The organism is Arthrobacter sp. 01L42, from assembly GCF_056400005.1.
The window spans coordinates 1-227,347 of record NZ_JBFTSL010000004.1; the positions used below are offsets into that span (position 1 = coordinate 1).

At 68.1% G+C, this 227,347-nt stretch carries 206 protein-coding genes, 3 tRNA genes and 2 riboswitches (1 of these 211 cut by a window edge); of the genes, 149 read left to right on the forward strand and 60 right to left on the reverse strand.

The window, feature by feature from the left end; translation table 11 throughout:
• Positions 1–590, forward strand: a 590-nt coding sequence (locus tag AC1DN2_RS04280; RefSeq protein ID WP_476849344.1) for an HNH endonuclease, incomplete at its 5' end; no start/stop codon positions are given.
• A gap of 103 nt (positions 591–693) precedes the next feature.
• Here AC1DN2_RS04280 and AC1DN2_RS04285 read toward each other — a convergent pair.
• The 3 genes from AC1DN2_RS04285 to AC1DN2_RS04295 form a co-directional block, all read right to left on the reverse strand.
• Positions 694–3,240 carry an MMPL family transporter gene (locus tag AC1DN2_RS04285; RefSeq protein ID WP_476849345.1) on the reverse strand — a complete coding sequence of 849 codons (2,547 nt, stop codon included), beginning with the start codon at positions 3,238–3,240 and terminating at the stop codon, positions 694–696.
• 1 nt (position 3,241) lies between these two features.
• Positions 3,242–3,943, reverse strand: coding sequence for a TetR/AcrR family transcriptional regulator (locus AC1DN2_RS04290; protein WP_476849346.1), 702 nt, complete (start codon positions 3,941–3,943; stop codon positions 3,242–3,244).
• Between the two features lie 73 nt (positions 3,944–4,016).
• Positions 4,017–4,415 (reverse strand): YbjQ family protein, encoded by a 399-nt coding sequence (locus AC1DN2_RS04295; protein WP_476849347.1) that lies wholly within the window; start codon positions 4,413–4,415, stop codon positions 4,017–4,019.
• Between the two features lie 205 nt (positions 4,416–4,620).
• On the opposite strand from AC1DN2_RS04295, the gene AC1DN2_RS04300 reads away from it, so the two are divergent.
• Complete coding sequence (locus tag AC1DN2_RS04300; protein WP_230008431.1) at positions 4,621–5,175, forward strand: Clp protease N-terminal domain-containing protein; 555 nt, start codon at positions 4,621–4,623, stop codon at positions 5,173–5,175.
• Positions 5,176–5,278: 103 nt separating this feature from the next.
• Here the strand turns inward: AC1DN2_RS04300 and AC1DN2_RS04305 are convergent, their stop codons facing one another.
• The 4 genes from AC1DN2_RS04305 to AC1DN2_RS04320 all read right to left on the reverse strand — a co-directional run bounded on the left by AC1DN2_RS04305 (position 5,279) and on the right by AC1DN2_RS04320 (position 10,703).
• Entirely contained in the window at positions 5,279–6,724 is a 1,446-nt protein-coding gene (locus tag AC1DN2_RS04305) for a dicarboxylate/amino acid:cation symporter (RefSeq protein WP_223914098.1), read from the reverse strand.
• 263 nt (positions 6,725–6,987) lie between these two features.
• Complete coding sequence (locus AC1DN2_RS04310) at positions 6,988–8,688, reverse strand: DUF885 domain-containing protein (protein ID WP_476849348.1); 1,701 nt, start codon at positions 8,686–8,688, stop codon at positions 6,988–6,990.
• Between the two features lie 120 nt (positions 8,689–8,808).
• Positions 8,809–9,042: an acyl-CoA carboxylase subunit epsilon gene (locus AC1DN2_RS04315; protein WP_476849487.1), complete on the reverse strand. Its 234-nt coding sequence runs from the start codon at positions 9,040–9,042 to the stop codon at positions 8,809–8,811.
• 77 nt (positions 9,043–9,119) lie between these two features.
• Positions 9,120–10,703 carry an acyl-CoA carboxylase subunit beta gene (locus AC1DN2_RS04320; protein WP_476849349.1) on the reverse strand — a complete coding sequence of 528 codons (1,584 nt, stop codon included), beginning with the start codon at positions 10,701–10,703 and terminating at the stop codon, positions 9,120–9,122.
• A gap of 204 nt (positions 10,704–10,907) precedes the next feature.
• Here AC1DN2_RS04320 and AC1DN2_RS04325 point away from each other — a divergent pair, with 204 nt between their 5' ends.
• From AC1DN2_RS04325 to AC1DN2_RS04375, 11 genes are all read left to right on the forward strand, one after another.
• Complete coding sequence (locus AC1DN2_RS04325) at positions 10,908–11,798, forward strand: SDR family oxidoreductase (protein ID WP_476849350.1); 891 nt, start codon at positions 10,908–10,910, stop codon at positions 11,796–11,798.
• A gap of 185 nt (positions 11,799–11,983) precedes the next feature.
• Positions 11,984–12,922, forward strand: a complete 939-nt coding sequence (locus tag AC1DN2_RS04330; RefSeq protein WP_476849351.1) for a biotin--[acetyl-CoA-carboxylase] ligase — start codon at positions 11,984–11,986, stop codon at positions 12,920–12,922.
• Positions 12,915–13,514, forward strand: coding sequence for a PH domain-containing protein (locus tag AC1DN2_RS04335; protein WP_476849352.1), 600 nt, complete (start codon positions 12,915–12,917; stop codon positions 13,512–13,514). The genes AC1DN2_RS04330 and AC1DN2_RS04335 overlap by 8 nt, the downstream gene beginning before the upstream one ends.
• Positions 13,504–14,790, forward strand: a complete 1,287-nt coding sequence (locus AC1DN2_RS04340; RefSeq protein ID WP_476849353.1) for an adenylate/guanylate cyclase domain-containing protein — start codon at positions 13,504–13,506, stop codon at positions 14,788–14,790. Before AC1DN2_RS04335 ends, AC1DN2_RS04340 begins: the two co-directional genes overlap by 11 nt.
• Positions 14,791–14,944: 154 nt before the next feature.
• Positions 14,945–15,733, forward strand: coding sequence for a PP2C family protein-serine/threonine phosphatase (locus AC1DN2_RS04345; RefSeq protein WP_476849354.1), 789 nt, complete (start codon positions 14,945–14,947; stop codon positions 15,731–15,733).
• A 53-nt stretch (positions 15,734–15,786) separates the two neighbouring features.
• A complete protein-coding gene (locus tag AC1DN2_RS04350) occupies positions 15,787–16,968 on the forward strand; it encodes an MFS transporter (RefSeq protein WP_476849355.1) in 1,182 nt (393 codons plus the stop codon).
• Between the two features lie 120 nt (positions 16,969–17,088).
• Positions 17,089–19,344, forward strand: coding sequence for an NAD-dependent DNA ligase LigA (ligA, locus tag AC1DN2_RS04355; protein WP_476849356.1), 2,256 nt, complete (start codon positions 17,089–17,091; stop codon positions 19,342–19,344).
• Positions 19,341–20,177, forward strand: coding sequence for an inositol monophosphatase family protein (locus AC1DN2_RS04360; protein ID WP_476849357.1), 837 nt, complete (start codon positions 19,341–19,343; stop codon positions 20,175–20,177). Before ligA ends, AC1DN2_RS04360 begins: the two co-directional genes overlap by 4 nt.
• Positions 20,178–20,289: 112 nt before the next feature.
• Entirely contained in the window at positions 20,290–20,793 is a 504-nt protein-coding gene (locus AC1DN2_RS04365) for a GNAT family N-acetyltransferase (RefSeq protein WP_476849358.1), read from the forward strand.
• Between the two features lie 114 nt (positions 20,794–20,907).
• Positions 20,908–21,291, forward strand: coding sequence for a RidA family protein (locus tag AC1DN2_RS04370; RefSeq protein WP_476849359.1), 384 nt, complete (start codon positions 20,908–20,910; stop codon positions 21,289–21,291).
• Positions 21,292–21,373: 82 nt separating this feature from the next.
• Entirely contained in the window at positions 21,374–23,089 is a 1,716-nt protein-coding gene (locus AC1DN2_RS04375) for a SulP family inorganic anion transporter (RefSeq protein WP_476849360.1), read from the forward strand.
• Between the two features lie 28 nt (positions 23,090–23,117).
• On the opposite strand, the gene AC1DN2_RS04380 is transcribed toward AC1DN2_RS04375, so the two are convergent.
• Positions 23,118–23,789, reverse strand: coding sequence for a response regulator (locus AC1DN2_RS04380; RefSeq protein WP_476849361.1), 672 nt, complete (start codon positions 23,787–23,789; stop codon positions 23,118–23,120).
• Positions 23,782–25,536, reverse strand: coding sequence for a sensor histidine kinase (locus AC1DN2_RS04385; protein WP_476849362.1), 1,755 nt, complete (start codon positions 25,534–25,536; stop codon positions 23,782–23,784). Before AC1DN2_RS04385 ends, AC1DN2_RS04380 begins: the two co-directional genes overlap by 8 nt.
• Before the next feature lie 169 nt (positions 25,537–25,705).
• On the opposite strand from AC1DN2_RS04385, the gene AC1DN2_RS04390 reads away from it, so the two are divergent.
• The 4 genes from AC1DN2_RS04390 (at position 25,706) to gatB (ending at position 30,723) form a co-directional block, all read left to right on the forward strand.
• Positions 25,706–27,187, forward strand: coding sequence for a CitMHS family transporter (locus tag AC1DN2_RS04390; RefSeq protein ID WP_476849363.1), 1,482 nt, complete (start codon positions 25,706–25,708; stop codon positions 27,185–27,187).
• Positions 27,188–27,363: 176 nt separating this feature from the next.
• On the forward strand, positions 27,364–27,660 hold the full coding sequence (gene gatC, locus AC1DN2_RS04395; protein WP_026537696.1) for an Asp-tRNA(Asn)/Glu-tRNA(Gln) amidotransferase subunit GatC: 297 nt from the start codon (positions 27,364–27,366) through the stop codon (positions 27,658–27,660).
• Positions 27,661–27,664: 4 nt separating this feature from the next.
• Positions 27,665–29,218 carry an Asp-tRNA(Asn)/Glu-tRNA(Gln) amidotransferase subunit GatA gene (gene gatA, locus AC1DN2_RS04400; RefSeq protein WP_476849364.1) on the forward strand — a complete coding sequence of 518 codons (1,554 nt, stop codon included), beginning with the start codon at positions 27,665–27,667 and terminating at the stop codon, positions 29,216–29,218.
• Positions 29,218–30,723, forward strand: a complete 1,506-nt coding sequence (gatB, locus tag AC1DN2_RS04405) for an Asp-tRNA(Asn)/Glu-tRNA(Gln) amidotransferase subunit GatB (RefSeq protein WP_476849365.1) — start codon at positions 29,218–29,220, stop codon at positions 30,721–30,723. The genes gatA and gatB overlap by 1 nt, the downstream gene beginning before the upstream one ends.
• A gap of 3 nt (positions 30,724–30,726) precedes the next feature.
• Here the strand turns inward: gatB and AC1DN2_RS04410 are convergent, their stop codons facing one another.
• Positions 30,727–31,635 (reverse strand): LysR family transcriptional regulator, encoded by a 909-nt coding sequence (locus AC1DN2_RS04410; protein WP_018774590.1) that lies wholly within the window; start codon positions 31,633–31,635, stop codon positions 30,727–30,729.
• 180 nt (positions 31,636–31,815) lie between these two features.
• Between AC1DN2_RS04410 and tdh the strand changes: the two genes are divergently transcribed.
• From tdh to AC1DN2_RS04430, 4 genes are all read left to right on the forward strand, one after another.
• The gene (gene tdh / locus AC1DN2_RS04415; protein ID WP_476849366.1) at positions 31,816–32,862 is read left to right on the forward strand and encodes an L-threonine 3-dehydrogenase; all 1,047 of its coding nucleotides are present in this window, start codon (positions 31,816–31,818) and stop codon (positions 32,860–32,862) included.
• Positions 32,863–32,959: 97 nt separating this feature from the next.
• Positions 32,960–34,171 carry a glycine C-acetyltransferase gene (locus AC1DN2_RS04420; protein ID WP_230008568.1) on the forward strand — a complete coding sequence of 404 codons (1,212 nt, stop codon included), beginning with the start codon at positions 32,960–32,962 and terminating at the stop codon, positions 34,169–34,171.
• 663 nt (positions 34,172–34,834) lie between these two features.
• Entirely contained in the window at positions 34,835–35,983 is a 1,149-nt protein-coding gene (locus AC1DN2_RS04425) for an NAD(P)/FAD-dependent oxidoreductase (protein ID WP_476849367.1), read from the forward strand.
• Between the two features lie 11 nt (positions 35,984–35,994).
• Complete coding sequence (locus AC1DN2_RS04430; protein ID WP_476849368.1) at positions 35,995–37,227, forward strand: amidohydrolase family protein; 1,233 nt, start codon at positions 35,995–35,997, stop codon at positions 37,225–37,227.
• 63 nt (positions 37,228–37,290) lie between these two features.
• On the opposite strand, the gene AC1DN2_RS04435 is transcribed toward AC1DN2_RS04430, so the two are convergent.
• Positions 37,291–37,971: a histidine phosphatase family protein gene (locus tag AC1DN2_RS04435; protein WP_476849369.1), complete on the reverse strand. Its 681-nt coding sequence runs from the start codon at positions 37,969–37,971 to the stop codon at positions 37,291–37,293.
• 100 nt (positions 37,972–38,071) lie between these two features.
• Here AC1DN2_RS04435 and AC1DN2_RS04440 point away from each other — a divergent pair, with 100 nt between their 5' ends.
• Complete coding sequence (locus AC1DN2_RS04440) at positions 38,072–38,839, forward strand: CPBP family intramembrane glutamic endopeptidase (RefSeq protein ID WP_476849370.1); 768 nt, start codon at positions 38,072–38,074, stop codon at positions 38,837–38,839.
• Between the two features lie 174 nt (positions 38,840–39,013).
• Here AC1DN2_RS04440 and AC1DN2_RS04445 read toward each other — a convergent pair whose 3' ends face one another.
• A complete protein-coding gene (locus AC1DN2_RS04445) occupies positions 39,014–39,652 on the reverse strand; it encodes a VOC family protein (RefSeq protein ID WP_223914077.1) in 639 nt (212 codons plus the stop codon).
• Between the two features lie 169 nt (positions 39,653–39,821).
• A riboswitch (SAM riboswitch) is annotated at positions 39,822–39,937 on the forward strand.
• 61 nt (positions 39,938–39,998) lie between these two features.
• On the opposite strand from AC1DN2_RS04445, the gene AC1DN2_RS04450 reads away from it, so the two are divergent.
• From AC1DN2_RS04450 to AC1DN2_RS04460, 3 genes are all read left to right on the forward strand, one after another.
• The gene (locus tag AC1DN2_RS04450) at positions 39,999–41,315 is read left to right on the forward strand and encodes a bifunctional o-acetylhomoserine/o-acetylserine sulfhydrylase (RefSeq protein ID WP_476849371.1); all 1,317 of its coding nucleotides are present in this window, start codon (positions 39,999–40,001) and stop codon (positions 41,313–41,315) included.
• 183 nt (positions 41,316–41,498) lie between these two features.
• A riboswitch (SAM riboswitch) is annotated at positions 41,499–41,614 on the forward strand.
• 11 nt (positions 41,615–41,625) lie between these two features.
• Positions 41,626–42,765, forward strand: coding sequence for a homoserine O-acetyltransferase MetX (gene metX / locus AC1DN2_RS04455; RefSeq protein WP_476849372.1), 1,140 nt, complete (start codon positions 41,626–41,628; stop codon positions 42,763–42,765).
• 166 nt (positions 42,766–42,931) lie between these two features.
• Positions 42,932–44,314, forward strand: coding sequence for an MFS transporter (locus AC1DN2_RS04460; RefSeq protein WP_476849373.1), 1,383 nt, complete (start codon positions 42,932–42,934; stop codon positions 44,312–44,314).
• A gap of 140 nt (positions 44,315–44,454) precedes the next feature.
• Here the strand turns inward: AC1DN2_RS04460 and AC1DN2_RS04465 are convergent, their stop codons facing one another.
• Positions 44,455–45,354 (reverse strand): LysR family transcriptional regulator, encoded by a 900-nt coding sequence (locus tag AC1DN2_RS04465; RefSeq protein ID WP_476849374.1) that lies wholly within the window; start codon positions 45,352–45,354, stop codon positions 44,455–44,457.
• A gap of 201 nt (positions 45,355–45,555) precedes the next feature.
• Here AC1DN2_RS04465 and mmsB point away from each other — a divergent pair, with 201 nt between their 5' ends.
• The 3 genes from mmsB to AC1DN2_RS04480 all read left to right on the forward strand — a co-directional run bounded on the left by mmsB (position 45,556) and on the right by AC1DN2_RS04480 (position 48,689).
• Positions 45,556–46,458 carry a 3-hydroxyisobutyrate dehydrogenase gene (mmsB, locus tag AC1DN2_RS04470; protein WP_243179644.1) on the forward strand — a complete coding sequence of 301 codons (903 nt, stop codon included), beginning with the start codon at positions 45,556–45,558 and terminating at the stop codon, positions 46,456–46,458.
• Between the two features lie 38 nt (positions 46,459–46,496).
• Positions 46,497–47,981 carry a CoA-acylating methylmalonate-semialdehyde dehydrogenase gene (locus AC1DN2_RS04475; RefSeq protein ID WP_476849375.1) on the forward strand — a complete coding sequence of 495 codons (1,485 nt, stop codon included), beginning with the start codon at positions 46,497–46,499 and terminating at the stop codon, positions 47,979–47,981.
• A 141-nt stretch (positions 47,982–48,122) separates the two neighbouring features.
• On the forward strand, positions 48,123–48,689 hold the full coding sequence (locus tag AC1DN2_RS04480) for an isochorismatase family protein (RefSeq protein WP_476849376.1): 567 nt from the start codon (positions 48,123–48,125) through the stop codon (positions 48,687–48,689).
• On the opposite strand, the gene AC1DN2_RS04485 is transcribed toward AC1DN2_RS04480, so the two are convergent.
• Positions 48,686–49,303 carry a hypothetical protein gene (locus tag AC1DN2_RS04485; RefSeq protein ID WP_476849488.1) on the reverse strand — a complete coding sequence of 206 codons (618 nt, stop codon included), beginning with the start codon at positions 49,301–49,303 and terminating at the stop codon, positions 48,686–48,688. The genes AC1DN2_RS04480 and AC1DN2_RS04485 overlap by 4 nt on opposite strands.
• Positions 49,304–49,416: 113 nt before the next feature.
• Complete coding sequence (locus AC1DN2_RS04490; RefSeq protein WP_476849489.1) at positions 49,417–50,289, reverse strand: SGNH/GDSL hydrolase family protein; 873 nt, start codon at positions 50,287–50,289, stop codon at positions 49,417–49,419.
• A gap of 94 nt (positions 50,290–50,383) precedes the next feature.
• Between AC1DN2_RS04490 and AC1DN2_RS04495 the strand changes: the two genes are divergently transcribed.
• A complete protein-coding gene (locus tag AC1DN2_RS04495) occupies positions 50,384–51,040 on the forward strand; it encodes an alpha/beta hydrolase (protein ID WP_476849377.1) in 657 nt (218 codons plus the stop codon).
• Positions 51,041–51,084: 44 nt separating this feature from the next.
• On the opposite strand, the gene AC1DN2_RS04500 is transcribed toward AC1DN2_RS04495, so the two are convergent.
• The gene (locus AC1DN2_RS04500) at positions 51,085–51,321 is read right to left on the reverse strand and encodes an RNA-binding S4 domain-containing protein (RefSeq protein ID WP_476849378.1); all 237 of its coding nucleotides are present in this window, start codon (positions 51,319–51,321) and stop codon (positions 51,085–51,087) included.
• 33 nt (positions 51,322–51,354) lie between these two features.
• On the opposite strand from AC1DN2_RS04500, the gene AC1DN2_RS04505 reads away from it, so the two are divergent.
• The 3 genes from AC1DN2_RS04505 (at position 51,355) to AC1DN2_RS04515 (ending at position 54,838) form a co-directional block, all read left to right on the forward strand.
• Positions 51,355–52,320 (forward strand): DMT family transporter, encoded by a 966-nt coding sequence (locus AC1DN2_RS04505; protein ID WP_476849379.1) that lies wholly within the window; start codon positions 51,355–51,357, stop codon positions 52,318–52,320.
• A 122-nt stretch (positions 52,321–52,442) separates the two neighbouring features.
• Positions 52,443–53,828, forward strand: coding sequence for a glycine--tRNA ligase (locus tag AC1DN2_RS04510; RefSeq protein WP_028278290.1), 1,386 nt, complete (start codon positions 52,443–52,445; stop codon positions 53,826–53,828).
• A gap of 2 nt (positions 53,829–53,830) precedes the next feature.
• Positions 53,831–54,838: a GNAT family N-acetyltransferase gene (locus tag AC1DN2_RS04515; RefSeq protein WP_476849380.1), complete on the forward strand. Its 1,008-nt coding sequence runs from the start codon at positions 53,831–53,833 to the stop codon at positions 54,836–54,838.
• An 82-nt stretch (positions 54,839–54,920) separates the two neighbouring features.
• Here the strand turns inward: AC1DN2_RS04515 and AC1DN2_RS04520 are convergent, their stop codons facing one another.
• The 4 genes from AC1DN2_RS04520 to AC1DN2_RS04535 form a co-directional block, all read right to left on the reverse strand.
• Positions 54,921–56,360, reverse strand: a complete 1,440-nt coding sequence (locus tag AC1DN2_RS04520) for a short-chain fatty acid transporter (RefSeq protein ID WP_476849381.1) — start codon at positions 56,358–56,360, stop codon at positions 54,921–54,923.
• Positions 56,361–56,430: 70 nt separating this feature from the next.
• Positions 56,431–57,288 carry a lysophospholipid acyltransferase family protein gene (locus AC1DN2_RS04525; protein ID WP_476849490.1) on the reverse strand — a complete coding sequence of 286 codons (858 nt, stop codon included), beginning with the start codon at positions 57,286–57,288 and terminating at the stop codon, positions 56,431–56,433.
• Positions 57,289–57,334: 46 nt separating this feature from the next.
• A complete protein-coding gene (locus AC1DN2_RS04530) occupies positions 57,335–58,147 on the reverse strand; it encodes a DUF1295 domain-containing protein (protein ID WP_476849382.1) in 813 nt (270 codons plus the stop codon).
• Positions 58,147–58,911, reverse strand: coding sequence for an alpha/beta hydrolase (locus AC1DN2_RS04535; protein ID WP_230008914.1), 765 nt, complete (start codon positions 58,909–58,911; stop codon positions 58,147–58,149). Before AC1DN2_RS04535 ends, AC1DN2_RS04530 begins: the two co-directional genes overlap by 1 nt.
• 269 nt (positions 58,912–59,180) lie before the next feature.
• Between AC1DN2_RS04535 and AC1DN2_RS04540 the strand changes: the two genes are divergently transcribed.
• The 7 genes from AC1DN2_RS04540 (at position 59,181) to AC1DN2_RS04570 (ending at position 67,003) form a co-directional block, all read left to right on the forward strand.
• Positions 59,181–60,554 (forward strand): FAD-binding oxidoreductase, encoded by a 1,374-nt coding sequence (locus AC1DN2_RS04540; protein ID WP_476849383.1) that lies wholly within the window; start codon positions 59,181–59,183, stop codon positions 60,552–60,554.
• A 69-nt stretch (positions 60,555–60,623) separates the two neighbouring features.
• The gene (locus AC1DN2_RS04545; RefSeq protein ID WP_476849384.1) at positions 60,624–62,099 is read left to right on the forward strand and encodes a YibE/F family protein; all 1,476 of its coding nucleotides are present in this window, start codon (positions 60,624–60,626) and stop codon (positions 62,097–62,099) included.
• Positions 62,100–62,200: 101 nt separating this feature from the next.
• Positions 62,201–63,379, forward strand: coding sequence for a tRNA dihydrouridine synthase DusB (gene dusB / locus AC1DN2_RS04550; protein WP_018774562.1), 1,179 nt, complete (start codon positions 62,201–62,203; stop codon positions 63,377–63,379).
• Positions 63,363–64,661: a deoxyguanosinetriphosphate triphosphohydrolase gene (locus AC1DN2_RS04555; RefSeq protein ID WP_230009400.1), complete on the forward strand. Its 1,299-nt coding sequence runs from the start codon at positions 63,363–63,365 to the stop codon at positions 64,659–64,661. Before dusB ends, AC1DN2_RS04555 begins: the two co-directional genes overlap by 17 nt.
• A gap of 52 nt (positions 64,662–64,713) precedes the next feature.
• Positions 64,714–66,669 (forward strand): DNA primase, encoded by a 1,956-nt coding sequence (dnaG, locus tag AC1DN2_RS04560; RefSeq protein ID WP_476849385.1) that lies wholly within the window; start codon positions 64,714–64,716, stop codon positions 66,667–66,669.
• Positions 66,670–66,722: 53 nt separating this feature from the next.
• A tRNA-Asn gene (locus AC1DN2_RS04565) sits at positions 66,723–66,795 on the forward strand.
• A 135-nt stretch (positions 66,796–66,930) separates the two neighbouring features.
• Positions 66,931–67,003, forward strand: a tRNA-Asn gene (locus AC1DN2_RS04570).
• 125 nt (positions 67,004–67,128) lie between these two features.
• Here the strand turns inward: AC1DN2_RS04570 and AC1DN2_RS04575 are convergent.
• Positions 67,129–67,536 carry a hypothetical protein gene (locus AC1DN2_RS04575; RefSeq protein WP_476849386.1) on the reverse strand — a complete coding sequence of 136 codons (408 nt, stop codon included), beginning with the start codon at positions 67,534–67,536 and terminating at the stop codon, positions 67,129–67,131.
• 836 nt (positions 67,537–68,372) lie between these two features.
• Positions 68,373–69,596 (reverse strand): multidrug effflux MFS transporter, encoded by a 1,224-nt coding sequence (locus AC1DN2_RS04580; RefSeq protein WP_028278281.1) that lies wholly within the window; start codon positions 69,594–69,596, stop codon positions 68,373–68,375.
• Between the two features lie 184 nt (positions 69,597–69,780).
• Here AC1DN2_RS04580 and AC1DN2_RS04585 point away from each other — a divergent pair, with 184 nt between their 5' ends.
• From AC1DN2_RS04585 to AC1DN2_RS04610, 6 genes are all read left to right on the forward strand, one after another.
• Positions 69,781–70,659: a phage holin family protein gene (locus AC1DN2_RS04585; protein ID WP_476849387.1), complete on the forward strand. Its 879-nt coding sequence runs from the start codon at positions 69,781–69,783 to the stop codon at positions 70,657–70,659.
• Between the two features lie 55 nt (positions 70,660–70,714).
• Positions 70,715–71,338, forward strand: coding sequence for a CDP-alcohol phosphatidyltransferase family protein (locus tag AC1DN2_RS04590; protein WP_476849388.1), 624 nt, complete (start codon positions 70,715–70,717; stop codon positions 71,336–71,338).
• Positions 71,338–72,240, forward strand: a complete 903-nt coding sequence (locus tag AC1DN2_RS04595) for a DMT family transporter (protein ID WP_476849389.1) — start codon at positions 71,338–71,340, stop codon at positions 72,238–72,240. The genes AC1DN2_RS04590 and AC1DN2_RS04595 overlap by 1 nt, the downstream gene beginning before the upstream one ends.
• Before the next feature lie 105 nt (positions 72,241–72,345).
• Positions 72,346–73,542, forward strand: a complete 1,197-nt coding sequence (locus tag AC1DN2_RS04600; protein ID WP_476849390.1) for a glycosyltransferase — start codon at positions 72,346–72,348, stop codon at positions 73,540–73,542.
• A gap of 193 nt (positions 73,543–73,735) precedes the next feature.
• Positions 73,736–73,809, forward strand: a tRNA-Ile gene (locus AC1DN2_RS04605).
• A 212-nt stretch (positions 73,810–74,021) separates the two neighbouring features.
• Positions 74,022–75,212: an acyl-CoA dehydrogenase family protein gene (locus tag AC1DN2_RS04610; RefSeq protein ID WP_476849391.1), complete on the forward strand. Its 1,191-nt coding sequence runs from the start codon at positions 74,022–74,024 to the stop codon at positions 75,210–75,212.
• 79 nt (positions 75,213–75,291) lie between these two features.
• Here the strand turns inward: AC1DN2_RS04610 and AC1DN2_RS04615 are convergent, their stop codons facing one another.
• Positions 75,292–75,933, reverse strand: coding sequence for a M23 family metallopeptidase (locus tag AC1DN2_RS04615; RefSeq protein ID WP_476849392.1), 642 nt, complete (start codon positions 75,931–75,933; stop codon positions 75,292–75,294).
• A gap of 475 nt (positions 75,934–76,408) precedes the next feature.
• Between AC1DN2_RS04615 and rpsB the strand changes: the two genes are divergently transcribed.
• The 6 genes from rpsB to AC1DN2_RS04645 all read left to right on the forward strand — a co-directional run bounded on the left by rpsB (position 76,409) and on the right by AC1DN2_RS04645 (position 81,460).
• Positions 76,409–77,308, forward strand: coding sequence for a 30S ribosomal protein S2 (gene rpsB, locus AC1DN2_RS04620; protein WP_476849393.1), 900 nt, complete (start codon positions 76,409–76,411; stop codon positions 77,306–77,308).
• A 133-nt stretch (positions 77,309–77,441) separates the two neighbouring features.
• Positions 77,442–78,278 carry a translation elongation factor Ts gene (tsf, locus tag AC1DN2_RS04625; RefSeq protein ID WP_476849394.1) on the forward strand — a complete coding sequence of 279 codons (837 nt, stop codon included), beginning with the start codon at positions 77,442–77,444 and terminating at the stop codon, positions 78,276–78,278.
• A gap of 174 nt (positions 78,279–78,452) precedes the next feature.
• Complete coding sequence (gene pyrH, locus AC1DN2_RS04630) at positions 78,453–79,190, forward strand: UMP kinase (protein WP_018774549.1); 738 nt, start codon at positions 78,453–78,455, stop codon at positions 79,188–79,190.
• A gap of 134 nt (positions 79,191–79,324) precedes the next feature.
• A complete protein-coding gene (gene frr / locus AC1DN2_RS04635; RefSeq protein WP_018774548.1) occupies positions 79,325–79,882 on the forward strand; it encodes a ribosome recycling factor in 558 nt (185 codons plus the stop codon).
• A complete protein-coding gene (locus AC1DN2_RS04640; protein WP_079551459.1) occupies positions 79,882–80,802 on the forward strand; it encodes a phosphatidate cytidylyltransferase in 921 nt (306 codons plus the stop codon). The genes frr and AC1DN2_RS04640 overlap by 1 nt, the downstream gene beginning before the upstream one ends.
• Before the next feature lie 31 nt (positions 80,803–80,833).
• A complete protein-coding gene (locus AC1DN2_RS04645; RefSeq protein ID WP_476849395.1) occupies positions 80,834–81,460 on the forward strand; it encodes a DivIVA domain-containing protein in 627 nt (208 codons plus the stop codon).
• Positions 81,461–81,583: 123 nt separating this feature from the next.
• Here AC1DN2_RS04645 and AC1DN2_RS04650 read toward each other — a convergent pair whose 3' ends face one another.
• From AC1DN2_RS04650 to AC1DN2_RS04665, 4 genes are all read right to left on the reverse strand, one after another.
• Positions 81,584–83,050, reverse strand: a complete 1,467-nt coding sequence (locus AC1DN2_RS04650) for a sodium/solute symporter (protein WP_476849396.1) — start codon at positions 83,048–83,050, stop codon at positions 81,584–81,586.
• 91 nt (positions 83,051–83,141) lie between these two features.
• Positions 83,142–83,549, reverse strand: coding sequence for a DUF485 domain-containing protein (locus AC1DN2_RS04655; protein WP_476849397.1), 408 nt, complete (start codon positions 83,547–83,549; stop codon positions 83,142–83,144).
• Complete coding sequence (locus AC1DN2_RS04660) at positions 83,546–84,265, reverse strand: LytR/AlgR family response regulator transcription factor (protein WP_476849398.1); 720 nt, start codon at positions 84,263–84,265, stop codon at positions 83,546–83,548. The genes AC1DN2_RS04655 and AC1DN2_RS04660 overlap by 4 nt, the downstream gene beginning before the upstream one ends.
• A gap of 41 nt (positions 84,266–84,306) precedes the next feature.
• Positions 84,307–85,524: a sensor histidine kinase gene (locus AC1DN2_RS04665; protein ID WP_476849399.1), complete on the reverse strand. Its 1,218-nt coding sequence runs from the start codon at positions 85,522–85,524 to the stop codon at positions 84,307–84,309.
• A 260-nt stretch (positions 85,525–85,784) separates the two neighbouring features.
• On the opposite strand from AC1DN2_RS04665, the gene AC1DN2_RS04670 reads away from it, so the two are divergent.
• Entirely contained in the window at positions 85,785–86,165 is a 381-nt protein-coding gene (locus AC1DN2_RS04670) for a DUF485 domain-containing protein (RefSeq protein ID WP_079551449.1), read from the forward strand.
• Positions 86,162–87,778 (forward strand): solute symporter family protein, encoded by a 1,617-nt coding sequence (locus AC1DN2_RS04675; protein ID WP_026266623.1) that lies wholly within the window; start codon positions 86,162–86,164, stop codon positions 87,776–87,778. The genes AC1DN2_RS04670 and AC1DN2_RS04675 overlap by 4 nt, the downstream gene beginning before the upstream one ends.
• Positions 87,779–87,861: 83 nt before the next feature.
• On the opposite strand, the gene AC1DN2_RS04680 is transcribed toward AC1DN2_RS04675, so the two are convergent.
• Together AC1DN2_RS04680 and AC1DN2_RS04685 are read right to left on the reverse strand one after the other, a co-directional pair.
• The gene (locus AC1DN2_RS04680; protein ID WP_476849400.1) at positions 87,862–88,590 is read right to left on the reverse strand and encodes a hypothetical protein; all 729 of its coding nucleotides are present in this window, start codon (positions 88,588–88,590) and stop codon (positions 87,862–87,864) included.
• 135 nt (positions 88,591–88,725) lie between these two features.
• A complete protein-coding gene (locus AC1DN2_RS04685; RefSeq protein WP_026266622.1) occupies positions 88,726–89,199 on the reverse strand; it encodes an Lrp/AsnC family transcriptional regulator in 474 nt (157 codons plus the stop codon).
• Positions 89,200–89,394: 195 nt separating this feature from the next.
• Here AC1DN2_RS04685 and pdhA point away from each other — a divergent pair, with 195 nt between their 5' ends.
• From pdhA to AC1DN2_RS04700, 3 genes are read left to right on the forward strand one after another with little or no spacing between them, the layout of a single operon-like run.
• Positions 89,395–90,573, forward strand: a complete 1,179-nt coding sequence (pdhA, locus tag AC1DN2_RS04690) for a pyruvate dehydrogenase (acetyl-transferring) E1 component subunit alpha (RefSeq protein WP_374706662.1) — start codon at positions 89,395–89,397, stop codon at positions 90,571–90,573.
• Positions 90,573–91,583 (forward strand): alpha-ketoacid dehydrogenase subunit beta, encoded by a 1,011-nt coding sequence (locus AC1DN2_RS04695; protein ID WP_476849401.1) that lies wholly within the window; start codon positions 90,573–90,575, stop codon positions 91,581–91,583. The genes pdhA and AC1DN2_RS04695 overlap by 1 nt, the downstream gene beginning before the upstream one ends.
• Entirely contained in the window at positions 91,580–92,998 is a 1,419-nt protein-coding gene (locus AC1DN2_RS04700) for a dihydrolipoamide acetyltransferase family protein (RefSeq protein WP_476849402.1), read from the forward strand. Before AC1DN2_RS04695 ends, AC1DN2_RS04700 begins: the two co-directional genes overlap by 4 nt.
• A 237-nt stretch (positions 92,999–93,235) precedes the next feature.
• Here the strand turns inward: AC1DN2_RS04700 and AC1DN2_RS04705 are convergent, their stop codons facing one another.
• On the reverse strand, positions 93,236–93,907 hold the full coding sequence (locus tag AC1DN2_RS04705) for an SACE_7040 family transcriptional regulator (RefSeq protein WP_476849403.1): 672 nt from the start codon (positions 93,905–93,907) through the stop codon (positions 93,236–93,238).
• A gap of 160 nt (positions 93,908–94,067) precedes the next feature.
• On the opposite strand from AC1DN2_RS04705, the gene AC1DN2_RS04710 reads away from it, so the two are divergent.
• From AC1DN2_RS04710 to AC1DN2_RS04740, 7 genes are all read left to right on the forward strand, one after another.
• Positions 94,068–95,675, forward strand: coding sequence for a carboxyl transferase domain-containing protein (locus AC1DN2_RS04710; RefSeq protein WP_476849404.1), 1,608 nt, complete (start codon positions 94,068–94,070; stop codon positions 95,673–95,675).
• A 7-nt stretch (positions 95,676–95,682) separates the two neighbouring features.
• Positions 95,683–97,908 (forward strand): acetyl/propionyl/methylcrotonyl-CoA carboxylase subunit alpha, encoded by a 2,226-nt coding sequence (locus tag AC1DN2_RS04715; RefSeq protein WP_476849405.1) that lies wholly within the window; start codon positions 95,683–95,685, stop codon positions 97,906–97,908.
• Between the two features lie 104 nt (positions 97,909–98,012).
• Positions 98,013–99,176, forward strand: a complete 1,164-nt coding sequence (locus AC1DN2_RS04720) for an acyl-CoA dehydrogenase family protein (protein WP_476849406.1) — start codon at positions 98,013–98,015, stop codon at positions 99,174–99,176.
• Between the two features lie 19 nt (positions 99,177–99,195).
• Entirely contained in the window at positions 99,196–99,996 is an 801-nt protein-coding gene (locus AC1DN2_RS04725; protein WP_476849407.1) for a CoA transferase subunit A, read from the forward strand.
• Positions 99,997–99,998: 2 nt separating this feature from the next.
• Entirely contained in the window at positions 99,999–100,760 is a 762-nt protein-coding gene (locus tag AC1DN2_RS04730) for a CoA transferase subunit B (protein ID WP_476849408.1), read from the forward strand.
• Positions 100,757–101,329 carry a MaoC family dehydratase gene (locus tag AC1DN2_RS04735; protein WP_230007337.1) on the forward strand — a complete coding sequence of 191 codons (573 nt, stop codon included), beginning with the start codon at positions 100,757–100,759 and terminating at the stop codon, positions 101,327–101,329. The genes AC1DN2_RS04730 and AC1DN2_RS04735 overlap by 4 nt, the downstream gene beginning before the upstream one ends.
• Positions 101,326–102,168 carry an HpcH/HpaI aldolase/citrate lyase family protein gene (locus AC1DN2_RS04740; protein ID WP_476849409.1) on the forward strand — a complete coding sequence of 281 codons (843 nt, stop codon included), beginning with the start codon at positions 101,326–101,328 and terminating at the stop codon, positions 102,166–102,168. The genes AC1DN2_RS04735 and AC1DN2_RS04740 overlap by 4 nt, the downstream gene beginning before the upstream one ends.
• A 971-nt stretch (positions 102,169–103,139) precedes the next feature.
• Here AC1DN2_RS04740 and AC1DN2_RS04745 read toward each other — a convergent pair.
• Positions 103,140–103,868 carry a response regulator gene (locus tag AC1DN2_RS04745; protein ID WP_476849410.1) on the reverse strand — a complete coding sequence of 243 codons (729 nt, stop codon included), beginning with the start codon at positions 103,866–103,868 and terminating at the stop codon, positions 103,140–103,142.
• Positions 103,865–105,445 (reverse strand): ATP-binding protein, encoded by a 1,581-nt coding sequence (locus AC1DN2_RS04750; protein WP_476849411.1) that lies wholly within the window; start codon positions 105,443–105,445, stop codon positions 103,865–103,867. Before AC1DN2_RS04750 ends, AC1DN2_RS04745 begins: the two co-directional genes overlap by 4 nt.
• Before the next feature lie 172 nt (positions 105,446–105,617).
• Between AC1DN2_RS04750 and AC1DN2_RS04755 the strand changes: the two genes are divergently transcribed.
• The 3 genes from AC1DN2_RS04755 to AC1DN2_RS04765 are packed head-to-tail and all read left to right on the forward strand — an operon-like array spanning position 105,618 to position 108,743.
• The gene (locus tag AC1DN2_RS04755; protein ID WP_476849412.1) at positions 105,618–106,664 is read left to right on the forward strand and encodes a Bug family tripartite tricarboxylate transporter substrate binding protein; all 1,047 of its coding nucleotides are present in this window, start codon (positions 105,618–105,620) and stop codon (positions 106,662–106,664) included.
• A gap of 2 nt (positions 106,665–106,666) precedes the next feature.
• Positions 106,667–107,218: a tripartite tricarboxylate transporter TctB family protein gene (locus tag AC1DN2_RS04760; protein WP_476849413.1), complete on the forward strand. Its 552-nt coding sequence runs from the start codon at positions 106,667–106,669 to the stop codon at positions 107,216–107,218.
• Positions 107,211–108,743, forward strand: a complete 1,533-nt coding sequence (locus AC1DN2_RS04765; RefSeq protein ID WP_476849414.1) for a tripartite tricarboxylate transporter permease — start codon at positions 107,211–107,213, stop codon at positions 108,741–108,743. The genes AC1DN2_RS04760 and AC1DN2_RS04765 overlap by 8 nt, the downstream gene beginning before the upstream one ends.
• Positions 108,744–108,878: 135 nt before the next feature.
• On the opposite strand, the gene AC1DN2_RS04770 is transcribed toward AC1DN2_RS04765, so the two are convergent.
• Entirely contained in the window at positions 108,879–110,399 is a 1,521-nt protein-coding gene (locus tag AC1DN2_RS04770; protein WP_476849415.1) for a lipase maturation factor family protein, read from the reverse strand.
• Positions 110,400–110,563: 164 nt separating this feature from the next.
• On the opposite strand from AC1DN2_RS04770, the gene dxr reads away from it, so the two are divergent.
• The 11 genes from dxr to AC1DN2_RS04825 all read left to right on the forward strand — a co-directional run bounded on the left by dxr (position 110,564) and on the right by AC1DN2_RS04825 (position 122,224).
• A complete protein-coding gene (gene dxr, locus AC1DN2_RS04775) occupies positions 110,564–111,748 on the forward strand; it encodes a 1-deoxy-D-xylulose-5-phosphate reductoisomerase (protein ID WP_476849416.1) in 1,185 nt (394 codons plus the stop codon).
• Positions 111,749–111,766: 18 nt separating this feature from the next.
• Positions 111,767–113,098 carry a M50 family metallopeptidase gene (locus tag AC1DN2_RS04780; protein ID WP_476849417.1) on the forward strand — a complete coding sequence of 444 codons (1,332 nt, stop codon included), beginning with the start codon at positions 111,767–111,769 and terminating at the stop codon, positions 113,096–113,098.
• Between the two features lie 119 nt (positions 113,099–113,217).
• On the forward strand, positions 113,218–113,913 hold the full coding sequence (locus AC1DN2_RS04785) for a MarR family transcriptional regulator (RefSeq protein ID WP_476849418.1): 696 nt from the start codon (positions 113,218–113,220) through the stop codon (positions 113,911–113,913).
• Positions 113,910–114,446 carry a hypothetical protein gene (locus tag AC1DN2_RS04790; protein ID WP_476849419.1) on the forward strand — a complete coding sequence of 179 codons (537 nt, stop codon included), beginning with the start codon at positions 113,910–113,912 and terminating at the stop codon, positions 114,444–114,446. The genes AC1DN2_RS04785 and AC1DN2_RS04790 overlap by 4 nt, the downstream gene beginning before the upstream one ends.
• A 58-nt stretch (positions 114,447–114,504) precedes the next feature.
• Entirely contained in the window at positions 114,505–114,795 is a 291-nt protein-coding gene (locus AC1DN2_RS04795) for a YciI family protein (RefSeq protein WP_079551403.1), read from the forward strand.
• 49 nt (positions 114,796–114,844) lie between these two features.
• Positions 114,845–116,011 (forward strand): flavodoxin-dependent (E)-4-hydroxy-3-methylbut-2-enyl-diphosphate synthase, encoded by a 1,167-nt coding sequence (ispG, locus tag AC1DN2_RS04800; protein ID WP_028277109.1) that lies wholly within the window; start codon positions 114,845–114,847, stop codon positions 116,009–116,011.
• Positions 115,974–116,861, forward strand: coding sequence for a GNAT family N-acetyltransferase (locus AC1DN2_RS04805; RefSeq protein ID WP_223914221.1), 888 nt, complete (start codon positions 115,974–115,976; stop codon positions 116,859–116,861). Before ispG ends, AC1DN2_RS04805 begins: the two co-directional genes overlap by 38 nt.
• 42 nt (positions 116,862–116,903) lie before the next feature.
• Complete coding sequence (locus AC1DN2_RS04810) at positions 116,904–117,674, forward strand: hypothetical protein (protein WP_476849420.1); 771 nt, start codon at positions 116,904–116,906, stop codon at positions 117,672–117,674.
• Positions 117,675–118,108: 434 nt separating this feature from the next.
• Positions 118,109–119,920: a proline--tRNA ligase gene (locus AC1DN2_RS04815; RefSeq protein WP_476849421.1), complete on the forward strand. Its 1,812-nt coding sequence runs from the start codon at positions 118,109–118,111 to the stop codon at positions 119,918–119,920.
• A gap of 29 nt (positions 119,921–119,949) precedes the next feature.
• A complete protein-coding gene (locus AC1DN2_RS04820) occupies positions 119,950–120,744 on the forward strand; it encodes a sulfite exporter TauE/SafE family protein (RefSeq protein WP_476849422.1) in 795 nt (264 codons plus the stop codon).
• A gap of 67 nt (positions 120,745–120,811) precedes the next feature.
• Complete coding sequence (locus AC1DN2_RS04825) at positions 120,812–122,224, forward strand: pyridoxal phosphate-dependent decarboxylase family protein (protein ID WP_476849423.1); 1,413 nt, start codon at positions 120,812–120,814, stop codon at positions 122,222–122,224.
• A 17-nt stretch (positions 122,225–122,241) separates the two neighbouring features.
• Here AC1DN2_RS04825 and fdhF read toward each other — a convergent pair whose 3' ends face one another.
• The 5 genes from fdhF to AC1DN2_RS04850 all read right to left on the reverse strand — a co-directional run bounded on the left by fdhF (position 122,242) and on the right by AC1DN2_RS04850 (position 129,904).
• Entirely contained in the window at positions 122,242–124,917 is a 2,676-nt protein-coding gene (gene fdhF, locus AC1DN2_RS04830; RefSeq protein WP_476849424.1) for a formate dehydrogenase subunit alpha, read from the reverse strand.
• Positions 124,905–126,605, reverse strand: coding sequence for an NAD(P)H-dependent oxidoreductase subunit E (locus AC1DN2_RS04835; RefSeq protein WP_476849425.1), 1,701 nt, complete (start codon positions 126,603–126,605; stop codon positions 124,905–124,907). Before AC1DN2_RS04835 ends, fdhF begins: the two co-directional genes overlap by 13 nt.
• An 84-nt stretch (positions 126,606–126,689) precedes the next feature.
• Complete coding sequence (locus tag AC1DN2_RS04840) at positions 126,690–127,775, reverse strand: aminoglycoside phosphotransferase family protein (RefSeq protein ID WP_476849426.1); 1,086 nt, start codon at positions 127,773–127,775, stop codon at positions 126,690–126,692.
• Between the two features lie 76 nt (positions 127,776–127,851).
• Entirely contained in the window at positions 127,852–128,580 is a 729-nt protein-coding gene (locus AC1DN2_RS04845) for a VIT1/CCC1 transporter family protein (RefSeq protein WP_223914023.1), read from the reverse strand.
• Between the two features lie 79 nt (positions 128,581–128,659).
• Complete coding sequence (locus tag AC1DN2_RS04850; RefSeq protein ID WP_476849427.1) at positions 128,660–129,904, reverse strand: DUF4439 domain-containing protein; 1,245 nt, start codon at positions 129,902–129,904, stop codon at positions 128,660–128,662.
• A 105-nt stretch (positions 129,905–130,009) separates the two neighbouring features.
• Between AC1DN2_RS04850 and AC1DN2_RS04855 the strand changes: the two genes are divergently transcribed.
• The 6 genes from AC1DN2_RS04855 to trxA all read left to right on the forward strand — a co-directional run bounded on the left by AC1DN2_RS04855 (position 130,010) and on the right by trxA (position 136,734).
• Positions 130,010–130,627, forward strand: a complete 618-nt coding sequence (locus AC1DN2_RS04855) for a ribosome maturation factor RimP (protein WP_028277119.1) — start codon at positions 130,010–130,012, stop codon at positions 130,625–130,627.
• Positions 130,627–131,607: a transcription termination factor NusA gene (gene nusA, locus AC1DN2_RS04860; protein WP_018774503.1), complete on the forward strand. Its 981-nt coding sequence runs from the start codon at positions 130,627–130,629 to the stop codon at positions 131,605–131,607. Before AC1DN2_RS04855 ends, nusA begins: the two co-directional genes overlap by 1 nt.
• Positions 131,608–131,764: 157 nt before the next feature.
• A complete protein-coding gene (locus tag AC1DN2_RS04865) occupies positions 131,765–132,220 on the forward strand; it encodes a YlxR family protein (RefSeq protein WP_476849428.1) in 456 nt (151 codons plus the stop codon).
• Between the two features lie 152 nt (positions 132,221–132,372).
• A complete protein-coding gene (gene infB / locus AC1DN2_RS04870; protein WP_476849429.1) occupies positions 132,373–135,285 on the forward strand; it encodes a translation initiation factor IF-2 in 2,913 nt (970 codons plus the stop codon).
• Positions 135,286–135,577: 292 nt separating this feature from the next.
• A complete protein-coding gene (gene rbfA, locus AC1DN2_RS04875; RefSeq protein ID WP_018774499.1) occupies positions 135,578–136,087 on the forward strand; it encodes a 30S ribosome-binding factor RbfA in 510 nt (169 codons plus the stop codon).
• A 218-nt stretch (positions 136,088–136,305) separates the two neighbouring features.
• Complete coding sequence (gene trxA / locus AC1DN2_RS04880; RefSeq protein ID WP_223914219.1) at positions 136,306–136,734, forward strand: thioredoxin; 429 nt, start codon at positions 136,306–136,308, stop codon at positions 136,732–136,734.
• Here trxA and AC1DN2_RS04885 read toward each other — a convergent pair.
• Both AC1DN2_RS04885 and AC1DN2_RS04890 read right to left on the reverse strand, forming a co-directional pair.
• Positions 136,731–136,940, reverse strand: coding sequence for a hypothetical protein (locus tag AC1DN2_RS04885; RefSeq protein WP_028278246.1), 210 nt, complete (start codon positions 136,938–136,940; stop codon positions 136,731–136,733). The two genes, trxA and AC1DN2_RS04885, sit on opposite strands and share 4 nt — an antisense overlap.
• An 88-nt stretch (positions 136,941–137,028) precedes the next feature.
• Positions 137,029–138,243 (reverse strand): pyridoxal phosphate-dependent aminotransferase, encoded by a 1,215-nt coding sequence (locus AC1DN2_RS04890; protein WP_476849430.1) that lies wholly within the window; start codon positions 138,241–138,243, stop codon positions 137,029–137,031.
• 84 nt (positions 138,244–138,327) lie between these two features.
• Between AC1DN2_RS04890 and truB the strand changes: the two genes are divergently transcribed.
• From truB to AC1DN2_RS04905, 3 genes are read left to right on the forward strand one after another with little or no spacing between them, the layout of a single operon-like run.
• Positions 138,328–139,311 carry a tRNA pseudouridine(55) synthase TruB gene (gene truB / locus AC1DN2_RS04895; protein ID WP_476849431.1) on the forward strand — a complete coding sequence of 328 codons (984 nt, stop codon included), beginning with the start codon at positions 138,328–138,330 and terminating at the stop codon, positions 139,309–139,311.
• Complete coding sequence (locus tag AC1DN2_RS04900; RefSeq protein ID WP_230012044.1) at positions 139,311–139,664, forward strand: hypothetical protein; 354 nt, start codon at positions 139,311–139,313, stop codon at positions 139,662–139,664. The genes truB and AC1DN2_RS04900 overlap by 1 nt, the downstream gene beginning before the upstream one ends.
• 1 nt (position 139,665) lies before the next feature.
• Positions 139,666–140,190 carry a hypothetical protein gene (locus AC1DN2_RS04905; protein WP_476849432.1) on the forward strand — a complete coding sequence of 175 codons (525 nt, stop codon included), beginning with the start codon at positions 139,666–139,668 and terminating at the stop codon, positions 140,188–140,190.
• Positions 140,191–140,200: 10 nt separating this feature from the next.
• Here the strand turns inward: AC1DN2_RS04905 and AC1DN2_RS04910 are convergent, their stop codons facing one another.
• The gene (locus tag AC1DN2_RS04910; protein WP_476849433.1) at positions 140,201–140,755 is read right to left on the reverse strand and encodes an NUDIX domain-containing protein; all 555 of its coding nucleotides are present in this window, start codon (positions 140,753–140,755) and stop codon (positions 140,201–140,203) included.
• 185 nt (positions 140,756–140,940) lie between these two features.
• On the opposite strand from AC1DN2_RS04910, the gene AC1DN2_RS04915 reads away from it, so the two are divergent.
• From AC1DN2_RS04915 to AC1DN2_RS04955, 9 genes are all read left to right on the forward strand, one after another.
• A complete protein-coding gene (locus AC1DN2_RS04915; protein WP_476849434.1) occupies positions 140,941–142,743 on the forward strand; it encodes a DUF222 domain-containing protein in 1,803 nt (600 codons plus the stop codon).
• Between the two features lie 132 nt (positions 142,744–142,875).
• A complete protein-coding gene (locus AC1DN2_RS04920; RefSeq protein WP_476849435.1) occupies positions 142,876–143,259 on the forward strand; it encodes a hypothetical protein in 384 nt (127 codons plus the stop codon).
• A 190-nt stretch (positions 143,260–143,449) separates the two neighbouring features.
• Complete coding sequence (locus tag AC1DN2_RS04925) at positions 143,450–144,433, forward strand: bifunctional riboflavin kinase/FAD synthetase (RefSeq protein ID WP_476849436.1); 984 nt, start codon at positions 143,450–143,452, stop codon at positions 144,431–144,433.
• Positions 144,434–144,529: 96 nt separating this feature from the next.
• Positions 144,530–145,384 (forward strand): tryptophan 2,3-dioxygenase, encoded by an 855-nt coding sequence (kynA, locus tag AC1DN2_RS04930; protein WP_223914012.1) that lies wholly within the window; start codon positions 144,530–144,532, stop codon positions 145,382–145,384.
• Positions 145,381–146,730, forward strand: a complete 1,350-nt coding sequence (kynU, locus tag AC1DN2_RS04935; RefSeq protein WP_476849437.1) for a kynureninase — start codon at positions 145,381–145,383, stop codon at positions 146,728–146,730. The genes kynA and kynU overlap by 4 nt, the downstream gene beginning before the upstream one ends.
• A 138-nt stretch (positions 146,731–146,868) precedes the next feature.
• The gene (rpsO, locus tag AC1DN2_RS04940; protein WP_018774485.1) at positions 146,869–147,138 is read left to right on the forward strand and encodes a 30S ribosomal protein S15; all 270 of its coding nucleotides are present in this window, start codon (positions 146,869–146,871) and stop codon (positions 147,136–147,138) included.
• A 247-nt stretch (positions 147,139–147,385) separates the two neighbouring features.
• Entirely contained in the window at positions 147,386–149,653 is a 2,268-nt protein-coding gene (locus AC1DN2_RS04945) for a polyribonucleotide nucleotidyltransferase (RefSeq protein WP_223914011.1), read from the forward strand.
• A 105-nt stretch (positions 149,654–149,758) separates the two neighbouring features.
• Positions 149,759–151,108: a M16 family metallopeptidase gene (locus tag AC1DN2_RS04950; protein ID WP_243181750.1), complete on the forward strand. Its 1,350-nt coding sequence runs from the start codon at positions 149,759–149,761 to the stop codon at positions 151,106–151,108.
• A gap of 57 nt (positions 151,109–151,165) precedes the next feature.
• Entirely contained in the window at positions 151,166–151,663 is a 498-nt protein-coding gene (locus AC1DN2_RS04955; RefSeq protein WP_476849438.1) for a DUF1579 domain-containing protein, read from the forward strand.
• A gap of 4 nt (positions 151,664–151,667) precedes the next feature.
• On the opposite strand, the gene AC1DN2_RS04960 is transcribed toward AC1DN2_RS04955, so the two are convergent.
• The 3 genes from AC1DN2_RS04960 to moaA all read right to left on the reverse strand — a co-directional run bounded on the left by AC1DN2_RS04960 (position 151,668) and on the right by moaA (position 153,494).
• A complete protein-coding gene (locus AC1DN2_RS04960) occupies positions 151,668–151,949 on the reverse strand; it encodes a hypothetical protein (RefSeq protein ID WP_476849439.1) in 282 nt (93 codons plus the stop codon).
• 131 nt (positions 151,950–152,080) lie between these two features.
• The gene (locus AC1DN2_RS04965; RefSeq protein ID WP_476849440.1) at positions 152,081–152,347 is read right to left on the reverse strand and encodes a MoaD/ThiS family protein; all 267 of its coding nucleotides are present in this window, start codon (positions 152,345–152,347) and stop codon (positions 152,081–152,083) included.
• Between the two features lie 7 nt (positions 152,348–152,354).
• Entirely contained in the window at positions 152,355–153,494 is a 1,140-nt protein-coding gene (gene moaA / locus AC1DN2_RS04970) for a GTP 3',8-cyclase MoaA (RefSeq protein WP_223914007.1), read from the reverse strand.
• A 132-nt stretch (positions 153,495–153,626) separates the two neighbouring features.
• On the opposite strand from moaA, the gene AC1DN2_RS04975 reads away from it, so the two are divergent.
• From AC1DN2_RS04975 to AC1DN2_RS05005, 7 genes are all read left to right on the forward strand, one after another.
• On the forward strand, positions 153,627–154,370 hold the full coding sequence (locus tag AC1DN2_RS04975; protein ID WP_079551342.1) for a response regulator transcription factor: 744 nt from the start codon (positions 153,627–153,629) through the stop codon (positions 154,368–154,370).
• Positions 154,357–155,739: a sensor histidine kinase gene (locus AC1DN2_RS04980; RefSeq protein ID WP_476849441.1), complete on the forward strand. Its 1,383-nt coding sequence runs from the start codon at positions 154,357–154,359 to the stop codon at positions 155,737–155,739. Before AC1DN2_RS04975 ends, AC1DN2_RS04980 begins: the two co-directional genes overlap by 14 nt.
• Before the next feature lie 149 nt (positions 155,740–155,888).
• Positions 155,889–157,457, forward strand: a complete 1,569-nt coding sequence (locus AC1DN2_RS04985) for a molybdopterin-dependent oxidoreductase (protein WP_476849491.1) — start codon at positions 155,889–155,891, stop codon at positions 157,455–157,457.
• A 26-nt stretch (positions 157,458–157,483) separates the two neighbouring features.
• Positions 157,484–158,707 carry a molybdopterin molybdotransferase MoeA gene (locus tag AC1DN2_RS04990; protein ID WP_476849442.1) on the forward strand — a complete coding sequence of 408 codons (1,224 nt, stop codon included), beginning with the start codon at positions 157,484–157,486 and terminating at the stop codon, positions 158,705–158,707.
• A complete protein-coding gene (gene moaC, locus AC1DN2_RS04995) occupies positions 158,704–159,261 on the forward strand; it encodes a cyclic pyranopterin monophosphate synthase MoaC (protein WP_476849443.1) in 558 nt (185 codons plus the stop codon). The genes AC1DN2_RS04990 and moaC overlap by 4 nt, the downstream gene beginning before the upstream one ends.
• A complete protein-coding gene (locus tag AC1DN2_RS05000) occupies positions 159,258–159,770 on the forward strand; it encodes a MogA/MoaB family molybdenum cofactor biosynthesis protein (protein ID WP_476849444.1) in 513 nt (170 codons plus the stop codon). Before moaC ends, AC1DN2_RS05000 begins: the two co-directional genes overlap by 4 nt.
• On the forward strand, positions 159,760–160,281 hold the full coding sequence (locus AC1DN2_RS05005) for a molybdenum cofactor biosynthesis protein MoaE (RefSeq protein WP_476849445.1): 522 nt from the start codon (positions 159,760–159,762) through the stop codon (positions 160,279–160,281). Before AC1DN2_RS05000 ends, AC1DN2_RS05005 begins: the two co-directional genes overlap by 11 nt.
• 34 nt (positions 160,282–160,315) lie before the next feature.
• Here the strand turns inward: AC1DN2_RS05005 and AC1DN2_RS05010 are convergent, their stop codons facing one another.
• Together AC1DN2_RS05010 and AC1DN2_RS05015 are read right to left on the reverse strand one after the other, a co-directional pair.
• Entirely contained in the window at positions 160,316–160,774 is a 459-nt protein-coding gene (locus AC1DN2_RS05010; RefSeq protein ID WP_476849446.1) for a Clp protease N-terminal domain-containing protein, read from the reverse strand.
• Between the two features lie 9 nt (positions 160,775–160,783).
• Positions 160,784–160,987, reverse strand: coding sequence for a helix-turn-helix domain-containing protein (locus AC1DN2_RS05015; RefSeq protein ID WP_223914000.1), 204 nt, complete (start codon positions 160,985–160,987; stop codon positions 160,784–160,786).
• A gap of 206 nt (positions 160,988–161,193) precedes the next feature.
• On the opposite strand from AC1DN2_RS05015, the gene dapB reads away from it, so the two are divergent.
• Both dapB and AC1DN2_RS05025 read left to right on the forward strand, forming a co-directional pair.
• On the forward strand, positions 161,194–161,952 hold the full coding sequence (gene dapB, locus AC1DN2_RS05020; RefSeq protein ID WP_476849447.1) for a 4-hydroxy-tetrahydrodipicolinate reductase: 759 nt from the start codon (positions 161,194–161,196) through the stop codon (positions 161,950–161,952).
• A gap of 5 nt (positions 161,953–161,957) precedes the next feature.
• Positions 161,958–162,440 carry a hypothetical protein gene (locus AC1DN2_RS05025; RefSeq protein WP_223913998.1) on the forward strand — a complete coding sequence of 161 codons (483 nt, stop codon included), beginning with the start codon at positions 161,958–161,960 and terminating at the stop codon, positions 162,438–162,440.
• Positions 162,441–162,508: 68 nt separating this feature from the next.
• On the opposite strand, the gene AC1DN2_RS05030 is transcribed toward AC1DN2_RS05025, so the two are convergent.
• Positions 162,509–163,762 carry a heparan-alpha-glucosaminide N-acetyltransferase domain-containing protein gene (locus tag AC1DN2_RS05030; RefSeq protein WP_476849448.1) on the reverse strand — a complete coding sequence of 418 codons (1,254 nt, stop codon included), beginning with the start codon at positions 163,760–163,762 and terminating at the stop codon, positions 162,509–162,511.
• A gap of 115 nt (positions 163,763–163,877) precedes the next feature.
• On the opposite strand from AC1DN2_RS05030, the gene AC1DN2_RS05035 reads away from it, so the two are divergent.
• The 8 genes from AC1DN2_RS05035 to AC1DN2_RS05070 all read left to right on the forward strand — a co-directional run bounded on the left by AC1DN2_RS05035 (position 163,878) and on the right by AC1DN2_RS05070 (position 172,895).
• Positions 163,878–164,333, forward strand: a complete 456-nt coding sequence (locus AC1DN2_RS05035; protein ID WP_476849449.1) for a hypothetical protein — start codon at positions 163,878–163,880, stop codon at positions 164,331–164,333.
• Between the two features lie 9 nt (positions 164,334–164,342).
• A complete protein-coding gene (locus AC1DN2_RS05040) occupies positions 164,343–165,107 on the forward strand; it encodes a carbon-nitrogen hydrolase family protein (protein ID WP_476849450.1) in 765 nt (254 codons plus the stop codon).
• 103 nt (positions 165,108–165,210) lie between these two features.
• Positions 165,211–166,119, forward strand: coding sequence for a 4-hydroxy-tetrahydrodipicolinate synthase (gene dapA, locus AC1DN2_RS05045; protein ID WP_223913994.1), 909 nt, complete (start codon positions 165,211–165,213; stop codon positions 166,117–166,119).
• A gap of 60 nt (positions 166,120–166,179) precedes the next feature.
• A complete protein-coding gene (locus AC1DN2_RS05050; RefSeq protein ID WP_476849451.1) occupies positions 166,180–167,871 on the forward strand; it encodes a ribonuclease J in 1,692 nt (563 codons plus the stop codon).
• Positions 167,872–168,116: 245 nt separating this feature from the next.
• The gene (locus tag AC1DN2_RS05055) at positions 168,117–171,104 is read left to right on the forward strand and encodes an FtsK/SpoIIIE family DNA translocase (protein WP_476849452.1); all 2,988 of its coding nucleotides are present in this window, start codon (positions 168,117–168,119) and stop codon (positions 171,102–171,104) included.
• 21 nt (positions 171,105–171,125) lie between these two features.
• Positions 171,126–171,764, forward strand: coding sequence for a CDP-diacylglycerol--glycerol-3-phosphate 3-phosphatidyltransferase (gene pgsA / locus AC1DN2_RS05060; protein WP_476849453.1), 639 nt, complete (start codon positions 171,126–171,128; stop codon positions 171,762–171,764).
• Positions 171,761–172,303, forward strand: a complete 543-nt coding sequence (locus AC1DN2_RS05065; protein WP_476849454.1) for a CinA family protein — start codon at positions 171,761–171,763, stop codon at positions 172,301–172,303. Before pgsA ends, AC1DN2_RS05065 begins: the two co-directional genes overlap by 4 nt.
• A gap of 139 nt (positions 172,304–172,442) precedes the next feature.
• Positions 172,443–172,895, forward strand: coding sequence for a helix-turn-helix domain-containing protein (locus tag AC1DN2_RS05070; RefSeq protein WP_018774460.1), 453 nt, complete (start codon positions 172,443–172,445; stop codon positions 172,893–172,895).
• 99 nt (positions 172,896–172,994) lie between these two features.
• On the opposite strand, the gene AC1DN2_RS05075 is transcribed toward AC1DN2_RS05070, so the two are convergent.
• Positions 172,995–173,504: a MarR family winged helix-turn-helix transcriptional regulator gene (locus tag AC1DN2_RS05075; protein WP_223913991.1), complete on the reverse strand. Its 510-nt coding sequence runs from the start codon at positions 173,502–173,504 to the stop codon at positions 172,995–172,997.
• A 41-nt stretch (positions 173,505–173,545) separates the two neighbouring features.
• Here AC1DN2_RS05075 and AC1DN2_RS05080 point away from each other — a divergent pair, with 41 nt between their 5' ends.
• From AC1DN2_RS05080 to dapF, 6 genes are all read left to right on the forward strand, one after another.
• Positions 173,546–173,782: a DUF3046 domain-containing protein gene (locus AC1DN2_RS05080; protein WP_223913990.1), complete on the forward strand. Its 237-nt coding sequence runs from the start codon at positions 173,546–173,548 to the stop codon at positions 173,780–173,782.
• Between the two features lie 222 nt (positions 173,783–174,004).
• A complete protein-coding gene (gene recA / locus AC1DN2_RS05085; RefSeq protein WP_018774457.1) occupies positions 174,005–175,057 on the forward strand; it encodes a recombinase RecA in 1,053 nt (350 codons plus the stop codon).
• A gap of 136 nt (positions 175,058–175,193) precedes the next feature.
• Entirely contained in the window at positions 175,194–175,679 is a 486-nt protein-coding gene (locus AC1DN2_RS05090) for a regulatory protein RecX (RefSeq protein ID WP_476849492.1), read from the forward strand.
• Between the two features lie 214 nt (positions 175,680–175,893).
• Positions 175,894–177,369: a tRNA (N6-isopentenyl adenosine(37)-C2)-methylthiotransferase MiaB gene (gene miaB / locus AC1DN2_RS05095; protein ID WP_476849493.1), complete on the forward strand. Its 1,476-nt coding sequence runs from the start codon at positions 175,894–175,896 to the stop codon at positions 177,367–177,369.
• A 169-nt stretch (positions 177,370–177,538) separates the two neighbouring features.
• Positions 177,539–178,444: a tRNA (adenosine(37)-N6)-dimethylallyltransferase MiaA gene (miaA, locus tag AC1DN2_RS05100; protein WP_476849494.1), complete on the forward strand. Its 906-nt coding sequence runs from the start codon at positions 177,539–177,541 to the stop codon at positions 178,442–178,444.
• 51 nt (positions 178,445–178,495) lie between these two features.
• A complete protein-coding gene (gene dapF, locus AC1DN2_RS05105; protein ID WP_476849455.1) occupies positions 178,496–179,449 on the forward strand; it encodes a diaminopimelate epimerase in 954 nt (317 codons plus the stop codon).
• On the opposite strand, the gene AC1DN2_RS05110 is transcribed toward dapF, so the two are convergent.
• Entirely contained in the window at positions 179,430–180,044 is a 615-nt protein-coding gene (locus AC1DN2_RS05110) for a class I SAM-dependent methyltransferase (protein WP_230008613.1), read from the reverse strand. The genes dapF and AC1DN2_RS05110 overlap by 20 nt on opposite strands.
• Positions 180,045–180,617: 573 nt before the next feature.
• Here AC1DN2_RS05110 and hflX point away from each other — a divergent pair.
• Both hflX and AC1DN2_RS05120 read left to right on the forward strand, forming a co-directional pair.
• Positions 180,618–182,216, forward strand: coding sequence for a GTPase HflX (gene hflX / locus AC1DN2_RS05115; protein ID WP_223913986.1), 1,599 nt, complete (start codon positions 180,618–180,620; stop codon positions 182,214–182,216).
• Positions 182,209–184,365, forward strand: a complete 2,157-nt coding sequence (locus tag AC1DN2_RS05120; protein WP_476849456.1) for an ATP-dependent DNA helicase — start codon at positions 182,209–182,211, stop codon at positions 184,363–184,365. Before hflX ends, AC1DN2_RS05120 begins: the two co-directional genes overlap by 8 nt.
• A gap of 112 nt (positions 184,366–184,477) precedes the next feature.
• Here the strand turns inward: AC1DN2_RS05120 and lexA are convergent, their stop codons facing one another.
• Entirely contained in the window at positions 184,478–185,227 is a 750-nt protein-coding gene (gene lexA / locus AC1DN2_RS05125; protein WP_230008558.1) for a transcriptional repressor LexA, read from the reverse strand.
• A gap of 532 nt (positions 185,228–185,759) precedes the next feature.
• Between lexA and AC1DN2_RS05130 the strand changes: the two genes are divergently transcribed.
• The 8 genes from AC1DN2_RS05130 (at position 185,760) to AC1DN2_RS05165 (ending at position 192,073) form a co-directional block, all read left to right on the forward strand.
• Positions 185,760–186,164: a LysM peptidoglycan-binding domain-containing protein gene (locus AC1DN2_RS05130; RefSeq protein ID WP_476849495.1), complete on the forward strand. Its 405-nt coding sequence runs from the start codon at positions 185,760–185,762 to the stop codon at positions 186,162–186,164.
• Between the two features lie 68 nt (positions 186,165–186,232).
• The gene (locus AC1DN2_RS05135) at positions 186,233–187,351 is read left to right on the forward strand and encodes a histidinol-phosphate transaminase (protein ID WP_230008559.1); all 1,119 of its coding nucleotides are present in this window, start codon (positions 186,233–186,235) and stop codon (positions 187,349–187,351) included.
• Positions 187,352–187,422: 71 nt separating this feature from the next.
• Entirely contained in the window at positions 187,423–188,049 is a 627-nt protein-coding gene (gene hisB / locus AC1DN2_RS05140; RefSeq protein WP_476849457.1) for an imidazoleglycerol-phosphate dehydratase HisB, read from the forward strand.
• A complete protein-coding gene (gene hisH / locus AC1DN2_RS05145; protein WP_476849458.1) occupies positions 188,046–188,795 on the forward strand; it encodes an imidazole glycerol phosphate synthase subunit HisH in 750 nt (249 codons plus the stop codon). The genes hisB and hisH overlap by 4 nt, the downstream gene beginning before the upstream one ends.
• Positions 188,796–188,954 (forward strand): hypothetical protein, encoded by a 159-nt coding sequence (locus AC1DN2_RS05150; protein WP_164468561.1) that lies wholly within the window; start codon positions 188,796–188,798, stop codon positions 188,952–188,954.
• A 41-nt stretch (positions 188,955–188,995) separates the two neighbouring features.
• Positions 188,996–189,742: a bifunctional 1-(5-phosphoribosyl)-5-((5-phosphoribosylamino)methylideneamino)imidazole-4-carboxamide isomerase/phosphoribosylanthranilate isomerase PriA gene (gene priA, locus AC1DN2_RS05155; protein ID WP_476849459.1), complete on the forward strand. Its 747-nt coding sequence runs from the start codon at positions 188,996–188,998 to the stop codon at positions 189,740–189,742.
• A 14-nt stretch (positions 189,743–189,756) separates the two neighbouring features.
• Positions 189,757–190,698 carry an SseB family protein gene (locus tag AC1DN2_RS05160; RefSeq protein ID WP_476849460.1) on the forward strand — a complete coding sequence of 314 codons (942 nt, stop codon included), beginning with the start codon at positions 189,757–189,759 and terminating at the stop codon, positions 190,696–190,698.
• Positions 190,699–190,759: 61 nt separating this feature from the next.
• Positions 190,760–192,073: an MFS transporter gene (locus tag AC1DN2_RS05165; protein WP_476849461.1), complete on the forward strand. Its 1,314-nt coding sequence runs from the start codon at positions 190,760–190,762 to the stop codon at positions 192,071–192,073.
• 187 nt (positions 192,074–192,260) lie between these two features.
• On the opposite strand, the gene AC1DN2_RS05170 is transcribed toward AC1DN2_RS05165, so the two are convergent.
• On the reverse strand, positions 192,261–192,647 hold the full coding sequence (locus AC1DN2_RS05170; protein WP_230010214.1) for a DUF1844 domain-containing protein: 387 nt from the start codon (positions 192,645–192,647) through the stop codon (positions 192,261–192,263).
• A gap of 437 nt (positions 192,648–193,084) precedes the next feature.
• Between AC1DN2_RS05170 and infC the strand changes: the two genes are divergently transcribed.
• From infC to AC1DN2_RS05190, 4 genes are all read left to right on the forward strand, one after another.
• Positions 193,085–194,200, forward strand: a complete 1,116-nt coding sequence (gene infC, locus AC1DN2_RS05175; RefSeq protein ID WP_476849462.1) for a translation initiation factor IF-3 — start codon at positions 193,085–193,087, stop codon at positions 194,198–194,200.
• Between the two features lie 115 nt (positions 194,201–194,315).
• On the forward strand, positions 194,316–194,510 hold the full coding sequence (gene rpmI, locus AC1DN2_RS05180; protein ID WP_003798720.1) for a 50S ribosomal protein L35: 195 nt from the start codon (positions 194,316–194,318) through the stop codon (positions 194,508–194,510).
• Positions 194,511–194,632: 122 nt separating this feature from the next.
• Entirely contained in the window at positions 194,633–195,103 is a 471-nt protein-coding gene (gene rplT, locus AC1DN2_RS05185) for a 50S ribosomal protein L20 (protein WP_028277244.1), read from the forward strand.
• Between the two features lie 65 nt (positions 195,104–195,168).
• Positions 195,169–196,065, forward strand: coding sequence for a TrmH family RNA methyltransferase (locus tag AC1DN2_RS05190; protein ID WP_223917207.1), 897 nt, complete (start codon positions 195,169–195,171; stop codon positions 196,063–196,065).
• A 149-nt stretch (positions 196,066–196,214) separates the two neighbouring features.
• Here AC1DN2_RS05190 and AC1DN2_RS05195 read toward each other — a convergent pair whose 3' ends face one another.
• Positions 196,215–196,484, reverse strand: coding sequence for a GlsB/YeaQ/YmgE family stress response membrane protein (locus tag AC1DN2_RS05195; protein ID WP_230010760.1), 270 nt, complete (start codon positions 196,482–196,484; stop codon positions 196,215–196,217).
• A gap of 230 nt (positions 196,485–196,714) precedes the next feature.
• Between AC1DN2_RS05195 and AC1DN2_RS05200 the strand changes: the two genes are divergently transcribed.
• Entirely contained in the window at positions 196,715–197,635 is a 921-nt protein-coding gene (locus AC1DN2_RS05200) for a cation diffusion facilitator family transporter (RefSeq protein ID WP_079551287.1), read from the forward strand.
• Positions 197,636–197,870: 235 nt separating this feature from the next.
• Here the strand turns inward: AC1DN2_RS05200 and AC1DN2_RS05205 are convergent, their stop codons facing one another.
• Positions 197,871–199,079, reverse strand: coding sequence for an MFS transporter (locus AC1DN2_RS05205; RefSeq protein WP_476849463.1), 1,209 nt, complete (start codon positions 199,077–199,079; stop codon positions 197,871–197,873).
• Between the two features lie 194 nt (positions 199,080–199,273).
• Here AC1DN2_RS05205 and AC1DN2_RS05210 point away from each other — a divergent pair, with 194 nt between their 5' ends.
• The 4 genes from AC1DN2_RS05210 to AC1DN2_RS05225 all read left to right on the forward strand — a co-directional run bounded on the left by AC1DN2_RS05210 (position 199,274) and on the right by AC1DN2_RS05225 (position 202,722).
• Entirely contained in the window at positions 199,274–199,738 is a 465-nt protein-coding gene (locus AC1DN2_RS05210) for a (deoxy)nucleoside triphosphate pyrophosphohydrolase (protein ID WP_476849464.1), read from the forward strand.
• A gap of 88 nt (positions 199,739–199,826) precedes the next feature.
• Positions 199,827–200,969 carry a Re/Si-specific NAD(P)(+) transhydrogenase subunit alpha gene (locus AC1DN2_RS05215; protein WP_476849465.1) on the forward strand — a complete coding sequence of 381 codons (1,143 nt, stop codon included), beginning with the start codon at positions 199,827–199,829 and terminating at the stop codon, positions 200,967–200,969.
• Complete coding sequence (locus AC1DN2_RS05220; RefSeq protein ID WP_476849466.1) at positions 200,969–201,352, forward strand: NAD(P) transhydrogenase subunit alpha part 2; 384 nt, start codon at positions 200,969–200,971, stop codon at positions 201,350–201,352. The genes AC1DN2_RS05215 and AC1DN2_RS05220 overlap by 1 nt, the downstream gene beginning before the upstream one ends.
• A complete protein-coding gene (locus tag AC1DN2_RS05225; protein ID WP_230008097.1) occupies positions 201,349–202,722 on the forward strand; it encodes an NAD(P)(+) transhydrogenase (Re/Si-specific) subunit beta in 1,374 nt (457 codons plus the stop codon). Before AC1DN2_RS05220 ends, AC1DN2_RS05225 begins: the two co-directional genes overlap by 4 nt.
• A 94-nt stretch (positions 202,723–202,816) precedes the next feature.
• Here the strand turns inward: AC1DN2_RS05225 and AC1DN2_RS05230 are convergent, their stop codons facing one another.
• A complete protein-coding gene (locus tag AC1DN2_RS05230; RefSeq protein WP_476849467.1) occupies positions 202,817–203,944 on the reverse strand; it encodes an Rv2578c family radical SAM protein in 1,128 nt (375 codons plus the stop codon).
• 274 nt (positions 203,945–204,218) lie between these two features.
• On the opposite strand from AC1DN2_RS05230, the gene pcp reads away from it, so the two are divergent.
• A complete protein-coding gene (pcp, locus tag AC1DN2_RS05235) occupies positions 204,219–204,860 on the forward strand; it encodes a pyroglutamyl-peptidase I (RefSeq protein WP_476849468.1) in 642 nt (213 codons plus the stop codon).
• Positions 204,861–204,942: 82 nt separating this feature from the next.
• On the opposite strand, the gene AC1DN2_RS05240 is transcribed toward pcp, so the two are convergent.
• Together AC1DN2_RS05240 and AC1DN2_RS05245 are read right to left on the reverse strand one after the other, a co-directional pair.
• Positions 204,943–205,581 (reverse strand): SIMPL domain-containing protein, encoded by a 639-nt coding sequence (locus AC1DN2_RS05240; protein WP_476849469.1) that lies wholly within the window; start codon positions 205,579–205,581, stop codon positions 204,943–204,945.
• A 1-nt stretch (position 205,582) separates the two neighbouring features.
• Positions 205,583–206,050 (reverse strand): hypothetical protein, encoded by a 468-nt coding sequence (locus AC1DN2_RS05245; protein WP_476849470.1) that lies wholly within the window; start codon positions 206,048–206,050, stop codon positions 205,583–205,585.
• Between the two features lie 253 nt (positions 206,051–206,303).
• Between AC1DN2_RS05245 and pheS the strand changes: the two genes are divergently transcribed.
• From pheS to AC1DN2_RS05260, 3 genes are read left to right on the forward strand one after another with little or no spacing between them, the layout of a single operon-like run.
• On the forward strand, positions 206,304–207,365 hold the full coding sequence (pheS, locus tag AC1DN2_RS05250; protein WP_028277258.1) for a phenylalanine--tRNA ligase subunit alpha: 1,062 nt from the start codon (positions 206,304–206,306) through the stop codon (positions 207,363–207,365).
• Positions 207,366–207,367: 2 nt separating this feature from the next.
• The gene (gene pheT / locus AC1DN2_RS05255) at positions 207,368–209,911 is read left to right on the forward strand and encodes a phenylalanine--tRNA ligase subunit beta (RefSeq protein WP_476849471.1); all 2,544 of its coding nucleotides are present in this window, start codon (positions 207,368–207,370) and stop codon (positions 209,909–209,911) included.
• A 45-nt stretch (positions 209,912–209,956) separates the two neighbouring features.
• A complete protein-coding gene (locus AC1DN2_RS05260) occupies positions 209,957–210,703 on the forward strand; it encodes a 4'-phosphopantetheinyl transferase family protein (protein ID WP_476849472.1) in 747 nt (248 codons plus the stop codon).
• Positions 210,704–210,722: 19 nt separating this feature from the next.
• Here AC1DN2_RS05260 and AC1DN2_RS05265 read toward each other — a convergent pair whose 3' ends face one another.
• The 4 genes from AC1DN2_RS05265 to AC1DN2_RS05280 all read right to left on the reverse strand — a co-directional run bounded on the left by AC1DN2_RS05265 (position 210,723) and on the right by AC1DN2_RS05280 (position 218,476).
• The gene (locus AC1DN2_RS05265) at positions 210,723–212,147 is read right to left on the reverse strand and encodes a M1 family metallopeptidase (RefSeq protein WP_476849473.1); all 1,425 of its coding nucleotides are present in this window, start codon (positions 212,145–212,147) and stop codon (positions 210,723–210,725) included.
• 49 nt (positions 212,148–212,196) lie between these two features.
• On the reverse strand, positions 212,197–216,129 hold the full coding sequence (locus AC1DN2_RS05270; RefSeq protein WP_476849496.1) for a Pls/PosA family non-ribosomal peptide synthetase: 3,933 nt from the start codon (positions 216,127–216,129) through the stop codon (positions 212,197–212,199).
• A 113-nt stretch (positions 216,130–216,242) separates the two neighbouring features.
• Positions 216,243–217,208 (reverse strand): quinone oxidoreductase family protein, encoded by a 966-nt coding sequence (locus AC1DN2_RS05275; RefSeq protein WP_476849474.1) that lies wholly within the window; start codon positions 217,206–217,208, stop codon positions 216,243–216,245.
• 164 nt (positions 217,209–217,372) lie between these two features.
• Positions 217,373–218,476 (reverse strand): fatty acid desaturase family protein, encoded by a 1,104-nt coding sequence (locus tag AC1DN2_RS05280; RefSeq protein ID WP_028277262.1) that lies wholly within the window; start codon positions 218,474–218,476, stop codon positions 217,373–217,375.
• Between the two features lie 186 nt (positions 218,477–218,662).
• Here AC1DN2_RS05280 and argC point away from each other — a divergent pair, with 186 nt between their 5' ends.
• The 8 genes from argC to argH all read left to right on the forward strand — a co-directional run.
• A complete protein-coding gene (gene argC, locus AC1DN2_RS05285; protein ID WP_476849475.1) occupies positions 218,663–219,706 on the forward strand; it encodes an N-acetyl-gamma-glutamyl-phosphate reductase in 1,044 nt (347 codons plus the stop codon).
• On the forward strand, positions 219,703–220,869 hold the full coding sequence (gene argJ / locus AC1DN2_RS05290; protein ID WP_476849476.1) for a bifunctional glutamate N-acetyltransferase/amino-acid acetyltransferase ArgJ: 1,167 nt from the start codon (positions 219,703–219,705) through the stop codon (positions 220,867–220,869). The genes argC and argJ overlap by 4 nt, the downstream gene beginning before the upstream one ends.
• A 71-nt stretch (positions 220,870–220,940) precedes the next feature.
• The gene (gene argB, locus AC1DN2_RS05295) at positions 220,941–221,873 is read left to right on the forward strand and encodes an acetylglutamate kinase (protein ID WP_223917243.1); all 933 of its coding nucleotides are present in this window, start codon (positions 220,941–220,943) and stop codon (positions 221,871–221,873) included.
• The gene (locus tag AC1DN2_RS05300) at positions 221,873–223,261 is read left to right on the forward strand and encodes an acetylornithine transaminase (protein WP_476849477.1); all 1,389 of its coding nucleotides are present in this window, start codon (positions 221,873–221,875) and stop codon (positions 223,259–223,261) included. The genes argB and AC1DN2_RS05300 overlap by 1 nt, the downstream gene beginning before the upstream one ends.
• On the forward strand, positions 223,258–224,283 hold the full coding sequence (gene argF, locus AC1DN2_RS05305; protein WP_476849478.1) for an ornithine carbamoyltransferase: 1,026 nt from the start codon (positions 223,258–223,260) through the stop codon (positions 224,281–224,283). Before AC1DN2_RS05300 ends, argF begins: the two co-directional genes overlap by 4 nt.
• The gene (locus AC1DN2_RS05310; protein WP_079551248.1) at positions 224,283–224,813 is read left to right on the forward strand and encodes an arginine repressor; all 531 of its coding nucleotides are present in this window, start codon (positions 224,283–224,285) and stop codon (positions 224,811–224,813) included. Before argF ends, AC1DN2_RS05310 begins: the two co-directional genes overlap by 1 nt.
• 107 nt (positions 224,814–224,920) lie before the next feature.
• The gene (locus AC1DN2_RS05315) at positions 224,921–226,126 is read left to right on the forward strand and encodes an argininosuccinate synthase (protein ID WP_028277269.1); all 1,206 of its coding nucleotides are present in this window, start codon (positions 224,921–224,923) and stop codon (positions 226,124–226,126) included.
• A gap of 5 nt (positions 226,127–226,131) precedes the next feature.
• Positions 226,132–227,347 carry the 5' portion of an argininosuccinate lyase gene (argH, locus tag AC1DN2_RS05320; protein ID WP_476849479.1) on the forward strand. The gene runs 212 nt beyond the window's last position, so only the first 1,216 of its 1,428 coding nucleotides appear in the window; the start codon lies at positions 226,132–226,134; its stop codon lies beyond the right edge, outside the window.

A 227,347-nucleotide genomic window follows, 5' to 3' on the forward strand; every position in this document is an offset into this window, starting at 1 on the left:
GCAACGCCGAACCCGCCCGGCTCCCCGGCTACGGCACCGTCCCCGCCGCCTGGGCCCGGGAACGCATCGGCGCCGGGACGAACGCCGAGGACCGGAACTTCAACACCTGGCTCCGCCGGCTCTACACCCACCCCGGCACCGGCGAGCTCGTGGGGATGGACTCCCGCGCCCGGCTCTTCCCACCCGGGCACCGCCGCTTCATCCAGGCCAGAGACGACACCTGCCGCACCCCCTACTGCGACGCGCCCATCCGCCACCTGGACCACATCATTCCCTGGCACACCGGCGGCCCGACCACCACGGACAACGCCGCCGGCCTCTGCGAAGCCTGCAACCACACCAAAGAAAACCCCGGCTGGAAAGCACGCCCCAGCCCCGAAGCCGCACCCGGATCCGCCTCGAGCATCGGCGCGAGGCACCCCATCGAACTCACCACCCCCACCGGCCACACGTACCGTTCCACCGCGCCACCCCTGCCCGGATCGCCTGCCGGCGAAGCGAGCGTGGATTCCCGCCGCCAGCGCCGCGACGAGCGCCATCGCGCGAAGACGCTCAAGCGTATGCGGCCCTCAGGCTCACTGGCGGCTTGAGCGTCGAACGGATCTCAAGCTGTCCAGGCTTGCACGCACGAAAAAGCCGCCCGCCGATCAGAATGATCAGCGGGCGGGCTTTAGGGCAACTCGTCGGCGGGCTTTAGCGCGCGCCGATCTCCTCCGGCTCGGGCTCGCTGTCGGCCGAAGCTGAGGCTGAAGCCGCGGGCCGGAGCTTGGCGCCCTCGACGTCGACGTCCGGCAGGATCCGGTCCAGCCAGCGGGGCAGCCACCACGCCTTGTTGCCGAGCAGGTACATCACGGCCGGGACGATCGTCATGCGGACCACAAACGCGTCCACCAGGACACCGAAGGCCATCGCGAAGCCCAGCGGCCGGACCATATTCAGGTGCGAGAATATGAAGCCGGCGAACACGCTGACCATGATGATGGCGGCGGCGGTGACTACGGATGCGGCATGGCTGAAGCCGGTGCGGACCGCATGCCGGGCCGATTCGCCGTGCATGAAGGACTCGCGCATGCCCGAGGTGATGAATACCTGGTAGTCCATGGCCAGCCCGAACAGCACACCGATCAGGATGATTGGCAGGAAGCTCAGCACGGCGCCCGGGTTTTCGACGCCGAACACCGTTCCCAGCCAGCCCCACTGGTAGACCGCGACGACGGCTCCGAAGGCGGCCGCGAGCGAGAGCAGGAACCCGCCCGTGGCCAGCAGCGGCACCACGATGGAGCGGAACACGAGCAACAGCAGGATCAGGGACAGCCCGACGACGATGGCCAGGTACGGGGGCAGGGCATCGCCGAGTTTGGCGGAGACGTCGACGTTGCCGGCGGTCTGTCCCGTGAGGCCGATGCTGACCCCGGTGGATTCCTTGATGCGGTCCTTTTCGGCGCGCAGCTCGGAGACCACCTGGACAGTGCTCGCGCTGGCCGGGCCCTCCCGCGGGATGACCTGGAACACCGCGGTGCGGCGGTCCTCGCTCAGGGCCACCGGAATGGCGGCGGTGACGTTGCCAGTGCCGCGGAGGATGTCGGCGACGTCGAGCTGCTTGGCTGTGGCTTCGTCCGCGCTCAGGCCTGCCGGGAAGTCGCCCACCACCACGATCGGGCCGGTCATGCCTTCGCCGAAGCTGCGGCCGGTGACGTCATAGGCCTTGAACGCCTGCGACTCCACGGGCTCGGACCCGCCGTCGGGCAGCGCGAGCCGCAACTGGCTGGCCGGCAGCGCCACGATGCCCAGCAGCAGGACGCCGGCCAGCAGTGCCAGGACGGGGTGCCGGGTGACGAGTCCACCCCAGCCCTGTTTGCTGCGGCGTTCGTCGCGGGCACGGTCCGCGCTCTCGTGGCCGGGGGCGGCGTTGTGCTTTTCCGCCTTGGCCCAGACCCGGCGGGAGATGAGCCGGGGCCCGATCAGGGACAGCACGGCGGGGGTGAGGGTCAGGGCGACGACGACGGCGACTGCCACCGTTGCGGCGGCGGACAGGCCCATCACGGCCAGGAAGGGGAGGCCCGGGATCACGAGGGCCGCGAGGGCGATGATGACGGTCAGGCCCGCGAACAGCACCGCGTTGCCGGAGGTGCCGGTGGCGAGGGCGACGGATTCCTCGCCGTCCATGCCGGCCAGGAGCTGGCCGCGGTGCCGGTTGACGATGAACAGGGAGTAGTCGATGCCGACGGCGAGGCCCAGCATAAGCGCCAACATCGGGGAGATGGAACTCATGTCGACGGCGCCGCTGAGGGCAAAGGTGCCGCCGACGCCCACCGCCACACCGACCAGGGCCATCAGCAGGGGGAGCCCGGCGGCGATCAGGGTTCCCAGCATGACGATGAGCACCAGCGCCGCGATGGCGATGCCGAGGATCTCCGAGATGCCGAACAGTTCGGAGACGTCCTCTGTGATTTCCTTGCTGGCCAGGGCGGTCACGCCGGCAGAGGAGACTTCGTGGGCGATGTCCTGGACCTGCTGGCGCACGGCGGGGGCCAGCCCGTTGATCGAGGTCTTGAACTGGACCTGGGCGATTGCCGCAGTGCCGTCCTCGGATACGAACCGCATGCCCTGCGAGGCCTCCAACTGGCGTTTGGCCAGGGCGAGCTTGGCCGCGCCGGCCTCGAGTTCCTTGGTCCCGGCGTCGAGCTTCTCCTGGCCCGCGGCGAGGGCAGCCTTCTGCTGGCCAAGCTGGGCGTCGATGGCCTCGGCGGACATGCCGGCCGCGGTCATCTGCTGCTCGGCGGCGGCCAGCTGGGCCTTGCCGGCGGCCAGTCGGGCGGCCGACGCGTCCAGCTGCGCCTGTCCTGCGGATGCCTGCTGCTCGCCGGCGGCAAGGTCCGTGACGGCCTTGTCCAGCTGGGCCTGGGTGGCGAACGGGTCCACGGTGCCCTGAACATCGGGAAGGGCTTTCAGCTTGGTCAGCGCAGCCGAGACCGCGTCCTTGCCGGCCTGCGTGAACTGGCCGTTGTGCGACTCGAACACGATGCCGGCCGAGCCGCCGGAGGACTTGGGCAGCTCCTGCTTCAGCTTGTCCGCCATCTGCTGGGTTTCAGTGCCGGGGATCTGGAAGTTGTTGGACATGGTGCCGTGGAAGGCCGCAGCCGCGCCGCCGACGGCCACCAGGACGGCGAGCCAGAGGGAGATGACGAGCCAGCGGTGGCGGTAGGAGAACTTGCCGAGACGGTAGAGCAACAGGGCCATGTCAGTGCCGATCTGGGGAAGGGGTGGCGGGGGAGTGGGACGCGAATCCGGAGCCGAGGAGGCCCATGGAATCGATCAGGAGCTGGCGCAGGACGGACAGGGACTCGGGGGTCAGGTCGCCGCCGCAGCGGGCAAACCAGACATCCATGGCGGCTTTTCCGCACGAGATGACTGAGCCGGCGAGGGCGCGGAGGTAGAGCTCGTCGACGTCGCCGGCCGCCGTCAGCGCAAAGCGTTCGCGGGCAGCTTCGATGATCTGTTCGGTGCAGTGGTCCCAGGCTTCCAGCTCGGAGCGGCTGAGCTGGGGGTTGGTCTGGCCCAGGCTGTAGAGCTCGGCCACCGGTGCGACGGTCATGGGATCGGCCAGTTCAACGAGGGCTGCGCGGGCCGATTCCAGGATGGGCTCGCCTGCCGGGCGGAGCCGGAACTGCTGAAGTGCCGTGTCCAGGAAACCGAACGTCACCGAGGCGAGCGCCGCCTCGGTGCTGCCGAAGTAGTTGAAGAACGTGCGCCGCGAGATCCCGGCGGCGTCGGCGATGTCCTCCACCGTGAAGTTTCCGGGTCCCCGCGTGCGGAGCAGGTCCATGGCGGCGTCCGTGATGGCCTGCCGGGTAGCGGCCTTGTTCAGTTCGCGGCGCGAGGGGACACCGGGGTCGCCGGATGCGGCGGCGTGGGCCGCGGAGGGGGAGGGCGATGGGGACACGCGCTTACACTACGTGCATGTTTGCACTCTGGGCAAGTATTTTCCAGGGTGGTGGGGCTGGCAGCGTCGGCGCTCAAGGCTTGAGCTGGGCTGCCGCGTCGCCGGAATTGGCCAGGTAGACCGACTGGCCCGTTGCCCCGGGCTCATTCTGAGAGAGCGGAATGGCAAAAACGGCTGTGCCGTAGGCGCAGATCTCCGTCCAGTTCTGCCCGATCGCCGATGTATCGAAGCGCATGGCAACGATGGCGTTGGCGCCGCGCTGCTCGGCCTCGGCCACCATCCGGGCCATGACATCCTGCCGGCTGTCGTAGAGGGCCCTCGTCATTTCCAGCACCTCGCCGCCGCCCAGGGAACGGAAGCCCGCCATGAGCTGGGCCGTGATGTCCCGGGAGCGGACGGTCAGGCCCATGACTTCGCCGAAGACGGCGTCGATCCGGTGGCCCGGGATGTCATTCGAAGTGACGATCAGCATGCCCAGAGCCTATCCACCTTTGCCGCCATTGTGCCCTCTTCTCGCCCGCTGGGCGTCCCTGCCGGATTCACAGGAAAGTGAAAGCTGGGAAACAGCTATCTCTGCTGGGTCAGGTGCAGACTGAAGATGCTCGTGGAGCAGCCTTCCCCGGACGAACCATCAGCTTCAAGCGCCGTCACCGCGCGGCAGATCCAGGAGACAGCAGATGTCACGCACAACGAAAATCGCGCTCGGCCTCGGGGCGGCGGCCGTGGCACTGGGCGCAGGGCTCGGAGTCGCCGGGATGGCCTCCGCCACCACGACGCCGACGCCCGCCCCGACACCCAGCTCGAGTGCTCCCGGGAACAACTTCGCCGACGGCTACGGCATGCGCGGTGGACACCGGGGCCACGGCGGTGCAGAGTTCGGCTCCCGCGCCAAAGAACTCGCCGCCAAGCTCGGCGTCGACGAGGCGAAGGTCACCGACGCCCTGAAGACTTTCCGCGAAGCCAACAGGCCGGCCACCCCGCCGGCCCCAGGGCAGAAGCCGGACCGCGCCGCAATGGAGAAGGCCCTGGCCGCGTCCCTGGCGAAGTCGCTCGGCATCGATGAAGCCAAGGTCACCGCTGCCCTGGAGGAATTGCGTACCGCGGAACAGGCCAATCACGCCGCGGCACTGAAGCCCCGGCTGGACCAGGCCGTCAAGGACGGCACCCTGACCCAGGCAGAAGCGGACGCAGTCACCAAGGCCGCCGAAAAGGGTGTGATCGGCGGACACTAGGCCCGTGCGGACTCGGGCCGAGGCCGGGTAAAGCCGAAGCCGGTAAACCAGAGAAGTCCCCGGGGATTCCCGGGGACTTCTCTGGTGAACACTCGATCTGTTGTTACGCCCTGGCGTCAGCCAGTTCCCGCTCGTCCCGTCCTGCCGCGGGAGTGGCGGCGGCGGAGGGGTCGACGGCGGCGGTGCCATCGACGTCGTCGCTAAACGGATCGCCGTTCCGCGGCGCGTTGTACAGCGTTTCGTCCAGGATGCCCTGGCGCTTGGCCACGATCGCCGGGATCAATGCCTGTCCGGCCACGTTGACGGCGGTGCGTCCCATGTCCAGGATCGGGTCGATGGCCAGCAGCAGGCCGACGCCGGCCAGCGGCAGTCCCAGCGTGGAGAGCGTCAGCGTCAGCATCACGACGGCACCCGTAGTGCCGGCGGTCGCGGCAGAGCCGAGCACGGACACCAGTGCGATCAGCAGGTACTGGGTGAAGTCGAGCTGGATGCCGAAGAACTGGGCCACGAAAATCGCCGCCACGGCCGGGTAGATCGCCGCGCAGCCGTCCATCTTGGTGGTCGCGCCGAGCGGCACGGCGAAGGAGGCGTAGGCGCGGGGGACACCCAGGCTCCGTTCGGTCACGCGCTGGGTCAGCGGCAGGGTGCCGATCGAGGAGCGGGAGACGAAGGCCAGCTGCACAGCCGGCCACACGCCGGAGTAGTACTGCTTGATGGACAGTCCGTGGCTGCGGATCAGCACGGGGTAGACCACGAACAGCACGAGCGCCAGGCCGATGTAGATCGCCACGGTGAACTTGCCGAGCGAGCCGATGGTGTCCCAGCCGTAGACGGCCACGGCGTTGCCGATCAGGCCGATCGTGCCCAGCGGCGCGATCCGGATGATCCACCAGAGGACCTTCTGGATGACGGCGAGGGCGGAGGCGTTCAGGGCCAGGAACGGTTCGGCCGCCTTTCCCACTTTCAGCGCGGCGATGCCGACGGCGATCGCGATCACCAGGATCTGGAGGACGTTGAAGCTCACGGCGGTGGTGGCGACGCCGTCAGTGACGGTGGTGGTCGCGCCGAGGCCCAGGAAGTTCTTCGGGAACAGCCCGGTCAGGAAGGCCCACCAGTCACCGGACTTGCCGGCGTACTTCGCTTCCTGGCTGATGCCGGTTCCGGCGCCGGGCTGCAGCAGCACGCCCAGGCCGATGCCGATCAGCACGGCGATCAGCGAGGTGATCGCGAACCAGAGCAGCGTGTTCCAGGCCAGCCGGGCCGCGTTGGAAACGGCGCGCAGGTTGGAAATTGAGCTGACGACGGCGGTGAAGATCAGGGGGACCACGGCGGTCTGCAGCAGCGAGACGTAGCTCGAGCCGATGGTCTGCAGCGTGGTGCCGAGGGCGTTGGGGTTGGCCTTGGTGCTGCCGGTGTACTTCGCCAGCAGGCCAAGGCCCAGGCCGACGATCAGGGCGGCAATGATCTGGAAGCCGAACGAGCCGGCCCATTTGGGCAGCTGGAACCCGGTCTTTCCAGCGGGTGCGGGGGTGCTTGTCTGAGTGGTCACCGGAACACGCTAGGACCGTTGCCAATAGCATGACGAACGGATGTTGAGAAATGTTACGGCGCCACGGGTGGCCCCGCGTCGCGGAATGCCCGGGATTGCCGCGCCGGCAGGGGCTTTTGTGAAGTTATTCCGCAAGCGGTGTGGTGATTGTCTCGTCGCCGGGCGGCCCGGACCGCCCGGGGAGGCGCGGGATGACGGTTCGCGGCAATGCTCTGGAGAAACACTGCCGCGAACTGCCATCCCGACAGCCCCCGCAACCCGGCTTACCCCAGGAGCGCGCGCTTGAGAGTGTCCAGGCCCACCGAACCGATGTTCAGGGCCTTCGTGTGGAAGGCCTTGAGATCGAAGCCGGGGCGGGATTCCAGCTCTTCCCGGATCTGCTCCCACAGCCGCTGGCCCACCTTGTAGGACGGGGCCTGTCCCGGCCAGCCCAGGTAGCGGGTGAACTCGAACTTCAGCTGCCCCTCGCTGATCGGCAGGTTGGCGCGGAGGAAGTCAAAGCCCTTCTCCGAGGTCCAGATGCCGCTGCCCCAGCGCTCGGGGACTTCGAGTTCCAGGTGCACGCCGATGTCGAACACCACGCGGGCCGCACGCATGCGCTGCATGTCCAGCATGCCCATGTGGTCGCCGGGATCATTGAGGTAGCCGAGCTCCTGCATGAGCTTCTCCGCGTAGAGTGCCCAGCCTTCGCCATGGCCCGAGGTCCAGCACACGCTGCGGCGCCACTTGTTCAGCAGCTCCCGGCGGTAGGTGGCGGTGGCGACCTGGAGGTGGTGGCCGGGCACGCCCTCGTGGTACACGGTGGTGGTTTCGGCCCACGTGGTGAAGGTGTCTTCACCGGCCGGCACGGACCACCACATGCGGCCCGGGCGGCTGAAGTCCTCCGAGGGTCCCGTGTAGTAGATGCCGCCTTCATCGGTGGGCGCGATCCGGCACTCCAGCGTTTTCATGACGTCCGGGATCTCGAAGTGGACGCCGGCGAGCTCCGCGACGGCTTTGTCGGACAGTTCCTGCATCCAGGCCTGGAGGGCGTCAGTGCCCTTGAGCTGGCGGGCGGGATCATTGTTGAGGATCTCTTTGGCTTCCTCCACCGTGGCGCCGGACCGGATTTCGCCTGCCACCCGTTCCTGTTCGGCGATGAGGCGGTCGAGTTCCTGGACACCCCAAGCGTAGGTCTCCTCCAGGTCCACGGTGGCGCCGAGGAAGTCCCGGGAGGCCAGGGCGTAGCGGGTGCGGCCCACAGCGTCCTTGGCCGGGGCGACGGGCAGGAGCTCGGACTCGAGGAAACCTGCGAGCCGGGAGTACGCCACCCGGGCAGCTGCCGCGCCGGCGTCGAGCCGGGACTGCAGTTCCGCCGGGAGTGGGCCGTCCGCGGTCTTGGCGCCGGCGGCGAGCTTGGCGAAGAAGCCGTCGTCCGCGGCGTGCTTGGTGGCCTGCTCGATCACGATCGAAACCTGGCGGGCCGCGGCCACTTTGCCGTCCTGCATCGCCGACCGCAGCGACTCTATATAGCCGTCGATGGCGGCGGTGACATTGTGGGCCCGGCCCGCGATGTGCTCCCACTGTCCGGCGGTATCCGTCGGCATGAGGTCAAAGATCGCGCGGATGTCCTGGGACGGGGAGGCGATGTTGTTCAGATCGGCCGTAGCCCAGCCCGATTCGTGGATTTCCAGCTGCAGGCCCAGCCGCTCGCGCATGGCGTCGAGGGTGACGGCGTCGACGTCGTCAACCGGCTCCAGCCCGTCCAGCGCCGCAAGTGCCTCGCGGGCGGCGGCCGCGAATTCCTCGTGGCCGGCGGGGGAGAAATCCTGGTACTCCGTCTCGTGCCCGGGCAGGCCGAGTTCGGTGGCGAAGCTCGGGTTAAGCCGGATCAGGGTGTCCGTGTAGGCGTCGGCGACGGCGTCAATGGCCGTCTGCTGGCGCGCGGGGGCAGTGTTGTCTGAGGCGATGATTTCGGTAGTCACCCGACGAGACTAGCCCGGCCGCCGCGGTTATGAAAGAGTCACTGAACTTTTTCGCGCGCAACTCTCCCGTGCAGATTTCGGCTGCGGGCAGGCCTTGCCAGGACGCTGAACCGCGTCGGCTCAGCCCAGGCTGCGGCGCCAGGCCTGCGGACCGGGCCTCGGCGCCAGCCGAAGCTGCTGCCGGCGGACCCAGTGCCGGACGCCGGGGTTTTCCGGTGCCGCCTGCTGGGTCTGCCCCAGGGACAGCACGACGGCGGTCAGCGCCGCCAGCTCTTCCGGCGTCGGTTCGCCCTTCACGACTGAGAGAAGCGGCGAGTCGAGGCTGTCGGCGGGTCCTTCTGGCCGTGGGCCCACGCCGGCGAGGGACCCGGCCTGAGCTTGCGAAGGCTGGGAGCCGGTGGGGACTTGCGAGGTTAGGGGGCGGGTGGGGCTCACAGCGGGATGTTCCCGTGCTTCTTGGCGGGCAGGGCTGCCCGCTTGTCCCGGAGGGCGCGCAGGCCCTTGATGATCTGCAGCCGGGTCTCGGACGGTGCGATGACGGCGTCCACGTAGCCGAGCTGGGCGGCCTGGTAGGGGTTGAGCAGCTCTTCCTCGTACTGGCGGATCACCTCGGCGCGCTTGGCCTCGACGTCGCCGCCGTCCTCGGCCACCGCGGCGAGTTCGCGGCGGTACAGGATGTTCACGGCACCCTGGGCGCCCATGACGCCGATCTGGGCGGTGGGCCAGGCCAGGTTGAGGTCCGCGCCGAGCTTCTTGGAGCCCATCACGATGTAGGCCCCGCCGTAGGCCTTGCGGGTGATCACGGTCAGCTTGGGCACGGTGGCCTCGGCATACGCGTAGAGCAGCTTGGCGCCACGGCGGATGATGCCCTGGAACTCCTGGTCCTTGCCCGGCAGGAAGCCCGGCACGTCCACGAGCGTGATGATGGGGATGTTGAAGGCATCGCAGTGCCGGACGAAGCGGGCGGCCTTTTCCGAGGCCGCAATGTCCAGGGTGCCGGCGAACTGCATGGGCTGGTTGGCCACGATGCCAACCGTGTGGCCCTCGACCCGGCCGTAGCCGATGATCACGTTCGGGGCATAGAGGGACTGCATCTCGAGGAAGTGGGCGTCGTCGACAACTTGCTCGATGACCTTGCGCATGTCGTACGGCTGGTTGGCCGAGTCCGGGATCAGCGCGTCCAGGGCGAGGTCGTCGTCGTCGACCTCCAGTTCCTGCTGGTGCTCCAGCACCGGGGCCTCGGCGAGGTTGTTGGAGGGCAGGAAGTCGAGCAGTTCGCGGACGAACTCGACGGCGTCGGCCTCGTCGGAGGCCAGGTAAGTCGAGGTGCCGGTGTTGGCGTTGTGCTGCCGGGCGCCGCCGAGGGTTTCCATGTCCACGTCTTCGCCGGTGACGGTCTTGATGACGTCCGGGCCGGTGATGAACATGTGCGAGGTCTTGTCCACCATGACCACATAGTCGGTCAGGGCGGGGGAGTAGGCCGCGCCGCCGGCGGAGGGGCCCATGATCAGCGAGATCTGCGGGACGACGCCGGAGGCGTGGACGTTGTTGCGGAAGATGTCCGCGAACATCGCCAGGGAGGCGACACCCTCCTGGATGCGGGCACCGCCGCCGTCGAGGATGCCCACCACGGGGCAGCCGTTGCGCAGCGCGAACTCCTGGACCTTGACGATCTTTTCGCCGTTGACCTGGCTCAGCGAGCCACCGTAGACGGAGAAATCCTGGCTGTAGACCGCAACCGGGCGGCCGTCCACCGTGCCGTAGCCGGAGACGAGGCCGTCGCCGAGGGGCTTCTTCTTCTCCATGCCGAAGGCGGTGGAGCGGTGCACGGCCAGCGCATCGAATTCGACGAAGGAGCCGGCGTCCAGCAACAGGTCGATGCGCTCGCGGGCGGTGTTCTTGCCGCGCGCGTGCTGCTTGGCGATCGCTTCCGGGCCGGAGGGCTGTTCGGCACGGGCCTGGCGGTCGCGGAAATCTGCAATCTTTCCCGCAGTCGTGGTCAGATCGTGGCTCATCAAGTTTCTCCGGCTCTGTCGCAAGGTTGTACGGCGCCCGTCGCGTGGGGTCCTTTGGCTGGAATCCACAAAAGCAGGGCTCTGCTGGCAAGTCTAGTGACGGTATTGGCCGGTGCCGCTGTAGGGAACCTACAATTTTCCCGCCGCGAAGCTCCCTCACCACTTTGTTACCCGCCAGTAACATTGGTCGGCTAGAGTGTGGGCATGACTTCAAGCAACGATGCTTCGGGCACCGCCGCAGGGCCGTACCAGGCCGCCGGTTCCCTCCAGGGCCGCACTGTCCTCATCTCCGGGGGCAGCCGTGGCATCGGCCTGGCCATTGCGCTCCGCGCGGCCCGGGACGGCGCCAACATCGTCCTGATGGCCAAGACCGGTCAGCCGCACGCCAGGCTGGAGGGCACCGTGTATACCGCCGCCGAACAGATCGAGGCCGCCGGCGGCCAGGCCCTGCCGCTGGTCGGCGACGTGCGCAACGACGCCGACGTCGCCGGTGCAGTCGGCGCCGCTGTGGACCAATTTGGCGGGATCGACGTCGTCATCAACAATGCGTCGGCGATTGACCTCTCCACCACCGACGACGTGGACATGAAGCGCTACGACCTCATGCAGGACATCAACGTGCGCGGGACGTTCCTGCTCTCGAAGATGGCGCTGCCGGCCCTGCGCGCCTCCGGGGCCGGGCACATCCTCACCCTCTCCCCGCCCCTGAACCTGGATCCGAAGTGGGCCGGCCTGCACCTGGCCTACACCATGGCCAAATACGGCATGAGCCTGACCACGCTGGGGCTGGCCGAGGAACTCAAGGCCGACGGCGTTGCCGTGAACTCACTCTGGCCGTGTACCTTGATCGACACCGCGGCGATCCGCAACATGCCCGGCGGCGACATGATCGTCAAGGGCGCCCGCAGCCCCGAAATCATGGCCGACGCCGCCCACGCCGTGCTGACCGGCGGCAACGCGGTCCCCGCCCACGGCAGCCGGAGCGGTAACTTCTACACCGATGAACAGGTTCTCGCGGCGGCAGGGGTGACGGACTTCAGCCCGTACAGCCTCGGCGCGCCGGAGAACCAGCTCGTCCCGGACATCTTCCTCTGAACTTGCTGGGTGTTTTGCGACCGTCTGCCCCGCGGAATTTCCCCTCATTTGGCGGCCGGGTGCCGGAATCAGCGGTGTGTCCGGCCGACACGCCGGACACCCCGGCCAAAGGTGGGGAGTTTCGGCGGAGGCATGTGAGGCAGACGGCCGGGGCCCCGGTGCGCTTTCCTCGGTAGGATTCAAGGATGGAAATCGCGCAGGAAACCCCGGACCGTCCGCCCCTGGACCTGAGTGCCCTCAGCGATGAGGCGTTCCTGTCCGCGAACGGAATTCCGCGCCTGACGGTGCTTGAGTCCACCGGCTCCACCAACGCTGATCTCCTCCGCGGGGTGACCGAGGATCCCGGCGCGTGGCCGGACCTGTCAGTGCTGACCGCCGAGTACCAGAGCGACGCGCGCGGCCGGCTCGACCGCCGGTGGGAGGCGCCGGCCCGCAGTTCGGTCTCCGTCTCCCTGGTGCTCCTGCCAGTCAACGCGGCCGGCCGGCCGCTGCCGACCCACAGGTACTCCTGGCTCTCCCTCCTGGCCGCCCTCGCCCTGCGTGAGGCCCTGACGGAAACGGCAGGCCTTCCGGCGGAACTCAAATGGCCCAACGACGTCCTGGTCCGGGGCCGGAAAATCGCCGGCATCCTGGCCCAGCTCGGCCCGCTCGGCGCCGGCGGCGCGCCGCCGGTCATCCTCGGCACCGGCCTGAACGTCACGCTGACGGAGCCCGAACTCCCGGTTCCCACCGCCACCTCCGTGCTGCTGGAGAATCCCGACACAGTGGACCGGACGGAGCTCCTGAAGAGCTACCTGTCCCGCTTCGCCACCCTGTACCGGAGTTTCTGCAACGCCGACGGCGACCCCACCGCCGGCATGGCCGGTGGCCCGTCGCTGCACAAACGCGTGGAGCACCTCCTCTCAACCCTCGGCAAGCAGGTCCGGGCCCAACTCCCGGGCGACCACGAGATCATTGGCCATGCCACGCGCCTGGACGAATACGGCTCACTCCTGGTGGTCGATGCCGCGGGCCATGAACATGTGGTGACCGCCGGCGACGTCGTGCACCTGAGGCCGTGGAACCCGGCCGGGACCGGCGGCCAGGGCACCGGCAGCGGCGGAGCAGAAAGCGGCTATGCGTAGAGTGCTCCTGCCGGGAGAGCAAGTGATTGTGGTGACCCGGCCCCAGCCCAGGATGCTCATTGTCCCGGCGCTGATGTTCATTGTTGTTCCGGCTTTGGCCGCGTACGCCTGCGCCTGGGTTGTCAAGGGCGGTCCGGCGCGGCTCGTCCCCCTCGTCCCGAAAGAGTGGACGCCCTGGCTCCTCGCCGTGTGCCTGGCGTTGGCGGCGTGGGTGCTGCTGGGCTATTGCCTCCCGCGGGTCATTGCATGGCATGCTACCCGCTACATCCTCACAAGCCAGCGCATAGTTGCCCGATACGGCATGTTACGGCGGCGCGATGAACAGATACCCCTCGCCGCCGTCCGGCATGTGGCCATTGAGCAATCCTTGTTGCAGCGCCTATTGCACTCCGGGAATATATCCTTGGAGACCGGGTACCCCCTTGGAACGGTGGTCCCCGATGTCCCTGAGGTCGCGACATTCCGTAATTTCCTGCTGGACGCCATCGACGACCTCCCGCAGGGCGAGGCGTCCGGCGCCGATGGCATGACCGACGACCCGGGCGAGGCCTGGCCGTGGGAGACGAGAGAAGGTGGAAGAGATGAACGCTGAGAACGTCCACCAGGACATCGATCTCGCTGCCCCGGATTTGCCCCGGGAGCCCGAGGACGCCGCCGGTTCGGCTGCCGCCGACAGCGACGCCGGGACCGCCTTCGGCGCCGAAGCCGGCGCGCTCATCGAACCCGACGAAGTCGAGCCCGAAGAACCCGCCGAACCTGAACCCGAACCCGACGAAGTCGAGCCCGAAGAACCCGCCGAACCCGTGGCCCCGCCCACCGGCACGATGTCCGCTGAACGGCTCGCCGCCAAGGCCCTGGAAGCGCGGCTGCTGGGCGGAGAACGCAAGCTTCGGCGTCGTGAAGTCGCCGCCGGTGCGGGGCTCTCGCTGCTCTCTGCCCGGAAACTTTGGCGCGCCCTGGGTTTTCCCAACCTCGGGGATGAAGATGTCGCCTTCACCGAGCGTGACCAGGCCGCCCTGTCCACCATCGTGGACCTGGTGCGCGACGGCAAGCTCACCGAGGAAGCCGCAATCTCCATCACCCGGGCCATCGGCCAGATGACCGACCGGATGGTGGTGTGGCAGATCGAGGCCCTCGTGGAGGACATGGTCCAGGAACATGGCGTCACTGACGCCGTCGCCCGCAAGCGGCTCGTCAGCGAGTTGCCGAACCTGATCGACCCCCTCGAGGAGATGCTCGCCTACTCCTGGCGCCGCCAGCTCAACGCCGGTGTGCAGCGCCTGGCCGTCCGGGCCGAAGCCGGGCTGCAGTCCAGCGAAGAGGGCCGTGAAGGCGACGAGGACGATGCGCCCCTGCCGTTGGCCCGGGCGGTCGGCTTCGCCGACCTTGTCTCCTACACCAGCCTGTCCCGCCGGATGAACGAGAAGACGCTCGCCCAGCTGGTGCAGCGCTTCGAGAACAAGTGCGCCGAAATCATCTCGGTCGGCGGCGGCCGGCTGGTCAAGACCGTCGGCGACGAGGTCCTGTACATTGCCGAGACTCCGGCGGCCGGCGCCGAGATTTCCCTGGCCCTGTCCCGCGCCTTCACCGACGACGAGATCCTGCCCCAGGCCCGCGTGGCCATGGTCTGGGGCCGCATCCTCTCCCGCCTCGGCGACATCTACGGACCCACCGTCAACCTCGCCGCCCGCCTGACGGCTCTCGCGGACCCTGGAACCGTGCTGGTGGATTCGATGACCGCGGCCGCGCTGGAGCAGGACGAACGCTTCGTCCTGGTGCCCCGGCCGGCCGAGGACGTCCGCGGGTTCGGTGAAATCCACCCGGTGCAGCTGCAGCCCGGCAGCGGCCGGGGCCTGATCCTGGACTGAACGCCGGATCAGCCCGGCGGCAGGCCGTGGCGGGCTTCTCAGCTGAGCGGCGCATATGCAATAGTCGGACCGGCAGTTGCGATCCGGCCGGGTTGTGAACGCCGTCAACCCCCGCGCACCAGTGAAGCCGCGCACCACTGTATTGAGGACCGCCATGAACCCATCGCCAGACGCCCCCATCCCGCCCTCGGACGGAAAACAGGGACCGCTACTGCGCTGCGGGTACGGCACGGACCGGGGACTGCGCCGCGAGGCGAACGAGGACTCCTTCATTGCCGCGGACCCCGTCTTCGCCGTGGCGGATGGCATGGGCGGGCACGAGGCCGGCGAAGTTGCCAGCAGCATCTGCGTGCGCACCCTGGCCGAGCTGCCACAGTCCAAGACCGGCAGCCGGGATGCGACGGCGGACATCCTGCAGGAGTACCTGCTCATGGCCGATGCGGGCATCCGTCACGCCACCGGATCGCGTGCCGGAACCACCCTGTCCGGCGTCGTGGTGGTGGAACAACAGGACGTTCCGTACTGGCTTGTCCTCAACATCGGGGACTCCCGCACGTACCGGTACAGCCACGGCCAGCTCGCCCAGATCAGCGTGGACCATTCCGAAGTCCAGGAACTCCTCGACACCGGCCAGATCACCGAGGCCGAGGCCGCCGTGTACCCCCGCAGGCACGTGGTGACACGGGCGCTGGGAACCGGGGATGACTCCGAGGCCGACTTCTGGCTGGTTCCCCTTGAAGACGGCGACCGGATGCTGGTCTGCTCCGACGGCCTCAACGGCGAACTCAGCGATGAGAAGATCGCCGGCATCCTCGCGGCCGAGACCGACCCCCAGGCGGCCGTGGACGAACTGATCCAGGCGGCCTTGCGCAGCGGCGGCCGGGACAACATCACGGCGATCGTGGTCGACGCACGGACTGCAAACGCGGACGAGCCAGCCTGACCTCGCGGTCGGCGTCAGACCGAATTCGCGGTTCGTCCCTTAGGATCGCGGGCATGGGGACTCAGCCGGATCGAAGGAAAGCAGCGGGCACTGCCGCAACCCTGATCGGAGGGTCGGCGGAAATAATGGACTTCCTGATCCCGCTCTGGGGCGGCATTGAACTCGGCGTCGGGCCAAGCGCGATCGGAGCCCTCGTCGCCGTCGAGCTCGTCGTCTCGGTGATCGCACGTCCGATTTCCGGCTGGCTGGTGGACACCCGGGTGCGAACGACAGCGGCTGCGGCCGGAGCCGTGCTCTACGCGGTGAGTTGCGTCGGCTACGCCGTCGCGACGTCGCTGCCGCTCGCCTTCGCCGCTGCAATTGTTGGCGGTATCGGCGGCGCGTTCTTTTGGATTGCGGTCCGGGCAATCGCGGCCGAGTTCCTCGATCGCGACTCCGGCTCGCTGGCCGGGCTGCTGTCCTCCGAAGCACTCGGATCGTGGTTCTTCTGGATTCCAGCGATGGTCCTGCTGCCTCTGACCGGCTTCAGCGGGGTCTTCGGGACCCTCGCCGTTGCCTGTATTATCGCCGCGGTCCTGCTGCTCCGCGTGCCAAAGTTCCTGGCGCCACCGCAGGAGGAGCCGTTGGACGGGTTCCGGGGCGACGGCAGGCGCCTCGCCCCGCTGCTGCTGATCGCGCTGATGACCGCAGTCGCCGAGGCCGGTGTGTCGCTGCTCCTGCTGCTTCACCTGCAGAAGGCGCTTGAGCTGGAGGTCTACCAGATTGCACTCATCTACCTGCCGGGCGGCATCGTGCTTACGGTTATGCCACGAGCGCTGCACCGGTTCGTTGAACGGCGGGGCCGGCGTACGGGATACGTCCTCGCGTCCGTCGCGTCGGCACTGACTGCGGCCGGCCTCGCGTTCACGCCCAGCCCGCTCGTGATCGCCGCGCTCTGGGTACTCACGAGTGCCTCATGGGCGATCTTGCTGCCGATCCAGCGGGCAGTCGTAGCTGAGGTCAACCGGCACCGCGTGGGCCGCGGCATGAGCCTGCTGACCAACTCCGAGATGCTCGGGGCAGCAGCCGGGTCGCTGCTGGCGGGTCTGCTGTACGACGGTGGATCGTGGCAGCTCTCATGCCTGATCTTCGCGGGCATCATCCTCAGCGGAACCGTCCTTGGCCCACTCGCGCTCACGAAACTGGGCGTGCGCGACCGCCCGGCCGCCGATCTGGCCGTCGTCAACAGCGGCTAGCACGGCTCTCCACCGGCGCAGAATTCGTCCCCGGGCCGGGCGAGGTGATCACCTGTTCGATCTGTGGCCGGACCGGACCCTGGACCGGACAATGTCGGGGATCTAGGGCAGGATAGGTCTGTGAGCACAGGGAAGACCGCAGCAGAGACCGCAGCAGGGACTGAAGAAGCAGCCGAAGCAGCCCCCGGGCACGTCACGGACCCTCAAGGCCCCGACGGGCAGGTCCCGTCCGGGGACATCCGCGCGGAGTATGAAGACCTTGTGGAGCAGGTCCGCAAGCACCGCTTTGCGTACTACCAGCAGGACGCGCCGATCATCTCCGACGCCGAGTTCGACGAGCTCTACCGTCGGCTGGAAACGCTCGAAGCCATGCATCCGGAACTGGTGGCCAACGATTCGCCCACGCAGGAAGTCGGCGGCGAGGTGTCAGCGGCGTTTGCCGCCGTGCAGCATTTGCAGCGCATGTACAGCCTGGAGGATGTCTTCTCGCTCGAGGAGCTGGAGGCCTGGATGGTCAAGGCCGAGGCGGGCGTCGCCAAGCTCGGCAACGGCGGGAACCCGCCGTCGTGGCTCACCGAACTGAAGATCGACGGCCTGGCCGTCAACCTGCTCTACCGCGACGGCGCCCTGGTCCGGGCCGCAACCCGCGGGGACGGCACCACCGGCGAGGACATCACGCACAACGTCCTGACCATCAAGGAAATCCCGCAGCAGCTCAGCGGCACCGGCTTCCCGGCGGAGGTGGAAGTCCGCGGCGAAGTCTTCATCCCGTCGCAGGCCTTCGCGGAATTCAACGAAGCCCTGATCGAGGCCGGCAAGGCGCCGCTGGCCAACCCGCGCAACGCCGCCGCGGGTTCGCTGCGGCAGAAGGACCCCGCGGAAACCGCCAAGCGGCCGCTGCGGATGTACGTCCACGGCATCGGCGCCCGCGAGGGTCTCGACACCGCCAGCCAGTCCGAGACCTACCGCAAGCTGGCCGAGTGGGGACTGCCGACGAGCCCGTATTTCGAGGTCCTGGCCGGGCTTTCCGACGTGCTCGAATTCATCAAGCGCTACGGCGACAAGCGGCACAGCCTTACCCACGAGATCGACGGCATTGTGATCAAGGTGGACGACTTCGCCACCCAGCGGGCCCTGGGCTACACCACCCGGGTGCCGCGCTGGGCCGTGGCCTACAAGTACCCGCCCGAAGAGGTCCATACCAAGCTGCTCGACATCGCCGTCAACGTCGGCCGCACCGGCCGGGTCACCCCGTACGGCGTGATGGAACCGGTCAAGGTTGCCGGCTCCACCGTGGAGATGGCCACCCTGCACAACCAGGAAGTGGTCAAGGCCAAGGGCGTGAAGATCGGCGACATTGTGGTGCTGCGCAAGGCCGGAGACGTGATACCGGAAATTGTGGGCCCGGTGCTGGCGCTGCGGGACCAGCAGGACCCTCCCGTCCGCGACTTCATCATGCCCACCGAATGCCCTGCGTGCGGCACGCCGTTGGCCCCCGGGAAGGAAGGGGACGTGGACATCCGCTGCCCCAACTCCCGGTCCTGCCCGGCGCAGCTGCGCGAACGCGTCTTCCACCTTGCCGGCCGCGGCGCCTTCGACATCGAGGCCCTCGGTTGGGAAGCCGCCATCGCACTGACCCAGCCGGCCGAGCCCGCGGAGCCGCCGCTGACTACCGAGGCGACATTGTTCGACCTCACTCCGGAGCAGCTCGCGGACGTCCGTGTCCGCCGGGAGAAGCGCTCCAAGGGCGCCGGCACAGGGGAATTCGAGCTGGTGCCCTACTTCTTCACCAAAGCCACCACCAAGACCCCGTCCAAGCCCACGGCCACGACGGACAAGCTCTTCCGGGAGCTGGAAAAAGCGAAAACCCAGCCGCTGTGGCGGATCCTGGTGGCCTTGTCCATCCGGCACGTCGGCCCGCGGGCCTCGCGCGCCCTCGCCACCGCGTTCGGCAGCATGGACGCCATCCGGCAGGCCTCCGAGGAGGAGCTCGCCCACGTGGACGGCGTGGGCCCGGTCATCGCCCAGGCGCTGACTGAATGGTTCGCCGAGGACTGGCACCGCGACATCGTGGACCGCTGGGCGGACGCCGGCGTCCGGATGGCGGACGAACGCGACGAGTCGACGCCCAGGACGCTGGAGGGGCTGACCGTGGTGGTGACCGGGAGCCTCGAGGGCTTCAGCCGCGATGAGGCCAAGGAAGCCATCCTGATCCGCGGCGGCAAGGCGGCCGGATCGGTGTCGAAGAACACCAGCTACGTGGTGGCGGGCGAGAACGCCGGCACCAAACTGGACAAGGCCGAACAGCTCGGCGTCCCGGTCCTGGATGAGGACGGCTTCCGTGCCCTGCTGGCGAACGGGCCGGCCGGCGAATGAGTTCCCACTCCGCGGGTCCTCCCGCACCTGGCGTTCCGGGGCTGCTCGAACTGGCCAAATCGGCCGCCGCGGCGGGGGCCGCCGTCCTGGCCACCCGGAAGACTGCGGCCCTGGACGTCAGCAACAAGGGCGACTCAGGAGACTGGGTGACCGCCTTCGACCTCGCCGCCGAAGCCGCCGTCCGGGACGTCATCACCGCCGCCCGGCCGTGGGACATCATCACGGGGGAGGAGGGCGGCACCGTCCTGCCGGCGGAGCCCAGCGGCTACCGCTGGTCCATCGACCCGCTCGATGGCACCACCAATTTCATCCGCAACATCGTCTACTACGCCACCTCCGTGGCGGTGGCCGACGCCGACGGCGTCTGGCTGGCCGGCGTCGTCAGCGCACCGGCGCTGGGACGCACCTACTACGCGTCCCGCGGCGAGGGCGCCTGGCTCCAGGAACAGGGCCAGGTGACCGCCCTGTTCGGCCCGGTCCCCGGACGGACCGGCCAGATCCTGGCCACGGGTTTCAACTACGATCCCGGCGTGCGGGCGGAACAGGCCGCAGGCCTCGGCAGCCTGATGGACGGCTTCGCCGACATGCGCCGGCTCGGGTCCGCGGCGCTGGACCTGTGCCTCGTGGCGGACGGCACGCACGACGCCTACGGTGAGCGCGGGCTCAACGAACACGACTTCGCCGCCGGAGCCCTGATCGCCGAGGAGGCAGGCTGCTGGGTGCGCCGGCCGCGGCTCACCAGCCCCCTGGCCGGCGGCCCCTCCGACGACGAACGCCTGGCCGCATGGACGTGCGCCGGTCCGCTGGAACTCTCCGGCAAATTCCCGCTCTAACGTCGTCCCGCTGGGCCGGCTCTACGCCTGTCAGATGCGCCTGAGTGATAGTTCAGTCACGGAAACGGCCTTTCCGGGCACGGCCCGGGCCGGGCGCCCGTACCATTGACAGGTGCCTTCGCAGATCCTCATTCGCCCCGCCGTTCCGGCCGACTTCGACGCCATAGCGCGCATCACCCGGGACGCCTACCTGGCGGCGGGCTACTTTGAGAGCGCCGACCACCCCTACATGCAGCAGATCCAGAACGTCGGGCAGCGCGCGGCGGCCGCGACGGTTTGGGTCGCCGAGCGTGAGGGCCTGATCCTCGGCTCCGTGACGCTGGCGGTCGCCGGCGAGCCCTACGCGGACATCGCCTTCAGCGACGAGCTCGAGTTCAGGATGCTCGTGGTGGACCCCTCCGTGCAGCGCAGCGGCGCCGGCAAGGCCATGGTCCAGGCCATCATGGAGCATGCCAGGGCCCTGCCCGGTATTCACGCCGTGGCCCTCACCACGGGCGAGAGCTGGGAAAGCGCCCACGGCCTTTACCTGAAGACCGGCTTCGTCCGGGCGCCGGAGCGCGACTGGCTCGTGCCGGGCACGGACATCAAACTGCTCGTTTACCGCCAGGAACTCTAGCCGGGGCGGTGGCCCCGCGCAGGTCCGCCGACACAAATCAACCCGGTTTGGCGGCCCGGCCGTCCTGCGCCCTACAGTTGTGCCGATCCCTGCGGCAACTGCGAAAGGCCCACCATGCGCAAGACCTTCGGTACCGGCTCCACCTGGGAACAGACCCTCGGCTATTCCCGGGCTGTCCAGGTGGACAACACCCTCTACATCTCCGCGACCGCCGCCAGCGGCGAGGACGGAATCGTGGGCGAAGACTTCTATACCCAGACCAGCTACATCCTGCAGAAGCTCGGCGCCGTGCTGGCCGACGCCGGCTTCGGCTTCGAGGACGTGGTGCAGTCCAAGCTGTACCTGACGGACATCAGCCAGTGGGAAGAGGCCGGCCGGGCCCACGGCGAGGTCTTCGGCGACATCCGCCCCACGCTCTCCCTCGTTCACGTGCTGCCGTTCCTGGATCCCAAGATGCTCGTCGAGATCGAACTCGTCGCCCAAAAGAGCGCCGCCTAGGGCCAAAGCGACGCTTGCCCGGGGCGTTGCGGGGGCCGGGGGGACTCTGGCGGAACCGCCGGACTTGGAGTAAGAAGAGCGCATGACCAAGGCACCCGGGCAGGGGCCCGCCAGGATCCCCCTCATCGGCCAGTTCCGCTCCTATGACCGCTCGTGGCTGCGCGGCGATCTGATTGCCGGGGTCACCGTCGCGGCCCTGATCGTTCCGAAGAACCTCGGGTACGCAGGCATCGCCGGGATTCCGCTGCAGAACGGGCTGTATGCCGCGGCCGCCGGCGCCATCGTGTACGCGATCTTCGGCACGTGCCGGCAGATCTCGATGGGCCCGAGCTCGGGCCTGGCGGCGGTGGCCGCGAGCGCCGTGCTCGCGGCAGGCATCACCGGCGAGCAGGATATCGCCTCGTTCGTTGCCGGAATCACCCTCGCCTCCGGGATCCTGTTCCTGATTCTTGCCGTCTTCAAGATGGGCTGGATCGCGCAGTTCCTCTCGAAGGCCGTGGTCACCGGCTTCCTTTTCGGCGCGGCGATCGACGTCGTGATCGGGGAGCTCCCCAAACTCACCGGGACCGAGGTCACCGGCTCCAACCCGCTCCAGGAGCTGTGGTCCTGGCTGGGCACCCTGGGCGAGGCGCAGCCGACCACCGTGGTGGTGGGGGTCATCGCGCTGGCTGTCGTCTTCGGGCTGAAAGCCATCGCTCCCCAAGTCCCCGGCGCCCTGGTCCTGGTGGTGGGCGGACTGGCGGCGGAGGCGCTCTTCGGTCTCGGGGCCAAAGGCGTGGCCCTGGTAGGCGACGTACCCAGCGGGCTGCCCTCGCTGCAGGTCCCGGACGGTCAGCTCATGTGGGACCACGTCGGCACCGTGGCGCTCGCGGCGGTGGCGCTGGTCCTGATCGGTTTCTCCCAGACCGCCGGGGATGCGAGGGCGTTCGCTGCCAAACACCGCTACCAGATCGACATCAACCAGGAATCCATTGCCCAGTCAATGGCCAACATCGCCTCGGGTCTCTTCAAGGGGATGCCCGTCTCGACGAGCCTGTCCGCGAGCTCGCTGAACGACCACTCGGGGGCGAAGACCGGACTGGCCTCCCTCACCTCGGGCATCACCGTGCTGCTCACGCTGCTCTTCCTGGCGCCGCTGTTCTCGATCCTCCCCAAACCGGTTTTGGCGGCGCTGATTATCGAGGCCGTCGTCATGGGCATGATGAACGTGCCCGAGCTGCGGCGGCTGGCCCGCGTGCAGAAGTTCGACTTCTGGATTGCGGTCGCGGCGATCATCGGGACCCTCATCTTCGGCGTGCTGGCGGGCGTCGTCATTGGAATCGGACTCTCGCTCATCTGGCTCGTCCGGGTGGCGACCCATCCGGAGATGCCCGACCTGGGCCGCGAGCCCGGTACCCAGGTCTTCCGCGATGCCGGTGAGCATCCCGGCGACGAGAAAGTTCCCGGCATTGCCGTGATCCGGTTCGACGGCGGCCTGTTTTTCGCCACGGCCGATGCACTGGAGGACCGCCTGCGCGACGTCATCCAGTCGACGCCGGGGCTCACCGGGATCGTGCTCGACTGCGGCGGGATCAACTTCGTCGACTCGCAGGGGGCGGCAAAGGTGGCGGACATCGTCATCCTCGCCCGGGAGGCCGGGGTCAACCTGCGCCTGACCCGGCTGAAGCCCGCGGTCCGGGCGGTCCTGGAGCGCGACGGCGTGATCGAGCGCATCGGGGTGGACATGATCCACGGCAACATCCACAGGGCCGTGCAGGCGGAGCAGGCGGCGGCACAGAAGGAGCCCGACGGCGCCTAGGTTGGCTTCGCTGCTTGTGTCGCGGCGCCTAGCGGGCGGCCGGGGCGGGGATTCCGTAACGGTGCTCGGGCCGCCCGGTGGTGCCGTAGCGCAGCTGGATGTCGACGGCGCCGTCGTCCGCCAGCGCGGACAGATACCGCTGGGCGGTGGCCCGGGACACGCCGACCCGGGCGGCGACGTCGGCGGCTGAATACTGCTCGCCGGGCACCAGGGATTCCAGCACCGCGGCCTCGGTGGCGGAGCGGGGACGTGCCGAGGCGACGACGTCGCCCGGGATCAGGGCGCGCTTGGCGCGCTCCACCGTCTCCTGGCTGACGGAGCCCGGCTGGGCCAGGATCCGGCGGTAGCGTGCATAGGAGCGCAGCTGCTGCGAAAGGGATTCGGCCGTGAAGGGCTTGAGGAGGTAGCCCAGTGCCCCGCGGCGGAACGCGAGGCGCAGCGAGGCCGTGTCCGAGGCCGCGCTGAGGATCACGGTGTCGACGTCCAGCTGGTGCAGCAGGTCCAGGCCCGAGGCGTCCGGCAGGTAGACGTCCAGCAGCACCAGGTCCGGGCGGAGGCTGTGGATGGCCTGCAGCGCCTGGGACGCCGAGCCGGCCGGCGGCAGCGCCAGGAAGCCGGCCACCGAATCCACATAGGCGGCATGCAGCTTGGCGACGTGGAAATCATCGTCGACAATCAGCACCCTGAAATCCTCAGACATCGTTGTCCTCTCGGTTTGCTTCAGTGATTCCAGGTTCGGTATTTCCCGGCAGCGTTGGCCCCGGTTCGGTGGTTCCCGGCAGCGTGGCCACGAAAACGGCGCCCGGGCCGCCGGGGGAGCCGGCCTCGAGCACCCGCACGTCTCCGCCGCGGCGGCGCGCGAGCTGCCGGGACAGGGCCAGCCCCAGGCCCTGCCCTCCGCCAGGGCGCGCGGGCCGGACCGAGGTCGTGTAGCCCTCCGCGAAGACCCCCTCGGCCTCGGCGGCTGTCATGCCGGTGCCCAGGCCGTCGCCGGAATCGGCCACCACAATGTGGAGTGTGCCGGCGCCTCCGTTGATGCCCGGTTCGTCCAGCACTTCGACTTCCACCCAGCGCTCGGCCGCGGAACCGGCGACGGCGGCGTTCACGGCGTTGTCGATCAGGTTCCCCAGGACTGTGGTGACGTCCTGGGGTTCGGTGACGCGGCCGCGGACCACGGATTCCGGGCCGAGGCGGAGACTCACGCCGCGCTCGTCCGCCTCGACGCCCTTGGCACCGAGGAAGGCCTGCAGGTAGGGGTCCTGGAGCAGCTCGGCCTGGTCCACCGGGAATGCCAGCGGCCCGGTGCCCGCCAGTTTGGCGAGATATTCCTGGGCCTGCTGGGGCTGGCCAATGCTCATGAACCCGGCGATCGTGTGCAGCTGGTTGGCAAACTCGTGGCGCTGCGCCCGCAAAGCCGCGGACATGGTGCCGACGGCGTCGAGCTGGCGGGTCAGCTGCTGCAGCTCGGTCCGGTCCCGCAGCATCACCACCCAGCCAAGGTCCTCGCGGCCGTGCAGAGCCTTGCGGGCGCTCACCACCAGCACCTGGCCGCCGGCCACGAGTTCCACCGCCTCGCCCTCGGCCGCATCGGCCCGGGTCAGGGCCTTGAGCTGCTCCGGGACCGGCGCGGCGGCCCAGGGCGTGCCCGCGAGGTCCGGGACACCGAGCAGCCGCTGGGCGGCGGCGTTGAAAACGCTGACCCTGCCGTCGGCCGAAACGCCGATCACGCCGTCGTCGACGCCCTGCAACACGGCCACCTGGTCGTGCACGAGGGTGCTGATCTCCTCGGGTTCGAGCCCGAGGGTCAGCCGCTGGAGCCGCCGCCGCAGCAGGAAGGAGGCGAGCACGCCGGCCAGCAGCGCGCCGGCGGCCGTGACGGCGATGGGGATGATGTCCCGGGCCAGGCTTTGGCTGATCGTCTCGGTGGAGTAGCCCACGCTCACCTCGCCCACCACCGCCGTCGAGTCCGGGGCGTACACCGGGACCTTGGCGCCGGCGGACGGGCCCAGCGTGCCCGTGTTCCGCGTGGTGACCTCCCGGCCCGCGAGGGCGTCCGAGGGGTCGGTACTGACCTTTTCGCCCAGCCGCTCCGCGTCGGGGTGCGCCAGCCGGATGCCGGTCTCGTCCGTAATGACCACGAACAGGGCCCCGGTGCGGGTGCGGGCACCCTCCGCGGCAGCCATCAACGGACCGGCCAACAGCTCGGCGGCCGGGGGAGCGGCGGGAAGAGCGCTGATGGACTGGACCTGAGCCCGCACGGAGGGGTCCGAGGCCACCGTCCGGGCCAGGGTCAGCGCCTGGTTCTCCGCCTCGCGGCCCAGCCGGTCATAGCTCAGCCAGGCGTGGACGGCGCTGCTCAGCAGCACCACCAGCGCCACGACGCCGAGCTGCAGCAGCAGTGTCTGGGTCGAAAAGCGCAGGGCCGGCAGAGCTGTGCGGCGCTTCATCGGGCTCCTGCCTGGGGTTGGTACGGACGTGAGCAAAATGCGCAAAATGCATCCAATAAGCAGTATGCCAATCAATTGAGCCAAAGGCCCAGTCGTGACGGGCGCCACTCTAACGTCTGTAGTGCGCATCACACCGGAGTGGTGTCATTCAACGAAGAAGGAGCCGGCCGTGCTGGTATTACTAGGATTCGCCATGATCGCGGTATTCATGGTGCTGATCATGACGAAGAAGTTGACGCCGGTGCTGGCGCTCATCATTGTTCCCACAGTCTTCGGGCTTTTCGCCGGCGCGGGCCTCGGGATCGGCCCGATGGTCATGGACTCCATGAAATCCATGACCTCCACCGCCGCGCTGCTGATGTTCGCGATCATCTACTTCGGGCTGATGATCGACGTCGGGCTCTTTGACCCCCTGGTCCGGTTCATCCTGCGCAAGCTCGGCAACGACCCCGCCAAGGTGGTCCTGGGCACGGCCATCCTCGCGGCAGCGGTCTCCCTCGACGGTGACGGCTCCACCACCTTCATCCTCACCACCGCGGCGATGCTGCCGGTCTACCTGCGGCTGAAGATGAGCCCCGTGGTCCTGACCTGCGTGGCCGGCCTGGCCAACGGCACCATGAACATCCTGCCCTGGGGCGGCCCGACCGCCCGCGCCGCCTCCGCGCTGAAGCTCGACGTCAATGATGTCTTCGTGCCCATGGTCCCGTCCCTCATCGCCGGGCTCGTCGTCGTGCTGGTCTTCTCCTGGCTGCTCGGCCTGCAGGAACGCAACCGCCTCCGCGCCGTCGCCCCCGAGATCTGGGGCGTCCCGGATACAGCCGCAGCCTTCGACGGCGACGCAGACGGCGCAGACGGCGGCAGCGCGGCCGGCGGTACCGGAATCCGCCGCGGCCGCAAGGGCCCCGGAGCCTCGCCCGCCGGGCTCTCCCCGGAAGGATCGGCCGTTGCCGTGCTGGAGCGCGCCGATTCCCTCGTTGACGACCGCGACTCCGCCATGGCCGACACCGCCCTGGACCCCAACCGCAAGACCCTCCGTCCCAAGCTGTTCTGGTTCAACCTCGGCCTCACGGTCGCGGTCATGGTGACGCTCGTCGCCAACGTCATTCCACTCCCGTTCGTCTTCATGGTCGGCTCCGCCATCGCCCTGCTGGTCAACTTCCCCAAGGTCAAGGACCAGAGCGCCCAGCTGATCGCGCACGCTCCCTCGATCGTCGCCGTCGTCAGCATGGTCATGGCCGCCTCGGTCCTCACCGGCGTCCTCAACGGCACTGGCATGGTCAAGGCCATGTCGGAATGGCTGGTCCAGATCATCCCGTCGGACATGGGTCCGCTGATGGCCGTGATCACCAGCGTCCTGAGCATCCCGATGACGTTCTTCATGAGCAACGACGCCTTCTACTTCGGCGTCCTGCCGGTCCTGAGCGAAACGGCGGCCCACTACGGCGTCAGCGCCGCCGACATGGCCCGTGCTTCCATCACCGGCCAGCCCTTCCACCTCCAGAGCCCCCTGGTGCCTGCCATCCTGCTCCTGGTCTCCCTCGCGAAGGTGGACCTGGGCGACCACCACAAGAAGGTCCTGTGGCGCACGGCCGTGATCTCCCTGGTGATGCTCGGCGTCGGAGTGCTCACCGGAGCCATCGGCATCGGCTAACCACTCCCAACAACACCAACCAACGCGGGGTCACTTACGGCCCATTCGGGACCTCCGGATGGACCGTAAGTGACCCCGCGTTGTTTGTGGTCGTCGTTCCAGGCGGCGGACAGTAACCACCGTCCAACCCACGTAGACTGGGACGGAAAATTATCCATACCTTGCAGGGGAGATCCATGGCTGCGATCAACCGCGACGACGTCGCGCATCTCGCGCAACTCGCGCACATCGAGATGAGTGCTGAAGAGCTGGACAGGATGGCCGGCGAACTCGCCGTCATCGTGGATTCAGTGAAGTCCGTCAGTGAAGCCGCCGGTGATGACGTCCCGGCCACGTCCCACCCAATTCCGCTGACCAATGTGTTCCGCGAGGACGTCGTGGGCCACACGTTTACGGCCGAGCAATCCCTCTCCGGTGCTCCCGACGCGTACGAAGGCCGTTTCAAGGTCCCGGCAATCCTGGATGAGGACTAAGACCATGACTGAGAACAACGAACTGATCCGCCTCTCCGCCGCCGCGCTCGCCGAGAAGCTGGCCGCCCGCGAGATCACCGCCGTCGAGGTCACCCAGGCCTATCTGGACCGCATCGCCGCCGTCGACGGCAAGGTCCACGCCTTCCTCCACGTCAACACCGACGAGGCGCTCGCCGTCGCCGCCGAAGTGGATGCGATCCGCGCCGCCGGCGGTGCCGCCGCCGAAGGGCTGCACGTCCTCGCGGGCGTCCCGATCGCCGTCAAGGACCTCATCGTCACGATCGGCCAGCCCACCACGGCCGGCTCGAAGATCCTCGAAGGCTGGCACAGCCCCTACGACGCCACCGTCGTCGAGCGCCTGCGCGCCGCCAAGATGCCGATCCTGGGCAAGACGAACCTCGACGAATTCGCGATGGGCTCCTCCACCGAGCACTCCGCCTACGGGCCCACGCACAACCCGTGGGACCTGGAGCGCATCCCGGGCGGTTCCGGCGGCGGCTCCGCTGCCGCCGTCGCGGCCTTCGAAGCCCCGCTGGCACTCGGCACGGACACCGGCGGTTCCATCCGCCAGCCCGGCGCCGTCACCGGCACGGTCGGCGTCAAGCCCACCTACGGCGGCGTTTCCCGCTACGGCGCCATCGCCATGGCCTCCTCGCTGGACCAGATCGGCCCGGTCTCGCGCACGGTTCTCGACTCGGCCCTGCTGCACCAGGTGATTGGCGGGCACGATCCGCGCGACTCCACCTCGCTGCCGGACCCGCTCGAGGACCTCGTGGCCGCGGCCCGGACCGGCAACGTCGAGGGCATGAAGATCGGCATCATCAAGGAGCTCCACGGCGAGGGCTACCAGGCCGGCGTCGAGAACCGCTTCAACGAATCCCTCGAGCTGCTCAAGGGCGCGGGCGCCGAGATCGTCGAGGTCTCCTGCCCCAACTTCAAGTACGCCCTGGGCGCCTACTACCTGATCATGCCGTCGGAGGCCTCCTCCAACCTGGCCAAGTTCGACGGCGTCCGCTACGGCCTGCGGGTCCTGCCCGAACAGGGACCGCTGACCATCGAGCGGGTCATGGGCGCCACCCGCGCCGCCGGCTTCGGCGACGAGGTCAAGCGCCGCATCATCCTGGGCACCTACGCCCTGAGTGCCGGCTACTACGACGCCTACTACGGCTCGGCCCAGAAGGTGCGCACCCTGATCCAGCGCGACTTCGACGCCGCCTTCGAAAAGGCCGACGTGCTGATTTCCCCGACGGCGCCGACCACGGCGTTCAAGCTCGGCGAGAAGCTCAACGACCCGCTGGCGATGTACCTCAACGACGTCGCCACCATCCCGGCGAACATGGCAGGCGTCCCCGGCCTGTCCCTGCCCGGCGGCCTGGCCGACGAGGACGGACTGCCCGTGGGCATCCAGCTCCTGGCCCCGGCCCGCCAGGATGCCCGCCTGTACCGCGTCGGCGCGGTCCTGGAATCCCTGCTCGAGGCGCAGTGGGGCGGCCCGCTGCTGGAAAAGGCCCCCTCGCTCACTGATTCTGCCGTTTCAAGCCACGGAGGCTCACACTAATGACTGACGCAACCCTCAGCTTCGAAGAGGCGATGGACAAGTACGATCCCGTCCTGGGGTTCGAGGTCCACGTGGAGCTCAACACCAAGACCAAGATGTTCTCCTCCGCGCCGAACGTCTTCGGCGATGAGCCGAACACCAACGTCAACGAGGTGGACCTCGGCATGCCCGGCGTGCTGCCGGTGGTGAACAAGACCGCGATCGAGTCCTCGATCAAGATCGGCCTGGCGCTGAACTGCAAGATCGCCGAGACCTGCCGCTTCGCCCGGAAGAACTACTTCTACCCGGACACCCCGAAGAACTTCCAGACCTCCCAGTACGACGAGCCCATCGCTTACGACGGCTACCTTGACATCGAGCTGTCCGACGGCACCGTGTTCCGCGTCGAGATTGAACGCGCGCACATGGAGGAGGACGCCGGCAAGCTGACCCACATGGGCGGCGCCACCGGCCGCATCCAGGGCGCGGACTACTCCCTGGTGGACTACAACCGTTCCGGTGTGCCGCTGGTCGAGATCGTCACCAAGCCGATCGAGGGCGCCGGCAGCCGCGCCCCCGAACTCGCCAAGGCCTACGTGGCCGCCGTCCGCGAGATCGTCAAGAACCTCGGGGTTTCGGACGCGAAGATGGAGCGCGGCAACGTCCGCTGCGACGCCAACGTCTCGCTGCGCCCGCACGGCCGCGAACGTTTCGGCATCCGTTCGGAGACCAAGAACGTCAACTCGCTGCGCGCCGTCGAACACGCGGTCCGCTACGAGATCCAGCGGCACGCCGCCGTGCTGGACTCCGGCGAGCCGGTCATCCAGGAAACCCGCCACTGGCACGAGGACACGCGGACCACGACGTCGGGCCGGGCCAAGTCCGACGCCGACGACTACCGCTACTTCCCGGAACCTGACCTGGTCCCGATCACCGCGTCCCGCGAATGGGTCGAGGAGCTCCGGGCCACCCTGCCCGAGCCGCCGGCCGCGCGCCGCAAGCGGCTGCAGGCCGACTGGGGCTACTCGGACCTGGAGTTCCGCGACGTCGTCAACGCCGGCGTCATGGACGAGATCGAGGAAACCATCGCAGCCGGCGCCACCGCCACCGTGGCCCGCAAATGGTGGATGGGCGAGATCGTCGGCCGCGCCAAGAACGCCGACGTCGATCCCGGCCAGCTGGGCGTCAACCCGGCCACCATCGTGGAACTGAACAAGATGGTTGAGGACGGCAAGATCAACAACAAGATGGCCTCCGAGGTCCTGGACGGCGTGCTCGCCGGCGAAGGCACCCCGGCGGAAATCGTCGAGAAACGCGGCCTCGCCGTGGTCTCCGACGACGGCCCGCTCCTGGAAGCGATCGACGCGGCCCTCGCCGCGCAGCCCGGCGTCGCGGACAAGATCCGCGGCGGCAAGATCCAGGCGATCGGCGCGATCGTCGGCGGCGTCATGAAGGCCACCCGCGGCCAGGCCGACGCCGGCCGCGTACGCGAGCTGATCCTCCAGCGCCTCGGCGTCGAGGGCTAGCCCCTAGCCACCCACTAAATCGGTCATGATGGTCTGCAGTGCTTCGCAGACCATCATGACCGATGTGCGTTTAAGGTTCTCCGGCCGGGCCAGGACGTCGATCCGGCGCCGGGTGCTGATGCCCTCCAGCGGCCGCAGCACAATGTCCGGGTTCAGCACAGGCCGCGCGGTGTGCCGCGGCAGCAGGCCGATCACGCCGCCGGCCGCCACGAGCGCCGCCACGGTCGAGTAGTCGTTGATGCGGTGCACGATGTTCAGCTCACGGCTGGAGACCGCCGCGACGGCGGAAAGCACGTCGGCGGGGGAGTAGCCGGCGCGGCTCGTCACCCACGGTTCGCCCACGACGTCGTCCGCCGTCACCGCCCGCTGGCCGGCCAGCCGGTGCCCGGCCGGCAGCGCCACGTCCAGCGGCTCATGCGCGAGCGGGATCACCGCGACGCGTTCCTCGGGCCAACGCGGGCTGTGGTCCATCCGGTGCGCCAGGACCAGGTCGTAGCGCGCCGTCAGGGCCGGGAAATCCTGTTGCGCGACGTCCTCGTCGGAGAGCAGGATCCGCGGCTGGCCCGGGCCGTCCAGCAGCCGGGCCAGCGGCGCGAACAATGCCTGCCCGGCGCTGTGGAAACCGCTGAGCGTCACCGGCGCCACCGGCGAGCCGTGGTAGGCGCCGATCGCCATCTTCGCATCCGCCATCGCGCTGACCACCGCGGCCCCGGCGTCCGCCAGCACCTGCCCGGCCTCCGTGAGCACCAGGTTCCGGCCCTCCTTGCGGGTCAGCGGCACCTCCACGGTCTTCTGCAGCGCGGCCAGCTGCTGGGACACGGCCGACGGCGTCACCAGGAGGGTTTCGGCGACGGCCTTGACGCTGCCCAGAGCTCCGAGTTCGCGCAACATCTCCAGCTGGTGGATTTCCATGCCAGCCATTCTATGCAACAGCAATTGCTAATTCGTCGATTGAGAAAAATTCGGTTGTGCTAATGCTTTCTGGTGGGTCTAATGGGGTGAGTTGACCCACACGCCCGCCTCGCATGCGGAACAGAACACGCGGAACAGAACGCGCGGAGCAGGACCCCAAAAGCACAGTTAGGAAGGCCCATGAAGGCTCTCTACAAAGCCGGCGCCCACGCAGGATTCGAGCTCGTCGACCGTCCCGAGCCGAAGACCGGCCCCGGCGACGTCAAGATCCGCGTCATGACCACCGGCATCTGCGGCACGGACCTGCACATCCAGGCCTGGGACGCCTGGGCGCAGGGCATCATCAACGCCCCCCTGATCGCCGGCCACGAGTTCTACGGCGAGGTCGTGGAGACCGGCGAGGACGTCCTGGACGTCAAGGTGGGGGACCGGGTCTCCGGCGAAGGCCACATTGTCTGCGGAATCTGCCGCAACTGCCGCGCCGGCCGCCGGCAGATGTGCATCAACACCGTCAGCGTCGGCGTCCAGCGCGACGGCGCCTTCGCCGAGTACGTGGTGATGCCCGAGACCAACGTCTGGGTCCACCAGGACCCCTCGGTCACCCCGGAACTCGGCGCCATCTTCGACCCCTTCGGCAACGCCGTCCACACCGCCCTGAGCTTCCCGCTGGTCGGCGAGGACGTGCTGATCACCGGCGCCGGACCCATCGGCCTGATGGCGATCGCCGTCGCCCGGCACGCGGGCGCCCGCAAGATCGCGATCACCGACGTCTCCGCGCCCCGGCTGGAACTGGCCCGCAGGCTCGGCGTCGACCTCGCGATCGATGTCTCGAAAATGCGGGTCAAGGACGCCCAGCGCGAACTCGGCATGCGCGAAGGCTTCGACATCGGCATGGAAATGTCGGGACACCCCACCGCGCTGCCTGAGATGATCGACAACATGAACCACGGCGGCCGGATCGCGATGCTGGGACTGCCCAGCCAGTCCATCGACATCAACTGGGGCAAGGTGGTCACGCACATGCTGACCATGAAGGGCATCTACGGCCGCGAAATGTTCGAGACCTGGTACGCGATGAGCGCCATGCTCTCCTCCAACCCTGCCCTGCACGCAAACATCTCGGCCGTGGTCACGGACACGCTGCCGGCCACCGACTGGGAAAAGGGTTTCGAGGTGGCCCGCGCCGGCGTCGGCGGCAAGGTGGTCCTCGACTGGACCGTTTTCTAGGCCCCTTTCCTGACCGCACGCTTCCGGGCCCCTGCCGGACACCGCCTTCCACGCACAGCATTCCGCCCCCGCATCCAACCAGCCGAGGAGCCAACCCATGTATTCAGCCATCAAGGACCAGCTGCAGCACGAACTCGATGAGATCCGCAGCGCCGGTCTGTTCAAGACCGAGCGGCACATCGACTCGCCGCAGGCCAACCGCATCAAGGCCGGGCAGATCGGTGAGACCGGCGCCGACGTGCTGAACTTCTGCGCCAACAACTACCTGGGCCTCGCCGACCACCCGGACATCATCGCCGCGGCGAAGACCGCCATGGACGAGCGCGGCTTCGGCATGGCCAGCGTGCGCTTCATCTGCGGCACCCAGGACCTGCACCTGGCACTGGAAAAACGTGTCTCGGCGTTCCTCGGCACCGAGGACACCATCCTGTTCTCCAGCTGCTTCGACGCCAACGGCGGCGTGTTCGAGTCCCTCTTCGGCCCGGACGACGCCGTCATCTCGGACGCCCTGAACCACGCGTCCATCATTGACGGCATCCGGCTCTGCAAGGCCCAGCGCTTCCGCTACGCCAACCAGGACATGGCGGACCTCGAATCGAAGCTGATCGAGGCCACCACGCAGGAGAACCCGGCCCGCCGCAAGATCATCGTCACGGACGGCGTCTTCTCGATGGACGGCTTCCTGGCCCCGCTCGAAGCGATCTGCGACCTCGCCGACAAGTACGACGCCCTGGTCATGGTGGACGATTCACACGCGGTGGGCTTCATGGGAGCCACCGGTGCCGGCACGCCGGAACACGCCGGCGTCTCGGACCGCGTGGACATCTACACCGGCACGTTCGGCAAGGCCCTCGGCGGCGCCTCCGGCGGCTATGTCTCGGGCCGCGGTGAGGTGGTGGCGATGCTCCGCCAGAAGGCCCGCCCCTACCTGTTCTCCAACTCGCTGGCCCCGGCGATCGTCGCGGCCACGCTCAAGGCCCTGGACCTCGTGGAAAACTCCGGCGAACTGCGCGGCAAGCTCTTCGCCAACGCGGAGCTCTTCCGGAACCGCATGAGCGAGGAAGGCTTCGACCTGCTCCCCGGCGAGCACGCCATTGTCCCGGTTATGTTCGGCGACGCCGTCATGGCCGCCAAGGTGGCCGATGCCATGCTCCACAACGGCGTCTTCGTCACGGCGTTCAGCTACCCGGTGGTGCCCAAGGGCGCCGCCCGGATCCGCGTCCAGCTTTCGGCCGCACACAGCGCCGACGACGTCGAGGCCTGCGTCCAGGCGTTCGTGCGCAGCCGCGCGGCGGTGGCAGCAGCCTAGTCCGCCTGATCGCCGGGCCGGGCCCCCGCTTTCAGCACGGGGTCCGGCCCCACCCTGCCCGGCCTTGCCCCGGCCTTGCTCGTTCATCCCGGCTTCCTCCGCTTGCTTGCTGCGGGACATGCCCAGCCGGGCGGACCCGGGAAGGGCATGTCCCGGGCCGGCAGGCGGCAACGAGGGACATGCCCAGCTCCGGCAGCGAGGACTGGACATAATGCCACCATGTCCAACGGCCACGACCAACGAGGGGCATGTCCCGGGCCGGCCCGCCGCAACGCGGGACATGCCCAGCTCTGGCAGCGAGGACTGGACATAATGCCACCATGTCCAACGGCCACGACCAACGAAGGGCATGTCCCGGGCCGGCCCGCCGCAACGAGGGACATGTCCAGTCGTGCGGACCATGGCAGGGCATGTCCCGGGGCTGCGTGCACAATTTGTCCAAGCAGCCGGGGTTCCAAGAAGGTTGCCGCCAAACTCGGAATCGTGGAGACGGCATGTGCCGAGAACGCCGTGAGCCACTGGATTTCAACGCCCTGGGACCCAACAACGCCGCAGGTGATGACCGTGGGACCCGATTGACGTTGCTCGCCCGGGCGCAGGTTGCGGTAAACGCCAGATACCGGGACGTGATCACCTGACCCGACGATCTGCAAGGATGGGATCATGTCAGCTCATTACGATGTCGTAATTGTCGGCGGCGGGATCGCCGGCCTGTCCCTTGCTTCCGCCTTGGCCGGGCACTGCAGCGTGGCCCTGATCGAAGCCGAGCAGACCCTGGCGTACCACACCTCGGCCCGCTCAGCCCGGCAACTGATTCCCAGCTACGGCCCGCCTGTGGTCCAGGAGCTCACCGTCCGGACGCTCGACCTCATCGCGGCCCAGGACGCCGAACGTCCGGAACCGGTGCTCACCCCGCGCAGCTTCATGCTGATCGGGGACGACGCCACCGTCCGGGCGGAGGCAAGCGGACACATGCAGCGGATCACCCACGCCGAGGCACTGGATCTGTGCCCGGCCCTGGTCCCGGATTCGTTCAGCGCCGCCGGGCTGGACACCGGGTCCTTCGCCTGCAACGCTCCCGTGCTGCTCGAGGACCACCGGCGGCTCGCCGTGGCCGGCGGCGTGGACATCATTACCGGCGCCAGGGTCCATTCCGCCCAGCGGCTGGGCACCGGCTGGGAACTGGGCGCCGGGCAGGAAGGCTTCCAGTCCGCCGTCGTGGTCAATGCCGCCGGTGCCTGGGCCGACGAGCTCGCCGTCCTCAGCGGCGTCGAGAAGCTCGGCCTGCAGCCGTACCGGCGCACCGCGGCGATCGTCGACGTCGAGAATCCCCTCCCGGAAGCCAGCCCGATGGTGGCGGCGGCCGATGACAGCTTCTACTTCCGGCCGGACAACGGCCAGGTCCTGATCTCGCCCGCCGAACACGTGCCGAGCGGACCCGAGGACGCCCGGCCCTATCCCGGCGACATCGAACGGGTCATCGCCCGGCTCAACGAGATCACGACGCTCGGGATCCGGAACGTCCGCACGGCCTGGACGGGGCTGCGGACGGAGGCGGCCGACGGCGTCCCGGTGGTGGGGTTCGACGCCGAGGCCACCGGATTCTTCTGGCTCGCCGGCCAGGGCGGGTACGGATTCCAGACCTCATCCGGCGTCGCGGAACTGGCCGCCGGGCTGATCCTCGCCGGCCAGGGCTCCGCCCCGGCTCTGACCCCGGCCGTGTCCCTGGCCGTGTCCCCGTCCACCGAGGCCAGTCCGGCATCCCGGACAGCGGAGGCGCTGGCCGCGACCCGCTGGTCCATCCGGCGCTGAAGAATGGATCCATGAGTACCCTCATCACCAATATCGCCGAACTGATGACCCAGGACGCGGAACACCGCGTCCTCCGCGACGCGGCGGTGGTAATCGAGGGGGAGCGGATTTCCTGGCTCGGGCCCGCGGCCGACGCCCCGGCCGCGGACGAACGGGTGGATGCCGGTGGCCGGGCGCTCCTCCCGGGCTGGGTCGACTCGCACACGCACCTGATCTTCGCGGGGGACCGCACTGCCGAGTTCGAGGCCCGGATGGCGGGAGAAAGCTACAGCGCCGGCGGGATCGCCGTCACCACCGGCGCCACCCGGAGCACGAGCGACTTCGACCTGACCCGGCTGGCGATGGGCCGCGTCGCGGAGGCCGTGTCGCAGGGCACCACCTACCTGGAGACCAAAACCGGCTACGGCCTGGACCTCGAGAACGAGGCCCGCAGCGCCCGCATCGCCTCCACCGTGGCGGACGAGGTGACTTACCTGGGGGCGCACCTTGTGCCCGCCGGGATGGACGCGGAGGAATATACGGAGCTGGTTTGCGGGCCGATGCTCACCGCAGTTCGGCCCTACGTCCGCTGGGCCGACGTCTTTTGCGAGCAGGGCGCGTTCAACGAGGACCAGTCCCGCCGGGTGCTCCTGGCCTGCAAGGCCGCCGGGCTGGGGCTGCGCGTCCACGGCAACCAGCTCGGCGAGGGCCCCGGCGTCCGGCTGGCGGTGGAAGTCGGCGCCGCGAGCGTGGACCACGTGAACTACCTTTCGGCCGCGGATGTCGATGCCCTTGCCGGCAGCTGGTCCGGCTGGGACGCCGCCGGCGGCAGCGGCACGCCTGGATCCGGGCAGCGCGGCACGGTCGCCACGTGCCTGCCGGCCTGCGATCTCTCCACCCGGCAGCCGCTGGCCCCCGGTCGTGAACTGCTCGACGCCGGTGTGCAGCTGGCGCTGGCGTCCAATTGCAACCCCGGCACGTCCTACACGAGCTCCATGGCGTTCTGCGTCACCACCGCCGTGCTGCAGATGCGGCTCAGCGTCCATGAGGCGGTGCGTGCCGCGACCTACGGCGGCGCGCTGGCCCTGAGCCGGGAGTCCGGAAGCGACGCCGACGGCGCACGCGCGGTGGGCTCGATCGCCGTCGGACACCGCGCGGACCTGCACCTGCTCAACGCGCCTTCCGCCACGCACCTGGCCTACCGGCCCGGCATCCCCCTGACGCACGCGGTGTGGCGCGCCGGTGTAGCGCAGCCGGTCCGTTAGCCAGCCGGTCCGTTAGCGAGCCGGTCCGCTGACCCGGCTGGCTCCGGCCCCGGACGGGCCGCCCTAGAACATCATGGGCGGTGCGTCGAGGACGGTCTCGTCCACGCGCCTCTTCTCCCACTGCGTGAAGGGCTTGTCGAGCTCGTACTTGCCGTGCGAGGTGCGCAGCAGGGTGCGGACCTGGGCGTTCTCGGGGTTATTCAGGGACTCGAAATATTCCACCGACCAGTGGAACCAGCGCATGCAGAACAGCCGCATGGTCAATCCGTGCGTCACAAACAGCGCGTTCGGGGCATAGCCGGGCCGGGACCAGTGCCGGTGCAGGGTTTCCATGAAGGAAGAAATCCTGTCATACACATCGGAACCGGACTCGCCCTCGCGGAAGCGGTAGAAGAAGTGCCCGTAGGCGTTGCGGAGCTCCTTCTGGTCCTCGATGTCGCCGGCGATCTGAAAGTTGGCCCAGTCCTGTTCGCGCAGGCGCGGTTCCTCGATCACCCGCTCCACGAGCGGACCGAGATTCAGCGCCTCGAGGGTCTGGTAGGCGCGCAGGTAAGGGGAGACGTAGACGCACACCGGGCGGCCGTCCAGCTGGCGCCGGACCTCCTCCCCGGCCGCGGTGGCCTGCTCCAGGCCCAGCGCGGTCAACGGGATCCGGTAGTCCGGAACACGGTTGTAGATCGAGGTGTCGGCATTGGCGGCAGACTGGCCGTGCCGGATCAAGATGATTTTCCGGGGCGCACTCATAATCCCCAAGCATAGGGCTCCCAAAAAGCCGGGGGTGCCGGCGCGGCCGGCACCACGCGGGCACCAGCAAACTATCGGCAAGTGCAGGCAAGATAGAACCATGTTGGTTCCCTCCCGCCGTCGGCTGCGGTTCGAAGTGTTGATTGTCCTGGGGTTGTCACTCGGGCAGTCCGCGATCTACTCCCTGGTGCAGTTGCTGGACAAGATGACCACGGCGCCGCTGGCCCAGGGGACATCCACCCTGAACCGCTCACAGAGCGCACGCGAATACTTCGACCTCACCTACCAGTTGCTGGACATCATCTTCGCCCTGGTCCCGGTGGCCCTCGTGATCTATTTCCTCACCGAACACTGGCCGGCCGGTGAACGCGGAACCTCGGCGTTCCGAAGGATCGGCTTCGACTTCGCCCGGCCCGGCAAGGACCTCCTGCAGGGTCTCGGACTCGCCGCGCTCATCGGCATTCCGTCCCTGGGGCTCTACGCCGCCGGCCGGGCGATGGGGATCACGACGGCGATCATCCCCAGCGCCCTGGACGCGTACTGGTGGACCGTGCCGGTGCTGGTCCTGTCCGCGATCCGGCACGCGGTGGTCGAGGAAGTGATTGTGGTGGCGTACCTGCTGGACCGGCTCGGGAAACTGGGCTGGAGCGTGCCGGCGGCCATCGCCGCCAGTGCCCTGCTCCGCGGCAGCTATCACCTGTACCAGGGGTTCGGGCCGTTCATCGGCAACGCGGTGATGGGCGTCGTCTTCGCGCTGTTCTACATCCGGACCAAACGGGTGATGCCGCTGGTGATCGCCCACGCCATCCTGGACACCGTGGCGTTCGTGGGGTTCAGCCTGTTCGGCAAGGCAGTGGGCCTGGGCTGAGTTCCCCGCAAAGCAAGGCGGGGTCCCTTCGGGCCCATCCGGAGCCCCCGGACGGGCGCGAAGGGACCCCGCGTTGCTATTAGGAGCAGGCCTTAAATGATCTCGGCCGCCGTCTCCTAGGTGACATCGTTGGCACCTAAGAGATGGCGGCCGAAGCGTGGGGCAGGTGGAGCGTTAGATCGTGACCGCTCCGGAGGCGGTCTCGAAGGTGACAGAGAGGATGCCGGGAGTACCGTGCGGCGCGATCCAGTTCACGGCGACGTCTTCCAGCGGCTTTTCAACCGGTTCGCCCAGCCACTCCGTGACGCGCTCGGCCGAACCGGCAATGGTCAGTGCGGACATCTTGACATCGCTCGCGTAGGCGTTGGACGGGTGCAACTCCGGGTCGCCCTCCCACTTGAGCATGTATGGCACCTGGGGGTCGGCGATGAGCCCCAGGATGCCGATCTGCTTCCAGACCAATTCGCGGCCGTCGGGAAACTTCCGGTTGCCGTTGACGGCGGCGCGGCCGAGCCGCTCCTCGAACGGGGCCAGGTCGTCAACCTCGACGCACCAGCCCATCCAGCCGCCGCCGGCCTCGGAGCGTGCCCGGACGGCCTGGCCGAACGGGGCCTTGTCGGAGGCCGGGTGGTTCAGGACCTCCACGACTTCCAGGTACTTGTGTCCCGCGAGCGGGATAATCATGTTGCGTGTCCCGAAACGGGGGTGCACTCCACCCTTCACGGCTTCAACGCCGAGGGCAGACGCAATACGTTCAGTGGTGGCTGCCAAGCCATCGTGTTCACAGGCGTAAGAGACGTGATCCATGCGCATGCCATCATCTTGGCACTTTGTGATGGACCTCTCAGCTTAGGCTCCCCTAACCGTCATGGGACGTCCTGGGGCGCGGAACGCGGCGCCCCGGATGCTCCGTCACGGCGGCCGTCTTCATCTTCGTCACAAAGCTATCCAGGGCTCCGCCGCCATTCCTACACTGAAGTCAGGTCATGAGTGCCAGCGCACAGCCCCGGCTTGCTGGCCGGCAACCCTCGTATCGCGGTGGGGTGCCCCGGGTGAAGACCTGGCCGTCCGGCGCCCGCCGGAGGGCAAGCGCGGCGCCTGTTCCGGTTCGGGCCGAAAGCCCCGGCCGGTGCTGTGCCCAGTGACTCGAGGAGCACCAATGTCCAACGCCTGGTCCTTTGAAACCCGCCAGATCCACGCCGGCCAGGAGCCGGACAGCGCCACCGGCGCGCGTTCCCTGCCTATCTACCAGACGACGTCGTTCGTGTTCCCCAGCGCCGAAAGCGCCGCGAACCGCTTTGCGCTCGCCGAGCTCGCGCCCATCTACACCCGGATCGGCAACCCGACACAGGATGCCGTCGAACAGCGCGTCGCCAGCCTGGAAGGCGGTCTCGCGGCGCTGCTGCTCAGCTCCGGCCAGGCCGCCGAGACGTTCGCCATCCTCAATATCGCCGAGGCCGGGGACCATGTGGTGGCCAGCCCCAGCCTCTATGGCGGAACCTACAACCTGCTCGCGCACACGCTGAAGAAGTTCGGCATCTCCGTGACCTTCGTGGCGGACCCGGACAACCTGGACCAGTGGCGGGACGCCGTCCAGCCCAACACCAAGCTGTTCTTCGGCGAAGTGGTCTCCAACCCCCGCCAGGACGTCCTGGACATCGAGGGCGTCTCCCGGGTGGCGCACGAGGCCGGCGTGCCGCTGGTTGTCGACAACACGCTCTCCACCCCCTACCTGATCCGGCCGATCGAGTGGGGCGCGGACATCGTGGTCCATTCCGCCACCAAGTACCTCGGCGGGCACGGCGCCGCGATCGCCGGCGTGATCGTGGACTCCGGCAACTTCGACTTCGGGAAGGACCCGGAGCGGTTCCCCGGCTTCAACACCCCCGACCCCACCTACAACGGCCTGGTCTACGCCCGCGACCTCGGAGCGGGCGGCGCGCTGGGCGCGAATCTCTCCTACATCCTCAAGGCCCGGGTCCAGCTCCTGCGCGACCTCGGCTCCGCGGTGTCCCCGTTCAACGCGTTCCTCATCGCCCAGGGCATCGAAACGCTGAGCCTGCGCGTCGAGCGCCACGTGGCCAACGCCACGAAGGTGGCGCAATGGCTGGAGGGGCGGGACGACGTCGAATCGGTCGCCTACGCCGGGCTGCCGTCCAGCCCCTGGTACGAGCGCGGCCGCAAGTACGGGCCCAAGGGGACCGGCGCCGTCGTGGCGTTCAACATTGCCGGGGGAGCGGAGGCCGGCAAGCGGTTCGTCGATGCCCTCGAACTGCACTCGCACGTCGCGAACATCGGCGATGTCCGGTCGCTGGTGATCCATCCGGCGTCGACCACCCACAGCCAGCTCTCGCCCGAACAGCAGGTGATCGCCGGGGTGAACCCCGGGCTGGTGCGGCTTTCGGTGGGACTGGAGCACATTGACGACATCCTGGCGGACCTCGACGCCGGATTCCGCGCGGCCAAGTCCGCCTAGGCCGAAGCCCACGCCGAATTTCCCCACCTTTACGGGCATGACACCGGGAATCGCCGGCACTCCGGGGCGACCCGCCAGTCACGGCTGTCAAAGGTGGGGAGTCTGCGGTGCTGACGGGTCCGGCTGTCACATGGACGTCATAATCTTCGTCATTTCCGCACCCCGTTTCGTAGACTCGTACCAGGTCATGAGTGCCAGCGACAGCCCCGGCTTGCTGGCCGGCAACCCTCCTTTTGCGGCGGGGTGCCCCGGGTGAAGACCTGGCCTGCCGGTCAGCTGACGGCGGGCAAGCGCGAAGATAGGTCCTCACATGACGATTGCCGTCACCCGCACGGGTGTTCCCGAAACCAAACCATCCCGGACCCCTGACGGGACCGTCCAGTTCGTCAGGATCGGTGATCTGCAGCTCGAATCCGGGACTCAGTTGCCGGATGTGGTGCTCGCCTACGAGACGTGGGGGACCCTGAACGCGGACGCCTCCAACGCCGTGCTCATTGAACACGCCCTGACCGGCGACACACACGTGACCCGCGGCGAGAGCGGGGAGCCCGGCTGGTGGGAACAGCTCGCCGGACCCGGGGCTCCCGTGGACACGGACAAGTATTTCGTCGTTTCGATCAACATCCTGGGCGGCTGCTACGGATCCACCGGGCCTTCCACCCCGGCCCCCGACGGGCGCCCTTGGGGATCGCGGTTCCCGCTGGTCACCCTGCGGGACACCGCCGCCGCCGAGGCGCGGCTGGCCGATGCCCTGGGCATCGGCAGCTGGTACGCGGTGCTGGGCGGCTCGCTCGGCGGCGCGCGCGCCCTTGAATGGGCCGTCACGTTTCCCGGCCGGGTCCGGCGCTGCGCCGTGATTTCCGTCGGCGCCAGCAGCACCGCCGAACAGATTGCCTTCGCGCAGGCCCAGACGCTGGCCATCCGCCAGGACCCCCACTTCAAGGGCGGGGACTACTACGGCGGCCCGGAACCCGAAGCAGGGCTCGCCCTCGCCCGGCGCATCGCGCACATCACCTACCGCTCAGCGGCCGAACTGGACGGCCGGTTTGGCCGCAACGCCCAGGAGTCCGAGACGCCCCTGGAAGCCGGATCGCTGGCCGGACGCGGGCGCTACCAGGTGGAAAGCTACCTGGACCACCAGGGCAGCAAACTGGCCCGGCGTTTCGACGCGAACAGCTACATCGCGATCACCGAAGCCCTCATGAGCCACGATGTGTGCCGGGGGCGCGGAAGCCTCGGGGAGGCACTGGCTCCGGCCACCGCCGAGTTCCTGGTGGCGGCCGTGGACTCGGACCGCCTGTATTTCCCGGCCCAGTCCCGTCAACTGGCAGAGGCCCTGCCGGGCGGCCCGGAACTGCACATCATTGAAGCGCCGATCGGCCACGACGGCTTCCTGACCGAAATCGGCCAGCTCAGCGGGCAGCTCCGGGGGACCTTCTTCGGCCACTAGGCCGGCCCGCTTGTGCATTTTTGCAGATGCGCTCTGCACTAATGGCCGTTGAGGCTCAGGGCGGGAGCGTCCATACTCATGGGGAATGACGCCATGTGCCCTACATCACGGGCGTCCTCAGTCCAATGGTCCGCAGGGTGTCGAAGGCGACACCGAAGGAGTTCACATGAGCACGGAAAACGCCGCGACAACGCGCGCAGACGAGCCGGACGTCAAAACGTCCGGACTGAAGAAGGTAGTAACGGCCTCCATGGCCGGCACGGTGGTGGAGTGGTATGAATTCTTCCTCTACGCCTCCGCCGCCACGCTGGTCTTCGGCAAGACGTTCTTCCCCAATTCGGGCACGGAACTCGACGGCATTATCGCCGCGTTCCTGACCTACGCCGTCGGATTCGTCGCCCGCCCGATCGGCGGCATCGTCTTCGGCCACTTCGGCGACAAGTTCGGCCGCAAGCAGCTGCTCCAGGTCAGCATCCTCCTGGTGGGCGTTTCCACCTTCCTGATGGGCTGCCTGCCCACCTTCGCGCAGATCGGCTACTGGGCCCCGGCGCTGCTGGTCTTCCTGCGCTTCGCCCAGGGCTTCGCCGTCGGCGGCGAATGGGGCGGCGCCGTCCTCCTCGTCGCCGAGCACAGCCCCAGCAAGTCCCGCGGGTTCTGGGCCAGCTGGCCCCAGTCGGCCGTTCCGCTCGGCAACCTGCTCGCCACCGCCGTGCTGTTCACGCTGTCCTCCGTGCTGTCATCCGCCGACTTCCTCAGCTGGGGCTGGCGCGTCGCCTTCTGGCTCTCCGCCGTGATCGTGCTGGTCGGCTACTACATCCGCACCAAGGTCCAGGACGCCCCCATCTTCCTGGAGGCCCAAAAGGAAGTCGAGGTTGAGAACAAGGGCTACGGCGTGGCCGAAGTATTCCGCCGCTACCCGCGCGGCGTCTTCACCGCGATGGGCCTGCGCTTCGCCGAGAACATCCTCTACTACCTCGTGGTCACGTTCTCGATCACGTACCTGAAGGTCGTCGTCCAGACGGACACCTCGCGGATCCTGCTGCTGCTGCTCGTGGCGCACTTCGTCCACTTCGCCGTGATTCCGATGGTCGGCAGGCTCTCGGACAACGTCGGCCGCAAGCCCGTCTACATGGCCGGCGCCATCCTCGGCGGCACGTGGGGCTTCTTCGCCTTCCCGATGATGGATACCAAGAACGACTTCATCATCCTCGCCGCGATCACCATCGGCCTGCTGTTCCACTCCCTGATGTACGCCGGCCAGCCGGCGCTCATGGCCGAAATGTTCCCGACCCGGATGCGCTACTCCGGTGTCTCGCTGGGCTACCAGGTCACCTCGATTGTGGCCGGTTCGCTGGCTCCGATCATCGCCGTCGCGCTCCTGAGCCAGTACAAGTCCTCGGTCCCGGTCGCCATCTACCTCCTCGGCGCCTGTGTGGTCACTTTGGTTGCGGTGTTCTTCCTGAAGGAAACCCGCGGCATTTCGCTCCGCGACGTCGACGCCGCCGACGCCCGTGGCACCGCCGACCTCCTCGCCGCCAGCAAGCGGTAATCCTCACCGGCCTCACCAAACCCGGTGGGGGCAGACTGCCCGGATCCGCGCACCGCGCGGACCCGGGCAGTCTGCGTTAACGCGGCAGGTTAACGCGGCAGGCTAACGCCGCAGGCACCAGTCCGGCTGCGCTGGGCGCCTCAGGCGGACAGCACATCCTGCCGCTCCCGGATTTCGCCGCGAATCGCCTCCAGCACGGCACGGACCGGGGCCGAACGCAGCGCCTCGGGCCGGGCCACAGCCCAGATGGGCAGCTGGCGCTGGAAGTCGTCCGGCAGGACGGGCAGAAATTCCGGCCGGCCCGCCACGAGGAAATTGGGGAGCAGGCCTATCCCGGCGCCCCGCCGGACGGCCTCCAGCTGGGCGAAGACGCTTGTGGCCTGGAAGCTGGACCGCGGCACCGGCAGCTGCGTTGAACGGTGGCCCAGCTCGGCGACCTGGAGCGCCGATTCCACGTAGGAGACAAAGCCGTGTTGCCGGACGTCGTCGAGCGTTGCCGGAAGCCCGTGCTCCTGCGCATAACCGGGACTGGCGTAAAGCCTGAGGAAATAGTTGCTCAGGAAGATCGCGCGGGCGGTGGTGGTGTCCATGTTGCCCACCACCACTTCCAGGTCCACGCCGGAGCGGTTTTGGCTTACCTTGCGGGTGGCGCTGAGCAGTTCGACGTTGAGCAGCGGATTCGCCCGCTGCAGCCGCGCGAGGGCCGGGGCCAGGAATTCGGCGCCGAAGCCGTCCGGGGTGCTGATCCGGACCAGGCCGGAGACCACGTCGCCGGAGCGGGCAATGCTGTTCGAGAGGGCACCGAGAGTGCCCTCGATGGCTTCCGCCGCCGCGACCGCCTGGCTGCCGAGTTCGGTCAGCTCCCAGCCGTGCGGGCTGCGTTCGAGCGTCCGGCCGCCGAGCTGTTTGTCGAGGGCCAGGACGCGGCGGGAAATGGTGGTGTGGGTGGTGCCGAGCGTCTCGGCCACGGCGTTGAACCGGCCCAGGCGTGCCACGGTCAGCAGGATCAGCAGGTCGTCGGGGCTCGGTAGCCGGCGCAAGTCCACTATTGTCCCCCTCTGCAGCGAGTGTGGCGGAGCCAGAGCCATGATTGTGCATCTGTGCACATGGCATCTGTGATTTTTTACCTTGATTGCACTCTAACAGGGTGTGATGGTGGACACCGGGGCGCCGGAGTTTCGGCTTTCACGCCGGAGCGCGTCGAGGCGCCCGGCAGCACATCAAGCAAAGGAGCTTAAGCCATGGCAGTCATCGCCTGGATCGGACTCGGAAACATGGGCGGATCCATGTCCGTCAACCTCTCAAACGCCGGACACGAAGTCCGTGGCTTCGACCTCAACAGCGCAGCCGTTGCCGCCGCCGAGGCCGGCGGAGTCAAGGCCGCCGGCAGCATCGCCGAGGCCGTCGCCGGCGCCGACGTCGTCTTCACCATGCTCCCCAAAGGTGAGCACGCCCGCGCCGTGTACCTCGGCCAGGACGGCGTCCTTGCCCACGCGGACACCCGGACCCTCCTGGTGGATTCCTCCACCATTGACATCGCCTCCGCGCAGGCCCTGCACGACGCCGCCGCTGCCGCCGGCTTCCGCTTCGTCGACGCACCCGTCTCCGGCGGCATGAGCGGCGCGAAGGCCGCCACGCTGACGTTCATGATCGGCGGCGAGGCCGGCGCCGTCGCCGACGCCACCGAATACATCCGCCCCATGGCCGCGAACATCATCCCCACCGGCGGCGCCACCACCGGCCAGGCCGCGAAGATCTGCAACAACCTCATGCTCTTCATCAACCTCGCCTCCACCGCCGAGGGCGCGGTCCTGGCCGAGCGGCTCGGCCTGGACAAGCAGGTCTTCTGGGACATTGCGTCGGTCTCCTCCGGCGACAGCTGGGCGCTGCGCACCTGGTACCCCGTGGCCGGCGTCGTGCCGACCGCCGCGTCAAACAACGACTTCGCCCCGACATTCACCACCGAACTGGCCAACAAGGACATCGGCCTGGCCATCAGCGCCGCGCGGGACACCGGCACCCCGCTGGAACTCGGCGAGCACGTCCAGCAGCTCTTCCAGCGCCTCATCGACTCCGGCCAGTCCGGCCAGGACTGCTCGATGATCGTCAAGCTCGTCGACGGCACCCTCGAGTCCGCCAACTAGCCCCCCACGGCCCTGCCCTTCACGAAAGAGACCCACCCATGGAACGCATCCCGCACTTCATCAACGGCGCCCTGATCTCCGACGCCGAGCGCTTCGGCCCCGTGTTCAACCCGGCCACCGGCGAGCAGGAGAAAGAGGTCGCCCTGGCCTCCGCCGCCCGCGTCGAGGAGGCCATCGAGGCCGCCCGCGCCGCCCTGCCCGGCTGGCGCGCCACGAGCCTGGCCAGGCGCACCGCCATCTTCTTCAAGGTCCGTGAACTGCTCATGCAGCGCCGGCCCGAACTCGCGGCCCTGCTCACCAGCGAGCACGGCAAGGTCCTCTCGGATGCGGAAGGTGAAATCACCCGCGGCCTGGAGAACATCGAATTCGCCACCGGGCTCTCCCACATGCTCAAAGGCGAACGCTCCGAGCAGGTCTCCGGCGGCGTCGATGTCCACTCGGTCCGCCAGCCGGTCGGCGTCGTCGCCTGCATCACGCCGTTCAACTTCCCCGCCATGGTGCCGCTGTGGATGATCGGCAGCGCCCTGGCCTGCGGAAACACCGTGCTGCTCAAGCCGAGCGAGAAGGACCCGTCCTCCGCCATCTTCATTGCCCAGGTCTTCGCTGAGGCCGGGCTGCCGGCAGGGGTGCTCAACGTCGTCCACGGCGACAAGGAAGCCGTGGACGTCCTGCTGGAACACCCGGCGGTCAAGGCCATCAGCTTTGTCGGCTCGACGCCGATCGCGCAGTCCATCTACAAGCGCGCCGCTGATCACGGCAAGCGCGTCCAGGCCCTGGGCGGGGCGAAGAACCACATGGTGGTCCTGCCGGACGCGGACCTCAACATGGCCGCGGACGCCGCCGTCTCGGCCGCCTACGGCTCCGCCGGGGAGCGCTGCATGGCAGTCAGCGTCCTCGTCGCGGTCGGCAGCATCGCCGACGACCTCGTGGAGGCGATCAGCACCCGCATGGCTGCCCTCACGATCGGCCCGGGCACAGACCCGGCCTCCCAGATGGGTCCGCTCATCACGGCCGAGCACCGCGACAAGGTGGCCTCCTACGTTGCCGGCGCGGCCAACGAGGGCGCCACCGTGGTGGTGGACGGCCGCGAACACGAATTCGACTCCAACGGCTTCTTCATCGGCGTCAGCCTGATCGACCACGTCAAGCCCGGAATGAAGGTCTACGACGACGAGATCTTCGGGCCCGTCCTCTCCGTGGTCCGCGTCGAGACCTACGCCGACGCCGTGAAGCTGGTCAACGACAACGAGTTCGGCAACGGCGTGGCCATCTTCACCCGCGACGGCGGCGCCGCCCGCCAGTTCGAGTTCGACGTCGAGGCCGGCATGGTGGGCGTCAACGTGCCCATCCCGGTGCCGGTGGGCACCTTCTCCTTCGGCGGCTGGAAGAATTCGCTGTTCGGCGACACCCACATGTACGGCCCGGAAAGCATCCGCTTCTACACCCGCGGCAAGGTGGTCACCACCCGCTGGCCGGACCCGTCCACCTCGGTGATCGACCTCGGCTTCCCCCAGGTCGACTGACGCCGCAACCCCCAACAAAGGCAACGCGGGGTCACTTATCGCCCATCCGGCACCGGATCATGGGCCGCAAGTGACCCCGCGTTGTTTGCTGCCTCGGGATTAGAGTAAGCACGCAGGGACAGCCAGGATCCGGGAGGCACCATGACCACGCTCGTCAACCGTCCCAACACGGCATTGCTCGTCGTCGATATGCAGATCGGCGTCGTCGCCGAGGCATACCGCCGCGACGACGTCGTCGCAACAATCGCCGCGCTCGTGGACAAGGCCCGCGACGCCGGGGTGGACGTCGTCTGGGTGCAGCACAGCGGTGAGGAACTCCCGCGCGGCAGCGACGGCTGGCAGTACGTGCCGGAACTCGCACGCCTCAGTTCGGAGCCGCTCGTGGCCAAGGAGTACAGCGACGCCTTCGAGGCCACCGACCTCGAATCCGTGCTGGCCGGGCGCGGCATAGGGCGCTTCTTCCTGGCCGGTGCGCAGACCGACGAGTGCATCCGCTCGACCCTGCACGGCGCGATCACCCGCGGCTACGACGTCACGCTGGTCGCCGACGCCCACACCACCGAGGACCTGACCGAGTACGGCGCCCCGCCGCCGGCTCTGGTGGTCGCGCACACCAATCTGTACTGGCAGTACCACAAGGCGCCGGGGCGGACGGCGGGAACCGTCAACGCGGCCGACGTCGAGTTCGCCGGCCCAGCAGGGTCCTAGCCCTTCATGATTTCCGCGCGCTGGGCCATGTAGTCCTCCATGGACAGCTTGCCGTCGGTGTACTGCTGGTCGAGCTCGGCCAGCTTGCGGGCCCGGTAGCCCTGCCCGGCCGACGGCGGCGGCGGAGACTGCGGCGCCTGCGCCTGCGCCTGTCCCGCGCCCGGCGCCGGTTCGTGCCGCTGCGGTTGCGGCGGGTTGTTCAGGTACTCGGGGCTGTCCTCGTACGGGACGGGGGACTGGTAGCCGACCGGGTTCGGGTACTGCTGGCCGGGGTACGGCTGGTTCGGGAACGGCTGGTCCGGAAACCGGGGACTGGGGTTCTGCGGGTTCGGGTACTCCGCGCTGGGATACTCCGGGCTGGGGTATTGCGGGTTGGGATACGGCTCGTTGGCCGGACCCGATTGCTTCGGGGCGCCCAGCTGGCCAAAGCCGCCGAAGTAGTCCTGCTGGGTGTAACCATCACGCGGCTGGTTGCCCTGGCCGGGGTTGTTCTGGCTGCCCGGGAACCGGCCGAATTGTCCCGGAGTGCCCTGGTTCCGGCCGCGGGCAGACCTGCGGTAGAGGCGCATCGCCACGGGAACCAGGAAGGACAACACGATGATCCAGAAGAACATACTGCTCACGGTACTGGGCCTTTCAGCTGCTGGGCCTTCTCATCTGCGGGCTCATCTGTAGGGCCGGAGAAGTGTCCCTCCAGCTTATGCCCCGCAGGCTCAGGCCCGAAGCCTCAGGATCGGACAGCGTCCTCGGCGCCGGGCGGGCCTTCGCCTGAACCAAGCGGAACGCCGGGACCGAACACCGGGCCGGCCAGCGGCCGCTTGGCCGTCATGCCGTCGCCGGAGGAACGGTGCCGCAGCCGGCGGACCACCCAGGGGACAAAATACTCCCTGGCCCACACCAGGTCCCCGCTGCGCGCCTCGCGCCAACTGCGCTGTGGCAGCGGTTTGGGGGAGAGGGGCTGGAGCGTGTGCTCGACGTTCAGCGAGTCCAGCACCATGGCCGCGATCGTGTGGTGGCCCAGCGGTGAGAAATGCAGCCGGTCGACATTCCACATCTGCGGGTCATTGAGCTGGCGCAGCGACCACATGTCCGCGATCACGGCGTCGTGGCGCGCGGCGATCGTGCGCAGGTTCTCGTTGTAAATGGCCACCTTGCTGCGGATCCGGCCCAGCACCGTGGAGCCGGTATCCGGGCCGTTGAACAGGACGACGGTGGCGCCGCCCAGGCTCAGGATCTGCACCACCGAATCCAGCTTTTCGGCCAGCACGTCCGGATCGCCGCCCGGGCGGATGAGGTCGTTTCCGCCTGCGGAGAGCGTGATGAGGTCCGGTTTGAGGGACAGGCAGTGAGCCATTTGCTGGTCCACGATCTGCTGCAGGAGCCGGCCGCGGACGGCCAGGTTCGCGTAGGCGAAGTCGTTGTGCCCACGGCTGAGTTCCTCGGCCACGCGGTCCGCCCAGCCCCGATGGCCGCCCGGACTGGCCGGTTCCGGGTCGCCGATGCCCTCCGTGAATGAGTCGCCCATCGCCACATACCGGGTCCACGGGTGGGTGACGGTGTCAACGGTGGTCTCGGCTGGGGTGTCCGGTGAATTGTCCATGGGATCGGTATTGCTCACCCCCTTATCCTGCACTGTTCCCGTTTAGCTGCGCCACCGTAATTTGTTACCGCCGGGTAACTGTAAGAATAGTTCCATGACTCACGCTGACGCCTTCCCCGCCCCTGTCGTCCAATGGTCCCAGCCGGAGCAGGAACGGGCCGGCAAGCCGCTTCTTGTCCTGTTGCACGGCTACGGCGCCAACGAACAGGATCTGCTCAGCCTGGCCGGGATGCTGCCGCAGGAATTCGCGGTGGCCTCGTTGCGCGCCCCGATCGCCATGGGACCGGGCTTCACCTGGTTCCCGCTGACAGGGTCCATTGACTACTCGCTCGACGCCGTCAAGGTCGCGGCAGGCTACGTTCAGGACTGGCTCGACGGCGTCAAAGCCAACCACCCGTCGGTGACGCTGTTGGGGTTCTCGATGGGCATGGCCATGGCCACCACGCTGCTGCGGCAGCGGCCGGCGGACTTTGCCGCCGTCGTCGGGCTGTCAGGTTTTGTCGTCGATGCCGGCGATGACCCCAGCTTCCACGACGGCGAACTGGACGGCACTGTGCCGCTGTTCTGGGGGCGGGACCAGCAGGACCCCGTGATCACCGAGGACAAGATCGACTACACCGTCGGCTGGGTGCGCAAGCACGTGTTGCTCACCAAGGTCCTCTACACGGGCATGTGGCACGGCATCAACCAGCAGGAGATTGGCCACGTCTCGGAGTTCCTCACGCACGTGGTGCTCAACGCCAAGAAGTAGGCGCCGGGGAGGTGCGCCAGGGAAGCGGGCGCCGGGACGGGAGGCTAGGCGGTCGGGGGCGCGCTGATCCGCACGGTCCGGCCGTTCACGGTGACGGTGTCGCCGTCGTGCAGTTGGCGGCCGCGGCGCTCGTCGATTTCGCCGTTGACCTTCACAAGCCCGTTCTTGATCAGTTCCGCGGCCTCCACGCCGTCCTCGACCAGATTCGCAAGCTTCAGCAGCTGGCCCAGCCGGATCATGCTGTCGCGGATAGTGATGTCTTCGAATTCCGGATTGCTCATACAAGCAATAATGCCTGACCTAAGGTGGCACCTATGACCCATCACCGCCGTCTTCCGCTGATCGTCGGCCTGCCCATGGCCGTCGCGACGGGACTTTTCATCCCGATCCAGGGCCGGATCAACGGCGCCCTCGGGGTGGCGCTGGGGGACGGAATCGGTGCCGCCGTCGTCAGCTTCAGCACCGGACTGCTGGTCATGACGGTCATTTCCCTGGCCTTGCCCCGGGGCCGGGCAGGGCTGGCGCGGATCCTGCCGGCCGTGCGCGAACGGCAGTTTCCGCCGTACTACGTCCTGGCCGGCTGCATCGGTGCCCTCTTCGTCTTCGCCCAGTCCTTCACCGTGGGACTGCTCGGCGTCGCCCTCTTCACGGTGGCCGCCGTGACGGGGCAGACCCTCAGCGGCCTGCTGGTGGACCGGATGGGGATCGGACCGGCGGGGAAGAGGCCCATTACCGGCATCCGGGTGATCGGCAGTGTGCTCACCGTCGCCGCCGTCGCCTGGGCGGTGTCGCCCAGGTTCAGCGCCGGGGAATCCGGGCTGCAGTTGCTGGTCCCAGTGATGCTTCCGCTCCTGGCCGGGTTCCTGATGAGTTTCCAGCAGGCCATGAACGGCACAGCCACCGTGCACTACGGCACCCCCATCGCCGCGACATTCGTGAACTTCATCGCCGGAGCGGCCCTGCTGTGGGTGGCATGGCTGATCAAACTCGCCGTGGCCGGGGCCGGCAGCCCCCTCCCGGCGCAGTGGTGGTACTACCTTGGCGGCCCGCTCGGCTGCATCTTCATCGGCATCGGCGCCCTCCTGGTCCGCAGCCTGGGCGTGCTGGTCACCGGCCTCGGCATGATCGCCGGCCAGCTGCTGGGGTCCCTCGGCCTGGACCTCATATTGCCGGTGCCCGGAACGGTGATCGCCCTCCCGACGGTCCTCGGCACCATCCTGACGCTCGGCGCCATCGTCCTGGCCACCCTGCCCTGGCCCAAGGGCGCGCTGAAGCGGTAGCGGGCCGGTAGGCTTGGAGTTTGCATTGCATTGTTCGTATCGTCCCGGCCGGCAACCAGCCGGCGTCCCGGGGCCAACACCACGGACCGCACCCAGCGGCCCTGTAGAAAATTGGAGTTCCCATGGCAGCAAAATCCGTCCTCGACCAGATCATTTCCCTCGCCAAGCGCCGGGGATTCGTTTTCCAGGCCGGTGAAATCTATGGTGGCTCCCGTTCTGCGTGGGACTACGGCCCGCTCGGCGCCGAGCTCAAGGAAAACATCAAGCGCCAGTGGTGGCAGTCCGTGGTCCGCGGCCGCGACGACGTCGTAGGCCTGGATTCCTCCGTCATCCTGCCCCGTCAGGTGTGGGAGGCCTCCGGCCACGTCGATGTGTTCTCCGATCCGCTGGTGGAGTGCCTGTCCTGCCACAAGCGTTACCGCGCGGACCACCTCGAGGAAGAGTACGAGGAGAAGAAGGGCCGTCCCGCCGAGAACGGCCTCAAGGACATCGCCTGCGCCAACTGCGGCACCCGAGGCCAGTGGACTGAGCCGCATGAATTCTCCGGGCTGCTCAAGACCTACCTTGGCCCCGTCGCCAGCGAAGAAGGCCTGCACTACCTGCGGCCCGAAACGGCCCAGGGCATCTTCGTGAACTTTTCCAACGTCCTGACCACCTCGCGGAAGAAGCCGCCCTTCGGCATCGGCCAGATCGGCAAGTCCTTCCGCAACGAGATCACGCCCGGCAACTTCATCTTCCGCACCCGCGAGTTCGAGCAGATGGAGATGGAATTCTTCGTCGAGCCCGGCACCGACGAGCAGTGGCACGAGTACTGGATGAAGGAACGCATGTCCTGGTACACGGGCCTGGGCATCCGCGAAGAGAACCTGCGCTTCTTCGAGCACCCGCTGGACAAGCTCAGCCACTACTCCAAGGGCACCACGGACATCGAATACCGTTTCGGATTCCAGGGCTCGGAGTGGGGCGAGCTCGAGGGCATCGCCAACCGCACCGACTTTGACCTCTCCACCCACGCCAAGGCCTCCGGCGCGGACCTGAGCTACTTCAACCAGGCCACCAACGAACGCTACACCCCGTATGTGATCGAGCCCGCGGCCGGCCTCACCCGTTCGTTCATGGCCTTCATGATCGATGCCTACACCGAGGACGAGGCCCCCAACGCCAAGGGCGGGGTGGACATCCGCACGGTGCTCAAGCTCGATCCGCGCCTGGCGCCGGTGAAGGCGGCCGTGCTGCCGCTGAGCCGCAACGAGGACCTGTCCCCGAAGGCCAAGGACCTCGCAGCGCAGCTGCGCAAGAGCTGGAACATCGAGTTCGACGACGCCGGCGCCATCGGCCGCCGCTACCGCCGCCAGGACGAGATCGGCACCCCGTTCTGCATCACCGTGGACTTCGACACGCTCGAGGACCAGGCCGTCACCATCCGCGAACGCGACACCATGAGCCAGGAACGCGTCTCCCTGGACAAGGTGGAGGGTTACCTGGCCGCACGGCTGATCGGCGCCTGAACATGGCCATCGCATACCGGGAATGGCGGGAAGGCGACGACCTCGCGCTGCTGGAAATCTGGGGCGGCCCTGAGACCGTCCAGGCCGGACAGTTCCGCGGGACGCTGTCGCCCTCGGGCAATTCCCCATGGCGCCGCTGCATCGTGGCCGAGGACGTTGTGGACGGTGTCGCCATTCCGGTGGCGGCCGCCGTGGTCCACGAGGCCTCGCTGCACCCTGAACGGCTCTGGGCGTATGTCGAGGTCGCCCGGGACCACCGCCGCGCCGGCCTCGGGTCCACACTGCTGACCATGCTGCGGCACGAGGCCGCCCAGGCGCCGTCGGGCGTGTCCAGACTGCGCTGCAAAGTGGAGCCGGGCACCCCCGGTGCGGCGTTTGCCGAGGCCGCGGGCCTGGCCCCGATCCAGCGCTCCCGCCTCGTCGTCGTTGACCCGGCTCCGCTCAAGCTGCCGGTGTTCGGCGACGGTTCGGAGTCCGCGGCCACCGACCAGGTCGAAGACCTGGCCACGGGCTCGGTGGAGCTCAGCGACGTCGTGGGACGCTACTACACCGCCGTGCACGGCTGGGACAGCCCGGGGGAGCTGAGCGTCGCCGCGGTGCAGCGCCTGTTCCTGGATGACCTCAGCGGCGCCCACGGAGCGATCGTGCTGCGGGCGCCCAAGGCCAGTGCCTTCGGACACGGCATCGCGGCCAGCCGCAAGGGCCGGCTGGAGGGGTTCGCCGTCAGCTACGCCCAGGGAATTCCGGGAGCCGACGGCGGCGCCGATGCCGGCGCGGCCTCGACCACTGAGCCAACTGAGGTGTTCCTCGGCCACGAGCCCAAGCTTGGCGCGGACGAGGCCAAGGCCGCCGTCCGGGACCTGTTGGCCCTGATCGCTTACCAGCACCCGGTGATGCTCGAACTGGACGACGCAATGACCGCCCTGCGCACCGTCGTCGAACCGCTGCTCGAGAGCGGCAAGGCCCATGTCCAGGGCTCGGAAACGCTCGTCGTCTCCGACCCGGCCTAGGCCTTAACCCGACTGACCCGCAGCTGTAGCCGTATAAAGCTTGATAACGGCCACGGCTGCGGGTCAGCATGCGTTAAAGCAGTTATTTGGGCATCACCGGCGGCACGAAGTCGAAGGTCATGCCCAGCAGCCAGACGAGCAGCAGGACCACTGGCAGGTGGAAGACGAACTGCAGGAAGGTGAAGCCCACCAGGTCCCGGGCGCGCAGCCGCAGCACCGCGAGCAGCGGCAGCATGAAGAACGGGTTGACCAGGTTCGGCAGCGCCTCGGCGATGTTGTAGATCTGCACGGTCCAGCCGAGGTTCATCTGCACGTCGGTGGCCGACTGCATCACGTAGGGCGCCTCCACCAGCCATTTTCCGCCTCCGGAGGGGACCAGGATGCCGAGTACAGCCGTGTACAGGGCAATGACGACGGCGAAGCCGCCGCCGCTGCCGATGTCCGAGAAGAACGCCGCGAGGTGGGTGGAGAGGCTCATGCCGCCGGTTCCCGTGGCCTTGGTCAGGATGGCCGCCATCGCCGCATACAGCGGGAACTGCACGAGGATGCCCGCGGTGGCCGGGACGGCCTTCGTCACGGCCTGGAGGAAGTTCCGCGGCGTCCCGTGCAGGACCAGGCCCAGGATGAGGAACACCAGCAGGTAGCCGTTGAGGCTGCTGACCACGCTGAGGAACGGCTTGGTGAGGAACTGCGAGACGAGCCAGCCCAGCGTGAGGACGCCCGCCAGGATCGGCAGGACCCGGCTGTATTCGAGCCATTCGCCCGGCCGGGAACGCGGCGCGGACTCGGCCGGCTCGTCGTCCAGGTCCACGCCCAGGTCCTCTGCGGTGCGGATCGAGCCGCCCTGGGGCGCGGAGAAGTGCGCAATCACGGTGGTCAGGGCCATCAGGATGGCCAGCGTCAGCAGCGACTGCCAGGTAAAGATCGTGGTGCCGAAGTCCAGGATGCCCGTGATCTTCAGCAGCGCCGGCGGCAGCGAAGCGGCCGTGGCCTGCAGCTGCGCGGCAGAGGAGGACAGCCCCAGGGCCCAGACGGCGCCGAGGCCCATGAACGCCGCCGCGCCCAAGGCACGGTAATCCACCGTCAGGTCCTTGCGGCGGGCAATCGCGCGGGCCAGCAGCCCGCCGAAGATCAGGCTGAGCCCCCAGTTGAGGAAGGACACGGACATGGCGAGCACGGCCACGAAGCTCACCGCGGTCCGCGCCGTTGACGGCACGAGCGCCAGCCTGTTGATCAGTCCCGCCACGGGCGGGGAGGTGGCCACGACGTAGCCGGTGAGGACCACCATGGCCATCTGCAGGGTAAAGGCCGTCAGGTCCCAGAAGCCGTTGCCGAACGAGTCGGCGATTGCCTGGGGCGTGGCGCCGATGGCGAGTGCGGCCACCGCGATGATGACGACGCCGGCGAGGGCGAAGATGTAGGCGTCCGGGAACCACCGCTCCGTCCATGCCGCCATTCGTTGGGCTATCCGTGCGAGACCGCGTTCTTCGGTTCCGCTCTTGGTCACGACTGTGCTTGCCACAGGTGTCCCTCTCCATTGAGTGCTTTTTGTACCCCATGGAGTTTAGTCAAGACGATGGCGGAAGTAGGGCTTATCGGCGCTTGGCACCTGCGCGCCGGGGGCCGTCGGCCTTGTCGAGCCGGCGTCTTTCCTCCTCAGTCGGGGCGCCGCCGCCGAGACCGGCCGGCATCCACCAGGCCCCGGGGGCCGGTCGCAGGGGGAAGTCGGCGATGCCGGCGTCGATCCCGTCCTGCAGGGTCTTGGCCAGGCGCGCCGTCGCGGTCCGGGCGTCGTCGGACGGGTCCGGGAGCGAGCCCGGAAGGATCGGCTCGCCGACGTGGATGCGGACCGGGGCGCGCCAGGCGCGCCGCGGCGAGAAGGCATGGTGGCGGGTCATCAGCCGGTGGGCGCCCCAGATGGAGACCGGGATGATCGGCACGCCGGCCTCAGCGGCCATCCGCACCGCACCGGTCTTGCATTCGCGCACCGTGAAGCTTCGGCTCACGCCGGCCTCGGGCAGAACGGCGACGTATTCGCCCTCCCTCAGCCGGGCTACGGCGGCGTCGTAAGCGTGTGCTCCCGATCCGTACCCGACCACCACATGCCCGGCGGCGCTGACCGCGGGGCCGGCAAACCAGTGGTCGGCGGCGCCCTGCGTGATGAGGAAACGCAGCTGGGCCCGGTTGTGCCACCACAGCAGCATCTCGGCAAAGGCAAAGTCGAGGTAGCCGAAGTGCGTGATCGCGACCACGGCGCCCTGGCCGGGCACCACCGGGCGGGACGGGAGGCGGGTTGATGCGCTTCGGGTTGAGGCAGTGGGCGGCCCGGGCTGGGGCAGGTGCTCCCGCCCCGTGACGAGGACGCGGATCCGGAACAGCCAGCGCAGCGCCAGCCCGGTGCGGACAATGAAACGGTAGAACCGGTCGCTGGGCTCCGGCCGCCACTTCACGGGCCGCCAGCCCAGCCCGTGCCGGGCACCTGCCGGGCCGCGCACGTCAGTGTCCGCCCACCCGCCGCCGGGGCGGCCAGGGCAGGAAGCCGGAGGTGGAGTCGATGTATTCCTTGTACCCGGGACGCGCGGACATTGCCTTTTCCGTCAGCGGCTTCCCCGTCTTGCCGGCGAGCGTCCAGATCATCAGGGCGGGGGAGAGAACGGTCAGGACACCCGGCCAGGAACCGGCCGCCACCAGGAACAGCCCTGCCCAGACGGCGGCGTCGCCGAAATAGTTGGGGTGGCGGGTGTAGCGCCACAGGCCGGTGTTGAGGACGGTGCCGCGCCTGGCGGGATCGGATTTGAACTGCGTCAGCTGCCAGTCGCCGACCGTCTCGAACACGAAGCCAAGGATCCAGAGCAGGACGCCGGCGAACGCCAGCCAGCCCAGGCTTCCCGTGGCGAACATGCCGACCTGGATAGTGAGCGAGACGAAGAACATCACCAGCCCCTGGGGCAGGTAGACCCGCCGCAGGGCATAGACGTGGCGTGATCCGGGCGCTCCGGCGAGCATGTCCACGTAGCGCGGGTCCTCGTGGCCGCCGCGTGCGCGTGCCCCGATGTGGACGGCGAGGCGGATGCCCCACACGGCGACCAGGGCTAGCAGCAGCAGCCGCCTGCCGGCGTCGCCGTATCCGGCCGAAAGCACCCAGGAGATGCCGGCCACCACCACGAAGCCCAGACCCCAGGCGGTGTCGATGACGGAGTGCCGGTTCTGCCGCACGGCAACCGCGAAAGTCACCCCGAGCAGCACCACGAGTCCCGCGATGACCCAGGGCAGGCTTCCAAGGAAGGCATCGAGCGGGAACGGCGGCATCACAACACCACCGGCATACGCGTTCCGGCCGCCGGCGGGGCTCCGCCGAGGGCGCTGCGCAATGCGTCCCTGGCGCCGGAAACATCGGCCTCCGTTGCCTCGCCGAAAGCGTCCAGGACGAAACCGTTCGCAAGCACGTTCCACAGTGCCAGCCGGCGGATCATGAAATGGCCGGCTTCCTTGAGCGAGACGTAGTCAACGGACGCGGCGACGCCCTCGGCGCGCCGGGCGTAGTCCAGTGAGTTCGCCGGGCTGGTCCAGCGGTCCTCGGTCCCGTGGACGATCAGGACGCGGCGGCCCGCGACAGGCTGGACCGAAGTCTTGTGGTTCAGCCACGGCGCGAGCGCGACGACGGCTTCGACCTGCGGGTCGTCGGCCACGCACAGCGCCGTGAGACCGCCCATGGAGTGGCCCAGCAGGTACACCGGCACGCCGGGATGTTCCTGGCTGATCCGGGCGAGCGCCCAGCGGGCATCGTGAACGGGGGACATGTCCTCCCCGTTCCAGCCGCGGTAGCGGTTGCGCAGGGTCCACGCGGCCAGCCCGTGCGGGCCGCCCTGCCTGTGCAGCGCCCGGGCGAAGGGCACCATCCGGGCCGGACTCAGGTGCCGGCCGCGGACTGCATCAAAACTGTCGGCCCGACCGCCGTGCAGGATCAACACGACTCCGCGGGTCTCCCCGGCGGCTTCGGCGATGGTCAGCACGGCTTTGGCGGCGGGCCCGGAACGGCCCGCCTCCGGCTCGCGGTCGTCGAGTTTGCGCATTGCCACGTATGTGTCCTTCCGGTCCTTCGTCCGTCAATTACCAACCATAGGTTGCGGCCCGGTCCCGTCAAGGCCGGTGGTCCCTAGTGTGGATTCGGAGCCGGCGCCCCCGGTGATGGGTGCGGCCGGCATGCGTGCATTTGCTGGCGCCCTTGACGGGGAAATGCGGGAAGAGTAGGCATGAGCAGGTAAACCTCCGGGCGCCACGCCGGCTGGGAGCGCAGAGAACCGTCCGGTCGAATCTCACGACGAAATCGACGGTATACAAAATGAACGGAACACAGTTCGATAGCCTGCGCGGGCAAGTCCGCGGGCAGATCATCACGCCCGGCGACGCCGGCTACGACGCGGCACGGGCAGTCTTCAACGGCATGATCGATAAGAGGCCGGCAGCGGTGGCCCAGGTATCCCAGGTGGCCGATGTCATCTCCTGCGTCAACTTCGCCCGGGACAACTCCCTGGACCTGGCGGTCCGCGGTGGAGGACACAGTGCCCCGGGCTTTGGCACGTGGGATGACGCCCTGGTCATCGATTTCTCCAACATGACCGGCGTCCGGGTTAATCCGGCAGCCGCGACGGCGCGCGCGGAGCCGGGTGCGACGTGGGCCGACTTCAACCACGCGACCCATGCCTTCGGGCTGGCAACTCCCGGCGGCATTGTCGGCTCGACCGGTATCGCCGGGTTGACCCTCGGCGGCGGCATCGGATACCTGAGTCGCAAGTATGGCCTCAGCTGCGACAACCTCCTCTCTGCCGACGTCGTCACGGCCGAGGGAAGATTCCTTACCGCCAGCGAAAGCGAGAACGAGGACCTGTTCTGGGCGTTGCGCGGCGGCGGCGGGAACTTCGGCGTCGTGACGTCGTTCGAGTACCGGATGCACCCCGTGGACATGGTCCACGCCGGCATCATCATTTACCCCATCGAGCATGCCGAGACGGTGGCGCGGTTTTACCGGGACTACATGGCTACCGCCCCTGAAGAGTTTGGCGCGTTCCTGGGCTTCCACCAGGGTCCTCCTGTTCCGTTCCTGCCCGAGGAATGGCATGGCAAACCGGTGTGCGTCATCGTCGGCATGTGGACCGGTGATCCGGCGGAAGGTCCGGCACGCTGGCAGCCGTTCCTGGACGCCGCGCCGGCGGCGGGATCCATGGTGGGACCAATGCCGTACCCCGCCTTGAACTCGGCTTTCGACCCGCTGCAGCCCCCTGGCATGCAGGCCTACTGGAAAGCGGATTTTCTGGCGGAACTGAACGACGGTGCCATCGCGGCGCACATCGAACACGGCAGCAAGGTCCCCAGTGTGCAGACCGCGGTACACATCTACCCCATCGATGGTGCGGTCCAGCGGGTGGGCGCGACGGACACGGCGTTCGCCAACCGGAACGTGAAGTTTTCGCCCGTGATCGCGGCGCAGTGGATGGACCCCGCGGAAAACGAGGCAAACATCGCGTGGGTGAGGGACTACGCGGCCGCCCTGCGGCCCTATTCTGCCCCCGGGGGCTACATCAACTTCATGGATGGCGATGATCTGCCCAGGGTTGCGGAGAACTACGGGGAGAACTACAAGCGGCTGAGGGAGGTCAAAGCCAAATACGATCCGCAGAACCTCTTCCACGTCAACCAGAACATCGCGCCGGTGTAAGCGCGGCGTCATCGGTCCTGAGCGGAACCGCCCACGCCGTAAAGTTTTCGGCATGAGGTTGAACTGCTGATGGGCGCCGGACACTCGCACTCCCACAACGAACATCCGGAGCCGACGCCTCAAATGTTGGCTGCGCGGAAGAAGGCCAACTGGATCCTGGCTGCCATCCTGATCCCGCTGACGCTGCTGACCCTGGCGGCCATGGCCTTCATGTGGCCGTCGGGAAGCAAGGAAGGCATCACGCTGGCCAGCCCGTACGCGGCGGCCCCGGGGGTGACGTTTGACACCGGCAAGATCCAGCGGGTCGTCGTCGGCAGCTGTTCGGATATCCAGGCCGGCGGTGACGCCGCCCAGCAGGGCACCTCCGGTTCCGGCGCCGCGCCGCAGCCGCCGAACGAGGGCTCTCAATGCACGTTCGCATACACTGAGCCGGACAAGGGCGGCAACCCGGTGAAAGTGGTCATCAACCCTGACGTCGCGAAGTCCCACGGCGTGAAGCCCGGGGACGGGATCCGCTACCTGAACCTCTCGAAGGTGCAGGACGCCGCGGGCCAGGGCGCGCCGGCCTATGTCTTCGTCGACTTTGTCCGGACCCTGCCCATCATCTTCCTGGCCGTGCTCTACGCCGTCGTGGTGATCGCCGTGGCGCGCTGGCGCGGACTGCGGGCCCTGATCGGGCTTGTCGGCGCGTACGTTGTGCTTGTCTCGTTCATGCTGCCCGGGCTGGTCGAGGGCAAGCCGCCGCTGCTGCTGGCTCTCGTGGGATCCACGGTGATCATGATCGGGGTGCTCTACTTCGCCCACGGCTTCTCCGCCCGCACGTCGACGGCGCTGCTCGGGACGATGTTCGGCCTCGCTATTACGGCGCTGCTGGCGGCCTGGGCCACCGACGCCGCCAACCTCGCCGGTGTGGGCAGCCACGACGCTGCCACCCTGACCAACATCTCGGACAACATCTCAATCTCCGGCATCATCCTGTGCGGACTGATCATTTCCGGGCTGGGCGTGCTCAACGACGTCACCATCACGCAGTCCTCGGCCGTCTGGGAACTGTGGGAACTCGCCCCCGAAACCAGCGCCCGGCAGCTCTTCACGTCCGCCATGCGGATCGGCCGGGACCACATCGCCTCCACCGTGTACACCATCGCGTTTGCCTACGCCGGCGCGGCCCTGCCGGTGCTGATCCTGGTCATGCTCTACGAGCGGCCGCTCGGGGACGCCCTGACAAGCGCCGAACTCTCCGAGGAAGTCATCCGCACCCTCGTCGGCTCCGTGGGCCTCGTCCTGGCCGTGCCGGTCACCACCCTCATCGCCGTGCTGGTGGTCAAGGCCACCGGCATCAGGGGTGGTGCGGTGGCAGGGCCCGCGTCGGAACGGACTCCGTCGGAACGGACTCCGTCGGATCGGGGCCGGCCGGAAGGGCCCGCGTCGGACCGGATCGCGCCGGATGGGGCCGCCCCGGATTGGGGCGGGTCCGACCCAGGCGGGACCGACGGCGCCGGTGCTGCCACGCGCCGCGGGCGGCGGGCCGCACTGCGGGGCTGACGAGGAATCTGCAGGCACCCCGGACGCCGCCAGATCGGGAAGATTTCCACATAGCCGGAGCGGGACCGGGCCGATTTGCCCGTCTTTGAGACAATGGTCGGGTGACTGTTGTAGCAACCCCTCCCGCCCCCAAGCTGGAACTCCCGCCCCTGAAGCTGGGCCCGATCACGGTGGACACCCCCGTGATCCTGGCTCCCATGGCGGGCATCACCAACTCCGCCTTCCGCAGACTGTGCCGTGAATACGGCGGCGGCCTGTACGTGGCGGAGATGGTCACCTCGCGGGCCCTCGTCGAGCGCACGCCGGAGTCGCTGCGCATCATTTCGCACGACGACGACGAAAAAGTCCGTTCCGTCCAGCTGTACGGCGTGGACCCCGTCACCGTCGGCCAGGCCGTCCGGATGCTGGTGGAGGAGGACCGGGCGGACCACATCGACCTCAACTTCGGCTGCCCCGTGCCCAAGGTCACCCGGCGCGGCGGCGGATCGGCCTTGCCGTGGAAGATCGACCTCTTCACCTCCATCGTCCAGACCGCGGTGAAGGAAGCCTCCAAGGGCAATGTCCCGTTGACCATCAAGATGCGCAAGGGCATCGACGAGGACCACCTGACCTACCTCGATGCCGGCCGGATTGCCCGCGATTCCGGCGTCGCAGCCGTCGCCCTTCATGGCCGCACGGCCGCCCAGTTCTATTCCGGCCAGGCCGACTGGTCCGCCATCGCCCGGCTGCGCGAGGCCCTGCCGGACATTCCCGTTCTCGGCAACGGAGATATCTGGTCCGCGGAGGACGCGGTCCGGATGGTCCGCGAAACGGGTGTCGACGGCGTCGTCGTCGGCCGTGGCTGCCAGGGCAGGCCCTGGTTGTTCGGCGACCTCATGGCCGCGTTCGAAGGCAGCGACCAGCGGCACCGGCCGGACCTGCGCCAGGTTGCCGAGAGCGTGTACCGGCACGCTGAGCTCATGGTCGAGACGTTCGGGGACGAGGGCAAAGCCCTGCGCGAAATCCGCAAGCACATTGCCTGGTACTTCAAGGGCTACGTGGTCGGCAGCGAACTGCGGACCAAGCTGGCGCTCGTCACCAGCCTGGAGGTGCTGCGCGGCACCCTGGACCAGCTGGACCTCGACTCGCCGTATCCCGGAGGCGACGCCGAGGGTCCGCGCGGCCGCGCTGGTTCGCCCAAAAAACCGGCACTGCCAAAGGACTGGCTGCTGAACCGGACGCTGGATGACGCCCAGACCCGCGATATTTCCTTCGCCGAACTGGATGTCTCCGGTGGCTGAGACCCGGACCACCGCGCCCGTCCTGGACGGGTATACCTCCCGCGACTGGGCCCGCTGGGTCGAGGAGCCGCCCAAGAGCACCTACCGCTCGGACTTCGAGCGTGACCGTGCAAGGGTCCTGCACTCCTCGGCGCTGCGCCGGCTCGGCGCGAAGACCCAGGTGGTGGCCCCGGATACCGACGACTTCGTCCGGACCCGGCTCACCCACAGCCTCGAAGTTGCCCAGGTGGGCCGCGAACTGGGCCGTGCGCTGGGCTGTGACCCCGACGTCGTGGACACCGCATGCCTCAGCCACGACCTCGGCCACCCGCCTTTCGGCCACAATGGCGAAGCCGCCCTCAACGAGGTGGCGCACGGGATCGGCGGCTTCGAAGGCAACGCCCAGACGCTGCGGCTGCTGACCCGGCTGGAGCCAAAGGTCCTCGCCGCCGACGGCCGGCCGGCCGGCTTGAACCTGACCCGGGCCAGTCTCGATGCCGCCGCCAAATACCCGTGGTCCGCGGTAAACGCCCCCGTCATCCACGGGGAGCGGACCAGCAAGTTCGGTGCCTACGAGGACGACCTCCCCATCTTCGACTGGATCCGCGACGGCGCCCCGGAACGCCGGTCCTGCCTCGAAGCGCAGGTCATGGACCTGGCGGACGATATCTCCTACTCGGTGCACGACGTCGAGGACGCGATCGTAGCAGGGCACTTCCAGCTGCGCTGGATGGACAACCCGGACCACCGCGCCCGCGTCGTCGGCTACGCCAAGCAGTGGTACCTGCCGCACAACGATCCCGCCGCGATCGACGCCGCCCTGGCCCGGCTGGAGGCCACGGACGTCTGGGTGCGCGAGGCCGACGGCAGCCGCAAAGCCATGGCGGCGCTCAAGGACATGACCAGCCAGCTCATCGGCCGCTTCTGCCAGAGCGCACTGGAGGCCACCCGCACGGTCTACGGCCCGGAAAACCTGACCCGCTACAACGCGGAGCTGATCGTCCCGGATGAAACCGTCATGGAAATCGCGGTCATGAAGGGCCTGGCCACCACCTTCGTGATGACCACCGAACACCGGCAGCCCATCTACGAGCGCCAGCGCGAGGTCCTGCATGCGCTCGTCACCGCGCTCAGCGCCACGGGGGACCGCCATCTGGAACCGATGTTCGCCGCCGACTGGCTCGACGCGGGCGACGACGCCGCGCGGCTGCGTGTCGTCATCGACCAGGTCGCGTCGCTGACGGACGGCTCGGCGCTGGCCATGTACGAGCGTCTCGTGGGCAGCCTGCCGTCGCTGTGGTGAGGGCCGCCATGGCCGGCCCGTCGGCGTCGTACCCGGGGACTAGGATGGCAATGTGGCCGGCCTGATCAAACGCGAAGACATCGATGAAGTACGCCAGCGCACCGACATCAAGGAAGTCGTCGACGGTTACGTGACGCTCAAGGGAGCCGGGCTCGGGTCCTACAAGGGTCTGTGCCCCTTCCACGACGAGCGTTCACCATCTTTCACCGTTCGACCCCAGGTTGGCCGGTACCACTGCTTTGGCTGCGGCGAGGACGGCGACGTCATCTCCTTCGTCCAAAAGCTGGACCACATCTCCTTCCACGAGGCCGTCGAGAAGCTGGCCCACCGGATCGGCTTCGAGCTCCATTACGAGGACGGCGGCTCCGGGCCCAACCGGGAGGACATCGGCCGGCGCCAGCGGCTGCTGGACGCGCACAAGGTGGCCGACGAGTTCTTCCGTGCCCAGCTGCTCACCCCCGGCGCCGCAGAGGGCCGCAACTTCCTCTACGGGCGCGGCTTCGACCGTGCGGCGGCCGAACAGTTCGGCGTGGGCTACGCGCCGCAGGGCTGGGACTCGCTCCTCAAGCACCTCCGCGGCCGCGGCTACACGGACCCGGAACTCAAGCTGACCGGCATGTTCTCTGAAGGCGGCCGGGGGATCTATGACCGTTTCCGCGGCCGGCTGATCTGGCCCATCCGGGACATCGCCGGCGACACCATCGGCTTCGGTGCCCGCAAGCTCTACGAGGACGATCAGGGCCCGAAGTACCTCAACACCCCCGAAACCGCGCTCTACAAGAAGTCCCAGGTCCTTTACGGAATCGACCTCGCCAAGCGCAACATCGCCAAAGACCGCCAGCTCGTGGTCGTGGAAGGCTACACCGACGTCATGGCCTGCCACCTGGCCGGCATTCCGACGGCGGTAGCCACGTGCGGGACCGCCTTCGGCACCGAGCACATCAAGATCGCCCGCCGGTTGCTCTCCGACGACGGCAGCGGGGGAGAGGTCATCTTTACGTTCGACGGCGACGCCGCCGGGCAGAAGGCGGCCCTGCGCGCCTTCGAAGAAGACCAGCGGTTTGTCGCACAAACCTTCGTGGCGGTCGAACCCAACGGCGCGGACCCCTGCGAACTGCGCCAGTCCAAGGGCGACTCCGCCGTCCGGGATTTGATCGGTAGCCGCCGCCCGCTGTTTGAGTTCGCCATCCGGGCCACCCTGAAGCGGCACAATCTGGACACGGTCGAGGGCCGGATCGCGGCCCTGCGTGAATCCGCGCCCGTGGTGGCGCAGATTCGCGACGCCGGAATCCGGCCGGCCTATGCCCGGGAGCTCGCCGGCTGGCTGGGGATGCCGGTCGAGGAGGTCAGCAGGGCCGTCGGCGCGGCGACCAAGCGCGCCGCACAGGCTGCATCGGCTCCGCCGGGCGGCGGCCAGGCCCAGAGTCACGGGCAAGGGGGCGGGCAGGGGTATGCAGGGTCCGGCCGCGGCTTTGCCGGGACGGCGCCCGGCGTTGCCCCCTTGCCGCCGTCGGCCGTACTCCCGTCCTTCAACCGCCCCGATCCCCGGGACCCCGTGGCCGCGATGGAGCGCCAGGCGCTCGAGGTCGCGCTGCAGGAACCCGGCATGCTCGAGGGCGAGACGTGGCAGCGCTTCTCGGAGGCGCGGTTCTCCACACCCGCCTACCTGGCCATCCACGAGGCCATCCGGGCCACCGGACTCGGGTTTTCGGGGGATCCGGTGCGCTGGGTCGAGCAGCTGCTGCAGGAGGTCCCCGAGCCCCTTCGCCCGCTCGTGTCCGAGCTCTCCGTGGTGCCCCTGCCGGCCAACACCCCCGAAGGCGTCCTGCGCTACTGCAAGGACATCCTCGCCCGCTTGTTCGAGCTCCAGATCACCCGGGTCAAGGCCGAGAAGATGGGCCAGCTGCAGCGTCTGGACGCCTCGGCCGACCCCGAGGAATTCCAGCGGCTGAATCGCGAACTCATGCAACTTGAGATGCAGCGGCGGTCCCTGCGCTCGGAGGCCTGAGCCGCCGATTTCGTTTCCCGGGCTGGTGTTTGCTAGGCTTATACCCGCTTCATTCCTCCTTAGCTCAATTGGCAGAGCATTCGACTGTTAATCGAAGGGTTGCTGGTTCAAGTCCAGCAGGAGGAGCGCGCAGTCCCCGTTCCGGGTTCCGGAACGGGGACTTTTTTATACCCGGAGGGGGTATTTCGCGACTGGCTGGCGCTGGCCCCGTGGCCGATTTCCCTACCGGCAAAACCTTTGCTAATGTCGTACCTGCTTCATTCCTCCTTAGCTCAATTGGCAGAGCATTCGACTGTTAATCGAAGGGTTGCTGGTTCAAGTCCAGCAGGAGGAGCGGACAGGTCCCGCGGCCGGTGAAAACCAGCCGCGGGACCTTTTTTATTTCCTCTTTTTTGTTGCCCCGTCAATGGCCAGGGCTTTCCGCCGGGCAACGCAGTGGCGGGCGGTTCAGGTGGAGGTTCAGACGAAGTACATTTCCACCTGAAGGAAGCGCTGGGCCTCGGCGACCGCTGCCTGGAAGGCCTCCAGCTCCGTGGGGGACTTCCGAGGTTCCCGCGGGTGCCATTCATGCGGCGCCGAGTGCACCTGGGTGAATCCGCCGCCCGGGGGCGCATAGAAGATGCCGAACCGTTGCACCGGCCACTCCGGGGAAGATTCCGGTGCCACGAGGAGGGCGGAGTCATATGCGGGGTTGTACCACTGGGCGATTGGGCGGCGGCGGTCTTCGGTGAACAGGCCGGCGGCGAACAGGGCCGCCGACTGCGGACTGGTCTGAGCGCACAAGCGATCCCACCACAGGGGCAGGATTCCGGCGTCGCACCGCTGCCAAGTGGCCGGAAGGGGCTGGTGATCCTGCCTGTCGGGCATGAAATAACTTTATCGCCCGGCGCGGACGTCGAACAGGGCGCGACGGGGGGGCGCAAGGGCTGCAGGCCACGGACAGGGCTGCGTGGGCGGCTGGGCGGGGCCATAGGGCAGAGGCCAGAGTGCAGGCCATGTTGGCGGAGCGACGGGCCAGAGGACAAGAGCTGCAGGGTCGCAGGGATGCGCGGGCGTGCGGGTTTACTGGTGCAGGGGTGCAGGGGTGCAGGGGTGCAGGGGTGCAGGGGTGCAGGGGTGCAGGGGTGCAGGGGTGCAAGGTGTGGCTGGGCAGCGCCGCAGGCACAGGGGTGCAGGGGTGCAAGGTGTGGCTGGGCAGCGCCACAGGCACAGGGGTGCAAGGTGTGGCTGGGCAGCGCCACAGGCACAGGGTCGGGCCACGGTGTTCGCTGTACTGGGCTGTCCGGGGGACATGCTCAGTGCTGGCGGGATGCCCTTGGAGACATGTCCAGTGGTGGTCCTGGCCGATGGGCATAGTGCCAATATGTCCAGCCCCGGGCGCCAAGAATGGGCATGTCCCTGGGGGAGGCCGTGAAGAATGGGCATGTCCCGTGGGGGAGGCCGCGATGAATGGGCATGTCCCGTGGGGGAGGTCGTGAAGAATGGGCATGTCCCGTGGGGGAGGTCGTGAAGAATGGGCATGTCCCGTGGGGGAGGCCGTGAAGAATGGGCATGTCCCGTGGGGGAGGCCGTGAAGAATGGGCATGTCCCGTGGGGGAGGCCGTGAAGAATGGGCGTGTCCCGTGGGGGAGGCCGTGAAGAATGGGCATGTCCCGTGGGGAGGCCGTGAAGAATGGGCGTGTCCCCCCGGGGGGATGGCCCGGCTACTGGATCGGTGGCACCGTGCTGGGCCGAACAACCAGCCACAGTGCAGCCGCCGCCAGAAGGATGCAGACTGCCTGGACGGCGCCCATCGGTGTTGCGGAGCTGACGCCGAGCCAGCCGACCACCGGCGAGACCAGGCCAGCCATCAAGAAGGTCGCCGCGCCGAGAAGTGAAGCCGCGGTTCCGGCCTGGGCTCCGTGTTTGGCCAGGGCCAGGACCTGCACGGTGGGGAAGGTGAAACCGGCGCCCAGGATGTAGAACCACAGCGGCACCAGGACGCCCCACAGCCCGAACCCCAGCTGGTCGAAGACGACAATCAGGACGGCCATGACGAACATCCAGGCCGTGGAACAAGCCAGGATCCACTGCGGCGGGACGCGCTTGATGAGCCGCGCACTGGTCTGCACGCCTGCCACGATGCCCAGCGAGTTGACACCAAAGAGCAGGCCGTACTGCTGGGGCGTGAACCCGTAGACATTCTGGAACAGGAAAGGCGAGGCGGAGAGGTAGGTGAAGAGGCCCGCGAAGTTCATCCCGCCCACCAGCAGCAGGCCTACGAAGATCCGGTCGGAGAACAGCACCTTGTAACGCTGGCCCATGGTCATCCCGGTTTTGCCGCGCAGTTCCGGCGGCAGGGTCTCCCGGATCACGAAGAGGGCCGCGATGATGACGCAGGTCCCGTAGGCGGCCAGGAACAAGAAGATGCCGGGCCAGGGCATCAGCAACAGCAGCTGGGAGCCGATGACCGGGGCGAGGATCGGGGCCAGCCCGTTGACCAGGGCCATCCTCGCGAACATCCGCACCATCGCGTAGCCGCTGAACAGGTCACGGACCATGGCCATGGCCACCACGCCGCCCCCTGCAGCCCCGACACCCATGAGGACACGGAAGAAACCCAGCGTGGCGATGTCCGTGGACTGCGCTGCGCCCAGGGACGCCGCGATGTGGACCGCTGTCGCCACGATCAGGGGCAGGCGCCGGCCGAACTTGTCGCTCAGCGGGCCCACGACCAGCTGTCCCAGCGCGAAACCGATGGTCGTCCCCGTGAGCGTCAGCTGCACCGCGGCCGCGGAGACGCCAAGGCTGTCTTCCAGGGCCGGGAATGCGGGCAAGTAGAGGTCGACCGTGAACGGCCCGAGGGCGGTCAAAGCGCCGAGCGTCAGGATGTAGAGGAATTTACGACGGCGGCTCAGGGAATCACCGGGATTGTGGGGTGTGCTCACAGTGGTCCATCCTAGGGCCCGCCGGAGTGGCCGGCCGGTGGCTGGGCGGGCGCGCCACACCTTGCCCGAAAAGGCCTCCCAAGAGCCTAAATGATAGTTTTGACACCGGGGTCTGTGCGAAGCTGTCCAGACCCGGCAAGCCCGCGAGAGCGGATCGACGGATGGCACCAGTTAGGCGGGACCGATGAGCGGACGTCACAGCGGCGGGACAGGCGGTGGGTTGCGCATTTCCGCGCTGCCGCAGACCCTGAAGATGATCTTCAAGCTGGCGCCCCGGCAACTCAGTGACGAGATTGCCCTGGCCAAGGCCGAAATCAAACGCAAGGGGACCCAGCTCGGCGTCGCCGGTGCCTTCTTCGCCGTCGCCCTTGTCTTCGTTGGACTCCTGGTGATCGGACTCTTCATTGCAGCGATCATGGGACTGGCCACCATCATGCCCGCGTGGCTCGCCGCCTTGTTGGTCTCCGCCGTCTGCCTGATTATCGCCGCGATCGGGGCGCTCATCGGGCAGAACAAGTTCAAGAAGCTCATGCCACTGGTCCCCGAGGAGACGATCCGGGGGCTCAAGTACGATCTCGGCATCGCCAAGGAAGGCTCCGCCTTCGACGCCAGGATCCTGGATCCGAGCACCGAGCAGTACAAAGCAGCGAAGGCCGCCAAGGAAGCCGCCGCCGCCAAGGCGACGGCGGAAAAGGAAGCAAAGGCTGCCGCCAAGCCCGACTTCGGGCCGCCGCCCACAGAGGCTGAACTCCGACGCCGGCTGGACCTGCGGCGCACGCACCTTACCGGCGTACGCGACGACCTCGGCCGCGAACTCGATGTCAAGACCCAGGCCCAAACCCTTCTGTCGGCCGCCCAGGTCCGGCTCCAGGACGGCAAGGAGCAGCTCAGCGACAAGATCGCAGGCTTCCGCGCCTCAGCCCGATCCTCGGCGGGGTCGGCCACTTCCGCTGACGGGCAGGGCCTGGCCGACACGATCAAGCGGCGCTGGAAGCCCCTGGCTGTGCTCGCCGCCTCTGGGGCCGCCCTCGCGGTCCTGGTGCGCAGGCTGATAAAGGGCTAGACAGATCCCTGAACCTAAACGCCAAACCGTTGCCGTCCACGGAAAGGGGGAATCGATGAAATTCATCGGCGCCGGCGCCCGCCCCGGGCAGCCCCTCGTCCACCGCGACGCGGTCTTCACGGTTCCCAATGTCCTGACCGTGGTGCGCTTCCTCGGCGTTCCGCTATTCATCTGGCTGGTCCTCTCGGAGCACAAGTACGGCTACGGTGCCCTCGTGCTCGCCGTCATGGCCAGTACCGACTGGGTGGACGGCTACATCGCCCGCCGCTTCAATCAGATGTCCAACCTCGGACGGGTCATGGACCCGATTGCGGACAGGCTCTCCCTGATCGCCGTCGCCGTGACCCTCGTGATCGCAGGCGTCGTCGAGTGGTGGTATCTCGCCGCGCTGCTGGTCCCGGACGCAGTCCTGCTGGCTCTGTCAGTGTTCTATTTCCACGGCCACCCGGATCTGCCGGTGAGCCGCATCGGAAAGATCCGGACGGGCCTGCTGCTGGTGGGCACGCCGCTGCTGGTGCTCTCCAAGCTTCCGGTGCCCGCCGCGGACGTCTATGCCACGGTCGCGTGGATCTTCCTGGGATTGGGGCTCGTGGGGCACTGGATCGCGGCCTACAACTACGTCTGGGCCATCATCGGCAAGGGCAGGCAGCTTCGCGCCAACGACGGCGGCTCCCGCTGATGGTCTGGGTTGCGGTTTTGCTTGCGGTCCTCGGCGCCTTCTGCCTGGCGTTTGGGGCACAGCGCCAGGGCAGTGCGGTCAAGGCCGATACCGGCGGCCTGGCGCTGAGCACCCACGGCCTGCTGCGGCTCGTGCGTAACCCCCGCTGGGTATTCGGGTTCCTTCTGCTGTGCGCCGGGATGGGAATGAACGCGATCGCCCTCGTCATGGCGCCCTTGACCGTGGTGCAGCCGATCGGCGCGATCGCCCTGGTCATCACCACCGTGGTCAACACCAAGGACCAGGGCCTGAGCATGAACCGGGCAACCGTCGTGGCCATCTCGCTCTGCGTGACCGGCTCAGCGCTGTTCGTGCTGCTGGCCGTCACCGCCACGCAGGAGAATCACAACGTCAGCAGCGAGGACGAGCTGACAATCGTGCTGCTTCTGGCCATTGCGGTTGCGGCCTTTGGCACGCTCGCGGTTCTGTTCAGGCACCGCATGAGCGCCTTCGTCTACATCCTCGGCGCCGGCGTCCTGTTCGGCTTCGTTGCTGTGCTGACCCGCATCATTGGCAGGCATCTGCTCGATCCAAATGGGCAGTTCCTGCTGAATGTGCCGTGGTACAGCGTCGTTGCGATTATTGCTGCAGGCGCTCTGGGATCGTGGTTTGTCCAAAACGCCTACTCCAGCGGACCGCCTGACCTCGTGATCGCCGGATTGACGGTGATCGACCCCATCGTGGGCATCGCGATTGGCATCGTGATTCTGGGAGAACTGCGTCCGGATGTCCAACCCGTGACGGCTATTGCCATGGCGACGGCCGCATTGCTTGCTATCGTGGGAGTCATAGCCCTCTCCAGGCACCACCCGGAAGTCACCAAGCGCAAGAAGGACGCGCGGAAGGCAGCGGGCAGGTCCTAGGGCGTCAGTCCAGACTTCGGCTGCAGGCCCGGCGCGCCTGTGCCGACTGCCAGCCGGCCGCCATTGATCCAGCTGTCCGCACAGCGACCACCAGGAGCTCTTCACGTGACTACGTCCGACAACCAGCCCCCGCTGACCATCCTGATTGCCGCTGACACTTACCCGCCCCACGTCAACGGCGCCGCCCAGTTCGGCTACCGCCTCGCCAAGGGCATGACAGCCCGGGGTCACGATGTCCACGTCCTGGCGTGCCGCCCGGGCAGGGGCCCGAGCTACAGCGAGTTCAGCGACGAGGCTACCGTCCACCGCCTGCGCTCCCACTCGGTGCCCACGCACGAGTACTTCCGGGTCACCTTCCCCTGGGAGATCAAGAAGGAAATCGGGCTGTTGTTCGACCGCATCCAGCCGGACGTGGTGCACATCCAGAGCCACTACATGATCGGCGAGCACGTCCTGTACGAGGCCGTGAAGCGCGGCATCCGGGTGGTGGCGACGAACCACTTCATGCCCGAAAACCTGAACCCCTTCCTGCCGTTCCCGCAGTGGTTCAAAGACATTGTGGGCCGGATCTCCTGGCGGGACATGGGCAAGGTCATGGGCCAAGCCGACGTCGTGACCACACCCACGCCGCTTGCCGCCAAAGCCATGCACCAGCACGCCTTCCTCCGCCAGGTCCTGCCCCTTTCCAACGGCATCGACGCCGCAGCCTACGAGCTGCATCCCGACGAAACGGTGGAACGCCACGCCAGCCCAACGGTCCTCTTCGCCGGCCGGCTGGCGGAGGAGAAGCACGTGGACGTCCTGATCGATGCCGTCGCCAAGACGCCCAAAGAACTGGACATCCACCTCGAAATCGTCGGCGGCGGAGAAGTCCGCCCTGCCCTGGAGGCGCAGGTCGCCCGGCTCGGACTGAAGGACAGGGTCAGGTTCCTCGGCCTGGCCAGTGACGCCGAACTTCGCACGGCCTACATCACGGCCGATGTGTTCTGCATGCCCGGCACGGCAGAACTTCAGTCCCTCGTGACCCTGGAGGCGATGTCGGCGTCCACGCCAGTCCTGCTGGCCGACGCCATGGCGCTGCCGCACCTGGTCCGCGACGGGGAAAATGGCTATCTCTTTATCCCCAACGACAGCGATGACCTCGCGGCCAAGCTGACGCGTGTGTTCTCGCTGCCCGACCACGAGCGTGATGCGATGGGCAAGACCAGCCGCGAAATGGTGGAAAGCCACGGTATCGCGCGCACGCTGCAGACGTTTGAGGACATCTACCGGGGCGCGAGCTACGACGACCTGGTCCTCTAGGCACATCGCCTGGCAGAACTGCAGCCCCTCCGAACGCTGCAGGTTCCACGGCGTCCAGTCCAAGAGCACCCGGGGCAGCACCGGCAGGCCGCCTGCCGGTGGCGGCATGCACGTGTGATGCGTCTACTATTGCTAGAGTATTTTTGCCGGAACCAATCCGGCCCCCGCGGGCCAGGTCTGGCTCCGGGCGCAGGGGGCTATAGCTCAGCTGGTTAGAGCGCGGGACTCATAATCCTAAGGTCCTCGGTTCAAGTCCGAGTAGCCCTACTTTCAATTCTGCGGCGGCCTCCTCATCCGGGGTCCGCAACCACGGGAGCCGTGGCTGACGTCCGACGTCGGCCGCGGCTCCCTTTTTGTCGGGTTTCGTTGGGCCGGCACTTGCAGGCGTCCCGACACTGCGATAAGTTACTGATGAGTAACATATTGCCCGCGCGAAGCCCGCGCCCTTTTGGTCCCCGCTGATCGAGTGAAGGAACACCATGTCCAAAGCTGCCATCGACATCCACAACCTGCCCTACGCCGATGGCGATTTCTTTGCGTTCGAGCAGCTGCTCAGCGCCAAGGAGCAGGACAGGCTGGCCGAAGTCCGCGAGTTCCTCACCCGCGAAGTCCGGCCGATCGCCGTCGATTGCTGGAATCGCGCGGAGTTCCCCATGGACTTGATCCCGAAGCTCGCCGAAATCGACCTGGTCAGCCCCGTCCGGAGGCAGGGCTACTCGAACCTCTTCGCAGGCATCCTGCACGCGGAGGCCACCCGCGCCGACACGTCGATCGCGACGTTCATGGGCGTCCACGACGGGCTCTTCACGGGCTCCATCGAAGCCCTTGCCTCCCAGGAGCAGCAGGACGCGTGGCTTCCCGAGATCTACTCGCTCAAGAAGATCGGCGCCTTCGGCCTCACCGAACCCCTGGGCGGCTCCGACGTCGCCGGCGGTACGCGCACCACGGCACGGCGCGACGGCGATAACTGGATCCTCAATGGAGCCAAGCGCTGGATCGGCAACGCGACTTTCTCCGACTGGGTGGTCATCTACGCCCGCGATGTCGACGACAACCAGGTCAAAGGGTTCCTCGTGGACACCAAGACCGAGGGATACAGTGCCGTGAAAATCGAGAACAAGATCTCGCTGCGCACGGTGCAGAACGCTGACATCACGCTCGACAACGTTGTGGTGCCGGAGTTCTTCAAGCTCGCCAACGCCAACAGCTTCCGCGACACCAACAAGGTCCTGAAAGTCACCCGCCTGGCCGTGGCCTGGCAAGCGGTGGGCCAGCAGCTCGCGGCCTTCGACGTCGCCCGGCGCTACGCCGTGGAACGCAGCCAGTTCGGCCGTCCGATTGCCTCCTTCCAGCTGATCCAGCACCAGCTCGTGCAGATCCTCGGCAATGCGGTCAGCTCCATGGGCATGATGGTGAGGCTTTCCCAGCTGGAGGACGCGGGGGAGGCGAACGACGAGCAGTCCGCGCTGGCCAAGGCCTTCACCACCGCGCGGATGCGCGAAAGCGTGGCCCTGGGCCGGAGCATCCTCGGCGGGAACGGGATCGTGACGGACTTCGAGATGGCCAAAGTCTTTGCGGACGCCGAAGCCATCTACTCCTATGAGGGCACGCACGAAATCAACACCCTCGTCACCGGCCGGGCTATCACGGGCATTTCAGCGATCGTCTGACGGGCGCCAAACGGTCGCCGCGGCTGCCCGCGGGCGTCAATGGACGATCCGCGCATCAAAGACGGCGCCAAATGCTGCATCACGGACCCGGATTCAGGGGCGGGAGCAGAACCGACGGCCGAAGGTCCATCACGAAAGCCAGCGGGTTGACGTAGTCTTCGCCGCGGCGGACGCCCCAGTGGAGGCAGGGCGGGGACGGGCCGCAGTGGCCGGTCTGCACCTGCCCCAGGACATCGCCCTCCGCCACGGCGGACCCCGCCCTCAGTGAACTCGCCACCGGCTCGAAACTGCTGCGCAGCCCGTTGCCGTGATCGATCGTGATGACCGGCCGGTCCACCACCGTCCCGACAAAGCTCACCGTCCCGGCGGCGGGCGACTTGAGCGGGGCGCCATCGAAGGCCGCCTCAAGATCGACGCCGCGGTGACCGCTGAGCCACGGCTTGGCCGGGGGATCGAAGGCGCGGAGCACCGCCGGCCGCGGGCTCAGCGGCCAGCTCCAGGCGGACGCAGGGACCGGCCCCGCCCTCGGGGAGCCCCGGCCGGAGGAAATCGCAGCCCGGGCGGCGGCGTAGCCGGCGTCTGTAGCGTCGGCGTCGGCGGCGTAGGCATGGGCAGCGGCGGAGATATCGGCGTCGGCGGTGATGGGGGGAGGTGCCAGGAACAATGCCGCCAGGAGCTGTGCCGCCAGGAGCAGGGCCCGCAGGCCAAGTGGGAGCTTCATGGCCCCAGCCTGTCAAGGCAGCACCCCGGGCGGAATCTCCCGCCATGGCTATGTGGATAAGGTGCCCCCGGCCCCCGCCAAAGCCCCCGAACCCCGCACCGCTGCCGCGGCAAAACCGTCCTCCTGGGCGGGGCCGCTGTAGTACACTTGGTGGAGCAGTTTGCTGTGCCCTCACGCTTGTAAGTCGCGATATTCGTGATTGCCGAAGCCGGCACGCCTCATTCAGGGGTGCGGGGGAGCAGCAGCTGACTACGCGTATCCAGCCCTCCTCAAAAGAAGCCTGAAACTTCCGATGCGGAGGACTGCGCCCCCTGCGGTCCGTTCCACATGGCATGTCCATATGGCGCGGATGGGAAGCGCAGTGGATGCCAGGAGCAACGCCCGCCCCGGGCGAATGCTAAACAACCGTCAACTATTGGCAGGGTAAGAGGGCCATGGGCTCTCTCATGAATGACCTGCCGGAAGGAGCGTCGGCATGCCCGTCGTAACTATGCGCCAGCTGCTTGACAGCGGCGTCCACTTTGGACACCAGACCCGCCGTTGGAACCCGAAGATGAAGCGCTTCATCTTCACGGAGCGCAACGGTATCTACATCATTGACCTGCAGCAGTCGCTGTCCTACATCGACCGTGCCTACGAGTTCGTGAAGGCCACCGTTGCACACGGCGGCACCGTTCTCTTCGTCGGCACCAAGAAGCAGGCGCAGGAATCCATCGCCGAGCAGGCCACCCGCGTTGGCCAGCCCTACGTCAACCAGCGTTGGCTCGGCGGTATGCTGACCAACTTCCAGACGGTCTCCAAGCGCATCCAGCGCATGAAGGAACTCGAAGAGATCGACTTCGACGACGTCGCCGGTTCGGCTTACACCAAGAAGGAACTGCTGCTCCTTCGCCGCGAACTCACCAAGCTGGAAACCAACCTCGGTGGTATCCGCAACCTGACCAAGGCGCCGTCCGCGCTGTGGATCGTTGACACCAAGAAGGAACACCTTGCTGTCGACGAGGCCAAGAAACTGAACATCCCGGTTGTGGCCATCCTGGACACCAACTGCGATCCCGACGAAGTCGACTTCCCGATCCCGGGTAACGACGACGCCATCCGCTCCGTCAACCTGCTGACCCGCGTTGTCGCCGACGCCGTTGCTGAGGGCCTCATCGCCCGTAACCAGCGCGCCACCGGCACCACGGAAGCTCCGGAAGAGCCGCTGGCCGAGTGGGAGCGCGAGCTCCTCGAAGGCAACAAGGCTGAAGCTGCCGCAGCGCCCGCCGCTGAGGCTGCACCGGCTGCTGACGAAGCACCGGCCGCCGAAGCTGCTCCGGCCGCTGAGGACGCACCGGCTGCTGAAGAAGCACCGGCCGCCGACGAAGCCAAGTAGTCAGACAAGTAAATCTGGATCTCCCCACATGCGCTCAGCTGCATAGGGGGTACCGACAGGATGGCCGCTCACTCGGTGAGCAGCCGTCCTGTCGGTCCGTACACCACATAAATTTCTAGACAGAGGGGTTCACATGGCGAACTACACTGCCGCTGATATCAAGGCTCTGCGCGAGCGCACTGGCGCCGGCATGATGGATGTCAAGAAGGCTCTTGACGAAGCCAACGGTGACGCCGAGAAGGCCATCGAAATCATCCGCATCAAGGGCCTGAAGGGCGCCACCAAGCGCGAAGGCCGCTCCACCGCCGAAGGCCTGGTTGCCGCCAAGGTCGCCAACGGCGTCGGCGTGATGATCGAAGTCAACTGCGAGACCGACTTCGTCGCTAAGGCTGACAAGTTCATCCAGCTGGCCGACAAGGTCCTGGCTGTGGCCGTCGAGTCCGGCGCTGCCGACCTCGAGACCCTGCTCGCCACCGAGGTCGACGGCAAGCCGCTGTCCGAGGTCGTCATCGAAGAGGGCGCCGTTCTGGGCGAGAAGGTTGTTGTCCGCCGCGTCTCCCGCATCGAGGGCGCCACGGTCGACGCTTACCTGCACAAGACCTCCAAGGACCTCCCGGCCCAGGTCGGCGTGCTGTTCGCTGTTGACGGCGAAGGCGAAGCGGCTGCCACCGCAGCCCACGACGTCGCCGTTCACGTCGCCGCCATGGCTCCGAACTACCTCACCCGTGAGGACGTTCCGGCCGATCTCGTCGAGTCCGAGCGCCGCATCGCCGAGGAAACGGCCAAGGCCGAGGGCAAGCCCGAAGCTGCGATGACCAAGATTGTCGAAGGCCGCGTTACCGGCTTCTACAAGGGCGAGGTCCTCGTTGACCAGGCATTCGCCAAGGATGCCAAGAAGTCTGTCGCACAGGTCCTCGAAGAAGCCGGCGTCAAGGCAACTGCCTTCACGCGCTTCCGCGTCGGTTCCTAGTCAGACTGGCCAGACACCAGTCAGGCACTAGCCAGACACGCTAAGGGGGTGGTCACCACGGTGGCCACCCCTTTTGCATGCACCCGTGAGGCACCGTTTCCGGTCACGGCCGGAATGCCTCCTTGGGCGCCCAGCACGATAACCTAACTCAGAGTTCACCAACGGGAAGGCACCATGGAAACCGTCACCACTTCAGCCCAGCCAAAGAAGAACAGGCGCCGCGTCCTCTTGAAGCTCTCCGGCGAGGTCTTCGGCGGTGGGAAACTGGGCGTCGACCCGGATACCGTCCGCGGCGTGGCCAAGCAGATCGCCGCCGCAGTTCCCGATGTGGAGGTCGCAATCGTCGTCGGCGGAGGCAACTTCTTCCGCGGCGCCGAACTGTCCCAGAGCGGCATGGACCGCTCCCGCGCCGACTATATGGGCATGCTCGGAACCGTCATGAACTGCCTCGCGCTCCAGGACTTCCTTGAGCAGGCCGGGGTGGAAACGCGCGTGCAGAGCGCCATCACCATGGGCCAGGTCGCCGAGGCCTACATCCCCCGCCGCGCCATCCGCCACATGGAAAAGGGCCGGGTTGTCATCTTCGGCGCCGGCGCCGGCCTGCCGTACTTCTCCACGGACACCGTGGCCGCCCAGCGCGCCATGGAGGTCCACGCCGACGTCGTCCTGATGGCCAAGAGCGGCGTCGACGGCGTCTACACCGCCGACCCGAAGAAGGACCCGACGGCGGAGAAACTGCACCGCCTCAGCTACGACGACGCCCTCCGCCGCGACATCCGCGTGATGGACCAGACCGCGATGACCATGTGCAAGGACAACAACCTCACAATGGTGGTCTTCGGCATGGAAGGCGAGGGCAACGTCACCCGCGCCATCCGGGGCGAAGACCTGGGCACCGTCGTCACCCCCTAGCAACGGCTAGGATGTTTTCAGGACCTTTCCGCCGCCAGGCGGAAGACAAAAGCGCCCGGCGGAATACGGCAGGCGCACAAAGAAGACGTGCCGCGCCCCGGCCCCCGGGACGCACCAATTTCTGAGGAGAGACCGTGATCGAAGAAACCTTGCTCGAAGCCGGGGACAAGATGGACAAGGCAGTTGAGGTAGCCAAGGAAGACTTCGCCTCGATCCGGACCGGCCGCGCGACGCCTGGCCTGTACAACAAGGTCATCGTCGAGTACTACGGCACGCCGACGCCGCTGCAGCAGCTGGCCTCCTTTGCGGTCCCGGATGCCCGCACCATCCTCGTCACCCCGTACGACAAGACGGCCCTGCGCGACATCGAACGTGCCCTCAGCGACTCCGAGGTCGGCGCCAACCCGTCCAACGACGGCAACGTCATCCGGATCACCATTCCCGAGCTGACGTCCGAACGGCGCAAGGAATACGTCAAGATCGTCAAGTCCAAGGGTGAGGACGCGAAGGTGTCCATCCGCAACATCCGCCGTAAAGCGAAGGAAACGCTGGACAAGCTCGTCAAGGACGGCGACGCCGGCGAAGACGAAGGCGCGCGCGGTGAGAAGGAACTCGACGCCATGACCAAGGCACACGTGGACGGGATCGACGAGCTGCTCAAGCGCAAGGAAGCTGAGCTGCTCGAGGTCTGATGAATCAGGCACAGGAGGCCTCCGGGCCGCGCGCCCGGAGGCGGGGGAAGCAGCGCGAGAACCCAACGCCCAAAGCGGGCCGGAACCTGCCCGCCGCCACGGTGGTGGGCGTAGGCATGCTGGTATGCGTCCTCGGCGGCCTGCTGTTCCTCCCGCTGGGCTTCGTCCTGGTGACCGCCACCTTTGCGATCTTCGGCGTCTGGGAGATCTTCCGTGCGCTGGAGGCCGCAGGCACCCGCCTGCCGATCGTGCCGGTGATGGTCGGCACGGTCGCCATGCCGATCGCCGCCTACTTCGGCGGCCTCGAAAGCCTGCTCTTCGCCATGCTCGTCAGCAGCGTGGCGGTGCTGTTGTGGCGGACCCTGGAGGGCGCCGCCGGTTCGGCGCGGAGCATTTTCGCAGGGGTCTTCACCCTGTCCTGGGTGCCGTTCCTGATCAGCTTTGCGGCGCTGCTGCTGCACACCGCCGACGGCGAGACGCCGGTAGGCCTGTGGCCTGACGGGGTGATTCCGGCGGGTGCGTGGGAAATCGCGACCCTGCTGCTCCTGGTGGTAGCCAACGACACCTTCGGCTACCTCGTGGGCGCCTCCCTGGGCAAGCATCCGATGGCCCCCAAGATCAGCCCCAAGAAGACCTGGGAAGGCTTCGCCGGCTCGATCGCCGGGGCCGTCGTCGTGGGCGTGCTCGCCATGATCTTCGTGCTGGGCGAACCGTGGTGGTTCGGCGTCGTGCTCGCCGTGGGCATGGTGGCAGCCGCCACCGCCGGCGACCTCGCCGAATCCATGGTCAAGCGCGAGCTCGGCATCAAGGACATGAGCAGCATCCTCCCCGGACACGGAGGCGTCATGGACCGGCTGGACTCGATTGTCTTCGCCTCGCCGGTGGCGTTCATCCTGTTCTCGGCCCTCACCGCCGCCTAGAAGCACCGGACCAGCACTTCCGGCGCCTAGAATGGTGCCGAGCAAACCAGCCGAACGGCATCAAAGGAACAAAGTAACAGTGGACATTCAACGGCAGATTCCTGCGTCTTTTGACCGCGTGCAGCGGAACCAGTATGGCTACAACGCCAGGCAGGTCGACGATTTCCTGCAGCGCGCACGGGTGTCATTCGAAGCTCCGTCCTCGGCCTCCCGCGCCATCAAGAGCTCGGACGTCCGCGTCGTGTCCTTCGATCCCGTGAAGGGCGGCTACGCCGCCGCCGGCGTGGACGCCGCGCTGGACCGGCTCGAAGACGCCCTCGCCCGGCGTGAGCGCGATGAGCTCGTTGCCGAACGCGGCGAAGATGCCTGGCTGCGCGAAATCGGCCGGCTCGCGGGCGTCCTGCGCGGCCGCCTGCACCGCCCGGACGGCCAACGCTTCCGGCGCCCGTCCAAGCCCAAGGCCCGCAGCTACAACACCACCGACGTCGACGACCTCTGCCACGAGCTGATCGGCTACCTCGAGGAGGACCAGCCGCTGAGCGTGGACAACGTCCGGCGCGCCGTGTTCCGTCCCGCCGTGGGCCGGGAGGGCTACGAGGAAAGCCAGGTCGACGCATTCCTGGAGCGCGCCGTCGAGCTCATGGCGGCCATCGACTAGTCACGCCCCGCGCGGACCCACGCCTGGAGCCCCACCGGCCAACCACCCGCCCGGGTCACCGACGCCGGATCGCGACCGCAGGTTCAGCGTTGCCGGAGCCCCGCCCGGGTCAGCACGCCAGGGTCACCGTTCCGTCGCGAGCGGCCGTTCCGGGGTGTGCAGCCGGGTCATCAGCCGTGTCATTGTCCGCGGCACCCGGCCCCGCGTGGCCCGCGACACCAGGATCGTGACGGCGAACGCGGCCGGCACCGTCCATGCGGCGGGCTGCGCCAGCCACGACGGCGTCTGCGCAGCACCCAGCACCGAGCCGGCCACCATCGCACTGCCGCAGAGCACGCCGCCGGTCACCATGCCCGCGATAGCCCCGGCGTCCGTCAGTCCCCGCCACCAAATGCCCAGCAGCAGGACAGGGCAGATCGTGGACGCGGTAAAGGCAAACACGAGCCCCACGCTGCCGGCCAGTGCCAGCGACTCGGTCATCGACGCGATTCCCAGAGGCACCAGCGCCGAGATCAGCGCTGCCAGCCGGAAGCCCCGCACGCTGCCGCCGAACACGTCCTGGCTGATAACGCCGGCCAGAGAGACCACCAGGCCCGACGTCGTCGACAGGAACGCCCCAAACGCCCCCGCCACCACCAGCGCAGAGAGCAGGTCGCCGGCCGCCCCGCCCACCAGGCGGCCAGGCAGCAGCAGCACCAGGGCATCGGCCGGCCCGCTTTGGGCGAGGTCGGGGGCGTAGGCCCGGCCGATCATGCCGTAGGCCGTGGGGAACAGATAGAAGACCGAGAGCAGGCCCAGGACAATCAGGGTGGTGCGGCGGGCCGACTGTCCGTCCGGATTTGTGTAGAACCGGACCAGCACGTGCGGCAGGCCGAGGGTTCCGAAGAGCAGGGCCACGAGCAGCGAAATGACCTGATAGGGGCCCGAGGGTGCCAGCGCCGTCGGATTCACCGCGGGGGCTGCCTCCGCCGGGGAGCTGTTGCCGCCCAGCACCAGCAGCATGAACACGATGGGCACCGCCACCGCCGTCAGTTTCAGCCAGTATTGGAACGCCTGGACAAACGTGATGGAGCGCATCCCGCCCGCCACCACGGTGATGCAGACGACGGCGACCACCGCCACCGGGCCTACCCACGCCGGCAGCCCGGTGGTGATCCGGATGGCCAGGGCGGCGCCGTGGAGTTGCGGGACGATGTAGAGCCAGCCGACCAGGACCACCACCAGGCTTGTGACGCGGCGGACGGCACGCGAATCGAGGCGCGCCTCGGTGAAGTCAGGGATCGTGTAGGCGCCCGAGCGGCGCAGGGGAGCGGCGACGAACAAGAGCAGCATCAGGTATCCGGCCGTGTACCCCACCGGATACCACAGGGCGTCGGTGCCGGAGAGCAGGATCAGCCCGGCGACCCCCAGGAAGCTCGCAGCCGAGAGGTACTCCCCGCCGATTGCTGAGGCGTTCCACCACGGCTTGACCGTCCGGGACGCCACGTAGAAGTCCCCGGTGGTGCGCGAGATCCGTAACCCGTAGAAACCAATCACAGCCGTGGCGAGGGAGACGGCGGCGAACGCCGCGACGCCGACGACGGGGTTCACCGGCCGTTCACCCGGCCGCGTGGGTGGCCGCCCACCGGGCCCCGTACGTGGCCGTCCGCCGGGCCGTTCACGTGGGTCCTCACCTGTTCGGTCATTTGTCGCCGGCGAGGTCCCGGTAGCGGGCCTCGTTCCTGGCCGCGGTCCGCACGTACAGCCAGGCACTGAGGCCGATCACGGGATAGATCCCGGCCCCCAGCAGGACCCAGTCGAAGGGAAGGCCGGCAATCGTGGAGTCCGCCAGGCCGGGGACCAGCCCCAGCATCAGCGGGAAGGCGAGCATGATCAGCAGGAATCCCAGGGCCACCACGAGGCCCAGCCGGAGCTGGGACCGGATGAGCGAACGGACGAACAACTGCCCGGCGTCGGTCTCCTCCTCCGCTTCGCGGGAGGCTGCCGCGGAGCGCCCGCCGTTCAGGGCGGCGCTGTTTGCTGCGGTGCCGTTTGGTGTGGCGCTGTTTGGTGTGACGCTGCGCGGCGCCGTGACCCGGACCCTTGTCATGCCTGCGGCCGGATACGGGTTGCGCCGAGCTTTTCCCGGACAGCAGGCAGGTGCCGGCGGCTGATAGGCAGTTCAGCTCCAGCCACGGTGACGCTGGGCCGCGCTGCGGCGAGCTTCAAGTGGCTGACGTGGCTCAGTGCGATCAGGTAGGAGCGGTGGATGCGGACGAATCCGACGTCGGCCCACTGCTGTTCGAGGTCCGCCAGCGGAACCCTGATGAGGTAGCTGGCATCGGCGGTGTGCAGCCGGGCGTAATCACCCTGCGCCTGGACGTAGGTCACGTCCTCGCGACGGATCATTTTGGTGGTCCCGCCCAGGTCCACGGTGATCATTTCGGGTGCAGGGGCACCATCCTTGAGCAGTTCGCTGATGCGTCCGATCGACTTTGCCAGCCTTTCGGCCCGCACGGGCTTGAGGAGGTAGTCCACGGCCGCGAGCTCGAAGGCCTCCAGCGCGCAGTCCTCGTCGGCAGTGACGAAAACGACGGCGGGCGGGCGGGCGCTGCGGGAGATGGCCCGCGCAATGTCCAGCCCGGACAGCGCCGGCATGTGGATGTCGAGGAACACGGCGTCGACGTCTTCGGCCTCGAGGGCACGCAGGGCCTCGGCGCCCGAGGAAGCCCGGTGGATGGCGCCGATCCGGTCATCCCGGCCGAGCAGGAAGGCCAGTTCCTCAACGGCGGGGAGCTCGTCGTCGGCGACGAGGACGTTAATCATGGCTCTAGCGTACTGCCGCAGGCATTCTTGCCCGACCGGAATCAGGCATCGTGCCGGGGCTGGGACTTGGGGACGCGCATCGTGATCAGGGTGCCTTCGCCCGGTGCCGTCTCGATCACGAGGCCGTTCTCGTCCCCGTACACCTGCCGCAGGCGGGCGTCGACGTTGCGCAGCCCGACGTGGTCGCCGTCGCTGTGCCCGGCAAGGACGGAGCGGAGCTGGTCCGGGTCCATGCCCACGCCGTCGTCCTCGATCGTCACCTCCGCGAATGCACCCGAGTCGTTCGCCGTGATGGAGATGTGGCCAGGGCCTTCCTTGGCCTCAAGGCCGTGCCGGACCGCGTTTTCCACCAGCGGCTGCAGGCTCAGGAATGGAATCACCGTGCTCAGGACCTCCGGAGCAATCCGCAGGCTGACCTGCACGCGGTCCCCGAACCGGGCCCGCTCCAGGAGCAGGTAGCGGTCGATGCAGCGCAGTTCCTCGGCCAGGGTGGTGAAGTCGCCGTGGCGGCGGAAGGAGTAGCGGGTGAAATCGGCGAACTCCACCACGAGCTCGCGCGCCCGGACCGGATCCGTGTTGATGAAGGATGCGATCGCGTTGAGCGAGTTGTAGATGAAGTGCGGACTGATCTGGGCGCGGAGGGCGCGGACCTCGGCTTCCATCAGGAGCGTGCGGGAGGCGTCGAGCTCGGCCAGTTCCACCTGCGTGGCCACCCAGTCAGCCACCTCCCCGGTGGCGCGGACCAGTCCCGCCCCGGCGGCCGGCGCGAAGGCGGCCACCACACCCACCACACGCGTGCCGGTTTTGATCGGGGCGATCACGACGGCGCGCTCCACCTCCGGCGCCAGCGTCATGCCGCCGACGCCAGCGGCCAGGAGCTGGAGTTCGCCCGCCGGAATGACGGCGAGGTGGCCGCCGTCGAACACTTTTGACGCGAGCCCCATCAGGGCAGGCTTGAGCTCCTCGGCGGCGCCGTCCCACGCGAGCACGCCGGTTGTGTCGGTGATGGCGAGGGCATCGCAGCCCAGGATGCTGCGCAGCTGTTTGCTGGCCTTGGCCGCACCGGCAGGGTTCAGGCCGGTCCGCAGGTACTGGCCGGCCCGGGACGCGGCGTGGAGCGTCGTGTAAGTGGCGCGCTCGGCATCGGTGCCGAGGTCGCGGAAGGAGCGGAGGACCTGGAGCCCGACGGCGACGACCACCGTGATCGCCATGGCGATCACCGCGACGGCGGCGGCGGTGAACAGGGGAGAGTCCGGCATGATGCCCAGCCTACCGCCGGTGCCGGGGCTGACGGCTCTGGCACGTGCCCGGACAACGATGGCCGCGAAACAGGTGTATCGGGCGCCGTTTGGCGCAGCGCCGGGACCGCTGAGCGACGCAGGCTGCCCCGGCTGTGGTAGGTAGCCCACGTCACGGTGCACAGTGATTGCAGTCACATCGGCAGGATGGGTTGCAGGGTGCGTCCCGCGCAGACCACGGCAACCGGTGTGGACTCACCAGTCTCAATGAGGAGGAACCGATGGGTCACGACGCCCAAGAAACGGACGCTGCGGCGGCCGTGGACTTCAAGGAAGTCCAGTCGACGGAGCAGTTCCAGGAACTGCGCACCCGTCACCGCAGCTTTGTCTTCCCGCTATCCATTGCCTTTCTGCTCTGGTACTTCGCCTATGTCCTGCTGGCCGACTACGCGGTCGGATTCATGTCGATCAAGCTTTGGGGCAACATCAACGTGGGCCTGATCCTGGGCCTGCTGCAGTTTGTCTCCACGTTCGCGATCACCGGCTGGTACGTCAGCTATTCGAACCGCAAGCTGGACCCCATTGCCTCCGAGATCCGCCAGGAAATCGAGGGGCACGAATTCGACAAGCACGGCAACCCGGTTGGGGGGACAGCAAAATGACACTCATGGTTCCCGCGGTCAATGTCGCGGATCTCAAGGACACCACCCTGCTGAACATGGGCATCTTCGCCCTCTTCGTCGCGATCACCATGGTCATTGTGATCAGGGCCAGCCGCAACAACAAGACGGCGGCCGACTACTACGCGGCCGGACGTTCCTTCACGGGCCCGCAGAACGGCACCGCCATCGCCGGCGACTACCTCTCCGCAGCGTCCTTCCTGGGCATCACCGGAGCCATCGCCATCAACGGCTACGACGGCTTCATGTATTCCATCGGCTTCCTCGTGGCGTGGCTCGTCGCCTTGCTGCTCGTCGCCGAGCTGCTCCGCAACACCGGCAAGTTCACTATGGCCGATGTCCTCTCTTTCCGGCTCAAGCAGCGCCCCGTGCGCATCGCGGCAGCCATCTCCACGCTGGCCGTCTGCTTCTTCTACCTGCTGGCCCAGATGGCCGGTGCCGGCAGCCTCATCTCGCTGCTCCTGGGCATCAGTGACTGGGGCGGACAAGCCCTGGTGATCATCGTCGTCGGCGCCCTGATGATCATGTACGTCCTGATCGGCGGCATGAAGGGCACCACCTGGGTGCAGATCATCAAGGCCATGCTCCTGATCGCCGGAGCGGCCGTCATGACCTTCTGGGTCCTCGCGATCTACGGCTTCAACCTCTCCGACCTGCTGGGCGGCGCGGTGGAAACCTCGGGCAACCCGAACCTGCTCAACCCGGGACTGCAGTACGGCAAGACGGAGACCTCCAAGGTCGACTTCCTGTCCCTCGGCCTGGCCCTGGTGCTCGGCACCGCAGCCCTGCCGCACGTGCTGATGCGTTTCTACACGGTTCCGACCGCAAAGGAAGCCCGAAAGTCGGTGGTGTGGTCCATCTGGCTCATCGGTATCTTCTACCTGTTCACCCTGGTCCTGGGCTACGGCGCGGCTGCGCTGGTGGGTGCCGACACCATCAAGGCAGCCCCGGGCGGCGTCAATTCGGCCGCGCCGCTGCTCGCCTTCCACCTCGGCGGTCCGCTGCTCCTGGGCTTCATCTCGGCGGTGGCCTTCGCGACCATCCTGGCCGTCGTCGCCGGCCTGACGATCACCGCGGCGGCATCCTTCGCCCACGACATCTACGCCAGCGTCATCGCCAAGGGGAAGGCCGACGCCGCCACCGAGGTCAAGGTTGCCCGCCGCACCGTGGTGGTGATCGGGCTGCTGGCCATCGCCGGCGGCATCTTCGCCAACGGACAAAATGTCGCGTTCCTCGTCGCGCTCGCCTTCGCCGTGGCTGCCTCCGCCAACCTTCCGACCATCCTCTACTCGCTGTTCTGGCGCCGGTTCACCACCCAGGGAGCCCTGTGGAGCATGTACGGCGGATTGTCCGCGGCCATCATCCTGATTGCGCTCTCCCCGGTGGTCTCCGGGGCCAAGACGTCGATGATCCCCGGCGCCAACTTCGCCATCTTCCCGCTGAGCAACCCGGGCATCGTCTCCATCCCGCTCGCGTTCTTCCTGGGCTGGCTGGGCACCGTCCTGGACAAGCGGAAGGAAGACGCCACAAAGCAGGCCGAAATGGAGGTCCGTTCCCTGACCGGGGTGGGCGCCGAAAAGGCTACCAACCACTAGGAAGGCTGCACCAGCAGAGAAGCTCCCGTGCAGCAGCACGGGAGCTTCTCTGTGGATGGGCGCTTCGACAGGGTTTTTCGAGGTCAGCGCTGAGGCCTCAGCCGAATGTTCACCATCTTCAGCTCGTCGTGGCCCTCGAAACGGTAGGCCAGCTCCACACTTTTCGTGTCGCAGTCGATCGTTCCGGCCACGTCGGCGGCGTTGGAGCCGTTGTTGGAGCTGACGTTGAGGCTTGAAAAGTTCGGTTTACAGCTGCCGTCAAGCTCCAGGCTCTGCACCCCCGCGGCGAACTCCTCCGGCGAAATCTTCCGCATGAGGGCCGGATCCAGGTACTTCTCGTAGGCGGTGCTGACCTCACCGGCGATGAGCATCTTCGTGAAATCGTCAGCGATGCCCCGTGCCTGGTTGGTGGCTCCGCCCACCACGTTGAGCAGGACGACGGCGCCGGCACTTACCAGCAGGAGCACACCGCCGACGATCCCGAGGACAATCCACAGGGCCTTGCGGCTCTTTTTCGGGGGCGGCAGGGCGGCGCCGCCGTAGTAGGGCGGCGGCTGCCCCGGACCGCCGTAGTACGGAGGTGCGCCGTCGGCGGGTGGCGGGTAGCTGGGTGGCGGGTAGCTGGGTGCCGCGCCGGTCGCGGGTGGCGGGTAGCTGGGTGCCGCGTAGTTGGGCACCGCGGCGTCGGCGGGTGGCCCGGGCGGCGGGGCGTAGTACGGAACGGGCGGCTGGCCGGGCGCCGGGTGGCCGGCTGCAGGCTCATGCCCGGGCTGCGGCGGTACGGGGCGGTGTGGTTCCTCGGGACTGCTCACGGTTCAAGCCTTTCCGGCAGTCCAGACAAGCCACTGCCTGTTGCACTGGGCCGCGTGCGCGGACCCAAGGACTCAGGGGGACCCAACGGACACAGCCTAGCGCCGCGGCCGCCCACGGCACAGACGAAAAGCGGATCAGTTATCGGCGGATCCGCGCTCCAGCAGGGGCTGGATCCGGAACGGGATCAGCTCGCCCATCGCCAGTGCGGTATCGGTCCGGTCCACGCCGTCGCACGCCAGGATCTTGCCGTTGATCCGGAACAGGTCCTCGGCGTCGAGCGCCACCACCCGCAGGAGCAGATCCGCCGAGCCCGTCAGGCCGTAGCCCTCCAGGATTTCCGGAATCCCGGCGAGCTCGACGGCGAGGGGGCCGAGCTTCTGCTGCTGGACGTGGACGGAGATGAAAGCCATCAGCGGGTACCCCAGGGACACCGGGTTGATCCGCCGCTCGAAGGAGAGGAACACGTGCTTCTTCTCCAGCTGGGCCATCCTGGCCTGCACCGTATTGCGCGAGAGTCCGAGCTTCTGGGCGAGGGCAACCACGGTCCGCCGGGGGTCCCGCGCCATGGCCGAAAGCAGGCGGGTGTCAGTGCCATCCAAGGTTTGCATAATGCGCAAGATTAGCACGGTTGGCGGACACCAAACAGGGCATAATGCTCAATATTTTTGCGGGTGGTTGTACCCGATGAGCATTGTGAGTAGGGTCACAATTATCCGGGGCAACGGCGCCCGGGCGGCTGGCGCGCCGCGGGATCACGAGTCCTGCGAGTTCCGGTCAGACGACGTCAGAAGGTGCGGACAACAGTGTTTACCGACGACGCGGGCAAGGGCGGCATTGCCGCCGGGGGCCCCGGAAACAGTGAAAATTCTATGAGGCGGACGGGCGGCGACCTCGTCCAGCTCATCACCCCGGCGGGCGAGCGCATCAGCCATCCCGAGTTCGATCCCTGGCTCCAGGACGTCAGCGATGAGCAGCTCTGCGCGCTCTATGAGGACATGGTGGTCATCCGCCGGATCGATGCTGAAGCCACGGCCCTCCAGCGGCAGGGCGAACTGGCACTGTGGCCGCCACTGCTCGGCCAGGAAGCATCCCAGATCGGCTCGGCCCGCGCCCTCCGCGAGGACGACTTTGTCTTCCCGAGCTACCGCGACAACGGTGTCGCCTACTGCCGGGGAGTGAAGCCGGAGGACCTCGTCCGTGCCTGGCGTGGCAACGCCTCCGCCGGCTGGGACCCGTTCACCGTCAACGTTGCCACCCAGCAGATCATCATCGGCGCGCAGAGCCTGCACGCCACGGGCTACGCCATGGGCATCCAGAACGACGGCGCCGACTGTGTCGCCGTGGCCTACTTCGGCGACGGCGCCACGAGCGAAGGCGACGTCAACGAAGCCATGGTCTTCGCCGCGAGCTTCCAGGCGCCCGTCGTCTTCATCTGCCAGAACAACCACTGGGCCATTTCCGAACCCGTCCGGCTGCAGTCGCACATCCAGCTCGCGGACCGCGCCTCAGGCTTCGGCATCCCCAGCATGCGGGTCGACGGCAACGATGTCCTCGCCGTCATGGCAGCCACCCGCATTGCCCTGGACCGTGCCCGGCGCGGCGGCGGCCCCACCTTCATCGAGGCCGTGACCTACCGGATGGGCCCGCACACGACGGCGGACGACCCCACCCGCTACCGGGATGCCAACGAACTCGAGGACTGGGCCGCCAAGGACCCGATCAGCCGGATGAAGTCGCTGCTCGAGCGCAAGGGACTGCTGACCGCGGACCTCGAGGCCGCCGTCGCCGCGCAAGCTGACGCAGTGGCCAAGGAACTCCGGGCCGGCACCATCAACATGCCCGAGCCGCAGCCGCTGGATATCTTCAAGCACGTGTACAGCACGCCCAACTCCTGGCTGGACCGCCAGCAGGAGCACTACTCCCGTTACCTGGCTTCCTTCGGCGATCCCGCAGAAGCCGCTTCTGAAGAAGGTGCACGCTGATGACGCAGATGACCTTTGCCCGAGCCATCAATTCGGGCCTGCGCAAGTCCCTCGAAAACGATCCCAAGGTGGTCCTGATGGGGGAGGACATCGGCGCCCTTGGCGGTGTCTTCCGTGTCACCGACGGGCTGCAGAAAGACTTCGGCAAGCACCGCGTCGTGGACACCCCGCTCGCCGAGTCCGGCATCATGGGCACCGCCGTCGGCCTGGCATACCGCGGGTACCGTCCGGTGGTGGAGATCCAGTTCGACGGTTTCATCTACCCGGCGTTCGACCAGATCGTCAGCCAGGTCGCCAAGATGCACTACCGCACCCAGGGCGCGGTCAAGATGCCCATCACCATCCGCGTCCCGTTCGGCGGCGGCATCGGCTCGCCGGAGCACCACTCGGAATCGCCCGAGGCCTACTTCACCCACACCTCGGGGCTGCGCGTGATCAGCGTGTCCAACCCCCAGGACGCCTACACCATGATCCAGCAAGCCATCGCCTCCGACGATCCCGTCCTGTACTTCGAGCCCAAGCGGCGCTACCACGACAAGGGCGAGGTGGACGAGAGCGTCGACCTGAGCTCTGCCCTGTCCATGGAAAAGGCCCGTGTTGTCACCGAGGGCACGGACGTCACCCTCGTGGCCTACGGCCCGCTGGTCAAAACCGCCCGCGACGCCGCCATGGCGGCCGCCGACGAAGGCATCTCGGTTGAGGTCATCGACCTGCGCTCGCTGGCACCACTGGACTTCGCCACACTTGAGGCCTCGGTCCGCAAGACCGGCCGTCTGGTCATCACGCACGAGGCCAGCCAGTCCGGCGGCCTCGGCGCCGAAGTCGCCGCGAGCATCACCGAGCGCTGCTTCTACCACCTCGAGGCCGCTCCCGTCCGCGTGACCGGCTTCGATGTTCCCTACCCTTACTCCAAGCTGGAAATGCACCACCTGCCGGGCCTTGACAGGATTCTCGACGGCGTCGACCGCGCCCTCGGCCGCCCCAACTCCCTCAGCGGGCTGGAAGGATGAGCGCCACCATGATCAAGGAATTCAGGCTCCCGGACCTCGGCGAGGGACTGACGGAATCGGAAATCGTCGCCTGGAAGGTCGCGGTAGGGGACACCGTCACCCTCAACCAGATCATCGCCGAGGTAGAGACGGCCAAGGCCGTCGTCGAGCTGCCCTCGCCGTTTGCCGGCGTCGTCGCGGCCCTGCACGAACAGCCCGGCACCGTTGTTGAGGTCGGGAAGCCGATCGTCTCCTTCGAGATCGAGGGCGACGACGGCGCCGCCGGTTCCGGCGGCGGTGCTGGTGCGGACGGGGCCGCAGGCGGCAAGCGTGAGCCGAACCTCGTGGGCTATGGCGCCGTCCTGGAAGCGTCCGGCCGTCCGGCCCGCCGCGCCCGCACCTTCGCGGCCCCGGCGGCCCCTCCGGCCGTCGCGGCCGAGCCGGTGGCACCCGTACGTGCTGCTGAACCGGCCGTCTCTGCGCCGGCCGAATCCAACCCGGTCGAAACCTCGGCGGCATCCGCGGCGGGGGAGCGCCCGCGGTCCACGCCTCCGGTGCGCAAGCTGGCCAAGGATCTCGGCGTCGACCTTGAGGCCGTGCCCGGTACCGGGGAGCGCGGGCTCATCACCCGCGACGATGTGCTGAACTTCGTCGGCGGCGGGGACCTGCCCGCGGCCGCCCAGGAGCCCGCCGGTGCGACGGCGCAGGCCGCAGGGCTTGTCCAGGCCCCGGGCGAGCGCGAGACCCGCACGCCGATCAAGGGCGTGCGGAAGTTCACGGCCGCCGCCATGGTGGCCAGTGCCTTCACCGCGCCGCACGTCACCGAGTTCCTGACCGTCGACGTCACGCCCACGATGGAGCTGCTGGCGCGGCTCAAGGCCAGTCGCGCGTTCGCCGGGTACAAGCTCACCCCGCTGACGCTCGTGTCCAAGGCCGTGCTGATTGCGTTGCGCAACCACCCGACCCTCAACGCCCGCTGGGACGAGGCCAACCAGGAGATCGTCCAGTTCAACTACGTGAACCTGGGCATCGCGGCCGCGACCCCGCGGGGGCTGACGGTTCCGAACATCAAGGACGCGGACCGGATGTCCCTCATGGATCTCTCCTCGGCCCTGACGGAACTGACGGACACGGCCCGGGCCGGGAAGACAAGCCCTGAGGCGCTCTCCGGCGGCACGATCTCCATCACGAACATCGGCGTCTTCGGCATTGACGCCGGCACACCCATCCTGAATCCGGGCGAGGCAGCCATCCTGGCCCTCGGTGCGGTCCGGAAGATGCCGTGGGAGTACCAGGACGAGGTCGCGCTGCGCCAGGTCATGACGCTCAGCCTGTCCTTCGACCACCGACTGGTCGACGGAGAGCAGGGCTCGCGGTTCCTCCAGGACCTCGGCGCCATGCTGGCCGATCCGGGCATGGTCCTCGCGATGGTCTAGGTCCCTCTACACAGCTGCCGGCTGCCCCGTCCGAAAGGAAGGGGCAGCCGGCAGCTTCGTGGTGTGCGGGCTACATTGGGCGGGGTTGTCGCCGTCCCGGGGCACATGGAGGACAATTTTCGACGGCGGCGGCCCGGTTGACGGCGTGTCCATGCCAAAGTCCGCATGGGGTGGACACGTGGGCGGTGGACACGTGGACCGGTGGACCCGGGAGGGCGCCCGGGGCGGGGGAGTTGCTTAGCCGAGCGGCTCGGTGGGGGCCGGTGCCAGGAGCGCGGCCAGCGCCATGCTTTCCAGCAGCGGACGCGCGCGGCGGACCCCGATCCGGCGCCCGTGGCTACGCACCGAGTGCGGGGTCGAGTTGATCAGCCCGAACGTGGCATGCGCGCGCATCCGCAGTTCGGCGGCCTCCGTGCCCTCGTGCAGTCCGGCCAGCACGTCCACCCAGAGTTCAACATAGTTGCGCTGAAGCGTGCGGACCTCGGCCTGGTCCTCGCCGGCCAGGTTGCTGAAGTCCTGGTCCTGGACCCGGATGACGTCCGGGTTGCTCAGCGCAAAGTCGACGTGGAAGGCCACCAGCCCGCCCAACGCCGCCAGATCGCCGTCGGAATCGGCCACCACCCTGCGGCCGCCGTCGAGCAGGTCCTGGCTGACACTGAGCAGCAGGGCGCCGAGGACGGCCTGCTTGCCGGCGAAGTGACGGTAGACCGCCGGTCCGCTGACGCCGGCCGCGGCCCCGAGATCCTCCAGGGAAACGCGGTTGAAGCCCTCCAGGGCAAAGAGCGCGGCGGCGGCGGACAGGAGGGCCTGCCGTCTGTTCGCCTTGGCCTGGCTGCGCTGGGTTGAGGCTGCCTGGGTCGGGGCTGCCTGCGCTGACGGAAGCTGGGCAGTCTGGCTGGGCTCGGTCACCGGCGCATCCCCTCTTTACAAAATGATCCCTGTGTTGGACATCACAGTTAATAGAGACTAACCTAAATCTCAGTTATGCGGTACTAACCGAAATAGTCGGGCGGCCTGAGTTGCCGCTCCGGCGCGCAAGTCCGCGCAGGTCAGGGAACGGAAACAGTCAATGGAGACAATCGCCAGCCGGGTGGATGCGACGAGCACCGCCTACGCCGCGAACCGGGAGGCCCAACTGGGGCTGGCCGGCGAGCTGAGGGAACGGCTCGCCACCGCCGCGCTGGGCGGGCCCGCGAAGTCCCGGGAACGCCACGTGGCGCGCGGCAAGCTCCTGCCGCGCGAGCGCATTGACCAGCTGCTCGACGATGGCAGCCCCTTCCTGGAGATCGCCCCGCTGGCCGCGGACGGCATGTACGACGGCGACTCGCCCGGTGCCGGTGTCATTGCCGGCATCGGGCTGGTGCACGGCCGCCAGGTGCTGGTCATTTCCAACGACGCCACGGTCAAAGGCGGCACCTATTATCCGATGACGGTGAAGAAGCACCTCCGCGCGCAGGAAATCGCCCTGGAGAACCGGCTGCCCTGCATCTACCTCGTGGACTCCGGCGGGGCGTTCCTGCCCAAGCAGGACGAGGTCTTCCCGGACAAGGAACACTTCGGCCGGATCTTCTTCAACCAGGCCAGGATGTCCGCGGCGAAGATCCCGCAGATCGCCTCCGTGATGGGCTCCTGCACCGCCGGCGGCGCGTACGTTCCGGCGATGAGCGACGAGACCGTGATTGTCCGCAACCAGGGCACCATCTTCCTGGGCGGCCCGCCGCTGGTGAAAGCCGCGATCGGTGAGATCGTCACGGCGGAGGAACTCGGCGGAGGCGACGTGCACTCGAAGATCTCCGGGGTCACGGACCACCTGGCCGAGAACGATGAGCATGCCCTCCAGATCGTCCGGGACATCGTCTCCACCCTGCCGAAGCCTGCCGCGCCAGTCTGGGACGTGGACACCGTCGTCGAGCCCGTTGCCGACCCGGATGAGCTCTACGGTGCCGTGCCCACGGACGTCAACGCCCAGTACGACGTGCGTGAGGTCATCGCCCGGCTGGTCGATGGCAGCCGGTTCCATGAGTTCAAGAAGAACTACGGCACCACCCTGGTCACGGGCTTCGCCAAGCTGCACGGCCACCCGGTGGGCATCGTGGCGAACAACGGCGTGCTGTTCAGCGAGTCCTCGCTCAAGGGCGCGCACTTCATCGAACTGTGCGACCAGCGCGGCATCCCGCTGATCTTCCTGCAGAACCTCTCCGGCTTCATGGTCGGCAAGGACTACGAGCAGGGCGGCATCGCCAAGAATGGCGCCAAGATGGTCACCGCCGTCGCCACCGCCAGGGTCCCCAAGCTGACGGTCGTGATCGGCGGGTCCTTTGGCGCCGGCAACTACTCAATGTGCGGACGCGCCTACTCCCCGCGCTTCCTCTGGATGTGGCCGGCGTCGCGGATCTCCGTCATGGGCGGCAACCAGGCCTCCAGCGTGCTCGCCACCGTGAAGCGGGACCAGTACGAGGCCCGCGGCGAGGAATGGTCCGCCGCGGACGAGGAAGCCTTCAAGGCCCCCATCAAGCAGCAGTACGAGGACCAGGGCAGCCCTTACTACTCCACCGCCCGCCTCTGGGACGACGGCGTGATCGACCCCGCGGACACCCGCACCGTCTTGGGACTGGCGCTCGACGTCGTCTCCCGCACCCCGCTGCCGGAGACTTCCTTCGGCCTCTTCCGGATGTGAGCCAGCCATGAATCTTTCTTCGCCGACCATCTCTTCGCCCACCACGCCTTCCGTGGCCACTCCTCCAGCCACCCCCACAACCGGCACCCCGCTGTTCGGCACCGTGCTCGTCGCCAACCGCGGCGAAATCGCCTGCCGCGTCATCCGGACCCTGCGCGCCCTGGGCATCCGTTCGGTCGCCGTCTATTCCGACGCCGACGCCGACGCGCGGCACGTGGGGGAAGCCGACTTGGCGGTCCGGATCGGGCCCGCCGCGGCCACCGAGAGCTACCTCAAGATCGAGGCCATCATCCAGGCCTGCCGCGACACCGGCGCCGAGGCCGTGCACCCCGGCTACGGCTTCCTGAGCGAGAACGTCGACTTTGCCCGCGCCCTCGAAGCCGCCGGCATCACGTTCATCGGCCCCGGCGTCGAATCCCTGAACGTCATGGGCGACAAGATCCGCTCCAAGAACCACGTCACCGGCTACGGCGTCCCCGTGGTCCCGGGCATCGCTGAACCCGGCATGACCGACGCGCAGCTGATCGAGGCCGCGGCCGGCGTCGGCTTCCCGTTGCTGATCAAGCCCTCCGCCGGCGGCGGCGGCAAGGGCATGCACATCGTCGAACGCGCCGAGGACCTGGAAGCCACCCTGGCCACCGCACGCCGGGTCGCCGCGAGTGCTTTCGGCGACGACACCTTGTTCCTGGAACGGCTCGTGCTCACCCCGCGGCACATCGAGGTCCAGATCCTGGCGGACAACCACGGCAACGTCATCCACCTCGGGGAGCGCGAGTGCTCGCTGCAGCGCCGCCACCAGAAGGTCATCGAGGAAGCACCGTCCCCGCTGCTGGAATCCCTGCCCGACGGGGCGGAGATCCGCGCCCGGATCGGCGAAGCCGCCTGCCAGGCCGCGCGCAGCGTCCACTACTCCGGCGCCGGGACCGTGGAATTCCTGGTCTCGGACGCCGCCCCGGACGAGTTCTTCTTCATGGAGATGAACACCCGCCTGCAGGTCGAACACCCCGTCACCGAGATGGTCACCGGCATTGACCTCGTCGAATGGCAGGTGCGCATCGCCGCCGGCGAGGAACTCACGGTGACCCAGGCCGACGTCGTGCTGACCGGCCACTCGGTGGAGGCACGCGTCTACGCTGAGGTGCCAGAGAAGAACTTCCTGCCGTCCATCGGACAGGTCGTGCTGCTGGACGAACTGCCGGACACCGCGAGTGGCAAGGTCCGTGTCGACTCGGCCCTGCTGGAGGGCCTCCAAATCTCGAGCAGCTACGACCCGATGATTTCCAAGGTCATCGCGTGGGGCGAGGACCGGGCTGAGGCTTTGGACACCCTCGATGAGGCGCTCGCCGGGTATACCGCGCTGGGCATCGACACCAACGTCGAATACCTGCGGCTGCTGATCAACGACGCCGACGTCCGCGCCGGACGGCTCGACACCGGCCTGATCGAACGGAAAATGCCGGAGTTCTCCTTCCGGCACCCGGGCGACTTCGAGGTGGCCGCTGCTGCCGTCTTCGCCGCTGCGATGCACGAGCATGAAACGCAGGACGCCGGGACAGGCCCCTGGCATCTCGGTAACGGGTGGCGGCTCGGTGCAGCTGCCCCGCGCCGGATCAGCCTGGGGACCCCCGACGGCGGTATCGCCACGGTGCAGGTATCCGGCTCCTTGGCGCGGGGGACGGCGACCGTGGCAGTCAACGGCGGCCCGCGACGCCCGGCATCATTTCGGTCCACCAAGCGAGGCACCGCGGAGTTGACTCTGGGCGACGAATCCCGCAGCTACGCGCTGGCGCCTGTCCACCGCGGGCCCGTCCCCCCTGGCCCCGGCAACCCGATGCCAACGGAAGTGTTCCTCGGCAACGAGGGCTGGTCCTGCCGGCTCGAGGTGCTCACCCGGGAGACCCGGCTCGCCCGGGTGCTGGCCGCGATCGAACGCGAGGAAGGCGCCGCCGACCCGGCGGTGCGCTCGCCGATGCCCGGCACCGTGGTGTCGGTGTCCGTCGGCAACGGCGACGCCGTGGAGGCCGGCCAGGTCCTGCTCTCGGTGGAAGCCATGAAGATGGAGCACCAGCTCGTGGCGCCCCTGGACGGAACCGTCCACATCAGCGTCGGCTCCGGCCACCTCGTCAAGGCCGATCAGGTGGTGGCAACGATCCACCCCGCTGTTCCGACTGAACCCTCGAAAGCAGAGGACACGATCGAGGAAGCCGTCATCGCGATGGGCGCGGCCGAATGACGGAACCGCACTGATCCCACCGCCTCCACCCCGGCTCACCAACCCCGGCCCACCCAACACCTTTCAACAGACCACAGATGTACCTCAGAAACAGGAGTCACCCCATGGCAGATTTTGAACTCAGCGAGGACTACCAGATCCTTAGCGACACCGTCCGCGAATTCGCCGACGAAGTGGTGGCCCCGGTCTCCGCCAAGCACGACGAAGAGCACAGCTTCCCCTACGAGGTCGTCTCCCAGATGGCGGACATGGGCCTGTTCGGCCTGCCCTTCCCGGAAGAGTTCGGCGGCATGGGCGGGGACTACTTCGCCCTGGCCCTGGCCCTGGAACAGCTCGGCCGGGTGGACCAGTCTGTCGCGATCACCCTCGAGGCCGGCGTCTCGCTCGGTGCGATGCCGATCCACCGCTTCGGGAATGAGGCGCAGAAGCAGGAATGGCTGCCGCTGCTGGCCTCCGGCAAGGCGCTCGCCAGCTTCGGCCTGACCGAGCCGGAAGCCGGCTCGGACGCCGGCGGCACCAAGACCACCGCCAAGCTGGGCGGTGGTGAGTGGGTCATCAACGGCAACAAGGAGTTCATCACCAACTCCGGCACGGACATCACCAGGCTCGTCACCGTCACCGCGGTGACCGGCCAGGAGGAACGCGCGGACGGCAGCATCAAGAAGGAAATCTCCACCATCCTGGTGCCCACCAACACTCCGGGCTTCACAGCGGAAAAGGCCTACAACAAGGTCGGCTGGAACGCCTCGGACACCCACCCGCTGACGTTCAACAACGTCCACGTCCCCGAGGAGAACCTGCTCGGCACCCAGGGCCGCGGCTACGCCAACTTCCTCTCCATCCTGGACGAAGGCCGGATCGCGATCGCGGCCCTGGCCGTCGGCGCGGCCCAGGGCTGCGTGGACCAGTCCGTGAAGTACGCCAAGGAACGCAGCGCGTTCGGGCAGAACATCGGCAAATACCAGGCCATCGCTTTCAAGATCGCCCGGATGGAAGCCCGCGCCCACACGGCCCGCCTGGCCTACTACGACGCGGCCGCCCGGATGCTTGCCGGCAAGCCGTTCAAGACGCAGGCGGCCATCGCTAAGATGGTCGCAGGCGAGGCAGCCATGGACAACGCGCGGGACGCCACCCAGGTGTTCGGCGGCTATGGCTTCATCAACGAATTCACCGTGGCGCGCCACTACCGCGACTCCAAGATCCTTGAAGTCGGCGAGGGCACCACGGAGGTCCAGCTGATGCTGATCGCCCGCGAACTGGGACTGTAGCCGGCCGGAAGGATCACCGATGATCAACAAAGTTGTTGCCAGCGCCGCCGAGGCTGTCGCGGACATTCACGACGGCGCCTCCCTCGCCGTCGGCGGGTTCGGGCTGTGCGGCATTCCCGTGACGCTGATCGAGGCCCTGCATGAGCGCGGTGCCACGGACCTGGAAACCGTCAGCAACAACTGCGGCGTCGACGACTGGGGCCTCGGGATCCTGCTCAAGGACGGCCGGATCCGGCGCACCATCAGCTCCTACGTGGGGGAGAACAAAGAGTTCGCCCGGCAATACCTTTCCGGCGAGCTGGAGGTGGTCCTCACCCCGCAGGGCACGCTGGCCGAAAAGCTGCGCGCCGGCGGCGCGGGTATCCCCGCGTTCTACACCCCGGCCGGCGTCGGCACCCAGGTGTCCGACGGCGGGCTGCCGCAGAAGTACGACGCCGACGGCAACGTCGCGATTGCCTCCGCCCCGAAGGAAGTCCGCAGCTTCCACGGCGCCGAGTACGTGCTGGAGGAATCGCTGACACCGGACTTCGGGCTCGTGCACGCCTGGAAGGGTGACCGCCACGGCAACCTCGTCTTCCACGCCACGGCCATGAATTTCAACCCGCTGTGCGCCATGGCAGGGAAGATCACCATCGCCGAGGTCGAGGAGCTCGTGCAGCCGGGGGAGCTGGACCCGGAGCACGTCCATGTACCAGGGATCTTCGTCCAGCGCGTGGTTCTCGCCCCGCAGGGCGAGAAACGCATTGAGAAGCGGACGGTTGCGGTGGCCGCCGGTGCCTCCGGCGCACCAAAACTGTCGCCAGAGCAGGCAGGAGCCTAGCCGTGGAAACGAACAAAGCCGCAGAGGCCCCGCCCCGTCCCGAGGCCGTGCGCCACGAATACCGGCGCTCCGCCGTCGAACACGAGGCCGGTACTGAGGGCAAGGGCTGGACCCGCAATGAACTCGCGGCCCGCGTGGCGCAGGAACTGCACAACGGCCAGTACGTCAACCTCGGCATCGGCATGCCGACGCTGATACCCAACTACATTCCCGCCGGCGTCGAGGTGGTGCTGCATTCGGAGAACGGCATCCTGGGCGTCGGGCCGTACCCGGCCGAGGATGAAGTCGACCCGGACCTGATCAATGCCGGCAAGGAAACCGTCACGGTCAACAAGGGCGCGGCGTTCTTCGATTCCGCCGCCTCCTTCGGCATGATCCGGGGCGGCCACGTCGACGTGGCCGTGCTCGGCGCGATGGAGGTCGCCGCCAACGGCGACCTCGCCAACTGGATGATCCCGGGCAAGATGGTCAAGGGCATGGGCGGCGCGATGGACCTGGTGTTCGGGGCCAAGAAGGTGATCGTGATGATGGATCACGTGGACCGCAACGGCAAGCCGAAAATCGTGGAAACCTGCACGCTGCCGTTGACCGGCAAGGGCTGCGTGGACCGGATCATCACCGACCTCGCCGTGATCGACGTCGTGACCGAGGGCGGGAAGTCCCGGCTGGTGCTGCGGGAACTGGCGCCGAACGTGTCTGTGGAGGACGTCGTGGCGGCCACCGGAGCCGAACTCTTTGAGGAAGACCAGGAACTGACCGTATGAGTGATGCAGGCACGACTTCACCGGGCACGGGCGCGCACCCGGGTACCGGCACCCCCCGGGTGATCGAGCAGCGCGGCCTCTATTTCGATGAGCTGGAGGAGGGCGTGGTCTACGCCCACCGGCCGGGCCGGACGCTCACGGAGACGGATAACGTCCTGTTCACCACCATGACCATGAACACCCAGGCCCTGCACCTCGACGCGGCCTGGAGCGCCGGGCAGCCGTTCGGCCAGCGGCTGATGAATTCGATGTTCACCCTGGCCACCGTGGTGGGCCAGTCCGTGCCGCAGCTGACCCAGGGCACCATCATCGCCCAGCTCGGCCTGACGGATGTGTCTTTTCCGCACCCGCTGTACCACGGGGACACCCTGTACACGGAGACGGTGGTGACCGGGAAGAGGCTGTCCGCGTCCCGCCCGGGGCAGGGCATCGTGACCATGCAGCACACCGGACGGAACCAGCACGGGGACGTGGTGGCGCTCGCCGCCCGCAGCTGCCTGATGTGGACACGCGAGGCCCACGCCGCTGCCGAGCTGGAAGCGGCGCAAAAGGGGAGAATAGAGACATGAGTTTCCTGATGGGCCCTGCCCTGCTGTTCTGCCCCGCCGACCGCCCCGAGCGGTACCAAAAAGCCGCGGAACGCGCCGATACCGTGATCGTGGACCTTGAGGACGCCGTCGCCCCTGCCGACAAGCAGCGGGCCCGCGGCGCCATCCTTGCCCAGCTTGGCGCCACCGGCGACGTCCCGGAACTGGATCCGTCCCGCACGATCGTCCGGGTCAACCCGGCCGGCACGGACGAGTTCGAGAAGGACATGCACTGCCTCAAGCACACGCCGTACCGGCACATCATGCTGGCCAAGGCGGAGAGCGCTGCCCAGCTGAGGGAACTCGAGGGCTACAGCGTGATTGCCCTCTGCGAGACGGCCGCCGGCGTCCTCAACGCCGCCGCCATCGCCGCCGAGCCCAATGTGGTGGCCCTGATGTGGGGTGCGGAGGACCTGCTGGCATCGCTCGGCGGAACTTCCAGCCGGGCGGAGGACGGCAGCTACCGGGCCGTCGCGCTGCACGCCCGTTCCAGCGTGCTGCTGGCCGCCGGCGCCTTCGGCAAGGACGCGATCGACGCCGTCTACGTCAACATCCCGGATCTGGCCGGACTGGCACTTGAATCACGTGACGCGGTGGCGTCCGGATTCTCGTCCAAGGCCTGCATCCATCCGGACCAGGTGGCCGTGGTCCGCGAAGCCTATGCACCCTCGGAGGCCGACGTCTCGGCAGCCGCGGAGTTGCTCGATGCCGCCTCCGCGGCAGGCTCGGGCGTCTTCCAGTTCAAGGGCAAGATGGTCGACGGGCCCATCCTCAAGCACGCCGCGTCCACACTGCGCCGCGCGGGCCGCGTCGGGTCCTGACCGCGGGCCGGATGCCCACCGGCGTGTGCCAACCAACGTGTGCCCACAACGTGTGCCCACCAGCGTGTGCCCACCAGCGTGTGCCCGGGTGAAGCTCTGCCGTGTGAAACTCGCCGATTCGCCACAGATGGCCGGATTGGCTGGGCCTATTGCGGCCATCTGCGTCAATTGGGTGCCCTGTGGCTCTGAATCCTCGACCATTCTCCGAGGCCTTGTGCCGATGCGTCCCTGGGTGGCCGGCGTCCCGGGGCTGGCGCCGGGCAACTTCGTGGGTGCCGAGGTGGGATCCTGCCGGGCTGGACTTCGCCGATTCGTCACAGATGGCCGGATTGGCTGGGCCTATTGCGGCCATCTGCGTCAAATGGGTGCCCTGTGGCTCTGAATCCTCGACCATTCTCCGAGGCCTTGTGCCGATGCGTCCCTGGGTGGCCGGCGTCCCGGGGCTGGCGCCGGGCAACTTCGTGGGTGCTGAGGTGGGATCCTGCCGGGCTGGACTTCGCCGATTCGTCACAGATGGCCGGATTGGCTGGGCCTATTGCGGCCATCTGCGTCAATTGACTGTGGCTCTGAATCCTCGACCATTCTCCGAGGCCTTGTGCCGATGCGTCCCTGGGTGGCCGGCGTCCCGGGGCTGGCGCCGGGCAACTTCGTGGGTGCCGAGGTGGGACTCTGCCGGGCTGGACTTCGCGATTCGCCACAGATGGCCGGATTGGCTGATCGTTTTGCGGCCATCTGCGTCAAATGGGTGCCCTGTGCCGCGCAACCCCAGGCCCGTGCCCCGCATTTGTGCCACGTGTCCCGTGTGGCCGTCATGAACTGGACCTGCTCAGTGTGGCCGTCATGAACTGGACATGCTCAGTGTGGCCGTCATGAACTGGACATGCTCTGTGTGGCCGTCATGAACTGGACATGCTCTGTGTGGCCGTCATGAACTGGACATGCTCATTGCTGCCTCCAAGAACCGGACATGTTCAGCGGCGCCAGAGATAGCGGTTCTCCGGCCGGCCCGCGGCTCCGTAGCGGGGCGTCAGCCGGGCATGGCCGTGAACCACGAGGTACTCGAGGTAGCGGCGGGCGCTGACCCGGGACAGGCCCAGTTGCAGCGCCAGGCCGGCCGCGGAGACGTCCTCCGGACTGGCCTTCAGTGCCTCGATGACCGCGTCCAGGGTGGGGCGCGACAGTCCCTTGGGCAGCCGTACGGCGGCCTGGTCTGGCTGGGCGGGCTGACCCGCCGGGGTTTCCGCCACCGCGGACCGGCGGGAGGGCGCCACCAGGCGGTCGATGCTCGCCTGGTCAAGCGGCCCGGAAGCGCCGGAGGCCAGATCGTCCCGCAGCATGACGTACTCGTCGAGCCGTTCGTTCAATGCCTGCGAGGAGAAGGGCTTGACCAGGTAGTGCAGCACCCCGCCGGCCATCGCGCCGCGGACCGTGTCCAGCTCCCGGGACGCGGTGATCACGAGGACATCCACGGGCCGCCGGCGCGCGCGCAGCCGCTGCAGGACGTCCAGGCCGGACATGTCCGGCAGATGGATGTCCAGCAACACCAGCTCCGGGCCCAGCTCCGCGGCCAGATCGATGCCCTGCTGCCCGGTGTGGGCCATGGCCACGACGTCGAATCCGCCGCGTGCCAGTAGGAACCCGTGATGGATCCCGGCCACTGCTACGTCATCGTCAATGATGAGGGTGCGTATGGCGTTCATTGGTTTTGTAGTTCCGCCTCTTTTGTTCTGAGCACTACCGAGAAGCAGGCTCCGCCCAACGCCGATGAGGATACTGCCGCCCGGCCTCCGCGCCGGAGGGCAACCCGCTGGACCAGGGCCAGCCCAAACCCGCGGCTGTTGATTCCCTCGGACTCCTTGCTGGTCACGCCGGGCTCGAACACTTTAGCGCGTTCAGGAACCGGGACGCCGGGTCCGTCGTCCTCCACCACGATGGTCCGCCCGCCGTCGGCGCTCTCGCCCAGCCGGATGGCAACAGTGCTGTCGTAACCCGCAGCGTCCACAGCGTTGTCGATCAGGTTGCCCAGCACCGTGATGACGTCGCCCGAGTCATCAACCGAACACAGCGAATCCGGGCTGACGATGATCTCGATGCCGCGCTCGGCGCAGACCGTGGACTTGGCGATCAGCAGCGCCTGGACCCCGTGGTCGGTGATTCCGGCCGCCAGCGGCCGGTTCGCGAACACGGCGTCGTTGTGGCTGCGGCCCAGGTATTCGATGGCTTTGTCCTGCTTTCCAAGCTCCAGCAGCCCGGAGATGACGTGCAGTTTGTTGGCAAATTCGTGCGCTTGGGCGCGGAGTGCCTGCGTCACGTCCACGGCGCCGTCGCGGTCACGCAGGACGGTGTGGAGCTCCGTGCGGTCGCGCAGGATCAGCACCTTGCCGACTTCGCGGCCGTCGACGGTGGCCGCATTGACCTTGCCCAGCAGGATCCGTTCACCCGAGAGCACCAGTTCCTCCGTGGCGGATCCGGCCGAGAGCAAGCGGAGGACCGCCGGTTCCAGGCTTGCCGCTGCAGGGGTCCCGGTGATGTCCCCTGCCAGGGCGAGCAGGCGGCGTGCCTCATCGTTGACCAGCGCGACCCTGCCGTCGGCGTCCACGGCCACCAGTCCTTCACCCAGGCCGTGGAGCATGGCGTCGCGCGTTTCCAGCAGGGCAGCGATGTCCTCGGGCTCGAGTTTGTAGATCCGCCGCCACACCAGTTTCGAGACATACATCGCGCCCAGCGAACTCAGCAGTGCCGCCCCGAGCAGCCAGCCGAACAGCTGCGGCATGTCCTCATGGAGGTCGGCGGCCAGGGTGCTCTCCAGCACCCCCACGGATGCGGAGCCGATCACGGCGCCGGCCGCATCGAAGATGGGAACCTTCACCCGCCAGGACTCACCGAGCGTGCCCGTCTGGGTACCCACGTAGATCTCCCCGGACAGCGGCACGGACGGATCGGTGGAGACCGGCCGGCCGATTTCCGCCCGATTGGGGTGCGACTGACGGACCCCGTGCCGGTCCGTCACCACCACATAGGTGACGTTGGATGCCTGCCGGATGACTTCCGCGATCGGCTGTATTGTCTGGGCCGGCGACGATGTGCCGAACGCGTTGATGACCGAGGGCAGCTGGGCAACACTTTCGGCGACGCCGATCAGCCGGCCCTTGTAGGCGTCACGGAGCTGTTGTTCCTGCATCCGGATGGTCACGGCCCCCACCACCGTGAGGACAGCCAGCACGATGCCCAGCTGCAATGCGACCAGCTGGAACCGAAGGGGAATCTTGTGAAACATGTCACAAGTTTCCCATTGGGGGCGCAGCCCGCCCGCCAAAAAGACGGCCGGGGCCGTGACCAATATGACCACTACTACCTCTACGGCCAAATGCTGTTGCCGTTCGGCGGGCGCTCCTAGGGTCAGTGACGTGATTCCAATGATGTGCATCACATTCGCCCTAGGAGAAACCATGACTTCCCAGAACTTTTTCACGCGGCCCGCTTTCACGCGTCCCACCCACACACGTCGCGCCGCCCTCATTGCCGGCGCCGCCGGAGTCGTCCTGGCCATGTCCGCCTGCGCGGGAAGCGGAACCGGCACCGCTGCCGGCGGGTCCGCGGGCGCCGATCCGATCAAGAAGCTCAGCATCATCGTCCCGGCCAACCCCGGCGGTGGCTGGGACCAGACCGGACGTGCCATGCAGCAGGACCTGCAGACCAACAAGCTCGTCTCCTCCGCCCAGGTCACCAACATTGGCGGCGGCGGCGGGACCAACGGCCTCGCCAAGCTCGCCACCGAGAAGGACGTCAACACCCTCATGGTGATGGGCTACGTCATGGTGGGTGCGGTCGAGACCAATGGCGCCAAGACCCGGCTCGAAGACACCACCCCGATCGCGCGGCTCACTGAAGAGCCGCTGGTTCTCGTGGTGCCGGCGTCGTCGAAATACCAGTCGGTCGCCGACCTCGTCGCGGACATCAAGGCCAACGGCAAGGGCGTGGCCATCACGGGTGGCTCGGCCGGGGGCGCGGACCACATCCTGGCCGGGCAGATCCTGAAATCCCAGGGGGTGGAGGCGGACAAGCTGAACTACATCGGCTACTCCGGTGGCGGCGAGTCCATCGCGGCGCTGCTCGGCAACAAGGTCCAGGCCGGCATCTCCGGCGTGGGCGAGTATGCCGAACAGGTCAAGGCCGGCAAGGTCCGGGCGCTCGCCGTCTCCGGAAAGGCCGAGGCCCCGGCGCTTCCCGGGATCAAGCCGCTCAAGGACCAGGGGATCGACGTCGTGCTGACCAACTGGCGCGGCGTGGTGGCCCCCGGGTCCATCGACGACGCCCAGCGAGCGAAGCTGACCGACGTCGTCACCAAGCTGCACGCGTCAGAGGCCTGGAAGTCCACCCTGACCAAGAACAACTGGGACGACGCGTTCCTGGCCGGTGACGGCTTCAAGACCTTCCTGACCGAGGACATCGCCAAGGTCAAGACCACCCTGACCCAGATCGGCCTGGTCAAGTAACAGTGTCTGACCTCGCATCAACGTCTGCACCCGCCGCGGCGCCCGCTGCGGCGCCCGCCAAGCGGCCGACCGGGGAGATCCTGTTCGCCCTCGTGTTCGTCAGCGTGGGCGTCGCGGGCCTGGCGACGGCGGGATCCATTCCGATCCCGCCGTCGGAGACCGGCATCGGCCCGCGGGCCTTCCCCTACATCGTGTGCGGCTTGCTGGTGCTGTGCGGCGCCGGGGTGGTCCTGCAGGTCCTCCGCGGCAAAGTCGGGCAGGCCGAGGACAGCGAAGACCTGGACGTGACCGCCAAGACCGACTGGGTGGCCCTGGCCAAACTCGTGGGTTTCGTGGTGCTGCACATCTTCCTGATCGAGCCGGCCGGCTGGCCGGTGGCCGCCGCCGTGCTCTTCAGCGGTGCCGCCTGGTCTCTGGACGCCAAACCCCTCTGGAAGGCGATCGCCGTGTCCGTGATCCTGGCGCTGGTGCTGCAGTACGTCTTCGGCGGCCTGCTCGGCGTGTCCCTGCCGCCAGGGCCGCTGTTCGAGGGGGTGCCGTTCTTCCATGGATAGCTTCATGCTCCTGCTCGAGGGATTCAGCACCGCGCTGCAGCCCGTCTACCTGCTCTACGCGCTGGGCGGGGTCTTCGTCGGCACCGCCGTCGGGGTGCTGCCCGGCATTGGCCCCGCCATGACCGTGGCCCTGCTCATGCCCATCACCTATGCCCTGGACCCCGCGGCCGCGTTGATCGTGTTCGCCGGGATCTACTACGGCGGCATGTACGGCGGTTCCACCACTTCCATCCTGCTGAACACGCCGGGCGAGTCCTCCTCGATCGTCACGGCGCTCGAAGGAAACAAGATGGCCAAGGCCGGCAGGGGAGCGGCAGCCCTGGCGACGGCGGCGATCGGATCCTTCATCGCGGGCACCATCGCCACGGTCCTGCTGACCTTCCTGGCGCCCGTCGTGGCCGACTTCGCCGTCGGCCTCGGCCCCGTGGACTACGTGGCCCTCATGGTGGTGGCCTTCCTGACCGTCGGTGCGCTGTTGGGCGCCTCCGTCCTGCGCGGCCTGGCATCACTGGCGCTCGGGCTGTTCATCGGCCTGATCGGTATCGATGACAGCACGGCCCAGCAGCGCTTCACGTTCGACAACCCCACCCTGGTGGACGGCGTCGACATGGTCCTCGTGGCCGTGGGCCTCTTTGCCCTCGGCGAGGCGCTTTACGTCGCATCGAAGCTGCGGCACGGCCCGGTGGAGCTGATCCCAGTCAGCAAGGGCAAGAACGCCTGGCTGTCCAAGGAGGACTGGAAGCGGTCCTGGAAGCCGTGGCTGCGCGGAACCTTCATCGGGTTCCCGATCGGCACCGTCCCGGCAGGCGGCGCGGACGTCTCCACATTCCTGTCCTACGCCGCCGAGCGGAAGCTGGCCAAGGGCGCCAACAAGGCCCAGTTCGGCAAAGGCGCGATCGAAGGCGTCGCCGGACCGGAAGCGGCCAACAACGCCGCGGCCGCCGGTGTCCTGGTGCCGTTGCTGACCCTCGGAATCCCGACGACGGCGACGGCGGCCATGATGCTCACGGCGTTCCAGCGCTACCAGATCCAGCCCGGCCCGCTCCTGTTCGAAAACCAGGGCGCGCTTGTCTGGACCCTGATCGCGTCGCTGTACGTCGGCAACCTCATGCTCCTGGTGCTGAACCTGCCCCTGGTGGGCCTGTGGGTGAAGATCCTGCAGATCCCGCGGCCCTACCTCTACGCCGGCATCCTGGTCTTCGCCGCCCTCGGCGCCTTCTCGGTGAACTTCTCCCCGAGCGACGTCGGCATCCTGCTGATAGTGGGCATCCTGGGCTACTTCATGCGCCGCTACGGCTATCCCGTGGCGCCCATGGTGGTGGCGATGATCCTGGGGCCGATGTTCGAGGTGCAGTTGCGGCGTTCGCTGCAGCTCTCGCAAAACGACCCCACGGCCCTGTTCGCCTCGCCGTTCGCCCTGGTGGTGTACGTCTCCATGGCACTGATCTTCGCCGCCTCGTGGTGGCTGCGCCGCCGCCAGGCAACGTTGGAGGCTGCGCCGGCGAAGGAAGAGGTGTCCGTCTAAGCGCGGGCGTTGGACTGAATTGCCGCAAATGGCCGGAATGACGACACTCATTCCGGCCATTTGCGGTAAACGGGCCCACGGGAACGCACCGCCCCGGGCCGCAACGCACCGCGCCGGGCCGCACCGCGCCGGGCCTCACGCCTCCGACGTCGGGCGCGGCGCCGGGAGCCGCGACGGCGGGATGACGACATACAGCGGCGTCCGGATCCAGCGCTGGCCCGTCGCACGGAACTCGGCCCGGGTGGAGAAATGGTAGAGGTAGCTGGTGGCACGTATCCAGTGCGGCCGTCCGCCGTCGAACGGGTCGTGGCGCAGCAGCCGCAGCGTGGGCCGGTCCGCAGCCAGCAGCTTGGCCAGGAACGCGTAGAACCACTCCTCGTGCACGGTACGCAGCGGCAGGAACCACATCAGCCAGTCCAGCCGCAGGTGGTATGGGGCGTACTGGCGCGGGATGCGCCGGACGTCGCCGGGCTTGCCCTTGAACCCGTACTCCCGCCAGTCCGCGTCGTCCCCGGGGTCCTCGTCGAGGGTCCCCTCCACCACGATCTCGATCCGCCGCTTCGTGACGGTGCCGAACGCGCCGTAGGTGTTGACCAACTGCCAGCGGTTGAAGGATGCGTTCATCAACTGGTGGTGGGAGAAGAGGTTCTCGATGGGCCGGTAGCTGAGCACCACCAGCAGCACGGTGGCCACAAGGACCACCACCAGCCAAGGAACCGGCGCCTGGCTGCCCACCCCGGCTGCGCCCACCGCCGCTCCTGCTCCGGTTCCTGCGGACGGGGACACAGCCGCGGCATGCCAGTCCAGCGGGATCGCCGGAATCACGGCGTGCGCCACGGGATCGCTGACCGCCGCGAAGGCCAGGATGATCGCCATCCAGTTCAGCCAGGCGAAATTTCCGCTCGCCACCAGCCACAGCTGGGTGAAGATGATGATTCCGGCGGCGGCGCTGGCCAGCGGCTGCGGGGCAAAGAGGAAGAAGGGCACCACCAGTTGGGCGAAATGGTTGCCCAGGACCTCCAGCCGGTGCCAGGCCTTGGGGAGCAGGTGGGCCTGCCGGCTCAGCGGCCCCGGCATCGGCTGGGTCTCGTGGTGGTAGTACAGCGCCGTCAGGTCCCGCCATTCCTGGCCGCCCCGGATCTTGATCAGGCCGGCGCCGAACTCCAGCCGGAACACCAGCCAGACCAGCAGGATCAGGATGGTCCGGGGCGGGGGAGTCTGGTCGGAGCCAAGGAAGGCCACCGTGAACCCGGCCTCCAGCAGCAGCATCTCCCAGCCGAAGCCGTAGAACGTCTGCCCCACGTTCACGATCGACATGTACAACAGCCACAGGGCCAGGAACGCGATGAGCGGAACCCACGGCGGCCCGAGCTGCGGCAGCCCGGCGATGAGCGTGGCGGCAATGGCCATGCCGCTCCAGCACACCGTCCGCAGCAGCCGGTCCGAGTAGCGCCAGCGGAACAGGCTGGGCCGGCCCAAACGGTTGAAGCCCTCGAGATACGCCGGCACCGGCAACAGGCCGCGCTCGCCGAGGAGGGCCGGGAACTGGTTCAGCGAGGAGAGGAAGGCCACGAAATACAGGGTGGCGGTGCTGCGCTGCAGCACCTGCCGGGCGAACTCGTACTCCGGCGCGTCGAACCACGCGGTCCACTCCACGTTTTCCACGTTACGCCTCCGCCCTGCTGCGTCAACGAGCGGCGGAAGACTCAACCCGACGGCGTCGAGCTGGCACTTCACGGCACTGCTGCACGCCGCGGCTGCCGTGAAGTGCCACCTCGAGGCGGACGCGGCGCACCGGCGCGGTGCGGGATACTTGAATCATGCAGCCGCGCAAAATCGTCCTCCTCGGGTCCACCGGTTCCATCGGCACACAGGCGATTGACGTCGTCGACGGCGCCCCGCACCTTTTTGAGGTCGTCGCGCTCAGCGCCGGCGGCAGCAACCTCGAACTCCTGGCCCGGCAGGCCGTCCACACCCGCGCCCAGGCTGTCGGTGTCGCCTCCGGTGATGCCTCCGCCCTCCGGCGCATGATCGACGACGCCGCCCGCGCGGCAGGACTCATCGGGTACAGCCCCGAACTCATCACCGGCCCCGACGCCTCCACCCGGGTCGCGGAAATCACCGCCGACGTCGTCCTCAACGGCATCACCGGCTCGATCGGACTTGCCCCCACCCTGGCCGCCCTCGCCTCCGGGGCAACGCTGGCACTGGCCAACAAGGAGTCCCTGATCGTCGGCGGCGCCCTGGTCAAGGCCGCGGCCCGCGAAGGGCAGATCGTCCCCGTGGATTCGGAGCACTCGGCCATTGCCCAGTGCCTGCGCTCCGGCTCCGCCGCGGAAGTGGACCGGCTGATCCTGACGGCATCGGGCGGGCCGTTCCGCGGCAAGACCCGGGACGAACTGCACGACGTCTCACCGCAGGACGCCCTCGCCCACCCCACATGGGACATGGGCCTGATGGTCACCACCAACTCCGCCAGCCTCGTCAACAAGGGCCTGGAGGTGATCGAGGCGCACCTGCTCTTCGACATCCCCCTGGATAAGATCGACGTCGTGGTCCACCCGCAGTCTGTGGTGCATTCCATGGTCCAGTTCGTCGACGGCTCCACGATCGCCCAAGCCTCGCCGCCGGACATGCGCCTGCCCATTGCCCTCGGCCTCGGCTGGCCGGACCGGGTCCCCGGATCCGCCAGGGCCTGCGACTGGGGCAAGGCCACCAGCTGGACGTTCGAGCCGCTGGACACCGTGGCGTTCCCCGCCGTCGACCTCGCGAAGGCGGCCGCCACGCAGGGCAGCACCTTCCCGGCCGTGTTCAATGCCGCGAACGAGGAAGCGGTGATGGCCTTCCACGCCGGGCAGATCCGGTTCACCGACATTGTGGACACCATCGATGCCGTCCTCAGCGAACACTCAGGCTCCTCCGGGCTGACGGTGGAGTCCGTACTGGATGCTGAAAGATGGGCACGCGCCCGCACCCACGAACGTTTAGCCGTAAGAAGCGTCTAGGAAGCAGCAGATCACAGTATGAGCCCCGTCCTCCTCTTTGTCCTCGGTGTCGTCTTCGTGGCGATCGGCATCGCCGTGTCCATTGCCCTGCATGAAGTCGGGCACCTGCTCCCGGCCAAGCTCTTCAAGGTCCGCGTGACCAAATACATGATCGGTTTCGGACCCACCGTCTGGTCGAAGAAAAGGGGCGAAACCGAGTTCGGCCTCAAAGCCATCCCGCTGGGCGGCTACGTGTCCATGATCGGGATGTACCCGCCGAACAAGGAAGACGGCACCGTCCGGACCTCCAGCACCGGAATGTTCCAGTCACTGGCATCCGATGCCCGCTCCCTGGCCCACGAGGAAATCGGCCCCGGCGACGAAACCCGGGTCTTCTACCGGCTGCCGGTCTGGAAAAAGATCATCATCATGCTCGGCGGGCCCGCGATGAACCTGCTGATCGGCGTCGTGCTGACCGCGGTGCTGCTGATGGGTTTCGGCACCGCCAGCCAGACCACCACGATCGCGGACGTCTCCAAGTGCCAGGTCAAGGCCGGCGAGACCGTGGACCCGGACTCCGCCGACTGCAAGCCCACCCCGGCCGCGGCCGCGGGCCTGTTGCCGAATGACACCATCACCTCTTTCGACGGCAAGGCCGTCACCGGGTGGGACGAACTCACCGGCTGGATCCGCGCCTCGGCGGGCCGGCAGGTGAGCATCACCGTGGAGCGCGGCGGCGCCACCGTCTCGACAACCGTCACGCCCGTGCTCTCCGCCCGCCCGGTTCTCGGTCCCGACGGCCGCCAGGCCAAGGCCGCTGACGGAAGCCTCCAATACCAGGACGTCGGCTTCCTGGGCATCGGCGCCCAGACGGCACTCGTGCAGCAGCCGGCGTCGGCCGTGCTGCCCATGGCGGGGGAGAACATCAAGCAGGTCGCCGGTGTGGTGGTGAACCTGCCGGAGCGCGTGGCCGGCGTGGCCAAGGCAGCCTTCAGCGAGGAACCCCGGGACCCCAACGGCCCCATCAGCGTGGTGGGCGTGGGCCGCGTGGCCGGCGAGGTCGCCGCGATGGAGGAGGTCCCGCTGCAGTCCCGCTTCGCCGCCCTGGTGGGTTTGCTGGCCGGACTCAACTTCGCCCTGGCCGTCTTCAACCTCATTCCGCTGCTGCCGCTCGACGGCGGCCACATTGCGGGCGCGCTGTACGAGGGGGCCCGGCGCCAGATCGCCAAGCTGTTCGGCCGCCCGGATCCCGGCGCCTTCGATATCGCCAAGCTGCTCCCGGTGACGTATGTGGTGGCGGTGCTGCTGATGGGCATGGGCGCGCTGCTGATCTACGCCGACATCGTCAAGCCGGTCAACCTCTTCGGATAGGCCCGGCTGGCATTTCAGCCAAATTTCGCTGACTATCATCTATAAGCCTATTTAGGCTGATTTTAAGTAATCAGTTGAAAACGGTTGATTATTCCCGATCAGCTCCCTAGGCTGGGGTCATGTACGTCATGACAATCGACCAGCGCGGCAGCACGGGCGACATCGACCGGGTCCCCAGCCTCCTGAAGGGGCTCAGCGCACTCTCCACCGCCGGGCGCTTTGAGCGTTCGGTGGGCGACGAGGTCCAGGGCGTCGTGGAACGGGCCGACGAGGTGGTGGAGATCGCCTTGCACGCCCTGCGCAGCGGCCGCTGGTATGTCGGCATCGGGGTGGGGGAGGTGGACCTGCCGCTGCCCGCCAGCCCGCGCGAAGGCTCCGGTCCCGCCTTCGTGGCGGCCCGGTCCGCCGTCGACCGGGCCAAGGGGGCGGCCGCCCATGTTCCCCTCGCCGTGGTTGCCGGCCGCGACCGCCGTCGGGCAAATGCAAATGCAGCAACCACGGCCGCGGACGGCGCCAGCGGATCCCAGGGGGCCAGGGCCTGCGCCAATGCGGAGGCGGTGCTCCGACTGATTGGCCGCCTGGTCCAGGACCGGACCGCGGCGCAATGGAAGGTGGTGGACGTGCTGCGCTCGGTGCGGCAAGACACCCACGGAACCCACGGCAGCCAAAAAATAGCGGCACAGAAACTCGGAATCACGGAGCAGTCGGTGAGCCGCGCAGTCCTGCGCTCGGGCTGGCAGGAAGAATGGGCCGCGAGGCCGGCCGCAGAACTGCTGCTGACCCTCGCCCACGACAGCACCGAAGGAGAGAAGTGAACGCCCTGTGGATCACGCTGGCCCTGCTCACCGCAGGATTCGTCGGCTGGCCGGTCACTGCCTGGGTGTTCCGCCTCGCCCGCACCATTGATGACCGGGCCGCCGCCGGAAGCGACGCCGGAAGCGACGCCGGAAGCGACGCCGGCGCCGGCGGGGACGCGGCCGAGGACCCCGCCGCCGACTCCACCACGGACCCCGACCTCCAGGCGGCCCCGGAGCCGGCCGGGCCGGACGCAGCAGCGCCTACCCCGGCAGCGGCGGCCGCCGCGCCGCCCGCCGAGACCGTCAGCAGCGTGCGCATCCTGCGCGGCGGCGCCATTATCGGCATCCTGGAACGGTTCGCCGTGTGCCTGGCGATCCTGGCCGGCCAGCCCGTCGCCATCGCCTACGTCGTGGCCATCAAGGGCCTCGGCCGGTTTGCCGAGTTGAAAGCCACCCCGGTGGCGGCCGAGCGGTTCATCATCGGAACCCTCACCTCCATGCTCTGGGCAGCCGGTGTGGCCGCCCTGGCCAAGGTCCTCTTCCTCGGCTGACCGCGTGCCCCGGAGCCTCCGGATGGGAACCGGGCAAACAGGGCGATAGTGTATCCATATGACTGTTTTTGCTGTGGAGTACGTGTACGACGCCGAATCATCCGAGGTCCGCGATGCCAGCCGCCCGGCACACCGCGAATGGACCGCGGATCTTGCCCGTGAAGGCGCCCTGCTGGCCAGCGGCCCCTACGGCGACGGTGCAGGCGCGCTGCTCATCTTCAAGGCCGCCGATGAGGCGGCCTTGAATGACCTTCTGCGGCAGGACCCCTTCGCAGCCGCCGGTGCCATCTCGGGCACCCGCACCACCGTGTGGGCGCCGCTGACCGGTCTTCTGGCCGAGCACGCCTAGCCCGTCCCGCCCGCACCTTCGCAACTTCGAATTCTAAAAGGGAGTCCATGTGACCTCGGTCAGCCTGGGAATGCCGTCAGCACCGCCCCCCGTCCTTGCCCCCCGCCGCAAGACGCGCCAGATCAAGGTGGGATCAGTCGGCGTCGGCTCCGATTCGCCCATCAGCGTCCAGTCCATGACCACGACGCCGACGACCGACATCAACGCCACCTTGCAGCAGATCGCGGAACTCACGGCCTCCGGCTGCGACATCGTGCGCGTCGCCTGCCCGTCGGCCGATGACGCCGAGGCGCTGCCGATCATCGCCAAGAAGTCCCAGATCCCGGTGATCGCGGACATCCACTTCCAGCCGAAGTACGTCTTCGCCGCGATCGAGGCCGGCTGTGCCGCCGTGCGCGTGAACCCGGGCAACATCCGCAAGTTCGATGACCAGGTCAAGGAGATCGCCCGCGCCGCCAAGGACCACGGCACCTCCATCCGGATCGGCGTCAACGCCGGATCCCTGGAACCGGGCATCATGAAGAAATACGGCAAGGCCACCCCGGAGGCCCTCGTGGAATCCGCCGTCTGGGAGGCGTCGCTCTTCGAGGAGCACGGTTTCCACGACTTCAAGATCTCCGTCAAGCACAACGACCCGGTCATCATGGTCGCCGCCTACGAGATGCTGGCCGAAAAGGGCGACTGGCCCCTGCACCTCGGCGTCACGGAGGCCGGACCGGCCTTCCAGGGCACCATCAAGTCCGCCACGGCGTTTGGCGCCCTGCTCTCCCGCGGGATCGGCGACACCATCCGCGTCTCCCTCTCGGCCCCGCCGGTCGAGGAAATCAAGGTGGGCAACCAGATCCTGCAGTCGCTCAACCTGCGCCCCCGCAAGCTGGAAATCGTCTCCTGCCCGTCCTGCGGCCGCGCCCAGGTGGACGTCTACACGCTCGCCGAGCAGGTCACCGCTGGCCTGGAAGGCATGGAAGTCCCGCTGCGCGTGGCAGTCATGGGCTGCGTGGTCAATGGTCCCGGCGAGGCCCGCGAGGCCGATCTCGGCGTTGCCTCCGGCAACGGCAAGGGCCAGATCTTTGTCAGGGGCGAGGTCATCAAGACTGTCCCGGAGGATCAGATTGTTGAGACACTGATCGAAGAAGCCATGCGTATCGCAGAAGAGATGGGGGACGCCGATGGCGAAGATGCTGTCAAGGGTAGCCCCGTGGTTAGCGTCTCGTAAGGACGACGCCGCTCCCGGCGTCGTCGTCCGGGTCCTTGGCGGCGCGGACACCGGACAACTGCTGGCCCTGGCGCACCGGGACGCCGTCGCCAATGTCTTCATCCTCTCGCATCTGGAGACCGCCGGTACGGCGTCTCCCACGGCCGGGGGCGCCAGCATTCTTGGCGTGTTCGACGGCGGCACCCTCCTCGGTGCCTGCTGGGCCGGCGCCAACCTGGTGCCGATCGAGCTGGCGCCCGAGCTCGCCGGCCTCATTGCGATGGCCGCGCACCGCTCCGGGCGCCGCTACGCCTCGATCTTTGGCCCCGCCGAAACTGTGCTGGCTCTCTACGCGGCGCTGGAGCAGCTCGGCCAGACGGCCCACGAAGTCCGGGACCACCAGCCCCTGCTGACGATTGCGGGGCCGCCCGCCGTCCGGCCCGAACCCGCACTCGGCTTTGGCCAGCTGGCTGACTTCGACAAGATCCTGCCCGCATGCGCCGCAATGTTCGAGGAAGAAGTGGGCTATTCGCCCTACCTCGGCGGCAGGGAGTATTACAGCCGGCGCGTCAAGAGCCTCATCCGCCAGGGCCATTCCCTCGTGCACGTGAACGCCGCCGGCGATGTCGTCTTCAAGGCCGAACTCGGCGCCGTCACGCCGGAAGTGACCCAGGTCCAGGGCGTCTGGATGAATCCCGACTTCCGCGGACTGGGACTGAGCGCGGGCTACATGGCCGCCGTCGTCGTCCTCGCCCAGACCCTCGCGCCGGTGACCAGCCTGTACGTCAACGGGTTCAACGCCAAGGCACGCGCCACCTACGATCGGGTGGGCTTTCGCCAGGTGGGCACGTTCGCTACAGTGCTCTTCTAGCGGGCAAATGCCGGCTGGCCGGTCTAGTTTTTTGGGGGAAACATGAAGACATCAGTGCTGCGCATTTTCGGGGCCTCGGCGCTCCTCGCCTGGGGCGCCATGGGATTGGCCGCATGTGGCACGCCCACCGGCTCGCCGGATACAGCCAAGAGTGCGCAAGCCCAGGCCGCAACCACGGTTCCCAGCGCGGCCACGACGCCTACTCCCACCCAGACGCAAGCCAAGGCTTACACGAGCGATGAACTGACGGCCCTCGTGGCACAGTTGAAGGATGCGCACGGCAAGCCGCTCACCGTGATGCCGCTTGCCGATCTCAAGAAGTCGGTCGAACAGGCAAAGTCCTTGCTGGCATCGATCTCGGTGGAACCCGCGGAGTGCGCGGCTCTGGCCCTTGGTGGCCAGGCAGCCTCGACCGAGGGCACGGCGGTCGCGGCGGGGGTGGCCCAAGATGCCGGGACGGGCGCTTCCACGGGTGTCTCCCTGGCGTTCCGGGCTGACGCCAAGCTCCTCAAGAAGGGACTCGCCCAGGGCGAGGACTTCAATAAGTGCTCAGCCCTTTCATTCACGACCAATGGCACCAAAGTGGACCTCAAACTGACCAAGCTGGCCGGAGTCGGCTCAACCCCGGGCACCGTCGCGTACCGGACAGACACCGCACTGCCGGGTGGCCGGAAGCAATCTGCGATCACCGGACAGGTGATCCAGGACGGCGTTCTCATCACCGTCAGCGCGGCAGGTGGCGGCAGCGAGGCCGACGCCATCTCCCGGGCCGGAAAATTACTGGATCAGGCCGCCGCGCTCGTCGGGAAGTAGCCCGATTGCCGCCGCGCATGGATCCGCAACGACATGCCGAAAATATCCGGTTGCAGACTATTGCTTCCCGGCCGCATGTCACATAGGTTCTACCTAGCCGTGTCGCATAGGCGCGCACACTCCCCAACGCATTTTCCGGGGAAGACAACGCCTGGAGACGACACCAAGTAGCTCGCAGCCTGAGATCTGGGGGTGCTGGGGCCACGGAGCCACGCCATGACGGGATGACCAGCCGGAAAACGGCCAGGGGCTTCCATCAGTTATGGCGTGGCTCTTCCATGCGCCGCGCTCCGCAGAAGCGGGGGAGAAGCGGAGGAGAAGCGGGGCCGCAGCGGGGCCGGCGCGGCAAAGCGGTGCGCTCCGGACGGTAGATTAGTACCTAGATGCTTTTCTAAGGCTTTGCCCGCACTTCCCCAGAAACGGATACCCCACCTGTGGTCCTTCGACTCTCCAAGCTGTTCCTGCGCACCCTGCGCGAAGATCCCGCCGACGCCGAGGTGGCCAGCCACCGGCTCCTGGTCCGCGCCGGCTACATCCGGCGGGCCGCGCCCGGCATCTACACCTGGCTGCCGCTGGGGCTCAGTGTGCTGCGCAAAGTGGAGCAGGTCATCCGCGAGGAAATGACCGCCATCGGAGCCCAGGAAGTCCACTTCCCGGCGCTGCTGCCCAAGGAACCCTACGAGGCCACGAACCGCTGGACCGAATACGGCGAGGGCATCTTCCGGCTCAAGGACCGCAAGGGCAACGACTACCTTCTGGCCCCCACGCACGAGGAAATGTTCACCCTGCTGGTCAAGGACCTGTACTCCTCGTACAAGGACCTGCCGCTGAGCATTTACCAGATCCAGAACAAGTACCGCGACGAGGCGCGTCCCCGCGCAGGCCTGCTGCGCGGCCGCGAATTCATCATGAAGGATTCCTACTCCTTCGACGTCGACGACGCCGGCCTGGACGACAGCTACGCCGCCCACCGCGGCGCGTACCTGAAGATCTTCGAGCGCCTCGGCCTCGAAGTGATTCCGGTTGCTGCCACCGCCGGCGCCATGGGCGGGTCCAAGAGCGAGGAATTCCTGCACCCCACCGAGATCGGTGAGGACACCTTCGTGCGCTCGGCCGGCGGCTACGCGGCCAACGTCGAGGCCGTCACCACAGTGGTCCCCGCGGACATCGACTTCAGCAACGCCCCGGCCGCCGAAGTCCGGGACACCCCGGACACCCCCACCATCGAGACCCTCGTCGACGCCGCCAACGTGCTGGTTCCGCGCACAGAGGCCGACGGCGGCCCCTGGACCGCCGCCGACACGCTCAAGAACGTCGTCCTCGCCGTGACGCTGCCCACCGGCGAACGCCAGATCGTCGTCATCGGCCTCCCCGGAGACCGCGGTGTGGACCTCAAGCGCGTCGAGGCGAACATCGGGTCCTTCCTGCCGATTGCCGGCGAGATCACGCTCGAAGCCGCCAATGAGGACGACCTCAAGAAGCAGCCCCTGATCGTCAAGGGCTACCTCGGCCCCGGCATGTCCCTGGACGCGCCGCTGCTGGGCAGCGAGGGCGCCGCAAAGCTGCTCTACCTCGTGGATCCCCGCGTCGTCAGCGGCTCTGCCTGGGTCACCGGCGCCAACGAGGCCGGCAAGCACGTCTTCGGCCTCGTCGCCGGACGCGACTTCGGCTGGGACGGAGTCATCGAGTGCACCGAGGTGCGCGCCGGCGACGAGGCTCCCGACGGTTCCGGTCCCCTCGAAACCGCCCGCGGCATCGAAATGGGCCACATCTTCCAGCTGGGCCGGAAGTACGCCGCCGCCCTGGACCTGAAAGTCCTGGACCAGAACGGCAAGCAGGTGGTGGTGACCATGGGCTCCTACGGCGTCGGCGTCACCCGCGCCGTGGCGGCCCTGGCAGAGTCCAACCACGACGACCGGGGCCTGGTCTGGCCGCGCGCCGTCGCTCCCGCCGACGTCCACGTTGTGGCCGTGGGCCGCGGCGAGGAGATCTTCGCCGCCGCCGAAAAACTGTCCCTGGAGCTCGAGGCTGCCGGCCTGGACGTCATCTATGACGACCGCCCCAAGGTTTCCCCCGGCGTGAAGTTCGGCGACGCCGAACTCGTCGGCGTCCCCACCATCCTCGCCGTCGGGCGCGGACTCGTGGACGGCGTCGTGGAGATCAAGGACCGCCGCAGCGGCAGTGCCGAGAATGTAGCCGTTGACAAGGCTGTTGACTACGTGGTCAACGCCGTGCGCAACAGCTGATGGCGCGCCGCCCCGGGCCGCACTAGGCAATGGTCTCCGGACTCGAATCGATCCAGCTCGGAACTGTCATCCTGATCGTCGTGGCCGGCCTGGCGGCCGGATGGGTCGACGCCGTCGTCGGCGGCGGCGGGCTCATCCAGCTCCCGGCGATGCTCCTGGTGCCGGGCATCAGCCCGGTCCAGGCGCTGGCGACCAACAAGATGGGCTCCATCTTCGGCACCAGCACCAGCGCGGCCACGTACTACCGCCGCGTCCGGCCCGATCTGCGCACCGCCCTGCCCATGGCAGCGATCGCGCTGGCGGGCAGCTACGGCGGTGCGGCGCTGGCCGCCAACCTGCCGGCCAGCGTGTTCAAGCCGATCATCGTGCTGGCGCTGATCGCCGTCGCGCTCTTCACCGCCTTCCAGCCCGGCATCGGTGAGCTGACCAAGCTGCGCCACGAGGGGCACCGGCACTACGTGGTGGCCTGCCTGATCGGCGGCGTGATCGGCTTCTACGACGGCCTGATCGGTCCCGGCACCGGATCGTTCCTGATCATCGCCCTCGTCTCGGCCATGGGCTACGCCTTTCTGGAGGCCAGCGCCAAGGCCAAGATCGTGAACGTGGCCACCAACGCCGGCGCTCTGCTGTTCTTTATTCCGCACGGCGCCGTGCTGTGGGGGCTCGGGCTGCTGCTGGGCATGGCGAACATGGCCGGCGGCTACCTCGGTGCCCGGACTGCGGTCCGGCAGGGGAGCAAGTTCATCCGGATCGTGTTCCTGGTGGTGGTGGGCGCGCTGATCATCAAGCTCGGTTCCGACGTCTGGCAGGACAACCTGTCCTAAGCCGCCTGGTTCCGCGGCAACCCGCATGGGACTCCCGGTCCGCTGGCCCCGGGCGTAGCATGCAGCTATGTCAGCAGGTGAGGAACGCTACCGGGATGCCCTCGAGGCCGCGGCCGGACACGCACGCCGGTGGCTTGAGAGCCAGGGAACACGCCGAATCGGGCCGCAGGTCACGGCGGCCGAGCTGGCGGCCGACTTCGGCGGACCGCTGCCCAAAGAGGGCATGCCGGCGGCGGAAGTGGTGGACTATCTTGCGGCCAAGGCCGAACCCGGGCTGATGGCCATGCCGTCCGGGCGGTTCTTCGGCTGGGTCATCGGCGGCACGCTGCCGGCGGCGCTGGCGGCCGACTGGCTGCTCAGCGCCTGGGACCAAAACGCGGGGCTGCGCTTCGCCACGCCCGCCACCGCCGCGATCGAGGAAGCCGCCGGCAAATGGATCCTTGAGCTGCTGGGTCTGCCCGGGGAGTCCGACGTCGGCTTCGCCACCGGCGCCACCATGGCCAACTTCACCGGCCTCGCCGCCGCCCGCTGGCGGCTCATGGCCGACGCCGGCTGGGACCTCGACGGCGACGACCTCGCCGGTGCGCCCCGGATCCGCTGCTTTGCGGGGCAGGAACGGCACGACACCATCGACCTCGGCCTGCGCTACCTGGGGCTGGGACGTCCCACCGTGGTGCCGTCCGACCGCCAGGGGCGCATCATCCCGGCCGAGCTGGATTGCGCCCTGGACCTTGCGCTCCGTGCGGGGGAGGACGGCCGCCCGGTCCCGGCCCTGGTGTGCCTGCAGGCCGGCAACCTGCATTCGGGCGCCTTCGACCCCTTCGCCGAGGCCATCGCCGTCGCGAAGGCGCACGGCGCCTGGGTGCACGTGGACGGGGCTTTCGGACTCTGGGCGGCCGCCGTGCCCGAGTTGTCCGCCCTGACCGCGGGACTCGGGCTGGCCGATTCGTGGGGGACGGATGCGCACAAGACCCTCAATGTCCCGTACGACTGCGGGATCGTGATCGTGCGCGACGCCCGGGCCCTGCGGTCGGCGATGGGGCTGCACACCAGCTACCTGATCCAGGCCGCGGACGGTGCCGGGGACCCGTTCGAGTCCGTGCCTGAGCTCTCCCGCCGCGCGCGGGGCGTCCCTGTGTGGGCGGCGCTGAAATCCCTGGGCCGCGACGGCGTCGCCAGCCAGGTCCGCACGCTCGTGCAGCGGGCCGCGCAGTTGGCCGAGCAGCTCGGGGCGCTGGACGGCGTGGAGGTGCTCAACGACGTCGACTACACCCAGGTGTCCCTGGCGTTTGGCGACGACGCCGTGACCCGGGCCGTGACGGAGAGGGTCATGGCTGATGGCCGAGTCTGGATGTCCGGGTCACGCTGGCAGGACCGCGATATCCTGCGGATTTCGGTGAGCAACTGGAGCACGGACGACGCCGACGTCAGAGTCGCCGTCGACGCCGTCCGCGACGCGCTGGCGGCGGTGCGGGGCTGACTGCGGGGGTTAGCGAGTTACGCGTGCGCGGAGATGCGGACCGCGGTCACCTTGTATTCAGGGCACCCCGTTACCTCGTCCTCCACGGCAGAGGTGAGGCTGTTGACTGTTGCGCCGGGGAAATGGAAGCCCGCGAACACCTGACCGGGTTCCACATCGTCCGTGATCCTGAGCCGCAGGACCGCCATTCCATGCCGGCTGTCCAACCGGACAGTATCGCCATCATTCAGTCCCAGCGCCGCCGCGTCCCCGGGCTCGACGTCGATCGTTTCGTCGGGGAGCAGGACCAGGTTGTCGGTCCGGCGGGTCATGCTGCCGGAGTTGTAATGCTCCGCCCTGCGCCCGGTGACGAGCAGGTACGGATAGGCCGCGTCGCACTGCTCGCCCGGCGGCAGGTACGGCCGCGCGGCCAGGTGTGCCAGACCGTCCGGGGTGGCGAACCGGTCCTGATAGAGCCGAGGTGTTCCGGGGGAAACGGCGGACCCGCACGGCCAATGCAGCGGGCCGTCCCGGTCCAGGCGTGCGTGGGATATTCCGCCGAACAGCGGCGCCAGGCTGGCGCACTCCGCCATGGCCTCCTCCGGTGTGGGGCATCCAAGGTCCGCCCCCATGCCGGCCGCGACGGCGTGCAGCACCGCGAAGTCTGTGCGGACGCCGGCTGGGGGCGCCACGGCGGCCCTGACCCGCTGGAAGCGCCGGTCGAAGTTGACGAACGTGCCGTCCTTCTCGAGCCAGGCGGCCACGGGAAAGACGACGTCCGCTGCGGCGGCCGTGGGGGAGAGGAACAGATCGTTGCAGATCACCAGCGGGCAGGCAGCCAGGGCCGCCCGCACCGAAGCGCTGTCAGGATCGGTGGCGAGCACGTCCTCCCCGATCACCCACAGCGCCTGCAACGCCCCGTCCCGGGCGGCCGCGAACATCTGCGGGATCCGAAGCCCTGGCCGCGACGGCACATCGGCCCGCCAGGCCTCGGCGCAGCGGGTCCGCGCTGCCGGGTCCAAGACCTTCTGGTAGCCGGGCAGCAGGTCAGGCAGAGCCCCCATGTCAGACGCACCCTGGACGTTGTTTTGCCCGCGCAGCGGGTTCACCCCACCGCCGGCACCCGGCCCGACGGCACCGCGCAGGAGTGCCAGGTTGGACAGGGTCCGGACACCGTCCGTGCCGTGCCGGTGTTCGGTCACGCCGAGTCCGTAGAAGATTGCCGGGACCAGCGCCTGACCGTACATCACGGCGGCGCGCACGAGGTCGTGCGCCGGGACACCGGAGATTTCGGCTACGCGTTCCGGCGGGTAGTCCTCGAGCAACCCGAGCAGCTCGTCATAGCCGTTGGTGTGGGTATCAAGGAAGGCGGAGTCCAGGAGCCCCTCGCGGACCAGGACGTGGGCCAGGCCGTTGAACACGGCCACGTTGGTTCCCGGCCGGGGCCGCAGGTGGACGTCGGCGTGCCGGGCGAGGAACGTGCGCCGGGGATCCACCACCACCAGGCGGGCGCCGTCCATGACCCGCTGGAAGATCCGTGAACCGACAACGGGGTGCGCCGCCGTCGGATTCGCGCCAACCAGGAGGATAACGTCGCACCGGTCGAGGTCATCGAATGCATTCGTGCCGCCGCCCAGACCAAACGTGGCGGCCAGGCCGGCCGCCGAGGGGGCGTGACAGAGCCGGGCGCAGTTGTCCACGTTGTTTGTCCCCATGACTGCCCGGGCGAATTTCTGGGCCAGATAGTTCTCCTCGTTGGTGGCCCGGGCCGAGGAGATGACGGCGAATCCGCCCGGGTCCGCGTCCCGGATCCCGGCAAGCCTGGCGGCCACGTAACCCGTTGCGGCCTCCCACGACGCGGGCGCCAGGGTTCCGTTCCTGCGGATCAGCGGGGTTGTCAGACGGTCTGTTGAACCCAGGAACCCGTGGGCGAACCGTCCCTTGACACACGCGTGGCCGCGATTCACTGAGCCCTCACCGGCGGGCCGGACGGTCATGATCACGTTGTCACGGGTGGAGACCTCCAGGGTGCAGCCGACGCCACAATACCCGCAGGTGGTCCGGGTCTGCCGTTCGATCGGCAGCATGTTGAGCAGCCCGGGCTCGGACAGGGCGCCGGTGGGACACGTATCCACGCACGCCCCGCACGAGACACAGTCGGACTCCGCCCAGGGGCCACCCGTGCCCGGCGCCACCACCGTGCCGGCTCCGCGGCCCGTGAGGGTCAGGGCGAACGTGCCCTGGATCTCCGCGCAGGCGCGGACACACCGCCCGCAGGCAATACAGAGATCGCGGTCAAGCTTGACGTACGGGTGGGAGTGGTCAAGTCCGCGCTCCGGCGGCGTGACGGCACCAGACGGGGCAGTCACCCCGTAGTCGGCGCATTGCCGGGCCAGTTCGCTGCGGTCGGCCGGGACGTCCAGCGCCCGCGTCGGCAGCCCCGCGACGATGGCCCGCAGGGCATCCCGCCGCAACGCCCGGGACGCCTCGACGGCGACGCGCAATCCGTCCTCCGCCGGGGTGCTGCAGGCGGCGGCCGGGCCCCGGCCGGTGATGTCGACCAGGCACGTACGGCACGAGGCCACGGTGGTGAGCCGGTCATCGTGGCACAACGTCGGGAGGGCCAGACCGGCCGCCCGCACAGCATCGAGCAGCGTGGCTCCGGCCGCGACCTCGACCAGTCGGCCGTCGACAACGAGTTTCACGACGGCCATCCGTCCAGGCCGTAGACGCGGGCAAGGCTTAACACCGCGGACGGCACCCGGCGGCCGAAAGCGCACAGGCTGCCCGCCGCCATCGTGCGCAGCACCTCGCCGCGTTCCCGGCGGATATCCGGCCCGTCAGACCGCTCCGACAGGGCCCGGCCGCGCCATGTCCCCACCCGGCAGGGCGAGCACTGCCCGCAGCTCTCCGCCGCCGCAAAGTCCCACAGGTTCCGCAGCACCTGCTCGCCCGAAAGCCTGTCATCGAAGGCGACGATCCCTGCGTGGCCGAGGGCCGCTCCCCGGCTGGTGAGGGCGGCATCGCTCAGGGGCACATCCAGGTCGGCCGGGCCGAGGAAGCCGCCCAGGGGGCCGCCGATTTGCAGTGCACGCATCGCTGCCCCGTCCCGAAGCCCGCCGCCGAGATCTTCCACGATCCGCCGGACCGGCGTGCCGATCTCCACCTCGTAGGCGCCGGGCCGGAGAAACCGTTCGGACAGGCAGGCGACCACCGTGCCGGCCTCGTCCGCGGTCCCCATCGCCGCGTATGCGGCTCCGCCGTGCTGCACTATCCACGGCACCGCACTGAGTGTTTCCACGTTGTTGACTACGGTGGGCCGTCCGTGGAGCCCCCGTGTGGTGGGAAACGGCGGGCGTGGCCGCACGACGCCGCGCAGGCCTTCGAGCCCGTTCAACAGGGCCGTTTCCTCGCCGGAGACATACGACCCCGCGCCAACAGCTACGTGGATCTCCAGGCTGAATCCGCTGCCTCCCGCGTCCGGGCCGAGGTGCCCGGCAGCGCGTGCCTCGAGCAGCGCTTCCTTCAGGCGGGCGACGGCGTGGGGATACTCTGAGCGGACAAACACGACGCCGGTTTCCGCGCGGACAGCGAAGCAGGCCAGGGCGAGGCCTTCGAGCACCCGGTGCGGGTCCTGTTCCATGAGCAAGCGGTCCGCAAAGGAACCGGGGTCGCCCTCATCACCGTTGGCCACAACCACCCGCGGTGAAGGGTGTTCCAGTGCGGCCCGCCATTTGGCGGCGACGCGGAAGCCGGCTCCGCCCCGTCCCTTCAGACGGGCGGATTCGACCTGGCTGAGGACATCTTCAGGTGTTCCTGCGGCGACGACGCCGGGCCAGGCCGACCATGGCGTCGATGCTCCGAGCAGCCCGGCGGTCACCACAGGATACGCACTGTCACAGGACACCGGGATGGGCGGCGCCTTCCGCGGTGACGACCCCTGCAACTGGGCCGCCAGGTCGGGCCCAGCACACGCGTCCCCGCCGTCGAGGGCCGCCGGTCCGCCGAAGCAGTAGCCCAGGCAGCGCACTTCCTGGAGCGATACGGCGCCGTCCGCGCTTCGGCTCCCCGACTCCACTCCCAGCGCCGCTTCCACTTCCGCCATGTGCCTGCCGCCGGACGCCGCGAAGCAGGCGGCTGCACCGCAGGCCCGGATGTGCCGGGTTCCGTGCGGCGCGGAGAAGTCGGCGAAAAACGATGCCGGTCCCTCGGCCGCTGCGGCGGGCAAGCCGAGCGCACGGGCGATCTCGGCCGGGGAGTTAACGGAGCCGCGGAGCATACTCTTGATCTCCACGATGGGCCGCTCGAAGCGGGCGGCATACCGGAGGAAAGGATCGTCATTGTCCCGACCCTTCTGCCCGGCAGGTTCGGCGGCTGAGCGCCCGCCACGGGGTTTGTGCATGTGTCCAGCCTTCTCCCCGGCACCCCCGGTCGGGGAAGAGCCAAAAGTCCCCGGATCGCCAAGTGCTGAAGGAGCCGGCTGCGGCTAGTGCTGGTCCGCCGCCCAGTGGGCCATGTCCTGGCCCGGATCGGGCAGCTCCTGCGGGGCGGGCAGGCCGGGAAGCGTCCGGCCCGCCAGCGTGCTCGCCACCCACAGCGATCGGGCCAGATCGCCGTCATAGTGGCGCTGCGAGGCATACCAGAGGGCGTTCTCCACCTCGCGCGCCAGGCTCCACTGCCGGGCGGCCTCGGCGTCGAGCCCGGCTGCGGCACTGAAATCCCCGCACCGCGCGAGCAGGGCCCGCCCGGGATCCTGCTGCGGCAGTTCCCGGAGCCTGTTCCACAGCACCGGGGCCACCGCGAACTCCGCCTCCCCGATCATGGGCTGGGGATCAATCGCAGCGTACTCCAGCGGCGGTGTTTCCTTCCGGGCTCCAGGGTCCGGCACGCCGGGACGGGCCAGCACGTTCAAATAGTGCAGGTCCGCGTGGACCAGGACGTCTTTGCCGGACCGCCGGCCCACGGCGCCGCGGGTCTGGCAGACCTCCAGCGCCGCTTCGAGCAGCCATCGCGGGAACGGCCGCCCCAGTTGCTCCCACGCCTCAGGGAATTCATCGCTCCACCGCTCGGCCCGTGCCGCCACGTGGTCGATTTCCCGCCACTCCGGCCGGCTGTCCGGGACCACGCTGAGCTGGCGGACCACGCCGCCCCACGCGGTCACCGCCGTGTCCAGCGGGACATCCAGGAGGGAGCGGCAGGCGTCCAGGCGCTCGAGGAGCAGGGCGCAGGAACCGGCGTCGGCGGCCAGCAGCCTGACGGCGCCGTGACCTCCCCACAGGGCGAGGGCGTGGTGTTCGCGGGTGGCCTCCTCATGCGGAAAAGCCAGCTTCAGCACGGCTGCCTCGCCCTTGCCCGGGGACCCCTGCCCGTCCCGGCGCCGCACGGGAATGACGACGCCGCCGTGCCCGTTCCAGGGAAGTGCACCCGGTTCCAGATCCGGCTCCAGGTCCCACTGGTCGAGGAATCGCCCGATCAGGTCAGGAAGTGTTGCCAGCCAGGTGCGTCCCGCAGGGGTACGGGCGTACCGGCGGGAAAGATCAGGCGGGATGGGGACGTCTGGGATCGCGTTCACGGGACCTATCGTAGGGCCGGAGGGGTCGCCGCCGCGTTGGCGGGCCTCGGATGGTTCCTCTGGGACCGGGGGGCCTTTAGACGATGCCGCTCGCGCCGAGCGCGTTGCCGATCGCGAACGTTGCCACCAGCGCAACGGCGCCGCCAATCACCACGCGGATCGCTGCTTTGAGCTTTGAACCGCCGCCAATCCACGCGCCCACGGCGCCGGTGGCGGCCAACGCCACGAGCACGGCCACGAAGGTCAGCGGAATCCTGATGCTTTCCGGCGGCAGCAGGATGGCCAGCATGGGCAGGATTGCACCGGCGAGGAACGCGATGGCGGAAGCGAACGCCGCGTGCCACGGGCTCACGATGTCGGTCTCGTCAATATGGAGTTCGGCTGAGAGGTGCGCGCCGAGCGCGTCGTGCGCCGTCAGTTCCTTGGCCACCGTCCGTGCGGTCGCGGGGCTGAGGCCCTTGCCCTGGTAGATCGCCGCGAGCTCCTCGAGCTCTTCCTCCGGCTGTTCCTCCAGTTCCCGGCGCTCCTTTTCAATCAAGGCGTGCTGGCTGTCCTTCTGGCTGCTGACGGAGACATATTCCCCGAGCGCCATCGAGATAGCGCCGCCCACCACGCCCGCGGCGCCCGCGAGCAGGATTGCTCCGGTGTCGGTGGTGGCGCCGGCGACGCCGACGACGATCGCTGCGACGGAGACGATGCCGTCATTGGCCCCCAGAACGCCCGCGCGGAGCCAATTGAGGCGGTGTGCGATGTCATTGTGGTGCGGCTCGTTCTCGTGCTGGGTTGCGGCGCCGGTCGTTTCCATGCCTACAGCAAATCACCCGGCGCCGGGGCATGCCAGTATTCCAAGGCTTACCAAAATAAGCCGAGGCTTGCTCCGGCGTTCAGCCCGCGGGCTGCGACGGCGTTTCGCCCGCCGGCCGCGTCGGCATCGAGGCCCTGTCCAGGCCCGGCAGGGCGCCGGAATCCGCACCCCACTGCACCGCCCGCTTCGCAGACCCGAACAGGGCAGCGATGGCCCACTGCCGGGTCCCGCCCTCACTCAGCGCCACGAGGTCGCCATAGACCGGCAGGGCGGCGGCTTCCAGGTCGCCGAGGCCGGCGGCGGGGGAGGCCAGGAAGGACGGCGCCAGCGCGTAGCCCGCCTCGCGTGGTGGCACCGCGGAACAGTGCAGCCGGCTCAGGGATTCCACGGCGCCAAGGAGCGCGTCATGATGGGCCAGTTCCTCGGCCGCGGATTTCGCCGCGTCGCCACCGAGCCGGGTCAGCGCCACCTGGTAGCCGTAGATGGTCTGCGCCTCGGTCCGCGCAGCCGACGCCAGGGCGCCGCCGAGGCTGGACGCGGCCGCGGATGGCTCTCCTTCGGGCTGCGCTGCTGTGGACGGTTCCGCTGCGGCCGGACCCTCTGTGGAGGGCGCCGTCGCGGACGGCGACGGGCAGGTCCCGGACACCTGCGGCGAGGTTACGTCGGCTGCCGGCGCCGCCGTTCCGGTGCCGGCGGCGAGGGCGGACGCCTGCAGCAGCTGAGCGGTGCCGACGGCGGCCAACAGCCGTGCCATGCCGCCGTCGGCCTTGGCAGCGTCCGCAAGGCGCTGGCGGCCGCTGTCTGCCAAGGCCGCCACCAGCCCGGCTGCGGTCGCCGGAAGAGGTGCGGCGGACGCCCCGGAGTCGGGCGCTCCGGAAGCGGACTGAGTCGATGCGGCGTAGGACGCTGCCGGGGGCGTTGCCCGGCCGGAGGCGGCGGCCGCGCCGGCCGGGTCCGCAGGACTTTCTCCGGGCGCCAGCAGCGCTTGCGCCTGGAGTGTCAGCAAGGTCACAGTCCGCTCGATGGCGGGATTCCCGGCAGCGGCCGGACGGCCATCCGCGCCCTCGGCCGGGCTGTCTTTTGAACCGGCCCGGGCCGCGGTGCCAAGCTGGCTGCCGGCGTCCAGCAGTTGCCGGGTTTCGGCCAGTGCGGCGGCGCGCGCCTGCTCAGAAAAGGGCGGCGCCGCAGGTTCCGGCGGCCTGGCCGGCGTCAGGACCACGCCCAGGCTCACCACCACCAGGGCGAGGCACACCAAAAGCACATAGCGGGGGAGCGACCGGGGAAAGTGATCCTGCCATCGCTTTTCCCTGGTGTCGTCTTTCACAACAGACCATGTTGTCATGCCGGCCCGGAACTGCGTGCACCACGCCGCCCGGAAAATCGCTAGGCTAGTACACACAACATCATCTAGCGGGAGGCGGCCGGCATCATGACCAACGCAGAAGCCACGACTTCAACAGACCGGACCGGAACGGGAAAGGCTGAAGCCGCAACCGTTCAAAATGTCGAGGCCGAGCGCCTTCACGCACTCCTGGAACCCGCAGTGCTGGCGAACCGGCTGTACCTGGAGGACGTATCCATCCATGTCGCCGGCGCCAACCGGGTGGTCCACGTAGTGGTGGACCTGCCGCAGGAGGAGACCGGGGGCGTCGGGCTCGACGTCATCGCCGAGATCTCCAAGACCCTCTCGGACACCCTGGACAACGACCCCAGCATGGACGCGCGCCCCTATGAGCTCGAAGTCTCTTCACCCGGCGTCGGCCGTCCACTGACAGAGGAGCGGCACTGGCACCGCGCCCGCGGGCGGATGGTCAACGTGAACGTGATCCAAGGCGACAACGTCACCGGCAGGGTCCAGTCCGTGGACGATGGGGGAGTCACCCTCGTTCCGGAAATTGCCGTCAAGAAGGGCATGAAGCCCAAACAGGGTGAACCCGTCAAGCTTCCTTTCGACAGGATCCGCAGCGGAAAAGTCGAGATAGAGTTCAGCCACCTCGAAGAGGCCGGCTTGGAAAAAGCAAACAATGGACCTTCTGAGGAGGCCTGATGGATATTGACATGAGCGCACTGAGACTCCTGGAGCGTGAGCGTGAAATCCCGCTGGATCTCCTGATTCCAACAATCGAGCAGGCACTGCTCGTGGCCTATCACAAGACCCCCGGCGCCTTCGAAAAGGCCCGGGCCGAGCTCGACCGCAAGAGCGGCCACGTGACCATCTGGGCCACCGAGATCGACGACGACGGCGCCCCGATCGGCGAGTTCGAGGACACCCCCGCGGGCTTCGGACGCATCGCGGCGAGCACCGCACGGCAGATCATCCTGCAGCGCCTCCGGGACGCTGAGGACGACAACGTGCTGGGCCAGTTCAAGGGCCGTGAAGGTGAGCTTGTCGCCGGCACCATCCAGCAGGGCAACAACCCGCACATGATCCAGGTGAACCTGGGCACGGTGGAGGCACTGCTGCCGCCGCCCGAGCAGGTTCCCGGCGAGAAGTACATCCACGGTAACCGGCTGCGCGCTTTCGTGATCGACGTCCACCGCGGCACCAAGGGCCCGTCCATCACGCTGTCGCGCTCCCACCCCGGGCTCGTCCGGAAGCTCTTCGAACTCGAAGTTCCCGAGATCGCGGACCGTTCGGTCGAGATCGTGGCGCTTGCCCGCGAAGCCGGCCACCGCACCAAGATCGCCGTGAAGGCAAACACCCCCGGCGTGAACGCCAAGGGCGCCTGCATCGGTGAAATGGGTTCGCGTGTCCGGGCGGTCATGACTGAACTGAACGACGAGAAGATCGACATCGTTGACTACAACGACGATCCTGCGACCTTCATCGCCAGCGCCCTCTCGCCGTCGCGCGTGAATTCGGTCACAATCACCGACGAGGCGACGCGTTCGGCCCGGGTGGTCGTTCCCGACTACCAGCTCTCCCTCGCCATCGGCAAAGAGGGCCAGAACGCCCGTCTCGCCGCCAAGCTCACGGGATGGCGAATCGACATCGTCTCCGACGCCGCCGTCAACACCGGCAAATAGCGCAAACGCGCAAGCGCACGAACACGCGCACGAACACGGGCTGCGGGCCGCCATCGCGGCCCGCGGCCTGTGTGCGCTCTCACGGGTTAGCCGTGATTTCCAAGCTGACCGGCATGCCTGGGTTCGGGACCCGGGCGCCGGAGGGGCTAGAATAGACATGACCGCGCCTAACGGCCGGTATCCGTGTGTCATTGGCGCGTCTGGGTTTTTCCCGGATTCCCGGGACGCGGTGATTCACCAAGCAGCTGTACTGGCAGGAAGATACTCGAACGTGGCACATGTGCAACACCTCGGGAATCAGCCGCAGCGCACCTGTATCGGATGCCGACAAAAAGGATCGCGGTCGGAGTTACTCCGGCTCGTCGCCGGCGCCGGTGGTTCGTCCGCCGTCGTGGTGGATGAACGACGCCGGATGGCTGGCCGGGGAGCATGGCTGCACCCCAGCGAAAAGTGCCTGGCACTGGCGGTCAAACGTCGAGCGTTCGGCCGCGCCCTCAACGGCGCAGCCGGTACGGCCGATGTTGAACGCCGGATCACTGCCGGCACGGAAGCCGTGGGCACCCCGGTGGCCGCAGCAACAACCGTCCAACCTGAAAGCGGGTCAGAAAACTGATGGAAACCCGATGAGTTCCCAGCGATGAGTGCGCAACGATGACAACTTTGTTGCGCTCTGCAATGGGCCTTTCAGCTGCATTCGCGGCGGAGGCCCGCAGTAAGAAGTAGACGGTTCGTGCCTGGCTCGGTGCGGACCGAGACAGGAGAAATGTGGCCAAGGTCCGCGTACATGAGCTTGCTAAAGAGCTCGGTATTACTTCCAAAGATGCAGTAACCAAACTGCAGGAACTGGGCGAATTCGTTCGCTCCGCCTCGTCAACAATCGAGGCTCCCGTTGTGCGGAAACTGCGCAACGCTTACCCCGACGCCCCCGCAGCTTCGAAGTCCGAAGCTCCGGCGTCCGCCCCCCAGGCATCTGCCAGCCCGGCAGCGACCCGTCCGGCGCCTGCACCCGGCCCCGCTGCGCCCGCAGCGCCGGCGGCTGCAGCACCCAAGGCTGAAGCTCCGGCTCCGGCCGCTGCGGCACCTGCCGCCGCGCCCGCCGCTCCGGCAGCCCCCGCCGCCCAGGCTCCGGCAGCCCCCGCTGCCCAGGCCCCGGCCGCTCCGTCGACGGGCGTCAAGCCCGGCGCGCGTCCGGCCCCTAAGGCCGAAACCCCGGCTGCTCCGGCACGCCAGGGTGGTTCTGCACCGCGTCCGGGCGGTCCCCGTCCCGGCAACAACCCGTTCGCCACGTCCCAGGGCATGCCCCGCGGCCGCGGCGGCGACAACGAACGTCCCTCGCGTCCGGGCAACAACCCGTTCGCTCCTTCCCAGGGAATGCCCCGTCCGGGCGGAAGCCGCACCGAGGGTGAACGCCCCGGTGGTCCGCGCCCCGCAGCAGGCGCTGGCGGCCCCCGTCCGGGTGGTCCCCGTCCGGCAGCAGGCGCAGGCGGCCCCCGCCCCGGCGCCCCGCGTCCGGCCGGCGCTCCCGGCGCCGGTCGTCCGGCAGGAGCCGGCGGCAACCGCCCGACTCCCGGCATGATGCCTAACCGCACCGAACGTCCCGCACCCGCTGGTGCCGGCCGTCCCGGCGGCGGAGGCCGTGGTCCGGGCCGTCCGGGTGGCGCTCCGGGTACCGGTGCTCCCGGTGCCGGTGGCGGCGCTCCGGCCGGTGGTGGCTTTGGTAAGGGCGGTCGCGGTCGCGGCGGCACCCAGGGCGCCTTCGGTAAGGGCGGCGCAGGCCGTGGCAAGCAGCGCAAGTCGAAGCGTGCCAAGCGTCAGGAACTGGAGCAGATGAGCGCTCCGTCGCTGGGTGGCGTGAGCGTACCCCGCGGCGACGGCAACACCGTAGTCCGGCTTCGCCGTGGCTCGTCCATCACGGACTTTGCCGACAAGATCGAGGCAAACCCGGCAGCACTGGTGACGGTCCTCTTCCACCTCGGCGAAATGGCCACGGCCACGCAGTCGCTGGATGAAGAGACCTTCGCCCTGCTCGGCGAGGAGCTTGGCTACAAGCTCCAGGTTGTGTCCCCGGAGGACGAGGAGCGCGAGTTGCTCTCCACCTTCGACATCGACTTCGACGCCGAACTGGAAGCCGAAGGCGATGAAGACCTCGAGGCACGTCCTCCGGTTGTCACCGTCATGGGTCACGTTGACCACGGTAAGACCCGACTGCTCGATGCCATCCGCAAGTCCGACGTTATGGCGGGCGAGCACGGCGGTATCACGCAGCACATCGGTGCCTACCAGGTCACCCACGCCCACGAAGGCATCGATCGCAAAATCACCTTCATCGATACTCCGGGCCACGAGGCGTTCACCGCCATGCGTGCCCGTGGTGCGAAGGTCACCGACATCGCCATCCTGGTGGTCGCAGCGGACGACGGCGTCATGCCGCAGACCGTTGAAGCCCTCAACCACGCCCAGGCGGCCAACGTGCCGATCGTCGTGGCCGTGAACAAGATCGACAAGGAAGGCGCCAACCCGGACAAGGTCCGCGGCCAGCTGACCGAGTACGGCCTGGTTCCGGAAGAATACGGTGGCGACACCATGTTCGTGGAGGTCTCCGCCCGCCAGAACCTGAACATCGACGAGCTCCTCGGCGCCGTTCTGCTCACCGCAGACGCTGCCCTGGACATGCGCGCCAACCCGAACAAGGACGCCCGCGGTATCGCGATTGAAGCCAACCTGGACAAGGGCCGCGGTTCCGTGGCCACCGTCCTGGTTCAGTCCGGTACCCTGCACGTCGGCGACACCATCGTGGCAGGCACGGCCCACGGCCGCGTCCGTGCGATGTTCGACGACGACGGCAGCGCCCTGACCGAGGCCGGCCCGTCCCGCCCCGTGCAGGTGCTGGGTCTGTCCAACGTCCCGCGCGCCGGTGACACCTTCTTCGTGACCGCTGACGAGCGTACCGCCCGCCAGATCGCCGAGAAGCGTGAAGCCGCCGACCGCAACGCCGCCCTGGCCAAGCGCCGCAAGCGCATCAGCCTGGAAGACTTCGACCAGGCCGTCGCCGATGGCAAGATCGACACCCTCAACCTCATCCTCAAGGGTGACGTGTCCGGTGCCGTGGAAGCCCTCGAAGACGCGCTGCTCAAGATCGACGTCGGCGAGGGTGTCCAGCTCCGCGTCATCCACCGCGGTGTCGGTGCGATCACGCAGAACGACGTCAACCTGGCAACGGTCGACAGCGCCGTCATCATCGGCTTCAACGTCAAGCCCGCCGAGCGTGTTGCCGAACTGGCAGACCGCGAAGGCGTGGACATGCGCTTCTACTCCGTCATCTACGCAGCAATCGATGACATCGAGGCAGCCCTCAAGGGCATGCTCAAGCCGGAGTACGAAGAGGTCCAGCTTGGCACCGCCGAGGTCCGCGAAGTGTTCCGTTCCTCCAAGTTCGGCAACATTGCAGGCTCGATCGTCCGCTCCGGTGTTATCCGGCGCAACGCCAAGGCCCGCATCAGCCGCGACGGCAAGATCATCGGTGACAACCTCACCGTTGAGACGCTCAAGCGCTTCAAGGACGACGCAACCGAGGTCCGCACGGACTTCGAGTGTGGTATCGGTCTTGGCTCGTTCAACGACATCACCGAAGGTGACATCATCGAGACCTTCGAGATGCGCGAGAAGCCGCGCCTCTAAGTTGGTTTAGCAGTACAGGTGCGGGGCCGTTGGATTTTCCGGCGGCCCTGCACTTTTCCGCCGTAGAGGGGGCCCCGCCCCTACGCTGGGTGGCCGACGTCTTACGACGTCGGCCACCCAGCTCCGGCAGGCCCGATGCCACTCCCGGGCCCCCTCCACGGCTCCAAAGGGCCGCCGGAAGAAACCAACGGGAGTCCGTCGTAGACTCGCCTTAGGCGCGTGGCATGAAAACCCAACTGGTGTACGGCAGCCGTTACAGCGCCGTCGTACATCCAAATTTTTAGGAGTGGAAATGGCTGATCCCGCACGGGCTGCCAAGTTGGCGCAGCGGATTAAGGTTGTCGTTGCTGAGGCGCTGGGCCGGAGGGTGAAGGATCCCCGCCTGGAAGGCGTCACCGTGACCGACTCGCGGGTGACCAACGACCTGCAGCACGCAACTGTTTACTACACCGTGTTCGGTGACGAAGTGGCCCAGGCCGACGCCGCCAAGGGGCTGGAGAAGGCCAAGGGCGTGCTGCGGCAGGAAGTCGGGCGGAACATCACCGTGCGGCTGACTCCGACGCTCGAGTTCGTGGCTGACCAGATCCCCGTCAACGCCTCGAACCTTGAGGAGCTGCTCCGGGCGGCGAAGAAGCGCGACGCCGAGGTGGCCGCGCTTGCCGAAAGTGCCAAGCACGCCGGCGACGCCGATCCTTACAAGAGTGACACTCCGCAGGACGTGGAGCTCGACGAGGACGACTTTGACGAAGAGGACCTGGACCTCATCGACAACGACGCAATCGATGAGGACCGCAACAAGTAGGAATGCCTTCAACAGCAGGGGCCGGAACCGGTAACGGATCCGGCCCCTGCTGTCGTATCCGTTCGGAAAGATCCAGCTGCCGTTGCCGGTGACCCGGGATCCGGGTGAAAACCGCCTCGAGTCTGTCCGGGAGCGGCGTGGAGGTGGACGGCCGGGCCACGGTTGACGAATATAGAAGCATCAAGGACCGCAGTTATGCGCAAAGGTGGCGGAGTGCCGTGGAGTCCAGCCTGACCAAATGCCCGCACTGCGGGAAGACCAACCGGATTCCCGCGGCCGCTGCCGGGCACCCGCGCTGCGGCAACTGCGGCCGGGACCTTGCCTGGATCGTGGCGGCGTCCGACGCCGATTTCCCGGTTGTCGCGGAGCAATCCACCGTTCCGGTTCTCGTCGATTTCTGGGCGGCGTGGTGTGGGCCGTGCCGAATGGTCAGCCCGGTGCTGGACAAGCTGGCCGTGGAGCGGGCTGGAAAGTTCAAGCTGGTGAAGGTCGACGTCGACAGCTCCCCGGGATTGTCCCGGAGATTCGATATCCAGGCCATCCCGACGCTGCTCGTCATCAAGAACGGCGCGGTGGCAGCGCGCCAGGCCGGTGCGCCGCCGTCGGCCGCCCTTCGCAGCTGGCTCGACGCCGCACTGTCCGCCTAGCGGCGTCTTGAGCGTCCTCGGGCTCCCAGCCCGCCGCCCAGCACGGGAGATCCCATGCCCAGGAGGTAGCCGAAGTCGTACCAGTTCCCCGCGCGGGCGGAGTTATAGAACGGGAATTCACTCCAGAACCCGAATACATGGGCGATCAGGACGATCCATGCCGTCAGCCCATTCCAGAAACCCCACAGCAGGTCTTGCCACCACACGATGTACTCCCTCGGCTGGAAATCCACGGCGCCCTGTCGGGCCAGGTCCGACGCCAGGACAGTGGGCCAGCCTGGAAGCGCCGTGAGCTCAGGCTAGGGCGCCGGCCGGCCCGGCGATAGGGCCGGTGGACCTGTCGGTGCCCGCAGCCGGCTCGCGTGCAGGGATGCGCCCGAGGCCATCCACCAAATCGGCCTGGCTGCCGCAGAGCGCGATCCGGATCCAGCCTTCGCCGATCGAGCCGAACGCCGTGCCGGGGGCGAAGGCCACCCCGGAGTCCGCCAGGAAGCGGCGCGTCCATGACCGGACATCCCCGCCACTGGCATGCGAGACGTCCGCCCACAAATAGAACGCGCCTTGGGCCGCGAGGTAGGGGATGCCGTGGGCGCGCAGCACCGCCGAGGCCGCGTCGCGGTTGGCCCGGTAGTGGGCATGGGCGTGGCTGACGTAGTCCTGCGGACCGGTCAGCGCTGCCAGCGCGGCGTACTGCGACGGCGAGGCCACGCACGACACGATCGACTCCATCACGTTGTTCATCTTCTGTTCCAGCCCCGGCGGGCAGATCAGCGCACCGATCCGCAGTCCCGTCAGCCCGTAGGTTTTGGAGAGCGTGAGCGAGGTGAAAACGCGTGCTTCGCCCGGGACGTCGCTGTCGAAGCGGGCCGGGCTGACGTGCGGGACATCGTAGGTGAACGCCTCGTAGCATTCGTCGGAGATGACCCACAGATCGTGCCGCCTCGCCAGCTCCACGAGCCGGCGGGTCAGGTCCTCGCCCAGGACAGCGCCGAGCGGGTTGGACGGGGAATTCAGGATCAGCACCTTGGTTCGGGGCGTGATGAGCGCCTCGATGTCCTCGATCCGTGGCTGGAAATCGTGCTCCGGGTACAGCGGGTAGCGGACCGGAACGGCGTGCAGCAGGCTGCTCGTCATCGCGAAGGTGGGGTAGCCGGGATTGGGGATGAGGATCTCATCCCCGGGGGAGAGCAACAGGCTCATGGCGAAATGCAGGCCCTGCTGGGCGCCGTCGACCACGTACACGCGCTCCGCGCCGACCGGCGTCGCATTGTGTTCACGGAAGCGGGCGGCGAAGGCCTCCCGCAGCGCGGGGATCCCGGCGTTAGGTGTGTAGTTGGTCTCGTCCCGGTCCAGGCACGCCATGCCGGCCTCGAGGACATGGCGGGGGACTGCGAAGCCCGGCTCCCCGATACTCAGCACGATCGCACCGGGCGTTCCCCAGGCGGCTTCGGTGATCTCGCGGATCTGGTTAATCGGGACGTCGCGGACATGTGCGGCAAGCTCGGGCATGTCTGCCATCCTAACGCCCGGCGTCCGCGGTGGCGGCGGGACGGTGGGCGTCGGGGCGGGGCTGGCCCGCATATACTGGGAGGCGTGCTTTCTGGACTGGTGATAGTAGACAAGCCGCAAGGTTGGACCAGCCACGATGTGGTTGGACGGATGCGGCGGATTGCCGGTACCCGAAAGGTCGGCCACGCCGGGACACTGGATCCGATGGCCACCGGCGTTCTGGTGGTGGGCATCAACAAGGCCACCCGGCTGCTGACCTACATCGTGGGCACGTCCAAGACCTACACCGCCACCATCAGGCTCGGTGAATCCACCGTCACGGACGACGCCGAAGGCGAGATCACCGCCACCCGCAGCGCCGCCGGGGTCACCGTAGACGCCGTCCGCGCCGGCGTCGCGGCACTGACCGGGGAAATCGAGCAGGTTCCCAGCAGCGTCAGTGCCATCAAGGTCAACGGCGAACGCGCCTACGCCCGGGTCCGGTCCGGTGAAGAGGTCAAGCTCGCGGCCCGGCCGGTGACCATCCACCGCTTTGAGATCCACGAGACCCGTCCCGTCCACGACGGCGAGTCCCTCGACGTGGACGTCACCGTGGAGTGCTCCTCCGGTACCTACATCCGTGCCCTGGCCCGCGACCTCGGCGATGCTCTCGGCGTCGGCGGCCACCTGACTGCACTGCGGAGGACTCAAGTGGGTCCATACACCCTTGATCAGGCGCACACCCTCGAACAATTGGCCGAGACGCTGGACGTCCTGGAAATCTCGGACGCGGCCCGGGCGCTGATGCCGAACCGTGAACTCAGCGAGGCGGAAACCACCGAGATTTCCTTCGGCCGCAGGATCGGAGCCGGAGCAGCGGCAGGCACGCCGGAGGCAGCGACCGCGGACAAACCGGCAGCGGCGTTCGCGCCGGACGGTTCGCTCGTGGCCCTCCTGGCCGATGCGGGAAGCTACGCCAAACCAGTGCTCGTCTTCGCGCCGGATAATGAAAAGCCCGGCAACGAAAAGCCCGGCAACGGCAAGCCGGCCACAGATAAGCAGCCCACAGATAAGCTGGCCGGCCAGTAGTGGACGCGTATTTCTACATCATTCTGGTGGTTGGCCTGCTCTCCAGCATCATCTGCGTCGTCGCGGGCCTCCTGAAGAAGGCGCCCAACGACACGACGATACTGTCGGTGGCCGCCGTCGAACTTGCCCTCCTGGTCTATCTGGGGGGTTCGATTGTCCGGGTGGCCAGCGGCGAGCGGATCGCGGGGGAGGCTTGGGAGTTCTGGGGCTATCTGGCGACGGCGCTGATCCTCCCGATTGGGGCCGTGTACTGGTCCATCCTGGAGCGGACCCGCTGGAGCAACTTTGTCCTGGCCGCCGTCGGCGTCACCGCCCTGGTGATGGCGGCGCGCATGAACCAGATCTGGTATTGAGATGGAAGAGGCAGAAAACGTGAGCGCAAACTCCCCGCACGACGGCACCGGAAACCCGGCGGCGCCGGCGTCCCGGACCACTGGGCCGGCGGACGCTGGATCCGCCGACACTGCGCCGGCGACGACCGATACCCGCAACACCGGGCCGGGACGGCTGCTGATTGCTGTCTATGCCATCTTCGCGATTTCGGCGACGGCCCGGGCCGGCTACCAGATTCTCACCAAGTTTTCCGAGGCGCCGCTGGCGTACCTGCTGTCCGCGTTCGCCGCCGCCGTCTACGTCGTGGCCACCGTGTCTCTGGCGAAGCCGGGGCGCACCGCGTTCAAGGTCTCGGTGGCGGCAGTCCTGGTGGAGCTTGTGGGCGTCCTGGTGGTGGGAGCACTCAGCGTGTTCGACTCGGTAAACTTCCCGCACGAGACAGTATGGTCCCTGTTTGGCCGCGGCTACGGATTCATCCCGCTCCTGCTGCCGATCCTGGGACTCATCTGGCTGTACCGCCGACGGCCCGCGCCCCGGGACCACTGACTCCGGCTGATTACAGGCGGCCGGCGATGCGCCGGGCCTCAGTGAGCCTGCTGCGCAGCCCCGGCCAGGCCGCGGCGAAGCCCGGGTGCAGTTCCTTGCCGCCGACGCCGTCAATCCCCACCCACTGCAGTTCGATACTTTCCGCATCACTGATCGCGGCCTCGAACGGCTGCAGGGCAACGGCCACCACGGTGGTGTAAGACCAGTAGCCGACGTCGAACACCGACGTAAACAGGACCTGGAGATTCCCCGGAGGCACGGCCGCTTCCTCGTGTGCTTCCCGCAACGCGCCGTGGATGGCTTCTTCCCCTTGGTGCAGGGCGCCGCCGGGGAGCCCCCAAGTGCCGCCCTGATGGCTCCACAAGGCGCGGTGCTGGAGCAGGACCCCCTTGGCGGGGTCGTGGACCAGAAGCCCGGCGGAACCGAACCGACCCCAGAACCGCCCCCGGTCGCCATCGACCCAGGCATCGCCAGGATCGCGTGGGCCCAACGGGCGGCGCGGATCGCCCGGCAGCAGTGGTGCGAACGGTGATTCCCCGACTTGGGGAGCGGCTGTGCTGTCCATCCCTACAGCTTGCCACGCACCGGTCCGTAGGAGGGCGGGGGTCGTACGCAGTGTTACGTGCCCGGACGTGCCCTATGGGCTCCAGATGCTCTGAAGTGCGCTGCCGGGAGTCACCCACTATGAGTCACGCGCCAGCAGGAATGGCTTCCGCTATGTCTGTCGTACCCCTCTGGCAGAGTTTAGTTATGGAAGCCATTGGAGAGTTCATCCCGGACCGGGCCCCGTGGGCCGGCCCGGCTGTGTCCTCCCGGCATCCCCGCCTGGCCGCCGTTCCCGGCGCGGCTGACGCAGCCGGCGGCGCTCTGGGCGCCGCGGGTGCGGCGGTGGACTCGGCGCTGGCGGCGCTGCGGGCTTCGAACCCGGCTGCGGATGTCGATTCCCCCTGGTTTGGCTTGCGGGAGGCCGCGGACTTTGCCGGCCACGTCGAGGACCTGTCCCGCACGGTCGAATACTTCCAGCTCGTTGCCGCGGCGGCGGTAGAGCGGACGCGCAAACACGCCGCGTTCACCGCGCCGGCCGCACACGGCTGGGGTGAGGAAGCGGCCCAGGCGGGCTGGCTGACGGGTTGGAAACAGGAATCCGACGGCGGGATGGATGCAGGGGCCGGCGGGGGAGCTGATGCCGTTTCCGACGCCGGGGCTCACGGCGCACCTGTCGGCGGGACGCATGCCGGGGCCGGAACTGGCCCCCGGGGTGACTTTGCCGGGCAAATTGGGATGTCTGCTGCGGCGGATGACGGTTACCGGAACGCCACAGATTTTTTGCGGGCGCGGCTGCGGATCGGCGCCGCGGAGGCCAGGCGCCGGCTGGCGCTGGCCGACTCGCTGCTGCCCCGGCAGGGACTCGCCGGCCGGCCCATCCCGCCCGTGCACCCGGAGCTCGGAGCCGCCGTCGCGGCCGGCGAGGTCGCGTCCCGGGCCGCGACCGTCATCACGCTCGCCCTGGACCGGGTCCGGCACAGCTGCCTCCCGGAGGCCGTCGCGGCGATGGAGCACGCCCTGACCGCGACGGCCATCGAGAACGACGCCGACTTCCTGGCCCGGATCGCCCGCCGGTGGGCCGAGGCGCTGGACCAGGACGGCGCCGAGCCCTCCGAGGAACTGCTCCGCCAGCTCCAGGGCGCTTTCCTCCGCAAACCCCGGCACGGCCTGCAGCACCTGGAAATCTTCGCCACCACGGACCAGTTCGAACACCTGATCACCGTGATGAACACCGCCACCAACCCCCGCACCGGCCCCGACACCGGCAAAGGCACCGCCACCGGACCGGGTGACGGGTCCGCGGCGGCGGATGCGCCAGGCCCGGCTGCGGAGCCCGCCACGGCCGAAGAGGACCCGTCGCTGCCGTCCCTGGACCTCCGCTCCCGGCCCCAACGGCTGCTCGACGGCCTCGTCGGCGCGTGCAAAGCAGCCCTCGCCACCGGAGGGCTGCCCGCCGCGGGCGGGCTCCGGCCCCAGGTCATGGCCACCATCGACTACCGCGACCTGCTCACCCGGCTCGGGACGATTCCCGCCGAAGCAGGCGCCCCTGCCAACACCGCACAGCACGGCACCGGAACCAGGCACGGCACCGGGACGCTGCTGTTTACCGGCCCAATTACCGCGTCCACGGTTCGCAAGCTCGCGTGCGACGCGGACATCATCCCGGTGGTCCTCGGCGGCGAGGGCCAGGTCCTGGACATCGGCCGGGCCTCCCGGGTATTCCCGTCCCACATCCGCAAGGCCATCACGGCCCGGGACCGGGGCTGCGCCTTCCCGCAATGCACCATTCCCGCTCCCTGGTGCGAGGCCCACCACATCACCTACTGGTCCCGCGGCGGAACCAGCGGAACCGGCAACGGCACCCTGCTCTGCAGCCATCACCACCACGTGATCCACAAGGAACACTGGAGCATCCAGATGCGCACCGGCATCCCCTGGTTCATCCCGCCACCCCACCTCGACCCCGCCCGGACACCCCGCCGGAACACCTACTTCCGCCTGGAGTGACCCCGTGCCTGGACGGACGCTCGCCTCGACTGACTCGGTGGGACCCCCGCAACCGCGCCCTCCGTCGCCGGGCTCCCTGCACCGGGCCGAAAGTCCCAAGCCTCCGCGCCACGGCGGGCCTAGGGTGGAGGCATGGACCAGCGCAGTCTGATGCTGCGGGCAGTGAAGACGCTCCACACCCTTGCCTGGCTCGTGATTGAGGCCTGCATGGCCTACGTCCTGTACGCCGGCATCACGGGCCGCAATGACCGGAAGACGAGGGCTGCCGCCGTCGTGGTCGCCAGCGAATCGCTGATTTTTGCGGGCACCGGCTTCCAATGCCCGTTGACCGTCGTCGCGAAAAGTCTTGGAGACGGCTCGGGCTCCGTCACGGACATCTACCTGCCGCGGTGGTTAGCGAATATCCTGCCCGGGCTCCACGTCCCCCTCATCCTCGTCGCAGTGCTGCTGCATTGGCGGAATTGGCGGAAACAGACGGTGCGCGACAGCGAGCGGCGGCTTTTGCTGGGGCGATAGTGCGCGCCCGCCTCACACCTTCGCCCTGCCGCCGATTAACCGTGGTCCCTCCGGCGGGGCCTTTACGCGGATGCCCCGGAGCCCGGCGGACCGTCCGGGAGTTGCCCGGATTGCGGGTAATCTAAGAGAGTTCCGGAGCCGGCACGGTCGCTCCGGAGCAGTTCATGGCAGGCAGCAAAAGGCGAGGTTGATGGTCCACATCTGGAACGATCTGTCCGAGGTCCCGGCGGACTTTGGTCCTTCGGTTGTCACGTTCGGCAATTTCGACGGCGTGCACCGCGGCCACCAGCAGGTGCTGTCGCAGCTCATCCGTACCGCCCGGTTGAAGCACGCACGCGCCGTCGCCATCACCTTCGACCCACACCCCGCGCAGGTACACCGTCCGGAATCGGCTCCCGAACTGATCATGGGGCTGGAGGACAAGCTCGTGGCCCTCGGAGAGCTCGGCCTCGACGCCGTGCTGGTGATGAAGTACTCGATGGAGCTCGCCAGCCTCACCCCCGAGGAATTCGTCGCGTCAGTGCTGGTCGACAGCCTCAAGGCCAGCCACGTGGTGATCGGCCACGACGCCCGGTTTGGCCGCGGCAATTCCGGCGACCTCGCCACCATGCAGGAGCTGGGCAAGAAGCTCGGGTTCGAGGTGCTGGTCATCAGCGAATTCGGCTCAGAGGGCTTTCCCATCCACGACGACGACGGCACGGACCGCCGCTGTTCGTCCACGTGGGTGCGCGAGGCCCTGCGCGCGGGCGACGTCGCCACCGCCGCTGCCGTCCTCGGCAGGCCGCACCGGATGCGCGGCGAGGTGGTGCACGGTGCCGCACGCGGCCGCGACCTCGGGTTCCCCACCGCGAACCTCTCCTCGACGGCCACCGGGTACATCCCCGCGGACGGCATCTACGCCGGCTGGCTCGTGGACCAGGCAGGCACGCGCTGGCCCGCCGCCATCTCCGTAGGCTCGAACCCGACGTTCGACGGCGTGAGCCGTCAGGTCGAGGCCCACGTGATCGACCGCCCGGAAGAGTCTCCCGACGACTTCGATCTGTACGACCAGACAGTTGTGGTGGAATTTGTCGCCAGGCTCCGCGGCATGGTGGCGTACCGTGGGGCTGAAGCTTTGGTGGAGCAGATGCGCCTGGACGTCGTCCAGGCCCACGACCTCCTGTTCGCCCGCTAAAAACCGGGCCGGATCGGCGTCGGCCCCGCGCTGACAATGTTCTGGTTCACTGGAGCCGCGCTGATTCACAGCCACTTGGCAAGGAAGGCAAGACACGTGACCATCGAGAAAAACACGAGGGAACTGGACCAGGACATTGTCCGGGATTTCAGTGCGCGGATGAGCTACGCGTCCTACCTGCAGTTGCCCACCCTGCTCAGCGCCCAGCAGCCGGTCAGCACCCCGGAACACCACGACGAGATGCTGTTCATCATCCAGCACCAGACCACGGAGCTGTGGCTGAAGCTGGTATTGCACGAGCTTCGCAGCGCCGCCGCGTGGCTGCGGTCGGACGACCTCGGGTCCGCCCTGAAGGCGATCGCCCGCGTCAAGCACATTCAGAAGACACTCACCGAGCAATGGTCCGTGCTGGCCACCCTGACGCCCACCGAGTACTCCCAGTTCCGCGGCTTCCTCGGCAACTCGTCCGGATTCCAGTCCAGCCAGTACCGTGCGGTGGAGTTCCTCCTCGGCAACAAGAACGCCAAGATGCTTCCGGTGTTCGAATCGGACCCCGAGGCCCACGAGATGCTGCGCGAACTGCTCGAAGCCCCCAGCATCTACGACGATTTCCTCGCCTATCTCAAGCGCCAGGGCTTCGATGTCCCGGCCTCCCTGCTGGAGCGCGACGTCACCAAGGCCCACGAGTTCTGCCCCGAACTGGTCCCGGTGTTCAAGTACATCTACGAGAACGCCGCCGACAACTGGGGCGCATACGAGGCCTGCGAGGAACTTGTGGACCTTGAGGACAACTTCCAGCTGTGGCGTTTCCGCCACCTGCGCACCGTCCAGCGGACCATCGGCATGAAGGCCGGCACCGGCGGATCCAGCGGCGCCGCGTTCCTGCAGAAGGCCCTCGAACTGACCTTCTTCCCCGAGCTCTTCGCCGTGCGGACGGAGATCGGCCAGTGAGCATCTCCGCCAACACCGACGCGACGGACAGCCTGTGGCAGCGCGCCCTCGACCTCGACGCCGCGGACCCGCTGGCCGGCTACCGCGACCACTTCGTCGGCACGGACACGGACCTGTCCTACCTTGACGGCAACTCCCTGGGCCGTCCGCTCAAGCGGACCGTCACCGACATCAGCAGCTTCATCCAGGACAGCTGGGGCGGCCGCCTGATCCGGGGCTGGGACGAGGAATGGCTCGAACTGCCCCAGAAGATCGGCGACCAGCTCGGCCGCGCCGTGCTCGGCGCGGCGCCGGGGCAGACGATCATTGCCGATTCCACCACCGTGGTGCTGTACAAGCTCATCCGCGCCGCGCTGGCAGCCGTCACCGATCCGGCCCGGACCGAGATCGTCCTGGACACGGATAATTTCCCCACCGACCGCTACCTGGTGGAGGGAATCGCCCGTGAAGAAGGCCTGACCCTGCGCTGGATCGACGCCGATCCGGCCTCCGGCGTCACCGTCGAGCAGGTGCGCGACGCCACCGGCCCGGCCACCGCCGTCGTGGTCCTGAGCCAGATCGCCTACCGCTCCGGCTTCCTCGCGGACCTGCCGGGCATCACCGCGGCAATCCACGACGCCGGCGCCCTGGTGGTGTGGGACCTGTGCCACTCCGCCGGGTCTGTGGAGATCGCTTTGGACGACGCCGACGTCGACTTCGCGGCAGGCTGCACCTACAAATATCTGAACGGGGGACCGGGCTCGCCCGCGTTCGCCTACATCAACGCACGGCACCTGGCCGGGCTGCAGCAGCCCATCTGGGGCTGGATGGGGCGCAAGGACGCGTTCGAAATGGGTCCCGGCTACGAGGCCGCCCCCGGCATCCGCGGCTTCCTTAGCGGCACTCCGGCGATCTTCGGGATGCTCGCCATGCGCGGCACCCTGGACCTGATCGAGGAAGCGGGGATGGCGTCACTGCGGGAGAAGTCACGGGTGCTGACCGCTTATGCCCTCGAACTTTACGACGCCTGGCTGGCGCCGGCCGGCGTGCAGCTGTCCACCCCGCGGGCGGCGGAACTGCGCGGCAGCCACGTGACGATCGACCACCCGGCCTTCCGGGAAATGACGGCCACATTGTGGGACCAGGACGTGATTCCCGATTTCCGCGCCCCGCAGGGCATCAGGATCGGGCTGTCGCCGCTCAGCACATCCTTCGCGGAGCTTTACCGGGGTGTCGCCGCTATTCGCGAACTGCTCGCAGCCCAGGAAAGTGGAAAACCGCAACCGCCGCAGGCAGCTGGCGCGCCGGCAGAGTCGGCGGCCGCGCCCGGCGGTTTCGACAAGACCGCGGACGTGCCACTAAACTGAACGTTGGATCCGGCTGCAGTCCGTGGCGGCTGGCTCCTGTTGTGTACGGAATGCCCGGCTTCGGCGGGGGATTCCGGGACGGCACCCCCGGCAGTGAATTACTGATTCGGGCCTCACGGCACATCTCTAGGAGTTATTGTGGCACTTGAAGCCGCTGTAAAGCAGTCCATCATCAAGGATTTCGCAACGTCCGAGGGCGACACCGGTTCGCCGGAGGTCCAGGTTGCAGTCCTGACTCAGCGGATCAAGGATCTCACTGAGCACATGAAGGAGCACAAGCACGATTACCACACCCAGCGCGGTCTGCTGGCCATGGTTGGTCGTCGCAAGCGCATGCTCACCTACCTCAAGAACACTGACATCACCCGCTACCGTAAGCTCATCGAGCGCCTCGGCCTGCGTCGCTAGTCAGTTTTAAGGGGCGGCCCCTTCCGGACCGGAAAGGGCCGCCTTCTTCAGGAAAAAACTAAACAGGAGGATCAACCGCATCACGCATTCGCGGTCCTCGGTAGTGATCCCCGGGAACGGCCTCAAGGAATGAGGCCCGGCCCGTGGGTCTCGATCGATGACCGGGTGCAGTGCAGGCCAGTAGACAGATGCTGGGCTGGGTTGATGCGGCTGGGCTCCGTGAACCAAGAAACGGAGGTGACTCTCTATGGAGGGTCCCGAAATCCAGTTCTCAGAAGCAATCATTGACAATGGCCGCTTCGGCAAGCGTGTAATCCGCTTTGAAACCGGCCGCCTTGCCAAGCAGGCAGCCGGCGCAGCGATGGTCTACATCGATGAAGAGACCGCGCTGCTGTCCGCAACCACCGCCGGCAAGCACCCGCGTGAAGGTTTCGACTTCTTCCCGCTGACCGTCGACGTCGAAGAGCGTATGTACGCCGCCGGCCGCATCCCGGGCTCGTTCTTCCGCCGCGAAGGCCGTCCCTCCACGGAAGCCATCCTGGCCTGCCGCCTCATGGACCGCCCGCTGCGCCCCGCGTTCGTCAAGGGCCTGCGCAACGAGGTCCAGATCGTCGTCACCGTGCTGTCCATCAACCCGGACGAGCTCTACGACGTCGTCGCGATCAACGCGTCCTCGATGTCCACCCAGCTTTCCGGCCTGCCCTTCTCCGGCCCGATCGGCGGCGTCCGCGTTGCCCTCGTTGCCGACGAGAACGGCTCGCAGTGGGTTGCGTTCCCGAAGCACTCCCAGCTCGAGAACGCCGTCTTCAACATGGTCGTCGCCGGCCGCATCGCCGGTGACGACGTCGCCATCATGATGGTTGAAGCCGAAGCCACCGACAACTCCTGGAACCTCATCAAGGAACAGGGCGCCACCGCCCCGACCGAAGAGGTTGTCTCCGAAGGCCTCGAGGCTGCCAAGCCGTTCATCAAGGCCCTTTGTGAAGCACAGTCCGACCTGGCAGCCCGCGCCGCCAAGCCGACCGTCGAGTTCCCGGTCTTCCTGGACTACCAGGACGACGTCTACGCCGCTGTGGAGTCTGCTGCCGCCGAGAAGCTGGCCGCTGTCTTCCAGATCGCCGACAAGCAGGAACGCGACACCGCGTCCGACGAGCTCAAGGACGAGGTCACCTCTTCCCTGGCTGGCCAGTTCGAAGGCCGCGAGAAGGAACTGTCCGCAGCCTTCCGCTCCGTCACCAAGCAGGTTGTGCGCCAGCGTATCCTCAAGGACCAGATCCGCATCGACGGCCGCGGCCTGACGGACATCCGCCAGCTCACCGCCGAGGTTGAGGTTCTGCCCCGCGTCCACGGCTCGGCCATCTTCGAACGCGGCGAGACCCAGATCATGGGTGTCACCACGCTGAACATGCTCAAGATGGAACAGCAGATCGACTCGCTGTCTCCCGTGACGCGCAAGCGCTACATGCACAACTACAACTTCCCGCCGTACTCCACCGGCGAGACCGGCCGCGTCGGTTCCCCGAAGCGCCGCGAAATCGGCCACGGTGCCCTCGCAGAGCGCGCCATCATGCCGGTGCTGCCGTCCCGCGAGGAATTCCCCTACGCCATCCGCCAGGTGTCTGAGGCTCTCAGCTCCAACGGTTCGACGTCGATGGGTTCCGTCTGCGCCTCCACGCTGTCCCTGCTGAACGCAGGCGTGCCGCTGAAGGCTGCTGTTGCGGGTATCGCCATGGGCTTGGTCTCCGACCAGGTCGACGGCCAGACCCGTTACGCCGCCCTGACCGATATCCTCGGCGCCGAAGATGCCTTCGGTGACATGGACTTCAAGGTTGCCGGTACTTCCGAGTTCGTCACGGCCATCCAGCTGGACACGAAGCTCGACGGCATCCCGGCCTCGGTCCTGGCCGCCGCCCTGAAGCAGGCCCGCGAAGCCCGCCTGCACATCCTGGACGTCCTGAACTCCGCGATCGACACCCCGGACGAGCTCTCCGAGTTCGCGCCGCGCGTCATCGCGGTCAAGATCCCGGTTGACAAGATCGGCGAGGTCATCGGCCCGAAGGGCAAGATGATCAACCAGATCCAGGAAGACACCGGAGCCGACATCTCGATCGAGGACGACGGAACTGTCTACATTGGCGCCACCAACGGCCCGTCTGCCGACGCAGCACGGTCCGCGATCAACGCCATCGCCAACCCGCAGATCCCGGAAATCGGTGAGCGCTACCTGGGCACGGTCGTCAAGACCACCACCTTCGGCGCCTTCGTTTCCCTGACCCCGGGCAAGGACGGCCTCCTGCACATCTCCGAGCTGCGCAAGATCGCCGGCGGCAAGCGCGTGGACAACGTCGACGACGTCGTCTCCGTGGGCCAGAAGATCCAGGTGGAAATCACCAAGATCGACGATCGCGGAAAGCTGTCCCTCTCGCCCGTAGTGGCTGAGGAGGCTGGCGCGGAAAATGCAGGAAACACGGAAAACGCTGACAACGCCGAGGTCTCCGCGGACGCCGCGGAGTAGTCTCTCCTGAGTCAAAAAGCGGGGCCGGTGGATCAACCACCGGCCCCGCTGCTGTTAAAGGTAGGATGGCAGGCAGATTTGGCATGTGTTCAATGAAAGGCCTTGATGACTGTCGTCCCCCTGCCGCTAGAGCAGAACCAGCACGCTGACACCCTGATCCACGGCGCCGACGGCGGCTCCGAGGTGCGACGCTCGGTCCTGCCCGGCGGCGTCCGCGTCCTCACCGAAGCGATGCCCGGCCAACGCTCTGCCACGATCGGTTTCTGGGTCGGCGTCGGCTCCCGCGACGAGGCTCCCGGCCAGCACGGTTCCACGCACTTCCTGGAGCACCTGCTCTTCAAGGGCACCAAGCGCCGCACCGCGCTGGAGATCGCCTCGGCCTTCGACGAGGTCGGCGGGGAATCCAATGCGGCCACCGCGAAGGAAAGCACCTGCTACTTCGCCCGCGTGCTGGACACGGACCTTCCCATGGCGATCGACGTCATCGCGGACATGATCACCGGCGCGGTCCTGGACCCGCAGGAGATGGAGCAGGAGCGGGACGTCATCCTCGAGGAAATCGCCATGGACAGCGACGATCCCACCGACGTCGCGCACGAGAACTTCGTGGCCGCCGTGCTGGGAACGCACCCGCTGGGCCGCCCCATCGGCGGCACGCCGGCAGCCATCCGGGCCGTGGCACGCGACTCGGTGTGGGACCACTACCGCCGCTACTACCGTCCCGACGAGCTCGTGGTCACCGCGGCCGGCGGCCTGGACCACGACGTCGTCTGCGGGCTCGTGGTGGATGCCCTGCACTCCGCCGGCTGGAACCTTGAGGCCGCGGCCGCCCCCGTGCAGCGCCGCTCCACCGAACGTGCATCGATCACCGGCACGGCCGGCCTGCATGTGGTCAAGAGGCAGGTGGAGCAGGCCAACATCATTATGGGTTGCCCGTCGCTGGTCGCCACCGACGGCCGCCGCTTTGTGATGAGTGTGCTCAACGCCGTCCTCGGCGGCGGAATGTCCTCCCGCCTCTTCCAGGAGGTCCGGGAAAAGCGCGGACTCGTCTACTCGACCTACTCTTTCGCCTCCTCCTACGCCGATGCCGGCTATTTCGGCATGTACGCCGGATGCACCCCGTCGAAGGTCCGCCAGGTCATTGATCTGCTGGGCGCCGAACTGGACAAGCTGGCTGCCGACGGCATCTCAGACGAGGAGCTGCGCAAGGCGGAGGGGCAGCTGTGCGGCGGAATCGTGCTGGCGCTGGAGGACACCGGTTCCCGGATGTCCCGGCTGGGCCGCGCGGAACTGGTGTCCGGCGAGTACCAGGACATCGATGAGACCCTCCGCCAGATCAAGGCCGTCACAGCCGCGGAGGTCCAGGAGCTCGCCCGTGAGCTCGCGGCAGCCCCGCGGACCGTCACGGTGGTCGGGCCGTTCGAGGAAAGCGAGACGTTCGGACTCCTGGCCTAGACATTCCAACTGGCGCGGCGTCATGATGGTGGCGGGGTCACTCGGGAGGAACTCCATATGGGAGAAACTGTGGACCGGCCGCTGCCAGGCAGTGCATGTGAGGCGCTTGAGGCTTTCCTGGGCCATTGGACGGGGACCACGCACTGGGAGGCAACCGCGTGGGGTCCGGCGCGCACCGCGGACACCGAGATTATCTTTTCCCGGGCAGCCGCCGGGCTTGCCGTCGCCCAGAGCTACCGGCACACGGATGCGGACGGGACCCGGTCCGAAGGCCACGGTGTCTTCACGACGGACCCGGACCATCCGGAGACCTTCTGGTACCACGTCAACAGCTTGGGGTTGCCGCCCGAGGGACCCGCGCGCGCCAGCATGGAAGGCGGCACCTTGACCGTGGAACGGCGAAGTGACCGCGGGACCGCACGGCACACCTTCCGGGTGGACGACGGCGAACTCACTCATGCCGCCGGACTCCGCCTGGGCAGGGCGAGCGATTTCACGCCCTTCATGACTACCGTGTGCCGCCGCGTCGCTGAGGGCGCTGCCGTACCGGCGTGAGGTCTTAGGAGGCGGCCTGCAGAATCCGGGTCTTCGGAGTTCCCTCTAGGCCGGGCGCCGCCTCGGCGGAGTTCCAGACCTTCGCCTGAAGATTGGCCAACAAGGCCTCTGCCTGCCCGCGCTGCTCGAAGTCCAGTTCAACGACCACAGAGTGCGGGTCGTCCACGGGTTGGTTGATGCGGTACGCGGTGACGCCCGACGCCGCGCGGTTCACCGGATCACGGTCGAACGCCGCTTTCCACATGGAGAAATCCTTGATCCTATGCTCGATCTGCAAGGTGAACATGCTGCCCTCCTCGTTGGTGTTTGTTGCCCGCCGCGGCGGATATTCCACACTCTAGAACCGGCCAGCTAAACGCGATACCCCGGATTTTGTGAACCCGACATACCGGCTTTATGGAGCCGGGCGTGCCCGGGTTACCCGCCGGCGAACGGCGGCAGCACGTCGACGACGTCGGCCGGCTTGAGCGCCGCGGCATGGTCCCGCACGGCAACTTCGTTGAGCAGGAAGCTGGAGCGGGACAGGATGCGGGCCAGCGGCGGCGTACCGGCCGGCGGTTCGGGGCGCTCGACGGTGAGGATCGCCTCGAGCAGCGAGGCGAGGGTGTCGCCGTCGGCGAGGTCGTAGCGTTCTTCATCCACGCCGGCGGCAGCGCGTGCGGCAGCGAAGTAGCGTACATTCACGAAAAAGTCAGCCTCCGATGGCGCTCATGCTGCGGTCCGGCTGGACGAAGTCGGGCGCGTCGAGGCCCACATGGTCCATGCCGTGGGCCTTGGGCTTGATCCACATGGCATCCTGCCAGCGTTCGGCGAGCTGTTCGTCGCTGGCGCCCTCGCGCAGCAGCCCCAGCAGATCCACTTCCTCGCGCGAGAACAGGCAGCTCATGATCTTGCCCTCGGCGGTGATGCGCGTCCGGCGGCAGTCCGAGCAGAACGGCTCCGTGACGGAGGCGATGATGCCCACAGTGCCGAGCAGAGGGCCGGCGGCGCGGTCGGTGCCGGGAACCCGGGCCCGGACTTCGAACCGTTCCGCCGGGGCGCCGTCGCGGTCCCGCGGGTCGGAACTGAGCACGTAATCGACCGAGAGCAGTTCCCGGATCTCCGCGGCGGTGATCATGTTCCGCCGGGTCCAGCCGTGGTCCGCGTCGAGCGGCATCTGTTCGATGAAGCGCAGTTCATAGCCGCGGTCCAGTGCCCAGGCCAGGAGGGCCGGGGACTCGGCGTCGTTGATGCCGCGCATGAGTACAGCGTTGAGCTTGACCGGGCCCAGGCCTGCGGCCCAGGCGGCGTCGACGCCGGCGAGGACCCTGTCCAGGAAGGGCCGGCGGGTCAGCTTGGTAAAGGTTTCTTCATGCAGGGAGTCCAGCGAGACGTTGATTCTGGTCAGTCCCGCGGCTTTGAGTCCGGCGGCCTTCTTGTCCAGGCCGACGGCGTTGGTGGTCATCGAGATTGGCAGGCCGGGGTGGGCCTGGCGGAGCGCGGCGATGATCTGCAGCAGGTCCGCCCGCACCAGGGGCTCGCCTCCGGTCAGCCGCAGTTCACGCACGCCGAGCATGTCGACGCCGATCCGCACGATCCGGACGATTTCCTCCGCGGACATCACCGCCTGCTTGGACAGCCATTCCAGGCCCTCGGCCGGCATGCAATAGGTGCAACGCAGATTGCACTTGTCCGTCAGTGAGAGGCGCATGTCCGTGGCGCGGCGGCCGTAGCGATCCACGAGCCCTGCAACCAGGCCCTCCGGACGCCCGGACAGCGCGGCTGCAGCAGGCACTCCCGCTCCGGGACTGCCTGCCGCGCGGGGCTGGGGCATACCCAGTTGAACTGTCATAGAGTCAGGCTACGCCACCTCGCTGCCCACGTCACAGCCGCATGACGGCACGGATATTACGGATTCGGGAACGATGTCCGGCGGGGGTCCGGAGCCCTGCCCGGACCGTGGCCGCGAACCTATGCTGGAAGCGTGAACAAGACCCAGCCGGCCCCGGACGCAACGGAGTACCGGCGCATCCTCCTCGTCGAGGACGAACCGACCATCGCGGGAGTGGTCCGGGACTACCTCGTCCAGGCTGGATACCAGGTGGTCCTCGCCGCCGACGGGTTCACGGCCCTGCGCCTTGCGGCCGAACGCCGCCCGGACCTCGTCCTGCTGGACCGGATGCTGCCGGGCCTGGACGGTGTGGAAGTCTGCCGCCGGCTCCGTGCCGCACACAGTGTCCCGGTCATCATGCTCACTGCCCTCGGAACGGAAGACGACCGGATCCTCGGCCTGGAAGCCGGCGCTGACGACTACGTCACCAAGCCATTCTCGCCCCGCGAGCTGGTACTGCGGGTCCGTTCGGTCCTGCGCAGGAGCATTCCCGAATTCAGCCCGGAGCCCTCCGTCGAAGTGGGCGGTTTCGACCTCAACCCGGCCGCACGCACCGTCTCCCGCCATGGCAGGCCCCTGGCGCTGACGGCCAGGGAGTTCGACCTTCTGGCCTTCATGCTCCGCCGTCCCCGGCAGGTCTTCAGCCGCGAGGAACTCATGAAAGCCGTCTGGGGCTGGGACTACGGGGACCTGTCCACTGTCACGGTGCACGTGCGGAGGCTGCGGGAGAAGATCGAGGACGACCCCACCCGCCCCTCCGTCCTGAAAACGGTCTGGGGCGTGGGTTACCGGCTGGACCCCAGCGATGAGGAGGAGTCCGCCGATGCAGACCTCTGAACTCCTGACCATCATCGGCTGGGCCCTGGCCTGGGGAGCCGTGATCGGGGCCGCGTCGCTGCTCATCCTGAAATCCCTGCGCCGGGCCTCGTTCGCGGTCCAGATCTGTGTGGTGGTGCTCGCCGCCGTGGCGGTCCTGACGGCCGGAATGGTCAGCGCCTTCAACGCGATGTTCATCTCGGCCCGGGACCTCGAAGTGATGTGGTACGTCCTGGCCGTGGCTTCCGCCGTGGCTGTTTCGATCGCGCTCGTGCTCGGAGCGAGGGTCTCGCGGAACGCCAAGGCGCTGGTCGAGGCTGCCCGGAGCATCGGCCGCGGCGAGAGCCCCGGGATCCAGTCCCCGGTGATGAGCCACGAACTTGCCGCCCTCGCCGCCGAGCTCGAATCCAGCAGCCGGATGCTGGAGGCCTCCCGGCAGCGGGAGGCCGCCGTCGAAAACGCCCGCCGCGAACTGGTCAGCTGGATCTCCCACGACCTGCGGACGCCGCTGGCGAGCATGCGCGCCATGACCGAGGCCCTGGAAGACGGGATGGCCGCGGACGTCCCCGCCTACTACCGCAAGCTCATCGCGCAGACCGACCTCATGGCCGGCATGGTCAACGACCTCCTGGAACTGTCGAAGATCCATGCCGGAACTATGCGGCTCAAGGCCGAGCCGTTGGACCTGTACGACCTCGCCAGCGACGCCATTGCCGACCTCGCCGCGCTGGCGGAGCAGCACGGCATTACGCTCGACGGCGGCGGCCAACGGGAAAGCCTGGCCCTCGCCGACGGCCCCTCGATGGGGCGTGCCATCCGGAACGTCGTGCTCAACGCGATCGTCCACAGCAGACCCGGCTCGCGGGTCACCGTGGAAGTCGGCCGGGACGGTGACCGGGCCGTCGTCGCGGTCACCGACGGCTGCGGCGGGATCCCCGAAGCGGACCTCCCGCATGTGTTCGAAACCGGCTGGCAGAAGGACCCGGCGCGGCGGCAGACCGGCCGTTGGGCCGCCCCGGACGACGGACTGGACGGAATGGCCCCTGATGGCGCGGCCCCGGGCGACGGCTTCCGGGCGCCCGGGCCGGATGAGCCGGCAGGCGTCATGCGCTACAGCGGCGCCGGCCTTGGCCTGAGCATTGTCGCCGGAATCGTCAGCGCCCATCAAGGCACCGTCACCGTGGAGAACGTCGACGGCGGATGCCGGTTCTCGCTGCTGCTCCCCGGCCAGGGAGCCGCCGGCCAGAAGCCGGGTGGCAGCCACGGCACTTCTGCCGGGGAGCCTGCTGCCGGGGGAGCAGCAGCCCCGGCAGCAACAGCCGAGGGAGCACACAACAGGATTCCGCGCGACGCGGTAGAGGAAAAACTCCGGACGGGACGGGCACAGTGAGCAGCGGCGTCAGCTTTGACGGGCAGGGGAAGGAAACCGGCGGCACACTCGCCGGCAGGGAACAGCAGCATACGGAACCGGGAGTCCGGCAGCGGCAGTCCCGGGACCTGTGGGCCGCCGGGGCCGGACTGGTGGCCGTGGGGACGGCGGTGGTCCTCGGTGAACTCACGGCCAGCCTGGTGAGCCCCACGGTGTCTCCGGTGGCGGCCGTCGGCGGGGCCGTGATCGACACCGTCCCGCCGGGCGTCAAGGAGTGGGCCATTTCCTTGTTCGGCACGGCGGACAAGGCGGCACTGCTGGGCGGCATGGCACTGGTCATCGCCGCGCTCGCGGCGCTCTCCGGAGTCCTCGAAGTGCGGCGCCGTTTCGCCGGGGTGATTCTCATCGCGGTGTTCGGCGCGGTAGGGCTCGTGGCCGTGCTGAGCCGGGCCGACCTGACCGCCAACGCCATCCCCGTCCCGGTGCTGGTGGCACTGGTGGGGATCGCGCTGTTGCGGTGGCTCATCCGGAAACTGTTGGAGTGGCAACCCGATGCCGGCCGGCGACCGGCGGTGGCGTCCGGCCCGCCGGAAACACCACCGGTTGAGCCGGCTCCGCAGGACGCCCCTGCCGTGGCGCCTGCAGATGCCACAGCCAACGAAGCCGGGCCCGCCCGGCGCAGGTTCCTGCTGGCGCTGGGCGGGACAGCCGCGGTTGCCGCCGTCGCCGGTGTGCTCGCCTCCACCCTCAGGGGAGCGGCCGCCGTCGTCAGCGACGTGCGCAGCAAGCTGGTCCTCCCGGTGCCCGCCGCTCCCGCGCCGCCCATCCCGGCCGGCGCCGAGATCCGGCTGGACGGACTGGGCCCGCTCGTGACGCCGAACAGGGATTTCTACCGGATCGACACCGCCCTGCGCGTCCCGCTGGTGGATCCTGCGGAATGGACGCTGAAAGTCACGGGCCTGGTGGAACGGGAGATCGAGCTCGACTTCGCCACTCTCCTGGCCAAACCCCTGACGGAACGGCACGTGACCATCGCCTGCGTCTCCAACGAGGTCGGCGGGGACCTGATCGGCAATGCCCGCTGGCTCGGCTGGCCGGTGCGCGAACTGCTCGCCATGGCCGGCCCCAAGCCCGGGGCGGACATGGTGCTCTCCCGGAGCACAGACGGCTGGACGGCAGGGACCCCGCTGGAGGCCCTCACGGACAACCGCGACGCGCTGCTGGCCGTCGCCATGAACGGGGAACCGCTCCCGCTCGAACATGGATTCCCCGTCCGGATGATCGTGCCCGGGCTGTACGGCTACGTCTCCGCCACGAAGTGGGTCACCGAACTGAAAGTGACCCGGTACGCGGACGACGTCGCCTACTGGACGCCCCGCGGCTGGAGCGAGCGCGGGCCCATCAAGACATCGTCCCGCATTGACGTGCCGCGCGACGGGGCCAACGTGAAGGGCGGGACGGTTGTCTTCGGCGGCGTCTCGTGGGCCCAGCACACGGGCATCGGCAAGGTGGAGCTGCGGGTCAACCGCGGCGACTGGCATCAGGCCGAGCTGGCCCCCGGCATCTCCAAGGACACCTGGTACCAGTGGAAGCTGGCCTTGCCGCTGGAGCCGGGACAATATGAGGTCCAGGTCCGGGCCACAGCCCTCGACGGCGTGCCGCAGGCCGAGGAATCCGCCCCGGTCGCGCCGAACGGAGCCACGGGTTACCACACGGTTAGAGTTGACGTGAAGTCCTAGCGAGCCGAGCAGAGGTCAGGAAACGCATGCACCGCACCGAGACAAGGCATGTCAGCGTTCAAGCACACCGGGATAAGGTGCGGGCCCTGCTGGCCCCCCTGCGCACCGAGGGGCGGGTGGAACGGCTCCCGCTGCTCGAAGCCTTGGGCCGGGGGCTCGCCGCCGACATCCTGGCGCCGCTGGACCTTCCCCCCTTCGCCAACTCGCAGATGGACGGCTTCGCGATCCGCAGCGCCGACGTGCCCGACGGCGGCAGGGAACTGCGTGTCGTCGCGCCCGTCCCGGCCGGAGCCACACCGGCGGAACTGGCCGCCGGCACGGCCGCCCCGATCATGACCGGCGCGATGATGCCGGCCGGGGCCGACGCCGTCGTTCCCATCGAGCAGGCCGTGCCCGATTCCTTCCCGGTGCCGGGGGAGCCCGCCACGGTCCACTTGCCGGCCGCCGCCGCCGGAACGTTCGTGCGCGACGCCGGCAGCGACATCCGCTCCGGCGAGCTCGCCCTCAGCGCGGGGACCTTCCTCGGCCCCGGCCAGCTGGGACTGCTGGCGGCGATGGGCTACACGGAGGTGCCCGTCCGTCCCTCCCTCCGGGTCCTCCTGGTCACCACCGGCGACGAGGTGGTGGAACCGGGCAGCCCGCTGGGACCGGGCAAGATCTTCGACTCCAACGGCACGCTGCTCGAGTCCTCCATGCGCCAGGCCGGGCTCCAGGTCACACGGACCGGCGTCTCCACGGACCAGCCGGATGAGCTCGCCGCGTTGCTGCGCCGGCACGCCCCCGCCGCGGACCTGATCGTCACCACCGGCGGCGTCAGCAAAGGTGCCTACGAGGTGGTCCGGCAGGCAATGGCCGGACACGACGTCGAATTCGGCGCCGTGGCGATGCAGCCGGGCGGCCCGCAGGGGATCGGCAGCTTCGACGGCGTCCCTGTGCTGGGGTTCCCGGGCAATCCGGTGAGCTGCCTGGTGTCCTTTGAAATGTTCCTGCGCCCGGTCCTCACGGAACTGTTCGGTGCCCCGGCGCCCCGGCCCGCCGTCCGCGCGCGCCTCGCCGAACCGCTGACCTCCCCGGCGGGCAAGCACCAGGTGCGGCGCGGCACGCTGGCGCCGGACGGCACGGTCAGGCTGGAGGGCGGCGCGGGCTCCCACTTGGTCCATGCCTTGGCCCGTTCCAACGCCCTGGTCCACGTGCCAGTGGGAACAGCGGCGCTCGCAGCGGGCGACGAAGTGGAAGTATGGATCCTGTGAATGATGTAGAAAACCCTGAAGCGGATGCCGCACCGGCGGACAACGGCGAAGCGGGCAACGGCGAAGCGGACAAAAGAGCCGTGGGCAACACCCGCCTGACCCACCTCCGCCACGACGGCACGGCCCAGATGGTGGATGTGTCCAACAAGGCGCAGTCCACCCGGGAAGCCACGGCCACCGCGACCGTCCGCAGCACGGCCGAGGTCCTGTCCCTCCTCGGCGGCGGTGAGCTCCCGAAGGGCGACGCCCTGGCCGTGGCCCGCATCGCCGGGATCATGGCGGCCAAGAAGACGCCGGACCTGATCCCGCTCTGCCACCCGCTGCCGATCGCCAAGGTCACCATCGACTTTGAGCTCGACACCGACGCCGTGACAATTTTCGCCACGGTCAAGACACGCGGCGTCACCGGGGTCGAGATGGAAGCCCTGACTGCGGCGACGGTCGCGGCACTGAGCGTGTACGACATGATCAAGGCCGTGGACAAGCACGCGGTCCTGACCGATATCAAGGTGCTCGCCAAAAGCGGCGGCAAGAGCGGGGACTGGACCCTATGAACATGCCCGAACCCCACCGCCACGGCGAAGCCACGGGCCGCAAGGCCGGTGTCGTGATCGCCTCCACCCGGGCGGCCTCCGGTGTCTATGAGGACCTCACGGGCCCTGTGATCATCGATTGGCTCACCGAGCACGGCTTCGAGCCGTTCCCCGCCATGGTGGTGCCGGACGGGGCGCCGGTCGGGGCCGCGCTGAGGGCCCTGCTGAGCCAGCAGCCGGCCGTCATCATCACCAGCGGCGGCACCGGGCTGAGCCCCACCGACGCAACGCCGGAGCAGACGCTGCCCCTGCTGGACCGGGAAATCCCGGGCATCATGGAGGGCATCCGGAACGCCGGAACGGCCAAGACTCCGATGGCCATGCTCAGCCGGGGCCACGCGGGCGCAGCCGGACAGACGTTCATCGTGAACCTGCCCGGATCCCCGAAGGGTGTGATGGACGGCCTGGCCGTGCTGGATCCCATCGTTGGACACCTTTGCGACCAACTGGAAGGCAGCCATGGGCACTGATACCGGATTTGAAATCGTGCACGCCGTGCTGAGCGCCGAACCCATCTCGGTGGAGCAGGCCATCGCGGCGGTGGAGTCGGACACGGCAGGAGCGGTGGTCAGCTTCAGCGGCGTCGTCCGCAACCACGACGGCGGCAAGCAGGTCTCCCGGCTCAGCTACAGCGCCCACCCGACGGCGCACCAGGTGATGGCCGACGTCGTCGCCGGGCTTGTGGCGGAGCACTCGGTCCCGGCCGGCGATGCCGTGCCCGGCGGATCTCCGGAGGACGCCGCCGGCGGCGCCGGCGCCACCCGGGACGAGCGGCAGCCGGTGCGGATCTGGGCGGCCCACAGGATCGGCATGCTGGAGATCGGCGATCCGGCCCTGGTGTGCGCCGTCTCGGCGGCCCACCGCGGCCAGGCCTTCGCCGTATGTGCAGAACTCGTCGACCGGATCAAGGCCCAAGTGCCGATCTGGAAGGAACAGTTTTTCGCCGACGGCACCGTGGAGTGGGTCGGCGCCGGCGAGTAGACGCCGTGGTGACCGGCAGGAAGCCGGCTCCGGATCAGGAGGAAAGAACCCTGCTCCGGACCCCCGCCCGGTCGACCCCCAGTTCCTTGAGCAGCACGGCTGCCGGATCGTGTTCCTGGCAGTCCAGCAGTGACAGCAGCAGATTCGCGGTGGTGATTTGTCGTGATTTCTGGTCCATGGCGTACCGAAGCATGCCTTCCATTACCGACCGGGCGCCCGAGCTGAAGGGCGGCTTCTTCCCCCGGCTGGGCATGGGGACGCGCTCAAAGCCGTGGGCATCTATACCGATTGATGCGAGTGCCGTGCGGTCAAGCCTCGCCGCCGCGGCCCGTGCCTGATCGAGCGTGACACCGAGAAGGGCGGCGGGAGCAGGATCGTGGAGCGCCCCCAACAGCAGATGATCCGTGCCCAGCCGCTTGTCGCCGCTGCAGCGGGCCTCGTCCATGGCGAAGCCAACGATTTTTCGGGTGTCGTCGGCAAATCGTTCAAACATGGCTTGATCTCACTCTCGGTATTTTGCGTGGACGGACTGCCGCGAGACGCCCAGGGCGTCGCCGATCTGCTCCCAGGTCCATCCCCGCTGTCGGGCAGCTCTGACCTGCGCTGCCTCGACCTGTTCTGCCAGGCGATGGAGGGCGCCGACCGCCCGCAGACCGACGGCGGGATCGAGTGAATGAATATGCGCGGACAGGTCATCGGTCTCCATGCCTGTCAGTTTAGATTGACAGGCATAAGGGCGTCAATCCAGCCTGACGGGCCTGGGTCGGCGTGTGACCCATCGAGCCGGCGGGCCGGGCCTTGCGGAACCTCGCTCACGCCGCGTGGCGGTCAGGCTGTCGCCCGCGGCGGCGGCCCTGTAACCAAGCGCCGCCGGTTCCGGAACGCAGCGGCCCCGGCGGTAGGGTTGATGGCATGACCGAACAACTCTCCGTCGCCGTGCTGGGCGCCAGCGGGCGCATGGGCGCAGAGGCCGTGAAGGCCATCGACGCCGCCGCGGACCTGACGCTCGTCGCGGCCCTTGGCCGCAACGACCCCCTCGACTCCCTTGTCAGCTCCGGCGCGCAGGTCGTGGTGGACCTGACCGTCCCCGAAAGCACCGAGGCGAACGTTCGCTTCGCCGTCGAGCACGGCATGCACGCCGTGGTCGGCACCACCGGCTGGGATGCCGGCCGGCTCGCGGGGCTGGAAGAACTCCTCGCCAACCGGCCCGGCGTCGGCGTCCTGATCGCCCCGAACTTCGCCCTCGGCTCCGTCCTGGCCTCCGCCTTCGCCGCCAAGGCGTCCAAGTACTTCGAATCCGTTGAAATTATTGAGCTGCACCACCCGGACAAGGTCGACGCGCCCTCCGGCACTGCCGTGCGCACGGCACAGCTGATCTCGGCCGAGCGCTCCGAGGCTGGCGTGCCGTCCAGCCCGGACGCCACCACCTCGGAACTCGCCGGTGCCCGCGGCACCGACGTCGACGGCATCCGGGTCCACAGTGTCCGGCTGGCCGGTCTTGTCGCGCATCAGGAGGTCCTGCTGGGCGGGCCGGGGGAGCAGCTGACCATCCGCCACGACTCCTTTGACCGTGCGTCCTTCATGCCCGGGGTGCTGTTGGGGATCCGCAGCGTCGCCGCTCACCCCGGTCTCACCGTGGGACTCGACGGTTACCTGGACCTGGGACTCTGAGTCAGATGTCCGCTGCCTTGACAGCCCTGAAAGCGAACCGCACCAAGATCTGGGTGGGGGCCGTCACCCTGCTGCTCGTGTTTTACCTGGTGGTGTCCCTTCAGCGTTCCGTGCTCCTGATGTCCGACCCCAGCCTCGTGGCGAAGGCGATCGGCGTCGCCTACCTGGTGCTGCCGGTCATCGGGGCCTGGGCCCTGATCCGGGAACTGCTGTTTGGTGCCCGCACTGAGCGGTTGGCAAAGATCCTCGAAGCCGAGGGGGGCCTGCCGGAGGACACTCTGCCGCGCACACCCGCCGGCCGGATCATCCGCGAAGCCGCCGACGCCGAATTTGAGAAGTACCGCGCCGAGGCCGAAGCTGCCCCCGAGGACTGGCGTTCCTGGTTCCGGCTCAGCTGTGCGTACGATGCTGCCGGAGACCGCAAGCGCGCCCGCGCCTCAATGCGCGACGCCGTGCGGATGTTCCGCGCCGGGGAGCAGAAGAACTAGCCGGACACCGTTTGCCGGGCCGTGCGGGGCCGGGCTGCGGAACTCAGCGCCGGATCCGGCGGCGGAACTTAGCGCACGCGTCGAGGCCGGCGGACTTGGGCCGGCTGGTGCCGGCCCGCCTGGCTGGCCGCATGGGTCGCCCACTCCAGCGGCCCGCGCCACGCCATGGCCGCGAAGACTCCGCCGGCCACCAGCATCCCGACAGCCTGCGCGAAATACACACCCTCCACGGTCCAGCCCGGCATCAAGGGCTGGTCGTGCAGGGCGGCCATGATGCACAGGTGAGCCGTGTAGAGGCTCAACGTCATGGCCCCGGCTCCGCGCAGCGGCAGCAGCAGATGCAGTTCCAGCCAGTCGCCCAGCCGGCCCAGCAGCAGGCACAGGCCGATCACGGCGGCAGCGGCCCCCGAGGTGTGCAACAGATCCAGCGTGGTGCCGGAGTGCGGTGCACTCGTGGCCAGCCACCAGACTGAGCCTGACTGGTCGATGCCGGCCAGGTTGACCTGCAGCAGGCTCTCCAGCGGGTAGGCGGGATCGCCGATGTGCGCCTGAAGGGCCTGCCTGCCGCCCCAGTCCTCCAGCATGAGCGTCCCCAGCCACTTGGACATGACGGCCACCACCGTGCCGGCAGCAACGAGCAGGAACGGCACGGCCGCTTTCCACAGCGCCATCCGACCGATCACCAGCCCTATCAGGAGATAAGCGATCCACTGCAGGACAGGGTAGTAGCCCGTGAGAAAGAGGTCGCCCAGCAGCCTGGCCGGGGTGGCCAGATCCTCCCAGCTTGGGTTGTGCCCCAGCCGCAGGGGCGGATCGGCGGACAGCAGCCACGGCCGCAGGAGGTAGGCCAGGGCGGGGGCAGCCAGTATCCAGAGGACCGCGAGTGCGGCCAGGCGTTTCAGCCCAAGCCCGACAAAGGGCAGCACACACAGGAACAGCAGGGCGTAGTGGACCAGAATTATCGCGATGTTGACTTCCAGCCCGCCCAGGGAGAGCCCGACGGCACCGATCACGAGCGCCCGCAAGGCGATGCCTCTGCGGGCACCCCGCAGTTCGGCGCCCTCAAGCGGCTGCTGTTTCCCCGTGGACAAGGCGAGCCCGACTCCGGCCAGCACGGCGAACAGCGCGGCTGCCCGTCCGGAAAACGCCAGGCCGATCCAGGTGGGCGTGAGCTGCGGGTCCGGCTCAAAGGTTGCCAGCACGTGGGTGGCCATCATGGCCAGCAGGGCCAGGCCGCGCGCGGCGTCGATGCCGGCCAGCCGGACGCCGGGGGGAGTGCCCCGGACGGTCCGGGAAGCCGTAGTCATTCCGCGCGCCGTCATCATCTGATCGTCTCACGATCGGCCCGGTGACCGTCTCATCTTCGGCCTGCCCGCAGCCCCGATCCTTCTCCGGGCATCCCTTGTATTCGAATATATGTTCGAATACGATGGGCGCATGAACGACGCCCCAGAGCCAGCCTTCCTGAAGCCCGAATTCACCGGCCGGGAATCCACAAGCCGACAATTTCCGGGCCCGGATCCGTCGGGCCCGCAACTGAACAGCGCGACGCCTGGCGGACGGACGAACGGTGGCGAGCCGGCGGCCGGCGTCCTCAAAGCCATGAGCCCGGGCGTCGTGGACTTCCTCTTCCGGCGCTTGGTCGCCGGGGAGCCGGCCGAGGACGTTCAGTGGGGGAAGGAAGGTGCGGCGCTGGCCGCGGTGCCGCCGGGAGCTGAGCTGGCCCGGCGGCTGGCCGAGACGGACCTCGACGCCCTCACTCCAACCGAACTGTTCGACTACGTGCGGGCGGCCCAGCGTCTAGCCGCCTGGGCAGAGGCCCTTCGCGAAACCGCCGTCGGGCGTTACTGCTCGGCACCTTCGGCTCCCTCCGGCGAAAGACGGGGTGCATAGGATGGCAGGGTGACCACTGGCTCAATCACCGCGCTGACGCTGTCCGCCGTCCAATACCAGGCCCTGGATGGTGGCGTTGCCGCCAACGTGCCCGAGCACATCCGGCTGATCGAAGACGCCGAGTCGCATGGAGCCCGGCTTGTCATCTTTCCCGAACTCTCGCTGACGGGATACCGGCTGGACCTGCTGGACGGACCCGGGGAGTGGCTGAGCGCGGCTGACCGGCGGCTGGACGGCATCCGGGAAATCTGCCGGCGCACCGGAATAACCGCCGTCGTCGGTGCCGCGTTCAAAGACGCGGACGGTACTCCGCGGCTGGCCGCCCTCGCGGTCCATCCAACAGGCTCCATCGAGACCAGCTTCAAAACGCATCTGCACGGACCGGAGCAGGATCTCTTCGTGGCCGGCAGGAATCCAGCGGTTCTGGAGATCGACGGCTGGAAGGTCGCCCTGGCGATCTGCTTCGACGCAGCGCGCCCCGGCCATGCGGAATGGGCCGCGGACGCCGGGGCGGACATCTATGCCGTCTCGGCCCTCTACGCGGCCGGCGAAGACCACCGGCTGGCACTGCATCTCGGCGCCCGGGCCATGGACAACCGGATGTTCTCCGTCCTGGCGAACCTGGCGGGCGCCACGCCGCTCGGCCCTTCGTGTGGCCTGAGCGGGTTCTGGGGTCCCGACGGGCTCCCGCTCCGGCAGGCGGCCGGCACCGGCACCGAGGTGCTGACCGCGAGCCTCCAATACAGTGTGCTGGCGCGGTTTCGGCGGCCCTGAGTCCGGCCGGGCGGCCGAAACGTGACGCACGGCCGCCGAGTTTGACGTTCGTCACACCGCCGCCATTGTCCTAACATGCCGCAGACAAGGTAACGTTTTTCATATGGCTGACTCTGATATTCGCTCTTACACGTTCGGGACCCTCGTGACTGCCATGGTCACGCCTTTCACATCGGACGGTGAGGTCGACTACCGGCAGTCGGCGGAACTGGCGAGCAAGCTCGTCGACGACGGCAATGACGCCCTCGTGATCTCCGGCACCACGGGTGAGACCTCCACGCTCGAGGACGACGAAAAAGAGAAGCTCTTCCGCGTCATCGTCGAGGCCGTGGGCGACCGCGCCAAGGTCATCGCCGGAACCGGGACCAACCACACCTCGCACTCGATCGAGATGGCCAAGCGCGCCGCCAAGGCCGGAGCCCACGGCCAGCTGATCGTCACGCCGTATTACAACAAGCCCAGCCAGGCCGGTATCCAGGCGCACGTCGAGGCCGTGGCCGACGCCGCCGACCTCCCCGTCATGGTCTACGACATCCCCGGCCGCGCCGGCGTGCCCATCCTGCCCGAGACCATGATCCGGCTCGCCGACCACCCCAGGATCGTCGCCCTCAAGGATGCCAAGGCCGACTTCAACGCCCTCACGCGCGTCCTGGCGAACACCGATCTTGATGTCTACTCCGGCGACGACGGCCTCACGCTGCCGTGGATGGCCGCCGGTGCCGTCGGGCTGGTCAGCGTCTCCGCGCACGTCGCGACGCGGCAATTCCGTGCGCTGATCGATGCCGCACTTGCAGGCGATTTTGCTACCGCCCGCACCCTACATTTCGAACTGGACCCCGTGGTCCGCGCAGTGATGACCCACATTCAGGGTGCTGTCGCTGCCAAGCAGGTTCTTAAGTGGCAGGGAGTCCTGCCCAACTCGGTTGTCCGTTTGCCCCTCGTGGAGCCGGGCGAGGCCGAGATCGCAACCATCCGCGAGGATTTGGCGGAAGCGGGGATGGTCTTTTCCTGATCGGGAGCCAATCCTGATGGTTAAGAACCAGCCCGGCTTCAGCCTGGAAAGTAGTGCACTATGACCCAAACCGCCCTTCCCGGCCTTGTCACGCCGCCCCGCCTCCCGAAGAACACCCTGCGGATCGTACCGCTCGGCGGAATCGGGGAAATCGGTCGAAACATGACCGTTTTCGAGATCGATGGCAAGCTCCTCATCGTTGACTGCGGCGTCCTCTTCCCCGAGGAGACCCAGCCCGGCGTCGACCTCATCCTGCCGGACTTCTCCTACATCGAGAACCGTCTCCAGGACATCGTCGCGGTAGTCCTGACCCACGGTCACGAAGACCACATCGGCGCCGTCCCCTACCTCCTGCGCCTGCGCGCCGACATTCCCATCGTCGGTTCACAGCTGACACTGGCCCTCATCGAGGCCAAGCTGCAGGAACACCGGATCAAGCCGAACACGAAGATCGTCGTCGAGGGCCAGGTCGAGAAGTACGGGCCCTTCGAATGCGAGTTCATCGCCGTCAACCACTCCATCCCGGACGCCCTGGCCGTGTTCCTCCGCACCTCGGGCGGCACCGTCCTGCACACCGGTGACTTCAAGATGGACCAGCTGCCGCTGGATGGCCGCATCACCGACCTCCGGCACTTCGCCAAGCTGGGCGAAGAAGGCGTGGACCTGTTCATGTCGGATTCGACCAATGCCGACGTCCCGGGGTTCACCACCGCCGAGAAGGAAATCGGACCCACCCTGGACCGGCTGTTCGGGCAGGCCTCCAAGCGCATCATCGTCGCCTCCTTCTCCTCGCACGTGCACCGCGTCCAGCAGGTTCTCGACGCCGCCGCCAACCACAACCGCAAGGTTGCCTTCGTGGGCCGCTCCATGGTCCGGAACATGGCCATCGCCGCGAAACTGGGCTACCTGGAGGTCCCGGCCGGGATCCTGGTCGACATCAAGAACATCGACAACCTGCCGGACAACCGGGTTGTGCTGATGTCCACCGGCTCCCAGGGTGAGCCCATGGCCGCCCTGTCCCGCATGGCCAACGGCGACCACCGCGTCGTCGTCGGCGAGGGGGACACCGTCATCCTCGCGTCCAGCCTGATCCCGGGCAACGAAAACGCCGTCTTCCGCATCATCAACGGCCTGCTGAAGCTCGGCGCCGACGTCATCCACAAGGGCAACGCCAAGGTGCACGTCTCCGGCCACGCTGCCGCCGGCGAGCTGCTGTACTGCTACAACATCCTTGAGCCGCTCAACGCCATGCCGGTGCACGGCGAAACCCGCCACCTCATCGCCAACGGCAAGATCGCCCTCGAATCCGGAGTGCCGGAGGAAAGCATCCTGCTCGCGGACAACGGCACAGTGATCGATCTTCGCGACCACCAGGCCGACATCGTGGGCCAGGTCGAGGTTGGCTTCGTCTACGTCGACGGCTCCAGCGTCGGCGAGGTCACCGAAGCAGACCTCAAGGACCGTCAGACCCTCGGCGATGAGGGCTTCATCTCCATCATCACGGTCATCCACCGTGCCACCGGCAAGGTGGTGTCCGGGCCGGAAATCCACGCCCGCGGCGTGGCCGAGGACGATTCCGTCTTTGACGAGATCATCCCCAAGATCAATGAGGCCCTCGAAGAAGCCGTGCTGAACCGCACGGACCACACGACGCACCAGCTGCAGCAGGTCGTCCGCCGGGTCGTCGGCACGTGGGTCAACCGCAAGCTCCGCCGCAAGCCCATGATCATCCCGGTGGTCCTTGAGGCGTAAGCCTCAGGTGGTTCACCGGGCGTAGGCCTCAGGTGGTTCGCCGGGCGTAAGCCTCAGGTGGTTCACCGGGCGTAAGTCCTTCACGCGCACCCGGCGCATGCCTGGTCAACGGCCTTCCCGGCCATCCCGCAGCCTGAGCGCCGCGGGAGGCGGGGGAGGCCGTTCCCGTTGGTGGTGGCGGCAACATGATCCCGGACGCCCGGAAATTCGGGGTTTTCGGCCCGGCATCCGGTACCGTGGCGGGTATGGCGACTCGTACTTCTTCCGCGCCTAGAGGAAACTCAAGCGGCAAATCAGGCAGTTCTCCCGGCCGGGGGTCCCGTCCCGCTGCATCCAAATCCGCCCGGCCGCGGGGAGCCGCAGGTGGCACCGCAGGTGGGACCGCAGGTAGAAACACAGCCACCGCGCGGACCCGGCAGTTGGCCGTTGTTGAGCCGCACCAGCCCTGGGTGGTGAGGGTGCTGGCCGGTGCCTGGCTGGGCATCGCCCACGTGATCGGCGCCGGCATCCGGCGGGTCGGCCACGACGTCAGCGACCTAGCCCCCGAGGACCGCCGCGACGGCGCCGCCCTGTTCAACCTGGCCCTGGGAGTCTTCGTTGCCACCTTCGCGTGGTGGGGGTTCCAGGGCTGGCTCCCTGACCTCGTGTTTGCGATCGTCAACGGCACGTTCGGCTGGATGGCCCTGCTGCTGCCGCTCATGCTGTTCGTGTGCGCCTTCCGCCTGTTCCGCCAGCCCGACGACGGCCGCGGCAACAACCGGGTCGGCATCGGTTTCCTCATCATGACGTTCGCCGGTTCCGGGCTGGCCCACATCATTGGCGGCCAGCCGACCGTCGCCGACGGCTTCGACGGCCTGCGCCGGGCCGGCGGCATGCTCGGCTACCTCGCCGCCGCCCCGCTCGCCGCCGTGCACACCGCCGTCCCCGTGGCGGTCTACGGCCTGCTGGCCTTCACCTCGCTGCTGATCGTCACCGCCACGCCCTTCGGCGCGATCCCTGGCCGCCTGCGCGACGCCTACGAGCACCTGATGGGCATCGACCTGCAGGACGACGACGGCGGCGACCGCCACGACCGCAGCTACCTTTACGAGAACGACGCGCCGGCCCCGCCCAGGAAGAAGCGCAAGCGCCTCTTCGGCAAGGACCACGACGACGAGTCCGGTCTGGAAGGCTACGTCGGCGACGAGGCCTTCGAACGCGCCCTCATCGCAGATGACGAAGCAGCGGACGCACCTCCGGCCAAGGGCACGAGGGGCAAGGCGCGCTCTGGCGTCGCAGCCGACGCCGCGCCCGATGTCGCGCCCGGCGTCCGCCGTCCCACCCAGGCCGAGATCGCCGTCGAAAAGATCAAAGCCGCCCAGGGGCTCGGGACGGCAGGATCAGCCGGCGCTGCGGCGGAGTCCAGCGGCGACGCCACCGAGGCCATCCCGCTGGTCACTCCGGGGATGGTGGCCGCGGGATCGCTCAATGCCGCCGCTGCGGCCGCCAAGGTCCCCTCCAACCCGGTCGCGCCCGCACCGCTGCCCACCCCCATTCCGCAGCGCACCGAGCAGCTTTCCCTGGCCGGCGACGTCACTTACACCCTGCCGGCGTCGGACGTGCTGACACCCGGTTCCATCCCCAAGGAACGCACCGAGGCCAACGACGCGATTGTCGCCTCGCTCACCGAGACCCTCAACCAGTTCAACGTGGAGGCGCAGGTCACCGGCTTCAGCCGCGGCCCCACCGTGACCCGCTACGAAATCGAGCTGTCCCCGGGCACCAAGGTGGAACGGGTCACCGCCTTGTCCAAGAACATCTCCTATGCCGTGGCCAGCTCGGATGTGCGCATCCTGAGCCCCATCCCGGGCAAGTCGGCCATCGGCATCGAAATCCCCAACACGGACCGCGAAACCGTGTCCCTGGGCGACGTGCTCCGCAGCCAGAACGCCCGCCGCACCGACCACCCCATGGTCATGGGGGTCGGCAAGGACGTCGAGGGCGGGTACGTCGTGGCCAACCTGGCCAAGATGCCGCACCTGCTCGTGGCCGGCGCCACCGGTGCCGGTAAGTCCTCGTTCGTGAACTCGATGATCACCTCCATCCTGATGCGGGCCACCCCGGACGAGGTCCGGATGGTCATGGTGGACCCCAAGCGCGTGGAACTCACCGCCTACGAGGGGGTCCCGCACCTCATCACCCCGATCATCACCAACCCGAAGAAGGCGGCCGAGGCCCTGCAGTGGGTGGTCCGGGAAATGGATGCCCGCTATGACGACCTCGCCAATTACGGCTTCAAGCACATCGATGACTTCAACAAGGCTGTCCGGGCCGGCAAGGTCCACCCGCCGGTGGATTCCAAGCGCGTCATCAAGCCGTACCCATACCTGCTGGTCATCGTGGACGAACTTGCCGACCTCATGATGGTGGCCCCACGCGACGTCGAAGACTCGATTGTCCGCATCACGCAGTTGGCCCGTGCGGCCGGCATCCACCTGGTCCTGGCCACCCAGCGCCCGTCGGTCGACGTCGTGACCGGCCTGATCAAGGCGAACGTGCCCTCCCGCATGGCCTTCGCCACCTCCTCTGTCACCGACTCCCGGGTGGTCCTGGACCAGCCGGGCGCCGAGAAACTCATCGGCCAGGGCGATGCCTTGTTCCTGCCAATGGGGGCCTCGAAGGCCATGCGTGTCCAGGGTGCCTGGGTCACCGAGTCCGAGATCCACAAGGTCGTCGAGCACGTCAAGGGCCAGCTCAAGGCCGTCTACCGCGACGACGTCGCGCCCGAGGCGCAGAAGAAGCAGATCGATGACGACATCGGGGACGATCTCGAGGTCCTGCTCCAGGCAACTGAGCTCGTGGTCACCACCCAGTTCGGCTCCACCTCGATGCTCCAGCGCAAGCTCCGCGTCGGCTTCGCGAAGGCCGGCCGTCTCATGGACCTGCTCGAGTCCAGGGGAGTGGTGGGGCCCTCCGAAGGTTCCAAGGCGCGCGACGTGCTGGTCAAGCCCGATGACCTCGCCGCAGTGCTGGCCGCGATGAAGGGACAGGACGGCCCGGTGTCCGCCGACTCGCAGACCGCGGCGCTGAGCGATAACGCCAACGCGAACATCGCCCAGGGCGGTTACGCCGAGGACCTCGTGGCGGCGGACCTGGAGAACCGCACCCAGGCGATCGACTACCACGACGGCGCCGACGGCGGTTCCGGCGACGAGGACGGCTCAGAGGACGCCTGGTCGCTCACCGGCCGGTAGCGCAGACGGTAGCCTAGGAAGGTGAATAGCGCCGAAGCCAACGCCGGATCCGCCTCGCAGATCTGGAACCTGCCGAATGTCCTCACGATGCTGCGGATAGTGCTGGTGCCGTTCTTCGTCTGGTTCCTCCTCCTCGACGCGCCGGGGCTGCAGGCCCAGAACGGCGTCTGGCGCTGGGCGGCCGCCTTCGTTTTCGCGGTGGCCATCTACACGGACAAGCTCGACGGCGACATCGCCCGGTCCCGCGGCCTCGTCACCGATTTTGGCAAGATTGCCGACCCGATCGCCGACAAGCTCCTGATCGGTTCCGCGCTGGTCATGCTCTCCTTGCTCCAGGAACTGCCATGGTGGGTCACCATCCTGATCCTGGTCCGGGAGTGGGGCATCACCGCCCTGCGTTTCTTCGTCATCCGCTACGGCGTTATCCCGGCCTCGCGCGGCGGCAAGCTCAAGACGGTGGTGCAGACGGCGGCCATCTTCCTCTACGTCCTTCCGTTGGCATCCCTCGCCCCGTGGCTGGGCGTTGTGGCGTTCATCGTGATGATGGCCGCCCTGGCCATCACCCTGTGGACCGGCGGCGAATACGTCATTGAGGCGCTCAAACTGCGGGCCGCCGGCATCAAGGCAGAGAAACAACGTTCAAGGGAGAACAAGCCATGAACCAGCCGGACCCCGTTCCTCACCCGAACCTGCACCCCAATCTGCATCCCAATCTGCACCGCCTGGCTGAGCAGGCCGTCACCGGCGCCCTCGGCCGCGGCCTGACCGCCGCCACCGCCGAATCCCTCACCGCCGGGATGGTCACCGCCGTGCTGGCCGACACGCCCGGCGCCTCCGGGATGCTGCAGGGCGGCGTGGTGTCCTATGCCAACAGGGTCAAGTCCGGCGTCCTCGGCGTCCCCGCTGAGCTGCTCGACGCCGTCGGCTCCGTGGACGGCCAGGTAGCCGCAGCCATGGCCGACGGGGCGCGCCGCATCTGCGGCGCCGATATCGGCGTGTCCACTACCGGCGTGGCCGGTCCCGAACCGCACGACGGCAAAGCGGTGGGCACGGTCTTTGTCGGCATCGCCACGGCGGAAGGATCGACGTCGTACCCCTATTCCTTTGACGGCAGCCGCGCCGAGATCCGCGCACTTGCCTGCGGCGCCGCGCTGGAACGTCTGCTGGAGGCCCTATCTTCCGAAGGCTACCGGGCGTAAAGTTGCCGGGAACAAAAGTTGATTCCGAATAGTTGTTACATTGTGTCGCTTCCAAATGAGGGAGGCGCCTAGGATGAAAACATCAGCAGAGTCCGCCCCCACCGGCGGACTCGACAGTACGAGGAGCAAGGCGATACAGATGGTAAAGCAGCCCGTATCCGTAAACGGCGTTGTCCGCTGGAAGGATGTGGGCCTCGCCGATCAGGCCAAGAGCGAACAGAAGGAGCGCAAGATGGTTGTACTACGTCACGAAATCGGTGATGTCCTGCGCGATGTCCGCCAGCGCCAGGGCCGTACGCTCCGCGAAGTCTCGCACAGTGCCCGCGTTTCCCTGGGCTACCTGAGCGAAGTGGAACGCGGCCAGAAGGAAGCCTCCTCGGAGTTGCTCTCCTCGATCTGCTCGGCCCTCGATGTTCCGCTTTCGAGCATGCTCCGCGAAGTCAGCGACCGCGTCGCGGTCGCCGAGGGCGTCGCGGTTCCGGACACCGTTCCCCAGGAGTTCGCGCAGCGCTATGGCCGCGACCTCGACCGGGAACTGAACTCCGATCTCTCCGACGAGCTGGCCAAGGGCCTCCTTTCCGGGGCGCGCTAGCAGCCAGCTCACCTAAGACCTAAGACACAAAAGAGGACCTCCGGCCCAGGCCGGAGGTCCTTTGTCGTGTTTCGGTGACCAGGGTTCCCGGTGGGGGAGTCAGGCGGGCTCGTCCCGGGGGAAACCGTCGCGCTCGTAGGTGGCATTGAGCTTGGCCATGTACATGGCCAAAGCCTGCAGATCCTCGGCCGGCCATTCCGCCAGGCGTTCCCGGAACACCTCACGCCGTGCGTCCTGGACCTGGTGCATCCTTTCCTCGCCTTCGGACGTCAGCCGGATGGCCTGCGCCCGGCCGTCCAGCGGGTCAGCCTCCTTCGACACCAGCCCGAGGCCCTCGAGGAAGGCGATCTGCCGGCTGACCGATGGCTTGCCGACGCCGATGCAGGAGGCGAGGTCGGTCAGCCGGATGGGGCCCTGCTGGCGGATCACGCTGAGCAGGCCGTAGGCGGCGGGTTCCATGTCCGGGTGGACCTGGCGCGAGAGCTGATGGGAAATAGACCGGCCCCGGCGCCAGAGCAGACTCAGCTGGTTCTCGACGGCGTCCAGGGCGGCGTCCGCGCCGGCGGTATCGGGAGCGGGATCGCCCGCGGACTCAGTTGGGTTGCTCATGGCAACCATTCTAGAGTCCCCGGCCGTGAGAGACTTTACTCGTGCGAATCAGTGACTTTTGGCGGCTTATGGACGACGAGTTCGGCGCGGGATACTCCCGCGTCCTGAGCAGTTCGCTGGTCCTGGCCGGGGTCGGAGGCCGCACCGCGGACCAGGCGCTCAGCGCCGGCGTTCCGCCGCGCCAGGTGTGGCTCGCCATGTGCGACGTTCAGGACGTTCCGCCGGAACGCCGCCTGGGCCGCGACGTCAAACCCCGTGACACCACCGGGCCCCGCTGACGCCTGCGTCGTCGCGCTGACGCCAGCTGAGCTCCGCTGACGCCTGACACGCCGTCCGCTTGTTCGAATATCTGTTCGGATAGCGATATGCTTTTTTTCAGACCGTTTTCCACATACGTGGTTCTACCGACAACTTTGTCGGAGGGTGCCAGTAGCGTCAGTGATGACAGACAAAGGCCTCCACGGCCACTCCACAGCGAGAAAGTATTAGAGGTGTGAATCATGGCCGCAGCCCCGGATCGCCAGAAGGCGCTCGACGCAGCGCTTGCCCAGATTGACAAGCAGTTCGGCAAAGGCTCGGTCATGCGCCTCGGCGATGAAGTCCGTGCGCCCATCGAAGTCATCCCGACCGGGTCCATCGCACTGGACGTCGCCCTGGGAATTGGCGGCCTGCCCCGCGGCCGCGTCGTGGAAATCTACGGTCCGGAATCATCCGGTAAGACCACGGTCGCGCTGCACGCGGTTGCCAATGCCCAGCGCCAGGGCGGCATTGCCGCCTTCATCGACGCCGAGCACGCCCTCGATCCGGAATACGCCGCCAAGCTGGGCGTCGACACCGACGCGCTCCTGGTCTCCCAGCCGGACACCGGCGAGCAGGCGCTGGAAATCATGGACATGCTTATCGGATCCGGCTCCCTTGACGTCATAGTCATCGACTCCGTGGCCGCCCTCGTTCCCCGCGCGGAAATCGAGGGCGACATGGGCGACAGCCACGTGGGCCTGCAGGCCCGCCTGATGAGCCAGGCCCTGCGTAAGATCACCGGCCGCCTGAGCCAGACGAAGACCACGGCCATCTTCATCAACCAGCTGCGTGAAAAGATCGGTGTCTTCTTCGGCTCCCCGGAAACCACCACCGGTGGTAAGGCGCTGAAGTTCTATGCCTCCATCCGCATCGACGTCCGCCGCATCCAGACCCTGAAAGAGGGCGCCGATTCCGTCGGCAACCGCACCAAGGCCAAAATCGTCAAGAACAAGATGGCCCCGCCCTTCAAGATCGCCGAGTTCGACATCATCTACGGCCAGGGCATTTCCCGTGAGGGCGGCATCATCGACATGGGTGTCGAGCACGGCCTGATCAAGAAGTCGGGCTCCTGGTTCACCTACGATGGCGACCAGCTGGGCCAGGGCATGGAGAACTCCCGCCGCTTCCTGCGCGACAACCCGGAGCTGGCGGCCGAACTCGAGCGCCTGATTAAGGAAAAGCTCGGCGTTGGCGTCAAGGCCCCGGCTGAGACCGAGGAATCTCCGAAGCTGAAGGCCGTTGACGGCTTCTAACAGCCGGCGGCGCAAGGGGGCAGGATTTCCATCACGGAATCCTGCCCCCGGCTTTGCCGGCCCGGATCAGCCGGCGGACCGCACCGATGGCGTGGATTCGCCGGCCGGGCAGGACCGGGACGCGGACCCCGCGGCGGTGGCGCGTGCCATCGTGCTGCGGCAGCTGACGAATTCGCCCAAGAGCCGGCTGCAGCTCTCGCGCAAGCTGGCCGAGCGCAACGTCCCTGAGGACGTCGCGGAGGCCGTGCTGGACCGCTTCGAGGAAGTGCGGCTGGTTGACGACGCCGAGTTCGCCGACATGTGGGTCCGCAGCAGGTCCCAGACGCGCAAGCTCGCCAAAGGGGCCTTGCGGCGCGAACTTGCGGACAAGGGCATCGACCCGGAGATCGCTGCCGGTGCACTGGACCAGCTCAGCGACGCCGACGAGGAAACGGCCGCCCGGGAGCTCGTGGAGCGCAAGCTGCGGGGATTCACCGGCGGCGAAGACCGGGCCGAACGCGACAAAGTTACGCGCCGCCTCGCGTCAATGCTGGCCCGCAAGGGATACCAGCCGTCGCTCGCCTTCCGGGTGGTGAGTGAGGTGCTCGATGCCGCCGCCGGCCAAGCGGGGGACGGGGATTAGGACCGCCGGGCCGGGGTCTGCGCTGGCCCAGCCGCTGCCCACTACCCTTACCCGTTACCCTTAACAGGTGAGTTTTACCATTCCCTCCCCAACGGCCGGCACGACTTCTCCGACAGCGCCACTGGCGGTGCAGCCGGCAGGGCCCCAGACATTCGGTGCGGACCCCGTTTCCGCACCGGAAAGTCCCGCCCCGGCCCAGCCCCGCACCTACCAGGTGCGCACTTTCGGCTGCCAGATGAACGTGCACGATTCCGAGCGGATGGCCGGCATGCTGGAAGCCGCAGGCTACGTCCCCTCCTCCGGCGAGCTGGCCGACGTCGTGGTCTTCAACACCTGCGCGGTCCGGGAAAACGCCGACAACAAGCTGTACGGCAACCTCGGCATCCTCGCCCCGGTCAAGGCAGCCAACCCGGGCATGCAGATCGCCGTCGGCGGCTGTCTCGCGCAAAAAGACCGCGAGACCATCCTCAAGAAGGCCCCGTGGGTGGATGCCGTGTTCGGCACCCACAATGTCGGTGCCCTGCCGGCGCTGCTGGACCGGGCCCGCCACAACAATGAGGCCCAGCTGGAGATCCTCGAATCGCTGGACGTCTTTCCGTCCACCCTCCCCACCAAGCGGGACTCCGTCTACTCGGGCTGGGTATCGATCTCGGTGGGCTGCAACAACACCTGCACCTTCTGCATCGTCCCGGCCCTGCGGGGCAAGGAAAAGGACCGCCGCCCCGGCGAGATCCTGGCCGAAATCCAGGCGCTCGTGGACGACGGTGCCATCGAGGTAACCCTGCTGGGCCAGAACGTGAACTCCTACGGCGTCGAATTCGGCGACCGGCAGGCCTTCTCCAAGCTCCTGCGCGCGTGCGGCGACATCCCGGGCCTGGAGCGGGTCCGGTTCACCAGCCCGCACCCGGCCGCCTTTACCGACGACGTCATCGACGCCATGTCCGAGACGCCCAACGTCATGCCGCAGCTGCACATGCCCCTGCAGTCCGGCTCGGACAAGGTCCTCAAGGACATGAAGCGGTCCTACCGCTCGACCAAGTTCCTCGGCATCCTGGACAAGGTCCGCGAGAAGATCCCGCACGCCGCCATCTCCACCGACATCATCGTCGGGTTCCCCGGCGAGACCGAGGAGGACTTCCAGGCCACGCTCGACGTCGTGGCGAAGTCCCGGTTCGCCACCGCCTTCACCTTCCAGTACTCCAAGCGGCCGGGCACGCCCGCCGCGGACCTGCCGGACCAGCTGCCCAAGGCCGTGGTCCAGGAACGCTTCGAACGCCTCACGGCCCTGCAGGACCGGATTGCCGCCGAGGAAAACGCCCGGCAGCTTGGCCGCCGCGTCGAGGTCATGGTGACGGCCCAGTCGGGCCGTAAGGCTGGGGAAACCCACCGACTCTCCGGCCGGTCCCAGGACCAGCGGCTGGTGCACTTCTCCGTGCCCGCCGGAGCCGAAGTGCCCCGGCCCGGCGATCTGGTGACTGTCACCATCACAGAGGCGGCGGCGTTCCACCTCGTCTCCGACCCCGCCTCGGCCGAGGACTACAGCCTGCGCCGGTCCCGTGCCGGCGATGCCTGGGACCGGTCGCAGGCAGATTCCTGCGGCGCCCCGGCCAGCCCGGCGGGCAAGACCAGCGCGTCGGGCACCTCCGGCGTGTCGCTGGGCATGCCCAGCCTCCCGGTCCGCGGCCGTTAGCGCCGTGCCCGGCCCGCAGGGCGCTCCCCGGAACGAAGCAGTCCAGAACCCAGCAGCCCGCGCCACGGCGGTCGAGGACACAGCCCAGGCCTTGGCGGTCGAGGGCACGGCCCAGCAGGACGCTGCCCAAAATGCGGCGGCGCAGGGGGCGCGGCCGGCCGCGCCGCCGGTGATCGCCGTCGTCGGGCCGACGGGATCCGGCAAATCAGACCTGGCAGTCTCCCTCGCCCTTGAGCTCGACGGTGAAGTCATCAACGCCGACTCGATGCAGTTCTACCGCGGCATGGATATCGGCACCGCCAAGATCACCGAGGCGGAGCGCCGCGGTGTGCCGCATCACCTGCTGGACATTCTGGACGTGACCGAGGAAGCGAGTGTCTCGGACTTCCAGCAGCAGGCCCGGGCGTTGATCGCCGACATCCACGGCCGGGGTAAGCGCGCCATCCTGGCTGGCGGCTCCGGACTCTACGTCCGCGCCGCCCTCGACGTCCTGGAATTCCCCGGCACGGATCCGGAGATCCGCGGCCGGCTCGAGGCGGAACTGGCTACCGCGGGCCCCGCGCCCCTGCGGCAACGGCTCGAGGCAGTGGACCCCGTCTCCGCGGGCAGGCTCGGCGATGAGCGCAGGATCATCCGCGCCCTGGAAGTCTTTGAGCTCACCGGGCGGCCATTCAGCTCCTTCATGCCGGCCCGCCAATACTTCCAGCCTGCCGTCCAGATCGGGCTCGAGGTGGACCGGGAACTGCTCCGGCAGCGCCTGGCTGACCGGGTCCACGCGATGGTGGACCGGGGGCTGCTGGACGAAGTCCGCCGGCTGGACGCAGCAGGGCTCCGCAGCGGCCGGACCGCGCCGCGGGCCCTCGGCTACGCCCAGTTCCTGCGGGTGCTCGACGGTGCCTCCAGCGTGGAGCAGGCCGCGGACGAAACCATCATCGCCACCCGGCAGTTCGCGCGCCGCCAGCTGACCTGGTTCCGTGCGGATTCCCGGGTCACCTGGCTGGGCTGGCACGATCCTGACCTCGTGGCCGAGGCCGCCGGCCTCTGCCGGGCGACGCCGGTTCTGCCTCCGGCGTAGCGCCTGGGTCACGGTGCCGGAGCGGTCGGGGCGGAACGGTAACCTTGGAGCATGGACGAATCCCAAGCCGTAGCCGCTGACCGTACTGCCGGCGATACCGCCCCGCTGAGCGGCCTGAAGTTTTCCAAAGGCCACGGAACGGGCAACGACTTTGTCCTGATCGCAGACCCCAACGGCGCGCTCGAGTTGAGCCCGGAGCACGTCGCGGCGCTCTGTGACCGGCACCGTGGCATCGGCGGCGACGGCCTGATCCGGGCCGTGCCTTCCCGGCTCCTGCCCGAGGGGCAGCAATTGCTGACCGCGCACCCCGATGCCGAGTGGTTCATGGACTACCGCAACGGCGACGGCTCGCTCTCTGAGATGTGCGGAAACGGAGTCCGCGTCTTTGTGCACTTCCTCATCGCCGAAGGCCTCGTGGACCTGCCGGCCGGCGAATCGCTCGTCATTGGAACCCGGGGCGGTGCCAAGACGATCGTCCGGACGGCTGCGGGCTACGCCGTGGACATGGGCCCCTGGGAATTCATTTTCCCGGGCGAGGCGACCGCGCGGGCCATGGACTCGCTGGTCAGCGCCGACGGGCTCGAAGTCGCACGGCCCGCCCTCACCGTCAGCATGGGCAACCCGCACACTGTCGTGGCCCTGGCCGAAACAGCCGAACTGGAGGCCACGCAGCTGTTCACGGCCCCCCGGGTGGACCCGACGCCGCCGCACGGCACCAACGTCGAATTCGTTGTGCCCTCCGAACCACTGGTCCACGACGGCACCGGCACCATCACCATGCGGGTCCACGAGCGCGGAGTGGGGGAGACCCAGTCATGCGGCACGGGCGCCTGCGCCGCCGCCGTCGCGATTCGCCACTGGGCCGGCCAGGGCGCCCCGGACGCGTGGAACGTCCACGTCCCCGGCGGCGTCGTCGGCGTGAAATTCTTCCTGGGCCCGGAGGGGCACGAACACGTCGAACTCAGCGGCTCGGCCGTGATCATCGCTAGCGGGACGCTTTCCTGATTCGAAGGATCCGGAACGACTTCGACGTGCTCTCCCGGGTCACGCTGAAGCTGGCGTCGAGCTCCGCCGAGAGCCAGCGCTGCAGCGAGTCCGAGCCGAGGTTCTTCTGGACCACGAGCCAGGCCGATCCGCCCGGCGCCAGCCTGGGAATCCACAGGCGAAGGAGGGCATGAAGTTCATCCTTGCCGATCCTGATCGGCGGGTTGGACCAGATGGTGTCAAAGCGCAGGTCGGGGTCCACGGCGTCCGGCGTGCTGGCGGATACGTTGTGCAGCCCCAACAGCCCGGCGTTTTCATTGGTCAGGGTCACGCAGCGTTCGTTCACGTCCACCGCGTAGACCTGGGCGTGCGGTGCCCGCAGGGCCATGGTCAGGGCGATCGGTCCCCAGCCGCAGCCGATATCCAGCAGGTTGCCCTGCGGCGACGGCGCCGGGACGTCGGCCAGCAGCACGGCCGTTCCCTTGTCGATCCCGTCCGGGCTGAAGATCCCCGAGGACGTCTGCAGCCGGCGCGTCTCACCGGCAAGATCCACAGTGAGCGGCTTACGGGTAAAGGGCCCGGCCGGCTGGGCGCTGAAATAGTGTGCAGACTCCATAATGGGCCAGATTAGTTCGCGGCCAGCCCGTATGGGAAACCGAGTGGGAGCGCCGGCGTCTGCTACGCTACAAAACATGATCTTGATCTCCAAGTAGCCGGCACGGGTCCCGTCCCGTCCTTGTCAGGGACCCCGAGGGACTCCGTAGCGATGCAGGTAAACGCCTTCCGCTGAGTGCGCCATTGCAGGGGTGAGTTTTCTCACCCGCGGGCGCCCGCACCACTTGGAATCCAGCCATTTCCCAGGCACCGTGTCTTGCTGGCACGGTTTTTCGAGCACCGTGCTCCCTGGCCCGCTCCCGGGCCCGGCGTGGCGGAGGCACCTACCTCAACGTCTTTGCACCGGCACCGGCACCGGCACCGCCCACACAGCCAGTGTCCCCGCAGCCAGGCGCCGTAGCCGCCTCTACCGTCCCCAGCCACCGCTCCGCACAGAGCCAGCCCCGCCCCGGCGCCGTTGCCGCAGGCATTCCAGGAGGCCCGCATGACCCCCCGCCGTCAGCCCAGCGCGAATACCGCCCCACAGAGCAACAATCGGCACTATTCTGAAAGTGCCGAACCTTTAAAGGAGACCATGACCAGCCACCCCAACACCGGACCCGATTCAGCAGCCCAGGACATGAGCCCTGAAGAGATTCAAGCTGTAATCGACCGGATCCTTTCCAAGGACACCCCCGCCCCAGGCCGCGGCGGCGGCACCGGCCATGGCACCGCCGCCGGTGCTGGCACCAGCAGCCCGACGTCGGTGCTCGGCAAGGCGCAGGCCATCTCCCGCCTGGACGAGGTGTACACCAACTTCGACGGCGACCAGCAGGACCTTGAGGAACGGCACGCACTGCGCCGCAAGGCCGGCCTGTCCACCGAGCTCGAAGACGTCACCGAGGTCGAATACCGGCAGTTGCGCCTTGAGCGCGTCGTCCTGGCCGGCCTCTGGACCGAGGGCACCCTCGCGGACGCCGAGAACTCCCTGCGTGAACTTGCCGCCCTCGCTGAGACGGCCGGCTCCGAGGTCCTCGACGGGCTCGTCCAGCGGCGTGCCAAGCCCGATCCCGGGACTTTCCTCGGCTCCGGCAAGGCACAGGAACTGAAAGCAATCGTGATGTCCACCGGCGCCGACACCGTCGTCGTCGACGCCGAATTGGCCCCGTCCCAGCGGCGCGGGCTGGAGGACATCGTCAAGGTCAAGGTCATTGACCGTACAGCGCTGATCCTGGACATCTTCGCCCAGCACGCCAAGAGCCGTGAAGGCAAGGCCCAAGTGGAGCTCGCCCAGCTCGAATACCTGCTTCCGCGCCTGCGCGGCTGGGGTGAATCGATGTCCCGCCAGGCCGGTGGCCAGGTGGGCGGCGCCGGTGCCGGCATGGGCTCGCGTGGTCCCGGTGAGACCAAGATCGAACTGGACCGCCGCCGGATCCGCACCCGGATGGCCAAGCTGCGGCGCGAAATCGCCGCCATGAAGCCTGCCCGGGAAACGAAGCGCGCCAACCGCCGTCGTAATGCCGTGCCCTCCGTCGCGATCGCCGGGTACACCAACGCCGGGAAGTCCTCGCTGCTGAACCGGCTGACCGACGCAGGGGTGCTGGTGGAAAACGCCCTGTTCGCCACCCTGGACCCCACCGTCCGCAAGGCCGAAACCGCTGACGGGCTGGGATACACCCTGGCCGACACCGTGGGCTTTGTCCGTTCCCTGCCCACCCAGCTCGTGGAGGCATTCCGCTCCACGCTGGAAGAGGTCGCCGACTCTGACCTGATCCTGCATGTCGTGGACGTCTCGCACCCGGATCCGGAAGGCCAGATCGCGGCTGTCCGGACGGTCTTCAGCGAAGTCGACGCGCGCAAGGTTCCGGAAATCATTGTCCTGAACAAGGCCGACGCCGCTGACCCGTTCGTGGTCGAACGGCTCAAGCAGCGCGAGCCGCGCCACGTGGTGGTCTCGGCCCGCACCGGCGAAGGCATTCCGGAACTGCTCAAGGCCATCAGTGACGGCATTCCGCGGCCCAGCGTGAAGCTTGAACTGCTCATCCCGTACAACCGCGGGGATCTGATTAGCAAGCTCCACGAGAGCGACGCCGAGATCCTCAGCCTCGACCACGAGGAAACCGGGACCCGTGCCGTGGTGATGGTGCGTGAAGGACTCGCCGCCGAACTGGATCCCTTCATCAGCAATGACTGAGGCTGCGGTGACCAGGACCGACGCCGATCCAGCTGACGCCGAACCAGCCGACGCCGAACCAGCTGACGCTGGGCCGGCCGACGCCGACGCCGACACCGGCGCCGGTTCGGTTGCCGGCGCGGCCGGCGAGGAGTTTGTTGTTAAGCTGCTCGACCGTGCCGTGTCCGGCATGGGCGGGCAGAGCCGCGATGGCCAGCACGAAATGGCCCGGCAGGTGGCGCGCGCGATAGACAGCGGCGATCACCTGCTGGTCCAGGCCGGCACCGGCACCGGCAAGTCGCTGGCCTACCTGATTCCGCTGATCGCGCATTCGCTGACCAGCAACAAACCCACCCTGGTCTCCACCGCCACCCTGGCACTGCAAACGCAGATTGTGGGCCGGGACCTGCCCAGGCTGCTCAAGACCATCACCCCTGCCCTGGAGCGGCCCGTCAAGGTCGCCCTGGTCAAGGGCCGGTCCAACTACGTCTGCCGGCACAAACTCGAGGGCGGCTTCCCGTCCGAAGAACCTTCCGAGGGACAGCTGTTTTCCCTCGGCGAGGACACGTCCGTGCCGCACTTCGCCGCCGCACTTGGCGGGCCGTCCTCCCAGCTGGGCAAGGAAGTTGTCCGGCTGCGCGAATGGGCCGAGGAGACCGCCACGGGGGACCGCGACGAGCTCATGCCGGGCGTCACGGACCGGGCCTGGCGCCAGGTCTCGGTCACCTCCATGGAGTGCCTCGGCGCGCAGAAATGCCCGCTCGCGGCCGAATGCTTCAGCGAACTGGCACGGCAGAACGCCGCCGATGCCGACGTCGTGGTCACCAACCACGCCATGCTCGCCGTCAGTGCCTTCGAAGGCCTGGCGGTGCTGCCCGAGTACGACGTCGTCGTGGTGGATGAAGCACACGAACTTCAGGACCGCGTCACGGGCGCGGTCTCGGGCCAGCTCTCCGTGGCGATGGTGCACGCCGCCGCGTCCGGGGCCCGGAAGCACACGGGCATCACCGTGGATGCGCTGAACAATGCCGCCGCCCACCTGGAGCTCGCCATCGACGGCGTCCCCAGCGGGCTGATGCCCAACGGCCTGAACAGCGAGCAGCTGGACTGCATCGACCAACTGCGCGACGCGTGCCGCGCCGCCCTGTCCGATTCCAAGGGGGACAGCTCCGTGTCGGCGGACGGCGGACGGCAGCTGGCCCGCTCGCGCCTCATGGTCATCCTGGAGCTCTGTGAACGCCTCCTGGCCGCGCGCGAAAACCGCGAAGTCGTGTGGTTCTCCCGCAACAGCAGCTTCGACCCGGCGCAGGGCTACTCCCAGCCGGACGAGAGCGCGCCGGCGTTGATCAACGTTGCCCCGCTGAGCGTCGCAGGGCGGTTGCGCGAGGGCCTGTTCGCGGACCACACCGTCATCCTGACCTCGGCCACACTGACCATCGGCGCTGCCTTCGAACCCGCCGCCGGCGGCCTGGGCCTGGTTGGCAACGGCGCCCCGAGCTGGACCGGCGTCGACGTCGGCTCCCCGTTCGACTACCCGAAGCAGGGCATCCTCTACGTAGCCCGGCACCTACCCAAACCCGGCCGCGGAACGTCCCCCGAGGCCCTGGACGAACTCGAGAAGCTGATCCGCGCCTCCGGCGGAGGCGCCCTGTGCCTGTTCTCCTCGCGGCGCGCCGCAGAGGAAGCAGCCGAGGCCATGCGGCCCCGGCTGGGCCTCAGCATCCTGTGCCAGGGGGAGTCGACCATGACGGCGCTCGTGCGGCAGTTTGCCGACGAACCTGACACGTGTTTGTTCGGCACCATGTCCCTCTGGCAGGGCGTCGACGTCCCTGGCGTGTCCTGCCGGCTGGTGGTCATCGACCGGATTCCCTTCCCGCGGCCGGACGACCCGCTGATGACGGCACGTTCGCGGGCCGTGGCCCAGTCCGGCGGCAATGGCTTCATGGCCGTCTCGGCCACGCACGCCGCCATCCGCCTCGCGCAGGGCGCCGGACGGCTGATCCGCTCGACCTCGGATAGGGGCGTGGTGGCAGTGCTGGATTCGCGGCTCTCCACAGAGCGTTACGGCGGCTTCCTGCGCGCCGCGCTGCCGCCGTTCTGGCCCACCACCGATTCATCGATAGCCATGGCAGCCCTGAAGCGCCTGGCGAAAGACTCCGCGAAAGCTTAAGTCCCAAACCGGGGCCGTCACCCTGCGCCGGAAATCCGCCGCGGGGTGGCCGCTAGGAACTGGCAGCATGCCCCGGATGGCTAAGGGGAGCGCAGTTTAGAGTGAGCGCAGTTTAGAGGGAGCGCAGTACCGATACGACCTTGCCCATGATGACGGCGTGGTCGCCCAGGATGGGCTCGTACTGGGTGTTTTGCGGCAACAGCCACGTGTGGCCGTCCCGCTGGCGGAAGGTCTTGACCGTGGCTTCGTCGTCCAGCAGGGCGGCAACGATATCGCCGTTCACGGCATCACCCTGGCGGCGGACAACCACCCAGTCGCCGTCGCAGATGGCGGCGTCGATCATCGAGTCGCCGGCCACCTTGAGCATGAAGAGTTCGCCATGGCCCACGAGTTGGCGGGGCAGCGGCATGACGTCCTCCACCACCTGGTCCGCGAGGATCGGCCCGCCGGCGGCGATGCGTCCGACGAACGGCACCATTGCCGTGTCAGTGGCGCTGGCGAGCTCGGTTACCGACAGGCCGCCTACGGCCCGCAAGGGGCTGGACTTCTCGATACCAGATATCGGCGTGGCCCCCTCGTCCAGGGTCAGCGGCATGAGCACTTCCATGGCCCGGGGCCGCTTCGGATCACGCCGCAGGTAGCCGAGCTTTTCCAGTTGGGAGAGCTGGTGGGTCACGCTCGACAGGCTGGCGAGACCGACGGTGTCTCCGATTTCGCGCATGGACGGCGGGTAGCCCTTGTCCGTGACGGACCGCTGGATGGTCTCCAGGATTTTCTTTTGCCGGACGGTGAGGCTCTTGGGGGCCCGGGCGGGCTGCGGGCTCCGTGGGGTGGCCCTGCCGCCGGTGGCTTGTGCTGCCATGTTCGCCAACGCCTTTCCGTTCCGCCCGGCTGCCGTGGCTGCTGTCACCGGGAACTTCCGGCCTGAAATGTCAGACCCTGCTGATCAACTACGAATGAATTCCCACTTTTAGTTCGAAAGTGGGAGTTCGAAAGTGGTTGTCCTGTCCCTCAAAAATAGGCCAGCCGCAGACCTTTTTCAAACATTTGTTCTAGCGAGTCTCGACATCGTTCGTTAGTAAGTGCTAAAACAGAACCAGCAAGATTCGAATATGTGTTCGATTCCAACGATCTGGGTTCGCAGACAATGTTCGGTTCTATGTTCGAAGGTTCGGCCGGTTGGCGGCGAGTACGTGAGTACGCCGGGCGGCAACTTATGGTCCAGGAGGGCTCAGTTCATGTCAGTTTCAAGCGCGTTTGACGGCACTAACATTCAGGGCGTCACGACCCGCCACCGTGGTGTTGGTCCGGGTGGCGCAGTGGATCGCCGCAGCATCGGACACGGCAGCATCGGACACGGCGGCCTCGCCCAAAGCGGTTCCAGTCACGGCAACGTGTACCCGCTCAACGCCAGGCGCCGCGGCTCCGCGCAGTCGCGGGCGCAGCAAGGAGCCGCCGCCGCGGTTTCCGGCGGCCGGACCAAGCAGCCGCCGCTTCGGCTCACCCGGCGCGGACGCTTCGTCTTTTTCGGCGTCCCCCTGATTCTGCTGGCGGCGTTCATCCTGTCCTTCAGCGGATTCCTCAACGCTCCCGCGAAAGCGGCAGATTCCGCAGACCAGCTCTCGGTGACGCCGACCGTATCCGTCACAGTCCAACCGGGGGAGTCCCTCTGGGCCATTGCCGGGTCGGTGGCCCCGGAGCGCGATCCCCGCGATGTTGTGGCCGATATCGTGCAGTTGAACAATCTGGACGCCGCGCGTGTGATGCCGGGCCAGCAACTGTTTGTTCCGTCCAAGTAGCCACCCCCGGGTGCCGTCGCGGGCGTCACAGTTTCAGCGCCCGTCCCGCTACCACTTAAACTGGTCACGTGACTGACCAGCTTGAGCGCCTCAACCGACTGCCCCTCCGAACCAATCTGCGTGGCCTGCGTCCGTATGGCGCGCCGCAGCTGGACGTCCCCATCCTGCTCAACGTCAACGAGAACACCCATGGGGTCCCGGCCGATGTCCGCGCCGCGATTACCGAAGCCGTGAGCGCCGCCGCTGCCGGGCTGAACCGCTATCCGGACCGCGAATTCACCGAATTGCGCGAAGCCCTCGCCGAATACCTTGGCCATGGGCTGGACGCGGAGAACATCTGGGCCGCGAATGGTTCCAACGAAGTCCTTCAGCAAATCCTCCAGGCCTTCGGGGGCCCTGGCCGGACGGCCCTCGGGTTCCCTCCCACGTATTCGATGTACCCGCTGCTGGCCTCCGGCACGGATACGGAGTACGTCGTCGGGGCCCGCGCGTCCGACTATGGGCTCAGTGCGGAATCAGCGGCACAGCAAGTCCGCGAGCTTCAGCCCAACATTGTCTTCCTCTGTTCCCCGAACAACCCGACCGGCACGGGGCTGGGCCTTGATGTGGTCGAGGCAGTCTATGACGCCGGCGAGGCCAGCCAGACCATCGTGATCGTCGACGAGGCCTATCACGAGTTCGCCCACGACGGCACGCCCAGTGCCCTCACCCTGCTGCCTGGCCGGGAGCGGCTCATCGTCTCGCGCACCATGAGCAAGGCCTTCGCCCTCGCGGGTGCGCGGCTCGGCTACATGGCCGCGGCCCCGGAGGTCGCGGATGCCCTGCGCCTGGTCCGTCTCCCGTACCACCTCTCCGCTATCACCCAGGCTGCGGCCCTGGCTGCCCTGCGCCACCGGGAGGCGCTCATGGCGGACGTCGAGGACATCAAGCGCCAGCGCGACCGGATCGTGTCGGAACTGACGCGGTTGGGCTTGACCCCGGCCGCGTCTGATTCCAACTACGTGTTCTTCGGCGGCCTCGAGAACCCCCATGAGGTTTGGCAGCGCATGCTGGACGCCGGTGTCCTCATCCGCGACGTCGGTATTCCGGGGCACCTGCGCGTCACCGCCGGCACTGAGACAGAAACCACAGCCTTCCTGGAGGCACTTGAACTCATCCTGGCCGGCTCCGCAAAGCCGCAGGCCTAGACTTGGTGGGGAGCCCAATCGTCCCCGCCAGATTGCCCAACACCCTGCCTTCTTCCAAAGGACACATCTACATGAGCACCACCGGATCCACCGCCGCCGAGGGCCGGACCGCACGCATGGAACGGACCACCAGCGAGTCCTCGGTCCTGGTCGAGATCAACCTGGACGGCACCGGCGTTTCAGACATCAGCACGTCGGTCCCGTTCTACGACCACATGCTGACGGCCCTCAGCAAGCACTCCTTGATCGACATGACCGTCAAGGCCACCGGCGACACCCACATCGATGTCCACCACACTGTCGAGGACGTGGCCATCACTTTCGGCGAGGTTCTGCGGACCGCCCTGGGCAACAAAGCCGGGATCCGCCGCTTTGGCGAGGCGACCGTTCCCCTCGATGAGGCCCTCGCGCAAGCTGTCGTGGACGTCTCCGGCCGTCCCTACCTGGTCCACGCCGGCGAGCCGGCAGGCCAGGAATACCACCTGATCGGCGGCCACTTTACGGGCTCCCTGACCCGCCACGTCTTCGAGGCGATCACCCTTCACGCCGGGATCTGCCTGCACATGAACGTCACTGCCGGGCGTGACCCCCACCACATCGTCGAGGCCCAGTTCAAGGCCTTTGCCCGTGCCCTGCGCGCAGCCGTCGAGCCGGATCCCCGCGTCGAGGGCATCCCGTCGACAAAAGGTGCTTTGTGACCGGCCCGGTGCTCCGCGACGGGGCCATCATCGACCCCGCCGCCGCGGCCAAGCCGGTCTCCCCGCAGGGAAAGCCCACAGTTACGGTGCTGGACTACGGCTCCGGGAATGTCCGGTCCGCCGTCCGCGCGCTGGAGCGGGCCGGCGCCGAAGTCATCCTCAGCTCCAAGCCTGAGGATGTCCTCAATGCCGACGGCCTCGTCGTCCCCGGTGTCGGCGCCTTCGAAACCGTCATGCGCGAACTCAAGGCCGTTGACGCCATCCGCATGATCGGCCGCCGTGTCGCCGGAGGCCGCCCCGTGCTGGCCATCTGCGTCGGGCTCCAAGTGCTGTTCGAGGCCGGCGTCGAACACGGCACCGAAGCCGAGGGCATGGGGGAGTGGCCCGGCAAGGTGGAACTGTTGCCTGCCGACGTCGTGCCCCACATGGGCTGGAACACCGTCGCCGTCCCCGAAGGGTCCAGGCTCTTCGCCGGGGTTGAGGACGAGCGCTTCTACTTCGTGCACTCCTACGGTGTCCAGAAGTGGGACTTCGACGTCATCCAGCCGCGGATGGCTGCGCCGCTGGTGACCTGGTCCGACCACGGTGCCCCGTTCATCGCGGCCGTGGAAAACGGCCCGCTGTGTGCCACCCAGTTCCACCCGGAGAAGTCCGGCGACGCCGGCGCCCGGCTGCTGCGCAACTGGGTCCAGAGCCTGCGCCCCGCAGCCCCGGACCGTACCGCAGCCCCGGAAGGGACCGCCTAGATGTGGTCCCTGGTGCTCATGGGCGTGGCCGGCCTGCTGGTTGGCGGCGGGATCTCCTTCCGCCAGCAGAAAAGTCCGCTCTGGGTGCAGATCGTTTTCTACATCCTCGCCGGCATGTCACTGCTGGCCGCCTACCTCCTGACCCTGCCGGCGTCCTGACCGCCCCTCCCCACCACCATCCCCAAGCTGAGGACTCCACGATGACCACCGAAACCCCGCTGCCCGTACTCGAGCTCCTGCCCGCCGTCGACGTCGTCAACGGACAGGCCGTCCGGCTCGTACAGGGCGAAGCCGGCAGCGAGACGAGCTACGGCACCCCGCTGGAGGCCGCCCTCAACTGGCAGCAGCAGGGGGCTGAGTGGGTGCATCTGGTCGACCTGGACGCCGCGTTCGGGCGCGGCTCCAACGCCGAGCTCCTGCGCGAGGTCGTCGGCCGGCTCGATATCAAGGTGGAGCTCTCCGGCGGCCTTCGCGACGACGAATCCCTTGAGAGGGCCCTCGACCTCGGCGTCGCACGCGTCAACCTGGGCACGGCGGCACTGGAAAACCCGGAATGGACGGCCCGGGTGATCGAGCGCTTCGGCGACAAGATTGCCGTCGGCCTGGATGTCCGCGGCACCACCCTCGCCGGCCGGGGCTGGACCAAGGAAGGCGGGGACCTCTGGGACGTGCTCGGCCGCCTCGAGGACGCCGGCTGCGCCCGGTACGTCGTGACCGATGTGACCAAGGACGGCACGCTCCAGGGCCCCAACGTCGAACTCCTGCGCCAGATGGTCGAGAAAACGGGCAAGCCGGTGGTCGCCTCCGGCGGCATTTCCAGCCTCGAGGATCTCAAGGTCCTGCGCTCCCTGGTGCCGCTCGGCGTCGAAGGCGCCATCGTCGGCAAGGCCCTCTACAACGGCAACTTCACCCTGCCCGAGGCCCTCGACGTCGCCGGCCGCCGCTAGCGGCGAAGGCGCCCATGACGCACTCCCACGACACCCACGACCCCAATAACCCCCACGAGACAGTGCAGGCAGGGACCGGGGCCGGTCCCATCCGGCATCTGCCCGGGCATATCGCGGCGGCCCTTGCCGGCGCCGGCGGGGCCACGGACTCCGCCGGCCAACCCTGGGCTGGGCGCAGCCTGTCCGGCAATGACGCCAAGATCCATAATTTCGACGACGACGACGGCACCGCCGACGCCGGCTATCTGGCGGCTTTGTCCGACCTCGCCGCGGGCACTGGCGACGAGGCGGCCGTGGTGGCCGCGCTGGCCACCGCCCGGGTGTTCGTGCCAATTCTCGCCCAGCTCGCCGAAGAGGGCGAGGCCGCGGCCGGGCCCAACGGGGATCCGCTGCACTCGGACAAGCAGGCCGACATGGCCCTGGTGACGCTCAAGGCGCCGGACGGGCGGACGGCCATGCCGGTGTTCACCTCGGCGGCGTCAATGACGGCGTGGCACCCGGAGGCCAGGCCGGTCGCCGTGTACGCGGCCCGGGCTGCCTTGTCAGCGGTCGCGGAAGGCGCGGAGCTGCTCGTGCTCGATCCCGGCTCGGAAGTGACGTTCGTGGTCCGCCGGCCGGCAGTCTGGGCCGTCGCCCAGCAGCAGCCATGGACGCCGTCATACGCCGATCCCGATCTCGCGGGTGCACTCGGGGAAGGCGCGGTTGGCTTTCCGGCGGTCCGCCGTGTTGAAATTCATCCGGGGGGTGGAGTTGCCTCGGCCACGGCCGATGGCAGGCGGCTCCCCGGTGGGGGAGCCGGCCCGGAACTCCGTGTGGTCCTCTACCTTGAAGACGGTCTCGACGCCGCCGGCGTGCAGTCGATCGTCGCCGGCCTCAATAACGCCTGGGCCCGGAATGAAATCTTTGCCGAGCGGGTTGATTCGATCGAGGTCAAGCTGCAGCGCGCAGCACCATAGCTGACGGCCCAACGGGGGACCTCCCGGTGCTGCCGTGGGCAGTACCAGAAGGATATAGTCCGTGAATTTCGCGCTTTACCGTCAGCTGCTGGCGATCCGGCCCATCAGGCGCCTCCTGCTGGTCGGCATGATCGCCCGCATACCGCACTCGGCGGCCGGCGTCCTGCTGACCCTGCACATCGTCCTGACCCTCGGCCAGGGCTACGCCGCCGCCGGAGCGGCCGCCGCCGTGATGACGATCGGTATCGCCGTCGGCGCGCCCTGGCGCGGACGCCGGGTCGACACCGTGGGGCTGCGAAAGGCGCTGATTCCGTCTGTGGTCTCCGAGGCCGTGATCTGGTCGATCGTGCCGCACGTGTCCTACGAGGCCCTGTTGCCCCTGGCCTTCATCGGGGGCCTGCTGACCCTGCCCATCTTCAGCGTGGTGCGGCAGTCGCTGGGCGTTCTGGCCCCCGGGGAACAGCGCCGGACTGCCTTTGCGCTCGACGCCATCGCCACCGAGCTGGTCTTCATGATCGGCCCGGCCGTCGGAGCCGTCGTCGCCACCAGCGGCCAGTCCGTCCTGGGCCTGACAGTCGTGGGAGTGGCCACATCCGTCTCCGGGCTCTTCCTCATGTGGTTCAACCCGCCCACCCGGAGTGCTTCCCCGGACGCCGGGCTTGAGGCGCAGGAGCTGGAGTGCGCGGAAGCCGCAGTGGTCGCCGCCGCGCCGGCCCACCTGCAGGAGGCAGCAGCCGAACTGGCACCCCTGGCGGCCGCCGCCGAGGAGCGCCGCCGGCGGGGATCCGGCCTGCGCCACAGGGTCATCCACAACTTCAGCTGGTTCACCGCCGCCGTAGCCGCCGTGTTTGCCGTCGGCGCCGGTGCCGGCATGGTCCTCAGCGGCACCGACGTCGGCATCGTCGCGGCGCTCCAGACCGGCGGCCACCAGGCCGAAATCGGCATCGTGTTCCTCTTCTGGTGCGCGGCCTCGGTGGTGGGCGGCGTCCTCTACGGTGCCATGCACCGGGCCGTTTCCCCGATCCTCCTGTTGCTGGGGATGTCAGCGCTGACGGTCCCGATGGCCTTCGCGACCGACGTCTGGACGCTCAGCCTGCTCGCGTTGCTGCCGGGTCTGCTGTGCGCGCCGGTGTTGTCCGCGGCCTCGGAAAAGGTGGCCGAACTGGTGGATGAAAGCCGGCGTGGCGAGGCGATGGGCTGGTACGGGTCATCGCTCACCGGCGGAGTGGCCCTGGGCGCGCCGCTTGCCGGGCTGTTCATTGACCTCATCGGCCCGTCGGCCGGCTTCGTCTCAGTGGGGTTGGCGGGCGTGGCCCTCTGCCTGGTGGGACTGGCCCTGCAACAGGTCCGGCGCAGCCGCCTGGCCCGCGTCTGAACGCGGGCCTGCCGCCATTGCGCCACTCCGGGCACGCGCCCGGGCTTTGTGAACGGCAAATCCTGCGGACGGAAAATCGTGCGAACGGAAAATGGTGCGGACGGAAAATGGTGCGGACGGAAAATAGCGACGCCGGCGGGCGGACCTGGGTGGTCCGCACGCCGGCGTTGTCCTGGCTGACGGGTGCTTAGTTGACGGGGCCGGTGTACTTCTCGCCCGGGCCCTTGCCCGGCGCGTCCGGGATGATCGATTCTTCGCGGAAGGCCAGCTGGAGCGAACGGAGTCCGTCGCGCAAAGGTCCAGCGTGCTGTGAGCCGATTTCGGGCGCCGCCGCGGTCACCAGACCGGCGAGGGCGGTGATCAGCTTGCGGGCCTCGTCCAGGTCCTTGAGGTCCTGGGCATTTTCTTCGGCGGCGAGGCCGAGCTTTACAGCGGCGGCGCTCATCAGGTGCACGGCGGCCGTAGTGATGACCTCGATCGACGGGACTTCCGAGATGTCGCGGATCTGCTGCGAGACGTCCGCCTGGGCTGCCGCGGGCTCGAAGACGTGGGAATTACTATCTGAAGTGCTCATGCTGGTAAGCTTGTCACAGACCGACTAAATGTCGTTATTCTCAAGCTTTTATAGAATGCAGTGTTCTGACTGGCAGTGCTTGTCACTGAAGTTGGCGCCCGGCGACGCATACGTGCGTTGAACGGGTGTCTTTCTGTAGAGTTGGCTTTAGTTTGCAAGCGGAGTTCTCTCCCACCCGCGTCAGCCGCGAAACTTCCTTCGGGAAGCCCCTCCTGTCCAGGAGTCAAGGTTGCCGGGTACCTGGTCGGGCACTACCTCGGACTCCGGTCCGCAGGAAGTGCATGTTGCCCCATTGAGGGCGGCAGTTCCGATCTCGAGGCCTTCGATTGCTCCGGCAATTGGGGGCCTTCTCTTTTTGCCGGTGGAATACCCCTCACGAACACAGGAGCTTTAACATTAGCGAGCCAAGAATCAATGAGCGTATCCGCGTCCCCGAGGTGCGGCTGGTCGGCCCTGCAGGCGAACAAGTAGGAATTGTCCGTATTGAGGATGCCCTGCGTTTGGCTGCCGAGTCCGATCTTGATCTCGTTGAAGTTGCACCGCAGGCGAAGCCTCCGGTGTGCAAGCTGATGGACTTCGGCAAGTACAAGTACGAAGCCGCTGTCAAGGCACGCGAGGCCCGGAAGAACCAGACCAACACGGTCCTGAAGGAAATCCGTTTCCGCCTGAAGATCGACACCCACGACTACGAAACGAAGCGCGGACACGCGCTCCGCTTCCTCGGTGCCGGCGACAAGGTCAAGGCCATGATCCAGTTCCGCGGCCGCGAGCAGCAGCGCCCCGAGATGGGCATCCGCCTGCTCCAGCGATTCGCCGACGACGTCGCCGAAGTTGGTGTGGTGGAGTCCAGCCCGCGCATCGATGGCCGCAACATGGTCATGGTGGTTGGCCCGCTGAAGAACAAGGCCGAAGCGAAGGCGGAGGCCCGCCGCGCAACGCAGCGCGCAGAAGCCAAGGCTGAGAACGAAGCCAAGGCTTCGGGACGCGTCGATGTCTCCGGTGGCAACGCCCCGCTGACCCAGACGCTGTCGGACCTCCTGCCGGAAGGCTACGTCGTATCGCCGGAGGCACCCGCAGCGGAGGCCCCCGTCGAAGAAGCCAACGTTGAAGAGACCAAGGTTGAAGCGGCTCCGGTCGAAGAGACCAAGGTTGAAGAAGCCAAGGTTGAAGCGGCTCCGGTCGAAGAGACCAAGGCCGACGAGGCCCCCGCCCAGGACGTGCCGGCGGAAGCCGCACCGAAGGCAACCGAGAAGCCGGCAGCAGCGAAGGCTCCGGCGGCTCCGAAGGCGGCCGAGAAGCCGGCAGCAGCGAAGGCTCCGGCGGCTCCGAAGGCGGCCGAGAAGCCGGCAGCAGCCAAGGCTCCCGCGGCTCCGAAGGCCGCTCCGGCCCCGGCAGCAGCGAAGGCTCCCGAGGAAAAGGCAGCCGCTCCGGCAGCAGCACCGAAGCCGGTTGCTGCCCCGAAGCCGGTACCCAGGCCCGCAGCGCCGAAGCCCGCCGCACGGCCGGCCGCCCCCCGGGCAGCCGCCAAGCCTGGCACCAAGAAGACCAACTAGTTCACGGCTGCCGGACAGCAATGTCCGGCAGCAGGCAACCAGCACGCCGCCCGCAGGGGTGGCTGCACGAAAGAGCTGCAGACTTTTCTGCGGATACGTAAGGAGATCGGTTCCCATGCCGAAGATGAAGACCCACAGCGGTGCTAAGAAGCGCTTCAAGCTGACCGGTACCGGCAAGCTGCGCCGCCAGCAGGCCAACCGCCGCCACTACCTCGAGCACAAGTCCTCCCGGCTGACCCGTCGCCTTGCCGGCGACAAGATCGTCTTCAAGGGCGACGCCAAGGTCATCCGGAAGATGCTCGGCATCTAAGTTCCAAGTTCTCTGACTGTTCGCCACCTGGCAGCAGTCAACTACCAAAAAGGCTTCTCAGGCCAGCCGGACCGTTCCGGCAGTAGACGCTTGGGATCAGAAATTTTCTAAGGAGTACGCACGTGGCACGTGTGAAGAGGGCGGTTAACGCCCACAAGAAGCGCCGGGTTATCCTCGAACGCGCAAAGGGTTACCGCGGACAGCGTTCACGCCTGTACCGCAAGGCAAAAGAGCAGCTGCTGCACTCGTTTGTGTACAGCTATGGTGACCGTAAGAAGAAGAAGGGCGACTTCCGCCGTCTTTGGATCCAGCGCATCAACGCTGCATCCCGCGCCAACGGCCTGACCTACAACCGCCTGATCCAGGGCCTGAAGGCCGCCGAGGTTGAGGTTGACCGCCGTATGCTGGCCGAGCTGGCCGTTTCCGACGCCAACGCCTTCGCCGCGCTGGTCAAGGTCGCCAAGGACTCGCTGCCTGCCGACACGTCCGCTCCGGCCGTCCAGGCTGAGGCTGCTCCGGCTCCCAAGGCTGCCAAGAAGGCTCCCGCGAAGAAGCCTGCTGCCAAGAAGGCCGCCGACGAGGCTGCAAAGTAGTTCCTCCCGCAGTTGAAAGACTGTCTCGTTCAAGAGCCGGCTGGAATAGCCACTAAGGTTCTTATATGAACGAAACCGGGCGCCCGCAAGACTTTCCACTCTCCAACCCCCGAGCTGATCGGATGAGGAAGGTGGCACAGCTTGCCGGGCGCCCGGCCCGTTTAAAGCGTCGCGAGTTCCTGGCCGAAGGCCCGCAGGCGGTCCGTGAGGCTTTGGTCCTGCACCGGAAGAGGATCGCTGCGGGGGAGCCCGGCATCGTCTATGAGGTGTACGCCACCGAGGCCTGCCTGGACCGCCACCCGGAGCTGGAGCAGCTGGCCGAGGGAACCCACGCGCACCTCGCAACCGACGAAGTGATCGCTGCGATGGCGGACACCGTCACCCCACAGGGCATCATTGCCGTCTGCGGCTTCCTGGACGTCAGCCTTGAGCACGTGCTCGACACCGGCCCGCGGCTGATTGCCGTCCTGTGCCAGGTCCGGGACCCCGGCAACGCCGGCACCGTGTTGCGGGCGGCCGACGCCGCCGGCGCCGACGCCGTCATCCTGACCGGCTCGAGCGTGGACATCTACAACCCCAAGGCCGTGCGGTCGACGGCGGGTTCCCTGTTCCATCTGCCCGTTGTCCTCGGCGCGGAGGTCGAGGAAGTCGTGGCCCGCTGCCGGGAGCGTGGCGTCGGCGTGCTGGCCGCGGACGGCAAGGGACAACTGGACCTGGACCGTCTCCAGGACGAGAACGCGGCCCGCCGCCTGGGGGCATCCGCCGCCGAATCGGTGTACGCGTTGGAACAGCCGACCGCCTGGCTCTTCGGCAACGAGGCCCAAGGCCTGTCCGAGGACGAGATCGCGCTGGCCGACCACCGGGTGGCCGTGCCGGTGTACGGGGAAGCGGAAAGCCTGAACCTCGGCACCGCAGCCACTGTCTGCCTGTACGCCAGCGCCCGCTCCCAGCAAACCCCCTAGCCGCTCAGCAGGAAACCAGCGGGTCCGGCAGGAATTCCTGTCCGAAAAACGCAGGCCAAACGAAAGGCGGGGCCCACCGAATGGTGAGCCCCGCCGTCGTAGTGTCACTGCCGCCCCCACACAAAGTGTGCGGCCAGTGCCTTGAAGAATTAGGTGGTGGTCTTGTTGCGCCCTGTGATGGCGCCGTAGATGAACGCGGCCGCGAGGCCACCGACGATGGCCAGGAGCCAGGAACCGAGATTCCAGAATTCCATCTTGCCGCCGCCGAACAGCAGGTCCCCGATCCAGCCGCCAACAATCGCGCCGACGACGCCGAGCACGAGGCTGGTAACCCAGCCGCCACCGACCCTGCCGGGCAAGAGTGCCTTGACGATTGCACCCACTATGAGTCCGAGAATGATCCAGCCAAGAAAGCCCATGTCTCCTCCTACATATTTTTCGGCATCCAAATTGTGAATACCGAATATGGCTTCAAGCTAACATAGGGCGGATTGCTTGTCAGCAGGGGACTACCCAATCGTTACGTGGCAGCGTTGGTCCCCGCCGCGGTTCGGCGCCGGCCCGGAAACCGGTACGGTATTCCTTGTGGGCGCTGGGTTCTTCCGGTGTTCGCATACACCCCGGAAGAACCCCATAAGGAGAAGCTCACGTGGCTGCAAATGGCGGTACCAAGGCGATTCTCGCGGCGCTGGCCGCAAACCTGACCATCGCCGTTTTGAAGTTCGTCGCCTACTTTCTGACGCTGTCCTCGTCCATGCTGGCCGAGGCGATTCACTCCCTCGCAGACTCCGGCAACCAGCTGCTGCTCCTGCTCGGCGGCAAACGCGCAAAGCGGGAAGCCAGCCCCGAGCACCCCTTCGGCTACGGCCGCGAGCGTTACATCTACGCCTTCATCGTTTCGATTGTGCTTTTCAGCGTCGGCGGCCTGTTCGCACTGTACGAGGCCTGGGGAAAAATCCAGCACCCGCACGCCATCGAAGGTGACTTCTGGTGGGTGCCGCTGGCCGTCCTGATCGGCGCGATCATTGCCGAGTCCTTCTCGTTCCGGACAGCGATCATCGAATCCAACCCGCTGCGTGGGAAGCAGAGCTGGGTTAAGTTCATCCGCAACGCCAAGCAGCCGGAACTCCCGGTCATCCTCCTCGAGGACTTCGGCGCCCTCGTGGGCCTGGTGTTCGCGCTCTTCGGCGTGGGCCTGACGCTCCTGACCGGGAACGGCATCTGGGACGCCCTCGGCACCGCGATGATCGGTCTGCTGCTCGTGGCGATCGCCGTGGTGCTGGCCATGGAAACCAAGTCCCTGCTGCTGGGCGAGTCGGCCACCCGCGATGACGTCGCCAAGATCCGCAGCGCGATCGAGGCCGGCGGCACCAGCATCATTCACCTCAAGACCATGCACCTTGGCCCCGAGGAGCTGCTGGTGGCGGCCAAGATCAGCATCGGCCGCTCGGACTCGGGCCAGGACATTGCGAAGGCGATTGATGACGCGGAGGTCCGGGTCCGGGAAGCCGTCCCGATTGCCCGGGTCATCTACCTGGAACCGGATGTGCAGCGCGTCAGCGCCCCCTGAGCCGCCCAGCCCACAGGGAGAACGGAAGCCCATAGGGAGAACGGCAGCCGCCAGATGGAACGGCAGCCCGTCAACAAAACAGCAGTCCTGCCCAGTGCATCACTGGACAGGACTGCTGTTCTATTTACAGCATCTGCACCCTGCTGCCTCGGCCTCTTCCTCTGCCGTTGGCGGGGTACCGCGGCCGAGGCTGTTCGGCCGCGGCTGTTCTGGCGGGTGGCGGGTGGCGGGGTGGCTAGGAGGCCAGCGGCCGCCGGCGTTCCACGGCGCCGCTGAAGGCGGCGACCCCGAGACCCAGCACGGCCAGGACGGCGCCCACGAGCGCGGGGGCGACGTAGCCCCAGCCCCAGGCGATCACCAGGCCGCCCAGGAAGGCACCGAGGGCGTTGGCGACGTTGAGCGCAGCATGGTTCAGCGAGGAGGCCAGCGACGGTGCATCAGGGGACGCATCGAGCAGCCTGGTCTGCAGGGCGGGAACGAGCATGGACCCGGCGGCGCCAACGACGAACACCATGACCAGCGCGGACCAGGCCCAGTGGACGCCCACGGCATAAACCACGAGTGCCACCGCCGTGCCGGGCAGGACCCAGTAAATCGTGCCCATGACGGATTTGTCGGCGATCCGGCCGCCAACGATGTTGCCCACCACCATGCCCACGCCGTACAGGGCCACGACCAGCGGCAGCCAGGCCGCCGGGAGGCCGGCGACGGAGGTCATGGTGTGCGAAATGTAGGTGTAGGTCGCGAAGAACCCGCCGAAGCCGACGATGCCGACCAGGATGGCAAGCCACACCTGCAGCCGCTTGAGCGCGCCGAGCTCCCTGCGGAAGCTGGCATCGGCGTGCGGTTTCTGGAACGGGACGAACTTCCACAGCATGAATAGCGTAATGATGCCGATCAGGCCCACCAGCAGGAACAGAAGCCGCCACCCGTAGCTCTGGCCCAGCCAGGTGGCGAAGGGGACGCCAATGACGTTGGACACCGTCAGCCCGGCCATGACCATCGAAATGGCCCAACCCCGCTTGGTCGGCGCCACCAGGGAGGCGGCAATCACGGCCGCAACCCCGAAGAAGGCGCCGTGGGGGAGTCCCGCGGCGAACCGGGACACCAGCATGGAGCCGTAGTCCGGGGCGAGGAAGGAACTGAGGTTGGCGATGCTGAAGAAGAGCATGAGCCCGAGGGCCAGATACTTCCGCGGGAGTTTGGCCCCGACCGCGGCCAGCACCGGCGCGCCAATCACGACGCCGAGGGCGTAGGCCGAAATCAGGTGACCTGCCTCGGGCGTGCTGATGTTCAGGCCCTGTTCGATCTCCTTGAGCAGGCCCATCATGGTGAATTCCGTGGTGCCGATGCCAAAGCCGCCCATCGCGAGGGCAATGATTGCCATGGCAACGTGACGGGTGCCGGACTTGGTCGGCGCCGGGGCGTGTGTGGTGGTTGTCATTCGTCTTTTCGGAGAGATTTTCCGGGAGGGACCGGATGGATCGGACAGATAAATATGCTTTTAAGAACCGGGAGGGGGCGCCGAGTATTCCGGAAGGTGTCGTGGCGGCCGCCTCCACCATTGTCCCCTACCTGGGCTGGCCCTGGCCCCGGCCCCCGGGCGCCGGACCCTGCGCCCGCCTTAGACTTGAGGGCGTGACTGGACTCATAGGCGTCGTTGGCGGCGCAGTAGTGGACTCTCTGGCCGACCCGGGCATGCTCCTCGTGGCCCGGCGCACGGCGCCGCCGCAGTTTGCCGGAATGTGGGAGTTCCCGGGCGGAAAAGTCGAACCAGGCGAGGCCGCCGAGGACGCCCTGCACCGCGAGCTCCGGGAAGAACTGGGCGTGCTGGTGCGGCTCGGGGCGGAGCTGCCCGCGGAAACCACCGCGGGCTGGCCGCTCAACGCGAAGGCGGCGATGAGGGTCTGGTTCGCGGAGCTCGCGCAGGGAGAACCCCGGCCGCTGGAGGACCATGACGAATTGCGCTGGCTCGACCTCAGCAATCCGGCAGGGGTCCTGGACCTGCCGTGGATCCCGGCGGACCTCCCCATCGTCGAGGCCCTCCTGGCGGCTGTGCAGGCCACCGGGCCGCGCGGAGTGGAAGCGGGCCTGGGCCGCTGACCGGACCCGCCGCCGCGCTTCGGGAGCCCGCCTCTCGCCAAACGGTCAGGCATGTGCCTACTCTGATCCCAACCGAGAGGAGTGGCCCGTGCAGGTCGGTGTCGGACGAGAGCAGCGAGCCGGAGAACGCCGCGTCGCGGCCACACCGGAGACGGCCCGGCAGCTGACGGCGCTCGGGCTCCATCTTCTGGTCGAGAGCGGTGCCGGCACCGAAGCAGGGTTCGCCGACGCCGCCTTCAAGGAGGCCGGGGCGACGGTCATCTCCGAGCTCCCGTTCGAGGCCCTGGACGTCCTGCTGCATGTCCGCCCGCTCACCCCGGAGGCCGCGGCCCGGCTGCGGCCCGGCGCGGTCACCATCGGGCTGGCATCGCCGTCCTCGGAGCTGCCGACCGTCCGGACACTCGCCGCTGCCGGGATCACCTCGTTCGCCCTGGAGCTGCTTCCGCGGATCTCCCGGGCGCAGTCCATGGATGCGCTCAGCTCCCAGTCCCTGGTCACGGGCTACCGCGCCGTGCTGGAAGCCGCCGTCCGCTACCCGCGGTTCTTCCCGCTCTACATGACCGCCGCCGGTACCATCCCGCCGGCGAGGGTGCTCGTCCTTGGGGCCGGCGTCGCCGGGCTGCAGGCGATCGGCACGGCAAAGCGGCTCGGCGCCCGGGTCTCGGCCAACGACATCCGGGCCGCCTCCGCCGAGGAAGTCGCCTCGATGGGCGGCACTTTCATCAATCTTGACATCGATGCGGCGGCGGACGGAACCGGAGGCTACGCCCGTGCCCTCGGCGAGGACCGGGCGCAACGCCAGCGCAGCCTCCTGGCCCCGCATGTCGCGGCGGCGGACGTCCTGATCACGACGGCCGCCATCCCCGGCCGGGCCGCTCCCTTGCTGGTGACCACCGCCATGGTGGCCGGCATGCGGGCAGGGTCTGTCGTCGTCGACCTCGCCGCGGAATCCGGAGGCAACGTCGAAGGCGTGATCGCCGGCCAGGACGTGCAGGTGCCGGTCGACGGCGGATCGGTCACGCTCGTGGGTTTGCAGGACGCGGCATCCGCCATGCCCTCGGACGCGTCCCGGCTTTTCGCCCGGAACGTCAGCAACTTCCTCGCGCTCATGACCGACTGCGGCTCGGTGGCCCCGGACTTCGACGACGACGTGGTCGCCGGAACGTGCCTGACCCACGGCGGCACGGTGCGGCACGCCCCCACCGCGGAAGCATTGGAAAGGGAGGCGTGATGGGCCCCGTCGTGTTGCTGACCGTGGTGGTGCTCGCGGTGTTCGTTGGCTTCGAAGTCGTCTCCAAGGTCACCAGCAAACTGCACACACCGCTCATGTCCGGCGCCAACGCCATCCACGGCATCATCCTGGTCGGCGCCATCATCGTGGCCGGACAGGCCAGTGACCCGTGGGTCCTCGGCATTGCGCTCCTGGCAGTCGTCCTGGCCACCGTCAACCTGGTGGGCGGCTTTGTGGTCACGGACCGGATGCTGGAGATGTTCAGCGCCCACAAGCGGACACCTATCCCCGCCCCAAGCGGCGCCGCCACGGCTGGCGGAACTGCGGGCGAAGGACACCCCGGCGAGGGGAGCTCCGCCGACGCGGCGGGGGAGTCCAAATGAGCCTCCTGAGCCCCGAATGGACAGCCCTGCTCTACCTTGTGGCCGCCGTCTGCTTCATCCTGGCGCTCAAGGGCCTCAGCTCGCCACGAACTGCCCGCCGCGGCAACGCCATCGGCGCGGCCGGGGCGCTCCTCGCCGTCGTCACCGTCTTCCTCTCCGCGCGGCTGGAAAATGTTCCACTCATCCTCGCGGCCATTGCCGTGGGCTCCGCGATAGCCTTCCCCGTGGCGCGACGGGTGCAGATGACCCAGATGCCCCAACTCGTGGCGCTCTTCAACGGCGTCGGAGGCGGGGCCGCGGCGCTCGTCGCCGTACTGGAACTTGGCCACCAGGAAGATCCCTGGGTCCGCCTGGCCGTCGTCTTCACCATGCTGGTTGGCGCGGTGTCCTTCGCCGGCTCCGCGGTGACCGTGGGCAAGCTGCAGGAGCTCATCAGCACCCGTCCGCTGCTGTTTCCCGGCATGCCCTGGGTGATGGGGGCCGTCCTGCTGGGGGCGGTCATCTCAGGAGCTCTGGTGGTCCTGACCGGGTCGCTGGGCTGGTCGCTCGCATTGCTGGGCCTGGGCCTCGCCGCCGGGCTGCTCCTGGTGCTGCCCGTGGGCGGGGCGGACGTGCCGATCGTGATCTCCCTGCTCAATGCGTTCACGGGGCTGGCGGTGGCAGCGTCCGGCGTGGTCCTGGGCAATGTCCTGCTCCTGGTCGCCGGGACGCTCGTGGGCGCGAGCGGCACCATCCTGACCAAGGTCATGGCCTCGGCCATGGGGCGCGGAGTCGGCGGAATCATGTTCGGGGCGTTCAAGGGCGGCTCGACGGCGGGTTCCACCGCCCTGAGCGACCGGCCAGTGCGTTCCTCGTCCCCGGAGGACATTGCCGTCCAGCTCGGCTACGCCCAGCGGGTGGTGATCGTTCCCGGTTATGGGCTCGCCGTGGCCCAGGGCCAGCACACTGTGGCGGAGCTTGCCACGGCCCTGGTCGCCCGCGGCGTGGACGTCGTGTTCGCCATCCATCCCGTGGCGGGACGCATGCCGGGCCACATGAACGTGCTGCTGGCCGAGGCCAACGTGCCGTACGAGTCACTGCGGGAGCTCGCGGAAGTCAATCCCGAATTCGCGACCACGGACATCGTTCTGGTAGTCGGGGCCAATGACGTCGTCAACCCGGCGGCCAAGTCCTCGCCGGGTTCGCCGATTTACGGGATGCCGATCCTGGAAGTGGTGCAGGCCCAGCAGGTCGTGTTCCTGAAGCGGTCCATGCGCCCGGGGTTTGCCGGCATCGAGAATGAGCTCCTGCACGATCCCAAGACCACGCTCCTGTTCGGGGACGCCAAGGATTCGCTGGCCAGGGTGCTCGGCGCGGTCAAGGCGCTCTAGGCATCCTGCGCCCGGCGGCTCAGGGCGCTTTCCGCTTTGGCAGCCCTGCTGCGCAGGGGACCCATGGCTCCGTGTGCTTGAGGTGGAGCCGGCTTCAAAACAGTGTGGGCTGGGCCGCGCCGGAACGGGCAGCGCCGGAATGGCGTGGGCTTGCGTGCCCCGCGGTGTCCGGGATGCTCCCGGCCGGGTACTGGGCTTCTTCCTCCCGGGCGTTGTCATGATCGCTGCCCCCGTCAAGGTCCCGGTGGCTGAAGCCCTGAGATCCGGAGAAGCCGTGCAGGTCCTTGAAATACCGGACCCGTCCTGCCAGCCACGCGCGGTATTCCTTGGATGCGTACGACCCGCTGCCGTACAGCCGGCGGTACTTGCCGGCCAGTTGGGGATGTTCGCGGGCGATCCACTGCATGAACCATTCACGGGTGCCCGGTTTCAGGTACAGCGCGCCGGCCGTGACGCCTGTGGCGCCGGCCGCCGCGAGGGCGCCGAAGAGGGAGTCGAGGGCGTCGTCGCTGTCGGAAAGCCACGGCAGGATGGGCATGGCCATGACGCCGCAGGGCAGGCCAGCCTCCCGCAGCCGGGAGATGAGCTTCAGCCGGGCCCGTGGCCCAGGCGTGCCCGGTTCCACGGCTTCGGACAGCTGCTCGTTGGTCATGGCCAGCGAGATGCCCACACCCACCGGCACCTGGGCCGCGGCATGCTTCAGCAGCGGGATGTCCCGGGCCAGGAGCGTGCCCTTGGTGAGGATGGACAGGGGAGTGCCGGAATCGGCGAGGGCACCGATGATGCCGGGCATGAGCTGGTAGCGGCCCTCGGCGCGCTGGTACGGGTCCGTGTTGGTGCCGAGGGCCACGTGCTCGTGCCGCCAGGAGGGCTTGGCCAGCTCCTTGCGCAGGATCTCGGCGGCGTTGATCTTGACCACCACCTGGCTGTCGAAGTCCAGTCCGCCGTCGAAGTCCAGATAGGTGTGGCTCTTGCGCGCGAAGCAGTAGACGCAGGCGTGGCTGCAGCCGCGGTAGGGGTTGACGGTCCAGTCGAACGGCATCCGCGAACCGGCGACCACCTTGTTGAGCACCGATTTGGCGGTGACCTCATGGAAGGTGATCCCGGCAAACTCCGGGGTGGAAACCGTCCGCACGAGTCCGGCCAGGGGCAGCAGGGCAGCCGTGGGCGAAGCGGCGGCTGGGGAATCGCCGCGCTCAAGTGCTTGTGCGTCCCATCTCATGCCTACATTCGAATATATGTTCGACTGAATGTCAAGGATGCTGACGGGCGAGGCGGCGGCCGGTTGCAGCATGGGGCGGTCCGGACAGCACACAGTGAGCACACGATCGCCATCACCAACGACGGGGCCGAAATCCTCACCCTGCCGACGCGGACAGACGCGTGAGGCCGGAGCGACACCTGCCCTGGCGGCCAAGTGTGGACGGGGCCGGGTTAAGGGTGCCGCGGGGGTGGCGCCTTGCCGGGCAGTGGAAGGGCGTTGTTAGGCTGGGGCGATGATTCTCCTGACCGGGTTCGAGCCATTTGGCGGCGATACGGCCAATCCGTCGTGGGCAGCGGCCCGTTCGGCGGCACGGCTGCTCCAATCCGAAGGGCTGGATGTCCAGGCGGTGGAATTGCCATGCGTCTTCGGCGAGTCGGCCCAGGTGCTGGCGGAGGCCCTCGAGCGTTTCACGCCGGAGCTTGTGCTGTGCGCCGGCCAGGCCGGCGGGAGGGCGCGCATCTCGCTGGAACGGGTGGCCATCAATTGTGACGACGCCCGGATTCCGGACAATGCCGGCAATCAGCCCGTGGACGAACCCGTAGTCCCGGGCGGACCGGCAGCCTATTTCACGTCGCTGCCCGTCAAGGCGGCGCTCGCGGCGTTGACCGCAGAGCAGATCCCGGCCGAAGTGTCCCAAAGTGCCGGGACCTATGTCTGCAACCACGTCTTCTACACGCTCATGCACGCCCTGCGGCTACGTCCGGGCACCAGGGGAGGCTTTGTCCACGTCCCCTACCAGGACACGCAGCTTCCGGCCGGAAGCAGTGCCCCCTCGCTGCCGGCCGCCCAGATGGCGGCGGCGCTCGCCGTCGTCGTGCGCACTGCGCTGGCGACGACGGCGGATCTCAAGCTCGCTGCCGGCGCAACCCACTAGCCCAAGCCGGTCATCCGCCGCCCGAAGCGGTGGCGGCCGCCGTCGGCGACGCGAGACAACTGCTCCAATAATTACTGGACAATCAGTCCAGCAGTTCCCAGACGACGCCGATCGTGGCGGTGACGCCCGACTCGCCGGCCTCGACGGTGAGTGAGGCCACCGCCGCTTCCCGCTGCATCTTCGCCACGGGGATCGGCGCCTGGAAGCCGGTGTGCTGGGTGAGGGACAGGACCCTGCCCAGCCCGGTTCCCGCGAGGGCGGCGTAATGCTCGGCGGTGGTGCGGGCGTCCTGCCAGGCGGCCTCCCGGGCCCGGGCCTCCACGTCCGAGGGGTCGGCGAAGCCGAGGGTCAGCCCGTTCAGCCGGACGGCGTCGCCACCGGCAGCAACCGCCGCGGCAAGGATCTGCGAGGACGCGGACAACTCGCGGATCCTGACGGTGAGCGTGCTGGAGGCCAGATAGCCGGTCACGGTCTGGCCCCGGCCATCCTGCCAGTTCAGCTCGGCCCGGACGTTCAGCCCGGAGGTGGACAAATCGGCGCTGTCCACGCCGTGCTGCCGGAGCTCCGACGTGATGGCGGCGGATCGTGTTCCGGCCTCGCTGTAGGCCTCTGCCACGGTCTCGCGGCGGCATTCAACGCCGATCGACACGGTCAGCAGGTCCGGCACCGCCTCGGCGCTGCCGGTTCCTGCAACGGAGATGCTTCGGGGGCTGTCTGTCATGTCAGGCCTCGTAACGTTCGGGGGCGGTGCCCATTCTGCGGTGCGTGCGTGGTCTGGTTCCGGGCAGGCCGGGCCGGGGGTAGCCGCCCGCTTCCAGGCCGGCGTGCCGCTCGAAGATGTTGGCGCTGCCCGGGTTGCCCGTGCGCCAGAGGGACCAGCCGGCGGCCATGAAGTACAGCGGAAGGAAGGGCAGCCCGAGGCACCAGGCGTATTGGGTGCTGTGGCGCTCCTCGTGGCCCAGCAGCACTGGATTGGCGCGGGCGGATTCCGGTCCGGCCCGGAAGAGGATCACGTTGCCCACCGTGAAGGCCGCAGCAAACGGCAACCGCCAGCGGTAGCGGCCAGCGACCAGCAATCCGCGCGGACCGGAGCTGACGGTTGTCCGCGCACAGGCTGCCAGCAGCAGGCCCAGCAGGGTGGAGCCGTTGAGCAGGTTGGCGATCTGGCGAAGCCGTTGTCCGGGCGTCATGAGGCCATGGTAACCGGGGGTGTGCCCGGCAGTCAGGGGTCCGCCGGGATGTCCCGTGCCCTTGGAATCCCGGCGTTGGCGTGCCCAGGTGCAGCCGGCACCGCTGCGTCACGTGCGGGGCGGCCGTGCCATGCCGCCGACGGCCGTCTACTAGACTGGGGACAGTGACCACAAGCCTTGCCGAGAATCTGCGCCGCGCCCTGTGCCCGGCGCACGCTGTTGGCATGATCCGACTCGTAGCTAAGAACAGTAGATGACTGAAACTTTGCCGGACGCAGCCGTCCCGAATCCTCTGGATGAAGCCGCCATTACCGCCGCCGTAGACCAGGCCGTTGCCGCCATCGCCGCCGCCGCGACCCTCGATGAACTCAAGGCCGTGCGCCTCGCCCACACGGGCGAGAAGTCCGCCCTGAGCCTCGCCAACCGTGAGATCGGCGCGCTGCCCAAGGACCAGAAGGCCGCCGCCGGCAAGCTCATGGGCGCCTCGAGGGGACGGGTCAACAAGGCGCTCGCGGACCGCACGGTCGCGCTCGAGGCCGAGAACGACGCGCGGATCCTCGTCGAAGAGACCGTGGATGTCACGGCAGCGCCGCGCCGGCGCACGGCCGGTGCACGGCACCCGCTGTCCACGCTGCAGGACCGCGTGGCGGACATCTTTGTCGGCATGGGTTGGGAAATCGCCGAAGGGCCCGAGGTCGAGTCCGAATGGTTTAACTTCGATGCCCTGAACTTCAAGCCGGACCACCCCGCCCGCGACATGCAGGACACGTTCTTCGTCGAGCCGCCCGAGGCCCACCTGCTCATGCGCACGCACACCTCGCCGGTGCAGGTCCGCTCCATGCTGGAACGGGAGCTGCCCATCTATGTGCTGTGCCCGGGCAAGGTGTTCCGCACGGACGAGCTCGACGCGACGCACACCCCCGTGTTCCACCAGTTCGAGGGCCTGGCCATCGACAAGAACCTGAGCATGGCGGACCTCCGCGGCACCCTGGAGCACTTCGCACGCCAGATGTTCGGCGCGGAAGCCCAGATCCGGCTGCGGCCCAACTACTTTCCGTTCACCGAGCCCTCCGCGGAGCTGGACATCTGGCACCCGGGCGCCAAGGGCGGCCCCAGCTGGATCGAGTGGGGCGGTTGCGGCATGGTCAACGCCAATGTCCTGCGCGCGGCCGGGATCGACCCGGACATCTATTCAGGCTTTGCCTTCGGCATGGGCATCGAACGCACCCTCATGTTCCGCAACGAGGTTGGCGACATGCGCGACATGATTGAAGGCGACGTACGTTTCAGCGAGCACTTCGGGATGGAGATCTAACAGTGCGTATCCCACTTTCATGGCTGCGCGAATTCGCGCAGGTACCGGCCGAAGCGACGGCCGAAGACGTCATGGCCGAGCTCGTCAAGGTCGGGCTCGAAGAAGAAGCAGTCCACCGGCCCACGGACGCCGTCCAGGGTCCGATCGTGGTGGGCCAGGTGCTCAGCATCGTCAAGGAACCCCAGTCCAACGGCAAGACCATCAACTGGTGCCAGGTCCGGGTTGTCCCCGAGGGCAGTGAGCAGACCCTGACCGGCGCCGGCATCGATTCCTCCGGCGTGCAGGGCATCATCTGCGGCGCCCACAACTTCGTGGAAGGCGACAAGGTGGTGGTCACCCTCCCAGGCGCCGTGCTGCCGGGCGACTTCCGGATCTCCGCGCGCAAGACCTACGGGCACCTCTCTGCCGGCATGATCGCCTCCGTCCGCGAACTCGGCATCGGGGAGGACCACGACGGCATCCTGGTGCTGTCCCGGATCGGCCTCGACCCGGAACTGGGCACCGACGCGATGGAACTGCTCGGCCTCTACGACCAGGCCGCCGAAATCAACGTCACCCCTGACCGCAGCTACTGCTTCTCCATCCGCGGTGCGGCCCGTGAATACGCGCACGCCACCGGCACCGTGTTCACGGACCCGGTCTCCAAGGTCCAGGTTCCGCAGTCGCTCTCCGGCGGCTACGGCGTCAAGCTCAACGACGACGCCCCCATCTACGGCAAGCCCGGCTGCGACCGTTTCGTGGCACGCACCGTGCGCGGTGTCGATGCCACCCGGCCCACCCCGCCGTGGATGACCTCCCGTCTCCGGCTCGCCGGCATCCGGTCCATCTCCCTGCCGGTGGACATCTCCAACTACGTCATGCTCGAGCTCGGGCAGCCGAACCACTGCTATGACCTGGACAAGCTGGCCGGCGACATCGTGGTCCGGCGGGCCACGGCGGGGGAGAAGATCACCACCCTGGACGACAAGGAGCGCACGCTCGACGTCGAGGATCTGCTGATCACGGACGAATCCGGGCCCATCGGAATCGCCGGTGTCATGGGCGGTGCCCACACCGAAGTCTCGGACACCACCACGAACGTCCTGGTCGAGGCCGCGCACTTCGACGAGGTCTCGATCGCCCGTGCCCGCCGCCGGCACAAGCTGCCCTCCGAGGCGTCCAAGCGCTTCGAACGCGGCGTGGACTGGCAGGTGGCCGACGTGGCCGCCCAGCGTGTGGTGGACCTGCTGGTCGAACTCGCCGGCGGAACGGCCGACGAGGCCGGGACCGACGTCGGGACCGCGCCGGACGCCGTCACCATCGAACTGCCGGCAGAGTACGCGGCAGCCCGGATCGGGATCGACTTCACCGAGGAACAGATCCTGACCTCGCTCGAGGACCTCGGCGCCGTCGTTGCCAAGACCGGCAACGGCTACACGGTGACCGCCCCGAGCTGGCGCCAGGACCTCGAGACCAAGGACGACCTCACCGAGGAAATCGCCCGGCTGGTTGGCTACGACAAGATCCCGGCGACCCTGCCTGTGGCGCCCCCGGGCCGTGGCCTGACCCGCGTCCAGCAGCAGCGCCGCCGCCTGATCCAGGCCCTCGCCGACGCCGGACTCACCGAGGTGCTGGCGTATCCGTTCGTCTCGAAGTCCGCCAATGACACCTTTGGCGTCCCCGCCGAAGGTGCGGAGCGCAAGGCCCTCAAGCTGGCCAACCCGATCAGCGAGGAGCACGGTTTCCTGCGGACCTCCGTCCTGCCGGGCCTGATCGAGGTTGCCAAGCGCAACCACTCCCGCGGCTTCCGCGACCTCGCCCTTTTCGAGGCCGGGATCGTGTTCCTGCCGGGCGAGAAGCTTGGCACATCCGCGATTCCGCCGCTCGGCGTCAAGCCGGGCGACGACGTGCTCGATGCCCTGTACGACGGCGTCCCGGACCAGCCGCTGCACCTCGCCGCCGTGCTCACGGGGCACGACTCTCCCGCTGCCCCGGGCCACGCCCCGCGGGCCTGGGACTGGGCGGACGCGGTGGACATCGCCCGGATCGCCGGCGACGTGATCGGCGTCGAGCTCCTGGTCACGCAGGGCCGGCATCAGGCCTTCCACCCGGGCCGGGCGGCGCAGCTTGAACTGCGCACCGGCGACGTGGTGGGCTACGCCGGCGAGCTGCACCCGAAGCTGCTGGCGGCGCACGACATGCCGGCCCGGTCCGTAGCACTGGAACTGAACGCCGACGCCCTCTTCGAGGCAGCCGCCGACGTGATCGTGGCCCGGCACATCTCGACGTACCCGGTGGCCACGCAGGACGTGGCCCTGGTGGTGGCGCAGGACGTCCCGGCCGGGGAGGTGCTGGCTGCGCTGCGTGAAGGCGCCGGCGAACTGCTCGAGGACGTCGCGTTGTTCGATGTCTACGCGGGCAAGGGCATCGAGGAAGGCAAGAAGTCGCTGGCGTTCAGCCTGCGCTTCCGCGCCGACGACCGCACCCTGACGGCGGACGAGGCCTCGGAGGCCCGTGAAGGTGCCGTGGCCGCCGCCCACGAACGATTCGGAGCGGTGCAGCGCTGAGGACTGCGCTGGTCACAGCGCAGACGTTTCTGAAAGGGGCGGGTCATGGCATCACACCTTGTTGTGCGTGCCTGCCCGCCCTTTCGCGTTCCCGGCGACCCCGGGGTTCCCAGGGACCTGGGGGCGACCGTGGACGCGGCACCAGCCCTTTACCCGGAACCGGAGCTGGAACGCGACTCCCGCTCCCTGCTGGACAGGGCCGAACTCGTCCGGGCCAGGGCCATGACCCCGCGGACCCGGGAGGACTTCCTGTACGGGCGGCTCGCGCAGCGCCGGTTCGCCGCAGGCCTGCTCGGCGTTCCGGCGTCGGACCTCACCGCCTGGTACAGCTGTCCTCGGTGCGGCACCGGCGCGGACATCTCACACGGCCGGCCCGGCTACCTGCTCCGGGGCCACGCGGCGCCGCTGCTGCTGAGCCTGTCCCGTGCGGCCGGCTGGACGCTTCTGGCCGGGGTCGTGGACCCGGACCCGGGCGAGCACCTGGGCATCGACGTCGAGGATCCTGCCCGGGCGGACTTCGACGGGTTCGACGACGTCGTGTTGACCCGGGCGGAACAACGGCACCTTGCCGGGCTGGGCGGCATCGCGCTGCTGCAGGGCAGGGCGCGCCTGTGGGCGCGCAAGGAGGCCTGGCTCAAAATGCTGGGCACCGGGCTGCGGACGGCCCCGGACACCCTGGACGTGCTGGCGCCGGCAGTGAACGGCCGCGCAGGGCTCCGGGACCTGCCGCCGGCAGAGACGGGCCTGCCCGCTGACCTCGTGGCAGCCGTCGCCCTGGCGGTCCTTCCCTAGTCAGGGCTCCGGCCCCTGATCAGATCTTGGGCGGCGTTGCCTGCGGGAGCGGCGGCAGGGCGTCGGCGAACAGCCAGGGGTGCAACAGGGCCTCTGCGTCCAGGCCCGTCGTGTGGGCGGCCGCGACGATGAAGTCGGCGGTGGTCACGGTGCCGTGCCGGAAGCGGTCCGTCCAGTCGTGCAGCAGGGCGAAGAACGCCAGGTCGCCGCAGCGTACCCGCAGGGCGTGCAGCGCCAGGGCGCCGCGTTTGTAGACCCGGTCGTCAAACATCAGTTCGGGGCCGGGGTCGCCCACCATCAGGTCCTGCGGGGCAGCGGCGAGCTTGCGCCAGGCGGCGCGCGCCCGGGCCGCCGCCGACATGATGCCGGCCTCTTCAGACCAGATCCATTCCGCGTAGCAGGCAAAGCCCTCGTGCAGCCAGATGTCCTTCCAGGTCGCAGTGGTCAGGGAGTTCCCGAACCACTGGTGGGCGAGTTCGTGGGCGATCATCCGCTGTGATTCCCAGTCCTGCCGCAGATGGTTGGGCCCCAGGATGGACAGTGTCTGCGCTTCCAGCGGGATTTCCAGGACGTCGTCGGTGACCACCACCGTGTACTCCGGGAACGGGTACGGCCCAAAGCAGTTCGTGAAGGTCCGCATCATGTCGGGCTGGCGGGCCAGGGCGGCGCGGGCGCCCGCCTGCAGCGACGCCGGCACGGCCACATACTGCGGAACGTGCCCTGAGGGCCGGTCGGCATTGAGCGTCAGGAGCCCGTAGCGGCCGATCTGGACCGTGGCCAGGTAGGTGGCCATGGGTTCGGCCTGCTCAAAGACCCAGGTCTCGCGGCTGGCCCTGCTGGTGCGGGAGAGCAGCACCCCGTTGCACACGGCCCGGTAGTTCGCGTCGGTGGTCACGGTGATGAGGTAAGTCGCTTTGTCCCGCGGGTGGTCATTGCACGGAAACCAGGAGGCTGCCCCGTTGGGCTGCCCGGCGACCAGCACCCCATCGGAGAGCTCTTCCCAGCCAACTTCGCCCCACACACCGCGGCGCGGCGCGGGGTAGCCCTCATAGCGGATGTCCAGCGTGAAGGCCTCGGTGGCGAGCAGCGGGTTGTCGGGGTAGACAACGAGCTGCTCGGCCCGCTGCGTGAACCGGCGTACCCTGCGCCCGTTGAGCTGGATCTTCGTGGCCCGCAAGCCGGCCAGGTCCAGGACGATCGCCGACGTCGGGAGCTGCGTGATGGCGTGCAGGACCGCGTGCCCGGCAAGGCGGTTGCTGCTGACCCGGTAGTCCAGATCGAGTTCATACCGGGTGACGCGGTAGGCATTGGTCCCGTGGCCGGGCATATAGGGGTCCGGGGCGCCGGCTTCCGGGCTCGTGGCCCGGCTGATTTCGCGGCTGATTTCCCCGCTGATGTCCCCGCGGGCGGCGGCGCCGCTGCTGCTTGGTGCGCTGGTGCTCAATGGACGGACCTTCGGTTGTGGTGCTGGTGGACGTGCGCAGGCGCCGGGCCTAACGGGGCCCGGCGGGCGGTGCCGGCCCGTCCCAGGGGCTGACCGGATTGCCCATCCAGTACGTCCCGGCAGGCACGGTCTCGCCTCGCATGACGAGGGACGCCGGCCCCACCGTGCCGCCGCTGCCGATCCTGGCCTGCGGCAGGATGACGCCGTGCGGGCCCATGGTGGCTCCGTCATCGAGCGTAACAGTGTCGATGCTCATGACACGGTCATGGAACAGATGGGTCTGGACCACGCACCCGCGGTTGACGGTCGAATTCCTGCCGAGGGTGACAAGGTCCGCCTCCGGCAGCCAGTAGCTTTCGCACCAGGTCCCGGCACCGATTTTCGCGCCGAGTGCCCGCAGCCACCACACCAGAGCCGGTGTCCCCGTGGCGGCGCGCGCGAACCACGGGGCGCTGACCATCTCAATGAACGTGTCCACTACCTCGTTCCGCCAAATGAAGGAACTCCACAGCGGGTGCTCGCCGGGGCGGATGCGGCCCACCAGCAGCCACTTGGCCACGACGGCACTGCCCGCGGCCGTGGCCCCGGCGAGCAGGATCACCACCCCGCTCAGGAGAGCGGCGATTCCGTAGTTGAAGAGGGCCGCCATCGCGTCGAACGCGAGCATCACACCGACGGCGATGACGACCGTTAGCATGACCGGGACGAACCGGCACAGCTCCCACAGGGCGCGCGCGACCTTCAGCTTCCGCGGCGGCTGGTAGGTCCGCGTGTCGTCCGAGGCGATGGCGGTGCGCCGCAGCCGCACCGGCGGGCTGCCGAGCCACGATGTGCCGGACTTCGCCTTGGCCGGCGTCGCGGACAACACCGCCACGAGGGAGTTCTTGGGCACGCTGCGCCCGGCCGCCGTCATGCCCGAGTTGCCCAGGAAAGACCGCTTGCCGATCTTGGCCGGTGCTATGTGCATCCAGCCGCCGTCGAGTTCGTAGGACGCCACCATCGTGTCGTCGGCCAGGAACGCGCCCTCGCCCACGGTGGTCATGCGCGGGATCAGCAGCACTGTCGAGGCCTCCACGTTGCGGCCGACCTTCGCACCGAGAAGCCGCAGCCAGACCGGCGTAAAGAGGCTGGCGTAGATCGGGAACAGCAGATCCCGGGCCAGATCCAGTACGCGCTCGGTCGCCCAGACCTGCCACCCGATCCGGCTCCGGACCCGGTAGTAGCCTTCAGCGAGGCCGACGCTGAGGAGCCTCGTCGTGGCCAGGATCAGCAGCAGGTTGGTCAGGAACCATGCCAGCGCCGCCAGCGGGATCGAGAGCGCTATGCCGGGCAGGGCCGCGGGCAGTGAGGAGCTGCCCTGGATGAACGCGAAGATCACCAAGCCCGCGACGGCGGCGGAGACGTAGGGGATGAGCGCCAGCATGGCGGAGGCGGCGGCGAAACCGGCGAACCACAACCGGCCCATCAGCCGGTGCTCGTCCGGGGAGTCCGGCCACGAGTGCCGGGCCTTGCCACGGCGCTCGGCCGGCGACCCGGCCACGAGCTGTCCCGCCTTGACCTTGCCGATCACAGCGGAACCCGGCTCCACCTGCGCCCCGGCACCCACCGTGGCTCCCGGCATCAGCGTGCTGCGGGCCCCCACGCTTGCGCCGGGGCCAATCCGGATGGCGCCGATGTGGACACGGTCGCCGTCGATCCACCAGCCGGACAGATCGACTTCGGGCTCGATATTGGACCCTGTGCCGAGGGTCAGCAGTCCGGTGACGGGCGGCAGCGAGTGCAGCTGGACGTTCTCGCCGATCTTCGCCCCGAGCGCTTTCGCGTAGTAGGGCACCCAGGGCGCGCTGGCGAGGCTGATGGCGCCGGCCAGGTCCTGGATCTGTTCCGCGAGCCAGAGCCGGAGGTGCACCCGCCCGGACCGGGGATAGGTGCCAGGCACCAGGTTGCGCAGCAGGATGCGGGCGGCGGCGACGGAGAGCAGCATCCGCCCGGCGGGACTGACGAAGACCAGCCAGGAAGCTCCCACCCACCACCATGAGATCGTTGGCGCTGCGCTGAATCCGGCGAAGGCGGCCAGCAGGTTGTTGGCTGCCATCAGGTAGGTCAGCCAGCGCATGCCGACCAGGATGTGCAAGGGAACGCCCAGGAGCGTCTGGAAGGCCTGTGACTTCCGCGCGGTGGGCCGGACGGTGCGCTCCTGGGCGGCGACGGCACCACCCTCCGGCAGCGACTGCCGGGCCTCGTCCACCAGGGCGCCCACCCGGGGTGTCGCGTAGATATCGGCCACCGTGATGGTGGGATAGCGGACGCGGAGGGCGGACACGAGCTGCGCGGCGGCCAGCGAGCCGCCGCCGTAGGCGAAGAAGTCGGCATCGAGGCTGGTGACCGGGCTTCCCAGCACGGCACTCCACTGCTCCACGATCCACTGCGCGTCCTCCGGCAGGTTCAGCGGGGCACCTTCGGCCTCTGCCGCTCCGGTTCCGCTGAGCGGCCAGGGCAGGGCGTGGCGGTCCACTTTGCCGCTGGTCTTGGTCGGCAGCGAATCGACGAGCGTCAGCAGCGGAATGAGGGGCGCGGGCAGGCGTTCGCCCAGCAGTTCGCGGGCGGCTGCGAGGTCGATGTCCCGGCCGGCGACGGCGGCAAGGTAGCCGACCAGGATCTGGTTGCCGGCCGCGGTGGTCTGCACGGCGGCGGCGGCGCCGGCGATATCCGGCAGGGACTGCAGGGCGGCGTCGATTTCGCCGAGCTCGATCCTGCGGCCGCCGAGCTTGACCTGCTCATCGGCGCGGCCCTGGAAAATGAGGCCTTCTGCTTCGTACCTGACGAGGTCGCCGGAGCGGTAGGCGCGCGGCCAGCCCAGGGACGGCATGGGGGCATACTTTTCCGCGTCCTTGACCGGGTCAAGGTACCGGGCCAGCCCCACGCCGCCGATGATCAGTTCGCCCACCGCGCCTTCGGCGACGGGCAGCGAATCGGCGTCGACGACGGCGAGGTCCCAGCCGTCCAGCGGCAGGCCGATACGGATGGGGCCGGGCGCGCCGAGCTGCGCGGCGCACGCGACCACGGTGGCCTCGGTGGGCCCGTAGGTGTTCCATACTTCGCGTCCTTCGACGGCGAGCCGTTCGGCAAGGTCGGGCGGGCACGCCTCCCCGCCGAAGATCAGCAGCCGGACACTTTCCAGTGACTCCACGGGCCAGAGAGCGGCCAGTGTGGGGACGGTGGAGACCACGGTGATGCCGTGGCTGATGAGCCAGGGGCCGAGGTCCATCCCGGTCCGCACCAGTGCCCGGGGTGCCGGAACCAGGCAGGCGCCGTGGCGCCACGCGAGCCACATTTCCTCGCAGGAGGCATCGAAGGCAACGGACAGGCCGGCCAGCACCCGGTCCTGCGGGCCCACCGGATCGGCCTGCAGGAAGATGCGGGCCTCGGCGTCCACGAACGCGGCGGCCGAGCGGTGCCGGACCGCGACGCCCTTGGGGGTGCCGGTGGAGCCGGAGGTGAAAATGACCCACGCGTCGTCGTCGGGACCGGGCGGCCTCGCGTCGGGGAACGGGCGGGGGCGGTTGCTGTCCGTGACGATCTTCCCGCCGGCGCGGAGGATGCCGGCCACCCTCGCCTCCCCGAAGACCAGTTTGGCCCGTTCGTCGGGATCGTCGGCGTCTACGGGGACATAGGCTGCACCGACCAGCAGCACCGCCAGGATCGAGACGTAGAGTTCGTTGGTGCCCGACGGGATCCGGACGCCGATCTTGTCGCCGGCACCCAGCCCGGCGAGGTGCAGTTTCCGGGCGGTGGCCCGGACCTCGTCCATGAGCTGGGCGTAACTGAGCGAACGGTGGCCGTCGTCGAGCGCCGAAGCGTCCGGGTACCGGGCGGCAGTATCCCGGACGATGTCTATCAGCGTGCGCTCCGGCGGGGCGGAGAGGGCGCCCGGCAGCTGGGCCTCGTGGACGGTGGGACGGGGAGCGGGAAGACTCTGCACCGCACCGGCGTCGGGGGCTTCACTGGGGGTCAGTCGTTGCTCGGTCACTGGCGCATTGTCCCTGCAGGAGATGAACGGATGGTGTTGCCGTACGGCTTGGGGGACCGTGCAGCTTAGGGGACGAGGATGACTTTGCCGGTGGTGCGGCGCTGTTCAAGGTCCTCGTGGGCACGGGCTGCCTCGCCGAGAGGATAGCGTGCGCCGATCCTGACCTTGAGGCTGCCGTCGGCAGCGGCGGCAAAGACTTCGTCGGAGCGCCAGCGGCGTTCCCGGGCGTCGCGCAGGTAGTGGCCCATGGTGGGCCGCGTGAGGTACAACGAGCCGCCGGCGTTGAGCCGCTGCGGGTCGAACGGCGGGACCGGGCCGGACGCTGCGCCGAAGAGGACCAGCATGCCCCGGATGCGCAGGGACGCCAGGGAGGCGTCGAAAGTGTCTTTTCCGACGCCGTCGTACACCACATCCGCGCCGGTGCCGTTGGTCAGATCCCGGACCCGGTCGGCCAAACCGTCGTAGCGCAGCACGTGGTCGGCGCCGGCTTCGCGGGCCAGCTGCTCTTTCGCGTCCGTCGAAACGGTGGTGATGACGTTGGCGCCCCTGGCCTTGAGCAACTGGATCATCAGGAGCCCCACGCCGCCGGCGCCGGCGTGGAGCAGCACGGTGTGGCCGGACTCGACCTTGAAGGTGGAGTTGATCAGGTAGTGGGCCGTCACGCCCTGCAGCGGCAGCGCCGCGGCGGTGAAATCATCCAGGCCGTCGGGAACCGGGAGGGCCTTGTCCTCATCGACGAGTGCGTAGCCGGCGTAGCAGTCAGCGCCCTCGGCCGTGGCCACCCGGTCACCGGGAGCAAACCCGGTGACGGCGTCGCCGACCTCCTCCACGGTGCCCGCGGCCTCGGAGCCGGGCGTGAAGGGGTAGCTGACCTTGTAGACGCCGCTGCGCTTGTAGGTGTCAATGAAGTTCACGCCCGCGGCCGCGACCTTGACCAGCAGCTGGCCGGGCCCGGGAACGGGCCGGGCTGTCTTGTCGAGTTCGAGGACCTCGGGGCCGCCGGCCTGGCGGGCGACGATTGCGTGCATCATGTGGCTCCTTTTCCGGGCGGGGAAATCTGTCCCGGTCCCTGGGTCCATCCTAGGGACACCGGGGGTAACCATGAAGGGGCCTTTCGTAACCAGCCGTCACGTGATGATTGGGCGGACGTTGCCAGGAGGCGGCAGGTCCTGCGCGGCCGCCGGCGGTCCGTCCTTTAGTAGCGGCGGGTTACCGTTGCCATCGGGCATTCGAAGTGGCGGCCGGCGGCGAGTCCGACGTCGTTGAGGTAGCGGACAATGATGGCGTACGACTGCATCAGCGTGGTTTCCGTGTACGGGACCTGGTGCTTGGCGCAGTACTCGCGGACGATCTTGGCGGCCTGGTGCAGCTGCGGGCGGGCCATGTCCGGGAAGAGGTGGTGTTCGGCCTGGCGGTTGAGGCCGCCGAGCAGGATGTCCATGAAGCGGCCGCCCGAGATGTTCCGGGACGTCAGGACCTGGCGGCTGAAGAAGTCCACCCGGCTGTCCGCCGGCAGCACCGGCATGCCCTTGTGGTTCGGCGCGAAGGACGCGCCCATGTAGAAGCCGAACACGGCCAGTTGGACGCCGATGAAGGCGAACGCCATGCCCAGCGGCAGGAAGGTGAACGCGAGGACCGGCAGGAGGCTGAGCCGGACCGCGAGGATCGGGATTTCGACCCAGCGGTGCGTGACCTTGGCCCGGCGGACGATGAATTTCACGGAATCGATCTGCAGTCCCAGGCCCACCAGGAACAGGAGCGGGAAGAAGAACCAGCCCTGCTTGCGGGTCAGGAACGCGAGGCGTCCCTGGCGGTCGGCTACGGCTTCGGGGTGGAAGGCGATGGGGCCGGGCGCGATGTCCGGGTCCTTGGAGATGACGTTCGGGTGGTTGTGGTGCGCGCCGTGCTTCTGCTCCCACCAGGAGTAGCTGATCCCGGCCACGGAGGTCGCGAGCAGGCGTGCTGCCCAGTCGTTGGCGCGGCGGGACGCGAAGATCTGCCGGTGCCCGGCCTCGTGGGCCAGGAAACTCAACTGCGTGCAGATGATGCCCAGGGCGGCGGCGATCAGGAGCTGGAACCAGCTGTCACCGATCAGCGCGAACCCGAACCAGGTGGCGGCCATCAGGAGCACCAGACTGGCGAACACCGTGATGTAGAACCCAACGCGCCGTTCGAGGAGGCCGGCCGTCTTCACGCTCTTGAGGAGTTCCGAATAGCTCAGGACCACGGCGTTGGGCTGCCGGACCCGCGATGGCGGCCGCGCCGGCGTTTCGGCGGGAAGGGTGGAAGTGGCGGTCATAGGGCGCTTGCCTCGTCACGGTTACGGGCAACGCTGCAGCTGACATTCGCAGCTGCACGGTCTGGATCACCCTTTACCAAGCATACGCCCCCGGGTTTCCGCGGCGCCGTTCGGGAGCTTTGGACACACGCCCATCGATGCATAAATATCGGCATCTATGCATACTCTTGCTGTATAGTCGTGCTTATGACTATTTCTGTTGCCGTTTCCGGGGCCAGCGGCTATGCCGGCGGCGAGGTCCTGCGGCTCCTCGCCGGTCATCCCGACGTCACCATCGGCGCCATCACGGCCCACAGCAACGCCGGTTCCAGACTAGGGGAATTGCAGCCGCATCTCCATGGCCTCGCGGACCGGATTCTCGAAGACACCACCGTGGATAACCTGGCCGGCCACGACGTCGTGTTCCTGGCGCTTCCGCACGGGGCATCCGGGGAGATCGCGGCGCAGCTGCCCGCCGGGACCCTGGTCATCGACGCCGGCGCGGACCACCGCCTCGAGGACCCGGCGGCCTGGGAGAAGTTCTACGGGTCGGCCCACGCCGGAACCTGGCCCTACGGCCTCCCGGAACTGCCCGGCCAGCGCGATGCCCTCCGCGGCGCCACCCGGATCGCCGTCCCCGGCTGCTACCCGACCTCGGCCCTGCTGGCCCTCACTCCCGGCTTCAGCAACCAGCTGCTGGAGGGCGAGGACGTCGTGATCGTCTCCGCCTCCGGCACCTCAGGGGCCGGCAAAGCCGCCAAGGTCAACCTGATCGGCGCCGAAGTCATGGGCTCCATGAGCCCCTACGGGGTCGGCGGGGGACACCGGCACACCCCCGAGATCGAACAGGGACTCTCGAAAGCGCTGGGGGCCCCGGTCACCGTCTCCTTCACGCCCACGCTGGCGCCGATGAGCCGCGGCATCCTCACCACGGCGACCGCCAGGGTGCGGCAGCAGCCAGGCCGCAGAGTCACTGCCGCAGACCTGCGTGCCGCCTGGGCCGAAGCCTACGACGACGAACCGTTCGTGCACCTGCTCCCCGAGGGGCAGTGGCCCTCCACGAAATCGGTCCAGGGATCTAACCACACGGTCATGCAGCTCGCCTTCGATGAGCACACCGGCCGCGTGATCGTGTGCTGCGCCATCGACAACCTCACCAAGGGGACCGCCGGCGGGGCCGTGCAGTCCATGAACCTAGCCCTCGGCCTGGCGGAAACCGCCGGCCTCAACCTCCAGGGAGTCGCACCGTGAGCATCACCGCACCGCAGGGATTCCGCGCCGCCGGCGTGACGGCCGGGCTCAAGGCTTCCGGCAAGCCGGATGTGGCCCTCGTGGTCAACGACGGCCCGTCCAAGGCCGCCGCGGCGGTCTTCACGTCCAACCGCGTCGCCGCGGCCCCCGTGCACTGGTCCCGCGAAGTGGTCAAGGACGGCCGCGTGGATGCCGTGATCCTCAACTCCGGCGGGGCCAACGCCTGCACCGGGCCCCAGGGGTTCCAGAACACGCACACCACCGCGGAGAAGACCGCCGAAGCCCTCGGCGTCTCCGCCACCGACGTCGTGGTCTGCTCCACCGGACTGATTGGCGAGCAGCTCCCCATGGAGAAAATCCTGGCCGGGATCGGTTCCGCCACCGCAGCCCTGGCCGCGGACGGCGGCCCCGCAGCGGCCACCGCGATCATGACCACGGATTCGGTGTCCAAGCAGTCCGTCTTCACCGGCACGGCCGCGGACGGCACGCAGTTCACCATCGGCGGCATGGCCAAGGGCGCCGGCATGCTGGCCCCGGGCCTGGCCACCATGCTGGTGGTCCTCACCACGGACGCCGACGTCCCGCCGGACGTGCTCGACGCCGAACTCCGCAACGCCACGCGGCTCACCTTCGACCGGGCGGACTCGGACGGCTGCATGTCCACCAACGACACCGTGGTGCTGCTCGCCTCCGGCGCCTCCGGTGCCGCGCCGTCCGCCGCCGACTTCGGCGCCGGCCTGACCCAGGTCTGCGCCGAGCTGGCCCGGAAACTGATCGGCGACGCCGAGGGCGCCAGCCACGACATCGCGATCCGGACGTTCAACGCCGCGAGCGAGCGGGACGCCGAAATCGTCAGCCGCGCCGTCGCCCGCTCCAACCTGTTCAAGACCGCGATCTTCGGCAAGGACCCCAACTGGGGCCGCGTGCTGTCCGCCGTCGGCACCACCGACGCGGCCTTCGAACCGGACCAGCTGAACGTGTCCATGAACGGTGTGCAGATCTGCCGCAACGGCAGCATCGGCGATGACCGGAACCTCGTGGACCTCGAACCGCGCGAGGTCCTGGTCGAAATCGACCTGCAGGCCGGTGCAGCCGAGGCCACGATCCTCACCAACGACCTCACCCACGACTACGTCCACGAAAACAGCGCCTACTCCAGCTGACCTCCCCGGAGGGATGAACAGACGGATGAACAGTAGGGATGAACAGCAGGGACGAACAGAGGACGAACAGCATGAACACCCAGACCCGCGAGACCACCTCCCAGTCCGACGCCCGGGACAAAGCCGCCACGCTGATCGAGGCGCTGCCCTGGATCCAGCGCTTTGCCGGCAGCACCATGGTGATCAAGTACGGCGGCAATGCCATGGTCAACGACGAGCTCCGCCGCGCCTTCGCCGAGGACGTCGTGTTCCTGCACCACGTCGGCATCCACCCCGTGGTGGTGCATGGCGGCGGCCCGCAGATCAACGCCATGCTCAGCCGGCTCGGGATCGAATCCGAATTCAAGGGCGGGCTGCGTGTCACCACGCCCGAGGCCATGGACGTGGTCCGGATGGTCCTCACCGGCCAGGTGGGACGCGAACTCGTGGGCCTGATCAACTCCCACGGCCCGTACGCCGTCGGGATGTCCGGCGAAGACGGCGGCCTGCTCCGCGCCGTCCGCACCGGCACCGTGGTGGACGGCGAAGAGGTGGACCTGGGCCTGGTGGGCGAGGTGGTCGGGGTGAACCCGGAAGGGATTGTGGACATCCTCGCGGCCGGCCGGATTCCAGTGATCTCCACCGTCGCCCCGGAAATCCACGACGACGGATCCACCACCGGTCAGGTACTTAATGTGAACGCGGACACGGCGGCGGCCGCGGTGGCGTCGGCCCTGGGTGCCTCCAAGCTGGTCATCCTGACCGATGTCGAAGGCCTCTACGCCAACTGGCCGGACAGGTCATCGCTCATTTCGTCGCTGACGGCGTCGGAGCTGCGCGAGATGCTGCCGCGCCTTGAGTCCGGAATGATCCCGAAGATGGCGGCGTGCCTGAAAGCCATTGACGACGGCGTCGAGCGCGCCCACATCGTGGACGGCCGCCTGCCGCACTCGATGCTCCTGGAAACCTTTACGACCGCCGGCATCGGCACCCAGGTCGTCCCCGACGAGGAAGTGAACGCATAGTGAGCAGCACTGAACTGAGCCATTCCGCTGAAGGCCGCAGCAGCGATGGGGGGCCGGGTGTGGTCGGGCACCGCGGAGCGGGCGGGGCCCCCATCGCTGCGAAGACCGCCGCAACCACAATCGTTTCCAGCCGCAGCGGAGCCGAGTGGCTGTCCCGCTACTCCTCCTCCCTGCTGGGCGTCTTCGGCACCCCGCAGCGGGTCCTGGTCCGCGGCGCCGGCTGCCTCGTGTGGGACGCCGACGGCAAGGAATACCTGGACCTGCTCGGCGGCATCGCGGTGAACGCCCTCGGCCACGCCCACCCGTTCGTGACCTCGGTGATCTCCAGCCAGCTGGCCACCCTGGGCCATGTCTCGAACTTCTTCACGAGCCCCACCCAGATCGCCCTGGCCGAGAAGCTGCTGGAACTGTCCAAGGCCCCGGCCGGCTCCAAGGTGTTCTTCGCCAACTCCGGCACCGAAGCCGTCGAGGCGGCCTTCAAGCTGGCGCGCCGTAACAGTGGCGCCAGCCAGTCCGCGGCCGCGGAGAATACTGTCGCGGAAAAAACAGCGAAGCCGCGCACCAAGATCATCGCGCTCGAAGGCGCCTTCCACGGGCGCACCATGGGCGCCCTCGCGCTGACCTCCAAGGAGGCCTACCGGGCGCCATTCGCGCCGCTGCCCGGCGGCGTCGTGCATGTCCCGTTCGGTGACATCGAGGCGCTCCGCGCCGCCATTGATGAGACCACTGCCGCCGTCTTCCTCGAACCGATCCAAGGAGAGGCCGGCGTCCGGCCGCTGCCTGCCGGCTACCTCAAGGCGGCCCGCGAGGCCACGAGCGCGGCCGGCGCCCTGCTGATCCTCGACGAGGTCCAGACCGGCATCGGCCGCACCGGCAAGTGGCTGGCCAGCGAGGACGCCGGGATCGTGCCCGACGCCGTGACCCTCGCCAAGGGCCTGGGCGGCGGCTTCCCGGTCGGCGCGCTCGTCACGTTCGGCCCGGAAACGTCTGCTCTGCTGACCGCCGGCCAGCACGGGACGACCTTCGGCGGCAACCCGGTGGCCACCGCCGCCGCCCTCGCCACCCTGCACGTCCTGGAAAACCAGGACATCCTGGCCCACGTCCGGAACCTGGGGGAGCATCTGCGCGCCGGCCTCGCCGGAATCGCCGGCGTGACAGAGGTCCGCGGCGAGGGGCTGCTGATCGGCTTCGACCTCGACGCCGACGTCGCCCCGGGCGTCGTGGCCGCCGGCCTCGACGCCGGGTTCATCGTCAACAGCCCGGGCCCGCGCACCATCCGGCTGGCGCCCCCGCTGATCCTGACCACCGAGCAGGCAGACCTTTTCCTGGCCGCCCTGCCGGCACTGCTCGAGACCGCCAAGACCAACGCTGCAAAGGACGCCAAGTGACCGCCGCCGTGACCGCCTCAGTGCCCACCCGCCATTTCCTCAAGGACACGGACCTCAGCCCGGCCGAGCAGGCCGAGGTCCTCGAGCTCGCCGTCCGGATGAAGGCCGCGCCCTACAGCGTGCAGCCCTTCGCCGCAGACGGCAACGGCCGCCGGACGGTGGCCGTCATCTTCGACAAGACCTCCACCCGGACCAGGGTCTCCTTCGCCACCGGCATCGCGGACATGGGCGGCAACGCGCTCATCATCAACCCCGGCGAGGCGCAGATCGGGCACAAAGAATCGGTCGAAGACACTGCCAAGGTGCTCGAACGCATGGTCTCCACCATTGTGTGGCGCACCGGCGCGCACGCCGGGCTCGTCGCCATGGCCGAGAACTCCCGCGTTCCGGTCATCAACGCCCTGTGCGATGACTACCACCCATGCCAGCTCCTAGCCGATCTGCTGACCGTCAAGGAACACAAAGGCTCGCTCCAGGGCCTGACCATGGCCTACCTGGGCGACTCGGCCAACAACATGGCCAACTCCTACCTGCTGGCCGGCGTGACGGCGGGCATGAACGTCCGCATCGCCGGACCGGAGGGCTACCTGCCGTCGCCGGAGATCATCGCCGCCGCCGAGGACCGTGCCGCGGAGACCGGCGGCTCGGTGCTGGTGACGGTTGACCCCGCCGAAGCGCTCCTGGGCGCCGACGTCGTCGCGACCGACACGTGGGTGTCCATGGGCCAGGAGGCGGAGAAGGAAGCGCGGATGAAGCTGTTCCGCGCCTATTCCGTGGATGCCGACGCGATGAAGCTCGCGGCGCCGGACGCCGTCGTGCTGCACTGCCTCCCGGCCTACCGGGGCTACGAGATCGCCGCGGACGTCATTGACGGCCCGCAGTCGGTGGTCTGGGACGAGGCCGAAAACCGGCTGCACGCGCAGAAGGCACTCATGGCCTGGCTCATGCACCGCTCCGGTCTGGCAGTGGTTGACGGTCTGGCGCCACTCGATGGTCCGGCACCGGTGGGCGGACCGGCCTGATGTCCGTCCAGCCAGCCTCTCCTGGGGCCAGCCCGGCCACCAAGACAGCCCGGCAGGCGCGGATCACGGCGATTCTCACGGGCGAATCTGTCCGTTCCCAGGCAGAGCTCGCGGCGCTGCTCGCGGACGACGGCGTCCAGGTCACCCAGGCCACGCTGTCACGCGACCTCGTGGAACTCGGCGCCGTCCGGGTCCGCGGCAAGGACGGCGTGCTGGTCTACGCCGTCCCGGGGGAGGGCGGCGAGCGGGCGGCCAAGAGCGGCGTCACGCAGGAAATCCTCGACGCCCGGCTGACCCGGTTGTGCGGGGAACTGCTCGTCACCGCCGAGGCCTCCGCCAACCTCGTGGTGCTTCGGACCCCGCCGGGCGCCGCGAACTTCCTGGCCCTCGCCATCGACCACTCGGTAATGCCCTCGATCCTGGGCACCATCGCTGGGGACGACACCGTCCTGCTTGTCACCCGGGACCCCCTGGGCGGCGCGGACATCGCCGCACGCTTCCTGCAGTTCGCCGAGGAAGCCGGCCAATAAGCCACACCATGAGCCCTTCACAGGACCGGGCACCCGGGTGTGTGACAGGCTTGCAACAGAGCTTTTCCCAGACTTAATGCATCACCAAACAACTAAGGAGCATTTCCGTGACTGAGCGTATTGTTCTGGCCTACTCCGGTGGCCTGGATACTTCCGTAGCCATCGGCTGGATCGGTGAAGCCACCGGCGCCGAGGTCATCGCCGTGGCGGTCGACGTCGGACAGGGCGGCGAATCGCTGGAGACCATCCGCCAGCGCGCGCTGGGCTGCGGCGCCGTCGAGGCCTACGTCGCCGACGCCAGCGACGAGTTCGCCAACGAGTACTGCGTGCCCACGCTGAAGGCCAACGCCCTCTACCAGGGCCACTACCCGCTGGTCTCCGCCATCTCCCGCCCGGTGATCGTCAAGCACCTGGTCAAGGCCGCCCGCGAATTCGGCGCCACCACCGTCGCCCACGGCTGCACCGGCAAGGGCAACGACCAGGTCCGCTTCGAAGTCGGCATCCAGACCCTGGGCCCGGACCTGAAGTGCATCGCCCCGGTCCGTGATCTCGCCCTGACCCGCGACAAGGCCATCGCCTTCGCCGAAGAAAAGGGACTGCCGATCGAGACCACCAAAAAGAACCCGTACTCGATCGACCAGAACGTCTGGGGCCGCGCCGTCGAAACCGGCTACCTCGAGGACATCTGGAACGCCCCCACCAAGGACATCTACGACTACACCGCCACCCCGGAATTCCCGCCGGCACCGGATGAGGTCACCATCTCCTTCGAAGCCGGCGTGCCGGTCGCGATCGACGGCGTCAAGGTCACCCCGCTGCAGGCCATCAAGGAACTCAACCGCCGCGCCGGCGCCCAGGGCGTGGGCCGGATCGACGTCGTCGAGGACCGGCTCGTGGGCATCAAGTCCCGCGAGATCTACGAGGCACCGGGCGCCATGGCGCTCATCACCGCGCACAAGCACCTCGAAGACATCACGATCGAGCGCGAGCAGGCCCGCTTCAAGGCGACCGTCGGCCAGCGCTGGGCCGAGCTGGTCTACGACGGCCAGTGGTTCTCGCCGCTCAAGCGCTCCCTCGACGCCTTCATCGAGGACACCCAGAAATACGTCTCCGGCGACATCCGCATGGTGCTGCACGGCGGCCAGGCGATCGTCAACGGACGCCGCTCCGAGACCTCGCTCTACGACTTCGACCTTGCCACGTACGACACCGGCGACACGTTCGACCAGTCGATGGCGCGCGGCTTCATCGAGCTGTGGGGCATGTCCGCCAAGGTTGCCTCCGGCCGCGACATCCGCGTCGCAGGAGAGTAGCCCCTGTGGCTGAGCAAAAGTCTGAGGCTACAAATACGGGAGCGCTGTGGGGCGGCCGGTTCGCCGGCGGCCCAGCGGACGCCCTCGCCGCGCTGAGCAAGTCCACGCACTTCGACTGGCGGCTGGCCCGCTACGACATCGCCGGGTCCAAGGCGCACGCCCGCGTGCTGCACAAGGCCGGGCTGCTGGACGACGCCGAACTGGACGGCATGCTGGCCGCCCTGACACAGCTGGATGAGGACGTCGCCTCCGGCGCCTACCTGCCGGCCGAGTCCGATGAGGACGTGCACGGTTCGCTCGAGCGTGGCCTGATCGAGCGCGCCGGTACCCAGCTTGGCGGCAAGCTCCGCGCCGGCCGGTCCCGCAACGACCAGGTGGCCACCCTGGGACGGATGTTCCTGCGCGACCACGCCCGGATCATCGCCCGCGGCGTGCTCGCCACGATTGACGCGCTCGTGGACCAGGCCAAGGCGCACAAGGGCGTGGCCATGCCCGGCCGCACCCACCTGCAGCACGCCCAGCCGGTCCTGCTCAGCCACCACCTGCTGGCCCACGCATGGGCGCTGCTGCGCGACGTGCAGCGGCTGGCCGACTGGGATAAGCGCGCCGGGGTTTCGCCCTACGGCTCCGGTGCCCTGGCGGGCTCCTCGCTCGGCCTGGACCCCGAGGCCGTCGCCGCGGACCTGGGCTTCTTCTCGGCGACGCACAACTCGATCGACGGCACCGCCTCCCGCGACGTCTTCGCCGAGTTCGCCTGGATCACGGCCATGATCGGCGTGGACCTGTCCCGGGTCTCGGAGGAAGTGATCCTGTGGGCCACGAAGGAATTCTCCTTCGTCACCCTGCACGATTCCTACTCCACAGGCTCCTCGATCATGCCGCAGAAGAAGAACCCGGACGTGGCCGAACTCGCTCGCGGCAAGGCCGGCCGGCTGATCGGCAACCTGACCGGGCTGCTGGCCACCCTGAAGGGCCTGCCGCTCGCGTACAACCGCGACCTGCAGGAGGACAAGGAACCGGTCTTCGACGCCGCCGACACCCTGGAGGTCCTGCTCCCGGCAGTCTCCGGGATGATCGCGACGCTGAAGTTCAACACCGAACGGATGGAAGCACTGGCTCCCCAGGGTTTCGCGCTTGCGACGGACATCGCCGAATGGCTGGTCCGCCAGGGTGTGCCGTTCCGCGAGGCGCACGAGCTCTCCGGCGCCGCGGTCAAGCAGG

Bases quoted from the DNA above. Each gene is read 5' to 3' on its own strand.
- AC1DN2_RS04920 (WP_476849435.1), top strand. From the start codon at position 142,876: ATGGACCAGCGCAGTCTGATGCTGCGGGCAGTGAAGACGCTCCACACC.
- AC1DN2_RS04510 (WP_028278290.1), top strand. From the start codon at position 52,443: ATGGCAGCAAAATCCGTCCTCGACCAGATCATTTCCCTCGCCAAGCGC.
- AC1DN2_RS05000 (WP_476849444.1), top strand. From the start codon at position 159,258: ATGAACATGCCCGAACCCCACCGCCACGGCGAAGCCACGGGCCGCAAG.
- AC1DN2_RS05065 (WP_476849454.1), top strand. From the start codon at position 171,761: ATGAACCAGCCGGACCCCGTTCCTCACCCGAACCTGCACCCCAATCTG.
- AC1DN2_RS04825 (WP_476849423.1), top strand. From the start codon at position 120,812: ATGTCAGCAGGTGAGGAACGCTACCGGGATGCCCTCGAGGCCGCGGCC.
- dapA (WP_223913994.1), top strand. From the start codon at position 165,211: ATGGCTGACTCTGATATTCGCTCTTACACGTTCGGGACCCTCGTGACT.
- AC1DN2_RS05240 (WP_476849469.1), bottom strand. From the start codon at position 205,581: ATGACAGACAGCCCCCGAAGCATCTCCGTTGCAGGAACCGGCAGCGCC.
- AC1DN2_RS04750 (WP_476849411.1), bottom strand. From the start codon at position 105,445: ATGTTTCACAAGATTCCCCTTCGGTTCCAGCTGGTCGCATTGCAGCTG.
- AC1DN2_RS04810 (WP_476849420.1), top strand. From the start codon at position 116,904: ATGAAGACATCAGTGCTGCGCATTTTCGGGGCCTCGGCGCTCCTCGCC.
- AC1DN2_RS04425 (WP_476849367.1), top strand. From the start codon at position 34,835: ATGTCAGCTCATTACGATGTCGTAATTGTCGGCGGCGGGATCGCCGGC.
- AC1DN2_RS04460 (WP_476849373.1), top strand. From the start codon at position 42,932: ATGAGCACGGAAAACGCCGCGACAACGCGCGCAGACGAGCCGGACGTC.
- AC1DN2_RS04385 (WP_476849362.1), bottom strand. From the start codon at position 25,536: ATGAAGCGCCGCACAGCTCTGCCGGCCCTGCGCTTTTCGACCCAGACA.
- AC1DN2_RS04855 (WP_028277119.1), top strand. From the start codon at position 130,010: ATGACCAACGCAGAAGCCACGACTTCAACAGACCGGACCGGAACGGGA.
- AC1DN2_RS04575 (WP_476849386.1), bottom strand. From the start codon at position 67,536: ATGCCCGACAGGCAGGATCACCAGCCCCTTCCGGCCACTTGGCAGCGG.
- AC1DN2_RS04490 (WP_476849489.1), bottom strand. From the start codon at position 50,289: ATGGACAATTCACCGGACACCCCAGCCGAGACCACCGTTGACACCGTC.
- AC1DN2_RS05160 (WP_476849460.1), top strand. From the start codon at position 189,757: ATGACGCACTCCCACGACACCCACGACCCCAATAACCCCCACGAGACA.
- argC (WP_476849475.1), top strand. From the start codon at position 218,663: ATGACTATTTCTGTTGCCGTTTCCGGGGCCAGCGGCTATGCCGGCGGC.
- pyrH (WP_018774549.1), top strand. From the start codon at position 78,453: ATGGAAACCGTCACCACTTCAGCCCAGCCAAAGAAGAACAGGCGCCGC.
- AC1DN2_RS05030 (WP_476849448.1), bottom strand. From the start codon at position 163,762: ATGACGGCGCGCGGAATGACTACGGCTTCCCGGACCGTCCGGGGCACT.
- AC1DN2_RS05120 (WP_476849456.1), top strand. From the start codon at position 182,209: ATGACTGAGGCTGCGGTGACCAGGACCGACGCCGATCCAGCTGACGCC.
- AC1DN2_RS04545 (WP_476849384.1), top strand. From the start codon at position 60,624: ATGGGCGCCGGACACTCGCACTCCCACAACGAACATCCGGAGCCGACG.
- AC1DN2_RS04530 (WP_476849382.1), bottom strand. From the start codon at position 58,147: ATGCCGCCGTTCCCGCTCGATGCCTTCCTTGGAAGCCTGCCCTGGGTC.
- AC1DN2_RS04590 (WP_476849388.1), top strand. From the start codon at position 70,715: ATGAAATTCATCGGCGCCGGCGCCCGCCCCGGGCAGCCCCTCGTCCAC.
- AC1DN2_RS04675 (WP_026266623.1), top strand. From the start codon at position 86,162: ATGACACTCATGGTTCCCGCGGTCAATGTCGCGGATCTCAAGGACACC.
- fdhF (WP_476849424.1), bottom strand. From the start codon at position 124,917: ATGGCCGTCGTGAAACTCGTTGTCGACGGCCGACTGGTCGAGGTCGCG.
- AC1DN2_RS04485 (WP_476849488.1), bottom strand. From the start codon at position 49,303: ATGTTCTTCTGGATCATCGTGTTGTCCTTCCTGGTTCCCGTGGCGATG.
- AC1DN2_RS05150 (WP_164468561.1), top strand. From the start codon at position 188,796: ATGTGGTCCCTGGTGCTCATGGGCGTGGCCGGCCTGCTGGTTGGCGGC.
- AC1DN2_RS04925 (WP_476849436.1), top strand. From the start codon at position 143,450: ATGGTCCACATCTGGAACGATCTGTCCGAGGTCCCGGCGGACTTTGGT.
- dapB (WP_476849447.1), top strand. From the start codon at position 161,194: ATGACCGAACAACTCTCCGTCGCCGTGCTGGGCGCCAGCGGGCGCATG.
- AC1DN2_RS04945 (WP_223914011.1), top strand. From the start codon at position 147,386: ATGGAGGGTCCCGAAATCCAGTTCTCAGAAGCAATCATTGACAATGGC.
- AC1DN2_RS04300 (WP_230008431.1), top strand. From the start codon at position 4,621: ATGTCACGCACAACGAAAATCGCGCTCGGCCTCGGGGCGGCGGCCGTG.
- AC1DN2_RS04950 (WP_243181750.1), top strand. From the start codon at position 149,759: ATGACTGTCGTCCCCCTGCCGCTAGAGCAGAACCAGCACGCTGACACC.
- AC1DN2_RS04890 (WP_476849430.1), bottom strand. From the start codon at position 138,243: ATGCCCGAGCTTGCCGCACATGTCCGCGACGTCCCGATTAACCAGATC.
- mmsB (WP_243179644.1), top strand. From the start codon at position 45,556: ATGGCAGTCATCGCCTGGATCGGACTCGGAAACATGGGCGGATCCATG.
- AC1DN2_RS04440 (WP_476849370.1), top strand. From the start codon at position 38,072: ATGTTGGTTCCCTCCCGCCGTCGGCTGCGGTTCGAAGTGTTGATTGTC.
- gatC (WP_026537696.1), top strand. From the start codon at position 27,364: ATGGCTGCGATCAACCGCGACGACGTCGCGCATCTCGCGCAACTCGCG.
- AC1DN2_RS04595 (WP_476849389.1), top strand. From the start codon at position 71,338: ATGGTCTGGGTTGCGGTTTTGCTTGCGGTCCTCGGCGCCTTCTGCCTG.
- AC1DN2_RS04335 (WP_476849352.1), top strand. From the start codon at position 12,915: ATGCGTAGAGTGCTCCTGCCGGGAGAGCAAGTGATTGTGGTGACCCGG.
- AC1DN2_RS04865 (WP_476849428.1), top strand. From the start codon at position 131,765: ATGACCGCGCCTAACGGCCGGTATCCGTGTGTCATTGGCGCGTCTGGG.
- AC1DN2_RS05005 (WP_476849445.1), top strand. From the start codon at position 159,760: ATGGGCACTGATACCGGATTTGAAATCGTGCACGCCGTGCTGAGCGCC.
- AC1DN2_RS04990 (WP_476849442.1), top strand. From the start codon at position 157,484: ATGCACCGCACCGAGACAAGGCATGTCAGCGTTCAAGCACACCGGGAT.
- AC1DN2_RS04340 (WP_476849353.1), top strand. From the start codon at position 13,504: ATGAACGCTGAGAACGTCCACCAGGACATCGATCTCGCTGCCCCGGAT.
- AC1DN2_RS05225 (WP_230008097.1), top strand. From the start codon at position 201,349: ATGAGCCTCCTGAGCCCCGAATGGACAGCCCTGCTCTACCTTGTGGCC.
- AC1DN2_RS04670 (WP_079551449.1), top strand. From the start codon at position 85,785: ATGGGTCACGACGCCCAAGAAACGGACGCTGCGGCGGCCGTGGACTTC.
- AC1DN2_RS05055 (WP_476849452.1), top strand. From the start codon at position 168,117: ATGGCGACTCGTACTTCTTCCGCGCCTAGAGGAAACTCAAGCGGCAAA.
- AC1DN2_RS05280 (WP_028277262.1), bottom strand. From the start codon at position 218,476: ATGACCGCCACTTCCACCCTTCCCGCCGAAACGCCGGCGCGGCCGCCA.
- AC1DN2_RS04715 (WP_476849405.1), top strand. From the start codon at position 95,683: ATGAATCTTTCTTCGCCGACCATCTCTTCGCCCACCACGCCTTCCGTG.
- AC1DN2_RS04295 (WP_476849347.1), bottom strand. From the start codon at position 4,415: ATGCTGATCGTCACTTCGAATGACATCCCGGGCCACCGGATCGACGCC.
- AC1DN2_RS05275 (WP_476849474.1), bottom strand. From the start codon at position 217,208: ATGATGCACGCAATCGTCGCCCGCCAGGCCGGCGGCCCCGAGGTCCTC.
- AC1DN2_RS05205 (WP_476849463.1), bottom strand. From the start codon at position 199,079: ATGACAACCACCACACACGCCCCGGCGCCGACCAAGTCCGGCACCCGT.
- AC1DN2_RS04820 (WP_476849422.1), top strand. From the start codon at position 119,950: ATGGTCTCCGGACTCGAATCGATCCAGCTCGGAACTGTCATCCTGATC.
- AC1DN2_RS04780 (WP_476849417.1), top strand. From the start codon at position 111,767: ATGAGCCCCGTCCTCCTCTTTGTCCTCGGTGTCGTCTTCGTGGCGATC.
- AC1DN2_RS04435 (WP_476849369.1), bottom strand. From the start codon at position 37,971: ATGAGTGCGCCCCGGAAAATCATCTTGATCCGGCACGGCCAGTCTGCC.
- AC1DN2_RS04540 (WP_476849383.1), top strand. From the start codon at position 59,181: ATGAACGGAACACAGTTCGATAGCCTGCGCGGGCAAGTCCGCGGGCAG.
- metX (WP_476849372.1), top strand. From the start codon at position 41,626: ATGACGATTGCCGTCACCCGCACGGGTGTTCCCGAAACCAAACCATCC.
- recA (WP_018774457.1), top strand. From the start codon at position 174,005: ATGGCCGCAGCCCCGGATCGCCAGAAGGCGCTCGACGCAGCGCTTGCC.
- tdh (WP_476849366.1), top strand. From the start codon at position 31,816: ATGAAGGCTCTCTACAAAGCCGGCGCCCACGCAGGATTCGAGCTCGTC.
- AC1DN2_RS04700 (WP_476849402.1), top strand. From the start codon at position 91,580: ATGAGCGCCACCATGATCAAGGAATTCAGGCTCCCGGACCTCGGCGAG.
- AC1DN2_RS05025 (WP_223913998.1), top strand. From the start codon at position 161,958: ATGTCCGCTGCCTTGACAGCCCTGAAAGCGAACCGCACCAAGATCTGG.
- AC1DN2_RS05260 (WP_476849472.1), top strand. From the start codon at position 209,957: ATGGCATCACACCTTGTTGTGCGTGCCTGCCCGCCCTTTCGCGTTCCC.
- AC1DN2_RS05170 (WP_230010214.1), bottom strand. From the start codon at position 192,647: ATGAGCACTTCAGATAGTAATTCCCACGTCTTCGAGCCCGCGGCAGCC.
- AC1DN2_RS05050 (WP_476849451.1), top strand. From the start codon at position 166,180: ATGACCCAAACCGCCCTTCCCGGCCTTGTCACGCCGCCCCGCCTCCCG.
- AC1DN2_RS04795 (WP_079551403.1), top strand. From the start codon at position 114,505: ATGACTGTTTTTGCTGTGGAGTACGTGTACGACGCCGAATCATCCGAG.
- AC1DN2_RS05110 (WP_230008613.1), bottom strand. From the start codon at position 180,044: ATGGAGTCTGCACACTATTTCAGCGCCCAGCCGGCCGGGCCCTTTACC.
- lexA (WP_230008558.1), bottom strand. From the start codon at position 185,227: ATGGCAGCACAAGCCACCGGCGGCAGGGCCACCCCACGGAGCCCGCAG.
- AC1DN2_RS04350 (WP_476849355.1), top strand. From the start codon at position 15,787: ATGGGGACTCAGCCGGATCGAAGGAAAGCAGCGGGCACTGCCGCAACC.
- AC1DN2_RS04325 (WP_476849350.1), top strand. From the start codon at position 10,908: ATGACTTCAAGCAACGATGCTTCGGGCACCGCCGCAGGGCCGTACCAG.
- AC1DN2_RS04655 (WP_476849397.1), bottom strand. From the start codon at position 83,549: ATGACAAGGGTCCGGGTCACGGCGCCGCGCAGCGTCACACCAAACAGC.
- AC1DN2_RS04515 (WP_476849380.1), top strand. From the start codon at position 53,831: ATGGCCATCGCATACCGGGAATGGCGGGAAGGCGACGACCTCGCGCTG.
- AC1DN2_RS04375 (WP_476849360.1), top strand. From the start codon at position 21,374: ATGACCAAGGCACCCGGGCAGGGGCCCGCCAGGATCCCCCTCATCGGC.
- AC1DN2_RS04420 (WP_230008568.1), top strand. From the start codon at position 32,960: ATGTATTCAGCCATCAAGGACCAGCTGCAGCACGAACTCGATGAGATC.
- AC1DN2_RS04980 (WP_476849441.1), top strand. From the start codon at position 154,357: ATGCAGACCTCTGAACTCCTGACCATCATCGGCTGGGCCCTGGCCTGG.
- AC1DN2_RS04370 (WP_476849359.1), top strand. From the start codon at position 20,908: ATGCGCAAGACCTTCGGTACCGGCTCCACCTGGGAACAGACCCTCGGC.
- AC1DN2_RS04450 (WP_476849371.1), top strand. From the start codon at position 39,999: ATGTCCAACGCCTGGTCCTTTGAAACCCGCCAGATCCACGCCGGCCAG.
- AC1DN2_RS04745 (WP_476849410.1), bottom strand. From the start codon at position 103,868: ATGAACGCCATACGCACCCTCATCATTGACGATGACGTAGCAGTGGCC.
- moaA (WP_223914007.1), bottom strand. From the start codon at position 153,494: ATGACAGTTCAACTGGGTATGCCCCAGCCCCGCGCGGCAGGCAGTCCC.
- AC1DN2_RS04640 (WP_079551459.1), top strand. From the start codon at position 79,882: ATGAATCAGGCACAGGAGGCCTCCGGGCCGCGCGCCCGGAGGCGGGGG.
- AC1DN2_RS04475 (WP_476849375.1), top strand. From the start codon at position 46,497: ATGGAACGCATCCCGCACTTCATCAACGGCGCCCTGATCTCCGACGCC.
- AC1DN2_RS04955 (WP_476849438.1), top strand. From the start codon at position 151,166: ATGGGAGAAACTGTGGACCGGCCGCTGCCAGGCAGTGCATGTGAGGCG.
- AC1DN2_RS04695 (WP_476849401.1), top strand. From the start codon at position 90,573: ATGACGCAGATGACCTTTGCCCGAGCCATCAATTCGGGCCTGCGCAAG.
- AC1DN2_RS05220 (WP_476849466.1), top strand. From the start codon at position 200,969: ATGGGCCCCGTCGTGTTGCTGACCGTGGTGGTGCTCGCGGTGTTCGTT.
- pheS (WP_028277258.1), top strand. From the start codon at position 206,304: ATGACTGAAACTTTGCCGGACGCAGCCGTCCCGAATCCTCTGGATGAA.
- AC1DN2_RS04430 (WP_476849368.1), top strand. From the start codon at position 35,995: ATGAGTACCCTCATCACCAATATCGCCGAACTGATGACCCAGGACGCG.
- AC1DN2_RS04805 (WP_223914221.1), top strand. From the start codon at position 115,974: ATGCTGTCAAGGGTAGCCCCGTGGTTAGCGTCTCGTAAGGACGACGCC.
- AC1DN2_RS04380 (WP_476849361.1), bottom strand. From the start codon at position 23,789: ATGTCTGAGGATTTCAGGGTGCTGATTGTCGACGATGATTTCCACGTC.
- AC1DN2_RS04720 (WP_476849406.1), top strand. From the start codon at position 98,013: ATGGCAGATTTTGAACTCAGCGAGGACTACCAGATCCTTAGCGACACC.
- AC1DN2_RS04285 (WP_476849345.1), bottom strand. From the start codon at position 3,240: ATGGCCCTGTTGCTCTACCGTCTCGGCAAGTTCTCCTACCGCCACCGC.
- AC1DN2_RS04645 (WP_476849395.1), top strand. From the start codon at position 80,834: ATGGTGCCGAGCAAACCAGCCGAACGGCATCAAAGGAACAAAGTAACA.
- AC1DN2_RS04710 (WP_476849404.1), top strand. From the start codon at position 94,068: ATGGAGACAATCGCCAGCCGGGTGGATGCGACGAGCACCGCCTACGCC.
- AC1DN2_RS04740 (WP_476849409.1), top strand. From the start codon at position 101,326: ATGAGTTTCCTGATGGGCCCTGCCCTGCTGTTCTGCCCCGCCGACCGC.
- AC1DN2_RS04445 (WP_223914077.1), bottom strand. From the start codon at position 39,652: ATGCGCATGGATCACGTCTCTTACGCCTGTGAACACGATGGCTTGGCA.
- AC1DN2_RS04660 (WP_476849398.1), bottom strand. From the start codon at position 84,265: ATGATTAACGTCCTCGTCGCCGACGACGAGCTCCCCGCCGTTGAGGAA.
- AC1DN2_RS04585 (WP_476849387.1), top strand. From the start codon at position 69,781: ATGAGCGGACGTCACAGCGGCGGGACAGGCGGTGGGTTGCGCATTTCC.
- AC1DN2_RS04915 (WP_476849434.1), top strand. From the start codon at position 140,941: ATGGAAGCCATTGGAGAGTTCATCCCGGACCGGGCCCCGTGGGCCGGC.
- AC1DN2_RS05230 (WP_476849467.1), bottom strand. From the start codon at position 203,944: ATGAGATGGGACGCACAAGCACTTGAGCGCGGCGATTCCCCAGCCGCC.
- nusA (WP_018774503.1), top strand. From the start codon at position 130,627: ATGGATATTGACATGAGCGCACTGAGACTCCTGGAGCGTGAGCGTGAA.
- AC1DN2_RS04755 (WP_476849412.1), top strand. From the start codon at position 105,618: ATGACTTCCCAGAACTTTTTCACGCGGCCCGCTTTCACGCGTCCCACC.
- dxr (WP_476849416.1), top strand. From the start codon at position 110,564: ATGCAGCCGCGCAAAATCGTCCTCCTCGGGTCCACCGGTTCCATCGGC.
- AC1DN2_RS04505 (WP_476849379.1), top strand. From the start codon at position 51,355: ATGACCCATCACCGCCGTCTTCCGCTGATCGTCGGCCTGCCCATGGCC.
- AC1DN2_RS05075 (WP_223913991.1), bottom strand. From the start codon at position 173,504: ATGAGCAACCCAACTGAGTCCGCGGGCGATCCCGCTCCCGATACCGCC.
- AC1DN2_RS04905 (WP_476849432.1), top strand. From the start codon at position 139,666: ATGGAAGAGGCAGAAAACGTGAGCGCAAACTCCCCGCACGACGGCACC.
- AC1DN2_RS05035 (WP_476849449.1), top strand. From the start codon at position 163,878: ATGAACGACGCCCCAGAGCCAGCCTTCCTGAAGCCCGAATTCACCGGC.
- hisB (WP_476849457.1), top strand. From the start codon at position 187,423: ATGAGCACCACCGGATCCACCGCCGCCGAGGGCCGGACCGCACGCATG.
- AC1DN2_RS04835 (WP_476849425.1), bottom strand. From the start codon at position 126,605: ATGCACAAACCCCGTGGCGGGCGCTCAGCCGCCGAACCTGCCGGGCAG.
- AC1DN2_RS04480 (WP_476849376.1), top strand. From the start codon at position 48,123: ATGACCACGCTCGTCAACCGTCCCAACACGGCATTGCTCGTCGTCGAT.
- AC1DN2_RS04845 (WP_223914023.1), bottom strand. From the start codon at position 128,580: ATGGAAACGACCGGCGCCGCAACCCAGCACGAGAACGAGCCGCACCAC.
- AC1DN2_RS04735 (WP_230007337.1), top strand. From the start codon at position 100,757: ATGAGTGATGCAGGCACGACTTCACCGGGCACGGGCGCGCACCCGGGT.
- AC1DN2_RS05070 (WP_018774460.1), top strand. From the start codon at position 172,443: ATGGTAAAGCAGCCCGTATCCGTAAACGGCGTTGTCCGCTGGAAGGAT.
- priA (WP_476849459.1), top strand. From the start codon at position 188,996: ATGACCACCGAAACCCCGCTGCCCGTACTCGAGCTCCTGCCCGCCGTC.
- AC1DN2_RS04360 (WP_476849357.1), top strand. From the start codon at position 19,341: ATGAGTTCCCACTCCGCGGGTCCTCCCGCACCTGGCGTTCCGGGGCTG.
- AC1DN2_RS04345 (WP_476849354.1), top strand. From the start codon at position 14,945: ATGAACCCATCGCCAGACGCCCCCATCCCGCCCTCGGACGGAAAACAG.
- AC1DN2_RS04555 (WP_230009400.1), top strand. From the start codon at position 63,363: ATGTCTCCGGTGGCTGAGACCCGGACCACCGCGCCCGTCCTGGACGGG.
- AC1DN2_RS04685 (WP_026266622.1), bottom strand. From the start codon at position 89,199: ATGCAAACCTTGGATGGCACTGACACCCGCCTGCTTTCGGCCATGGCG.
- AC1DN2_RS04410 (WP_018774590.1), bottom strand. From the start codon at position 31,635: ATGGAAATCCACCAGCTGGAGATGTTGCGCGAACTCGGAGCTCTGGGC.
- AC1DN2_RS04785 (WP_476849418.1), top strand. From the start codon at position 113,218: ATGTACGTCATGACAATCGACCAGCGCGGCAGCACGGGCGACATCGAC.
- gatA (WP_476849364.1), top strand. From the start codon at position 27,665: ATGACTGAGAACAACGAACTGATCCGCCTCTCCGCCGCCGCGCTCGCC.
- AC1DN2_RS04665 (WP_476849399.1), bottom strand. From the start codon at position 85,524: ATGCCGGACTCTCCCCTGTTCACCGCCGCCGCCGTCGCGGTGATCGCC.
- AC1DN2_RS04330 (WP_476849351.1), top strand. From the start codon at position 11,984: ATGGAAATCGCGCAGGAAACCCCGGACCGTCCGCCCCTGGACCTGAGT.
- hflX (WP_223913986.1), top strand. From the start codon at position 180,618: ATGACCAGCCACCCCAACACCGGACCCGATTCAGCAGCCCAGGACATG.
- AC1DN2_RS04500 (WP_476849378.1), bottom strand. From the start codon at position 51,321: ATGAGCAATCCGGAATTCGAAGACATCACTATCCGCGACAGCATGATC.
- AC1DN2_RS04960 (WP_476849439.1), bottom strand. From the start codon at position 151,949: ATGTTCACCTTGCAGATCGAGCATAGGATCAAGGATTTCTCCATGTGG.
- rbfA (WP_018774499.1), top strand. From the start codon at position 135,578: ATGGCTGATCCCGCACGGGCTGCCAAGTTGGCGCAGCGGATTAAGGTT.
- AC1DN2_RS04320 (WP_476849349.1), bottom strand. From the start codon at position 10,703: ATGAGCCACGATCTGACCACGACTGCGGGAAAGATTGCAGATTTCCGC.
- AC1DN2_RS04615 (WP_476849392.1), bottom strand. From the start codon at position 75,933: ATGAAGCTCCCACTTGGCCTGCGGGCCCTGCTCCTGGCGGCACAGCTC.
- AC1DN2_RS05015 (WP_223914000.1), bottom strand. From the start codon at position 160,987: ATGGAGACCGATGACCTGTCCGCGCATATTCATTCACTCGATCCCGCC.
- argB (WP_223917243.1), top strand. From the start codon at position 220,941: ATGAACACCCAGACCCGCGAGACCACCTCCCAGTCCGACGCCCGGGAC.
- AC1DN2_RS04765 (WP_476849414.1), top strand. From the start codon at position 107,211: ATGGATAGCTTCATGCTCCTGCTCGAGGGATTCAGCACCGCGCTGCAG.
- AC1DN2_RS04495 (WP_476849377.1), top strand. From the start codon at position 50,384: ATGACTCACGCTGACGCCTTCCCCGCCCCTGTCGTCCAATGGTCCCAG.
- pcp (WP_476849468.1), top strand. From the start codon at position 204,219: ATGATTCTCCTGACCGGGTTCGAGCCATTTGGCGGCGATACGGCCAAT.
- AC1DN2_RS05310 (WP_079551248.1), top strand. From the start codon at position 224,283: ATGTCCGTCCAGCCAGCCTCTCCTGGGGCCAGCCCGGCCACCAAGACA.
- AC1DN2_RS05010 (WP_476849446.1), bottom strand. From the start codon at position 160,774: ATGTTTGAACGATTTGCCGACGACACCCGAAAAATCGTTGGCTTCGCC.
- dapF (WP_476849455.1), top strand. From the start codon at position 178,496: ATGGACGAATCCCAAGCCGTAGCCGCTGACCGTACTGCCGGCGATACC.
- AC1DN2_RS04910 (WP_476849433.1), bottom strand. From the start codon at position 140,755: ATGGACAGCACAGCCGCTCCCCAAGTCGGGGAATCACCGTTCGCACCA.
- AC1DN2_RS05190 (WP_223917207.1), top strand. From the start codon at position 195,169: ATGAACGAAACCGGGCGCCCGCAAGACTTTCCACTCTCCAACCCCCGA.
- AC1DN2_RS05245 (WP_476849470.1), bottom strand. From the start codon at position 206,050: ATGACGCCCGGACAACGGCTTCGCCAGATCGCCAACCTGCTCAACGGC.
- rpsB (WP_476849393.1), top strand. From the start codon at position 76,409: ATGCCCGTCGTAACTATGCGCCAGCTGCTTGACAGCGGCGTCCACTTT.
- AC1DN2_RS04535 (WP_230008914.1), bottom strand. From the start codon at position 58,911: ATGCGCAAACTCGACGACCGCGAGCCGGAGGCGGGCCGTTCCGGGCCC.
- gatB (WP_476849365.1), top strand. From the start codon at position 29,218: ATGACTGACGCAACCCTCAGCTTCGAAGAGGCGATGGACAAGTACGAT.
- AC1DN2_RS04610 (WP_476849391.1), top strand. From the start codon at position 74,022: ATGTCCAAAGCTGCCATCGACATCCACAACCTGCCCTACGCCGATGGC.
- tsf (WP_476849394.1), top strand. From the start codon at position 77,442: ATGGCGAACTACACTGCCGCTGATATCAAGGCTCTGCGCGAGCGCACT.
- AC1DN2_RS05195 (WP_230010760.1), bottom strand. From the start codon at position 196,484: ATGGGCTTTCTTGGCTGGATCATTCTCGGACTCATAGTGGGTGCAATC.
- rpmI (WP_003798720.1), top strand. From the start codon at position 194,316: ATGCCGAAGATGAAGACCCACAGCGGTGCTAAGAAGCGCTTCAAGCTG.
- AC1DN2_RS04725 (WP_476849407.1), top strand. From the start codon at position 99,196: ATGATCAACAAAGTTGTTGCCAGCGCCGCCGAGGCTGTCGCGGACATT.